169 protein-coding genes, 10 pseudogenes and 1 riboswitch (2 of these 180 only partly in view) are annotated in these 230,686 nt (G+C 69.3%); of the genes and pseudogenes, 110 read left to right on the forward strand and 69 right to left on the reverse strand.

Annotation, left to right across the window (positions count from 1 at the left end; all coding sequences use genetic code 11):
* From ABZ348_RS02165 to ABZ348_RS02180, 4 genes are all read right to left on the reverse strand, one after another.
* Window positions 1–556, reverse strand: partial view of an aspartate dehydrogenase domain-containing protein gene (locus ABZ348_RS02165; protein ID WP_358928389.1) — the 5' portion only. It extends 233 nt beyond the left edge of the window; the window shows 556 of its 789 coding nt (coding positions 1–556); it begins with the start codon at window positions 554–556; the stop codon falls past the left edge of the window.
* Window positions 553–1,575 (reverse strand): VOC family protein, encoded by a 1,023-nt coding sequence (locus ABZ348_RS02170; protein WP_358928391.1) that lies wholly within the window; start codon window positions 1,573–1,575, stop codon window positions 553–555. The genes ABZ348_RS02165 and ABZ348_RS02170 overlap by 4 nt, the downstream gene beginning before the upstream one ends.
* Window positions 1,576–1,678: 103 nt before the next feature.
* Window positions 1,679–2,212 carry a cupin domain-containing protein gene (locus tag ABZ348_RS02175; RefSeq protein ID WP_358928393.1) on the reverse strand — a complete coding sequence of 178 codons (534 nt, stop codon included), beginning with the start codon at window positions 2,210–2,212 and terminating at the stop codon, window positions 1,679–1,681.
* 203 nt (window positions 2,213–2,415) lie between these two features.
* The gene (locus tag ABZ348_RS02180) at window positions 2,416–3,873 is read right to left on the reverse strand and encodes an aldehyde dehydrogenase (protein WP_358928791.1); all 1,458 of its coding nucleotides are present in this window, start codon (window positions 3,871–3,873) and stop codon (window positions 2,416–2,418) included.
* A 202-nt stretch (window positions 3,874–4,075) separates the two neighbouring features.
* Between ABZ348_RS02180 and ABZ348_RS02185 the strand changes: the two genes are divergently transcribed.
* From ABZ348_RS02185 to ABZ348_RS02205, 5 genes are all read left to right on the forward strand, one after another.
* Window positions 4,076–4,648 carry a MarR family transcriptional regulator gene (locus tag ABZ348_RS02185; RefSeq protein WP_358928395.1) on the forward strand — a complete coding sequence of 191 codons (573 nt, stop codon included), beginning with the start codon at window positions 4,076–4,078 and terminating at the stop codon, window positions 4,646–4,648.
* Window positions 4,649–4,974: 326 nt separating this feature from the next.
* Entirely contained in the window at window positions 4,975–6,264 is a 1,290-nt protein-coding gene (locus tag ABZ348_RS02190) for a M24 family metallopeptidase (RefSeq protein ID WP_358928397.1), read from the forward strand.
* A 423-nt stretch (window positions 6,265–6,687) separates the two neighbouring features.
* On the forward strand, window positions 6,688–7,797 hold the full coding sequence (locus tag ABZ348_RS02195; RefSeq protein ID WP_358928399.1) for an extracellular solute-binding protein: 1,110 nt from the start codon (window positions 6,688–6,690) through the stop codon (window positions 7,795–7,797).
* 2 nt (window positions 7,798–7,799) lie between these two features.
* On the forward strand, window positions 7,800–9,602 hold the full coding sequence (locus ABZ348_RS02200; RefSeq protein WP_358928400.1) for an ABC transporter permease subunit: 1,803 nt from the start codon (window positions 7,800–7,802) through the stop codon (window positions 9,600–9,602).
* Between the two features lie 172 nt (window positions 9,603–9,774).
* The gene (locus ABZ348_RS02205; RefSeq protein WP_358928402.1) at window positions 9,775–10,884 is read left to right on the forward strand and encodes an ABC transporter ATP-binding protein; all 1,110 of its coding nucleotides are present in this window, start codon (window positions 9,775–9,777) and stop codon (window positions 10,882–10,884) included.
* Window positions 10,885–10,969: 85 nt separating this feature from the next.
* On the opposite strand, the gene ABZ348_RS02210 is transcribed toward ABZ348_RS02205, so the two are convergent.
* Complete coding sequence (locus ABZ348_RS02210) at window positions 10,970–12,427, reverse strand: MFS transporter (RefSeq protein WP_358928404.1); 1,458 nt, start codon at window positions 12,425–12,427, stop codon at window positions 10,970–10,972.
* Between the two features lie 155 nt (window positions 12,428–12,582).
* Between ABZ348_RS02210 and ABZ348_RS02215 the strand changes: the two genes are divergently transcribed.
* The gene (locus ABZ348_RS02215) at window positions 12,583–13,434 is read left to right on the forward strand and encodes a helix-turn-helix transcriptional regulator (RefSeq protein ID WP_358928406.1); all 852 of its coding nucleotides are present in this window, start codon (window positions 12,583–12,585) and stop codon (window positions 13,432–13,434) included.
* On the opposite strand, the gene ABZ348_RS02220 is transcribed toward ABZ348_RS02215, so the two are convergent.
* Both ABZ348_RS02220 and ABZ348_RS02225 read right to left on the reverse strand, forming a co-directional pair.
* A complete protein-coding gene (locus ABZ348_RS02220) occupies window positions 13,416–14,102 on the reverse strand; it encodes a response regulator transcription factor (protein ID WP_358928408.1) in 687 nt (228 codons plus the stop codon). The genes ABZ348_RS02215 and ABZ348_RS02220 overlap by 19 nt on opposite strands.
* Window positions 14,095–16,158 carry a GAF domain-containing sensor histidine kinase gene (locus ABZ348_RS02225; protein ID WP_358928410.1) on the reverse strand — a complete coding sequence of 688 codons (2,064 nt, stop codon included), beginning with the start codon at window positions 16,156–16,158 and terminating at the stop codon, window positions 14,095–14,097. Before ABZ348_RS02225 ends, ABZ348_RS02220 begins: the two co-directional genes overlap by 8 nt.
* A 214-nt stretch (window positions 16,159–16,372) precedes the next feature.
* Between ABZ348_RS02225 and ABZ348_RS02230 the strand changes: the two genes are divergently transcribed.
* The 5 genes from ABZ348_RS02230 to ABZ348_RS02250 all read left to right on the forward strand — a co-directional run bounded on the left by ABZ348_RS02230 (window position 16,373) and on the right by ABZ348_RS02250 (window position 25,928).
* Window positions 16,373–17,446 carry a radical SAM protein gene (locus tag ABZ348_RS02230; protein ID WP_358928412.1) on the forward strand — a complete coding sequence of 358 codons (1,074 nt, stop codon included), beginning with the start codon at window positions 16,373–16,375 and terminating at the stop codon, window positions 17,444–17,446.
* Window positions 17,440–20,052: a lanthionine synthetase LanC family protein gene (locus tag ABZ348_RS02235; protein ID WP_358928414.1), complete on the forward strand. Its 2,613-nt coding sequence runs from the start codon at window positions 17,440–17,442 to the stop codon at window positions 20,050–20,052. Before ABZ348_RS02230 ends, ABZ348_RS02235 begins: the two co-directional genes overlap by 7 nt.
* Before the next feature lie 204 nt (window positions 20,053–20,256).
* Window positions 20,257–22,839 carry a class III lanthionine synthetase LanKC gene (gene lanKC, locus ABZ348_RS02240; protein ID WP_358928416.1) on the forward strand — a complete coding sequence of 861 codons (2,583 nt, stop codon included), beginning with the start codon at window positions 20,257–20,259 and terminating at the stop codon, window positions 22,837–22,839.
* Window positions 22,836–24,053: an MFS transporter gene (locus ABZ348_RS02245; RefSeq protein ID WP_358928418.1), complete on the forward strand. Its 1,218-nt coding sequence runs from the start codon at window positions 22,836–22,838 to the stop codon at window positions 24,051–24,053. The genes lanKC and ABZ348_RS02245 overlap by 4 nt, the downstream gene beginning before the upstream one ends.
* Before the next feature lie 480 nt (window positions 24,054–24,533).
* Complete coding sequence (locus tag ABZ348_RS02250; protein WP_358928420.1) at window positions 24,534–25,928, forward strand: isopeptide-forming domain-containing fimbrial protein; 1,395 nt, start codon at window positions 24,534–24,536, stop codon at window positions 25,926–25,928.
* Between the two features lie 232 nt (window positions 25,929–26,160).
* On the opposite strand, the gene htpG is transcribed toward ABZ348_RS02250, so the two are convergent.
* The 3 genes from htpG to ABZ348_RS02265 all read right to left on the reverse strand — a co-directional run bounded on the left by htpG (window position 26,161) and on the right by ABZ348_RS02265 (window position 30,428).
* On the reverse strand, window positions 26,161–28,080 hold the full coding sequence (gene htpG / locus ABZ348_RS02255) for a molecular chaperone HtpG (protein WP_358928422.1): 1,920 nt from the start codon (window positions 28,078–28,080) through the stop codon (window positions 26,161–26,163).
* Window positions 28,081–28,208: 128 nt separating this feature from the next.
* Window positions 28,209–28,859 carry a type III effector protein gene (locus ABZ348_RS02260; RefSeq protein WP_358928424.1) on the reverse strand — a complete coding sequence of 217 codons (651 nt, stop codon included), beginning with the start codon at window positions 28,857–28,859 and terminating at the stop codon, window positions 28,209–28,211.
* Window positions 28,860–29,213: 354 nt separating this feature from the next.
* Entirely contained in the window at window positions 29,214–30,428 is a 1,215-nt protein-coding gene (locus ABZ348_RS02265; protein WP_358928425.1) for a hypothetical protein, read from the reverse strand.
* Window positions 30,429–31,105: 677 nt separating this feature from the next.
* Here ABZ348_RS02265 and ABZ348_RS02270 point away from each other — a divergent pair.
* The 4 genes and pseudogenes from ABZ348_RS02270 to ABZ348_RS02285 all read left to right on the forward strand — a co-directional run.
* Entirely contained in the window at window positions 31,106–32,200 is a 1,095-nt protein-coding gene (locus ABZ348_RS02270) for an endonuclease/exonuclease/phosphatase family protein (protein ID WP_358928427.1), read from the forward strand.
* A gap of 285 nt (window positions 32,201–32,485) precedes the next feature.
* Window positions 32,486–33,136 carry a class I SAM-dependent methyltransferase gene (locus ABZ348_RS02275; RefSeq protein WP_358928429.1) on the forward strand — a complete coding sequence of 217 codons (651 nt, stop codon included), beginning with the start codon at window positions 32,486–32,488 and terminating at the stop codon, window positions 33,134–33,136.
* The gene (locus tag ABZ348_RS02280) at window positions 33,133–34,146 is read left to right on the forward strand and encodes an HNH endonuclease signature motif containing protein (protein WP_358928431.1); all 1,014 of its coding nucleotides are present in this window, start codon (window positions 33,133–33,135) and stop codon (window positions 34,144–34,146) included. The genes ABZ348_RS02275 and ABZ348_RS02280 overlap by 4 nt, the downstream gene beginning before the upstream one ends.
* A gap of 5 nt (window positions 34,147–34,151) precedes the next feature.
* A pseudogene (locus ABZ348_RS02285) lies at window positions 34,152–34,445 on the forward strand (hypothetical protein); the annotation flags it as partial.
* Window positions 34,446–34,481: 36 nt separating this feature from the next.
* Here ABZ348_RS02285 and ABZ348_RS02290 read toward each other — a convergent pair.
* The 4 genes from ABZ348_RS02290 to ABZ348_RS02305 form a co-directional block, all read right to left on the reverse strand.
* Complete coding sequence (locus ABZ348_RS02290) at window positions 34,482–35,774, reverse strand: cytochrome P450 (RefSeq protein WP_358928433.1); 1,293 nt, start codon at window positions 35,772–35,774, stop codon at window positions 34,482–34,484.
* A 19-nt stretch (window positions 35,775–35,793) separates the two neighbouring features.
* On the reverse strand, window positions 35,794–37,143 hold the full coding sequence (locus tag ABZ348_RS02295; RefSeq protein ID WP_358928435.1) for a Dyp-type peroxidase: 1,350 nt from the start codon (window positions 37,141–37,143) through the stop codon (window positions 35,794–35,796).
* Window positions 37,140–37,733: a hypothetical protein gene (locus tag ABZ348_RS02300; protein ID WP_358928437.1), complete on the reverse strand. Its 594-nt coding sequence runs from the start codon at window positions 37,731–37,733 to the stop codon at window positions 37,140–37,142. The genes ABZ348_RS02295 and ABZ348_RS02300 overlap by 4 nt, the downstream gene beginning before the upstream one ends.
* A gap of 63 nt (window positions 37,734–37,796) precedes the next feature.
* On the reverse strand, window positions 37,797–38,450 hold the full coding sequence (locus ABZ348_RS02305) for a hypothetical protein (protein ID WP_358928439.1): 654 nt from the start codon (window positions 38,448–38,450) through the stop codon (window positions 37,797–37,799).
* A gap of 356 nt (window positions 38,451–38,806) precedes the next feature.
* Here ABZ348_RS02305 and ABZ348_RS02310 point away from each other — a divergent pair, with 356 nt between their 5' ends.
* The 3 genes from ABZ348_RS02310 (at window position 38,807) to ABZ348_RS02320 (ending at window position 40,330) form a co-directional block, all read left to right on the forward strand.
* Entirely contained in the window at window positions 38,807–39,253 is a 447-nt protein-coding gene (locus ABZ348_RS02310) for an SRPBCC domain-containing protein (RefSeq protein WP_358928441.1), read from the forward strand.
* The gene (locus tag ABZ348_RS02315) at window positions 39,250–39,609 is read left to right on the forward strand and encodes a metalloregulator ArsR/SmtB family transcription factor (RefSeq protein ID WP_358928443.1); all 360 of its coding nucleotides are present in this window, start codon (window positions 39,250–39,252) and stop codon (window positions 39,607–39,609) included. The genes ABZ348_RS02310 and ABZ348_RS02315 overlap by 4 nt, the downstream gene beginning before the upstream one ends.
* Window positions 39,610–39,757: 148 nt before the next feature.
* Window positions 39,758–40,330, forward strand: coding sequence for a GNAT family N-acetyltransferase (locus ABZ348_RS02320; protein ID WP_358928445.1), 573 nt, complete (start codon window positions 39,758–39,760; stop codon window positions 40,328–40,330).
* A gap of 56 nt (window positions 40,331–40,386) precedes the next feature.
* On the opposite strand, the gene ABZ348_RS02325 is transcribed toward ABZ348_RS02320, so the two are convergent.
* Entirely contained in the window at window positions 40,387–40,704 is a 318-nt protein-coding gene (locus tag ABZ348_RS02325; RefSeq protein WP_358928447.1) for a WhiB family transcriptional regulator, read from the reverse strand.
* 277 nt (window positions 40,705–40,981) lie between these two features.
* Here ABZ348_RS02325 and ABZ348_RS02330 point away from each other — a divergent pair, with 277 nt between their 5' ends.
* Window positions 40,982–41,509: an NUDIX domain-containing protein gene (locus tag ABZ348_RS02330; RefSeq protein WP_358928449.1), complete on the forward strand. Its 528-nt coding sequence runs from the start codon at window positions 40,982–40,984 to the stop codon at window positions 41,507–41,509.
* A 19-nt stretch (window positions 41,510–41,528) separates the two neighbouring features.
* Here the strand turns inward: ABZ348_RS02330 and ABZ348_RS02335 are convergent, their stop codons facing one another.
* Window positions 41,529–43,091, reverse strand: a complete 1,563-nt coding sequence (locus tag ABZ348_RS02335) for an MFS transporter (RefSeq protein WP_358928451.1) — start codon at window positions 43,089–43,091, stop codon at window positions 41,529–41,531.
* 97 nt (window positions 43,092–43,188) lie between these two features.
* Between ABZ348_RS02335 and ABZ348_RS02340 the strand changes: the two genes are divergently transcribed.
* A complete protein-coding gene (locus ABZ348_RS02340) occupies window positions 43,189–45,975 on the forward strand; it encodes a BTAD domain-containing putative transcriptional regulator (RefSeq protein ID WP_358928453.1) in 2,787 nt (928 codons plus the stop codon).
* A 109-nt stretch (window positions 45,976–46,084) separates the two neighbouring features.
* Window positions 46,085–46,420: a cupin domain-containing protein gene (locus tag ABZ348_RS02345; RefSeq protein ID WP_358928454.1), complete on the forward strand. Its 336-nt coding sequence runs from the start codon at window positions 46,085–46,087 to the stop codon at window positions 46,418–46,420.
* Between the two features lie 300 nt (window positions 46,421–46,720).
* On the opposite strand, the gene ABZ348_RS02350 is transcribed toward ABZ348_RS02345, so the two are convergent.
* Window positions 46,721–47,629, reverse strand: a complete 909-nt coding sequence (locus ABZ348_RS02350) for an NAD(P)-binding domain-containing protein (protein WP_358928456.1) — start codon at window positions 47,627–47,629, stop codon at window positions 46,721–46,723.
* A gap of 59 nt (window positions 47,630–47,688) precedes the next feature.
* On the opposite strand from ABZ348_RS02350, the gene ABZ348_RS02355 reads away from it, so the two are divergent.
* On the forward strand, window positions 47,689–48,132 hold the full coding sequence (locus ABZ348_RS02355; protein ID WP_358928458.1) for a MerR family transcriptional regulator: 444 nt from the start codon (window positions 47,689–47,691) through the stop codon (window positions 48,130–48,132).
* Between the two features lie 249 nt (window positions 48,133–48,381).
* The gene (locus ABZ348_RS02360) at window positions 48,382–48,762 is read left to right on the forward strand and encodes a RidA family protein (RefSeq protein WP_358928793.1); all 381 of its coding nucleotides are present in this window, start codon (window positions 48,382–48,384) and stop codon (window positions 48,760–48,762) included.
* A gap of 312 nt (window positions 48,763–49,074) precedes the next feature.
* Here the strand turns inward: ABZ348_RS02360 and ABZ348_RS02365 are convergent, their stop codons facing one another.
* The gene (locus tag ABZ348_RS02365) at window positions 49,075–50,391 is read right to left on the reverse strand and encodes an agmatinase family protein (RefSeq protein WP_358928460.1); all 1,317 of its coding nucleotides are present in this window, start codon (window positions 50,389–50,391) and stop codon (window positions 49,075–49,077) included.
* An 11-nt stretch (window positions 50,392–50,402) separates the two neighbouring features.
* Window positions 50,403–50,469: riboswitch (guanidine-III (ykkC-III) riboswitch) on the reverse strand.
* Window positions 50,470–50,961: 492 nt separating this feature from the next.
* On the opposite strand from ABZ348_RS02365, the gene ABZ348_RS02370 reads away from it, so the two are divergent.
* From ABZ348_RS02370 to ABZ348_RS02380, 3 genes are all read left to right on the forward strand, one after another.
* Complete coding sequence (locus ABZ348_RS02370) at window positions 50,962–52,692, forward strand: hypothetical protein (RefSeq protein ID WP_358928462.1); 1,731 nt, start codon at window positions 50,962–50,964, stop codon at window positions 52,690–52,692.
* Between the two features lie 112 nt (window positions 52,693–52,804).
* A complete protein-coding gene (locus ABZ348_RS02375; RefSeq protein ID WP_358928464.1) occupies window positions 52,805–53,029 on the forward strand; it encodes a hypothetical protein in 225 nt (74 codons plus the stop codon).
* A 318-nt stretch (window positions 53,030–53,347) separates the two neighbouring features.
* Window positions 53,348–54,604: a DUF6357 family protein gene (locus tag ABZ348_RS02380; RefSeq protein ID WP_358928466.1), complete on the forward strand. Its 1,257-nt coding sequence runs from the start codon at window positions 53,348–53,350 to the stop codon at window positions 54,602–54,604.
* Between the two features lie 194 nt (window positions 54,605–54,798).
* Here ABZ348_RS02380 and ABZ348_RS02385 read toward each other — a convergent pair whose 3' ends face one another.
* The 3 genes from ABZ348_RS02385 to ABZ348_RS02395 form a co-directional block, all read right to left on the reverse strand.
* On the reverse strand, window positions 54,799–56,400 hold the full coding sequence (locus ABZ348_RS02385) for a gamma-glutamyltransferase (protein ID WP_358928468.1): 1,602 nt from the start codon (window positions 56,398–56,400) through the stop codon (window positions 54,799–54,801).
* Window positions 56,401–56,491: 91 nt separating this feature from the next.
* Complete coding sequence (locus ABZ348_RS02390) at window positions 56,492–57,235, reverse strand: FadR/GntR family transcriptional regulator (RefSeq protein ID WP_358928470.1); 744 nt, start codon at window positions 57,233–57,235, stop codon at window positions 56,492–56,494.
* A 120-nt stretch (window positions 57,236–57,355) separates the two neighbouring features.
* Window positions 57,356–57,850 carry a RidA family protein gene (locus tag ABZ348_RS02395; protein WP_358928472.1) on the reverse strand — a complete coding sequence of 165 codons (495 nt, stop codon included), beginning with the start codon at window positions 57,848–57,850 and terminating at the stop codon, window positions 57,356–57,358.
* A gap of 162 nt (window positions 57,851–58,012) precedes the next feature.
* Between ABZ348_RS02395 and ABZ348_RS02400 the strand changes: the two genes are divergently transcribed.
* The 5 genes from ABZ348_RS02400 to ABZ348_RS02420 all read left to right on the forward strand — a co-directional run bounded on the left by ABZ348_RS02400 (window position 58,013) and on the right by ABZ348_RS02420 (window position 63,860).
* Entirely contained in the window at window positions 58,013–58,807 is a 795-nt protein-coding gene (locus ABZ348_RS02400; RefSeq protein WP_358928474.1) for a YoaK family protein, read from the forward strand.
* A 200-nt stretch (window positions 58,808–59,007) separates the two neighbouring features.
* Complete coding sequence (locus ABZ348_RS02405) at window positions 59,008–60,693, forward strand: hypothetical protein (protein WP_358928476.1); 1,686 nt, start codon at window positions 59,008–59,010, stop codon at window positions 60,691–60,693.
* A 360-nt stretch (window positions 60,694–61,053) separates the two neighbouring features.
* Window positions 61,054–61,659 (forward strand): GPP34 family phosphoprotein, encoded by a 606-nt coding sequence (locus ABZ348_RS02410; protein ID WP_358928478.1) that lies wholly within the window; start codon window positions 61,054–61,056, stop codon window positions 61,657–61,659.
* 214 nt (window positions 61,660–61,873) lie between these two features.
* Window positions 61,874–63,076, forward strand: a complete 1,203-nt coding sequence (locus ABZ348_RS02415) for a serine hydrolase domain-containing protein (protein ID WP_358928480.1) — start codon at window positions 61,874–61,876, stop codon at window positions 63,074–63,076.
* Window positions 63,077–63,317: 241 nt separating this feature from the next.
* Entirely contained in the window at window positions 63,318–63,860 is a 543-nt protein-coding gene (locus tag ABZ348_RS02420) for a DUF1707 domain-containing protein (RefSeq protein ID WP_358928482.1), read from the forward strand.
* Between the two features lie 128 nt (window positions 63,861–63,988).
* Here ABZ348_RS02420 and ABZ348_RS02425 read toward each other — a convergent pair.
* The 3 genes and pseudogenes from ABZ348_RS02425 to ABZ348_RS02435 all read right to left on the reverse strand — a co-directional run.
* Window positions 63,989–64,813: pseudogene (locus tag ABZ348_RS02425) on the reverse strand (ATP-binding protein); the annotation flags it as partial.
* A gap of 10 nt (window positions 64,814–64,823) precedes the next feature.
* A pseudogene (locus ABZ348_RS02430) lies at window positions 64,824–65,144 on the reverse strand (winged helix-turn-helix domain-containing protein); the annotation flags it as partial.
* A gap of 408 nt (window positions 65,145–65,552) precedes the next feature.
* Window positions 65,553–66,626 (reverse strand): PP2C family protein-serine/threonine phosphatase, encoded by a 1,074-nt coding sequence (locus tag ABZ348_RS02435; protein WP_358928484.1) that lies wholly within the window; start codon window positions 66,624–66,626, stop codon window positions 65,553–65,555.
* 181 nt (window positions 66,627–66,807) lie between these two features.
* On the opposite strand from ABZ348_RS02435, the gene ppk2 reads away from it, so the two are divergent.
* Entirely contained in the window at window positions 66,808–67,773 is a 966-nt protein-coding gene (gene ppk2 / locus ABZ348_RS02440; protein ID WP_358928795.1) for a polyphosphate kinase 2, read from the forward strand.
* Window positions 67,774–67,889: 116 nt separating this feature from the next.
* Here the strand turns inward: ppk2 and ABZ348_RS02445 are convergent, their stop codons facing one another.
* From ABZ348_RS02445 to ABZ348_RS02455, 3 genes are read right to left on the reverse strand one after another with little or no spacing between them, the layout of a single operon-like run.
* A complete protein-coding gene (locus ABZ348_RS02445) occupies window positions 67,890–69,446 on the reverse strand; it encodes a long-chain fatty acid--CoA ligase (protein WP_358928486.1) in 1,557 nt (518 codons plus the stop codon).
* Window positions 69,447–69,484: 38 nt separating this feature from the next.
* Window positions 69,485–71,197, reverse strand: coding sequence for an aldehyde dehydrogenase family protein (locus tag ABZ348_RS02450; RefSeq protein WP_358928488.1), 1,713 nt, complete (start codon window positions 71,195–71,197; stop codon window positions 69,485–69,487).
* Entirely contained in the window at window positions 71,197–72,750 is a 1,554-nt protein-coding gene (locus ABZ348_RS02455; RefSeq protein ID WP_358928490.1) for a GMC family oxidoreductase N-terminal domain-containing protein, read from the reverse strand. Before ABZ348_RS02455 ends, ABZ348_RS02450 begins: the two co-directional genes overlap by 1 nt.
* 195 nt (window positions 72,751–72,945) lie before the next feature.
* Between ABZ348_RS02455 and ABZ348_RS02460 the strand changes: the two genes are divergently transcribed.
* The 4 genes from ABZ348_RS02460 (at window position 72,946) to ABZ348_RS02475 (ending at window position 76,873) form a co-directional block, all read left to right on the forward strand.
* Window positions 72,946–74,142, forward strand: a complete 1,197-nt coding sequence (locus ABZ348_RS02460) for a helix-turn-helix domain-containing protein (protein WP_358928492.1) — start codon at window positions 72,946–72,948, stop codon at window positions 74,140–74,142.
* A gap of 247 nt (window positions 74,143–74,389) precedes the next feature.
* Complete coding sequence (locus tag ABZ348_RS02465; RefSeq protein ID WP_358928493.1) at window positions 74,390–75,250, forward strand: hypothetical protein; 861 nt, start codon at window positions 74,390–74,392, stop codon at window positions 75,248–75,250.
* Window positions 75,251–75,517: 267 nt separating this feature from the next.
* Window positions 75,518–75,886 (forward strand): VOC family protein, encoded by a 369-nt coding sequence (locus tag ABZ348_RS02470; protein ID WP_358928495.1) that lies wholly within the window; start codon window positions 75,518–75,520, stop codon window positions 75,884–75,886.
* Between the two features lie 291 nt (window positions 75,887–76,177).
* Entirely contained in the window at window positions 76,178–76,873 is a 696-nt protein-coding gene (locus tag ABZ348_RS02475; RefSeq protein WP_358928497.1) for a hypothetical protein, read from the forward strand.
* A gap of 270 nt (window positions 76,874–77,143) precedes the next feature.
* Here the strand turns inward: ABZ348_RS02475 and ABZ348_RS02480 are convergent, their stop codons facing one another.
* On the reverse strand, window positions 77,144–77,668 hold the full coding sequence (locus ABZ348_RS02480) for an FBP domain-containing protein (protein WP_358928499.1): 525 nt from the start codon (window positions 77,666–77,668) through the stop codon (window positions 77,144–77,146).
* 1,763 nt (window positions 77,669–79,431) lie between these two features.
* On the opposite strand from ABZ348_RS02480, the gene ABZ348_RS02485 reads away from it, so the two are divergent.
* Window positions 79,432–80,643, forward strand: coding sequence for a S8 family peptidase (locus tag ABZ348_RS02485; protein ID WP_358928501.1), 1,212 nt, complete (start codon window positions 79,432–79,434; stop codon window positions 80,641–80,643).
* Window positions 80,644–80,863: 220 nt separating this feature from the next.
* Window positions 80,864–81,451, forward strand: a complete 588-nt coding sequence (locus ABZ348_RS02490; protein ID WP_358928503.1) for a hypothetical protein — start codon at window positions 80,864–80,866, stop codon at window positions 81,449–81,451.
* 422 nt (window positions 81,452–81,873) lie between these two features.
* Here ABZ348_RS02490 and ABZ348_RS02495 read toward each other — a convergent pair whose 3' ends face one another.
* The 3 genes from ABZ348_RS02495 to ABZ348_RS02505 all read right to left on the reverse strand — a co-directional run bounded on the left by ABZ348_RS02495 (window position 81,874) and on the right by ABZ348_RS02505 (window position 84,075).
* Window positions 81,874–83,151 carry a glutaminase gene (locus tag ABZ348_RS02495; protein WP_358928505.1) on the reverse strand — a complete coding sequence of 426 codons (1,278 nt, stop codon included), beginning with the start codon at window positions 83,149–83,151 and terminating at the stop codon, window positions 81,874–81,876.
* 104 nt (window positions 83,152–83,255) lie between these two features.
* Window positions 83,256–83,618 carry a hypothetical protein gene (locus tag ABZ348_RS02500; RefSeq protein WP_358928507.1) on the reverse strand — a complete coding sequence of 121 codons (363 nt, stop codon included), beginning with the start codon at window positions 83,616–83,618 and terminating at the stop codon, window positions 83,256–83,258.
* A gap of 25 nt (window positions 83,619–83,643) precedes the next feature.
* On the reverse strand, window positions 83,644–84,075 hold the full coding sequence (locus ABZ348_RS02505; protein WP_358928509.1) for an aldehyde dehydrogenase family protein: 432 nt from the start codon (window positions 84,073–84,075) through the stop codon (window positions 83,644–83,646).
* 352 nt (window positions 84,076–84,427) lie between these two features.
* Here ABZ348_RS02505 and ABZ348_RS02510 point away from each other — a divergent pair, with 352 nt between their 5' ends.
* On the forward strand, window positions 84,428–85,876 hold the full coding sequence (locus ABZ348_RS02510; RefSeq protein WP_358928511.1) for an amidase: 1,449 nt from the start codon (window positions 84,428–84,430) through the stop codon (window positions 85,874–85,876).
* Between the two features lie 192 nt (window positions 85,877–86,068).
* Here ABZ348_RS02510 and ABZ348_RS02515 read toward each other — a convergent pair whose 3' ends face one another.
* The 6 genes from ABZ348_RS02515 to ABZ348_RS02540 are packed head-to-tail and all read right to left on the reverse strand — an operon-like array spanning window position 86,069 to window position 99,062.
* Window positions 86,069–87,232 (reverse strand): cytochrome P450, encoded by a 1,164-nt coding sequence (locus ABZ348_RS02515; protein ID WP_358928513.1) that lies wholly within the window; start codon window positions 87,230–87,232, stop codon window positions 86,069–86,071.
* Window positions 87,229–88,212, reverse strand: a complete 984-nt coding sequence (locus ABZ348_RS02520) for a methyltransferase (protein ID WP_358928515.1) — start codon at window positions 88,210–88,212, stop codon at window positions 87,229–87,231. The genes ABZ348_RS02515 and ABZ348_RS02520 overlap by 4 nt, the downstream gene beginning before the upstream one ends.
* A 2-nt stretch (window positions 88,213–88,214) precedes the next feature.
* Window positions 88,215–95,564 (reverse strand): amino acid adenylation domain-containing protein, encoded by a 7,350-nt coding sequence (locus ABZ348_RS02525; RefSeq protein WP_358928517.1) that lies wholly within the window; start codon window positions 95,562–95,564, stop codon window positions 88,215–88,217.
* Window positions 95,561–96,133 (reverse strand): DUF6875 domain-containing protein, encoded by a 573-nt coding sequence (locus ABZ348_RS02530; RefSeq protein WP_358928519.1) that lies wholly within the window; start codon window positions 96,131–96,133, stop codon window positions 95,561–95,563. Before ABZ348_RS02530 ends, ABZ348_RS02525 begins: the two co-directional genes overlap by 4 nt.
* Window positions 96,127–97,395, reverse strand: a complete 1,269-nt coding sequence (locus tag ABZ348_RS02535) for an NAD(P)/FAD-dependent oxidoreductase (protein WP_358928521.1) — start codon at window positions 97,393–97,395, stop codon at window positions 96,127–96,129. Before ABZ348_RS02535 ends, ABZ348_RS02530 begins: the two co-directional genes overlap by 7 nt.
* Window positions 97,392–99,062 carry a non-ribosomal peptide synthetase gene (locus ABZ348_RS02540; protein WP_358928797.1) on the reverse strand — a complete coding sequence of 557 codons (1,671 nt, stop codon included), beginning with the start codon at window positions 99,060–99,062 and terminating at the stop codon, window positions 97,392–97,394. The genes ABZ348_RS02535 and ABZ348_RS02540 overlap by 4 nt, the downstream gene beginning before the upstream one ends.
* A 374-nt stretch (window positions 99,063–99,436) precedes the next feature.
* On the opposite strand from ABZ348_RS02540, the gene ABZ348_RS02545 reads away from it, so the two are divergent.
* Window positions 99,437–100,435 carry a transcriptional regulator gene (locus tag ABZ348_RS02545; RefSeq protein ID WP_358928523.1) on the forward strand — a complete coding sequence of 333 codons (999 nt, stop codon included), beginning with the start codon at window positions 99,437–99,439 and terminating at the stop codon, window positions 100,433–100,435.
* Here the strand turns inward: ABZ348_RS02545 and ABZ348_RS02550 are convergent.
* Window positions 100,343–101,698 carry an MFS transporter gene (locus ABZ348_RS02550; RefSeq protein WP_358928525.1) on the reverse strand — a complete coding sequence of 452 codons (1,356 nt, stop codon included), beginning with the start codon at window positions 101,696–101,698 and terminating at the stop codon, window positions 100,343–100,345. The two genes, ABZ348_RS02545 and ABZ348_RS02550, sit on opposite strands and share 93 nt — an antisense overlap.
* Window positions 101,695–102,849: a sulfatase gene (locus ABZ348_RS02555; RefSeq protein ID WP_358928527.1), complete on the reverse strand. Its 1,155-nt coding sequence runs from the start codon at window positions 102,847–102,849 to the stop codon at window positions 101,695–101,697. Before ABZ348_RS02555 ends, ABZ348_RS02550 begins: the two co-directional genes overlap by 4 nt.
* A 174-nt stretch (window positions 102,850–103,023) precedes the next feature.
* Here ABZ348_RS02555 and ABZ348_RS02560 point away from each other — a divergent pair, with 174 nt between their 5' ends.
* The 7 genes from ABZ348_RS02560 to ABZ348_RS02590 are packed head-to-tail and all read left to right on the forward strand — an operon-like array spanning window position 103,024 to window position 111,022.
* Window positions 103,024–104,688, forward strand: a complete 1,665-nt coding sequence (locus ABZ348_RS02560; RefSeq protein ID WP_358928529.1) for a radical SAM protein — start codon at window positions 103,024–103,026, stop codon at window positions 104,686–104,688.
* Between the two features lie 3 nt (window positions 104,689–104,691).
* Window positions 104,692–105,723 carry a sulfotransferase gene (locus tag ABZ348_RS02565; protein ID WP_358928531.1) on the forward strand — a complete coding sequence of 344 codons (1,032 nt, stop codon included), beginning with the start codon at window positions 104,692–104,694 and terminating at the stop codon, window positions 105,721–105,723.
* A complete protein-coding gene (locus tag ABZ348_RS02570) occupies window positions 105,720–106,463 on the forward strand; it encodes a methyltransferase domain-containing protein (protein WP_358928533.1) in 744 nt (247 codons plus the stop codon). Before ABZ348_RS02565 ends, ABZ348_RS02570 begins: the two co-directional genes overlap by 4 nt.
* A gap of 1 nt (window position 106,464) precedes the next feature.
* Complete coding sequence (locus ABZ348_RS02575; protein ID WP_358928535.1) at window positions 106,465–106,917, forward strand: rubrerythrin family protein; 453 nt, start codon at window positions 106,465–106,467, stop codon at window positions 106,915–106,917.
* Entirely contained in the window at window positions 106,914–108,848 is a 1,935-nt protein-coding gene (locus ABZ348_RS02580; protein WP_358928537.1) for a methyltransferase domain-containing protein, read from the forward strand. The genes ABZ348_RS02575 and ABZ348_RS02580 overlap by 4 nt, the downstream gene beginning before the upstream one ends.
* Window positions 108,841–110,094 carry a sulfotransferase gene (locus tag ABZ348_RS02585; RefSeq protein WP_358928539.1) on the forward strand — a complete coding sequence of 418 codons (1,254 nt, stop codon included), beginning with the start codon at window positions 108,841–108,843 and terminating at the stop codon, window positions 110,092–110,094. The genes ABZ348_RS02580 and ABZ348_RS02585 overlap by 8 nt, the downstream gene beginning before the upstream one ends.
* Window positions 110,095–110,131: 37 nt before the next feature.
* Entirely contained in the window at window positions 110,132–111,022 is an 891-nt protein-coding gene (locus ABZ348_RS02590; protein ID WP_358928541.1) for an arginine deiminase family protein, read from the forward strand.
* A 19-nt stretch (window positions 111,023–111,041) separates the two neighbouring features.
* Here the strand turns inward: ABZ348_RS02590 and ABZ348_RS02595 are convergent, their stop codons facing one another.
* Window positions 111,042–111,452 (reverse strand): DUF6027 family protein, encoded by a 411-nt coding sequence (locus ABZ348_RS02595; RefSeq protein WP_358928543.1) that lies wholly within the window; start codon window positions 111,450–111,452, stop codon window positions 111,042–111,044.
* Window positions 111,453–111,528: 76 nt separating this feature from the next.
* Between ABZ348_RS02595 and ABZ348_RS02600 the strand changes: the two genes are divergently transcribed.
* The 3 genes from ABZ348_RS02600 to ABZ348_RS02610 all read left to right on the forward strand — a co-directional run bounded on the left by ABZ348_RS02600 (window position 111,529) and on the right by ABZ348_RS02610 (window position 114,789).
* Window positions 111,529–111,660 (forward strand): hypothetical protein, encoded by a 132-nt coding sequence (locus tag ABZ348_RS02600; protein ID WP_358928545.1) that lies wholly within the window; start codon window positions 111,529–111,531, stop codon window positions 111,658–111,660.
* Window positions 111,661–112,354: 694 nt separating this feature from the next.
* Entirely contained in the window at window positions 112,355–112,573 is a 219-nt protein-coding gene (locus tag ABZ348_RS02605) for an MbtH family protein (RefSeq protein WP_358928799.1), read from the forward strand.
* A 308-nt stretch (window positions 112,574–112,881) separates the two neighbouring features.
* Window positions 112,882–114,789 carry a KedN5 family methylcobalamin-dependent radical SAM C-methyltransferase gene (locus tag ABZ348_RS02610; protein ID WP_358928547.1) on the forward strand — a complete coding sequence of 636 codons (1,908 nt, stop codon included), beginning with the start codon at window positions 112,882–112,884 and terminating at the stop codon, window positions 114,787–114,789.
* A gap of 42 nt (window positions 114,790–114,831) precedes the next feature.
* On the opposite strand, the gene ABZ348_RS02615 is transcribed toward ABZ348_RS02610, so the two are convergent.
* Both ABZ348_RS02615 and ABZ348_RS02620 read right to left on the reverse strand, forming a co-directional pair.
* Complete coding sequence (locus ABZ348_RS02615) at window positions 114,832–116,229, reverse strand: amidohydrolase family protein (protein WP_358928549.1); 1,398 nt, start codon at window positions 116,227–116,229, stop codon at window positions 114,832–114,834.
* A gap of 1,166 nt (window positions 116,230–117,395) precedes the next feature.
* Window positions 117,396–118,385, reverse strand: coding sequence for a LuxR C-terminal-related transcriptional regulator (locus tag ABZ348_RS02620; protein WP_358928551.1), 990 nt, complete (start codon window positions 118,383–118,385; stop codon window positions 117,396–117,398).
* A 513-nt stretch (window positions 118,386–118,898) separates the two neighbouring features.
* On the opposite strand from ABZ348_RS02620, the gene ABZ348_RS02625 reads away from it, so the two are divergent.
* The 11 genes from ABZ348_RS02625 to ABZ348_RS02675 all read left to right on the forward strand — a co-directional run bounded on the left by ABZ348_RS02625 (window position 118,899) and on the right by ABZ348_RS02675 (window position 130,454).
* Window positions 118,899–119,264, forward strand: a complete 366-nt coding sequence (locus tag ABZ348_RS02625) for a hypothetical protein (protein ID WP_358928553.1) — start codon at window positions 118,899–118,901, stop codon at window positions 119,262–119,264.
* Window positions 119,261–120,313 carry a glycosyltransferase gene (locus tag ABZ348_RS02630; RefSeq protein WP_358928555.1) on the forward strand — a complete coding sequence of 351 codons (1,053 nt, stop codon included), beginning with the start codon at window positions 119,261–119,263 and terminating at the stop codon, window positions 120,311–120,313. Before ABZ348_RS02625 ends, ABZ348_RS02630 begins: the two co-directional genes overlap by 4 nt.
* Complete coding sequence (locus ABZ348_RS02635) at window positions 120,310–121,392, forward strand: lysylphosphatidylglycerol synthase domain-containing protein (protein WP_358928557.1); 1,083 nt, start codon at window positions 120,310–120,312, stop codon at window positions 121,390–121,392. Before ABZ348_RS02630 ends, ABZ348_RS02635 begins: the two co-directional genes overlap by 4 nt.
* Entirely contained in the window at window positions 121,389–122,837 is a 1,449-nt protein-coding gene (locus tag ABZ348_RS02640; protein ID WP_358928559.1) for an aminotransferase class III-fold pyridoxal phosphate-dependent enzyme, read from the forward strand. Before ABZ348_RS02635 ends, ABZ348_RS02640 begins: the two co-directional genes overlap by 4 nt.
* Window positions 122,828–123,871 carry an NAD-dependent epimerase/dehydratase family protein gene (locus ABZ348_RS02645; RefSeq protein WP_358928561.1) on the forward strand — a complete coding sequence of 348 codons (1,044 nt, stop codon included), beginning with the start codon at window positions 122,828–122,830 and terminating at the stop codon, window positions 123,869–123,871. Before ABZ348_RS02640 ends, ABZ348_RS02645 begins: the two co-directional genes overlap by 10 nt.
* Window positions 123,872–123,891: 20 nt before the next feature.
* Window positions 123,892–124,887 (forward strand): UbiA prenyltransferase family protein, encoded by a 996-nt coding sequence (locus ABZ348_RS02650; protein ID WP_358928563.1) that lies wholly within the window; start codon window positions 123,892–123,894, stop codon window positions 124,885–124,887.
* Window positions 124,888–124,943: 56 nt separating this feature from the next.
* Window positions 124,944–125,990 carry a glycosyltransferase family 2 protein gene (locus tag ABZ348_RS02655; protein ID WP_358928565.1) on the forward strand — a complete coding sequence of 349 codons (1,047 nt, stop codon included), beginning with the start codon at window positions 124,944–124,946 and terminating at the stop codon, window positions 125,988–125,990.
* Window positions 125,987–127,189 (forward strand): endonuclease/exonuclease/phosphatase family protein, encoded by a 1,203-nt coding sequence (locus tag ABZ348_RS02660; RefSeq protein WP_358928567.1) that lies wholly within the window; start codon window positions 125,987–125,989, stop codon window positions 127,187–127,189. Before ABZ348_RS02655 ends, ABZ348_RS02660 begins: the two co-directional genes overlap by 4 nt.
* Window positions 127,186–128,343, forward strand: a complete 1,158-nt coding sequence (locus ABZ348_RS02665; RefSeq protein WP_358928568.1) for a glycosyltransferase family 4 protein — start codon at window positions 127,186–127,188, stop codon at window positions 128,341–128,343. Before ABZ348_RS02660 ends, ABZ348_RS02665 begins: the two co-directional genes overlap by 4 nt.
* On the forward strand, window positions 128,340–129,356 hold the full coding sequence (locus ABZ348_RS02670) for an endonuclease/exonuclease/phosphatase family protein (RefSeq protein ID WP_358928570.1): 1,017 nt from the start codon (window positions 128,340–128,342) through the stop codon (window positions 129,354–129,356). Before ABZ348_RS02665 ends, ABZ348_RS02670 begins: the two co-directional genes overlap by 4 nt.
* Window positions 129,357–129,446: 90 nt before the next feature.
* Window positions 129,447–130,454, forward strand: coding sequence for an aldo/keto reductase (locus tag ABZ348_RS02675; RefSeq protein WP_358928572.1), 1,008 nt, complete (start codon window positions 129,447–129,449; stop codon window positions 130,452–130,454).
* Window positions 130,455–130,562: 108 nt separating this feature from the next.
* Here ABZ348_RS02675 and ABZ348_RS02680 read toward each other — a convergent pair whose 3' ends face one another.
* Both ABZ348_RS02680 and ABZ348_RS02685 read right to left on the reverse strand, forming a co-directional pair.
* On the reverse strand, window positions 130,563–131,168 hold the full coding sequence (locus ABZ348_RS02680; RefSeq protein ID WP_358928574.1) for a dihydrofolate reductase family protein: 606 nt from the start codon (window positions 131,166–131,168) through the stop codon (window positions 130,563–130,565).
* Window positions 131,169–131,356: 188 nt separating this feature from the next.
* Complete coding sequence (locus tag ABZ348_RS02685; protein ID WP_358928576.1) at window positions 131,357–132,160, reverse strand: aminotransferase class IV family protein; 804 nt, start codon at window positions 132,158–132,160, stop codon at window positions 131,357–131,359.
* Window positions 132,161–132,331: 171 nt separating this feature from the next.
* Here ABZ348_RS02685 and ABZ348_RS02690 point away from each other — a divergent pair, with 171 nt between their 5' ends.
* From ABZ348_RS02690 to ABZ348_RS02700, 3 genes and pseudogenes are all read left to right on the forward strand, one after another.
* The gene (locus ABZ348_RS02690; RefSeq protein WP_358928578.1) at window positions 132,332–132,682 is read left to right on the forward strand and encodes a MerR family transcriptional regulator; all 351 of its coding nucleotides are present in this window, start codon (window positions 132,332–132,334) and stop codon (window positions 132,680–132,682) included.
* Between the two features lie 504 nt (window positions 132,683–133,186).
* Window positions 133,187–133,663 (forward strand): ricin-type beta-trefoil lectin domain protein, encoded by a 477-nt coding sequence (locus tag ABZ348_RS02695; protein WP_358928579.1) that lies wholly within the window; start codon window positions 133,187–133,189, stop codon window positions 133,661–133,663.
* Window positions 133,664–133,906: 243 nt separating this feature from the next.
* Window positions 133,907–134,025 (forward strand): annotated as a pseudogene (locus tag ABZ348_RS02700) (IS5/IS1182 family transposase); the annotation flags it as partial.
* 76 nt (window positions 134,026–134,101) lie between these two features.
* On the opposite strand, the gene ABZ348_RS02705 reads toward ABZ348_RS02700, so the two are convergent.
* Window positions 134,102–136,372, reverse strand: a complete 2,271-nt coding sequence (locus ABZ348_RS02705; RefSeq protein ID WP_358928581.1) for an MMPL family transporter — start codon at window positions 136,370–136,372, stop codon at window positions 134,102–134,104.
* A 175-nt stretch (window positions 136,373–136,547) separates the two neighbouring features.
* Here ABZ348_RS02705 and ABZ348_RS02710 point away from each other — a divergent pair, with 175 nt between their 5' ends.
* On the forward strand, window positions 136,548–137,717 hold the full coding sequence (locus ABZ348_RS02710) for a histidine kinase (RefSeq protein WP_358928583.1): 1,170 nt from the start codon (window positions 136,548–136,550) through the stop codon (window positions 137,715–137,717).
* Window positions 137,692–138,354, forward strand: a complete 663-nt coding sequence (locus ABZ348_RS02715; protein ID WP_358928584.1) for a response regulator transcription factor — start codon at window positions 137,692–137,694, stop codon at window positions 138,352–138,354. The genes ABZ348_RS02710 and ABZ348_RS02715 overlap by 26 nt, the downstream gene beginning before the upstream one ends.
* A 270-nt stretch (window positions 138,355–138,624) precedes the next feature.
* On the opposite strand, the pseudogene ABZ348_RS02720 reads toward ABZ348_RS02715, so the two are convergent.
* Window positions 138,625–139,007 (reverse strand): annotated as a pseudogene (locus tag ABZ348_RS02720) (hypothetical protein); the annotation flags it as partial.
* Window positions 139,008–139,036: 29 nt separating this feature from the next.
* On the opposite strand from ABZ348_RS02720, the gene ABZ348_RS02725 reads away from it, so the two are divergent.
* The 3 genes from ABZ348_RS02725 to ABZ348_RS02735 all read left to right on the forward strand — a co-directional run bounded on the left by ABZ348_RS02725 (window position 139,037) and on the right by ABZ348_RS02735 (window position 143,049).
* Complete coding sequence (locus ABZ348_RS02725) at window positions 139,037–141,526, forward strand: RHS repeat-associated core domain-containing protein (protein WP_358928585.1); 2,490 nt, start codon at window positions 139,037–139,039, stop codon at window positions 141,524–141,526.
* A 15-nt stretch (window positions 141,527–141,541) separates the two neighbouring features.
* The gene (locus ABZ348_RS02730; protein WP_358928586.1) at window positions 141,542–141,877 is read left to right on the forward strand and encodes a hypothetical protein; all 336 of its coding nucleotides are present in this window, start codon (window positions 141,542–141,544) and stop codon (window positions 141,875–141,877) included.
* 1,034 nt (window positions 141,878–142,911) lie between these two features.
* Window positions 142,912–143,049 carry a hypothetical protein gene (locus tag ABZ348_RS02735; protein ID WP_358928587.1) on the forward strand — a complete coding sequence of 46 codons (138 nt, stop codon included), beginning with the start codon at window positions 142,912–142,914 and terminating at the stop codon, window positions 143,047–143,049.
* Window positions 143,050–143,062: 13 nt separating this feature from the next.
* Here the strand turns inward: ABZ348_RS02735 and ABZ348_RS02740 are convergent, their stop codons facing one another.
* From ABZ348_RS02740 to ABZ348_RS02750, 3 genes and pseudogenes are all read right to left on the reverse strand, one after another.
* Window positions 143,063–143,995, reverse strand: coding sequence for a hypothetical protein (locus ABZ348_RS02740; protein ID WP_358928588.1), 933 nt, complete (start codon window positions 143,993–143,995; stop codon window positions 143,063–143,065).
* The gene (locus ABZ348_RS02745; RefSeq protein ID WP_358928809.1) at window positions 143,979–144,695 is read right to left on the reverse strand and encodes a hypothetical protein; all 717 of its coding nucleotides are present in this window, start codon (window positions 144,693–144,695) and stop codon (window positions 143,979–143,981) included. Before ABZ348_RS02745 ends, ABZ348_RS02740 begins: the two co-directional genes overlap by 17 nt.
* Window positions 144,696–144,704: 9 nt before the next feature.
* A pseudogene (locus tag ABZ348_RS02750) lies at window positions 144,705–145,334 on the reverse strand (NB-ARC domain-containing protein); the annotation flags it as partial.
* 1,205 nt (window positions 145,335–146,539) lie between these two features.
* Here ABZ348_RS02750 and ABZ348_RS02755 point away from each other — a divergent pair.
* Together ABZ348_RS02755 and ABZ348_RS02760 are read left to right on the forward strand one after the other, a co-directional pair.
* Window positions 146,540–147,412, forward strand: a complete 873-nt coding sequence (locus ABZ348_RS02755) for a hypothetical protein (RefSeq protein WP_358928589.1) — start codon at window positions 146,540–146,542, stop codon at window positions 147,410–147,412.
* 181 nt (window positions 147,413–147,593) lie between these two features.
* A protein-coding gene (locus ABZ348_RS02760) for an IS5 family transposase (RefSeq protein WP_358928590.1) occupies window positions 147,594–148,429 on the forward strand; the annotation gives its coding sequence in 2 pieces (ribosomal slippage) (window positions 147,594–147,920 and window positions 147,923–148,429; 834 coding nt in all).
* On the opposite strand, the gene ABZ348_RS02765 is transcribed toward ABZ348_RS02760, so the two are convergent.
* Entirely contained in the window at window positions 148,394–148,798 is a 405-nt protein-coding gene (locus ABZ348_RS02765; protein ID WP_358928592.1) for a hypothetical protein, read from the reverse strand. The genes ABZ348_RS02760 and ABZ348_RS02765 overlap by 36 nt on opposite strands.
* Before the next feature lie 804 nt (window positions 148,799–149,602).
* Between ABZ348_RS02765 and ABZ348_RS02770 the strand changes: the two genes are divergently transcribed.
* The 5 genes from ABZ348_RS02770 to ABZ348_RS02790 all read left to right on the forward strand — a co-directional run bounded on the left by ABZ348_RS02770 (window position 149,603) and on the right by ABZ348_RS02790 (window position 158,152).
* Window positions 149,603–150,694 (forward strand): hypothetical protein, encoded by a 1,092-nt coding sequence (locus ABZ348_RS02770; protein ID WP_358928594.1) that lies wholly within the window; start codon window positions 149,603–149,605, stop codon window positions 150,692–150,694.
* Between the two features lie 36 nt (window positions 150,695–150,730).
* The gene (locus ABZ348_RS02775; protein WP_358928596.1) at window positions 150,731–153,463 is read left to right on the forward strand and encodes a hypothetical protein; all 2,733 of its coding nucleotides are present in this window, start codon (window positions 150,731–150,733) and stop codon (window positions 153,461–153,463) included.
* Complete coding sequence (locus ABZ348_RS02780; protein WP_358928598.1) at window positions 153,460–157,071, forward strand: hypothetical protein; 3,612 nt, start codon at window positions 153,460–153,462, stop codon at window positions 157,069–157,071. Before ABZ348_RS02775 ends, ABZ348_RS02780 begins: the two co-directional genes overlap by 4 nt.
* A gap of 318 nt (window positions 157,072–157,389) precedes the next feature.
* Window positions 157,390–157,869, forward strand: a complete 480-nt coding sequence (locus ABZ348_RS02785) for a hypothetical protein (protein WP_358928600.1) — start codon at window positions 157,390–157,392, stop codon at window positions 157,867–157,869.
* 91 nt (window positions 157,870–157,960) lie between these two features.
* On the forward strand, window positions 157,961–158,152 hold the full coding sequence (locus ABZ348_RS02790; RefSeq protein WP_358928601.1) for a GNAT family N-acetyltransferase: 192 nt from the start codon (window positions 157,961–157,963) through the stop codon (window positions 158,150–158,152).
* A gap of 488 nt (window positions 158,153–158,640) precedes the next feature.
* Here the strand turns inward: ABZ348_RS02790 and ABZ348_RS02795 are convergent, their stop codons facing one another.
* A complete protein-coding gene (locus ABZ348_RS02795) occupies window positions 158,641–159,642 on the reverse strand; it encodes a WYL domain-containing protein (RefSeq protein WP_358928603.1) in 1,002 nt (333 codons plus the stop codon).
* A gap of 158 nt (window positions 159,643–159,800) precedes the next feature.
* Here ABZ348_RS02795 and ABZ348_RS02800 point away from each other — a divergent pair, with 158 nt between their 5' ends.
* The gene (locus ABZ348_RS02800) at window positions 159,801–160,223 is read left to right on the forward strand and encodes a VOC family protein (protein WP_358928605.1); all 423 of its coding nucleotides are present in this window, start codon (window positions 159,801–159,803) and stop codon (window positions 160,221–160,223) included.
* 206 nt (window positions 160,224–160,429) lie between these two features.
* Here ABZ348_RS02800 and ABZ348_RS02805 read toward each other — a convergent pair whose 3' ends face one another.
* Window positions 160,430–160,756 carry a nuclear transport factor 2 family protein gene (locus tag ABZ348_RS02805; RefSeq protein WP_358928607.1) on the reverse strand — a complete coding sequence of 109 codons (327 nt, stop codon included), beginning with the start codon at window positions 160,754–160,756 and terminating at the stop codon, window positions 160,430–160,432.
* 220 nt (window positions 160,757–160,976) lie between these two features.
* On the opposite strand from ABZ348_RS02805, the gene ABZ348_RS02810 reads away from it, so the two are divergent.
* The gene (locus ABZ348_RS02810) at window positions 160,977–164,105 is read left to right on the forward strand and encodes a BTAD domain-containing putative transcriptional regulator (protein WP_358928609.1); all 3,129 of its coding nucleotides are present in this window, start codon (window positions 160,977–160,979) and stop codon (window positions 164,103–164,105) included.
* 329 nt (window positions 164,106–164,434) lie between these two features.
* On the opposite strand, the gene ABZ348_RS02815 is transcribed toward ABZ348_RS02810, so the two are convergent.
* Window positions 164,435–164,638, reverse strand: a complete 204-nt coding sequence (locus ABZ348_RS02815; RefSeq protein ID WP_358928611.1) for a hypothetical protein — start codon at window positions 164,636–164,638, stop codon at window positions 164,435–164,437.
* A gap of 413 nt (window positions 164,639–165,051) precedes the next feature.
* Here ABZ348_RS02815 and ABZ348_RS02820 point away from each other — a divergent pair, with 413 nt between their 5' ends.
* The 15 genes from ABZ348_RS02820 (at window position 165,052) to ABZ348_RS02890 (ending at window position 195,514) form a co-directional block, all read left to right on the forward strand.
* Window positions 165,052–166,431, forward strand: coding sequence for a helix-turn-helix domain-containing protein (locus tag ABZ348_RS02820; RefSeq protein WP_358928613.1), 1,380 nt, complete (start codon window positions 165,052–165,054; stop codon window positions 166,429–166,431).
* A gap of 237 nt (window positions 166,432–166,668) precedes the next feature.
* Entirely contained in the window at window positions 166,669–173,046 is a 6,378-nt protein-coding gene (locus tag ABZ348_RS02825) for an amino acid adenylation domain-containing protein (protein WP_358928615.1), read from the forward strand.
* The gene (locus tag ABZ348_RS02830; protein WP_358928617.1) at window positions 173,043–173,852 is read left to right on the forward strand and encodes an alpha/beta fold hydrolase; all 810 of its coding nucleotides are present in this window, start codon (window positions 173,043–173,045) and stop codon (window positions 173,850–173,852) included. The genes ABZ348_RS02825 and ABZ348_RS02830 overlap by 4 nt, the downstream gene beginning before the upstream one ends.
* A gap of 141 nt (window positions 173,853–173,993) precedes the next feature.
* A complete protein-coding gene (locus tag ABZ348_RS02835; RefSeq protein ID WP_358928619.1) occupies window positions 173,994–175,028 on the forward strand; it encodes a TauD/TfdA family dioxygenase in 1,035 nt (344 codons plus the stop codon).
* A gap of 5 nt (window positions 175,029–175,033) precedes the next feature.
* Window positions 175,034–176,854: an amino acid adenylation domain-containing protein gene (locus tag ABZ348_RS02840; protein ID WP_358928620.1), complete on the forward strand. Its 1,821-nt coding sequence runs from the start codon at window positions 175,034–175,036 to the stop codon at window positions 176,852–176,854.
* A 10-nt stretch (window positions 176,855–176,864) separates the two neighbouring features.
* On the forward strand, window positions 176,865–182,147 hold the full coding sequence (locus ABZ348_RS02845; RefSeq protein ID WP_358928622.1) for a condensation domain-containing protein: 5,283 nt from the start codon (window positions 176,865–176,867) through the stop codon (window positions 182,145–182,147).
* A gap of 272 nt (window positions 182,148–182,419) precedes the next feature.
* A complete protein-coding gene (locus ABZ348_RS02850; RefSeq protein WP_358928624.1) occupies window positions 182,420–188,080 on the forward strand; it encodes an amino acid adenylation domain-containing protein in 5,661 nt (1,886 codons plus the stop codon).
* Entirely contained in the window at window positions 188,077–188,292 is a 216-nt protein-coding gene (locus tag ABZ348_RS02855) for an MbtH family protein (protein WP_358928626.1), read from the forward strand. The genes ABZ348_RS02850 and ABZ348_RS02855 overlap by 4 nt, the downstream gene beginning before the upstream one ends.
* A 262-nt stretch (window positions 188,293–188,554) precedes the next feature.
* Window positions 188,555–188,989, forward strand: a complete 435-nt coding sequence (locus ABZ348_RS02860) for a cobalamin-dependent protein (protein WP_358928801.1) — start codon at window positions 188,555–188,557, stop codon at window positions 188,987–188,989.
* Window positions 188,986–190,371, forward strand: a complete 1,386-nt coding sequence (locus ABZ348_RS02865) for a methylaspartate mutase (protein ID WP_358928628.1) — start codon at window positions 188,986–188,988, stop codon at window positions 190,369–190,371. The genes ABZ348_RS02860 and ABZ348_RS02865 overlap by 4 nt, the downstream gene beginning before the upstream one ends.
* Before the next feature lie 33 nt (window positions 190,372–190,404).
* The gene (locus ABZ348_RS02870; RefSeq protein ID WP_358928630.1) at window positions 190,405–191,403 is read left to right on the forward strand and encodes an asparagine synthetase A; all 999 of its coding nucleotides are present in this window, start codon (window positions 190,405–190,407) and stop codon (window positions 191,401–191,403) included.
* Entirely contained in the window at window positions 191,400–192,737 is a 1,338-nt protein-coding gene (locus tag ABZ348_RS02875) for a glutamate synthase-related protein (protein ID WP_358928632.1), read from the forward strand. The genes ABZ348_RS02870 and ABZ348_RS02875 overlap by 4 nt, the downstream gene beginning before the upstream one ends.
* 230 nt (window positions 192,738–192,967) lie before the next feature.
* Window positions 192,968–193,219, forward strand: coding sequence for a hypothetical protein (locus tag ABZ348_RS02880; protein WP_358928634.1), 252 nt, complete (start codon window positions 192,968–192,970; stop codon window positions 193,217–193,219).
* On the forward strand, window positions 193,216–194,718 hold the full coding sequence (locus ABZ348_RS02885; RefSeq protein WP_358928636.1) for an MFS transporter: 1,503 nt from the start codon (window positions 193,216–193,218) through the stop codon (window positions 194,716–194,718). Before ABZ348_RS02880 ends, ABZ348_RS02885 begins: the two co-directional genes overlap by 4 nt.
* 55 nt (window positions 194,719–194,773) lie before the next feature.
* Window positions 194,774–195,514 carry a 4'-phosphopantetheinyl transferase superfamily protein gene (locus ABZ348_RS02890; RefSeq protein ID WP_358928638.1) on the forward strand — a complete coding sequence of 247 codons (741 nt, stop codon included), beginning with the start codon at window positions 194,774–194,776 and terminating at the stop codon, window positions 195,512–195,514.
* 273 nt (window positions 195,515–195,787) lie between these two features.
* Here the strand turns inward: ABZ348_RS02890 and ABZ348_RS02895 are convergent, their stop codons facing one another.
* Together ABZ348_RS02895 and ABZ348_RS02900 are read right to left on the reverse strand one after the other, a co-directional pair.
* Window positions 195,788–196,345: a hypothetical protein gene (locus ABZ348_RS02895; RefSeq protein ID WP_358928640.1), complete on the reverse strand. Its 558-nt coding sequence runs from the start codon at window positions 196,343–196,345 to the stop codon at window positions 195,788–195,790.
* A 2-nt stretch (window positions 196,346–196,347) separates the two neighbouring features.
* The gene (locus tag ABZ348_RS02900; protein ID WP_358928642.1) at window positions 196,348–196,605 is read right to left on the reverse strand and encodes a hypothetical protein; all 258 of its coding nucleotides are present in this window, start codon (window positions 196,603–196,605) and stop codon (window positions 196,348–196,350) included.
* Between the two features lie 534 nt (window positions 196,606–197,139).
* Here ABZ348_RS02900 and ABZ348_RS02905 point away from each other — a divergent pair.
* Window positions 197,140–197,262: a hypothetical protein gene (locus ABZ348_RS02905; protein WP_358928644.1), complete on the forward strand. Its 123-nt coding sequence runs from the start codon at window positions 197,140–197,142 to the stop codon at window positions 197,260–197,262.
* A 265-nt stretch (window positions 197,263–197,527) separates the two neighbouring features.
* Here ABZ348_RS02905 and ABZ348_RS02910 read toward each other — a convergent pair whose 3' ends face one another.
* Window positions 197,528–199,819 (reverse strand): ATP/GTP-binding protein, encoded by a 2,292-nt coding sequence (locus tag ABZ348_RS02910; RefSeq protein WP_358928646.1) that lies wholly within the window; start codon window positions 199,817–199,819, stop codon window positions 197,528–197,530.
* A gap of 1,407 nt (window positions 199,820–201,226) precedes the next feature.
* On the opposite strand from ABZ348_RS02910, the gene ABZ348_RS02915 reads away from it, so the two are divergent.
* Window positions 201,227–201,574 carry a VOC family protein gene (locus ABZ348_RS02915; protein ID WP_358928648.1) on the forward strand — a complete coding sequence of 116 codons (348 nt, stop codon included), beginning with the start codon at window positions 201,227–201,229 and terminating at the stop codon, window positions 201,572–201,574.
* 534 nt (window positions 201,575–202,108) lie between these two features.
* On the opposite strand, the gene ABZ348_RS02920 is transcribed toward ABZ348_RS02915, so the two are convergent.
* Window positions 202,109–202,390, reverse strand: coding sequence for a hypothetical protein (locus ABZ348_RS02920; RefSeq protein WP_358928650.1), 282 nt, complete (start codon window positions 202,388–202,390; stop codon window positions 202,109–202,111).
* 181 nt (window positions 202,391–202,571) lie between these two features.
* Here ABZ348_RS02920 and ABZ348_RS02925 point away from each other — a divergent pair, with 181 nt between their 5' ends.
* From ABZ348_RS02925 to ABZ348_RS02945, 5 genes are all read left to right on the forward strand, one after another.
* Window positions 202,572–202,811 (forward strand): hypothetical protein, encoded by a 240-nt coding sequence (locus ABZ348_RS02925; RefSeq protein ID WP_358928803.1) that lies wholly within the window; start codon window positions 202,572–202,574, stop codon window positions 202,809–202,811.
* A gap of 46 nt (window positions 202,812–202,857) precedes the next feature.
* The gene (locus ABZ348_RS02930) at window positions 202,858–204,180 is read left to right on the forward strand and encodes a VWA domain-containing protein (RefSeq protein ID WP_358928652.1); all 1,323 of its coding nucleotides are present in this window, start codon (window positions 202,858–202,860) and stop codon (window positions 204,178–204,180) included.
* A gap of 186 nt (window positions 204,181–204,366) precedes the next feature.
* Window positions 204,367–204,675: a hypothetical protein gene (locus ABZ348_RS02935; protein ID WP_358928654.1), complete on the forward strand. Its 309-nt coding sequence runs from the start codon at window positions 204,367–204,369 to the stop codon at window positions 204,673–204,675.
* A gap of 624 nt (window positions 204,676–205,299) precedes the next feature.
* Window positions 205,300–205,461 (forward strand): hypothetical protein, encoded by a 162-nt coding sequence (locus tag ABZ348_RS02940; RefSeq protein ID WP_358928656.1) that lies wholly within the window; start codon window positions 205,300–205,302, stop codon window positions 205,459–205,461.
* Window positions 205,458–206,813 carry a glycosyltransferase gene (locus ABZ348_RS02945; protein ID WP_358928658.1) on the forward strand — a complete coding sequence of 452 codons (1,356 nt, stop codon included), beginning with the start codon at window positions 205,458–205,460 and terminating at the stop codon, window positions 206,811–206,813. Before ABZ348_RS02940 ends, ABZ348_RS02945 begins: the two co-directional genes overlap by 4 nt.
* Window positions 206,814–207,582: 769 nt before the next feature.
* On the opposite strand, the gene ABZ348_RS02950 is transcribed toward ABZ348_RS02945, so the two are convergent.
* Complete coding sequence (locus tag ABZ348_RS02950) at window positions 207,583–207,945, reverse strand: hypothetical protein (protein ID WP_358928660.1); 363 nt, start codon at window positions 207,943–207,945, stop codon at window positions 207,583–207,585.
* Between the two features lie 344 nt (window positions 207,946–208,289).
* Here ABZ348_RS02950 and ABZ348_RS02955 point away from each other — a divergent pair, with 344 nt between their 5' ends.
* Entirely contained in the window at window positions 208,290–209,510 is a 1,221-nt protein-coding gene (locus ABZ348_RS02955) for a glycoside hydrolase family 18 protein (protein WP_358928662.1), read from the forward strand.
* Between the two features lie 41 nt (window positions 209,511–209,551).
* Here the strand turns inward: ABZ348_RS02955 and ABZ348_RS02960 are convergent.
* Window positions 209,552–209,700, reverse strand: a pseudogene (locus tag ABZ348_RS02960) (helix-turn-helix transcriptional regulator); the annotation flags it as partial.
* A 1,407-nt stretch (window positions 209,701–211,107) separates the two neighbouring features.
* Between ABZ348_RS02960 and ABZ348_RS02965 the strand changes: the two are divergent.
* A complete protein-coding gene (locus ABZ348_RS02965; RefSeq protein ID WP_358928664.1) occupies window positions 211,108–211,695 on the forward strand; it encodes a hypothetical protein in 588 nt (195 codons plus the stop codon).
* A gap of 310 nt (window positions 211,696–212,005) precedes the next feature.
* Window positions 212,006–212,749: a hypothetical protein gene (locus tag ABZ348_RS02970; protein ID WP_358928666.1), complete on the forward strand. Its 744-nt coding sequence runs from the start codon at window positions 212,006–212,008 to the stop codon at window positions 212,747–212,749.
* A gap of 653 nt (window positions 212,750–213,402) precedes the next feature.
* Here ABZ348_RS02970 and ABZ348_RS02975 read toward each other — a convergent pair.
* Entirely contained in the window at window positions 213,403–213,837 is a 435-nt protein-coding gene (locus ABZ348_RS02975) for a chromate resistance protein ChrB domain-containing protein (RefSeq protein WP_358928668.1), read from the reverse strand.
* The gene (locus tag ABZ348_RS02980; protein ID WP_358928669.1) at window positions 213,834–214,325 is read right to left on the reverse strand and encodes a Chromate resistance protein ChrB; all 492 of its coding nucleotides are present in this window, start codon (window positions 214,323–214,325) and stop codon (window positions 213,834–213,836) included. Before ABZ348_RS02980 ends, ABZ348_RS02975 begins: the two co-directional genes overlap by 4 nt.
* A 193-nt stretch (window positions 214,326–214,518) precedes the next feature.
* On the opposite strand from ABZ348_RS02980, the gene chrA reads away from it, so the two are divergent.
* Entirely contained in the window at window positions 214,519–215,928 is a 1,410-nt protein-coding gene (gene chrA, locus ABZ348_RS02985) for a chromate efflux transporter (RefSeq protein WP_358928671.1), read from the forward strand.
* Window positions 215,929–215,975: 47 nt separating this feature from the next.
* Here chrA and ABZ348_RS02990 read toward each other — a convergent pair whose 3' ends face one another.
* Entirely contained in the window at window positions 215,976–216,344 is a 369-nt protein-coding gene (locus tag ABZ348_RS02990) for a hypothetical protein (RefSeq protein ID WP_358928673.1), read from the reverse strand.
* A gap of 886 nt (window positions 216,345–217,230) precedes the next feature.
* Between ABZ348_RS02990 and ABZ348_RS02995 the strand changes: the two genes are divergently transcribed.
* Window positions 217,231–218,403: a chromosome condensation regulator RCC1 gene (locus tag ABZ348_RS02995; protein ID WP_358928675.1), complete on the forward strand. Its 1,173-nt coding sequence runs from the start codon at window positions 217,231–217,233 to the stop codon at window positions 218,401–218,403.
* 224 nt (window positions 218,404–218,627) lie between these two features.
* Complete coding sequence (locus ABZ348_RS03000) at window positions 218,628–218,807, forward strand: hypothetical protein (protein ID WP_358928811.1); 180 nt, start codon at window positions 218,628–218,630, stop codon at window positions 218,805–218,807.
* A gap of 24 nt (window positions 218,808–218,831) precedes the next feature.
* On the opposite strand, the gene ABZ348_RS03005 is transcribed toward ABZ348_RS03000, so the two are convergent.
* Window positions 218,832–219,695, reverse strand: coding sequence for a hypothetical protein (locus tag ABZ348_RS03005; protein ID WP_358928677.1), 864 nt, complete (start codon window positions 219,693–219,695; stop codon window positions 218,832–218,834).
* A 200-nt stretch (window positions 219,696–219,895) separates the two neighbouring features.
* Complete coding sequence (locus tag ABZ348_RS03010) at window positions 219,896–221,113, reverse strand: LuxR C-terminal-related transcriptional regulator (RefSeq protein WP_358928679.1); 1,218 nt, start codon at window positions 221,111–221,113, stop codon at window positions 219,896–219,898.
* A 644-nt stretch (window positions 221,114–221,757) separates the two neighbouring features.
* Here ABZ348_RS03010 and ABZ348_RS03015 point away from each other — a divergent pair.
* Entirely contained in the window at window positions 221,758–223,587 is a 1,830-nt protein-coding gene (locus ABZ348_RS03015) for a glycoside hydrolase family 3 protein (RefSeq protein ID WP_358928681.1), read from the forward strand.
* A 288-nt stretch (window positions 223,588–223,875) separates the two neighbouring features.
* Here the strand turns inward: ABZ348_RS03015 and ABZ348_RS03020 are convergent, their stop codons facing one another.
* Entirely contained in the window at window positions 223,876–224,214 is a 339-nt protein-coding gene (locus tag ABZ348_RS03020) for a hypothetical protein (RefSeq protein ID WP_358928683.1), read from the reverse strand.
* A 587-nt stretch (window positions 224,215–224,801) separates the two neighbouring features.
* On the opposite strand from ABZ348_RS03020, the pseudogene ABZ348_RS03025 reads away from it, so the two are divergent.
* A pseudogene (locus ABZ348_RS03025) lies at window positions 224,802–224,975 on the forward strand (ATP-binding protein); the annotation flags it as partial.
* A 33-nt stretch (window positions 224,976–225,008) separates the two neighbouring features.
* Here ABZ348_RS03025 and ABZ348_RS03030 read toward each other — a convergent pair.
* The 4 genes and pseudogenes from ABZ348_RS03030 to ABZ348_RS03045 form a co-directional block, all read right to left on the reverse strand.
* A pseudogene (locus ABZ348_RS03030) lies at window positions 225,009–225,316 on the reverse strand (hypothetical protein).
* A gap of 511 nt (window positions 225,317–225,827) precedes the next feature.
* Window positions 225,828–226,646 carry a barstar family protein gene (locus ABZ348_RS03035; RefSeq protein WP_358928685.1) on the reverse strand — a complete coding sequence of 273 codons (819 nt, stop codon included), beginning with the start codon at window positions 226,644–226,646 and terminating at the stop codon, window positions 225,828–225,830.
* A gap of 644 nt (window positions 226,647–227,290) precedes the next feature.
* Window positions 227,291–228,007, reverse strand: a complete 717-nt coding sequence (locus tag ABZ348_RS03040; RefSeq protein WP_358928687.1) for a hypothetical protein — start codon at window positions 228,005–228,007, stop codon at window positions 227,291–227,293.
* A 957-nt stretch (window positions 228,008–228,964) separates the two neighbouring features.
* Window positions 228,965–229,555, reverse strand: a complete 591-nt coding sequence (locus tag ABZ348_RS03045; RefSeq protein ID WP_358928689.1) for a hypothetical protein — start codon at window positions 229,553–229,555, stop codon at window positions 228,965–228,967.
* Between the two features lie 327 nt (window positions 229,556–229,882).
* Here ABZ348_RS03045 and ABZ348_RS03050 point away from each other — a divergent pair.
* Window positions 229,883–230,278: pseudogene (locus ABZ348_RS03050) on the forward strand (transposase); the annotation flags it as partial.
* 308 nt (window positions 230,279–230,586) lie between these two features.
* Window positions 230,587–230,686: the beginning of a hypothetical protein gene (locus ABZ348_RS03055; protein ID WP_358928691.1), read on the forward strand. It continues 464 nt past the right edge of the window; only the first 100 of its 564 coding nucleotides appear in the window; its start codon is at window positions 230,587–230,589; the stop codon falls past the right edge of the window.

Below are 230,686 nucleotides of genomic sequence, written 5' to 3' on the forward strand. Positions count from 1 at the left end.
CCGCCACGTTGCTGGTCGTGGGGAATGCGCGGGTGACCTTGCGGGCGGGGGCGCGCAGCACTTCGTACGGCACGGTTGTGGTGCGCAGCCGGGTCGTCTCGGCCTCGGTCATCCAGGGGCGCAGGAGTGATCCGGGGGCCTTGGAAGTTCGGATGGTGACGGTGTCGAAGGGGGCGCGGAGGGTGGCGGCGGCGAGTAGGTCGAGGCCGCCGACGGCGCCGGCGCAGAGGCTGAGCCGGCCGGGTCCGGCCAGAAGGCGTCGGTGCAGTGCATCGTCGGCGAGCGCCCCGGTGGAGAGGGCGAGCAGCTGCCGACCGGCGGCGATGACGGCGGGTCCGGCTTCGCGGAGCGCGCTCTGTCCTGCGCATTCGACGACCAGTTCGGCGCGGGCGAGTGCGGTGTCGAGGGAGGTGTGCGGCAGCGGCGGGGCGGGGGGTGTGGCCGGGTCGACGATCGCCACGAGCCGGGCGCCCGGTACCCGTCCTGCGTGGAGCGCTTCGGCAATGACGGACCCGATGGCTCCGTGGCCGATGAGGGCCACCGTCAACTCGTTCATGCCGGCACGCCGTTCTGTCCGGGGTCGGGGATGCCGGCCATGCGGGTGCGGACGTCGGTGGAGGGCGGTCCCGCGGTCCCCCACAGGTCGGACAGGGCGGGGGTGCGCCGCCAGGTGCGGCAGAGCCAGGTGTCCTCCTCGACCTGGTCGACCTCGGAGGTGTATTCGCAGACCAGCCCGGCCGGGTCGGCGAAGTAGGAGAAGGTGTTGTTCCCCGGTCCGTGTCGGCCCGGCCCCCACAGCGGCAGTCGGTCATGGTGCTTGAGGCGTCCGATGCCGCGCATGAAGTGGTCGATCGACGTCATCTCGTAGGCCACGTGGTTGAGCGAGGTCCACTCGGCTTGGTTGAAGGCGATGGCGTGGTGGTCGGTGTTGCACCGCAGGAACGCCATCTGGTGTTCCGACCAGTCGGATATCCGCATGCCGAGGACGCGGGTGTAGAAGGCGCAGGCGGCGTCGATGTCGATGGTGTTGAGCACCACATGGGCGAGTTTGCGGGGGATGGCGGCCCGCCCTTCCGGGTCGCCGGGGGTGACCGCCTCGACCTCGCAGGAGAGTTCGACGAGGCGGCCCTCCGGGTCGGCGAACCGCAGTCCGTAGCCGCCGCCTGGCTGGTCCAGTGCGCCCGGTCCGGCCAGCAGGGCGGTTCCGTGCGCGGTGAGCCGCCGGGCCGCGGTGTCGACTTCCCGGCGGTCCCCGACCGAGAAGACGATCTTTCCCAGGGCGTTTCGCTCCGCCTGGTGGAGTTCGAGGATGTGGTGTTCCCGGCCGGTGCCGCGCAGCCACGTCGCCCCGTTGCCGCGCTCGACCGGGGTCAGCCCCCACACCTCACCGTAGAACTCCGCGGAGTCGGTGGCGTGCGGGGTGTGGAGGGAGACCGCGCGAAGCGACCGCAGTCGTGCGACGGGTTCGAGCGGGCCGGCGGACCGCCCTGCGGCGCGGTCGGTTCGGTGTGCCCCCCGGACGACGGGGCCGGCGCCGTCATCGGTGTGTCCGAGGGTGGTGACGGGATCGTTCATCGGGCGACTCCTCAAGGGCCGGACGAGACTCAGGGGCCGGGCCGGGCCGGGTGCGGTCGGTCAGTCGGTCAGTCGGTCAGTCGGTCGGTGTCGGGGCCTTCCGTCAGTCCCGGGTGATCCCGTGCATCGCCGAGGTGGGCGGGTAGCTGGGGAGTTGGGGCTTGGCCGCACCGATGACCACGCAGAACAGGGCGTCGGTGGTGCCGATGTTGCGCAGGCTGCGGGGCACTCCGGCGGGGACCCTCACCAGGTCGCGGTAGCCGAGGACGCGACTCGCCGTCCGAGTGCCGTCCTCGGTGTCGTGGACGGTGACCTCCAGTTCGCCTTCGAGGACGAAGAAGACCTCTTCGGCGTCGTGGTGGGTGTGCTCGGGGCCGATGGCGCCGGCCGGCAGCCGCATGTTCGAGAAGGTGAAGTGTCCGGCGCCCAGGATGCGGTCGTCCCCCTCGTGGTTGCCGGTGGCACCGGAGCCGATATACCGGATCTGGGCCCGGCGGAACTCGTCGCCCGCCTTGGCCTGGAAGCCGAGGGTGTCCCAGTCCTCGTGCCGTGAATCACGGCTGGCCACGCAGGAGTCCAGAAGCCCCCGGAGGGTGGTTTCGGTGGAATTGTCGGCGGTGTCGGTGTGCTTGTTCACGGTGGGTCCTTTCGGTGGTGACGGGCTGGTGCCCGCTCGGGATGGGCCGGGCCGGTGCGAGCCGGGTCGGTGCGGCCGGCCGGCCGGCGGAAGAGATGGAAGAGGTGGAAGAGGCGGAAAGGTCAAGGAGCGTCGCGGTCGGGTGGCACGAGAGGCGAGGGTCGTCCGGATCGCCCCGAGCCCGACTCGCGGTGCCGTGGAGTTCAGGAGCCCCAGGTGGACGGTGACTCGTCCAGCCCCCAGTACAGGCCCTTCTGCGCCATGTAGGCCCGGATGCCCTCCCGGCCCTTCTCGCGGCCGATGCCGCTCTCCTTGACCCCGCCGAACGGAGTGGAGGCGGAGAGTTGTTTGTAGGTGTTGACCCACACCGTGCCCGCCTCGATCCGGCGCGCGAGGTGCCAGGCCCTGCGGTAGTCACGGGTCCAGATGCCGCACGCCAGTCCGTACGGGGTGGAGTCGGCCAGTTCGGTGAGCTCCTTTTCGTCGTCGTATGGGAGGACCGCGAGCACCGGGCCGAAGATCTCCTCCTGACAGACGCGCGAGGCGGGGTCAAGACCGGTGATCACGGTCGGGCGCACGTAGTAGCCGCCGTCCAGAGCGGGTCCGGTGGGGCGTTGGCCCCCGGTGCGGATGTGTCCGCCCTCGTCGCGTGCGAGTTGGACGTACGACTCGACCCTGGTGCGGTGCTCCGCGGAGATCAACGGGCCCATGTGGGTGCCCTTCGCCATCGGGTCGCCGATCACCAGACGTTCGGCAGCCGCCACGATCCGGCCGGTCAACTCCTCCTGTACGGAGCGGTGGACGAAGAGCCGGGAGCCCGCGACGCACGCCTGCCCCTGCGAGGAGAAGATTCCGAAGACCACGCCCCGGACCGCCTGGTCCAGATCGGCGTCGGGCAGCACGATCACCGGTGACTTGCCGCCGAGTTCCAGGGAGACGGGCATCAGTTTCTCCGCGGCGATCGAGGCGATGCGACGGCCGGTCGCCGTACCGCCGGTGAAGGCGACCTTGCGGACTCCCGGGTGCCGCACCAGTGCCTCACCCACCACCCCGCCGGCCCCGGGCAGCACGCTGACCAGACCCGGGGGCACACCGGCACGCAGGAGCAGATCGCCGAGTCGCAGGGCGGCGAGCGGCGACCACTCGGCCGGTTTGATCAGCACCGCGTTGCCGGCCGCGAGGGCCGGCGCGACCTTCTGGGCCTCGCTGGCGATCGGCGAGTTCCAGGGGGTGATGGCGGCGACCGGGCCGATCGGTTCGTGCACGCTCATGCTCAGATAGGCGCCACGTGCGGTGGTGAGCGTCTCGTCCAGGGTTTCGAGGGCCGCGGCGGTGTACCGGAAGGTTCCGGCGGCACTCGCCACCAGTGCCCGTGTCTCTGCGAGCGGTTTGCCGATGTCCCGGGTCTGGAGCCGGGCGAGTTCCTCCGACTCCTCCTCCATGAGTGCACCGGCTCGGTGGAGCAGTCGGGCGCGCTCATGGGGAAGGAGGTTCCGCCAGGCCGGATCGTGCATGGCGGCGGCACCTGCCCGTACCGCGTCGTCGACGTCCTCGGCGGTGGCGGTCGTGACCTCGGCGAAGGCTCTGCCGGTCGCCGGGTCGACCGACGCCATGGCCGGTCCCCGACCGGGTCGGTGCCGGCCCGCCACGATGATGTCCATGCCCCCGTTGGCCATGAAGCCCTCTCTCCACTGGTTCGTTGAAGGCGTCGCCGGGCTCCGTCGGTGCTCTCAGCACTGAATCGGCGTGCCGGTTCGCTCAGCGGAAGAAAACTTAGATCTAAGTCTCTTAGAGCGTCAATACATAGTGCTGTTATTCTTCGCTCTCAGTCTTTTCCATGACGACCCGTAGGCAGGCGCGCACGTGAGCCATCGACCCGACAGGCGTTCCACCGCGTCCGATTCCGCACCTTCGGCGCCGAAGGACCGGGCCCGGGAGGACCACCCCGACGAGGTGGACCGGATCATCACCGAGTGGCGGACCGAGCGACCGGGCCTCGACGCGAGCAGCATCGATGTCGTGGGCCGGATCACCCGCTGCGGACTACTGGTCCGCAATCTGTCGAACCGCATGTACGACCGCCACTCCATCAACCAGTCGATCTTCGACGTGCTGGCGAGCCTGCGCCGGATGGGACCCCCTTATCGCAAGACCGCACGCGAGTTGGCGACCTCGTCCCTACTGACCTCGGGCGGGATGACGATGAGACTCGACCGGATGGAGCGGGACGGGCTGATCCGCAGGATCCGCTCGGCCGAGGACCGCCGGAGCGTGTACGCGGAGTTGACTCCGGCCGGCTTCGCACTGATCGACCGCATCATCGATGAGCACCTGGAGCGCGAGCGCGAGATGCTGGAGTCGCTGGACCCCGAGGAGCAGCAGCAACTCGCCGGGTTGCTGAAGAAGCTCGAAACCCGACTGCGCGATCTGGACTGACCGACCGCCAGCGCCCCACCCGAGTGTTCTCCGGCCTCCGTGGCACGCGGCACCAGCCGCACCACGGAGGCCGGAACATTTTCAAAGACACACATCTCAACAACTTAACTAAAAGCTTCTTTGACCTAAGCCTTGTGTAGTCCGGAGGACGGGGTCTATGGTCTCGGCAACGTCGATCAATCCTCCAGGTCACAGGCCCGTCACCGCCGCACATGCCGGCGCCGGCCCATCTGACGCACATCCGACTACGAGGCTTGAGTCCACGCCCCCGCCGTCCCCGCCCAGTGAGCGGGTGATCGTCGAAGGGGCCACGAAGGGAGCCATCCGTGCCGACTCCGACCATCGCCGGGTCCACCCCGCACACCGCACTCGCGACCGGGACCCCGGAGGGGGAACCGCACGACGAACGCGCATTCCGGATGCGCCGTACCCATGCGTTCATGGACGCCCACGAACTCGACGGCCTCATCGTCTTCGGCGCCGATCGAAGCGACCGCTACGACGCCGGCCAGTACCTCTTCCGTGACCGCCGCTACCAACACTTCGTCGTCCCCCGGCACGGCGAACCCACGATGGTCTCCTTCGCCGCACAGGTCGCGGCACAGAACCAGCTCACCCGGGAGCGCGGTCTCCAGTCGTGGATCGAGGACATCCGCGTGGGCTCCGCACCGGAGCTCCTGCCGGAGATCGTGCGGGAGAAGCACCTCGGTCGCGGCCGGCTCGGTGTGATCGGAGCCGGCTACGGATCACCGTTCTACCCGGGCGGTTGGGTGCCGCGGTCCGTCTGGGACGCGATCAGCGAACGACTGCCCGACGCCACGCTGCTCGACGTCACCCGCGACTACGGACTGGTGATGGCCCGGCGCAGCGACGAGGACCTGGAGCACATCGCCACCGCAGCCGCGGCCGGGGACGCGGCCATCGAAGCCATGATGGCGCTGGCAGCACCGGGCCAGGACGAGACAGCGCTGTACGCCGAGGGCGTGGCGACGATGATGCGCAAGGGGATGCGCGTCACCTGGATGCTCTTCCAGACGGGCCTCGACAACTACGCCTGGGGAGAGCCCACCTGGCTGACCCGCCCCGAGCAGGCCCGGAAGCTGGAACGCTCCGACATGGTGTGGGCCGAGATCTTTCCCAACTACGCCGAGCTGAACACCCACGTCAACATGAGCTTCACCCTCGGCACCCCACCCGCTGAGACACTGCGCTGCGCCGAGGTGGCCCGTGCGTCCTACGAGGCCGGTGTTGCCGCGGTACGACCCGGGGCCTCCTTCGCCGAGGTGTGCGCGGCCATGGAGGTACCGCTCACCGAGGCCGGGATGTGGCATCTGACCCCGCAGTTCGCCTCACTGAACCCCTTGTTGTCGGGAGGCGGATCGGCCCTGGGCATCCGGGACCACGTCGACTCCTTCGCCGACGCCTATCCGTACGCGGACGGACACGCGGGCCCCTTCTTCGACTTCGAGATCGAGGCCGGCATGACCTTCTCCCTCCAGCCGGACGCCAGGCTCGGCAGGCGGGGCGCGATCGTGGGCGGAGTGGTGGCCGCGACGGAGTCCGGTTGCCGCGAGTTCAACACGGTCTCCACCCGGCTCAACTCGGTGGAGGCATAGGCATCGGCCGAACCTCCCGGGCATCGCGCCCATGACGGTTCGCCGAGGTGGGCACCGGCCTCGTGCCAGGCGCCAACCCGACCTCGTCGTATCCGGCCGGTTCAGCCCGTTTCGGTCGGATACGATCCACTTCGACCGGTCATACGGTCACCACAGCCACCCGCACACAGCGCCACGGACGCCCTCGATCCGGCCTTCCGGCCGGCACCCCCGCACGTCGGCCCGTACGCGTCGCTTCCGGCCGAGTCACCCCGGCCGACACCGGGCCCTGCCCCGCGCTCCGGCCCCGCAGTCGGCACCTGGGCGACCGGCCCCTCCGGCCCCCTCAGCCGGACCTCGCACCACCGGGTATCCCCGCACCCCGGTCATTCGTCCCTTCCGGCCGGACTGCCCGGCCACCCTCCCGGCAAGGTGGTATTGATCATGACAAAGCGGCCTCCGTCGCTCAACCGACGCTCCCTTCTGCACGGCATGGCGGCCGTGGGCGCGGGCGGCCTGCTGGCCGCCTGTGGCGACGGGTCCGGTCGAGGTTCCGGCTCCGGCTCCGGTAAGTCGGGTTCCGGTGGCAACCTCCCGTCCTCCCTCAGACAGCTCGCCGACAAGGCAACCAAGGAGGGTTCGGTACGGCTCTTCGTCAGCACCGACTCCCGCACCCCCGCGCACGCCCGGAAGCTCGCCCGGGCCTTCCGCGCCGACACCGGCGCCGACATCGAGATCAAGTTCGTCAGCGGCGAGCCGGACCCGGCGTTCGCCAACAAGCTGGTGCAGGAGGCGAAGGCGCAGGTCGCACCGTCGATCGATGTGTTCGCGACCACGCCCTTGGTGGTCAAGCAGCTCAGCGGCGCCGGTCTCGTCCAGTCGGTCGACTGGGGCTCCATGGAGGGGGTGGCCGCAGCCGACGTGTGGGCGGACCAGCAGGGCATCTACATCGCCGAGATCGCCCGGACGGTCCTCTACAACACCAAGGACGTCAAGGCGGATGACGCCCCGAAGTCCTTGGAGGACCTGCTCACCGACACCTGGCGGGGGAAGATCGTCACTGCCGGGCTGCCCGATGTCTTCAGTCCACTGGCCGCCGGCCTCGGCGTCGACAAGACGCTGGACTTCGTGCGCCGACTGCTGGAGAACGGCAGGGTCTCCCTGGCATCGGTGCCGACCGCCATCCGAACCCAGGTGAGCAGCGGGGAGTTCCCGATCGGCTACGGCGTCCGGATCGGCGAGCGCCAGCGCGTGTCGAAGGCACCGGTCGACTACGCCCCCGTCAAGGTGCCCGTGGTGCCGCGTGCCGGCCTCGTCATCAAGGGTGCGAAGAACCCCTCCGCCTCGCAGCTCTTCCTGTACTGGCTCAATGCGACCGAGCAGGGCCGCAAGCAGGCGTACGAGGTTCTCGACTGGCCCCGGTACACCACCCCCGGCACCGATCTGCATCTGCTGGCCGAGAAGGCGGGCGGTGTGATGACCGCGGAGACGGACTGGTGGATGAACGAGTACGAGAAGGTCAACCAGCAGGTCGCGCAATTGCTGAGGAAGTAGTGATGGGGTCGGACAAGGCATCTGAACTGATCACCTCGCGCCCGGCCCCCGTGGGCCGCCGCACCGAGGAGAAGGGAGCCCCCGGTGAGGGGGCTCCCCCGCCGGGCCGCACCGGACGACGGCGGGTCGATGCCCCGCTGGTCGTGGTGCGGGTGATGATCGCGCTGTTGTGCGCGGTGCTCGTCATTCCGATGGCCGGACTGGTCTGGGCGGCCTTCGGGCCGGGAGAGGGCTTCGGCGGCGGCGAACTGTCGTTGGACAACTTCCGTACGGTGCTCGGCTCCAGCGGGCTGGCGGGAACACTGCTGCGCACCCTCGTTCTCGGCGTGGGCAGTGTGGTGGTGATGCTGGTCGTCGCCGTGCCGCTGGCCTGGCTCTACGCCAGGACGGATCTGCGCGGCAAGAGCGTGATCCTCTTCCTGGCCGCGGCGAAGATGGCGATCCCCGGCTTCCTGGTCGCCCTGGGCTACATCTTCATGTTCAACCCGAGCAACGGGATCATCAACACCTGGTGGGGAGATTTGGGCGGGAGTGGCCCGCTGACGGATGTCTACAGCCTGAAGTGGATCATCCTGCTCCAGGGGTTGGACTTCGCCGGCCCGGCCTTCTTCATGCTCGTCCCCACTCTGAGGGTCATCGACGTCAACGTCGAGGAGGCCGCTGCCGTCCACGGCATCCCCCGCTGGCGGGCGGCCATCCAACTGTTGTTGCCGATCGCGGCACCGGCGATCGCAGGGGTGTCCATCTTCTTCTTCATCGTCGCCGTCGAGGTGTTCGACTACGCGGGGATGCTCGGGATGCCCGCGCGGATCACGGTGCTGTCCACCCTGATCTACCAGTACACCCAGGGCACCACCGGATCCCCCGAGTACGGCAATGCAGCGGCCGTCGGACTGGGCATGGCGTTCGGGATCGGCCTGATCATGCTCGCCTACTACCGGGCGATGCGGCGGGCCGGCCAGATGGCCACAGTCACGGGCAAGCGCGCGGCCCGCGAACCGATCAGACTCTCCCGCAAGGGCCGCATCGCCGGGTACGGCTTCATCGGCCTGTACGCACTCGTCGGTGTGGTGCTGCCGGTGTTGACCCTCGTCTGGGCCTCTCTGGTGCCCTATCTGCGGCCCCCGTCGGCGGAGGCGTTCGGCGAGTTGTCCTTCGCCGCCTACACCGACGCCGCCTACGACCTCGGCGAAGTACTCCCGACGACGCTCCTCCTGGTGGCCGTGGTGCCGACGGTCGCCGTGGCGTTCGCCGCCTGCGCCGGATGGCTGGTCACCCGCACCACGGTACGGGGCCGACGCGGACTCGACGCGCTCATCATGATGACCCTGGCGATCCCGTCGATCGTCATGGCGGTCTCCTTCGTGTACGTGGGACTCTCCACGTATCGATGGCTACCGCTCTACGGAACCGCGGCCTTCCTCGCCCTCGTGGTGGCCTGTCGGTTCGTGGCGACGGCGTACCGCACCCTCCACGGAACGATGCTCCAGGTACACGGCGAACTGGAGGAGGCCGCGGCGGTCTCGGGAATCCGTCGGGGTCGGGCGTTCGTCTCGGTCGTCCTGCCCGTGGTGCGCGGCAGTCTGGCCTACGCCTGGTTCTGGATCGCCCTGCTGACCATCCGCGAACTCACCATCACCCTGATCCTCTCCAGCGACGGTACGGACGTCATGTCCACGCGGATCTTCGGCTACAGCTCGGCGGGCGAGACAGGGCTGTCCGCCGCCCTCGGCGTGATCCAGCTCGGGCTGATCACGGTCCTGCTCATCGCCTTCTGCCGTGTCGCCCGCCGTCAGTCCCTCTAGGGCCCTTCTTTCGGATCTTGCTGGGCTCGCGTGCCCTGGCACCGCGCCTCGCCGCGTTGTCGTCAATCACCAATGCTCCGCAGTGATTCATTCCTCCGCCTTGCGATCCACGGCACCAGACCCCGCTCCCTGATCCAGCCTGATCCAAAAGAAAGACCCTAGGAGTCAGACCATGATCGACCTCGAAGGCGTCTCGAAGTCCTTCGCCCAGGACCGCGACCGGGTGCCGGCCCTGCGCGATGTCTCCCTCTCGATATCGGAGGGCGAGTTCTACGTGCTGCTCGGCGCGTCCGGCTGTGGAAAGACGACCACCCTGCGCATCGTGGCCGGACTGGAGCGCCCCGACGACGGCACCGTGTCGATCGACGGCCGGCAGGTCTCAGGCCGCACTCCCCCGGTCTGGGTGGGCCCCGAGGAGAGACCGCAGGCGATGGTCTTCCAGTCGTACGCCCTGTGGCCGCACATGACGATCCGCCAGAACATCGCCTTTCCCCTCCGCCGTGGTGTGCGGCGCCCGGACCGGAAGGAGGCGGCGGACCGGGTGGAGGAGGCGCTGGAGATGTTTCGGCTGACCGAGCAGGCGGACCGGAAGGTGACACAGCTCTCGGGCGGCCAGCAGCAGCGAGTAGCACTGGCCCGGGCACTCGCGCTGCGCCCCAAGGTGCTGCTGATGGACGAACCGCTCTCCAACCTGGACGCCAGGCTCCGGATGGACCTCCGGATCGAGCTCAAGGAACTGTCCCGGCGTACGGGCATCACCTGTCTGCTGGTCACCCACGACCAGGAGGAGGCCATGATGCTCGCGGACCGGGTCGGCATCATGCAGGGCGGCGGGATCGTCCAGGAGGGCCCGCCGGACGAGCTGTACACCTCGCCGGCGACGGAGTTCGTGGCCAATTTCCTCGACCACATGAACCTCATTCAATCGGCCTCGGTCACCTCGTCGGACCCTCACGGTCTGGAGGTCACGGCGGGCGGGCAGCGGCTGCGCACCGGTCCCGGCGACCATGCCGTGGGCACCGGGCTCACCGTCGGCATCCGCCCGGACGACATCGTGTTCGACCTCGCGCACGGCGATCCCGCAACCGAAACCAACCTGGTGACCGGCACTCCCGTCGACCACCACTACCTGGGCGGGCACTTCCTCCACCGGGTGGCAACCCCGCTGGGACTCCTCACGGTCCGCTCGCCCACGGGTCCGGACGCATTCGCCTCCGGCACGGTACGTCTGCACCTGCCGGCCGAGAAGCTGATCACCATGGCGGCCACGGCCGGGGAGTAGGGCCCGGCAGCCGCGCCGAGGAAGCCGCGGTGGCGGTCAGCCGGTACGGCGCGATGTCGGTGGGCATCCGCTCGCCCGACCGGGCCTACCGGGACTCCGCCGGAACTCCGTCGGCGTCGACCGCTGATCCGCTGCGGAGGTTGCCGAGCAGCATGGCGATGAGGGCGGCGCCGACCGCGAGGAGGGCAGCGGCGACGGTGAGCGCGAGCGAGAAGCCCTCCGTGGCCGCAGTCAGCGGACTGGTCGACTCCGCCAGGGCGTCGCTGCGGCGTGCAGCCAAGGTGACCAGTACCGCCAGGCCCACCGCACCGCCCACTTGTTGGACGGACGTGAGGATCGCCGAACCCACACCGGCGTTCTCCTCGGTGGTGCCCGTGACGGCGGCGACCGTCAGGGCAGGAAGGCCCAAGCCCGCGCCGAGGCTCGCGACGAGCAACCCGGGCAGCACCCCGGACAGATAGCCGTCGCCCGGCTTCAAGCCGGCCAGCAGGAGCAAGCCGGCTGAGCAGAGCAGGAACGAGGCGACGAGGGTCCGGCGCGATCCGAGCCTGATCACCGCGCGGGAGGACAGCCACATGCCGGTGAGGATTCCGGCGCCGTACGGCAGGTACGCCAGGCCCGCCTCCAGCGGGCCGTAGCCGAGCGCGGTCTGCAGGTGGAGCATCAGCAGGAAGGCCATGGCGTAGAAGGCGGCGGAGAAGAGCAGGCTCGTGGCGTTCGCGACGGCGCGGGTCCGGAAGGCCAGGAACGGCAGCGGCACCAGCGGCTCGGCCGCACGTGCCTCGACCGCGAGGAACGCGCAGGCCAGGACGACGGCCAGGAGCAGGGGCACGAGGACCGCCGCGTCACCCCAGGGCGACTCCCCCGCCTGGAGCAGCCCGTAGACCAGGGACACGACGGCGCCCGTCCCCAGCACCGCCCCCGGTACGTCCAGTCGCGCCTTTCGGTTGCTCCGGCTCTCGTTGACCAGTCGCGGGAGCAGAACGAGGGCCAGAGCGGCCACGGGCAGGTTGATCAGGAAGATCCAGCGCCAGGAGGCGAGGCCGGTCAGGGCACCGGAGATCACCAGACCCATCGTGCCGCCCAGGCCCGCGACGCCGCCCCAGACACCGAATGCCTTGGCGCGTTCCTCGGGAGCGGGGAACATCAGGGTGATCAGGGACATCGCAGCCGGGCTGGCCAGGGCCGCTCCCGCACCCTGGGCGAACCGCCCCACCACGAGTTGCCACGGTTCCTGGGCCGCTGCACAGGCGAGGCTCGCCACACCGAACAGTGCCACTCCGCTGAGGAAGACACGGCGGCGGCCCAGTAGGTCGGCCGCACGTCCGGCCAACAACAACAGCCCGCCGAAGGCCAGGAAGTAGGCGTTCACCGTCCAGGCCAGACCCGCCGCAGAGGTGAAACCGAGCTCGTCCCGGATGCTGGGGAGGGCGACGTTCACCACGGTGTCGTCCAGGACGAGCATGAACTGTACGAAACACAACACGATCAGCGCTGACCTACGGCGACCGACGCTGGTGACGAGGGTGGGTGCTGGTGTCATGACCGGCGCCCTCGGGGCATGGTCGGTACGTCCGTCCCGGATGTGCGCCCGTGGCGCGGATGAGCAGGCATACAAGGACGCTATGCACCGGTCGCATTGGCCACAATCCGCTACGAGGCCATGCCGTATCGCGTTGAGGCCATACGCTGAAACGCATGGACGAGAATGTCGCATGTCCCGCTCCCCCCGGGGTCGGAGCAATCGTCGTGGGGGACTTCCCCCTGGCCTCGGGGCAGTGGGTGGCGCCGCACAGCCACCCGCAGCACCAGTTGGCCTGGACGCGGAGCGGTGTCCTCGGCGTCGCCGTCGACGACACCTACTGGGTCCTGCCGCCGTCCCGGGCGTTGTGGCTGCCTGCGGGAGTCGTCCACCGTACGGGCGCGACCCGCAACGCAGTGCTGCGCGGCCTCTACCTGGAGCCCGATCGGTGCGCACTGAACTGGGCGGAGCCCACGCCGGTCGGTGTGGACGGGCTGCTGGCCCATCTGATCGACCACCTCAGCCGACAGGACCTCACGCGCGATGCACGGCTGCGGGCCGAGGGGGTCGTGCTGGATCTGCTGCGCCCCCTGCCGACCACACCGATCCATGTTCCGCATCCCGTCGACGAACGCGTGTGTGCCGTGGCCGATGCACTGCTCGCCGATCCCGCGGATCCACGGAGCCTCGAAGCCCACGCACGAGCCGTGGGAGTGAGTCGACGCACGCTCACACGGCTGTTCGTCCACGACACGGGGATGAGCTTCGATCGCTGGCGGACCCAACTGCGGCTGCGCGCCGCCCTGCCCCTCCTCGCCGAAGGCCGCCCCGTGTCCCTCGTCGCACGAACCGTGGGGTACGCGACACCGAGCGCGTTCCTCGCGGCGTTCCGCCGAACGGTGGGCACCTCTCCGAGGCGCTACCTCAACGGTGACGCCGTCCTGGAGACAGCGGGACGCGACCGGCCGCATCACGAGGGGCAAGCCGTGAGTGACGCCGCTCCTGACCGTCAGGACTCGGGCGCGTAGGTGTGGTGGAGGTAGGCGAGCACCGCGCTGACGCGGCGGTGGAGATTGGTCTCCTCGCTCAACCCCAGCTTGCTGAAAACGGCGTTGACGTGCTTCTCGACGGTCGAATCGGCCAGGTGGAGCGCCCCGGCGATGGCACGGTTCGTCTTGCCCTCCGCCATGTGCCGCAGGACCTCACGCTCGCGCTGGGTGAGAACTGTCAGCGGGGCGTCGGCGTCGCGCGAGTGGGTGCGCAACAGCACCTCGACGATGCGCGGATCGATGACGGACCGCCCGGCGACGACCTCGCGCACGGCGTGCAGGAGCTGATCCAGCTCACCCACCCGCTCCTTGAGGAGGTAGGCCAGTCCGTCCGTGCCGTGTCGAAAGAGGTCGAACACATAACTCTCATTGGCGTGCTGCGACAGGATGACCACACCGGTCCCCGGGTGGGAGGTGCGGATGGCGTGGGCAGCCGTGATCCCTTCCGTGCGGTGGGCGGGTGGCATACGGATGTCGGTGATCACTCCGTCGGGCCTGAGCCGGTCCACGGCGGTCAGAAGTTCATCTGCGGTGCCCACGGCGGCGACCACCTCCACGAGGCGGCACTCCTCCAGTAGTTGGCGCAGACCCTCGCGGAGTAGGTAGTAGTCCTCCGCGATGACCACGCTCAGGCGCTCCTCAGCCACTGATCCGCTCCTTCACCGTCTGGGGGGTCTCGCGCGGCAGCGCCGTGAGCCGGGCGTTGATGACGGTGCCCCGGCCCGGGGCACTGTGGATGTCGAAGCGGCCTCCGACCGCCTCGATGCGGTCGCGCATGGCGGCCAGCCCCGAGCCGTTGCGCGGCACGTCCGCCATTCCGTGGCCGTCGTCGCTGACTTCGATGAGGAGATAGTCGCATTCCAGTGCGAGGCTGAGCGTCACGGTGCGGGCTCCCGCGTGCTTGAGCACATTGGTGAGGGCCTCGGAGACGAGGTAGAAGGCCGACTCCTCGGTCTCCGTGGTGAACCGGGTTGCTTCGAGGCCCGGTTGGACCTGGAGGGACACCGGCACCGGCAGTCTGCGGGCGCACGAAGTCACTGCTGCGACCAGCCCCTGGTCGGTGAGGACGGGCGGGTGGATGCCCTGCGCCAGATCGCGGAGTTCCTCGACGGCGCGGTAGAGGTCGTCCTGGACTTCGACGAGCGCGGCGTCGACGTCTCCGCCGTGCTGCAGCCTCACCCGGGCCAGCCGCGCCTTGACCAGGAGGGTGACCAACTGTTGTTGCAGGCCGTCGTGCAGACGCCGGGCGATGCGGCGGCGCTCGGTGTCCTGCGCCTGCACGATCCGGGCGCGGGAGGCGTCGAGCTCGACCGCTTGGCGCTGCACCTCGCGCACCCGCAGGGTGAGTTCGCCGTGGAGGTGGACGTTGTGGACGGCGAGGCCGGCCTGCTGGGCGAGGGAGCGCAGCACATGGTAGTCCTCGTCGGTCATGCGACCGCCGTCCTTGAGGCCGAACTCGATGACGCCGAGGACCTCTTCGCCGTACCGCAGAGGGTGGGAACCGGCCTTGCCTCCCTGGCGGGTGCCGGCCCGGCCGAGTACCGCGTCGGGCGCACCGGGGGTCCTCAGTCGGACCTCGACCCATCCGAGCCCCAGACCGCTGCGCAACTCGTTCGCCAACTGGGGTGCCAGGCGCGCGAGGTCGTGGGCGTTCCCCAGGGTGGTGCCGAACTGGATCAGCAGCTCGAAGCCCGACGGCCGTCGGCCGAAGACCCAACGCCGGGCGAGCCGGTTGAGTCGCGTACGCAAGGGTTGGAACAGCGCCGTGGAGAGGACCGCGACGAGCAGGGCGAACCCGATGGGGAAGTACTGGCCCGCGGTGAGTCCGAGGGTGATCGCCATGCCCAGGTACCAGAGGCTGATGATGAACCAGAGGATGCCGTAGACGACGGAGCGACGGACCGGGACGTCAACGCCCAGGATGCGGTAGCGGAAAGCCGCGTACACCACCACGAGCGAGGTGAGGATGTACGGGAGGGCGCCCAGCACCGTACCGATGAAGTAGAGGTAGCCCTCGTCCCCCTGCCAGGCCCGGAACAGTCGGGAGGAGGCCCGGGCGAGGAGGATCACGGCCCCGGCACAGACCACCGCCTGCAACTTCCCGCTGCTCGCGCCGGTCCGCTCCGAGGAGGCCCCCGCGGCCCGCCGGCTCAGGACGCAGCGGATCACCAACAGGACGGCCCCGCATCCGGGGAGCCATGCCTCCGGGTAGTAGAAGACGGCGAGATGGGTCGTCCGCGGCGAGACGCCCAGTGCGGGCAGCACCACCGGCAGGGCCAACAGCACCCAGAGGAGGCGCAGCACCACGCGTTCGTAGGAGAAGCGGTACGTCCCGTCGGGGAGCAACGCCAACAGCCGCACCAGCAGGATGCTCGCCACCAGTGCGGTGATCTGGGTCAGTTGGGTGACCGCCAGCAGCGGGCGGACCTGGTCCGCTTCCATCAGCAGCCAGCGGTTTGTGTACTGCACCGTGATGTTGACCGACAGCCAGACTCCGACGAGCAGCAGTCGGCGTGCCACCGGACTCGACGGAGCGTGCCGGACGGCGAACAGTCCCGCCAGGTAGCAGGGCAGGACCGAGCCGAGTATCCACGGCAAGGTGTACCGGTTCTGTAAGGCGAAGGTGCCGACGAACGCCGCGTACGCCAGACAACTCCCTCCCACCACCGCGACGGTTCGTATCAGCAGCCCTTTTAAGATCACCTCCCCAGTATCGGGAGCGGCCTTTCCGGGCAACAGACCGCGTGTCCAGGCGGCAGACCGCCCGTCGGGATGGTGGAGAACCTCCATGTCGGACTGGTGGCCTGCACGCTGCTGCCGATGCCCCCGCCCGTCGCATGCTTGGCGTGCCGCCGGAAGCAGGGCCACAGCGGTGCAGGAGCCACGGCCCGTCAGTACCGGGAAGGAGGGCGGTTCCATGAGTACGGCAGAGACGTCCAAGGCACCGGACGTGATCGTCTGGGACATCACCTATGCCTGTCCGCTGCGCTGCTCCCACTGCTACTCGGAATCCGGGCGGCGGCCGTCCCGTCAGTTGGCGCCCGCCGAGATGCTGCGGGTCGCCGATTCCATCATCACGCTGAAGCCCCGCGTGGTCGCCCTCTCGGGCGGTGAACCGCTGCTGGTTCGCGGTGTCCTCACGGTCGCGGAGCGATTCGTACGGGCCGGTGTCCGGCTCGGCGTCAACACCAGTGGCTGGACCCTGACCCGGCCCGTGGCGGAGCGTCTGGCGGACCTGTTCCATGAGGTGCTGGTCAGCGTGGACGGGGCGACCGCCGAGGTGCACGACCGGATTCGGGGCCGGGTCGGCTCCCACGAGCGGGCGCTGAGGACACTCGCGCTCCTTGACTCGGTGGCCGGCGAAAGACGGCAGGACGGTCGCTCTCCGCTCCGTTTCGGCATCGACGCAGTGGTGGTGAACAGCAACAGGGCGGAGCTCGAACAGTTCTGTACCGACATCGCGCCCCGGTTTCCCCATCTGTCGGCCCTCTCGTTCAACGCGGCCGTACCCGCCGGGCTCGCCAACCGCGCCGACTTCGTCCGCACCGAACTGCTCACGTGGGACGGATTGGCGGACTTGACCCACCCCGACCTCCTTGCGCGACTGCGCGCGCTGGCGCCGTCCACGGTCCAGGTGTTCACCGCGGACAATCTGAACCTCGGGGTGTTCCCCGACCGGCTCGCCGCCGGCGAAGACGCGCAGATCATGCACATCGAGCCGGATGGAGAGGTCCGCGCGATGCCCCTGTACGAGGGGACCGTGGGCAATCTCCTGAACGAGCCGGCGGACCTGTTGTGGGACCGGGCGCGGGCCCGCTGGCGTGACCCGTTCGTGGTGGAGGCCCTGTCGACGGTGCGCACCATGGCGGAGTGGGTCGATGCCACCCACCGGCTCGACCACCGGTTCGCGTCGGACGAGGTCCGGCTCCTCATCGATCGGCGCGTCCGGGAAGCGCAGGCCCCAGTCGCAACGGAGGCGCCGTCGTGTTGAGCCTCACCGGATACGAACGGTTCGCACTGGCCGACCCCGATGTCTACGAGGAACCGGAACGCATCGCCGACACCGACACGCGGCTCCCGGCAGCCGACCGCCTCCCGCCCGCCGGCTGGGACCGCGACGAGAGTGGCTGGTGGGTGACGTGGCGGCCCGGGACCCCGGCGGCATCGGACACCCCCGGCTGGCGGATCGTGGTGTCCGGTACCCCGACCGGCGCGGCACGCGCCGTGGAGGTCGTCGCGGGACACTGCATCGACCGCCGGTACCCCTTCGCCTTCCCGCGCAGTACCACGGCCGTCCGGATGTTGAACGCGGACCACGGCACGGGGAGCGATCGCGCCGAAGCCGGCACCGTGGCGGTGGTCGCCCCACCCGATGAGACGGCCCTGGCTGATTCCCTCCACGAACTGGCCGTCCTGCTGGACGCGTTACCGGGCCCGCGGATACTCAGCGGTCTGCCCCACGGCCGCGGCCCGCTCCACGTCCGCCACGGCACGCTCCTCACCGACCCGCGCACGCCTCCCCCGCCTTCCTTCGTCCTGCCCGACGGCGTCACCCTCCCGGACTGCGTCCGCGCCCCAGGTGCGTCGGCCACCGGCACCGGATTCCCGTACGTGGTCGAGGCGGCGCTACGGCTGTCCCCCGGCGGGGGTGTCTATCGGGCGGTCCACCAACCCGACAACACCGCCGTGGTGCTCCGCGAGGCCCGCCCGTACGCCGGCATCGACCGGTACGGTCAGGACGCCGTCGCCCGGCTGCGCCACCGGACCGATGGGCTGGCCCGGTTGGCGGGACTGGACTGCGTGCCGCAGATCGTGGACACCGGTACCTACGGCGGACACGCCTTCCTCGCGACCCGCCACCTCACCGGCACCCCGCTGCTCCATGCGGCCACCAGCGCCTGCCCGCTCACCTCCGAGTCACGGGCACGGAAGGAGGCACGCGGGTACGCGGACTGGGCGTCGAACGTCCTCGAACGCGTGGCGGCAGCATTGGAGGCCGTCCTGGCCCGCGATCTGCTCCCCGCAGTGCTGCATCCGCGTCACGTCCTGCTGCGCCCCGACGGTCGGATCGTGTTGAACGGGCCGTCCTTCCCCGTGCAGTCCCTCCGGGGCGCGGCGCCGGACACGTGCCCGGACACGGAGTCGGAGCAGTTCACGGTGCCGGCGCACCTCCGGGGTGAGGATGCCGCCCGGTACCTGCTGGCAGCCCTGGAACTCTGGCTGTTCCTGCCCGTGCCCCACCATCGATGTCCCGGCCGGCTGCGCACGCTGGCCGACGCCGTGCACCGGTACTACCCGCTGCCCCGGCCGCCCGACTACGGGCCCCTCCTGCTGCGGGCCGTCAGGTCAACGGCTCCCGGGCCTGCACACGATGCGGCGGCCGAACTCTTCGCCGGGGATCCGCCCGACTGGCCCGCCCTGCGCGATGCGCTGGTGCACGGCATCCACGCCGTCGCCACCCCCGACCGTCCTGACCGGCTCTTCCCCTCCACACCGACCGGCCCGCACCGCATCGGCGGACCGTCCTTCGGCCATGGAGCCGCCGGGGTGCTCTACGCGCTGCACCGTTGCGGCACCCCGGTTCCGGAGCAGTACGTCGACTGGCTGACCGGGGCCGCGAAGCGCTCCGCGCCCTCCCGGGCCGGCTTCTACGACGGAGTTCACGGGATCGCCTACACCCTGGACCTCCTGGGGCGCCGTGACGCCGCCCTGGAACTGCTCGACCGGGGCAGCCCGGCGGCGGACCGCGCGGCAGGCCCCGATCTGGAGCGGGGACGGGCCGGCATCGCTCTCACCCAACTGCACTTCGCCCGGGCCACCGGCGACCGGACGCTGTTGGACGAGGCGCTGGAACACGCCCGTCGGCTCACGGCCCTGATCGAGCGGGGGCCCCTTCCCGCCCTGCCCGGCCAGCATCCACCCCACGGCCTCCTGCACGGCCCGTCCGGCATCGCCCTCCTTCTGGTGCACCTGTACGAACACCTGGGCGAGACCTGGCTGTTGACGGCTGCGCACCGGGCACTGGACCTCGATCTCGCCCGCTGCCGGACCTTGGCCGACCACACAGTGATGTTGGACGACGGCGCGCGCGGACTGCCCTACCTCCAGGGCGGCAGCGCTGGTGTGGGACTGGTCCTGCACCGACTGCTGGCACACCGGCCGGACCCTCGGGCAGCCGCCCTCCTCGACGGCGTACGACGCACCTGCGCCCCCGTCCACGTCCAGAACTCCGGGCTGCTGCGCGGCAGGGCAGGGGTCATCGCCACCCTCGCAGCCCTCGGCGAACCACCCGCAGCGACCGCGACCGCGGATCACTCGGCGCGGCCCCACCACGAGGTCCGTCAAGGCTCGGACGGAGTGGCGCGGCCCCTGGTGAACCGGCAGATCCGGCGGCTCGGATGGCACGCGCGGCTCCACCACGGAGCCCTGATGTTCCCCGGGTACCGCCTGCTGCGGCTCTCCGCAGATCTGGCGACCGGATCGGCGGGCGTTCTGCTCGCCCTCAGCTCCGCCCTCGCGGAAGGTGGCCGGACCTTGGAGGTCCTGCCCTTCCTCGGGACGCGGCCCCACCCCCACGAGAGAGCGAAGGAGGTGTGAAACATGTCGGAGATCCTCGAACTGCAGGAGATGGAGGAGGAAACCCCCTCCCTGTGGCCTTGCAACAACAGCTACAGCAGCACGACCGGACTTGAGTAGGACCCGGTCCCCGTACCGCCGGCCGGCGGCAACCGTGTCGTCGGCCGGCGGGACACACTCCCCCGGGTGTCCGGGAGCGTCGACGAAGCGGAAGGACCTCATCTCATGCTGGCCCAGGGAGATCTCGCGGCGGATCCGCACTACGTCGACACGCTCGACCGGGTCGGCGACCACCACACCCGCTGGGCGTGCTCGGACCGGCCGGCGCCCCCGGGCTGGCGTCGCGGGGAGAGCGGCGGTTGGGTCCATCTCCGCCCCGAGTCCGTACGACTGCCCCCACAGGGTTGGAAGATCCATGTCTCCGCGACCGCCGACGGGGCGCCCACGGCCGTGGAACGGGTGTGGGACCACTGCATCGCCCACGGTCTGACCTTCAAGTTCCTCCGCAGCAGGACCATGGTCGAACTCGCCAACAGCAAACAGGCCACCCGGTCGGCGAGCGGCAAGGTCGTGACCGTCTACCCCGTCGACGCCCGGGAACTTGAGCAGACCCTCAAGGAACTGGAACCCCTCCTGACCGGGATTCCCGGACCGTACGTCCTCAGCGACCTGCGCTGGGACCGGGGGCCGCTGTATCTGCGGTACGGCGGGTTCAGCACGCGCTACTGCTTCGCACCGGACGGCACCTACACCCCCGCGATCAGCACCCCGGAGGGGGAACTCGTTCCCGACGTGCGCGGCGCCTCCTTCAAGGTGCCGCCTTGGGTCGAGGTCCCGACCGCCGTCGCCGCCGCCGTCCGACGGGCGGATGCACAGCCGCGCGGAGCCTTCCCGTACCGCGTGGAGAAGGCCCTGCACTTCTCCAACAGCGGTGGGGTCTACCGGGCCGTGGAGAAGTCCACCGGTCGCACGGTCCTGCTGAGGGAGGCCCGCCCGTACGCCGGTGTGGATTCCCTCGGCCGCGACGCCGTGGAACGTCTGGTGGGAGAACGAGCGGTACTGGAACGGCTCGCCGGGCTGGACTGCGTTCCCCGCGTCCACGAGCAGGTTCGGCACTGGGAGCACCACTTCCTCGTCGAGGAGTTCGTGGAGGGCGAACAACTCCATGAGGCGATCGGTCGCAGGCACCCCCTCTTCCAGCCCACCCCGCCCGGGCCCGACGCACTCCCCGACTACACCGCGTGGGCGCTCGACATCGCCGACCGGATCGAGGAGGCGATCGGTGCGGTGCACGCGCGGGGCGTGGTCTACGGCGACCTGCAACCCGGGAACATCATCGTCCGGCCCAACGGCAGCGTCTGCCTGGTCGACTTCGAGACGGCGTTCGCCCATGCGCCGGACCCCGAATCCAAGGGCTCACGGGTTCCGGTCGCGCCCGGACTGAGCACTGCGGGCTTCACTGCCCCATGGGCCCGTTCCGGCACCGCGATCGACCTCTACGCGCTGTCCTGCCTTCGGCTCGCCCTGTTCTGCCCGCTCACCCCGCTGATGCGGTTCGACGGCGCCAAGGTCGACTCGCTCACGGCCTGGACCGCCAGCCGGTTTCCCGTACCGACGGGATTCGTCACCCGGCTCCGTACCGAACTGGCCGACCCCTCGCGCGGGTCCGCTCCAGCTGCGACCGATACCGAGGACGTGGAGCTGGCCGTACCGGGTCTGCGCAACGCGATCCTGGCCAGTGCCACGCCCGAGCGGTCCGACCGTCTCTTCCCGGGGGACGTCCGTCAGTTCGACCAACAGGCGTGCACGCTCTCCCACGGCGCCGCGGGAGTGCTCCACGCCCTGCACCTGACAGCCGAAGACACCGACCCCGTTCCGGCCGAACTCATCGACTGGCTCCTACGGGCCGTCGAGCGGGTCCGATGGATCCGCCCCGGCCTCTACGACGGCATGGCGGGCATCGCCTACGTCCTCGCCGAACTCGGCCACCCGGAAGCAGCCCATGAAGCACTCGACCGCATGTCACGGATCGACCCCAACCGGTGCGGAGCGGCACTTCGGGGTGGTCTCGCCGGCATCGGATCGACCTGGTTGCACTTCGGACGTACGGAAGAGGCGGCCCGGGTCGCAGCACCCCTGGAACGCGCACTCGCCAAGGGAGCCGGACCGACCGTCCCAGGCATCGGGCTCATGGAGGGCTGGTCCGGAGCTGCGCTGTTCCTCGTCGAGCTGCACGCCAGGACGGGAGAGGAACGGTACGCACGAGCAGCCGAACAGGCGCTGGCACGGGACCTGGCGCACTGTGGTGTCCCGACCGGACCCGATGGGTCCGGAACCGCCGAGCGGACGGATCCCACGAAGCCTCCCATCGTCCAGGTCCGCAAGGGGCAACGTTGGCTGTCCGCACTGGACGGCGGCAGCGCCGGGATCGGCATCGCGCTCGACGCCTACCTGCGCCATCGCGAAGACGCACACTTCGCCGGCGTCCGTGATCGCATCCGAGCCGGACTGAACGCCGAACTGATGCTCACACCCGGGCTGATGAACGGTCATGCCGGGCTGCTCTATGCCCTGACCTGCCTCGACGGCGACACGACCGCCCGCCGCACCCAACTCCGAGCCCTACACCTCCACGCGGTCCGACCGCACGACCGACCCGGCTTCGCCCTCGACGGCATGCTCAGACTCTCCACCGATCTGGCCACCGGCACCGCGGGAGTCCTCGTTGCCGTCCATGCCGCGACCCGGGGCCGGGCGCAGGACGCGCTACCGTTGATCAGTCCGCCACCGGCTGACGAGCGGCGGTGAAGCTGCGCGGCGGCACCCGCCGGGACACCGACAGTCTGCTGCACAATCGTGACTTCCAACTCCTCGGCGCAAGCCAGGGACTGTCGCTGCTGGGCTCCGGTGCCTCGGCCCTGGCCCTGCCCCTGTTGGTCCTGGAGACCACCGGGTCTCCCGTCGCTGTCGGCCTGGTGGAGGCGGCGTGGACGGCATCTCTCGCCGCAGCGTGCCTCCCTGCGGGGTCCGTCGTCGACCGCTTCGACCGACGCGCCGTGCTCCTGTTCTGCGAAACGGGACGCGCTGTGGTGGGCGCACTGCTCGCCGCCCTGGTCCACTTCGGCGCGGCTTCCCTTCCCGCCCTACTCGTCATGGGAGCGGTGCTCGGGCTGCTCACCGCGCCGTTCAACGCCGCAGGACTCGCGTCGACCCAGCAGATCGTGCCCGAGGCAAAACTGGCCACGGCGATGGCCGTAAACCGAGTGCGCGGACAGGCAGCCCTCCTGCTTGGCCCCGTCATCGGCGGCGCGCTCTACACGGTCTCGCCCGGTCTGCCGTTCTGGTTCGACGCCACCACATTCGCGGTATCGGCCGTCAGCCTGCTGTTCCTGCGCACCAAGATGGCGGTGCCCAGGCCCGAGGAGACGGACGAGGGCCTGCTGCGGTCGCTGACGGCGGGGCTCCGGTTCCTGTGGCAGGACGTACCCCTGCGCCGGATGACCCTGGTCGCCTCCGGCCAGAACTTCGTCCTCGACGGTGTCTATCTGGCGGTGATCGTCCTGCTCGCCGGGGCGGGCGGATCGGGTACGTCGGTGGGACTGATCACCGGTGTTTCAGCCGCGGGCGGCATCGTCGGAGCACTCATCGCACCCTGGCTCGAACGGAACATCGCCTACGGCCGGGCCCTGCTGGGGACGGGAGTTGTGTGCGCCGTTCTCGTGGCAGCCATGGCCACGACCAGATCCGGTCCGGTCATCGGGGCGCTGCTCGCCGGTTGTGCCTGCGCCACCGCCGCTTCCAGCACGGTGATGACCGTGGCCAGGACCGTCCGTACTCCGCCCCACCTCCAGGGCCGGATGCACAGTGCGATCGGCCTCCTCCTGATGGCCACTCCTCCCCTGGGCTCGGCCCTGACAGGATTTCTGCTCGCCGTCCTCCCGGGCCCCGCGGTCCTCCTCCTGCTCGCCGCCGCCATGGCCCTGCTCCTCCCTGCCACCCGCATTCCCGAAACGCCTTGGTGACAACGGACGCCCCTGGACCGACCGACCATTGCGCCACTGTGCGCCGGTGACCATCGGCACATCGACTCGTCGCATGAGCAGGCGGTCGTTATGTTTCACCCCCGGTCACCGCGCCGTTCCCCCTCACTCTGCCACCGCACCAGAAACGTCAACTCCGCCGGTGATCGATTCACCCTGAGTAGTGATGGCCGCAGGATTGCAACGGAGACCTTCGGCCATGACAGGGCGTGCGGAAGAGAGTTGGGAGACGTATGTGGTGTCTGCGGTCGCCTTGGTCTCCTCCATGGCGGCGTGAGAGGAGTTGTTCCGGTGGCAGATTTCGCAAACGTGACTCGCGAGAATGGCCGAACCCCTTCACTTGCCACTTTACGTGTTCACACGGATGCGATGCGCTACGGGCTGTTTCCGCTCCGCCACGGCGCGCAGAGGTGCGGTCGGTCGGCGGTGTGTTCCAGCAGCGTCGACTCAAGGAGAAGAACCATGACCACACCTCCTCCTGTTCCACTCCGAGTTGCCCTGGCCAACGGCAGTTTCGAGCAACCCGCAGTGTCTGGTGTGGAGATCCTGCCGGACGCCTCACAGACACAGGCGTCCAAGTGGGTCCCGGGCTGGCTCACCACCGCCTCCGACCACAGGATCGAGCTCTGGCATTCGGGCTTCCAGGGAGTGCCGGCGGCCCACGGCGTCCAGTTCGCCGAACTCAACGCCAACGAGGTCTCCACGCTCTACCAGGACCTGCCGACCACCCCCGGTACGAAGCTGTACTGGCGGCTGTACCACCGCGGTCGCCAGGGCGACGACACCATGGCACTGGACATCGGTGCACCAGGCTCCACGGTGGAGCAGAGGCGCTTCACCGACGGCAACACCGCCTGGGGCTACTACACCGGCACCTACACCGTCCCAGCAGGCCAGACGCTGACGCGTTTCGCCTTCCGTTCCATCTCTGCCGCCGGCGGCAACCGCGGCATCGGCAACTTCCTGGATGGCATCTTCTTCGGCACCGCGGCCTATGTGCTGCTCGACAAGACCGCCATTCCCGCGGGGCCACTGGAGGTGGGCGACGTCGTCACCTACCGCATCACCGCCAAGAACGAGGGCGGAGGCGGTGCCGAAAACCTCATCCTGACCGATGTGATCCCCCAGGGCACGACCTACCTGCCCGGCTCGCTGCGCATCGTCGACGGCCCGAACGCCGGAGCGAAGAGCGACGCGCAAGGTGACGACCAGGCGTACTACGACGCCCCGGCGAACAAGGTCGTCTTCCACCTCGGCAACGGCGCCACCGCCGCGGACGGGGGCAGCCTGCCCAGTACAGAGACCCTGCCGGCGGGGACCACGGTGGAGTACCGGGCCACCATTGACCGGGCCAGCGGTGGCAAGCAGATCAGCAACACCGCGAGCGCCTCCTACGAGAACCGGCTCGGCAACACGCCTGAGCCCCTGACGGCCACATCCAACGAGCAGGTCACACAGGTCAAACCGGCTGCCGACCTGTCCGTGACGAAAGCAGCCGACGCCACCACCGTCACCGTCGGACAGACGGTGACCTACCGCATCACCGTCCACAACACCGGCCCGAACGACGCCACCGGCGTCACCGTCACCGACCGGCTCCCCGAGGGCCTCACCTTCCTGTCCGCCGAGGAGCCGGGAAGCTACGCCCCTGCTACCGGTCAGTGGAGCGTGGGCCAACTGGCCAACGGCGCCACCGCGACCCTCGTACTGCGGGCCAAGGCCACCAAGGCCGGCCTGGTCAGCAACACCGCAACGGTCAGCGGCAACGAAAGGGATCCCGGCACCACCAACAACACCGACACCGTAAGCGTCTGTGTCGAGCCGGCCCCCTCCTGCTGTGACCCCTGCGCCGGCTAGGAGCGTCCCGTACCGCGTTGCCACGAGGGGCACTGCCGACGACCACTTCCGCAGGGTTCGCCATCAAGGCCGATCTCCGAACCGCCGATCGTGGAACCCGACTGCGGCATCCGGAAGACGCCCGCCCCGTCACACCGTACGGTGTGACGGGGCGGGCGTCTGAGGGTATGAAGGTGCCAAGGTCAGGGTGGGTGCGACCGGGCGCTTCGGCCGAACCGGGCCGCGCCCACGACTACAGAGCGCGGGTCAAGCGGTCGGTGAGCAGCCGGGTGAAGCGAGCCGGGTCCGGCAGGTCGCCCCCTTCCGCGAGCAGCGCACCGCCGTACACGAGCTCGGCGATCTCCGCCAGTGCGGGATCGTCGGCGTTGGCGTCGTGTGCCGTGCGCAGTGCGGTGATCAGCGGGTGTGTGGGGTTGAGTTCCAGGATCCTCTTGACGTTGGGCAGTTGCTGCCCCATCGCCCGATACATCTTCTCCAAGGTCGGCGTCACATCGTGGGCGTCGCCGACGATGCATGCCGCCGAGGTCGTCAGGCGGGACGACAGGCGGACCTGCTTGACCTGCTCGGACAGGGTGGTGGTCAGCCACGGCAGCAGAACGGCGAAGTCCTGCTCGCGCTGCGCCTTCTCGGTGTCGACCTCCTGGTCGCCGTCCGTGGACTCGTCGAGGTCGACCTGGCCCTTGGCAATGGACTGCAACCGGTGGCCGTCGAAGGCCGGGACCCGGTCCACCCACACCTCGTCGACGGGGTCGGTGAGGATCAGGACCTCGTACCCCTTGGCGGTGAAGGCTTCCATGTGCGGGGAGTTCTCCACCATCGCACGGTTCTCACCGGTCAGGTAGTAGATCGCGTCCTGGCCCTCCTTCATGCGCTCGACGTACTCGCGCAGCGTTGTGGTCTTCTCCTGGTCGTGGGTGGAGGCCGCCGACACCAGCTCAAGCAGGGCCTCGGTGTTATCGGTGTCCTCGATCAGCCCTTCCTTCAGCGCCCGGCCGAACTGCGTCCACACCGTGGCGTAGCGCTCGGCATCCTTGGACTGCATGTCCTTGATGGCACCGAAGACCTTCTTGACCAGGCGCCGCCGCACACCGCGGATCTGGCGGTCGTGCTGAAGGATCTCGCGGGAGACGTTCAACGAGAGGTCGTGGGCGTCCACGACGCCCTTGACGAAGCGCAGGTAGTTGGGCATGAGCGCTTCGCAGTCGTCCATGATGAACACCCGCTTGACGTACAGCTGCACACCGCGCTTGGTCTCCTGTGAGAACAGGTCGAAGGGTGCCTGAGAGGGAATGAACAGCAGCGCCTCGTACTCGAAGGTGCCTTCGGCGCGCATGTGGATCGTCTCGGCCGGGGCCAGCCAGTCGTGGCTGATCTGCTGGTAGAACTCGTGGTATTCCTCATCGGTCACCTCGGTGCGCGGCCGGGCCCACAGAGCCTTCATCGAGTTGAGCGTGTCGACGTCACGAGTGGTCTGCCCCTCGGTGTCGGTGCGCTCGGTGGCCATGCGGATGGGCCAGCGGATGAAGTCCGAGTACTGCTTGACGATCTGACGGATCTTCGCATCGGACAGGTAGTCGGCGAGCCCGTCCTCGCTGTCGGCGGGCTTGAGGTGCAGGGTGACCGAGGTGCCGACGGGCAGGCCGTCGGCGGCCTGGATGGTGTAGGCGCCTTCGCCGTCGGACTCCCACTGGGTGCCGGAGTCGGTGCCGGCCCGCCGGGTGCGCAGGGTGACCTTGTCGGCAACCATGAACGCCGAGTAGAAGCCGACGCCGAACTGGCCGATGAGGTTCTCGGCGGTGGCGGCGTCCTTGGACTCCTTGAGCTTCTCCAGCAGGCCGGCGGTGCCGGACTTGGCGATCGTGCCGATCAGCTCCACGAGATCGTCCCGGCTCATGCCGATCCCATTGTCATGGACGGTCAATGTGCGGGCGTCCTTGTCGACCTCAACCGAGATGTGCAGGTCGGTGGTGTCGATATCGACGAGGCTGGAGTTGGTCAGCGATTCCAGCCGCAGCTTGTCCAGTGCGTCGGAGGCGTTCGAGATCAACTCGCGCAGGAAGATGTCCTTGTTCGAGTAGATCGAGTGAATCACCAGTCGGAGCAACTGGCGTGTCTCAGCTTGGAACTCCAGCGTCTCGACACTGCTACCCATGTGGGGCCCTTTCTTTGGGAACGTCGTGAACAGTGGGGAATCGGGCGGCAGCGAATCGTTGCCCGCTGTCGGCGTGTTTCGGGGCAGGCCGTACCGCGCCCGCGTTCTGTGCCCCTCCGTCACCGGAGTCAGGCATCGTCGGCTGCGGCAACCATGAGCCGGTCGTCAAGCGCGTCCAGACATGTGACGAGGTCGGCATGGTGGGCGTCGAGGTAGGGGCGCATACCGGCCAGGGGGCCGATGAGTTCGGCGGCGTCGGTGGCGCCGAGGGCCGCATGCAGGGCGGCCTGGGCTGAGCGCGCTTCGGGCGCGAGGTGGGCGAGCGCGGTGATCTGTCCGGCGAGGCCGCGCAGGTCGGCGGCGTTGGCGCGCGCCCAGGTGACAGCGGCGCGTTCGGCGGCCCTGGCCTGGCGGGTGGCCGTCACGCGCTGCTCGCCCGTGGCGCCGATGGCGCCGGGGCGACCTCGCAGGTATCGGCGTTCGGCGGCCTGCCGGCTCGCGACGCCGAGGGGGCGGGCGAGGTCGGCCCAGCTGGCGCCCGCCTCGCGGGCGGTTTCAATCAGGCCGGTCTCCCAGCCGGCGAGTTGCTCACGCACCTGCCGCAACAGCATCAGGGAGGCCAACGCCTGCTCGGGACCGGGGCCGGCCGGGTCAGGGGTCTCGTGCCGGGCGTCGCGCAGGGCGCCGTCTATAGCGGCGAGGGCCGCCGCGGCGGCGAGAAAAGAGGCCGGGCCGTGGGCATCGGCGTTGGCCGCGGACGGCTGGTCAGCTGCGGTCACGAACACCCCCCGGCGGTCATCATGTCGATGACATCATGACCGTCATCGATGAGATGACATGTTACAGCGGTGCCGGTGAAGCGCACGGTTCGGTCGATCCAACGGCCTGAATTGGTACCCACACCGGCCCATATGCAGCGCTCGAACGGCGAATCGGTCGTAGTGGTCGACGTGTTGTGTCGGGGCCGTCATGGTGCCGGGATCCCCAGCGAGCTGGGCCCGCACCTGATCGACATCGCGGCGGAAGGTGTGGGCAGCCGGCAAGGAGCTGCATGGGGAATCCCCGGCGCGTCACGCACGATGCGCCGGGGCCCGAGGGGCGTTCCACAGCTCCAGTTAAGGAGGCAGCGGACGTCAGCGCTTCCAGACCGTCGCACGCCAGGTCGTCGCGTTGCCAGCGCCGTCAGTGCCGACGGAGAATCCGGCGATCACTCCGGCGTCGTTGATCGCAAACGCCGCGGCGTAGGGGCCGAGAGGCGACGGCGGCAGCGGGACGACCTTTCCGTTGGGCTTCCACAACAGGGCCTTGTCCAAGGCGGGGTTACCGGCCGGCGGCCACGCGTACCCGACGGCTGCCCCCCGGTTGTTGATCGCCAACACCTCGCCGGCCGCTTCTGCCGGATTGGGGAGCACTGTCCGGGTGCCGTTGGCATTCCAGCGGGCCGTGTCGCCGTTCGGGTTGTCGTCCAACGAAGCCCCCACCGCGGTGCCCGCACGGTTGACGTCGTACCCCCGCCCGCGCCCGGCGTTGCGGACGGTACCGTCGGCCGCCCACACCAGGACCCGGTCGTATTCCGCGCTCCCGGCAAGCCGCCCGTGACCGAGGATCACCCCGTTGTCGGTGATCTGGCTCGTCCGGGCCCCGACGAACCCGGCCGGAAGCGGCAGCGCGCTCACCGCACCCGCTGCGTTCCAGCGGACGGGGTGCGCGGGGCCGCCGGTGCCGTCACGCTTCTCGGTCCACCCGACCGCCGTGCCCGCATTGTTGATCGATGTCGCAGTGCCGCTGTTGTCGCCGGGCAGGACGGGCAGGTCGATCCTGCTGCCGTTGGACTGCCAGCGCAGGGGGTGGGTGCGGTTGTTCTCCTCGGACGCATCGCCGACCACTACCCCGGAGTTGTTGACGGCCGAGGCGTTGCCACCGCGAGAGCCATCGGGAAGGGGCAGCCGCTTCGGGGTGGCGCCCGGTGTCCAGCGGACCGGGTTGGCGTTGGGCTGGGTGTTGTAGGACACGCCGACCGCCCATCCGCGGTCGCTGAGCGCAGTCGTGCGGCTGAACTGCTCACCGGGCAGCGGTGCCAGGCGGGTGTAGCCGGGACGGTCGGCGTTCCATCGGATCGCGAGCGGCCCGTCGGAGCCCTCCACGTAGTACTCGCCGACGACCGTGCCGCTGCTGTTCAGTCCCCTGACGAAACTGTGGATCCCTCCCGGCGGGATCGGGAGCAGTTGTGAGGTCGGCAGCAGTTCGGAGGGTTCGGCCACCGCCACGGGCGCCGAACCCAGGAGGAGCAGGGCAGTTGCCGTTGTGGCGGCAAGGGTTGCAGAGCGGGGAACGCGCAAGCGGGCCATCCGGACACTCCTGATCTCTTCAATGACATTGACGTACGCGTGCAAGGGCATTCCGTCTGTTCCAGGCCGTCAGGGAACCCGCGGCGCAGCCAAGTTTCCGTGCCTGATCACCAGTTGGCAGCATCGATCTACGAAACGGCCGAATTCATACACCCGTTCGTTTTGCGCTGTCGCCCATCGACCGATGCGTCCGCCCCGCCCCGCGGACGGGACGGACCTCCGGATGACGGTGCCTCAGCAGCACTTCTGGTCCCACGACGACGGTCGCAGCCGCCAGTCGATGAGCGCCCTCGCCCGCCCGCGCGGGACAGGAGACCGCGGCGGCTTCCGGCCACCCGCCCGGCACCACTCCCCCGCGCAGCACCGAGTCCCGGGCCGACCGAAGGCACCCCAGGCATCCACCACGCCATCCGAGAGACCCAACCCGTCCACCCCTGACCAAACCCAGGCAGCCTCGGACCTCTCCCTGCACCAGGAGACGGTCCCGGTGGGCGTCAGTCCGCAGCTGCACGCGCTGCCGCACGGGGGAGGCAACGGCGAAATCACCGTTGATCATTCAACATCTGACGTTGCACCTGGGTTCATGTCTCATACACGAGAGACCTCGACAGTTTGTCCCGGGCCCGTTGTCGAACCGTGACCGGGCCATGGAAGCAGACGATTACTGGAGGTCACTGATGGTCAGACGTCGCGAGTTGCTCGGCATGGTCGGCGCAACCGTCGGAGCAGGAGTGCTGGCCATGGGTACGGCCGAGGCCGCCCCGCAGGATGAGCGGAAGCACCGCAGGCCCTCGCACCGAACGCTCAAGGTCATGCAGTTCAACATCTGGCTCGGCGGCAGCCGGGTAGCGGGCGGCCGGGCGGGAATCGCCGACACCATCGCCGCGGTCAAGCCGGACGTGGTGATGCTCAGCGAGTCGAACCCCGAGCGGGTGGCCAACCTTCTGGCCGATCTCGCCGACCGTGGGCTGACCTACTTCGACAACGAGAACCCGGTCGATCCTGCGGTGATCTCGCGCTACCCGATCATCGAGCACGCGTCGTTCCCGTACTGGTCGAAGGCGGTCGTCTCGGTCGACGGCACCGAGGTCGCGGCCTACTCCGGACACTTGGAGTACCGCTACTACGTCAACTACCTGCCGCGCGGCTACGGCGGCGGCACGCCCTCGCCCCTGGAGACCTCCGAGTACGGCTGGGGCGAGATCCCGACCGGTCCGATCACCGACGTCGGCCTGATCACACGGCTCAACGCGGCCTCGGGACGCACAAAGGTGACCAAGACGGTGCTCGCGGACGCCGCGAAGGAGCGGACCAAGGGCCGGCTGACGCTGCTGGCCGGAGACTTCAACGAGCCCTCCCACCGGGACTGGAACCACCGGACCCGGAACCTGTTCGACCACAACGGCACCGTCGTCGCCTGGTCGACGACGAAGACCATCGAGGAAGCCGGTTTCCGCGACAGCTATCGCGTGATCCACCCGGACCCCGTCCGCAGGCCGGGCTTCACCTGGCCGAGCGACAACCCGGGCGCTGACGTCGGTCAGCTCACCTGGGCGCCGAAGGCCGACGAGCGGGACCGGATCGACTTCGTCTTCTACCACCCGGACCGGCGGATCCGGCTGCTCGACAGTGTGATCGTCGGGCCGTCCAGCAGCATCGTGCGCAACAAGCGGGTGGAGGAGTCCGGCAGGGAGAGGTTCTGGGAGCCGACCTGGACCTGGCCGACCGACCACAAGGCCGTGCTCAGCACCTTCCGCGTGACCACGCGCTGAGCAGGTTCGCACCCGGGTCGAGCTCGCCTCCCTTGGCAGGTCGCCGGCCTCGGGTCGCGAGCGAACCGACCTCGTCCCACGCGGGACACAACACCGAACGGGGTGTTGCTCCGTACCCGTTCACCACACGGAGGCGGCCCGGTACCTGTATGCACCCAGCGCCGATGCACCAAACTCGCGCACCAAGCGAAAGTAGGCCCTCCGGGCCTCCGGCCTGGTGAAGTGCTCACTCCGAGCGGCTGTGTCAGTGGTGTCCCATAGGGTGCCCATGTGGACGGACGACACATGGCGCGGAGAGATTCCGGTGTGCTGCCCCCAGGCGCGCAGGCGTACTACGCCGAGAATGCGGAGGCACTCGCGGATCGGTATGACTCCCTCAGTTTCGCAGCGGTCCATCAGGAGGTCCTCCCCTTCCTGCCGACGCCGCCAGCCAGGGCCGCTGACATCGGCGCCGGCAGCGGGCGGGACGCGGTGGCCCTGATGGAGCTGGGGTATGCGGTGACCGCAGTCGAACCGGTCCGAGAGTTGCGAGAAGCCGCCGCGCACCGTCACCGGAAGGCGCTCGTGTGGCTGGAAGACTCCCTACCGAAGCTGGACCGACTGGAAGGAGAGTTCGGCCTCTTCCTGCTCTCCGCGGTATGGATGCACCTCACCAACACCGAGCGCCCCTGGGCGATGGCGCGCCTGGGCGAACTGCTCACGGCGGGAGGCCGACTGATCCTGACGCTACGCCACGGCCCGCCACCCCGCGATCGGCGCATGTTCGACGTACCGGCCTCCGAGACTGTAGAGCTCGCACTCCGGTACGGACTGCGCCTGGTTCACCAGGGAGGTGGCGGGGACCGGCTCGGCCGTGACGAAGTGCACTGGACCCAACTGGTCTTCGAGAAACGAGACTCAGCCGGTACGGATATGACGGACAGGGGTGGCCCATGACCAGCGGTGACGCGTTCTTCGACGAAGACCCTTCCGCGCGGGCGTCATGGCGCCTCGCAGTGCTGATGGGGGCCAACGCTCGGACCTACAAGTTCGCGCTGGGCGACGCACTACTGGACTTGGCTGGCCAGGGGCGTGAAGAGGTGACCCTCGCCGAACTCGCAGCACCGTACTCCTTGAGCATGGTTCGGCATCTGGCGGAGGCGCCGCAGGCCCCTGTCCATGTGTCCGTGAGTGACACGGACTTCCTGGCCGTCGCGCGAAATGAATCCGAGGAGACCCTGGCCTCCGGCCGGCCGTCTGAGCAGTTGCTTGAGGCCGCTCAACGGTCTATGCCCGGCATGGTCATGCAGAAGTTCCACAATCTGCGGGGCGTGCCGGGGGTTCCGCACCGATTTTATGAGCTGAGGGGAAGCGGACGCCGCCGCACCGTGCTGCTGACTCCCGAGCTCCGCGGGATAGCTCTGTCGGAGCAAGGAGAATCGCTGCGTGGCGAACTGAACGCTCGGTGGCACATCGTCGAGAGCTCCTTCGCTGCCGGAGTGGGCCGCGGGGTGGTCCAAGCGGGGATGCTGGTGGACAGCGCCCATGAACTTCTGCTCGACAAGCGCCGGCGCCGTCCGGTAGCCCGGGTGAGCGAGGCACTGATCGGGTTCCAGCACGGACGCTGCCTCATCTGCAGCGAGCTCATCGTGCCTCTCGGCGAAGCCGTGGTGGACCATGTGTTCCCGTACGCCATGATGGTGAGGTTCGAGAGCGTGGGCAGTTGGCACGGGCCGGACCTGGACGCCCTGTGGAACCTCGCTCCCGCACACCGCGCGTGCAACTCCGCCAAGACCGACACCCCGCCCGACAGGCATCTGCGAGCCCGACTGGCCTTGCGGAACGAGGCGATCATGCGCTCCCCCGAACCCCTGCGCCAGACTCTCAGACTCAGCCTCGGGCGGTCCCTCGGCACCGGAAGCGCCCACGATTGGAACCGGGTCTTCAGCGAGATCATGACCCTCTGACACCCCGCTTCGTAACCGAGATGACCGAGGCCGATCTACGGGCGACCAAAGCCGGAAGGATTGTCGTCAAGCCGGGCTGTGACATGAAGTCACCGCACGAACTCTGGACCGATCCTGTTGAGGCCGAGGCGCTGAAGGTTCGACTCGACAGTCTGCACCGGGCGAAGATCCGACTCGCCGATGAGGTGCTCGTGGTCGGGGACTACGTCGGAAACAGCACCCGCGCCGAAATCGCCTACGCCCGGTCACTGGGCAAGCCCATGCGGTTCACGCACCCCGAAGTCAACCCTGACGCCTGACCACCGGCTGGCCATGCTGACGGCCGATACGTCTGGTCAGGGGCGCGGGAATGTCAGGACCATCGAGGTCGGGAAGTTGCCGTCGATGCTCAGTTGACCGGCGGCGCCGGGCTGCCGCTGGACTCCCTCGATGGACAACACGGCCTTGACGATGGCCGGAATGACCAATCGATTGAGGTAGCGACCGAAACAGGTGTGAAGTCCCGCACCGTAGTGGAGGTAGTCCGAGGCGGGCCGGTCGATCCGGAACTCGGTGGGGTCCTTCACGACCGAGCCGTCGAGCATCGCCGACTGCGTCGCGGCGAAGACATAGGTGCCGGCCGGCACCAGGGTTTCATGGTGCGTGCCACGTGCGATGCGATAATCCGTGACGGTACGCCGGATCAGGCCCGCCGTCTGCGGCGCAAGACGCATCGCCTCGTCTACGTACCGCGTGAACAGGGGGTGGTCCCCCGCTCGGGCCGCCGAACAGGCGGCTGCCCACTCCACGGGCCTGTCCAACAAGGCGTCGACCGCCAGTGCGGACGCCTTCGAGAGGGTCGGGATCATGCCGACCAGCAGACCGATCAGGTTGCTGCGGATCTCGGTGTCGGTGAAGGCTTGCGAGCCGATCGTCTGCTGCCGCAGCAGTCGGTCGAGCACGGTGTCGCGGGCGGGTTCGCCGCCCGCCAGCGCGGCTCTGCGTTCGGCCACCAGGGCATCGACGTGCGGCTGGATTCCGGCGGTGGCGGCTGCCGCCTGCTCGGCGATGACGCCGTCATGGGTGAGGTTCACGAACATCTCGGCGAACAGCACGCGTGACCACTCGATCAACGTGGGCTCGTCCGGTCCGGCCACACCCAGGTACTGCGCCACGAGACCGGCCGGTACCCGGTCGCAGATGTCCCGCACCACGTCGACCCGTCCGCTCGGCAGCACCTCGGCCACCAACCGGCCTGCCGTCTCGGCCGCCAGGTCCGCGATACGCGGAGCATCCGACTGGCGGAACGCCAGCCGCAGCAGCGAACTGCCGCGCTCATAGGCGGGCCCCTGGTTCAGACCCAGGATGAAGTCTCCGGTGATCTTCTGCATCGGTGGCCCGTACGGGTCCACGGTGAACTCACGGTCATGAGTGAGCACCTCGACGACATCGTCGAACCGGGTGACGATCGCCGCATCGCGGTACACCAGCACCGGTTTGACCACGCGCAGCGCCTGGAACGCCTTCTGCGGATGGGCCAGGAGCAGATCCTGGAACAGAATGGTCACCTGCTCGGTGAAGCGATGCGCGTCGTTGCCCACGGCCCGGGTGATCTGCTTGAACTCGTCCAACAGGGATGTGACTGGCATAAGGGGCCCTCACGGGTGGTCAGTCGGCGGATTCGGCCAGGTACCGCAGGCCGTTGATGCCGGGCATGAAGAAGTACTCACCGCCGCTGACCGTGACCGTGCGGGTCAGCGGGTGCACGAAGAACGGCGGCACGCCGTTGACGGTCAGCTTTCCCGTTCCGTCGTGGTCGCCGAAGACGTCCTTGTCGTCACCGAGCCCGAAGGCGTTGCCGTCGTTCATCCACTGCGACTGAACGAACTCGAACTGCCGCTCGATGTCGGCCTGGAGGCAAGTGAAGACAAGACCGCGGTCCACGCCGTCGTCAGGCACCCCGGGCGGCAGCGGCTGCCCGTAGGGCATCCCACGGCGGATCAGACGGTGGCGGTTGACAAGCTTGCCGTCGAACGGCAGCGATGCCCTCGGGTTCACCCGGCGGATGTGCGCGCCGATCGGGCAGCGGTAGCCGCTCGGATCGTCCTCGTAGCTGAAGGCGTTGTTGCGGTGTGGGTCGGCCGCCAGGGCCGGATCCCTGCGTTGGGGGCTGATGTCGAGCGGTGTGCCGTCGCGCCACCGGCCGACCAGTTTCGCCGCGAGCAGGTCCTCGTCCTCGGCGTAGACGCGGGCGGCACTCGCCAGCTGGGCGCGGAACGCGGCGACGTCCTGGCGGAGCGTGCGGTAGACGAGGTAGCTGCCGTTGCGGGCCAGCTTGTCCGGCGCCGGCGCTGCTGGAAGAACGCCTTCCTCATCCGGGTACCCCAGCACGAACTCGCCCGCACGCACCGGGCGCCAACGGCCCTTGCCGGCCATCGCGCCCTGCTCGGTGAGGGGCTTGTCGTCCAGCGCCTCGACGTCCGGCTGGGACAGACCGTCGAAGTATCCGAAGTGCTCAACTCCGTCGGGAAGCAGGGCGGCACGCCGCCGGGACACCACGGTCGCACCGGCCTCGGCGAGCGTGGCCTCCAGCCGTTCGACCCGTTCGGAGAGCTGCTCGGGTGCCAGCGCGGACAGCAGCACCAGAGCGTGAACACGCTCCGTTCCCAGGCCGCCGACCCAGTGCTCCGGAGCGCTGGCCCCGGCGTCGCCGAGCTGTGCCGACCGGGCCGCCATGCCCTGGAGGAACGGGGTGGAGAACGTTCTCAGAAGCTCCTCGGGCAGGTTCAGCGCGCGCAGTCCGGCCGCGGTGAACGCCACGTTGAGCGCCGTGTCGGGTTTGTTCTGCCAGGGTGCGGCGGTGGTGACGTGCCCTGTGATCCTTCCGGTCCAGGAACGCGCCGCGGCGGGGTCGCCGAAGTGGACGAACACGTAGTCGGCGACCGGCATCCGGTATCCGCGCAGGACGAGACCCTGGATCGCGTCGAGGTCCAGCCGGACCGTTTCGTTGGGTTTCATGCTGACTCCGGCGTGTTCGGTGACGGCGCCGAAGGTGCCTGGGGGCCCGGTGGCGCGGGGAACCGTTCCAGGAACGCCCGCCGTAGGGCGGCGGGGTCCGCCCCTTGGACGCTGATCGCGAAGTCGGTCACTTGTCGGCGCAGGTCCAGTGCTTCGCGGACATCCGCGACCGTGGCCTCGGGATAGGCGGAGAGGAATGCCGTCGTCTCGATCTGGTTGTGCTTGAGGTACGCGACGAACGCATCGGCGTGCTCTGTACCGGGGTAACCCACGCAGTTGCGCCAGATGGTGTCCACCTCGGGACCCATCCGTGTGAGCAGGTCGGCCAGGAAGCGGTCGAGAGGCCCGTCGAAGTTGCTGACGAAGACGAGGTAGGACGACTGGAGGGTGTCCCGGCGCTGCGACGGGCCCTGGTGCACCAGATCCCGCAGCACCAGCCACCGGGCGAAGTGGATCGTCCCCAGCCGGGCCAACGGACTGTCCTCGCCGCGAGGGAGGCCGTCGAGATAGTCCTGGAGGGCCGCTCTGCGGCCGGGCAGGATCGGGGTCGTCGCCATGAAGGCGTACGCCTGACCGCTCGTGTTCGTCATGACCTCTCTCCGCTGCTCGTCCGCGGACACCACCGGGCCGTGCGGGCACGGACCGCGTCCCCTCTACAGGTCGCGCTGGACATCGGTGAGGAACGCCTCGTACAGCCGGCGGAACTCCACCGGGTCCGTCACGTGAGCGGCTCGGGCCCGGAGCTCCGCCAGTCGGTCCCGTACCGCGAGCGCCGAGATCACCGTCGTGGTCGTCGCGTCGGGGTAGGCGGCGTAGTAGTGGGCGATGGGCAGGTCGTTCTTGTGGATGTAGTCCTTGAAGGGCCCGACCGGCCTGGGACCGGGAAAGTTGATGCACCTTCCCCAGATCGCCTGCATGCGCTCCGGGATGACGCCGGAGAAGGCGTCGATGTACTCGTCCCAGGTGCCGTTGAAGTTCGTTTCAAAGAAGAGGTAGTCGTAGCGGAGCCTCTCCTTGCGCTGCGGGGCGCCGTTGTAGGGGAATCCGCTGATGATGGTCCAGCGCGCGTAGTGGATGAACGACAGCTTCGTGAGCGCTTCCCGCAGCATCTTGATACGGGCACCGATGACGAGCAGCAGACGCAGCAGCGGCGCCTGACCGAGCTTGATCGGCGTCAGCGCCGTGATGGCGGTCGCCCTGCCGTCAGCCGCCCGCACGGAGTCGGTACCGGGTCCAGGTGCCTCGTCGGAAACCCCCGGAACCGGCCGTTCGGCGGCCGGCCCGCCGGGGAAAGTCGCCCCGCTCATTCCGATTCGCCTCCCTGCTCCGTGGCGCCGGTGCAGCGCACCGGATGACCTCGATCCTCACTCTGTGCGATGAAAATATCACACAGTGCGACTAATGTCTCATATCGCCTACTTTTCCGCTTTACGTATCTCGACGCGGGGATGCCATGGGGCTGTCGCCAAGTGCGGCACATCGAGAGCTTTGACACTGGCGCACTCCGACCGTTGCCTTGCCACGCCCCATCGCCACCACTGCTGCGGCAGGCCCCGCAAGAAGACAGCCCGATCAAAGTGCAACTTTTGAGTTGCACCCGACGCCATGACGTGCAACCCTGTAGTTGCATCACACGCACGCTGACCCTGAAGGAGTTCCCCTCATGAACCAGGACCGGATCGAACGCGAAACCCTGATCAAGGCGTCCCTAGAGCGGGTCTGGTCGCTGGTGGCCGAGCCCGGTTTCTGGGTGGCCGACAAGGCGAGCCTGCCCGGCACCGTAGCCAGGGAGGGCGAGGAGGTGCTGACGAAGAACCCGGAGTACGGCGACTTCCCGGTGCGCGTGGAGAAGGTCGAGCCGCCGACCTACCTGGCCTACCGCTGGGCCAGCGCGTTCCCCGGAGAGGAACTGCGCGAGGACAACAGCACCCTCGTGGAGTTCACACTGACGCAGGAAGGCGACAAGACGCGGCTGCGCGTGGTCGAAAGCGGATTCGCGGCGCTGGCCGGGTCCGAGGAACTGCGCGGCCAGGCGGTCAAGGACAACAGCGTCGGCTGGCCGCAGGAACTCGACGCACTCAAGACGCGCGCCGAACAGCCCTCCGCGTGACCGACGAACCCCGGGGCACCGTCGAGGCGGCCGACACCGTCCTCGCGGCGCTGGCCGACCCGACACGGCGCCGACTGCTCGAACTGCTCGCCGCCGAGGGCGAGGCCACCGCGACGACGCTCGCCGAACACCTTCCCGTCACGCGTCAGGCCGTGGTCAAACACCTTGCAGTACTGGACACCGCCGGACTGGTGAGCGGTGGCCGCATCGGGCGCGAGGTGCGCTATACGGTACGGCCCGCGGCGCTCGATGCGACGGCGCGGTGGATGGCCGCGCTCGCCGCCGACTGGGACAGCCGGCTGGCACACATCAAGCAGGTCGCCGAAGCAGCGGAGCGGGACGCGCAAACCGAGTGAGGTCTGTCCCGTCCTACCTGGTGGATCGGCGCGCGGCGTCAGATGCGTTGCATCGCAAGGCAGAGGGCCGCCCTCGCACTGAGCATGTTCGGGCGGTGCTGAGGGCGGGCCCGGCTGCTGGGGTGCACCCGACCGGTACGGTGAGGAAGTGATCTCATCTGACCGTGGAACAGCCGAACGTGGAGCGGCGGAGGCAATCACCTATCGCGTGGCCGAGAGCGAGAGGGACAGGTCCGCCGTCCTCAAGGGCGACTTCATCTCGAAGACCGTCTTCAAGGTGGTCGGCTCCGAAGGCGGGTTCACGATTCGGCCCGCCCGGCTGGACCCGCCGGTCCACAAGGTGTTCCCCGACGGCGAGCCCGAGGACGATGAGGCGTCGGAGGGCAGGCGACGGTTCGTCGCACTGGACGGCGAACTCGTGTGCGGCTATGTCGACACCGAGTACGAGCCCTGGAACCGGCGGCTGATCATTGCCGACATCGAGGTGGCCGGACCGTACCGAGGCCGGGGAATCGGGCGGACACTGATGAGTTGCGCCATCAGTTGGGCCCAGGAATGCGGTGCCGGGCACGTGTGGCTGGAAGTGACGAACATCAACGCCCCGGCCATCCGCGCCTATCAGCGGATGGGGTTCACCTTCTGCGGCCTGGACACTTCCCTCTACAGCGGCACCGAGTCCGAGGGGGAGACGGCACTGTTCATGAGCCTCTTCCTCGACTGATCCACTGACCGGTACCCGGTCCACTGCCAGCACCCGGGGCCGAGACGTGCACACGGTTACGGTCCGGCGTTCACGGCCTCCTCCGCAGCTCCTACGCCGTATGCGTTGCGGGCCGCTTCCAACAGGCTCCGCCACGACTTCACCGCCGACCGTCTGCGCAACAGCGCGCGCCGGTCCCGTTCGGTCATTCCCCAGACACCGTGCTCGATCCGTCCGTCCAGGGCGTGGGCCAGGCACTCGGTGCGCACGGGGCATCCACGGCACAGTGTCTGGACGATCCTCTGCTGCTCGGCACCTGGGACGAACAAGGCGTCCGGTTGAACCGTCCGGCACGCCGCCCGTGCGACCCAGCCCCGTGCCGATTTCGCGTCCACGCGCAGCCCTCCTCGGGCATCACGCGGCCAGACTCCATGCCCCCGGTGGCCGCCGAAGACGTCACGGTAGGCGGACAAATCCCTTCTGGCGTCATCCTCTGCACACAAGCCACTCGATCAGGCGACGCCGTACCACCTCATTCCAGCCACACACACCACCAACCTCAAGCGCACCGTCCGCTTTGTCCCTCAGCGAGCCGACCGCCCTCTTCGTCCCCTCACATTCGCCCCCCTCGCCAACCAGGGCAGCGGCCGGACACGGTTCTACTGTGTGGACATGCCAGACGATCAGTACCTCGTTGACGTGGACGACGGCGTCGAGATCCCCGTCTCCACCGATGGCAGGACCTGGGCGGTCGGCGCGGTCGTCCTCAACCAGGACGGCAAGGCCTTCGCCCAGAAGCGCAGCCCCCGCAGACGGCTCTTCCCCGACTGCTGGGACATCGTCGGTGGCCACGTCGAGCCCGACGAATCCCTCGTGGAGGCGCTCGCCCGCGAGGTCGAAGAGGAGACCGGCTGGCGCCTGCGCCGCGTCCGACGTCTCCTCGGAATCACCACCTGGACCGGCGACGACGGAAACGGGACGCGGCACGAAGCCGACTACCTCGTCGAGGTCGAGGGTGACTTGGACCATCCCACCCTGGAATGGTCCAAGCACACCGCTTACGGCTGGTTCGGCCCCCATGACCTGCCCCGCCTCAAGGAGAACCGAGCCCCCGGCGAGTACCTCGTTCACGACCTCGTCGCCAAGGCCCTCCATGATCGCCCGGACGGGCTTGGCCCAGGGTCGCCCCGGCAGCCGTGAACGTCCTCACGAGCTGCGCTCACCGCCGCGCCCCGGTCTGTTCCTCCAGGGTCGCCTTCTCCGCGTCCGGTGCGCCGCCGATCACCCCGATGTGCCGCAGCGCCAGAGCGGACAGCAACGAGAGCACCAGGGTGCCGACCGCGGCGACCAGCATCGCGACGTTCAGCCCGGCAGTGGCCGCCTCTCTGGCCTGATCGAACCAGCCGTCCGGCATCAAGTCTGCCGCCGAGGCCGCGCCGGCGAGGCCGTCGCCCGCTGCCTCGGCCACCTCCGCCGGAGTACCGGCGGGGAGGTCATCAGCGATACGGCCGCGGTAGACAGCGCTGGCCAAACTGCCGAGGACCGCCACTCCCAGCGCAAGGCCCAGTTCCTGCACCGTCTCGGACATCGCCGCCGCCGAACCGGCCTTCTCCGGCGGCGCAGCTCCGACCACCAAGTCCGTGCCCAGGGCCGCGATCGCCCCGAGTCCCAGGTAGACCAGTCCGAAGCCGATCACGATTCGCGCGAGACCGCCGGTGGCGTCCACCTGGGCGAGCAGCAGATACCCGAGGGTGGACAGGGCCAGGGTCACGGCCACCACGATGCCCGGCGGCACCCGGCGCGCGACCAGCGGCGCCCCGATCGCGGCCACGAACATCATCAGCGCGGGCGGTCCCATCCACAAACCCGCTTCGACGGGTGGCAGTTCCTCCACCAGTTGCAGCTGCTGCGTGATCAGCAGCATCGAACCGCCGACGCCGACCAGCCCGACGAGCAGGACGCTCAGCGCGGCACTGAACGTACGGTCGGTGAACAGCCTGACGTCCAGCAAGGGGCTCGCCAGACGGTCCTGGCGCCGGACGAACAACACCGCCGACACCAGGCCGATCACCACCGCGCCGATCGTGGCGGCCCCCGGACCGTCCTTGGCGACCCGCTTCACTGCGTAGATCACCGGCAGGATCGCGACCAGCGAAAGGACCACGCTGGGCAGGTCGAGCCGGCCGCTCCGCGGCGCGCGGTACTCAGGGATCAGCAACGGCGCCGCCACCAGCAGCACGATCGCGACCGGAACCGCGAGGAGGAACGCCGAACCCCACCAGAACCGGGCCAGCATCACCCCACCGACCACCGGACCGAGTGCCATGCCGAGCGCGAAGCACGTCGCCCAGACGCCGATCGCCACCGAGCGCTGGCGCGGGTCGGCGAACATGTTGCTGATCAGGGCCAGGGTCGACGGCATCAGCGAGGCACCGGCGATGCCCAGCGCCGCGCGTGCGGCGATGAGCAGTTCGGTACTGCCGGAGCAGGCCGCCACCACGGACACGGCACCGAAGGCGGCGCCCCCGATCATCAGGAGCTTCCGGCGGCCGATCCGATCCCCCAACGTGCCCATGGTGATCAGGAATCCGGCGATCAGGAAGCCATAGGCGTCCATGATCCACAATGTTTGGGTGCTGCTCGGACGCAGATCCTCCGCCAGTGAGGGAAGGGCCAGGTACAGCACGGTGACATCGAGGCCCAACAGCACGGTGGGCAGCGCGAGAACGGCCAACCCGGCCCACTCCCGGGGACCCGCTCTGTGTACGGTCGAGGTGCTCATCGGACTCCCGTGCGTGTGGGTTCGAAGGACATGGGCGGTCACTCTGCCGACCGGTCCGCACGGAATCCTGACGGTCCGCCGGAGATACACTGCGACCATGCGCTACGGGGTGCTCGGCCCACTGGCCGTCTGGGACGCCCAGGGCCTGCCGGTCAAGGTTCCCGAGGCGAAAGTTCGCGCCCTGCTGGCGGATCTGCTGATCCACGGCGGCGGGCCGGTGCCGGCGGACCGTCTCATCGAGGACCTGTGGGCGGGCAACCCGCCGGGTGGCTCGGCCAACACCCTGCAGACGAAGGTCTCCCAACTGCGCCGCGTACTGGGCAAGGAACAGGTGGTCCGCGAACCCGCGGGCTACCGGCTGCTCCTCGCCGACGACATGGTCGACGCGCTGCGGTTCCAGGAATTGGCCGCACGCGCCCGCGCCCACCGGGAACCGGCGGTGAAGGGTGACCTGTTCGCTGATGCGCTCGCGCTGTGGCGGGGTGCGGCCTACGCCGATGTCGACGAGGCCCTGTTCGCCCGCGGTGAGATCGACCGGCTGGAGGAACTGCGCCTGACGGTCCTTGAGGACCAGGCAGAGGTACGACTGACGCTGGGCGAGCATCTGGCGCTGACCACCGAGCTGGCCGCGCAGGTGGCGCGGCATCCGCTGCGCGAACGGCTGCGTATGGCCCACATGCGCGCGCTGTACCGCGCCGGACGGCAGGGCGACGCCTTGCACGGCTTCCAGGAACTGCGACGGCAACTGGCGGAGGAACTGGGGGTGTCACCCGGCCCGGCAGCCACCGCGCTGTACGAAGCGATCCTGCGCCAGGAACCGCATCTGACGCCGCCGACCGTCGGGTCGACGTCGTGCCGTACCAATCTGCCCACACCGCTGACCTCTTTGATCGGCCGCCGGGAGGCGGTCGACCAGGTGCGGGCGTCGTTCACCTCGCACACCCGGCTGGTCACACTCACCGGACTGGGTGGGGTCGGGAAGACCCGACTGGCGACGGCGGCGGCGCGGGAGATGGCCGAAGGGTTCCCCGACGGGGTGTGGCTGGTAGAACTGGCCGGCCTGGGCACCGCGTCGACCCCGGATGACATCGCCGAACGCGTCATCACCACGCTGGGCCTGTGCGACACCGCGGCCTCCGAGCCGGACCTGGACGATCTGGTCGGCTGGCTCTGCCAGGCTGTTTCCGACAAACGCCTGCTGATGGTGCTGGACAACTGCGAGCACCTGATCGAACAGGTCGCCAAGCTGGCCGGACCCGTCCTGACGGCGGTGCCCGGCGGACATCTGCTGATCACCAGCCAGGAACCCCTCGACGTCCCCGGCGAAGTGGTCTGCCCGGTAACCCCGTTGGCGTTGCCGGAGCAGGGCGATCCGGCAACGGTTGCCCGGTCCAGCGCCGTCGCGTTGTTCGTGGAGCGGGCGGCAGCCGCGTCGCCCGGCTTCGTCCTCGACGCGGACAACGTGTCGGCCGTCGCCACCATCTGCCGCAGGTTGGACGGCATTCCGCTCGCACTGGAACTCGTGGCCTCCCGGCTGCGCACACTGAGCCCGGCCGAGCTCGCCGTCCGCCTGGACAGCCGGTTCCACACCCCCGAGTTCCGGGTGCGCGGGCTGCCAGCTCGCCAGCGGACCCTACGGGCCATGCTCGACTGGAGCTGGCAACTGCTCAGTGCGGACGAGCGGACCGTGCTGCGGCGGCTGGCCGTGCACGCAGACGGCTGCACCCTGTCGTCCGCCGAAGTCGTGTGCGCCGACGGGGACCTGTCAGCCGACCGGGTGCACGATCTGTTGGCTCGGCTGGTGGACCGTTCCCTGGTGGTCCGGGAGGCGGGCCGGTTCCGGCTGCTCGAATCGGTGGCCGCCTACTGCGCCGAACGGCTCGCGGAGGCGGACGAGACGGCAGTGGTCCGGACGAGGTTCGTGCGTTGCCACACTGAGCTGGCCGAACGGGAGGACGAACGGCTGCGCGGCCCAGGCCAGCGAAGCGGTCTGGGCCGCCTGGATGCGGAGACCGTGAATCTGCGCCACGCCCTCGACCTCGCGGTCGACGGGAACGACGCCGCACATGCGTTGCGGCTGGTGAACGCGCTGGCCTGGTACTGGTTCCTGCGTGGGCGGCTCACCGAGGCCCGCAGATCGCTGCGGGCCGCGTTGACCACCCGGGGCGGCAGCGCGGGCGCGCGTATCACGGCGCGTGCCTGGCTGACCGGGACGGAACTGCGCACGTCCCCGGCCGGAGCGACCCCGGTTTGGGCCGGTGAGGACCCGACGACCGGGCTCGGCGACCCGGCCCTGCGGGCCCGATTGCAGTGGTTCGTCGGCACCGGCCTGACCGCCCACGGTCACCGCCAGGAGGGTCTGCGTCTGGTGGAGGCGGCCCTGGTCGGCGCGAGGGCCGCCCGCCACCACTGGGGCGAGGCCGCAGCCCTGGTCGAACTCGCCGGACACGCCCCGTCTCGGGGCGGGACCCAAGCGGAGCTGGGCGCAGCGCTGTTCTACGAGGCGGGCGACCGCTGGGGGCAACTACGCGCCACCCGGGCCTTGGCGCTCGTCGCCGAACGCGACGGCGACCACGGGCGGACCGAACGGCTGCACCAGGAGGGCCTGCTGGCCGCCGAAGAACTCGGTCTGTGGACGGAGGTCGTCGAGGCGCTGACCTGGCTCGGCCGGACCGCCCTGGCCGCCGGCCAGACAGGGCGGGCGACGGAACTCTACGAGCGCGCGCTGTCAGTCTCGACCGAACGTGCCTACAGCCGGGGTGAGATCCGCGCGGAGACCGGTCTGGGGCTGGTCGCCCGACTTCGCGGCGACGAGGAGGCCGCTCGACGTCATCTGAACCGCGCGCTGGCAAAAAGTCGTTCGTTGGGCGTCGCCGGAGCCTGACCCATGACGCCGCCTCCTTCAATGGCGCGCGGTGCATGGCACGAAAGTACCCTCTGGTGTCATTGCAGTCTCTGTCCCGTTGCGACCCACGCACGGCACAGTTGCAGGCATGTACCCCGAGATCCTTGCCCAGGAGGGCTACACCTCCGCCTCCGTCGATGAATCCCCGGTCCGTGAGCTGTTCCCCGGCATACGGTTGCGTCCCCTATGGCAGGGACCGACCGGCGCGCACGCCAACCTGCTGGAGATGGAGGCGGGCACATCCTGGCCGCACCGCGATGTCCACGAGCCTGGCCCAGAGGAGGTGTACGTGGTTGCTGGCACCTTCAACGACGGAGCACGCGACTACCCCGCGGGCACGTTCCTGCACGCCCCGGCGGGGTCGTGGCACGTGCCCTCGACCACAACAGGCTGCACACTGTTCCTCTTCTACCCGGCGGGCTAGCAGTCCGTAGGCAAGACGGGAGGCGAGATGATCGCCCCGTAGATGTGTGCTTGGGTTGGTCGGTTCGGTTGCCTTCCTGTGGTGAGGGGCCGGAGATCGGCGGGCGTAGATGCGGTGGTTCGGTCACACTGCGCCCACTGTGACCGAACCACCGCATGCCCCAGCACTTCCACATCTCCTACCGGAAGGGCTGCACTCTGACGACTCCACGTGCAAACACCCCGAGGCGCAACGGCGTTGTTGACCCCTGCACCGGAGCCGACTGGAACGCCCCATCCACGCGTACCGCCTGGGCTGAGGTCACGGAGCCTGTGTCGCCTTCTTGAAGACCTCGAACACGGCCAGGTAGTTCTTGCCGCTGTAGCCCTCGGCGATCGCCTGCGCGGCGATCTCCTTCATCAGCCGCGGCTGGTCGGAGTGAATGCCCTGCTCCTCACAAGTGCGGGTGATGTGCTCCAGCGCGTTGAGGTTCATCTCCAGGGTGCCCATGTCACCGGGGTAGTTGCTGCTGTCAAGGTTGGGAACCTGCGCGGTGAGGGATGAGTCCACCACCGAGGGCATGAACCAGTTGAGTGCGAGATCGGCGAACGTGACGGCCGATACGTTCGCCGATCCGACCAACGCCACGGCGTGCAGGAAGCCGTTCATGGTCGCGTACATCATGTCCAGCAGTGCGGCGTTGTACAGCACCGCTAGGCCGGGGTCAGGGCCAAGGTACCGAGGGCCGCCCATGCTCGCCAAGGTCGTCCGGTGCTCGTCGAAGACGGCCTGCGCCCCGCTGTAGAGGAAGATGGAATCTGGGTGCCCGACGAGAGCCGGCGGTACCATGATCGCGCCGTCAAGATAGTCGACGCCCCGGTCGGCGGCCCAACTGACCGCAGTGTGAGCCTCCTTCGGAGTCCCGGAGTTGAGGTTCACCAGTACGCGGCCCTTCCAGGCGTCACCAGCGGAATCGGAGACCGTGTGCATGGTCTCGTAGTCCTTGAGGCACATGATCGTGACAGGACTCGCGGACACCGCCTCGGCGACGGTCCCCGCGCGGTGGGCCCCCTGGGCAACAAGGCCGTTGGCTCGCTCAGGAGTGCGGTTCCATACGGTCGTGGGGTGGCCGCGTTCCAGAAGTGTCCCGGCGAGGGCAACGCCCATCGGGCCGAGGCCGATGACGGTAACGGGCTGGGGCTGCGGGCTTGCTGATTGCTGGTTCGTCATGCGGAATAGACTGCTCTCTCACATCGATGTGAGAGTCAACTGAACGTGGTGATCGTCACATGCGCATGGGGGATTTCTCCCGACGGACCGGGGTCAGCCAGCGCCTGCTGCGCTACTACGAGGAACAGGGGCTGCTCAAGCCATTGCGGCAGCCGAGCGGATATCGCGAGTTCACGGAAGGAGACGTAGCCACCGTCCGGGGCATCCGTATGCTGCTCGGCGCGGGTCTCAGCACCGCCACGATCGCCGAACTGATGCCCTGCATGGTCGACGACGGGCAGACCCTCGCGCCGGCCTGTTCCGGCATGCTGCCCGACCTGAACCGCGAACGTGAACGCATCAACGAGGCGGTGGCGGGCCTGCTGGCCGCACGGGACGCGCTGGACGCCGTGATCGCCGCCACGGCGCCGGCCGGAGGTGATGATCCGGAAGCCTGCTACGCGGCCGGTGCCGCCAAGAGGCCCAGCGACGCTGTTGTGTTACCGCTCGGCACACACATCTGACCGCACCGGAACAGGCAACCCGCGTCCTGGAGCACATCACCCACACCTGTGAGGAACAGGGCATTCACTCATCGGCAGCGCAACTGACGGCGCTTCGCCAGCACCACCAGAAACAGATCCGGGTTGCCTTCATCCCCTGTTCGCAGCCGTTCACCGGTGTCGGTCCCGGCCCCTGCACACCATGGTCTCCGGGTCGTGGTTCGCACATGCGTGATCTGGGATCATGGGCCGATGGATCATGTTCGGCAGATGGTCAGTTCTGGCTCGCCACTCGAACCGCACATCGGTTTCTCCCGGGCGATCCGCAAGGGAGCCCACGTCGCAGTTGCTGGGACTGCTCCCATCGGGGACGACGGGAGGACCGTGGGGCTCGGGGACGTCTATGCCCAGACCGTCAGATGTCTAGACATCGCAGACGCTGCGCTGAAGGCAACGGGGGCGTCACTGGAGGACGTCGTGCGAACCCGCGTCATGCTCACCGATGTGACTCGTTGGAAGGAAGCCGCGCAAGCGCACGGGGAGCGGTTCGCGACCGTCCGTCCGGCCTGCACCTTCGTTGAGGTCTCACGCTTCATCGATCCCGAATGGCTCGTTGAAGTGGAGCTCGACGCCATCCTCGACCAGCCCTGATGCGACGGCGCTGCGCGGGCCGGGAGATGGGGCCGGCGTGCCGTGTCGGGGTAAGTCCGCAGGGGCGGACCGGGATCATGGTCATCGACATGAACACGCGTGCCCTCAGCCTTTGCTGTGGACACGCGTGTCACCGGACCGGACCACGCCCGTCAGCCCGCGAACAGAAGCCGAGCCGGGCCACAGATTCACGGCAGGAAAAACCGTCCCTCACCTCACGATGAGAGCGTTGCGAACGGGCTACGCCGTTCGATCCTCACCGCACTCTGGCGGCTGCAGCGCCAACGGCGCCAGGCTTGGTCGGTCCATCGGTCAGGCCTCCGGCGGCGCTGGAGAGGTGCCTTCTGGCGACGCGGCTCTCGGGCCCCAGGCATGTCGGTCCATCTGAGCGGCCTTCTTGCCGAGGTGACCTTCCCTGGTCAGGACGGCGAGAGAGTCCAGGATCACGCGTGAACTAAGCAGCGCCGTCTGTTCCGCCCAGTCGTACGGAGGAGCGCATTCGACGACTTCGAGGCCGGCGAGGCCGGGCGCCGAGATCATTCTGATGAGGTTCAGTGCTTCCCTCGGCAGCAGACCACCTGGTTCCGGCCAGCCGGTGCCGGGCACGAATCCCGCGTCGATGACGTCGATATCGAAGGAAAGGTAGACCGCTTTGGCGCCCTTCCACGCCATCTCCAGCGCGATTTCCGCGACCTTTTCGATACCGACGCGCTCGACATCGCCCACCGTGATGATGGTGGTGCCCCGCTCACGCCCGACCTTGACTCCGGCTCGTGGTGATTGCCAGCCGCCGATTCCAATCTGAACGAGGTTGGTCGCGGGAGCATTCTTGATGTTCGTCGCATGGAACCAGGGCGTGGTGTGCATGCGCTCGTCCAGGTCGGTCTCCTGGGTGTCCACATGCCGATCGAAGTGAATGATGCCGATGTTTCCGTCGACGTACGGCGCCATTCCTCGGATCGTCGGGTATCCGATGGAGTGGTCACCACCCAGGATGACCGGGAAGACACCGCGCTGGTAAACATGCGCCATCGCCTGACTGATCTGGTCGAATGACTTCTCCAGATTCCCCGGGATGGTGAACACATCCCCGATGTCGACGATGTTCAACTGCTCGCGCAGATCGACACCCAGTTCAAAGCAGTAGGTGCCGAACAGGTTCGTCGACCGTCGAATTCCCTGCGGTCCGAATCGAGCTCCGGGCCGGTACGTGGCACCTGAGTCGAGCGGCGCACCGAACACGGCGACCTCGGCGTCCTCGACCTGGTTCACGTCCTCCAGGAAGGGAGTCTTGAGGAAAGTCCCCCGCTCACCGGCGAAGTGCGGTAGTTCACCGCGGGAGAACGTGGGAATCGTCTTGTCGACGAGCGTCGGCGATCCGGCCAGTCCGAACGCCAACCCTCGCTCGATTTCCTCGTCGTGACGGAAGAGCGAAATCCGGTGCTCGGCCTCCTGCGCCCACTTGCCTTCCTTCATGGCGAAGGCATCACTGTGCGAGTGGCTGTGCTGGTGCGATTGCGAATGACCAGGGCCGGTGTTACGCGGCTCTTGCTGGCTTGCACCGCCGGGGTCGTTCCCCGATGATGCCGTGTTGCTTTCTTGCTCACTGGGCTCGGGCGTTTTCGGCATTTCAGCCTCCAACGAGGCCGTCTTTACGCGGAACCGGTACGGCCACCCTCGTCGGCGGGCGCTCTTGTAGCGCCTCTCTGGCACCTTAGCACCGGAGCCCGAGCAGTTCACCAAGAACCCGGTGCATACGACATGTAGATCGCGACGGAAACAGCGACACTGGTCGCCCCAGGGTTTCAGCGAGGACGACGGAGGCGTGGACTGAACGCACGCATCGGGTGACGGCGGGGCCCATCAGTGGCCGGGGTGGCCGGAAATCGCAAGCGTGGACGTACGCGGCAATCCCGCTCTGCCGACACGGCGTGGACGTGATGCGCATGTTTAATGCGCCCCGTGTCCATGGAGGCGACCTGAGAGCTCCTGAAATTCCCGGTGTCCGTTTCGTGGACAGGCCCTGACCTGCCAGAAATCCGTCACGATGGTGGAAGGGAGCAGTAGACCGGGCCGCTGGAGACGCTCTGCGGAACACTCCAGCACAGGACGATCATGCTGCGCCCACACGACTTGTCGTCGAACGCGTCGAAAGGGCGGGGGACGGCCCCGCCCGGACGTAGGGAGAGGCGGGAAGCGATGGCGACCGACGACTGGGATCTTGTCCAGAGATATCGCGCTGGGGACCACGAGGCAGCCAGGCAGCTCATGGGCCGACACTGGCAACAGCTGATCCTGCTGACCTTGTTGAAGCTGGGCGGCAATTGGCACGACGCCGAGGACGCAGCCGCCGAGGCCTTCACCGCTCTGGCGGACGACCGCGGTGTCAAGCCGATCCGCAGCGTAGGCCCCTGGTTGAGGCGCGTCGCCCTCAACAAAGCGGCAGACAAGGCGCGGAGCAAGACGCCGCAGCCGATGGGCGAGCCGGATGAGCCGCCAGCCGACCTTCCTGCGGGAGCCGAGCAGGTGGACGGACGACTGACCACCAGGGACATCCTGCAAGCCCTCGACGCGCAGGAACGACGCGTCATGGCGGTGGCCCTCGACGGCGAGACCGCGGGATGGCCGCGCCTCCATCAGGCGCAAGCACTGGACATGGAGCTGTACAAGGACTACAAACCAGCACTGCGCCAAGCTCGACGACAGACGAAAGAAGCCCTGCTCCTACTGCACATGCTGCACCCGGAGAACAAGCCGTGTCAGGGGTTACTGGAGAGGTGCGGTGTCACTCCCGGCCAGGCAAGCAGTGGTCCACAGCTGACCCCTGAGGGCCGGAGAGCCGGGATGGAGCACATTGGGGCATGTACTGACTGCCCGGCGAAGCGGAAGAAGGTGAAGGACCGTCACTGGGTACCCGGCGTGGTGTTCGCCCCGTCGCCGGAACTGTACGACCGGGTGCGCAACATCTGCGACGCACGGCACCTGGAGAGCAGGTCGGGAAAGAACAGGGCACAGCGGAATCCAGGCACCAGAGCCCAGGGGACCCGTACCGGTAGCCGCCCGATGAAGACCCGCCCCGGCACCCAGGTCGACCGTTGGGATGCGTCCCCGCTCGGCACCCGATCTGTACGGCGGCTGGTCAAGGGCGTTGGTGCGGGCGTCCTTGCCGCGCTCCTCGCGATTGCCATCGTGGACAAGGGCAGAGTGGACATCAGCCTGCCGGAGATGGAGATCCTTCCCGGGGTGAAGGCCTCCGCCAGTCCCGGCGGCACGGACGAGGTCCGGACGAACACCGGCAACGTGCCCACCGGCGAAGGGAACACGGTCGACGGGCACAACGAGCACGAGAAGAACGACGAGAACAGCAAGAACAGCGAGAACAACAACACAGCCAACGGCGGCACAAACAACGGAAACACTGACAACAACAGCACCGGCAAAAGCAGCACCGGTGGCAGCACAAACAAAGGGAACACCAACAACGGCAGCACCGGCGGCGTCAGCCTCGAAGGCGGTGGAGTCGTCGCCTCACCGGAGGACACCACCGACCCCAGCGTCTCCCTCGCTGGCATCAGCACCAGCGCGGTCGGGCAGGAGGTGGTGGGCACCGGGGGTTCGGTCATGCAGACATGCGGCCCGGACGGAACACCCACCACCTACAGCGTGTGGGTAGCCGCATCTGACCCCTCGGGTCTCCAATTCGTGATCCTGTACATCCAGCACCCCACCGACACCTGGACGTACGAATCCAGTACGGGCGTCGCCGACGGCGACGTCGTCCGGTTCGACATCCCGGCCTACCGGACGACCCCGAAGGTTCAAGGCACGGTGCAGTTGCAGCTCTTCGCCATGGCGAAGGACACGAAGGGGAACCACACCGACCTCGATCTCGGGACCCTGCCGCTGTATGAGTGCGGCGAACCCGGCTGACCTCACAGCTACGCGGCCCCTGCGACCCCGCTGTCCCCACGACCGACGACCGACGACGCGCGCCTGATCACACGGTTCACAGCCAACCGGTCACATCACCTAGGAGCAGCACATGAGTTCCGTCCCCTCCCCCATGCCTCCGGCCCCGTCCGAGCACTCCCAGCCCGGCCCGTTCCTGACGATGCACACCGCCCTCATCCTCCTGACGGCCTTGGTCATCGGCCTGATCGTCGGTGGACTCACCTTCCTTGGCGGCACCCCGGCTCCCGGCGCGATCCTCGCGGGCCTGCTCAGTGCCGGAATCAGCGTGCCGGCTCTGCACCGTCTCATCGGCTGACACCGCCCCATGTCCCGGAGAGCCCGGCCGCAGGAGACCGACGTACGACTCGGAGCCGGATGGTCTGAGAGAGGAGGACCGGATCTTCTTGACTCACCGGGGATATGTACCTGTATGACGCCATCAAACTGACAACAGCCGTCAGGGAACGGCCCACCGCACAGGCGTGGCGGGTGCCGAGTCGAAGGGTGTGGACGGACCCGGGGATCGTGGCCTTCCGGCCTGGCACAGCAGACGGCGTTGGCCGGGGTCGACGAGATCGCGGCCAGGCCGGACCTGACGAGTCCCGCCTGATCCCTGATGGGGAAGACTGAGCCCATGAGAGACATCGTTTTCACGCGCCAGAGCGGCTGGATCCCGTACGTGATCCGCGAGGACGGTGGGCTGAAGCTGGCGCTCGGTGCCGGGGCCGACGCCAACCATGATCCTCGCACGTTCACGTTCTCGATCGGCGAAGCCCACCTTGCGGTGATCCGGCAGGACCTCGCGAGACACCTGCTGTTGTGGAGTGCGGTCCTTCCGCTGTGCGACGCCGCCGGAACGCGGGGCCGGCTCGACGAGGACGCTGCCGTCGCGCTCCTGGACCCGATCCTCCTCGCCGCGCCCGCGGACGTCGACACTCTCTTCCACGGCATCCGGTGGGACAGGGGTCAGCTCATTGCCCATGGCGCTGACATCGATCTGCTGGAGCGCGGCAAGGTCTGCGCGGCGATGCGCGCGGCGACAGAGACGTCCAATGGGCAACGGGCTCAGGAGTACCACGCGAACCGCCGTCGCGCCGAGCGCGGAACAGTACTCGGTCCCCTCGACGCCGCGATCTTGAAGTACACGGGCCAGTACCTGCACGGCGCGACGGTTCCGAGGCGGATGCCCGACGCCGTCGACCCCGCGCTGCTGCCCGAGGTCATACGGGTGATCGCCACCGCAGAGCAGGCGTGCGCCGGAATGCGGATCGGCCGGGATCCGCGACGGGGCAAGCGCGCCACGGACAAGCGTGACTGGGATCGGATGGCGTCGACGGTCGACGCGGCCGTGCGCCGTGCGCATCCTCAGTTGGTCGATGACGCGGTGCGCACCGTGAGCTTCCTGATGTGCTCCGAGGCCGCGGACCGCTCCAGGAGCGCGCCCGTGGAGGATGACGAGGAGGCGGCCGGCGACGGCTTCGGCAGGAGTGCGCGGAAGACGATCCTGTCGTTCACCGACGACAAGGGCGTCGAGAAGGTTTGGCTCGCGGACAATCCCCGCACTGCCTCTGCGGAGTTCTGGGAGTTCGTCGGCGATCGCTCCGCCGCGGACAACGAAGTGTTCACCATCGAGGACGAGGAGATGGGTGAGGGGATCCAACTCCACTTCTACGCGGACTCCATCGCCCGGATCACCACGGCGCACCAGGGCAAGGGCGGGTCGGATCCGGAGTACCGGGTCGAGTACGGCCTGGTCGACGGGATGGGCGGGTACCGGAAGCTGGTGAGCGCCTTTGTCGGCGGCGGCTGCGCCGCACTCGAACAGCACGGCCCTTGGATGTTGGATGTTGCTGAGTTCGAACGCGCCCGCCGGCAGCGCAACGCCCGGTAGCCCCGGCGGGAGCCCGCGCGCCGATGCACGCCCACCGCTGCTGATCATCGACGACGTTCTCGCCGTCGATCCGGATGTCGGGCCACCGCGCGATGGCCCGACGTGCCCGTTCCCGGGTTCCGGATGACGTCGAACGCAGGCTGGAACAGCGCCGGGCGGCAAGCGCTGCCGTGGGGAAGGAGCCGGTGTCCGGATCAGGTGTTCGTCGCCGTGGCGGAGCCGTCGCTGCGGGGGTCGGTCGCTGCATGGAAGCGACCCTCGGGGGTGCGGCGTACGAGTTGGCCGTGGCCCACCTGTTCGTCCAGGTCGCCCAGGATCTCGGTGCGACGGCCGTTGCCTCGCAGGGCTGCCACAGCGGCGTCGGGCACGGTGCTCTCCGCGGAGGCCACTCCGGCGGGCTCGTCGACTCCGAGACCACCGATCACCCAGCGGGGGCGCGCGAGCGCGGTCGCCGGGTCGTCGCCCGCGTGGAGGCGCAGGGCGAGATGGGTGTGGATCTGGGGCTGGGCCTTTCCGCCCATGGTTCCGTGGGCGCCGGTTACGGTGCCGTCCCGGCGGGTGAGAACGGGCATCAAGGTGTGTGCGGGCCTTCGGCCGCCGATCAGACGGTTGGGCGAGTGGGGGGCGAGGTCGAAGAAGGAACCCCGGTTGTGCAGGACGATGCCGCTCGCCGGGTCGAGGATGCCTGAGCCGAAGCTGTGGAACAGGCTCTGGATCAGGGACACCGCGTACCCCTCCTCGTCGGCGGCGACCACGGCGACGGTGTCGCCACTGGGTCGTGCCGCAGCGGCCCGGGGAGCCGGCCCGGGCTGTGGGCGGGGGCGCGGCCGGGCGAGGATCTCGGCGGCGAGCGCGTCCAGATGTGCTGTGCCGAGGAGTTCGCCGACCGGCACCGGTACGTGTCGGGGGTCGGCGAGGTGGGTGTCGCGGTCGTGAGTGATCGCGTCGAAGACCTGGGCCGTCAGATGGGCGTCGGCACCGAGGAGATCGGCGTCCGACGGCAGGCGCTCGATGAGCCCGAGGGCCTGGAGCAGATGCAGGCCCTGGGAGTTCGGCGGGGCCGTCAGGTACTCCTCGCCACGGAAGACAGCGGAAAGTGGCGCGGTCGTTTCGGTGGTGTGGCGGGCGAGGTCGTCCGTGGTGATCGGGGAGCCGAGTTCACGCAGCCGGGCGACCACACCGGCGCCGAGAGCCCCTTCGTAGAACGCCTTCGGACCGTCCGAGGCCAGTTGTGCCAGCGACTCGGCGAGCGCGCTCTGGCGTAGGGTCGTCCCGGCGGTGAGCGGTTTGCCACCGGGGAAGAAGACGGCACGCATACCGTCGTCACCGAGCAGTTCACCGGCTTCCTCGCGCAGCGCGGTGGCCACACCGGGTGCCGTGGGAACGCCGTTGCGGGCGTAGTCGATGGCCTGGGTGAAGAGCTGTTGCCAGGGCAGTTGGCCGGCGAGTTCGGACAGGGTGGCCCAGCCGGCCACAACGCCGGGAACGGTCACGGAGTGGGGACCGGTCACCGGCATCAGCGGACCCGGCAGGGCGTCCGGATCGGCGGCGAGCGGGGCGGCGCCGCTGCCGTTGACGGCGATCACCTGCCCGTCGGGCAAGGCGACGAGCGCGATGAGATCGCCCCCCACACCGCACTGGTGCGGATAGACGACGGTGAGGGCGATCGCCGCGGCGAGTGCCGCGTCGACGGCGTTGCCTCCTTCGCGCCGGATGGCGTCGCCCGCGCCGGTGGCCAGGGCGTGCGGAGTGGCCAGGCCGTACGAACGGGTCTGGGCGGGCAGGGGCTGGGGCATGGTGAGGGCTTTCCTGAGTACGGCGGCGGACGCCTGGTACGGCGCGGATGAACGGACGGGCGGGGCGGGTTCCCTGATCGGGGGTCAGGGATCAGGACGGCGTCGGGGGGTCGTCGAGCCCACGGCCGAGCGCACCGATGATCATGCCTTGGACCTCACTGAGGTGGTCGGCCATGGCCTGCGCGGCTGCGTCACTGTCGTGGCTGATGAGGGCTGTGAGGATACGGCGGTGTCCGCGCAGGGAAGCGGCCAGGCGTTCGGCGCTCTGGTAAGCGGGGTCGCGCGACGGTCCCACCCATTCGTTGGTGGCTTCGAGGAGCCGGGTGAGCATGGGGTTGTGCGCCGCTCGGGCGACGGCGACGTGGAACGCGCCGTCCAACTCGATCAGCCCGGCAAGGTTCTCCCGGTCGCGTTCGCGGTCGGCTCGGGAGAGCAGTTCGGCGAGCTGTTGGAGATCGCTATCGGTGGCGCGGACCGCCGCCCGCGCTGCGACGGGTGGTTCGACGGCCGAGCGGAGGTCCATGACCTCGTGCACCAGACGCGCGGCGTCGGTCATGTCACCGAGCTGACGGGGGTGCAGGTCGGGCCGGTTGACACCGGTGACGATGGTGCCCCGGCCGGGTTTGCGGTCCACGAGCCCGCGCAGTTCCAGCTCCCGCAGTGCCTCACGTACGGAGGTGCGGGAGATGCGGAGTTCCTCGGCCAGTTCGCGCTCGGCCGGGATGCGCTCGCCGGGAGCCAGTCGCCCCTCCTCGATCAGTCCTTGGAGCCGTCCGGCGAGCCGGTGGGGCCCGAGACTGGCCTCGGGAGCGATCAGGGTCCAGTCGATGGGCACCGGGTGGCCTTTCGTCGGATCGGGTTCGTTGGATCGGGTGGGTCAGGGGCCGGCGCCTCGGGGTCGCCGTGCCGGGGCAGCCCCCCTCGGCGGAATGCGGCGACCCCGGGCGCTGCGGTGTCAGTCGTCGAACTCGACGGTGAGCCAGTTCTCGAAGCAACTGCGCCGGGCCAGGCTCATCACACCGATGGTGGCGCGTCCACCGAGTCCCGCCTCCGGGCCGAAGACGTCACGGAAGAGGTCGGTGGACCCCGACGACACCTTGTGCACGTCTTCGAATTCCGGGGTGGTGACCACGAAACACAGAGAGCGTACAAGGGAAGTCACGCGGTTGAGGGAGCCGAGGGCCAGCCGTATCCCGCCCAGGCAGTTCAGTGCGGTCAGCCGAGCGGCCTCGTAGCCTTCATCGATGGTGACGTCCGCGCCCAGGCGCCCGGGGTGGCGGACGTTGCCGTCCGCGTCGTCCGCGGTGTGCCCTCCCAGGAACAGGAGGTTGCCGCTGATGTGGTGGGGCTTCATCGAGCCGTAGTCGCCGCCGTAGTAGGGCCGGGCGGAGAAGTCGGGGATGACGAGACCGAGTTCACGAACGCGGCTCTCGGGGTCTGTGTGCGCCATGTGCTGTGCCTTCGATCGAGCGGCCCTGCCGGTGGGCCAAGATAGTCAGATGGTCCGACCAAGTTGGTTTATTGTTCGTACACGTATTCCCCCCTGTCAACCCCTTTCGCCGCCCGGTCACCGTGTGCGGCGACGGCCATCGACATGAAGGGCCACCCCAACGTGCTCACTCACCCCGGCGACCTCCCGTCCGGCCCTGCCGTCCCCGGCGAAGCTGCCCAGAAGAGGCAAGCGGGAGGTCCCCCGGCGCCCGCCGCGTCCGTTCCCGCACGGTTCGCAGGCCGCGGGGACAGGCTGCTCGCCGATCTCCTCCCGCTCCTACTGACCGTTGCCGCGGGCGCCACGGACGCCCTGGCCTACCTCGGCCTCGGGGGCGTCTTCACCGCCAACATGACCGGCAACCTCGTCCTGTTCGGCATCGCCGGGGCGCACGGCATCGATCTCTCCGTCGCCCGCGCCTCGGCCGCCACACTCGCGTTCACGGCCGGACTGATCCTGACCTTCCGGCTCACCCGCGACCTGCCCACCGGCGGCCTGTGGCCGCGCCGCATCACGGGCACCCTCGCCGTCAGCCTGCTGTGCCAGGTGGCCTTCCTCGCCGGCTGGATCGCCGTCGACGCCCGCCCGGGCAAGGTGTGGGACGTGGTGCTTGTCGCGCTCTCGGCACTGGCGATGGGCATCCAGACCGCGTGCGCTCGGCGGGTTGCCGTCGCCGGGATCACCACGACGTTCGTCACCGGCACACTGACCGCGATGGCCGAATCGGCCGCGGGCGGCTCCGCCCGGCACCTCGTACGCCGCCTCTGTGTCCTGCTCGCGCTGGTCGTCGGTGCCCTCGGGGGCGCCTTCGTACTGAGCCGGCAGCCGACCGCCGCGGCGGCGATCGCCCCGGTGCTCGTCGCGATCACACTGCTGCTGGCGACTCGACTTCATCAGGTACAACGAAATCCGCAGTAGGAAGGCTGAGTCAATGATGATTTCCATTGAATCTGCAGAGAATCCACCCGAGACCGTTGACAAACAGGCTCAACGACCCTGAGCTTGGCCACACGAGGCCGCCCATGCCGGAGGGCCTCAAGGCCGACCAAGCCGCCCCGCGTCGTTCTCGTACGACGCCCCCGCCCCGCTGCCCGGCGGCCTTCCCCTGAGGACTTCCCGTGACTTCTTCACGTCCGGACGTCTCTGCTCCCGTCCCCCTCGACGTCTCCTACACCGACGACCCCCGCGTCGTGAAGGAGGCGACGAACGAGGACTACTCCACCCATATCGTTCCGCTCACCTGGCGCAGTGGCCGCCTGTCGCTGACCATGACCTGGTACGCGCTGGTCAGCGGCATGTTCTACCTGGTCACAGCCGCCACGCTGGCCGTGACGGTCGGCACCGTCAACACCCTGATCGGCATCCTGCTCGCCGTCGCCGTCTTCGGAGCGGTCAACTACTTCTTCTCCGCCTACGCGGCCCGCACCGGGCTGACCGTGGCCCTGATCTCCCAGCGGGTCTTCGGGTACGTCGGCTCCGTACTCGCCCCGCTCGTCCTGGCGGCGACGGCCATCTACTACGCCGTCTTCGAGGGCTCCGTCATCGCCCATGCCCTCCACGCCTACACCGGTGTCCTCGACATCAAGGTCTGGTACGCGATCTCGATCCTCAGCAACGTCCCCATGGCCATCGGCGGGGTACGGCGCTGGCTCGACAAGTTCAACGGAGCACTGCTCCCGCTGTACTGGACCGGCCTGATGATCGTGATCATCCTCGCCGTACGGGAGTACCCGCCCTCCGGCTGGCTGACCCACACCCCCGACATCACCCCGGACCTCGGGGCTCCGGGCTGGATGTACGCGTTCTTCGTCTACATGGGCGTGTTCGTGTTCATGATGTACACGATCGACTTCGGCCGCTTCGGCAAGCCCAAGGACAGCCGCTACCACGGCGTCGTCACCTTCGGCCCCGTCTTCTACCTCTTCTGCTACTTCATCAACGGAATGATCGGCATCTTCCTGGTCCTGGTCGCCAACAAGGCGGGCGCACCGACCGAGACGGCGATCGGCGACACCATCGTGGGCCTGATGGGCGTGTGGGGACTGGGCGTGGTCTGGCTGACCCAGTCCCGGATCAACACCGCCAACTACTACGTGGCATCGACCAACCTGGAGGCCACGGTCGCCCGGCTCTTCCACATCCGCATTCCGCGGGTCGCCGCCCTCGCGCTGGCCAGCATCGTCACCTACCTGATCATGCTCACCGATGTGCTCAGCTACGTGCTCACCGCACTCGCATGGCAGGGCGCGTTCGTCGTCGGATGGGTCGGCATCATGCTCACCCATATCGTCCTGCACCGTCAGGGCGACCGTGACGGCCTGCCCGAGTTCCGACCCGGGCGCGTCGCCACCATCGCCCCGGGAGCCGTGGTGTGGCTGGTGTCCTCGCTCACCGGCATCATGGTCCTCGAATTCACCGGCACCTTCGGCACCACCTGGTCGTCGCCGCTGACCTTCGTCCTCAGCATCGTGCTCTACCTGCTGGCGCTGCGCGTCGCCAACTCCCCCGTGCTGCGCCGGGGACACGATCCCCGGGACGAGGTCGACGACATCTGGGAGACACGGGTGCGCTGCCACCGCTGCGACCACTCCTACATCGCAGCGGAGATGGACCGCGACCCCTCCGCCGAGGGCAGCCCGGCGATCTGCGCGGACTGCGGAGGCCGCAGCCGCACCTTCCGCCGCGCGGTCCTCGCCGAAGCGAGGGCCTTCCGCAGCACGCCCACCCACGGCGGGCACACCGGGAACGGGGGCGGCACGCGCGCACCCGACGCCACCGAACCGGCCGCGGCAGGCACCTCGTAGGGCGTGGTCGGCAGGTTCATGGGGCTGTCACGGGCCGGTCGCCCAGCAGGCGCCGGCCCGGGCGGCGATGAAGTGCCACCAGGCGCGGATCCCGCACACCGGGTAGGAGCCGTCCGGCGGAAGTGCTCATGAGTGGGGCTGCGCACCACCGTCGCACCGGGTTCGCCCGTTCGCCACAGCCGGAGTCAACCCGCTTACTGGTTGGCCGGGTAGGGCAGACAACAGGCGCTCTTCGCAGCGACGGTCGATCACGCATCCGTCATCATGACCGAGAACCTGCTCGCACACGCGTCGGCGTCGGAAGGATGCGGGTGGGACGGCGAGGAAGCACCTTGCCGATGTCTCCGAGGGGAGCTGTTCATGACCACGGCGAAAGACCTGTTCATCATCACCATGCAGTCGGCGGTGAAGCAGTCCGTCGGACAGGGTGACCTGTCGCTCGCACTCGCGGGAGCCGAGCTGATCGATCTCATCGGTGCGGGGACGGTCACTCTGAACGACGACCGCATCGTGCCGGACGGGCCGCCAACACTGGACGATCGGCTTGCGGTCGAAGCTGCGGCAGGACTCGTCCTTCAGCCGCCCTATGAGCAGATCGCGGACTGGCTGTGGCGCCGGGGCCGAGATCTGTCTGCCGCGTACCAGGCCGCCCTGGAGGAGGACGGCGAGCTCACCCGCAAGCGAAGCGGCGGGTCGCCCTTCGCCCCGCGACGCGTGGAACTGGTCGACACGCCCGCGCACCGCCGTGCTGTCTCCCGTTGGGAGGAGAAGGAACCCGTCCTGTGCGCCCTCGCCTCGGTCGTGGGCATCGGGGCAGATCGATCCGACGACGAGCCCGGCCTCGCTGACGAGGCGGTGACAGCCGTGGTGGCCGCGGTCCACGACGCGGTAATGGAACTGGAGGCCGTACGCCAGAGGCGGTCCATCGAGGGCGCGGCCTTCGCCAATCTCTGGCGCGGAGTCTGAGCCGGCTACGGAGGGCTCGACCGGGCCCGACGGCGAGGCAACGCATCGTCTGCCCCACCCCCATGGACGTTGGCCGTAGTCGAGCCCGCCCTACGCCGGCTTGACGGGGCCGGCTCCCGAGCGCGCCCGGATGCGGCGGGCACGACGCATCCGCCGGCTGACAGCAGCTCCCACGGAAACGGCCGGGAAACACCTCGCTCCGTACAACAGCACCATGAATCGCAGCCGAACCACGACATCGCGGCGAATGGTCCTCCGGTCGCTGACCGCTGCCGCTCCGCTCGGTGTAGCCGCGGCAACCGGTCGGTCCTGGGCCGACGACGGCACGGGCCCGAACGAAAGGGTCCCGGCGGACCTGCGCCCCGGCGGCGCGTACGACCGGTTCGTCACGCAGCTGGCCGCGCGGGACGCCTTTTCCGGGACGGTACTGCTGAGCCACCGTGGAAGGCCCGTGTTGTCCAGGGCCTTTGGGATGGCCGACAAGGAACGATCCGTACCCAACCGGCCTGACACCGTGTTCGCACTCGCCTCCGCGTCCAAGCCGTTCACCGCACTGGCCGTCCTCCAGCTCGCGGAGCGGGGCAGGATCGACTGCTACGGAACCCTGGGAACCTACCTGCCCGGCTTCCCGGCCGGAATCGCCGACACCGTCACCGTCCATCACCTGCTCACGCACACCTCCGGGATGGGCGACCTCCTCGGCAACAGCGAGTTCCTGGAGAAGGCCGGCACCTGGACCAGCGCCGACGAGGTCACCACCGAACTCCTCAAGATCATCCAGAGGCAGCCGCTGGAGTTCACCCCCGGAACGCGCCACCGCTACAGCAACAGCGGCTACGACACACTCGGTGCAATCGTTGCCGCGGTCTCCGGACAGTCGTTCCACGCGTACGTGCGCCGACACGTCTTCGCCCCTGCCGGCATGACCCGCAGCGACTTCTACACCCGGCCCCAGTGGCTGACGGAACGGCGCATCGCACACCCTTACGCTCTCACCCCGTCCGGCCAGCGGATCGACGCTGTCCGGGCCGGAGAGGGCGCGGCACGCATGTTCATCGGCACAGGCGGCGGCAACGCCTTCTCCACCGGTCCGGACCTGGTCAGATTTGCGCAGGCACTCCAGGACGGCCGACTGCTCGGTCCCGCCCACACGGACCTCTTCATGAATGCGAAGCTCCCGCTGCGTCCACGCGGTACGACGGTTCCCGGCGTCCGGAGCTTCATGGCCTACGGCGCGACCGCACCCATCGTCAACAACCACCGGCTCCTCACCCATGGCGGCGGAGCGGCGGGCGAATCGACCAACTGGACCATCTACCGCGATCTGAACTGGTGCGGGATCATCCTCAGCAATTACGACCAGGTCGATCTCACAACGCTCATCGACAGGGAGCGAACGCCCCTCTGCGGCCCGTAGAACGGGGGCGGACCGATGGTCCGGCAGGTGTGCGCCGCTCCGGCAGGACCCGCCGAGTACATCGCCGCGCTCGGCAGCAGCGACGGCGACCTGCCCACTCGGGCCACCACTGCCCCAGGGATGCGTCCATCGGACGGCCCTGTCTCGCAGTCGATGTGACGTTGCCTCGACTCCGTCAGATGCCTTACCTACTGGAGGACTTGAACTCGTCGCACGGCCGGCACGGCGGTAGGGTGAAAAGGTGACCGCACTCCCGGAAGACCGGACGACGCTCATCGGCGAAGACGACCGTGACACGGCTGTGCAGCGCCTACAGGAGGCGTACGCCCTCGGGCACGTCTCACACGATGATCTGGACGAACGCCTCCATCGGGTGCTCACCGCCAAGACGCACGGCGAACTCGTGCCGGCTCTGGCCTCGCTCCCGGAGGAGGATGCGGGCACCACATCCACCATCGCCGTCGCCGGCGGACGCATCCAGCGGCGCGGCGCATGGCGGGTGCCTCGGATGCTCAAGGTCGAGTCCGCATTCGGGAGGGTTCATCTGAACCTGTCCCGGGCGATCATCGAGCATCCGGTCATCGACATCGAGCTGCAACTCGGCACCGGCAGAGCCAAGATCACTGTCCCTCGCGATGCGGTCGTCGACGCCGAGGGTCTACACGCAGGGTGGAAGGACTCCCGCTACAAGGCCCCGCGGCGCCCCCGAACCGGCGGCCCGAAGATCCGGATCTCCGGAACCATGGGGTTCGGGCGGTTGACCATCCGCCACGCACGGCGATGAGGTTCCAGCCGGCACCATGGATCTGCGTGATGTGAGCGGGGCGTTTCGGATTCACCGGGCAACTGCTGGCGCCACCGCCGCGGAACTGCGCTCCGGCTGTGACCGTGCGGCGAGCCATTCACATCGGATCATCGCGATGGTGGCAGATCGGTGACGGCCGTTCGCCCTCTGTCTCCGGGGCGGAGGGAAAGCACCATGGTGAGTCCTCCACCGGGGGTGTCCTCGGCGTTCAGCGTGGCTCCCATGGCTTCGGTGAAACCACGGGCGACAGCCAGCCCGAGGCCGATTCCGGCGCCGCTCGGCGCGTCTCCGTGCCGCTGGTAAGGGGCGAAGATCCGCTCCTTCGCCTCGTCCGGAACGCCGGGGCCACGGTCCATGATGCGCAGTTCGACGCGATCGGCGAGCGAACTGGCCGATATCAGCACGGGCTCGTGCTGCGGACTGTGGGTGACCGCGTTCTCGACGATGTTGGCCACGGCTCGCTCCAACAGGCCCGGGGCGACGCGCACCATGGGGAGGTTCTCCGGGATGTCGATGACCACGCGGGACTCCGGCGGACCGCCCACTGCCATGGGGACGACCTCGTCCAGGTCGATTTCGCGGATGAGGGGGTTGACCGCACCGGTCTGGAGGCGGGACATGTCGAGGAGGTTGCCCACCAGGTTGTCGAGGCGATCGGCTCCGGCTTCGATGCCGGCCAGGAGTTCGGTCCGGTCCGCGTCGGACCACTCGATGTCGTCGGAGCGCAGGGAGGTCACCGACGCCTTGATGCCTGCCAGCGGAGTACGCAGGTCGTGGCTGACGGCCGCGAGCAGGGCGGTTCGTATGCGCTTGTTCTCGTCCAGTTCGCGTGCGTGTTCCGCCTCGCCCACCAGACGTCGGCGATCGAGCACGCCCGCCGCCTGGGTGGCGAAGGCGGAGAGCACCCGGCGGTCCTCGGCCGGCAGGACCCGGTGGTCAGTCTCAGACTTCGAACCGGTATCCCACACCGGGGAAGGTGATGAAGTGCCGGGGGTGCGCGGGGTCTCCTTCGAGTTTGCGCCTCAGACAGGCCATGAGGACGCGGAGATGGTTGCCCTGCGTACCGAAGGAATCCCCCCACACCTCCTGAAGCAGTTCATCCTGGCCGACCAGTCGTCCCCGACGCCGCACCAACGCCTCCAGGAGTTGCCACTCAGTCGCGGTGAGGCGGACGTCGCTTCCCCGCTGTCTGACCCTGTTGCCCAGCAGGTCCACCGTGAAGTTCTCGGTCGCGACGAGCCGGATGTCGTCTGTTCCACGCCCTTCTGTTCCGTGCGGGCCACCACCGCGACATCACACCGGGGCCGACGGCCCGCACAGCCCCTCCGGCCGTTGGAGCTCCTCGCCCCCCACGTTCCACGCAGCGGGTTCTTGGCACTCGGTCGAACGGGGCCGGAACTCTGGTGGTGAAGAGGCAACTTGAGGAAACCTCCCGCCCCAACCCGTCCGGGCTTCCTTGACGTTGCTCATACGCATTTCGTCCCCCTCTTGACGGGTTCCCTACGCGATGGCGTTGACAGGCGCAGGAGCGAGCAGACCACAACGGCAGTTCCTGCGGCGCAGCCCGGCCGTCGGCGCCGGCCGTGGCACCGTCGTCCGGGTGGGTCCCATCAGCCCCGGGAGGGTTCGCGGCCAACCGACTCTGCTGGCTTCGGCGTGGGTTTCGGGTGTTCAGGCGATGGTGACCGCGAGGGTGGCCATGTCGTCGTCCCGGGGGCCTCCTGTCCAGAGATGGACCGAGTCGGCGAGTGAGACGAGTACGGTCGCCGGTGTGGGCGGGGCGCCGTTGGGGAGGTGGAGACCGGTGGGGTCGTAGAAGACCCCGAGGGGGTTGCGGGCCTCGGTGACACCGTCGGTGACCAGAAGCAGTGTGTCCCCGGGTTCGAGGAAGAACTCGTCGGGTGTGGTGCGGTGGGCGGCGAGACTTCCCATACCCAGTGGCAGATCGGTGGTGGCGGCGATGAGTTCGGTGACCTGACCTGCGCGAACGAGGTAGGGGTTGGGGTGGCCCCGGTTGATGAGTTTCAGTGAGTGGGATTGGTGGTCGATCTCGGCGATGAGGGCGGTGGTGAAGTCCTCGTCGTGGTCGGGGCCGGGGCTCTGGTATCGGTCGCGTTCGAGGGACTGTTCCAGTCGCACACCGAGTTCCTGGATGTCGGGCACGTGGTAGGCGGCCTCACGGAAGGTACCGATCAGAGTGGAGGTGGTGGACACCGCCCCGATCCCCTTGCCGCGGACATCACCGATCAGGATGCGCACTCCGTAGGGGGTGTCCTGGATTGCGTAGGCGTCTCCACCGATCCGTGCCTCCGCGTCCGCTGCCTCGTACCTGGCCGCCACCGTCAGTGGTCCGACGCGGGTGGGCGGTTCGGGCAGCACGGCGCGCTGTATGGCTGCTGCCACGGACCGGACCGTCGCGAGTCTCCTGGTGTAGCGGTCGAGCATGCGGTTCACATCGAGGCCGATGATCACGGAGAGCACGATGTTGAACACCTCGTCCCAGCCATCGGCCTGTCGCAGCAGGCCCAGGTGCCAGTTGACGAGCAGGGTGGTACCCAGCGCGAGGACGCCGGTCCATGCCGTGGCGCGGAAGGTGAGCGTCGCACCGGCGAGTACGCAAGCGGACGCGATGAGAGGGACCCCCGTGTAGGCGGCAGGCGTAGCCGCGTCCACGGCAGCAGTGACGACGATGATGGTCAGCGGGAGCCACCGCATATAAGGCCACTGAGCAGTCAGGCGGTCCACCTTCCCAGCCCTAACCGCATCCATCCCACCCCAAACCCGCCCCACACCCGTCGTGGCTACCCCTTGCCCCTACCTTCACCCTTGCGTCATGGCACGGCACAACGCTGAAATCAGGACGCCCCCTTCCCCGGACGAGTATTGCGTGCAGGTGGGGTAGGAGCGGGAGGTGAACGAGCGAGAGATGTTGCAGCCCAAGGCCGATGACCTGCTGGAGGGGCTGAGCGTGGACGTTCAGCGGCCGGAACAGCCGGTGCTGCTGGACTCGGGGGGCGCCCCGATACGGACCTGGCGGGAGAACTATCCGTACGACCGGAAGGTGGGGCGGAGTGAGTACGAGCAAGCCAAGCGGGTCCTACAGATCGAGCTGCTGAAGCTTCAGCGGTGGGTGAAGAGCACGGGGGCTCGGCTGGTGGTGGTCTGTGAGGGGAGAGATGCCGCCGGCAAGGGTGGCACGATCCAGCGGTTCACCGAGCGGCTCAACCCACGGGGGGCTCGGGTGGTCGCCTTGGACAAGCCGACCGATCAGGAGGCCGGCCAGTGGTACTTCCAGCGGTATGTCGCCCATCTGCCGACCGCCGGTGAGATGGTCTTCTTCGACCGTTCCTGGTACAACCGCGCAGGGGTCGAGAGGGTGATGGATTTCTGCTCCCAGGATGAGTACGAGCTGTTTCTGGAGCAGTGCCCCGCGTTCGAGCACATGCTGGTGGCCGACGGGACCTTGCTGGTGAAGTTCTGGTTCTCCGTCTCGCGCGCCGAGCAGCGCACCCGTTTCGCGATTCGGCAGGTGGACCCGGTGCGGCAGTGGAAGCTGTCGCCAACCGACCTGGCCTCGCTGGACCTGTGGGACGCGTACACGACCGCGAAGGTCGACATGTTCCGGGCGACCGACACCGTGCACGCGCCCTGGACCGTCGTCAAGAGCAACGACAAGCGACGGGCGCGACTGGAGGCGATCCGCAGCCTCTTGGCGCGCATCGACTACGACCGCAAGGACGCCTCGGCGGTGGGGCGGCCGGACCCGCTGATCGTGGGCGCCGCCGATACCCTCTTGGAAGCCGGAGAGGAGGATGTCGCCCTCTCCCCCACTCCGCTTGCCGGCCCGTCTCTCGGCCCCGGAAGTCATCCGCAGCACTCGCGCATGGGCTGACCGGCATCCGTCGCCACGACGGATCGGAGCTCCTGACCCGACAGGGCGGGCGAGCACTGCCGTGAGGTCCGCTCGCATCGGTGAGCGCGGCGCTTTGCGCCCGCCTCCGCCGGGGTTCAGCGGGGGGTCGACAGCTCCCGCTTGAGGATCTTTCCGGTCGCGGTCATCGGGAGGGTGTCACGGAACTCGATGATCCGGGGGTACTTGTACGCGGCCATGTTCTGCTTGCACCACCGGATGAGTTCGTCCTCGGTGACGGCGGCTCCCGGTGCGCGGATGACGTACGCCTTCACCTCCTCGCCATGGCTTGGATGCGGTACTCCGGCCACGGCCACCAGGCTCACTTCCGGATGGGTGAGCAGCATCTCCTCCAGTTCGCGGGGGTAGACGTTGAAGCCGCCCCGGATGATGAGGTCGGTGGTGCGGTCGATGATGAAGAGGAAGCCTTCGGGGTCGCGTCGACCGATGTCACCGGTGCGGAACCAGCCTTGCTGGTCGATTGCCTCCGCGGTCGCCTCCGGCCGGTTGAGATAGCCCTTCATCACATTGTGGCCGCGGATGCGGATCTCACCTGGCTGGCCCGGTTCGGCCTCCGTTCCGTCGTCCCGTACGATCCGCACCTCGATGCCCCAGACCGGACGGCCGATGGACCCCGGTTTGCGCGTCTGGTCCCGGCGGTTGAAGGTGGCGACCGGGCTGGTCTCGGAGAGTCCGTAGCCTTCGAGGATCGGCACACCGAAGCGTTCTTCGAACGACTTCAGCACCTCGACCGGTAGGGCAGAGCCACCGGAGACACTGATCCGCAGATTCCGGGCGATGCCGGTCGGATCGAACGGTTCGGCCGACTGGTGGGTCAGTAGCGCCCAGTACATCGTGGGGACCCCGGCGAAGAAGGTCACCTTCTCGCGTTCCATCGCGGACAGTGCGGCACCCGGCTCGAAGCGGGGCAGTAGCACGACCGTTGCGCCGCTCGCGAAGCCAGCGTTGAGCTGCACGGTCTGGCCGAAGGAGTGGAAGAGCGGAAGCGCGACCAGGTGCACATCGTCGGGAGTGGTACCGAACAGCCGATTGGAGAGCAGCGCGTTCTGCACCATGTTGCTGTGGGTCAGTTCGGCGCCCTTGGGACTGCCGGTCGTACCACTGGTGTAGAGGACGACCGCCGTGTCCGTCTCCTCGGTGGGTACGGTGTCGAACCCGGCGGGTGCCTCTGCGGTGAACTCCGCCAGTGTGGGCGCCGCTTCGCGGGCTGAAGCGTCTTCCGTGCCGGCTTCGATCACAACGAAGTGCACACAATCGGGGACCGCGTCGAAGGCTGTGCGGCCGGACTTTCCCATCGAGAGTCGGTCGGTGCCCTCGAAGCAGAAGTACGCCTTCGCTCCCGAGTCCTGGAGGTGGTAGGTGATCTCGCGATCGGTGAGCAGGACGTTCAGGGGTACCACCGTCGCCCCGGCTTTGAGGATGCCGAAGTAGACGATGGGGAAGGACGGCAGGTTGGGGCAGCTCAGGGCGACCCGGTCGCCGCGGCCGATCCCACGGGCCGCGAGCCCTGCCGCGACCCGGGCGGCGGCCTCATTGACCTCCGCATAGGTCAACCGGGTGCCGTCGAGGACGAGGGCGTCGCGATCCGGGTGCTCGCGGGCGGTGTCCTCCAGTAGTACGGCCAAGTTGAGCATGGTGTTCCTCCGGTGTCTGGCGCGGTACGGACGGGGGGTCAGCCGCGCAATGCGGAGGCGAAGATCGCGGGCAGGGCAGACCAACGGGGCGCGGCTGCGAAGTCTGCGAGCAGCCGTCCGGTTGTCGCGGCGGTCCGGTTGGTCACGAACCACGGCGGCTTCGGGGACAGCGACGGCTCACCGGTCAGCAGCGAGCGGGGCGCGGGACGGAACGGGCCGCGCACCACCGTGCGTTCCGGGCCGTCCAGGAGGACGGCGTTATGGACCACGCCGATGCCGCTCTGTACGTCGTCGATCGTGTGGCCGGGGAAGGCGCCCCAACTGGCGGTTGCGGTCAGATAGCCGACACCGGTCCAGGCGTTGACGGCGACCGTGCCGTAGCGCAGCCGGGCGATCGCGTCGTCCAGGGCGGGGCCGAGGGCGGTGATGGTACGGGGGTGGGCGATGAGGTTGACGCCCAGAGTTCCGGCGAACTTCTCGTTCGCGGTGTCGACCGCCTCGTCCAGGAATGCTCCCGGGGTGCCGGGCAGTTCGAGGACGCCCAGCACCGGAGCGAAGTACTCGGTGGTCAGGGCGGGTTCCGGTGTCCCGGCGTCGAGCCCTTCAATGAGGACGCGGTCACCGATCCGGCGTGCACCGCTGTATTCGGCGAGTGCTCCCGCCAGCCGGTCGTCACTGCCCGGGTAGTAGGCCGGCCGGTCCGGGGCCTTGGCCAGTGCCGCTCGCAGATGCACCAGGAAGCGGTCCTTCTGGGCCCATTGGGAGCTGATGACCACTACCTGGCTCGCCACGCAGTTGTAGCCCCCGTTGTGGAGCCGCTGGGTGGCCACGTGTTCGGCCTGGAAGCGGAGATCGGCGTCTGACCAGGTTCCCGGGAGCACAATGGTGGGTGAGACGCCGCCCAGTTCGCTGGTCACCGGCTTGTCGAGCAGCGGGGTCCCGGCGCGCTTGCGGTTCGTGCCTTCGGTGCCCGTGCCGAAGACGATCGCGTCGTGGGTCGCCGCGCTGCCGGTCATGTGGACGTGGCTCACGCTCGGGTGGTGGACGAGATGGGCGCCGATGTCGGGCCCACCGGTCAGTACACGGACCGCACCGATGTCGATCAGTGGGGCGAGCACCGCCCGGAACACCGGGAGCAGTCCGTCGGTGACCGGATTGAGCTTCAGGACGACGACCCGATTGTGGGCGTAGAGCTCGTAGAGCACGTCCAGGACCGGGATGGAGGTGATGTTCCCGGCGCCGAGGACCACCCCGACGCCGCCGGTCTCTTCCGGTCGGCGCAGAGCCAGGCCCGCCCGGCTCCGGATCTCCGCGGTGGTGACGCCCGGGGGCATCCACACTTCGGCGCTGAACCCGCTCAGCAGGAGCCGATCGTAGACGCTGTGCGGCAGGACCCGTACGGCGACCCGCCCGCCGGGGGCCGGGCGGGTGGTGAAGGCGTCGACGGGGCTGCCGCCCGCCTCCAGCGCCCGGATGCTCGCGGCCAGCGCCCCGGTTCCGGTCAGGACGGGGTAAGGACCGGTGATCCATTCCTCGCCGATCAGCTGGCTGCCCTCGGGGAGCCGTTTGTACGCGGCGGCGGCGCTCACCCATGCCGCCGCCTGCTCCCCGACCGCGGTGTGTACGCGTTCCAGCAGTTCCCGGCGCTGGGCGAGCCCGCGGGCGGCCCACACCGACTCGCCCCGTACGAGGTCGGCGATGGCGCGGTCGGCCGCCGCTCGCTGATCGGTTGCGGGTGACGATGTCGTCATCACACGGCTCCCTTGATGAGGTCGGCGGCCTTCTCGGCGGCCATGATGGTGGGCGCGTTGGTGTTGGCCCTCGGCACCGACGGGAACACGGACGCGTCGACGACCCGCAGCCCGTCCACGCCGTACACCCGCAGCTCCGGATCGACGACACGGCCGATGGCACAGGTTGATGTCGGGTGGTAGAGGGTCATCCCCGAACGCTGGGCCCAGGCGAGCAGGTCGGCGTCGGAGTCGGAGTCCGGGACGTCGTAGGGGCCGGTGATGACCTTGGCGGCCGGAGCCTGCGCCGCGATGTCCAGGGCGATGCGGATGCCGGCGACGATGGCGGCCCGGTCCTCGGCGGTGGTCAGGTAGTTGTGGGTGATGCGGGGTGCGGCGTCCGGACGGGCGGCGCGCAGTGTCACCCGGCCGCGGCTGGTGGGCGCGAGGACGCAGGGCCCGAAGGCGAAGCCGTGCTCGGTGATGGGACCCAACCCTTCCTGGTGGAAGAGGACGGGGGCCATGTGGAACTGCACGTCGGGGGCGGCCAGGCCGTCGCGGCTGTGGAAGAAGCCGCCCGCCTCACCGATGTTCGATGTCAACGGGCCCCGCCCTTGGCTCTGGAGGAGTTCGGCGTTGGCCGGGCTCGCCGCCGTCATCAGCGACTCTGCGTCGGTGCGGAAGTTCAGCAGGGTCATGTAGTGGTCCTGAAGCCCCTCCCCCACCGGCAGATCGGCCAGTACGCGGATGCCGAAGGCGGCGAGTGTGTCGGCTGGTCCCACGCCGGACAGCATCAGCAGCTTCGGGGACTCGTACGCACCGGCGGAGAGGATCACCTCGCGTGCCGCGGTGATCACCTCGGTGCCGCTCTCCCGGGTCACCTCCACACCGGTGGCCCGGCCGTTCTCGATCACCACGCGGTCGGTGCGGGCTCCGGACAGGACCGTGAGGTTCGGACGCCGCATGGCCGGGTGGAGAAAGGCGACGGATGTGCTGCACCGCATTCCGTCGCGCTGGGTGAGCTGGTACGGGCCGACGCCGAGTTGGCTCTCGCCGTTGAAGTCGTCGTTGCGTCGGTGCCCCGCGCTGATGGCGGCCTCCACGAAGGCCGTGGCCAGGGGATGGTTCGACCTGCTGTCGGAGACGGTCAGTGGGCCGCCCGTGCCGTGGAAGGCGTTCGCGCCGCGAAGATTGTCCTCGGAGCGCCGGAAGTAGGGCAGGACGTCGTTGTAGGACCAGCCGTCTGCACCGTCGGCAGCCCAGCCGTCGTAGTCGGCCCGGTTGCCCCTGATGTAGATCATCGCGTTGATGGAGCTGCATCCGCCGAGCACCTTGCCGCGCGGCAAGTAGGCTCGACGGCCTCCGATGCCCGGTTCGGGCTCGGAGTCGAGGTCCCAGTCGAGGTCGCTCTTGAACAGTTGACTGAAGGCGGCAGGCACATGGATCTCCTGGGCCGTGTCGGGTCCGCCCGCCTCGATCAGTGCCACCCGTGCCCCGGGGTCTTCGGACAGCCGGGCGGCGAGAACGCAACCCGCGGAGCCCGCCCCGACGACGACGTAGTCGTAGGTGTTCATCCGATCTCCTTTGACCAGCTCTGATCCGTCCCCTGATCGGGCTCCGACTGTGCGAACGCCACATCTACGGATCATGGGGAACGTCGTTGACCGGTATGTTTGCTGCGTTACCGGCACACCGCCATAGGCGGTGGGCGGGAAAAACGGGCCGCTCATTGTGCCCGTGCACAATCGACAAGGGTTTACGCTCACCCCATGACGACAGCGCTGGGTGCCGACGAGCACATCGCGGAGCTGGTCGGGAGGCTGCTCGCCTCGGTGGACCACCTCACGGACGAGCTCACCGCCGAGATCCTCAGCGGTGAGCACCAATACGTCGAGAGCACCCTGCTCAGCCATGATCAGTTGCACAACGCCGTCCACGACAATCTGCGGACGATGCTCACCGCGCTCCAAGGGCGCCCCACGCCGCTGGACGCACCCCGCGCCGCCGGTCGGTTGAAGGCAGAGAAGGGCATCCCCCTCGCTGCTCTGCTGCATGCCTTCCGGCTGGCCGGGCGTTTCATCTGGGACCGACTGCTCGCCATGGCCATGGCGGAGGACAGCGCCACCAAGCTGCTCCACATGGCGTCCGGTATCTGGGTGGTGATCGACGAGTGCTCGGGCGCCGCCGCCGAGGCGTACCGGACCACCGTGGAGGAGCAGTCACGCCGGGACGCGGCGGCCCGGAGCGTCATGCTCACCACCCTCCTCGACGGCAGCGCCGGGAACGGCGCTGGGGCGTGGGAAACCGTGCGGGTGCTGGGCCTGGACCGGCAGGGCCCGTTCCTGGTGGTGTGCGCCGAGATCAACGACGGCACCGAGCCCCTTCCCGCGGTGGACACCCGACTGCGGACCGCAGGGATCGGCTCGGAGTGGATCCAGCAGATCGGCACCCGGGTCGGGCTGCTCGCCCTTCCGAACGAGCACGCTGCGACCACGGCAGGCGAGCAGCTCGCCCGGTCGGCCATGTCCCGTGTCGGTGTCAGTCGCCCCTTCACTTCTCCGGCACAGGCGCCCAGCGCCTGGAGGGAGGCTCAGATGGCGGCCCAGTGCCTGCCGCCCGGTACCAACGGGACCCACGTCTACGGCAGTTCGCCGATCGCCTTGCTGGCAGCGGCTTCCCCTGACATCGCGGCGGAGGTGACACGTACAGTGTTCGGCCAGTTGCTCGGTCTTCCCGACACCGAGCAGACACTGCTGCTGGACACCTTGGAGACCTGGTTCACCGCCGGGGGTTCGACCACACGGGCCGCCGAGCAGCTGAACTGTCACCGCAACACTGTGCTGTACCGGCTTAATCAGATCGCTGCCCTGACCGGTCGCCGGACCACGGACGCGGACTCCTGTGCAGAGTTGTACATCGCGCTCCGGGCGGTACGGCTGGCGGGAGGCACCGGTTCCAGAGGGTAGAAGACGCCGCCCGGCGCGGAACCCCGCCCCCGCACATGTCAGCAATTCCCACTCCGGCCTCCCCGGCCGCCATGGGCGCGGCGTTCGGCGAGGCCGCTTCGTACGCAACGAGGTTCCGTGTTTCACCGGTGCCGGTGGGCAACGGGTCTGAGAGCATCGTGTCCGCGCGTGTGGTGGACTTTGGCAGGGGCGCCGGGAGTACCTTTCGTCAACCCACACGAAACAACATCAAGGAGTGCTCATCGTGATGCCCGAGACGGCCTCGACGGCTGACCCAGGCGGGTGGGATGCTGCGCTGGTCAGCGCCTTCGAGATATTGCTCGGCGGACGGCCGGCCGTTGACCCCGCTGCCAGATACGGGGTCTACCACGCCCCCTTCGAAGAGTTCCTGTTCCCCAATCGCTGGGCCACCCCTGACGCGATGATGTCTGGAGAACCGAGACAGCTGCCGAATCCGGATGGTGAGTACCCCTTCTCCCCTTGGACGTGGCGGTTCGACCTGAGCGAGTCGCTGTTCCACTTCGACGCCGAACTCGTGGCAGGGACGGGACCGTGGGGCACGGGCGGGCACAAGGGCCCCAGGCCGTTCGACGACGCCTTCGTCACCGACCTGCGGGCCGTCGCCTCGGTCGATGAAGACGGCCACGTGCTGGTGCCCGGCGCAGTGCTGGGACCGCTCCTAGGCCGCCATGGGGTCGACCTGACCAAGGAGGAGTCGAAGAAGCTGAACTGCTGGCTGGGGGTGCTGCTGCGTGTCGCCACCGATGGCACCCTCACCGATGCAATGCGGGCCGCCACGTTCACGGAGCGCGGCCCCGAACATCTCGTGTCGGTGAACGACATGAGGCACACTCCCGCCGTCGAAGAGACCTGGGAGGAAAGACTGGGCGCGGTCGGTCATGCCGCGCTCCGGGACCATCTCCGGATGCTCTGCGTCACCGAGAACGACGCGCGTTCCGAGGGCGGCTTCTATGTTGGCACCGACTACTGGCCGGGGCCCGATGTCCTGGAAACGGTGGGGTGTTCGCTCGTTGCAGGCTGGGTGTTCGGCGAGTCCGAAACCAGTGCCGCCGTCGTGCGATTGCCGGACGAGCCCGGAGCGCGCTGATCACACCGCTTCATAGCTCTCGTTGAGAACGGCTCACCGGGGCCCCCTTCAGGCCGAACTCCTCGGCCAGCCCGGGCGGGCATCAGCGAAGCTAGGCCATCTTGAAGTGGCTGGTCGGTGGGGTGGTGTGACCTTGTTTTCGGGGTGCTCGTGCCGATCGTGTGCGGCTGTCCGTGTTGGGATCGCCCGGCCCGGGTGGATCCACCGATGAGTTTATGGTCCTGGAACGGTCTACCCAGCGACTCGACCGTTCTCGACAGGAGTGCCATGTCCACCATCCAGCCAGTGATCATTACCGCCGAACAGGACGTTCTGATCGCGTTCTACACCAAACTGTTCGGCGCTGAGGAGATCTCCCGGGTGCCGGCGGAAGGTCCGGTCTTCTACGTCGGCTTGCGCATCGGAGACACCGACCTGGGGCTGGTCACCAGGACGGACGCGGGGACCGAGGCTGGGTCGCGGATCCTGCTCAGCATCGGCGTCGACGACGTCGACGGGACGCTCGGCCGGGTGGAGGCACTCGGCGGCTCGGTCCGCGGCGGTCCCAACGATATGCCGTGGGGACAGCGCGTCGCCCACATCCAGGACCCGGACGGCAACCCGGTGAACCTCACTCAGCCGATCCCGTCCCCGTGACGCTGTTCCGGGGACATGCGCTGTTCATGGACCCCGACCGTAGAGGTCAGTGGGCGCTACCGGCCTCCGGGTTCGTCAGGACCGGGGAAGACCGGGCAAGCCACAGCAGCCACTCATGGGGCACACCACGTGCGCGGAGGATGTCTCTGTGCCTCGGTGGAGATCGATGCGATGTGGCGCCATCGGCCTTAAATGCCAGTGCACTTGGGACAAGCGTTGTGGTCAGATACTGGAAATCAACCAGATGTTGGGGGATCGATGATGGCTTCTCCATACGGCCGCGTGGCGCGGGTGGCGGTCGCGGGCATGGTTCTGACGGTGCTGCCGGTCACCGCTGCATCCGCCTCCGCCAGGCCGGGGCCAGTGCAGTCCGCGGTCCTGACCCCGGCCGATGTCACGGCCCCGCCCGCCCCCACAGGGGTGCAAACAGCGGTCGACCGGCGTCAGGTAAAGATCCTCTGGAATGCCGTCGCCGCTCCGGATCTGGCCGGCTATCGCTTGTATCGGGCCGCGACCACACCGGTGCCGCGTGATCCCGCCCACCGAATCGGTGGTTTGAACCCGATCGCCCCGACCTTTCGCAATGACATGCCCAAAGCCACCGGCTCGACCTACTACTACGTGGTCACTGCGGTGGACAGGGCCGGTAACGAGTCAGCGGCCTCGACTCCGGCCGCCGCCGTCTCCAATGACCTCAACCCACCGCCGGCCCCCACCGGTGTCACCGCAACTCGGAACGCGGCCGGGGTAGTCACCCTCAACTGGGACGCCAAGCAGCCGGGCGACACTGAAACCGTCGGCTACCGGATCGCCATGTGCGGATCCGAGCCCACTGCCCCTTGCTTCGTAGAACTCATGGGGCCCCCACTGACGGTGAACACCTGGACGAGTCTCCAGCCGGTTCAAGTCGGAACACGCTTTGCCGTCGTCGCGGTGGACGCCCGAAACAACATGAGCTCGTCCCCACGAGTGACCCCCGACAACTGAAGGCACCGGGCCGGCCGAAGACACGTCCACCCGGCCCGCCCAGATGAGCATGATCAGCGCTTTGGTTCGCTCAAGGCACCGAGCCATACGGCCCCTCGACATTGGTCCGAGCTCACTACAGAACTCGGACCAATGTCGAGACCGGCCTTCGCAGAGCCTGCCCCGCCCAAGAGTTCAGCCGCATCCAGCGTCAGATGGCCGGACGTGTGCGAGCTGACTGTGTGGCCAACTCCACGGGTACCGAGAGAGGCTCAACGGTTCCCGTAGTGATCACATCGTCTTCTTCTTCGTGTTTCGTTGGGTGTCGGACACCGAACGTATGAAGGTGATCGTGCGGGAACGCATGCCCACACGGCGGGTCTCGATGATTTCATCGACTGGGGGATCGAAGGGCTGACGGATTGGCTTGCTGTGCAGCTTCACCGCACAGTCGAGATCGGTGCACAGCAGAAGGCCAACCGTGTTCAGCCGTTCGCGTTTGTCGCGGGACGGGCGTCGAGCAGTGAACAGGGAAACCTCGTTGAACCGGCGGGCGGACCGGCACAGGTCGCACATCGTCGCGCGCGATTGGTGTGCCGCGTGGTTCGGAGCCTGCCTCAGCAGAACTCCCAGCGCCTGGCCGTCGGCCTCGGTGACGAGGTAGGCACGTTGCGGGGAACGCAAATCTCGCCACCCGAGGTAGTCGATTCGGGCCCATCGGACGTCGTCGAACCAGGTCGGCAGGCGAACCTTGTGCTCGGTCGGATCCAGGTTCACCATCGCGCCGCGCACCTCTTCCCGAGTCATCGGGCGCATGGCTTCTCCCTGCGATTCGCGTCCGTTTCCACTGCACACCGTGCTGAGGTTGACGTACGTTCACACGTCCCGGTGATGTGGCGCGGGCTTGCCGCGCATCGTCGGTGTGAACAAGGCCGAGAGGACCGTGTGAACGGAGCACTTCCAGCGTCGACTCGTTGTGACACGGCGCTGCGAGGCGGGGCCTCGGTCACGGCGTGAGCAACATACGAGAAACGAGACTGGCGTGCCTCAGCGGTTTGACCTTGAGGCGTATGAGAGTCGGCGCGTAGCCGCCACCAGATGCCGTTGACTGTGGATTCGGTCCGGACGTTCCACTGGCAGGTGAACGTGGTCGTCAAGACTGCGTGTTGGGTGGTTGGGAGAGTCCTTCTGTTGCTGGACACTCGGGGCTCCTTGCTGAGAAGTCGATATGACAGCAAGAGCAGGCCGAGCGGCTCGACGAAGGCACCCGCCCGTACGTCGCGATGGTCATGCGAACTCAGGAGGCGGGGGCTGGTTCAGAGCACCGGAAAATCACGTCCGGTCCACCGTCGGGGAAGGACGACGTCAAAGGGACGGACGGCTATGCGGTGCAGCGAGGCGCGCTCGGCGCGGGCCGAAACATAAAGATCTTTCTCCAGGGCACAGCGGGAGCCAGAAAGCACTATCGAAGGTACTCGGCGAGAGTATCAATGGCCGCCAGACAGGCGCCAACGAGTTATCGAACACGATCTCATGGACGAGTGGGCCTACCAGCGGCCCGACATGAGAAGTGTCCCTCTAGGGTCCTTCTTTTGGATCAGGCTGGATCAGGGAGCGGGGTCTGGTGCCGTGGATCGCAAGGCGGAGGAATGAATCACTGCGGAGCATTGGTGATTGACGACAACGCGGCGAGGCGCGGTGCCAGGGCACGCGAGCCCAGCAAGATCCGAAAGAAGGGCCTAGTGCAGGCGGTGGATGTCGGCCGTGACGAGTGCCCGGCACGCGAGGCCCCCGCCCAGGCAGACAGGGGCTCGCGTCCACTAGGCGAAGCGCATGTTCAGCGGCCGGATGCCTCCGCGCATCGCTCGCCCCGGGCCGCCCGGTGACAGTATGTCAAGGGCTCTCCGTGAAACGAACGGACCAGGCGTAGCCGCTCAAGCTGTCCTGTGTGACCCGCCGGACCTCCTTGACCTGGCAACCGTCGTGGGCGTACTTGCGAGCGAACCGATCGAGGCGCTCTGCATCGGTGAGATCTTCCATGGACAGGGGTGCTCCGACGACCAGGTCCTCATGAACGACTGTCTCCGTCGCAGCACCGTCCGAGCAGGCTGAGCAATGATGCGTTTTGGGTAGGGTCATACGTGCAGTGTCCTCCTCTCCTTGGATGCTCTGAAGAGCACCCGTTGTTTGGGAGCCGTGGGCGGGTGCCTGTCGGGGCGAAATCGCAAGCCGAGCGGTGGAGTGGCCCGACCTCGGTGGTTCAAGGACTCGTGGTCCCAAACGGACGGTGGACGTCACGCCGGTACCCGGGGAGGAGTGATCCCCCAGCCGTCCAGCGTGCTCCGCAGCCCGTAGGCCGGGCCGGTTGGATCGTGCACACAAGACGACGTTCATATTGCCGCGTGTAAAGCCGAGTTGACGGGCGAGTGGCATCGTGTCGTGCTCATGGCAACCTCCCGTTCGTGCTTGCCCTGCCCGAGAGCGCCGCGCCATCGTCAATCGCGGCGTACAAACCCAGTACGCCGCACCCAGCGGGCGCGTGTACTCCTGGCGCGCCACCGTTCGAGGAGGACCACTCGATGGCAGCAGTGCGCAACACCAAGCGGCGGATCGTCGCAGCGGTAGCCACCGTGGCGACTGTGGCGTTGGCAGCCGGAGCGGGCGCGATCTTACCCGCCCAGGCGGCCCAGCCCGAGGGCAGAATCCTGCAGGCCGGAGCCACTGGCGCGGTGCCGGGGAGCTACATCGTCACACTGAAGGAGACCGCTGGTTTCACGGCGTCCACCGCCCGCGGCAAGCAACTGATAGCCAGCTATGGCGGCCAGATCAAGCGCACCTACACCTCGGCGTTGAACGGCTATGCCGCCGCCCTCAGCAGCACCGAGGCCAGGCGGCTCGCCGCCGACCCGGCGGTCGCCTCGGTCGAGCAGGACCAGAAGGTCCACTCGACCGCAACCCAGTACAACGCACCCTGGGGCCTTGACCGGATCGACCAGGCGAACCTCCCGCTGAACGGTACGTACACCTACCCGGACTCGGCGGGCATCAACACGACCATCTACGTCCTGGACACCGGGGTCCGCATCTCCCACCAGGACATCGCCGGTCGTGCCTTCAACGGCTACGACTTCATCGACAACGACCCCATCGCCCAGGACGGTTACGGGCACGGCACCCATGTCGCGACCACCGCCGCCGGGACCACCTGGGGAGTGGCGAAGAAGGCCAAGATCGTCGCGGTGCGGGTCCTGGGCAACACCGGTTCCGGTACCACTGCCGGCGTCATCGCCGGCGTCGACTGGATCACCGCCAACCACGTGGCCTCCTCCGTCGCGAACGTATCGCTCGGCGGAGGGCCCAGCCCCACACTGGACAATGCGGTCCGACGGTCGATCGCCTCCGGCGTCACCTACTCCATCGCCGCCGGCAACTCGGGTGCACCCGCATCCAATTACTCCCCCGCCCGGGTGACCACCGCGATCACCGTGGGTGCCACGACCAGGACCGATGCCAAGGCCACCTACTCCAACCACGGTCCCATCGTGGACATCTTCGCGCCGGGCTCCGACATCACGGCCGGCTGGAACAACTCTGACACCGCCACCTACACGGGCAACGGCACCTCCTTCGCCGCGCCCCATGTTTCCGGCGCCGCCGCGATCTATCTGACCAACCACCCCGGCGCCTCCCCGGCGGCCGTGGCAACGGCACTCGTGAACGGTGCAACGCCCAACGTTCTCACCGCCATCGGAGCGGGCTCACCGAACAAGCTGCTGAGGCTCGTACCGTAACGAGACCACGACCGGGCCCGTACGGAATCACTTCCGTACGGGCCTTCCGTCGCTTGCCGGCTCGTTTCGGATGAGGCACTCGCCGATGCCTCGCGAACCTCTCCCACGTCAAGAACCACCTCGGACAGGTGCAGGCCCCTTGTACGCGAACTGTGGGACCCGGAGTCCCCAGCTACCCACTGGGAAGCAAGGTGCGGAAGAGCCCGCCTAGGGTTGACGCATGAGCACGGCAGACGACTGGAACGCGGCGGCCCTGCGCCTGCTGGAGGACCCGTACATCTTCCTCGCCACCGGTCCGCGCCAGCACGAGGACTGGGCCAAGGACGTGCTCGTACTGATGCACCGCGAGGTCCCGGACCCACGCGGGTGGCTGCGGATCGACGCCGACCGCAACAACAATGCCCGCTACGACGTGCCGGCGTACCCCTTCGAGCCGCCGCCCGCCGCCGGGTTCCGGGACCGCCTCCACGAGCTGGTACCGGCGGGGGCCGTCACCGCACTCGCCGTCATGGCGGAGGAGTGGGGCGACGACCGGCCCGTCCGGGACCGGCCGGAGCGCGACGCTCTGCTGGCCGACGCTCGGTTCCTGCTGGACCGCTACGGCCCGGACGCCCAGTTCTGGACGAACGCCCGGGACGCAGCCTCGGACCCCGCCCGGGACTTCGTCCAGGCCGGCCTCAAAGGGACGAGTGTCCACGGGTTCATCACATGCGAGTACATCAATGGCCTCGACCTGCTCGAAGAACTGGGCCTCATCGCCGTGTCCGGCGACGAGGTCGGGGTCTTCTGGTCCTTCGGCGCGTACTGACACCAGTTCCCTTGGCACGCAGATCCGGCCGCCATGCGCGATGACGGCCCCACGAGAAGCAACGGCGAACAGTCATGAACTCGCGAAGATGCCCACCGGCGGGATCGCGTGGTGAACTGTTGCCAGTTCCCCGGACCCAACCTGCTGGTGTCTCCTAGCGTAGGCGAGCCGAATGACGGTGTGAGGCAACCTCCGGGGCCGGTTGTCCCTCTCTCGCTGGAAAGTTGATCGGGTGAACGGCCGTTCCTGGCGCCGGGTTTCCCCCCTTGGCCCAGCGCGGTGTCCAATGACGCACCAGGCGACCGGCGAGGGTGGGCGGCTGTGACGTTCTCCGGTGCACGAACACACGTGACCGGCTCGCTGTCCATGCACCAGGTCTTTCTCTTCGTCGGACGGCTCTTGCGCCGGGCCACCCCGTGCGGTCACATCACGGCTTGCTCCACATCTCTGACGACGGTGACTCGGCCACCATCGCCGGGATCGGGATCGGGCATGATCGATTCCGGGTCGACCAGGTACACCTCGTGACCATCCAGCGTGAGCCGGCGCACGACCTCCAACAACATGCGCCGCGCCACGTCGTCGATCGAATAGACCATGGTGAGGTCCAAAACCACCCTGACCTCTGCGGGGGCGGTGTTCACCGTTTCCCGGACGACTCTCTCGGCTCCGGCAAAACCGATCCCCCCTTGCAGTTGCAGGACCCGGACCGCATGTGGTCCACCGCCACCGACGACGTGGTTGGACCGCACGATGGCACGCGCAGCGGCGGGGACCTCCATCACATGGAGACCCATGTCGGAGGAGAACCGCTCGAAGAGCGACACTCCGCGAACGCTGTTCCCGTGGGCGTCCAGTCGTGGTGAGAACGTGGCGATGCCGATCTGGCCGGGGAGCGCTCCGATCAGGCCCCCGGCCACGCCACTCTTCGCTGGAATGCCGACCTGGGTCGCCCAATCACCGGCCGCGTCATACATGCCGCAGGTGGACATGACGCTCAGCACCTGACGCACCACCGGTTCGCTTACCACTCGCTCGCCCGAGAGAGGATTTACGCCGCGATTGGCCAACGTCGCGGCCATCATGGCCAGATCTCGCGCGGTGACGAGCACGGAACACTGGCGGATGTAGCCCTCGACGACGGCCCTGGGGTCTTCGGTGAGGATGCCGTAGGCGCGGAGCATGTACGCGATGGCGAGGTTGCGGTGCGCGTGCTCCATCTCCGACACGCACACCGACTCATCAACCCGCAGCGTACGACCGGCAAACGCCGAAAGACCGCGGACCAAACGCTCCACGCGCTCCGTCGGATTCATGCCCTCCGGACCAGCCAGTGAGTGGGTGGTGATCGCACCGGCGTTGATCATGGGATTGAAGGGGCGCCCGGTATCGCTTTCGAGGGAGATCTGGTTGAACGCCTCTCCCGATGGCTCGACACCGACTTTGGCGAGCACCGGGCCGAAGCCGCGATCAGCCAGTGCCAGGGCGTACGCGAACGGCTTGGAGATCGATTGGATCGTGAACTCGGTATCGACATCGCCGGCACCGTAGACCTCGCCGTCAGCGGTGGCGAAGACCGCGCCGAGGCACTCAGGGTCCGCTGCGGCGAGCTCAGGAATGTAGTCCGCCAGCTGTCCAGAAGTGTCCGACGCGACATCTCCGATGGCCTCGGCCAGATAGTCGGGAATGACCGACCGCATGCGTCTTCCTCCATACCTTTCCGGCGATGAACGTGCCGTGGCGTCAGCGCTGAAGGCCGTCGAGGTGCTTGTGCCTTCCTGACACGCGTCGACGCCTCACCGAATCACAACGCCGATGCGTGAACCGTAGCCGCACTCCTCCCCCTCGGCCCTCCTCTGCTCACCGCGCGGCGTAGCCGTTTGACAAGACGAATCCCCGCCGAGCCGGTGAGGAGGGCTCGACGGGGTGGAGGCAGGCGGGCCGCAGGGGCGGGCATCGAGGCTGTCAGCTCTGCGAGCTGGAGCCCCGTGCGATGCTTCCGATGGCGGCCGGTGATTCCTGTCGTGATGATCGTCTCGTTGTACTTGTCGGCTGCGTCGACAAGCTTCTCCACAGCCCTGCACGCCGGGTCCATAGCGGCGTCAACCGCCTTGTCCGTATCCCGGTCCATGAGGGCTGCCGCTGCGTTGGAACTCCCGATCACCATGGATCGATCCGGCCCGAGAGGAGTCTCAGCAGGGCTTCCTGTTGCCGCTGAAACAGGTCAGGCGACGGTCCGGATGAGCTTCTTGAGCCGGGTCGGTGGTGAGGACGTACGAGCCGAGGCCGCAAGGAGTGTCGTTGGCGATCCGTACGGCGTCCTCTTCGTCGGCAGCCGGAAAGACCATGGCCACCGGGTCGAACAGTTCTTCCCGGGCCGCAGTGAGCTCGGTGGTGAGACCGGTGAGAACCCCCGCAGGGAAGTAGGCACCGCGCCGCTCGCCGGTGGTGTTCAGGAGTGAGACTCCCTGGACCCGGGGGTCGGCGATGGCCTGCCAACCCGTGGGCGGCGGCCGTACGCATCCTCGTCGCCATCGACGGACCAGCGCCGACGCCCGTACCTCACCGATAGCAGACCTGGCCCGTACCACTGCGGAGACGGAGCTCGGGCTGCCGCCGGGCACCCTGGTGACCCCGCTCCCCCAGGACGCTCCGCCGTCGAGCTAGAGCCCGATGCACCACATCGAGACCCTGTAGCCCGCCCCACCCACACGATGCACCGCCAAGGGGGCTCAGAGTCCCACCCGGAGGTCCAGAGTCGGCACTCACCCCTGTGTCGACTCCTTCTCCGGCTGGGCACCCTGTGCACGCGCGGTCACGCGGCGCGGAGGAGCACGCAAAATGAGCCTTCGCCCTGGTGAGAGATCCTGGAACACCCATCCATCGACCTGCCCGGTCATGGTGAGTTGAGACATCCACCCCGTTGTGCGAATCGGCATTTTATGGCCTCTGTCAGCGGTCAGTACGGTGGGTTTCATGACGTGGAGCTTCCAGACTGCAGAAGAACTCGTGACTGCCTTACGTGCCGGTGAAGTGACCTCGGTGGAACTGACCGACGAGGCGATCGCCCGCATCGAGCGCTATGACAAGGTGATCAACGCGATCTGTGTGCCGGACTTCGACCGTGCGCGGGCCGCAGCGCGCAGCGCGGACCAGGCGCGCGCACGCGGCGAGGTCCGGCCGCTGCTCGGTGTACCCGTGACGGTCAAAGAGTCCTACAACATCGCCGGGCTGCCCACGACCTGGGGAATGCCGCAACACCGGGACTACATACCGGCCGAGGACGCGGTACAGGTGTCGCGGCTCAAGGCCGCAGGCGCGGTGGTGCTCGGCAAGACCAATGTGCCCCTGGGCCTGCAAGATGGGCAGAGCTTCAACGAGATCTACGGCACCACCAACAACCCGTGGGATCACGATCGCACGCCGGGCGGATCCTCCGGCGGATCAGCGGCGGCCCTGGCGTCCGGATTCGGTGCACTGTCCATCGGCTCCGACCTCGCCGGTTCCCTGCGCACCCCCGCACATTACTGCGGCATCTACGCGCACAAGCCGACACTCGGACTGGCGGCGACCCGCGGCATGGTCCCGCCGCCCGCACCGGCCTTGCCGGCCGATGCCGACCTCGCCGTTGTCGGCCCGATGGCGCGCAGTGCCCGCGACCTCGCGCTCCTGCTCGACGTCATGGCCGGACCGGACCCGCTGACACTCGGCAAGGCGTACCACGTGACGTTGCCGCCCGCCCGCCATGAGCGGCTCGGCGACTTCCGGGTCCTGGTCGTCGACGAGCATCCACTCATTCCGACCGGGTCCGCTGTGCGGGCGGGTGTGAACCGGGTGGCCGATGCGCTGGTCGACGGCGGTGCCCGTGTCGAACGGCACACTCCGTTGCTGCCCGATCTGACCGAAGCCGCGGTGCTCTACACGCTGTTGCTGTTCTCGGGTTCCGTTGCGCGTTTTCCCGTCGACGCGTACGAGCAATTGCGGGCCCGTGCCGCCGCGCTGAGCGCAGACGACCAGAGTCTCGATGCGACGCGGCTGCGCGGCATGGTGTTGAGCCACCGGGACTGGGTCGAGGCGAACAGCCGTCGCGAGTTGCACCGCCACGGCTGGCGGCGGCTCTTCGCCGAGTTCGACGCCGTGGTGTGTCCGATCACGCCCACTCCCGCGTTCCCGCACGACGACAACAATCCACTGGAACGCCGGATGGACATTGAGGGTGTCGGGTACCCGTACTTCGACCAGCTCATCTGGGCTGGCCTGGCCACCATGCCCGGCCTGCCCGCCACCGCCGTACCAGCGGGTCGGTCCCCCGAGGGCCTTCCGGTGGGAGTGCAGCTCATCGGTCCGGCGTTCGAGGACCGTACCCCGCTGCGGCTGGCCGAACTGCTGGAGCAGAAGATCGGCGGCTTCCAGGCACCGAGGTAGTGCGCATCGCGAGACGAGTATCGCAACACCGATTCGAGCGGCTTCCGTGACTTCATGCTCGACCGTGCACGGGTGGAGCACCTGCGAGGGATCGTGGAGGGCTCCATCGGCCCCGTCCAGGGCGACAAACCCCATCGGAGTCGACCGAACCTGGCACGGGGCCTCGAACGACTTGAGAGACCTCCTACGTGGTCACGTTCCTTCGCGTCCCCCAGCGGAGACGAGGTTCTCGGCTCCTGAGGGGGTGAAGGTGACCGGGAGGGCCAGGGGGCCCCGGAACGTCGGGGCGTAGCCCCAGTCGACCTCACCGCTCGGGATGTCCAGGGTCAGGTCCGGCAGACGGCCGAACAGCGTGGTGATCGCGATCTCCGTCTCCAGCTTCACCAGATGGCTGCCCAGGCAGGCGTGCGGGCCGTGGCCGAGCGCCAGGTGCGGGCGGGCATCACGGGTGAGGTCCAGGGCGTCGGGGTCGGGGAAGCGGTTCGGGTCATGGTTCGCCGCCGCCAGCGACAGCAGCACCATGTCACCCTTTCCCACGCGGGCGTCCCCGATCGTCATGTCCTCACCCGCATACCGGTACTCCGCCACGTGATCCGGCGGGTCAATCCGCAGCAACTCGTTGATCGCCTGGGACCAGTCGATGTCGCCGCCGAGCAGGGCAGCTCGCTGGCCGGGGTCGCCGAGCAGGCGCAGGATGGTGGTACCGAGGAACTGGATCGTGGTGATGTGACCGGCGCCGATCAACGTCATGACCATCACCTCCAGCTCGTCCTCCGTCAGCGCGCCCGACTCGATCAACCGCGTCGGCAGGTCGTCCCCCGGATGCGATCGTTTGTAGGCCGCCATACTCCGGACGTAGTCCAGCACCTCGGCCAGCTTCACCTTGTCACGCGGCTGCTGGAACTTCCCGCGGTACCACATGTCCAGTACGTCGGCGGCGGGCGCGCGCTCGGCTTTCGGGATGCCGAGCAGATCGTGCACGACGGCAACCGGGAGCTCCCGGGTGTACTCGGCGACGAGGTCCGCGTGTCCCCGCCCGGCGAACGACTCGACGGTGTGCGCGCAGGTCCGGGCTATGCGATCGCGCAGACGGGACACTGCGGCGGGGGTGAACGCCGAGGCGATGAGCCGGCGCAGCCTGGCGTGTTCGGGATCGTCCAGATTGGACAGACCCGGTGGGTGCGGGTCGGGGTTGACCGGGGCGCCGCTGCTCAGGCGGCGGTCCGCCAGGCAGGCGCGGACGTCGTCGTACCGGGTCACCAGCCACGTCCGGCCCGGGCCGTGCGGGTTGTCGACGGGGCAGACCGGGTCGTGCTCGCGCAACCAGGCGTAGCCCGGGTACGGGTCGGCGGTCACGACGGCCGGCCGGCGATCAGCAGTTTCTCCAGCGGGGATGCGGCGAGCGGTACGACCCGCGTCTCGGTGAGCCCGGCCTCGCCCAGCCATGCCGCGAGGTCGGCGTAACGGTGGACGCCGCCGCCGTGGCCCTGCCACAGGGTCAGGTCGAACATGCTGAGGTACCCGGCTGCGGCCGGGCCCAGTCCGGCCGGTGGTTCCCGGTCGTGGTCGAGGATGACGATGCTTCCCGTGGGGGACAACGACTTCGCCGCGCGCTGGAACAACTCGCGGCACTCCTCGGGGCGGTGGCCGTGCAGGACGTTGAACAGCAGCACCAGATCGTGCCCGGAACCCAGGTCGTCGGAGAGGTAGTCGCCGGCCTGTGCCGTCACCCGGTCCGACGGGGCGTCTTCGCGGAGTGCCGTGATCGTCTCGGGCAGGTCGAAGACGGTGACCCGCACATCCGGGCGACGACGGCACAGTTCGACGGCGTGGTCGCCGTGGCCGCCCCCGATGTCCAGGACGGTCGCCGCGGGAGGCAGCGCGGCGGCGATGTCATCGGCCAGGGCCACGGCGGCGCCGGCGAGCATCCGGCGCAGGCGGGCCCCGGAGGCGGGGCGCTCGCTCAGCCAGGTGTAGAAGCCGCGGCGGGGCGTGCCGGTGCGGATGGTGTCCTCGACGTCGGCCCAGTGCTCGAACAGGACCTCGTGCCAGAACAGTTCGGCGTCCACCGGGCCGGGCGACGCGGCGATCGTGACCCCGTCGGAGTCGCCGTCACGCCGCAGGTAGCCGAAGGTCACCAGGATGTTCACCAGGCTGCGTACCCCGGCCGGGTCACCGTCGATCGTGGTGGCCAACTCCTCGACCGACAGCGGGCCGGGTTCCAGCGCGGTGAACACCCCCAGCCGGACACCGGCGATCATGGCCCGGTACCCGGCCGCGCCGAGCCGGTCCAGTACCGGAGCCGGGACACCAGAGGATTCTTCGGGCAATGGCATGATCATCCACTTCCGGAAAGCGCGCCGGCACCGGTGAGGAAGTCCAGGTGCCTGCGCAGCATTCGCTCGTTGGCCGGGGGGAACCCCACCCCCGCCTCGGCCGCGGCGGCCCAGGTAAGGGAGCAGTCGAACCGCGGGTGCGGGCGGGGGCGTTCGGGCAGGGAGAAGGCGAGCGGGGCGAAGGGCCCGGCCGGGTCGGCGAGCATCCGCTCCCGCCATCGGTCGTACGGCACCACCTCGGTCGGGTGACCGGCCGAGGTGAGGGCGGCGGCGAGGGCGGTACGGGTGAGGCCGCCGTCGCCGTGGTAGTGGTAGTTGCGGCAGGGGTGGTTCGGGTCCTGTGAGAGCGCGACGATCGCCGCGGCCACCGTGTCCACGGGCACCATGTCCAGCACCTCGGCAGTGTCCGGGACGGCGCCCGCGGCAATGCATCCGGTGAGCCAGCGGCTGAACCCGGAGCGCGGGTCGGCGGCGCCGGTGGCGGTGTCGCCGACGATGGCCGCGATGCGATGGATCGAAACGGACAGGCCGTGGCCGCGGGCGGCGCCGGCCATCGCGTCGGCCACCCATTTGCTGAGGTCGTAGCCGCTGGCGAGGCCGCTCGGGTCGGTGGGAGTGTCGGCCTCGGTGACGACGCGGCCGTCGTAGGCGTCACCGAGGAAGACGCCGAGGGTGGAGATGAGGTGCAGTGGGGCGTTGCTGTCGCCGGCCAGGCGCAGGATCGCGGCGGTGGCGTCGACATGGGCGGGTTTGAGGGCATCGTAGGGCGCTGCGAAGTGCGGTACGGCGGCGTTGTGGTAGATCGCGTCCACGGTCGTGAGGGTGTCGTGGTCCTCCGTGGACAGACCGAGACCGGGTGCGGACAGGTCGCCGAGGACCGGGATCACTCGGTCGGTGACCGGCAGACGATCGATCGAGCCCTGGCGGACGAGGCAGTGGATCCGGGCGTCGGTCCGGGACAGCAGTTGGTCCAGGAGGTGGCGGCCGAGGAAGCCGGTGGCGCCGGTGAGCAGGATCCGGCGCGGTGTGCCGGCCGAGGCCGAGGGGAGGCCGGATGAGTGGCCGGTGCGGAGACGGATGTCGGGTGGGGGGACGGCGTCGGCGCGCAACCGGTCGACCGTGGGTAGGTCCGTCGGGGCATCGCCGTCGATGGCTGCCGCAAACGCTGCCACGGTCGGGGCGGTGAACAGTGTGCGCATTGGCACCGTGACGCCGAGGCGGTCGCGGACGGCGGCGAGGACGTGGGCGGCGATGAGCGAGTGCCCGCCGATGGCGAAGAAGTCCGCGGTGCGGTCCACATCGGACTGGTCGAGAACGGTGCCCCAGATGGCGGCGACGGCTCGCTCCGTGGCGGTCCGAGGCGGATCCGCCAGGGCTGAGGGGTTGGTGGGCCTGGCGGGGGGTTCGGGGAGGGCGCTGTTGTCGACCTTGCCGGTGCTCGTGGTGGGAAGGGCGTCGAGGACGACCACGGTGTCCGGCACGAGATGTGCGGGCAGGCGGTCGGCGCAGAAGGCGCGCAGACCGGGAGCGTCGAGCACGGCGACCCGCGAGTCGGCACCGATCGGATCGGGTGCGTTGAGGGTGGGTGTGGTCGAGGTCGGGGCGCCGACGTAGCCGATGAGGCGGTTGCCCCTGGCCACCACCACGGCCTCCGCGACGGCCGGGTGCGCGGCGAGCACGGCGGCCACCTCCCCCGGCTCCACTCGGTTGCCGCGGATCTTGACCTGGTCGTCGGCCCGGCCGACGAAGTCGAGCGTGCCGTGCGGATTGAGCCTTGCGAGGTCGCCGGTCCGGTACATACGGGCGCCGGGGTGGGCAGCGTACGGATCGGCGAAGAACGCCGCGGCGGTCGCGACCGGGTTTCCCCGGTACCCCCGGGCGGGGGCCAACCCTCCGATGTAGACCTCACCGACCACGCCGACGGGCACCCTGCGCAGAGCCCGGTCGAGGAGGTGGACGCGGACGTATCGCAGCGGACGGCCGATCGGCAGTCGGGTGGGGTGCTCGTGGCCATCGACGGTGCGATGGCTGGTCGCACAGACGGTGGCTTCCGTCGGGCCGTAGTGGTTGTGGAGGGGAATGCCGTGCTTCGCCCACGCGCGGACGGTCGCCGCCGGGACGATGTCGCCGCCGACCATCATGAGCTCCAACGGGAGGCGTTCCCCGTCGAGATCGGCCACCCAGCGCTGCCAGAGGGGGGCCGCCGTGTCCACCGCGGACAGTTGGTGCTCGACGCAGAGCTTGAGGAGGTCCGGTCCGGTGAGGCCGCCCGGGTCGGGATGGATGACCAGGGTGGCCCCGGCCGCGAGGACCGGGAAGATGTCGCCGAACGCGGCGTCGAAGTGCGGGGGCGGGACCATGAGGAGGCGGTGGGCGGCGGTGAGGCCGTGTTCGGCGATGAATGCGGTGGTGAGGTTGAGGAGGGTGTCGTGCTGTACTTCGACGCCCTTGGGTTCGCCGGTAGAGCCGGAGGTGTGGACGACGTAGGCGAGCTGGGACGGGTGGATGGGTGTGGGTTCGTGGTGGCCGGTGGCGGGGAGGGCGTCGCGGGTCAGAACGGTCCTCGCACCGCTTGCGGTGATCAGGGCGTGTTGGCGGGAGGGCGGCTGGGCGGGGTCGATGGGGACGAAGCATCCGCCCGCCTTGAGCACGCCGAGGATCGCGATGATCGCGTCGGCGCTGGACGGGATGGTGATCGCGACCGGGTCCTCGCTCCGGATGCCGGCCTCGCGCAGGTGGCGGGCGACGGCTGAGGATCTGCGGTCCAAGTCGCGGTAGGTGAGGGGAGGAGCGGCGAGGTCGAGGACGGCAGTGGCGTCGGGGGCCTGGGCGGTGCAGGCCGCGATCAGGTCCACCACGGTCGAGGCAGCCGGTCGTGTGTGGGCGCCGGGGCCGGTGGACGGCGTGTCCGAGCCATCGGGGGAGGCTGGATCGGGCCGGGTGTTCAGGGCGGTGTGGACGGCGCTGTCGGCCGGTGACAACAGGTCCAGGTGAGCCAGTGGCAGACCGGGGTGGCGGACCACGGCCTCCATGACCGCCAGCACCTGGTCGGCGATCCTGGTGATCGTGTCCGCCTCGTACCGGTCGGTGCGGTAGTCGATGAGGGCGGGCCAGTCACCCTCGCGTTCCCTGATGTGGAGGGTGAGGTCGAAACGGCTGGTGGCGCGGTCGATCGGCAGCGGGGTGGTGGTCAGGCCGGTGAAGGCGACGGGGGCCGTCTCGCGGTTGAGGACCAGCATCGTCCGGAACAGGGGGTGGCCCTGCCGTGGGGCGGGGACCGTGGTGAGGATGTCGGCCAGGGAGATGTCGGCGTGGTCCATCGCGTCGGCCACCACCCCGGTGGCGTCGGCGAGCAGGTCGCGGGGGGTGGCTCGGCGGTTCGTGCGGAGCCGGAGCGGGAGGGTCGTGAGGAACATGCCGATCACGTCGTCCCACCCGGCCGGGCGGGTGCTGACCGGGGCGCCGACGACGAGGTCGTCACCCCCGTCCCGGGTGGAGGAGACGATGGCGAAGACGGCGAGGAGACCGGCGAAGGTGGTGGCCCGCTCGCCCCGGCACCAGGTGGCGAAGCGGTGGGCGAGCCCGGCCGGGACGGTGAACCGGTGGGTGGCACCGGGGCCGGGGCCGGATTCCGGGTGCGGTGATCCGTCAGACGCGGAAGGCGAGGCGGTGCCGTACGGGTGGTCCGGCGAGGGTCCGGAGACGGGCGGGGCGTCGCGGAGCGTTTCAGCCCAGAACTCGGTGGTTCGTTGCCGTGGCCCCACGGCGGCCGGTGCGGGGACCGGTATCCCCCGTGCGCTGGTCTTCGTGCTGAGCACGGCCCTCGGCCCCTGGACATCCGTGGCACCGGACGGGGGCCAGGAGATCGGATCGACGGTGGTCAGGGCCGTCAGCAGGATCGATATCGATGTGTCGTCGCAGATGATGTGGTGAGCGGTGACCGTCAGGAGATGGGTCGTTGGGGTGGTTCTGATCAGATGGGCTCGCACCAACGGGCGCCGGGTCAGGTCGAAGGGGTGGTCTGCGTCCCGGGCGGCCAGGCGTTGGGCCTCTGGCCACGGGTCCCCGTGAGCGCTCAGGTCGGTGGTGCGCCAGGCCCTCGCCGGCAACTCGTCCGTGTAGGGCGCCGCTCTCAGCTGCGGGGTGTCGTCATGGACGACGATCGCCGAGCGCAGGAGGGGATGGGTGGCCAGTGTGCGGGCGAACCTGGTGCGCAGGTCCGCTTCGTCGAGCGCACCCTCCAACCGGAACGCGGCGTGCACGACGTAGGCGCCATTGTCCTGGCCCGCCTGGTGGATGATCCACAGTCCGTGTTGCGGGCCGGACAGCCGTTCTGAGGGAGCGGGCACCGCCCCCGACATATCTGAATCGTCGGTGTTCTTCGTGTTGTTCGAGATCTCCGGAGTGTCAGGCTCGTCCTGGCCCGCGTCGATCGCGGCGGCCAGGGCGGCGACGGTGGGGTTGGCGAACAGGGTTCTGATCGTCACCTCCACACCGACCGACGCCTGGATTTTGGCGACGGCCTTCGCTGCCGCCAGGGAATGGCCGCCGGACAGGAAGAAGTCGTCGTCGCGGCTCACCGGGCGCGCGAGCAGGTGCGCGAAGACCTCCGCGATCGTGGTCTCCACACCCGGGTGGGGATCAGAGGCGGCGATGTCCTCCGCCGGTGGGGGCAGAGCGCGTACGTTCAGCTTTCCGGAGCTGGTCAACGGGAACGCGTCCACGGACACCATCGCCGACGGCACCAGGTAGGCGGGAAGGGCACGGCTCAGCCGCTCCCGTACCCTCGGCCAGCGGGGCCGCCCGGCGGTCGGGATCACGTAGGCCACCAGGCGGTCACCGTCACCGACCACGCGGGCGTCTGCTATCTCGGGGTCCGCCCGTAGCGCAGCCTCCACCTCGGCCGGTTCCACCCGGTGACCACGCACCTTGAGCTGCGCGTCCACCCGCCCGACGAACTCCAGGACACCGCCCGGCCTGCGCCGCGCCAGGTCGCCCGTCGCGTACATGCGCGCGCCGGGGACCGGCGAGAACGGGTCGGCGACGAACCTCCTCGCCGTCCGGCCGGGCGCGCCGAGATACCCCCGCGCCAGCGGGAATCCGCCCACGTACACCTCGCCGACCACGTCGTCGTCGACCGGTCGCAGGCCTGCGTTCAGCAGATACAGGGCCACGCCGTCGAGCGGGTCGCCGATGCCGAACCGCCTGCCTTGGTGCACGCGCTCGGCGGTCGACCAGATCGTGGTCTCGGTCGGGCCGTACGTGTTCCACAGCTCGGCCCCGCCCAGCGACCCGGCCAGCTCCGGCGTCAGCACCTCCCCGATCGACACCCGGACCCGCACGCACTCCGGCACGCCCCCGGCCGCCACCAGCACCGCCCACACCGACGGGGTGACTTGGACGACCGTGACCGCCTCGGCCGTCAGACGCCTCGCCAGCGCGGGACCGTCCACGACGATCTCCGGTGGTACCGCCACCACCCGGGCGCCCACCGTCAGCGGCGCCACCAGTTCCCACACCGAGATGTCGAACGCCGGGGAGACCATGGCCGCCACCGCGTCCCCGGCGCCCAGCCCCACCAACGCCGTCGAGCGGGCCAGCATCCCGGCCACCGCGCGGTGCGGCACGCCCACCGCCTTCGGGCGGCCGGTCGACCCGGACGTGTGGAACACGTACGCCAGTGACTCGGGTGAGATTCCGGGATCGACGCGCTCGAACTCCTCCGGCAGCTCCGGGATCTCGGTCAGCACCACGCGGGCGGCCTCGGTGACGGCCCGGCGCCTCGGCTCGGGCCACAACGGTTCCACCGGCACGTACACCGCGCCCGCCCGCCAGATCCCGAGGACGGCCACCACCAGGTCCGTGCCGCGCGGCAGGTCCACCGCGACCCACGCCTCCGGCCCGGCACCCTTCGCCCGCAGCACCGAGGCGAGGGCCGCCGAACGGCGCTCCAACTCGGCGTAGGACAGCTCATCCACCGCGAGGCCGTCCGCGCCGAACCGGATCATCTCCAGCACGGTCGACGGCGCCGGAGCACCGGCCGGCGCGGCCACCGGAGCAGCCACCACCGAACGCTCCGCCGACAACCCAGTCAATGCAGTCAACGCCGACAACCTGCGATCGGGGTCGGAGCACGCCCGGTCCAGCAAGGCCAGCAGTCGCCCGGTGAAGCCGTCGACCGTCGCGCCGTCGAAAAGGTCCGTGTCGTGCTCGGTGACCACCGCCATCTCCGCGGCGCCGGACTCCACCATCAAGCTGAGGTCGACGTCGGCCGTACCCGTGTCCGGCAGCATCCGGTCGACCCGCACCCCGGGGAGCACCACCGCGGGTGGGTCCTGCATCACGAGGTGCGCCTGGCACAGCGGTGCGTGGCTCGGGTCGCGGGAGGCGCCGACCGCCTCGACGATCCGGTCGAACGGGACTTCCGCACTGCCCAGTCCCGCCGCGACCGCGCGGCGGACCCTGGCCACCAGCTCGCGGAAGGTCGGATCGCCGTCGATCCCCACCCGCAACGGCACCGGGTTCACAAACATGCCGACGACGCCCGCGAACTCCGGCCCCGGCCGCCCGGACCACAGGGTGGCGACCACCACATCGTCCTGACCCGCCGTCGTACCCAACGTGGTGGCGTACGCGGCCTGTAGCACGACGAACCGGGTGGCGCGCGTGGCGCGGGCGAGCGCGTCGATCCGCGCGGTGAGACCCTCGGGAACGGCGTGGCGGCGCAACTCCCCCCGGAAGGCACGCATCCGCGGGCGGGGACGGTCGGTGGGCAGGGTGAGCAGGTCCGGCGCACCGTCCAGTTCGGACACCCGGCGGGACGGGTCGTGGTCGATGGTGTCCGGCGGCGTGCCAGGATCCGGCAGTGGCCGGGCCGGGTCGACGTACAGGGTGCTGATCTCCGCGCACAGCACCGACAGTGACGTACCGTCGACGACCGCGTGATGCGTGTTGATCACCAGTACGTGGTCGGTCGGTGTGATCCGGCCCAGACGGATCCGGAACAACGGCCCGGTGCGCAGGTCGAACGGCTCCCGTGCGGCCTGCGCCGCAAACGCCTCTGCGGCTGCCGCTGCCTCTGCGGGTGCGGCTGCACAAGGCACCGTCCGCACCGCGACATCCGCCGCGCCCACCGGACCCACCCGCCCGACCGGCTCGCCGTCGACCTCGTCGAACGTGGTGCGCAGCATCGGGTGCCGGGCCACCACCAGATCCGCCGCACGCTGGAGCGCGTCCACCGACACGGGCCCTGCCAACCGGAACACCGCCGGGTTGTTGTGCAGGGGTGCACCATCGGCGAACGCCTCAAGGAACCACAGTCGTCGGGCCCCGGGCGGGAGCGGAACTGTCATCGGTACGATCCCCGCTCCCCGAACCGGCGCCGGTACGCAGCCAGGTGCTCCGGGTCCGCCCGCAGGAACGGCGCATCGGCGGCCACCATGTGCCGCACCGCCAGCAACGGCAGCGGGCTGCGCATCGGGCGGAAGTCCGCGTTCCATAGACCGGGCGCGGATGGGGGTCCCGGATGGAACTCGCCGATCATCAGGCCGCGTTCCACGAACCCGTGCTTCAGCTCCCGCTGCGTGCGGTCGATCTCCCCGGGTGTGACGTCCGGCAGCACCACCAGAACGGTTCGATATCTGGCCTGCGGCCCGTCACGCGGCGGCAGGTCGGGGAACCAGTCGCGGTATGCGGTCATCACCGCCCGCAGGTCCGGCCGTCCGGGGTGTACGGCGAGGAAGAGCCCTCCCCGTTCCAACGAGACGGCCGTGTACGGGCAGACGTCGCCGCCCCGCCCCAGATCGGGGTGCGGTTGGCACAGGTAGGACCGCGCCCACGCCAGCACCACCTCGGCGGCGGCGGGCAGGTCCGGCTGATCCGGCTCGAACAGCGCGACGTCACTCGTCGGGTGGCTCAGCATCTCCCGCTCCGCTTCCGCCGCGCCGCAGCGAGCAACGCGACCGTGCCGAGCCCGACGAGTCCACCGAGGAGGCGGTCCTGGCGGCGGGCCCGGGCGAGTGCGTCGCCGTACGGGAGGCTGCTGTGGCTGATCATCGCGTACAGCGTCCGCCACCCGGGGAGCAGGCGGCCGAGCTCGAAGTCGATCCGCTTGCGGGCCAGGAACACCGGTGACCGCACCCGGTCGCGCAGCTCCACGAAGTTGCGCGCGGACAGTTCGGCGAGCACGTCGGTGTGCGGACGGCGGCGGGCCTCGAACGCGGCGAGCGCGTCGTCCGGGGCGTGCTCGGCGAGACACGCATCGAGCACCGCGCAGTCCTCGAACGCGGCGTTCATCCCCTGGCCGTAGAACGGGAACACGGCGTGCGCGGCATCGCCGACGAGGACGACACGGTCGTGCTGCCACGGTGCGGTGCGCACCGACACCAGGCTGCCCGGCTCGTCCGCGAGGAACTGCTTGACCAGGTCAGGCACCAGATCGGTCAGATCGCCGAACTCCTCGGCCAGGAACGCCTCGGCCCGCGCGGGGTCGCGCAGCCCCGAGAACCCGGTGTCGCCGTCGAACGGCAGGAACACGGTGCCGGTCAGCGATCCGTCCGGGTTGGGGTGTGCCACCACCAGTCCCCGTCTGCTCGGCCACACATGCAACGCCTCAGGTCGGTCGACAGCCGGGATGGTGAACTCCCGGTAGCCCCAGTCCAGGTGCGTCTGGTGGAACTCGGTGCGCACCTGGCGGTGCAGGTGCGCGCGCACGGTCGAGTACGCCCCGTCCGCGCCCACGACGAGATCCGCCGAGAACGTCCGGGCCGGGGTCCGCACCTCGGTACCGGTCAGGCCGGTGACGCGGTGCTCGAACCACAGCCGCACCCCGGGAACCGATTCGGCGGCGTCGAGCAGGGTGATGTTGAGATCGTGGCGGCGGACCGAGTGCAACACCTCGGTGTCGTCCGCGCCGTAGGGCTGGTAGGTGACCCGGCCGTTGTGGTGGACGATCCGCCCGCGCATGGGAACGGCTTTGGCAAGGGCCTCCTCAAGGAGGCCAATGTCGTGCAACGCCGCCCGTCCGCGTTCGGACAGCCCGACACTGATCGACGCGGCGTCCGGGCCGCTCGTACCGCGCGGGTCGCCACGCCGCTCCACCACGTCCACCTGGTGGCCGCGGCGGGCCAGCCGGATCGCCAGCATGGTTCCGGCCATGCCCGCCCCGACGATGACGACGTTCATGTCCGGCCCCTGGCCGAGTTCGCTGAGTTCACCAAGGCCAGCGGGTGGGCCGCGGACAGGGCTTTGGCGAGATCAGCGGGTGTGGAGGCGTCGAACACGGTGGCCACGGACGCGTCCACGGCCAGTTCGACCCGGATCCGGCTGACTAGCGCGGTGGCCATGAGCGAGGTGCCGCCGAAGCCGAAGAAGTCATCGTCCGGCGCGACCGAGTCCACCGACAGCACCTCGGCGAACAACCGGGCGAGGTCGTCGGCGAGTGAGCCTGACGCCCGCGGCGCGGGCTCGGCGAAGGCGGCCCGGTCCAGTTTTCCGTTGGGGGTCAACGGGAAGTGCCCGACCACCTCGATCAGGTCCGGGACGAGGTGGGCCGGCAGCCTCTCGGCGAGGTGTGCGCGCAGGTCCGGCACGCTCGCCCCGCGCGGCACCACATAGCCCACCAGGTAGGCGCCGAGCGGTCCGGAGTGGGCGACGACCGCTGCCCGCGCCACCGCCGGGTGAGCACCGAGCGCCGCCTCCACCTCGGCCGGTTCGACCCGGTGGCCGCGGATCTTCACCTGATCGTCGGCCCGGCCGAGGAACAGCAGATCGCCGTTCGGCAGCACGCGGACCAGGTCGCCGGTGCGGAACATGCGTGCCCCGGGCGGCCCCCATGGGTCGGCGACGAACCGCTGCGCGGTCAGCCCGGGGCAACCCAGATAGCCGCGCGCGACCCCGGCGCCGCCGATGTACAGTTCGCCCTCGTCAGCAGGGGCACACGTCTCGTCCAGCACCCGTAGTTCGGTGCCGGGGATCGCCGCTCCGATCGGCACCACCGGGCCGCCGGTGAGTGGCGCGCTCATGGTGGCGCACGCGGTCGTCTCGGTCGGGCCGTAGGCATTGATCATCCGACGGCCGACAGACCATTGGGCGACGAGGTCCGGGCCCAGCGCCTCCCCCGCGACGATCAGGCAGGACACCGAAGGCAGCGCCAGGTCCGGCTGGGTGGCGAGCGCGCTCGGTGGCATGCACACGTGGGTGACGCCGTGCTCGGCGATGAAGCGGGCGAACGGCTCGCCGGGCGGAAGGCCGTCGGGCGGCGCGAGAACGAGCGTGGCCCCGGTGAGCAGCGCCATGCACAGGTCGGCGACGGCCACGTCGAAGCCGACCGACGCGTACTGCAACACCCTGGCACCCGGTCGGACACCGAAGCGTTCCCGTTGCGCCGCGACGAGATGGGCGATCCCCGCATGGGGAACGATCACGCCCTTGGGCTTTCCGGTCGAGCCGGAGGTGTAGATGACGTAGGCGGCGCACGCCGGATCGGGATCCGCCACCGGGGCGGCGGACACCGCCGCGGCCTCCAGCGCCCGCAGCTCCCCCGGCGTCAGAACCAGGGCGGGACGGGCGTCGGCGAGCACGGCGGCCACCCGGTCCGGCGGTTGGGCGGAGTCGACCGGAAGGTACGCGGCTCCCGCGGCGAGCACGGCGACGACGGCGACCACCATGTCTGGGCCGCGTGGGATCGCGACGGCGACGATGTCGTCCGGCCCGACCCCACGGTCTCGCAGCCCGCCCGCCACGGCGGAAGCGCGGGCGTCGAGCTCACCGTAGGAGAGCGTGCCGTCAACGGCGACAACCGCGATCGACTCGGGGGCCCGGGCGACTTGGCGCCGGAACATCCCCACCATCGTCTCGGCCGGTATGGAATTCACCGTATCTACAGGTAAGGGATTCACCGTATCTAATCGCGCGTCCACTGCGGTTTCACACTCCGTGACCCACGGAAATCTATTAGGGGGAACGAGGGAACTCTGTCCCATGACGCGGATCGGTGTCAACGAGGATGGTGTTAATGAGATGTTTAACTCGACGCTGACCCGATGCGTCGACCGCAAGGGCAATCATGAGAACTTGCTCATGGAAATTCTGTCACGCAGGGTCTGTTCGCCTCTATAACCTGGCCAGTATCTTGTAGCCGCTTCCCGAGACCTGATCAATTACGCGCTGCCGAGCGTGACCAAGTCGTGCTCGGAAATGGGTTGGCCCATCTGGAGGGGTTCGGATGAGCGGGACATCGCTGGGTACACATTCAAGGGACACGTCACCGACGTTCGTGCCGGTCGACCAGGTGACGGAAACGCTTCTCGTACGGGTCGCCGGCTCCAGTCCCGACCACGTCAGCGCGCTCGCGCAGTGCCCGGACGACCTCCCGGCGATCCTCGTGCACCGGCCGACCATGCAGGTGATCGACGGCGTGCACCGCCTGCGCGCGGCCAAGCTGCGCGGGGACGCCACCATCGGTGTGCAGTTCGTCGACGGCACCGAGGAGGACGCGTTCGTGCTGGCCGTGAGCGCCAATGTGACCCAGGGGTTACCGCTGACGCTGGCTGACCGCACCGCCGCCGCCTCCCGGATCCTCGCGTCGCATCCGCACTTATCGGACCGTCTGATCGCGTCGACAGCCGGGTTGTCCACGAAGACGGTGGCCGCGATCCGGAGGTGTTCAACCGGGGAAATGACTCAGTTGAACACCCGTCTCGGCCGCGACGGGAAAGTGCGGCCACTCGACGCCTCCCACGGACGCACGATTGCGAGTCGGGCGATTTCGAACAATCCAGATCTTTCATTGCGGGAGATCGCCCGAATCGCCGGAATATCGGTCGGCACAGCCCGGGATGTCCGGGAAAGAATGCGCCGCGGCGAGGATCCTATTCCAGCGCGGCATCGCCTTGCCGCCGGAAACCGCGCGGAAAACGCGGAGAACACCGCACCGGGCAACAACGCGGGCGCCGACAACGTCACCAACGGCACGCCTCGCGCCGAACGGGGCCGATTCCTGCTCGCGCTGCGCACCGATCCGTCGTTGCGGTGCTCCGAAATCGGCCGCGCGCTCCTGCGGCTGCTCGACGCCAACACCCTCGACACCGCGCAGTGGGACCGCCTCGCCGCCGCCGTTCCCCAGCGCTGGTCACCGGTCGTTGCCGACCTCGCCAGAGACTGCGCGGCTGACTGGTCGGCGCTCGCCTGCCGGGTCCGCGGCCAGGTCCCCGTCAGCGCGTGAGTCCGGCGCGCACGCCACGGCGATCGCCGCCGCCAGCTCGACCACCGCGAACAGCGCGACCACCGGAAGCAGCGACGCCGAGTCGCCGGTGATCGCGACCGCGATCAACGGCAGGAAGCTGGAGATCGTGACGCCCACCTGGTAGGTCACGGCGATCGCGGAGAACCGCACCATGGTCGGGAACAGGTCCACCAGGAACGCCGCCAGGCCGCCGTAGATCGCGCCGTGCGCAATGGTCAGCGCGGGGATGAACACCAGGGCGGCCAGCGTCGGATCACCCGAGGACAGCCAGGCGCCCGCCGGGATCATCGCCACCACCGCGACCGCGTAGCCGAAGATCATGACCGGCCGGCGGCCGTATCGATCGGACAGCGCGCCGAACACCGGCAGTGTCACGCACTCTCCCAGGGCCGCGATCATCAGCGCGGTCAGCACGGTCGAGCGCACCTCCGGCCCGGCCTCCGCCGCGTGCGCCACCAGGAACACCGTGAACATCGCAATCACCGACCCGGTGCCGAGCGACGCGAGAATGCCGATCACCACGCGGCGCGGCCACCGCCGCAGCACCATGAGCACCGGTACCCGGGCGGCGCGGTTCTCGGCCCGGCCACGCACGAACTCCGGTGTCTCCTCGACCCCCAGCCGGACCCAGATGCCGATGCCGACCAGGACGCTCGATGCCAGGAACGGCAGCCGCCACCCCCAGGTCAGGAAGTCCTCCTCGGGCAGCTTGGAGATCAGCACGAAGGTCAGGTTGCTGCCGAACAACGCCACCGCGAAGCCCATCGCGGGCCAGCTGCTGAAGAAGCCCCGACGCCCGGGCGGACCGTGTTCGGTGCTGAGCAGCACCGCGCTCCCCCATTCGCCGCCGATGCCGATGCCCTGTGCAACGCGCAACGTCACCAGCAGGACCGGCGCGAGGACGCCGGCCTGGTCATAGGTGGGCAGCAGACCGATGCCGAACGTGGCGATGCCCATGACGAGCAACGTCCACACCATCATCGATTTGCGGCCCACCCGGTCGCCGAAGTGGCCGAACAACAGGCCGCCCAGCGGGCGCGCGACGAACCCGGCCGCGTAGGTGGCGAACGACGCGAGCACACCGCCGGCAGTCGACGAGCCCGGGAAGAACAGCGGGCCGAACACCAGCGCGGACGCCGTCGCGTACAGATAGAAGTCGTACCACTCGATGGCGGTGCCGATCGTGCTCGCGACCAGCACCCGGCGGACCGAATGAGGCGTCGAGGTCACCCCTGGCTTCACGCGTTCTCATCGGACACGAGAATCCGCCCGCCGAGTTCGTGGGGATCGGCGGCGAGGTCGTAGGCCCACACCTGGCGCCCGTCCGCCTCCCAGATCACCTTCTGCCCGTCCGCCCGCACCGCGTGCAGGGCCTTCAGGTCCGGGTACTCGTCCGAGGCGGCGGCCCGCTCCTGCGGGAAGTAGGTCTCCGAGTACGCCTCGCGGGACGCACCAGTGCCGTCCGCGAAGAACTCGGTCAGCGAGGCACCGTCCGACGACCGCGGGGCCAGCCCGAGATGGTCGAGCACCGTCGGCATGATGTCGACCAGCCGCACCTGGCTGTCCACACTCATCCCCACCGGCACCCCAGGGCCGCTGATGACCAGCGGCACGTGCTGGGTCGCGTCGAACAGCAGACAGCCGTGGCCCTCCTCGTACGGGTGGCCGAGGTCGCCGGCGTGATCGTTGGGATACCACCCGGCCAGGTCCTCGCCGTGATCGGAGAAGCACACCACCAACATCGATTCGATGTCGTGGCCCATCTCGGCGATGCGGCGCAGCAGGAGTTGGACGTAGTGGTCGGTGTAGGCGACCTCGCCTTCGTACGGGTTCGCCACCTCGACGCCGACGTCCTCCGGCGGCTCGTACGGCCAGTGTGCGTCGAAGAAGTGCGCGAACAGGAAGAACGGGCCGTCGCCGTCGAGCGACTCAAGCCAACGGGTGGCGCGTTCGACCACCACAGGGGCCCGCTTGAGCGCCAACCCGCGCAGCTTCACATCGCCGACCGACAGTGGGTCCCGGCCGTCCGGCAGCAGCGGGATCTCGTCGTCGTAGAAGTCGAACCCGCGGTCGATCCCGTACCACTGGTTCAGTCCGGGGCAGGACACCACCGCGCCGGTGGTGTACCCGACCTCCGACAGGCACTCCGCCAGCGTCGGCACCTTCTTGTCCAGCGCTTCGCGGAACAGGTGCCTGACCCCGTGGCGGGGCGGCTGGAGCCCGGTGAAGACCGTGGCGTGGCTGACCGGTGTCAGGGGGCACGACGAGATCGCCTGCGTGAAGCTGACCCCGCCCGCGCGCAGCCGCTCCACACCGGGGTACTTCCCCGAATAGGCCACGTCGGCGCGGACGGTGTCCAGGGAGATGAACAGGATGTTCGGCTGTGTGGTCACCGGGATTCCTCTGTATTTCTACGTCGACGCCAGCGGCACCGAAGGCTAACAACGGGCTCCCCGCGTATGACAACGATGAACAGGGCCGCATGAACACCAGTGCCGAACAGCACATCGCGCCCCTACAGTTACGTGGCGGAGCGTCCATAGACCGTGACGCAAGGGAGAGTTCACATGGCGCGCAAGGTATCCCTGGCCCTGGAGCTGTACGCCGACGCGAACGGCACCGTCGATCAGCGCTACATCGAGCAGATGCGCAATCAGGACGCCGAACCGGTGCCGGTCGATCCCACGCTGCCGAGGTTCACCCTCATCGTCGGGCCCTCGCCGTTCACCATGCCGCGCGGTTGGGAGTTCTTCCTCACTTCACCCTACGAGGGTGCGACGTACATCTCGACCGTGCTGCACAACGCCGGGTACCCGGTGCGCATCATCGACGTCCGCTACACCCCGAACCCACTGCAAGCGGCGTACGAGCAGATCATCGAAGGCACCGATGTGCTCGGCATATGCACGTTCGAGGACAACTTCCCGTTCTGCCGCCAGCTGATGGCGATGGTCCGCGAATCACACCCGGACATACCGATCATCTGCGGTGGCTCGCTGGTCACTTCCGTTCCGGCGATCTTCATGTCGGACACCGCCTGCGACGTCGCGGTGATCAGCGAGGGCGAGATCACCATCCTGGAGCTGATGGAGAGTTACACCCGCGGCTCGTGGCAGCAGGATCTCCCGACCATCAAGGGCATCTGCTACCGGGACGAGAAGGGGAAGGGGCGCCGCACGCCGCCGCGCGGCCAGATGATGGATCTCGACGCGCTGCCCAGGATGCGGCTCGACCTGTGGCCCCAGTCGCGGTCGCCGCTCGGTATGCAGCCGCAGGTGATCTCGTCCTACAGCCGCGGCTGCAAGATGGACTGCTCGTTCTGCTACCGCACCACCCCGCAGGTGCGGGCGAAGTCGCCGGAGAAGATGGACCGCGACCTCGACTGGCTGAAAACGCAGTACGGCGTGGACTTCTGCTTCTTCGTCGACCTCACGTTCAGCTCGCACCGCGGCCAGACCATCGAGATGTGCGACGTGATCTCCCAGCACGATCTGCGGTGGACCTGTCTGACCCGGTGCGCCGACATGGACGTACCGCGCATCGACGCGATGCGGGATGCGGGTGCCGACATCATCCTGTACGGCGTCGAGTCGCTGGGCCGCGAGGTGTTGCGCGAGGCCCGCAAGGGCAGCAGCGAGAACCTGACCGTCCGCGCGATGCGCACCACGTTCGAGGGCGGCGTGCGGTTCGGCTCGCTGCTCATCGTCGGTCTGCCGAACGAGACCGAGGAGTCCCTGTCGGACATGGTGCAGTTCGCCGAGCAGTACAACCACGTGACCCGGGTGAAGTACCTGTCGGCTATGCCCGGTACGACGGTGTACCAGGATGCGGTGCGGAACAAGTTGATTCGCACCGAGATCGACCACCTCAACTGGCTTTCGGTCGAACAGGCGCTGCACGAGGACGAGTTCCTGAATGTGAGTGGGCTGCCCGAGCGGGTCTGTCGGGACGCGTACAAGCGTGTGTACGACGCCTATCAGCCCGGCCCGGTGATGGACTTCCAGCACTGGCCCGAGCACTTCCAGTACTTCCACCCGCAGCCGGCCGACGGCCTTGAGCGGTCGACGTCGTACGCCGGGACCGGCTGGCGCACGGAGTGGAGTTCCGCCGCCGCGCCGTTGGTTCCCGGTTCCGAACAGTACACATTGGACAAGGTGGCCGACCCGGATGTGGCCAAGGTCGGCAGCACTCTGATGGATTGCGGCGCGAAGAAGCTCTCGGCCGGGGTCTGACCGGTGTCCACCCAGGACGGCCCGATCCTGATCATCGGGACAGAGCGCTCCGGGTCGAACCTGCTGCGGCTGGTGCTCGACGCGCACTCGCGGATCGCGGTCCCGCATCCGCCGCACTTCATGCGGTACCTGTCCGGAATCCCGTACAACGGTGATGTCGATGCGATGGTGGGCGAAGCGATGTGGTTGCTGCGCAACCACATCCACCCGTGGCCGCACGTGATCGACCGGGCCGCGGTGACCGAGGCTGCCGTGGGTGGAGAGGCGCCGTCGCTGTTCGGGGTGGTGTCGGCCATCTACGACCAGTACCGCATCGCGGAGGGAGCGGCCCGGTGGGGGTGCAAGAGCACGTTCATGGTCGAGCATGTCGACGAGGTGCTCGCCGAACTCCCGGACGCGCGGTTCCTGTGGTTGGTGCGCGATCCCCGCGATGTGGTCGCGTCGGCGAAGCGGGCCGTGTTCGGCTACTGCCACCCGTACCGCATGGCGCTGCGGTGGGCGGCCGAACAGGAGCTCGCCCGCGCAGCTCTGGAGCGGTGGGGGCCGAAAGTGGTGCACCTGGTGCGGTACGAGGACCTGGTGTCCTCGCCCGACCGGGAGATCAGGGCGATCTGTGACTTCATCGGGGAGACGTTCGAGCCGGCGATGCTGGCGCACCACCTCAACGACAACGCCCGGCTGACAGCGTCCCTGTCGGCGTCCTGGCGCACGGCGGGCGACCCGATCACCACGGCCCGGATCGGCGCCCACCGGCGGGGGCTGTCCGACCGGGAGCGGCGACAGGTGGAGAGCGTGGCCGCTCGACCGATGAAGACGCTTCGCTACCCGTTCGACGAGGCCTCGCTGGGCGAACCGGCGCCCGGCCCGCTCGGCGTCGCACTGCGCGGGTTCGCGGTGCGGCTGGCGGTGGAGGCACGATCGCTGCGCACCGACCGCAACCACTTCCGGCGCTGGCGGCGCGACGCCACCGTCCGCCGACTGCGCCGCCGCGCGACGCCGGGCCGCGCCCGGGTTCTGGCAGGAGAGAGCAGATGACCGAAAAGGGAAGCGTCCGCACGCACTTCGCCGACCGTGCGAGTACCTACGATCGATCCAGTTCGTGGTGCACCGACGACGCACTCGGCGAGCTGATGCTGTCCACGGCCGCGCCCCGACCGGGCGATGCGGTCCTGGACGTGGCATGCGGCACCGGACTGGTGTCAAGGCTGTTCGCCGGGCGGGTGCGGCGGCTGGTCGGCGTGGACATCACGCCGGAGATGGCCGAGCAGGCGCGCGACATGCTCGACGAACTGGTGATCGCCCCGGCGGAGAAGCTGCCGTTCGAGGACGGCACGTTCGACATCGTGGTGTGCCGTCAGGGGATCCAGTTCATGACGCTGCCGGACGCGGTGCGGGAGATGGTGCGGGTGACCCGGCCGGGTGGGCGGATCGTGCTGACCCACCTGTGCGCCTACGGGGACGACGACCGCGACGAGTACTTCGAGATCCTGCGGCTGCGCAACCCGGCCCGGCGGCACTTCTTCCGGCCCGGCGATGTCGAGGCCCTGCTCGCCGGCGCGGGGTGCGACCCGGTGCGGTCGCAGCGGTACGTGTCGGTGGAGGACGTGGACGTGTGGTCGGACAACGGCGCGATCGGCGAAGACGCGCGGGAGGCCATCCGGGACTGCTACGGGAAGGCGTCACCCGCGTTCCGCGCCCGGCACGCAGTGGCCGAGGCGGGCGGGCGGATCACCGACCACATGCTGTTCGTCGTCGCCTCGGGAACGAGGGTCTGACATGGAACCGGACCAGTCCCTTGCCGACGGCGTACAGGCCGCGTTCCTCGCCGAGGCGGCCACCGCCGCGCGGTACACCTACTTCGCACAGGTCGCCGAGATCGAGGGTCACACCGAGGCCGCCCGGGTGTTCGGCGAGCTCGCCGAGAGTGTGGCCTGCGCCGCCCACGGCCACCTGGATCTGCTGCGCGACCTGTTGGGCGGCGACGATGCGGGCACCGGGCGCGCGCCCGGCGACACCCGCCGCAACCTCGCCGCGGCGATCAGCGGCGACCTCGTCGAGGCCACCGAACGCTACCCCGGCCTGGCGGCGCGGGCGCACATGGAAGGCGTGGCGGATCTGGCGAGCTGGCTGGAGACGCTGTGCACGCTGAAGAAGACGCACGTGGACCGGCTGGAGCAGGCCCTCACCGTGCTGACCGAGCCGCGGTTCGCCGGAAACGGAGCGCCATGACCACCACCGACTACACAGCCGAGGCGATCACCCTCTACTCCGGGCTGGAGGCAGTGCGCCGCAACCCGTCGATGTACGTCGGGTCGACCGGCTCGGACGGCGCCCACCACCTGGTGCTCGAACTGGTGGACAACGCCGTGGACGAGGCCGCCGCCGGGCACTGCGGCGCGATCTCGGTGGAGTTGCACGGCGACGGCTCCTGCTCGGTCACCGACGACGGCCGGGGCATCCCCACCGACCCGCACCCGGAGGCCGGGATCCCGGCGTGTGAGCTCGTGCTCACCACGCTGCACTCGGGGGGCAAGTTCGACCACACCTCGTATGCGACCTCGGCCGGGCTGCACGGCGTCGGCCTGGCCTGCGTGAACGCGTTGTCGGAGTGGTTGCGGCTGGATGTGTGGCGCGACGGCGCGCACCACAGCGAGTCGTTCGCCAAAGGCTCGATCGAGACCCCGCTCAAGCGGGTCGGCGACAGCGACCGCCGCGGTACCCGGGTGTGGTTCCGTCCGGACCCGGAGATCTTCTCCTCGTGTGTGCTCGACGCGGACCTGCTCCACGCCCGGCTGCTCGACATCGCGTACCTCCACCCGGGCCTACGGGTCGAACTCACCGACCACCGCACCGGGCGGCACGAGTCGCTGTGCGAGACGACCGGGGTGCGGGGCCTGCTCGCGTACCGCGCCCGCGACGCGGAGAAGGTGCACGCCGAGCCGGCCACCATCACCTGGGCCGGGGACGGGTGCGTGATCGACGCCGCCGTTCAGTGGACCGAGGGGTACGCGGAGCAGATCTTCAGCTACGTCAACACCATCCGCACCGACCTGGGCGGATCGCACGTGGACGCCCTGCGCAGCGCGCTGGCCGGGGTGGTGGCCGACCACCTCGGCGCGTCCGCGGACAAGATGACCGTGGTCGACATCCTGGAGGGGCTGACCGCGGTGATCGCGATCCGGATCCCGGACGCGCGGTTCGACGGCCAGACCAAACGCACCCTGCGCAACGAGGACGCGGGCGCCCGCGTGTTCGACGTCGTCACCGAGCAGGCGCGGCGGGCGCTGGCGGACGACCCGGAGCTGGCCCGCCGCATCGCCGAACGGGCCATCGACGCCAGTCGGGCCCGGATGGCCGCGCGGCTGGCCGGGCGGACGGCACGCTCCCGGACCCGGGCCGTCGAGGTCGACTACGCGGTCTACCAGCGACAGTTCGGGATCCGCTCGAAGGACTGGCACGACTCGTGCGCCTGGCTCACTGACGAGGACCTGCTCGGCAAGCACGCGGAGCTGTGCGCGGTACCGCCGGACGCGCGGATGTTGGACGTGTGCTGCGGCAGCGGTGTCGTCGGCGGCGCGTTCCGCGGCCGGGTCGGCGAGATGGTCGGGCTGGACCTCACCCCGGAGATGGCCGCGATCGCCGCTACCCGGCTGGACGTCGTGCACCAGGGCACCGTCTACGACCTGCCGTTCCCCGACGCCAGTTTCGACCTCGTGGTCACCCGGGAGGTGCTGCACCTGCTGCCCCAGCCGGAGCGGCCGGTGTCGGAGATCTTCCGTGTGCTGCGGCCGGGCGGGCAGTTCATCGTCGGGCAGATCGTGCCGTACGCGGACGTGGACGCGTTCTGGATGTTCCGCGTGTTCAAGAAGAAGCAGCCACTGCTGTACCAGATGTTCCGCGAGGAGGACTTCCGGGGGTTACTCACCGGCGGCGGGTTCACCGACGTGCGGATGGAGGAGTACTTCCTGTGGGAGTCGATCGACCGGTGGATCGACACCCATGAGACGACTCCGGCGAACCGGCAGGAGATCTACCGCCTCTACTACGACGCGCCGCGCGAGGTGCGCGCCGTACACCCGTTCGAGGTGTTGCCGGACGGCTCGGTGCGCGACCGGTGGCGCTGGTGTGTGTACTCGGTGCGAAAGCCCGACCATGCCTAGCCGCACCGTGGATCGCCCGGTCGCCGAGGTCGTGCGTGGATTGGAGGTGCTCCGGCCACTGCGGGGCACGCCCGTGCCGCACTTCCGCGCGAAGGTGCGCGATCTCGTCGTCGTCGCGTCGAGTTCGCGGGGCGGGTCGAGCATGCTCGCCGAGCTGTTGCGGTCCTCGCCGCACCTGCTGCACCTGCGGGCGGAGCTGAATCCATTGCTGCGGCTGGTCGGCCTCGACCACCCGCACAGCGGCTCCGGATCCGACGTGCTGGACGCGGCGCACTGGCACGGGCTTCCGCCACAGGCCCGGGCGTTGTTCGAAGCAGAACTGGCATTGGACGCGGGCTCTCCCGGCACCGGCGTGGAGAACCTGGCGGTGGACGCGGCGTGGCGGCTGGTCGTGCAGTGGCCGGGGCTGGACCTCGATCCCGTCGACCTGGTGCGGACCGCCGAGGCGGTACTGGACCGTGATCTCCCCCGGTTCGCCCGGGCGGTGATCGGGATGGCCGGTGTGAACCCGTGGTACTACGACCTTCCCGGGCAGTCACCGGGACCACGACCGGCCGGGCCGCCCGGTGACGTGCTGCTCGAAGAGCCGCCCTTCGTCCTCCCCCGCCCGTGGCGGCCCGCGGACGAACACGATCTCGCCACGAAGCCACTGGTGATCAAGACGCCGGGCAACGCCTATCGACTCGGCTTCCTACGGGCGGCGTTCCCGAACGCCCGCCTACGGGTGCTGCACCTGACCCGGAACCCGGCCGCATCGATCAACGGCCTGGTCGACGGGTGGCTGCACCACGGGTTCCACGCGTACCGGCTGGACGAACCACTGCGCATCGCCGGATACGCCGATGTGCGGCCGGCCGACCGGCACTGGTGGAAGTTCGACCTACCACCCTCTTGGCCCGCGTACACCGCCGCCGCCCTGCCCCGGGTCTGCGCCCACCAGTGGCTGTCGAGTCACCGTGCGGTGCTTGCGCACGGGGCGGATCACACGGTGCGGTTCGAGGACCTGATCAGCGGTCCGCCGGCCCGCGCGAACGCCGTCGAGCGGATCGCGGACTGGCTGGGGATCCCGTTCGACGGGCCGCTGAAGCGGGCCGCGACCGACGGCATCGCCGCCACCGTGGCCACCGCCGCACCACGCCCCGGCCGATGGCGGGCGCGGGAAGAGGAAATACGGTCCGCGCTGAGCACCGACGTGCTCGCGATGGCGGAAAGGCTTGGCTATGACCGTGACGACCACTGGATCTGAGCTAAGCACCCACGGCGGCCCGGGGTGGATCCCCCGAGTGGCGTCGCATGTGGACGAAGTAGCGGCCGGAGGTGTGTGGGCGCCGTGCGGGTACCGGTCGGAGACGGCCGCGCTGCGGTCGGTACTGCTGGTCCGTCCGCCGGACAGCATCGCCACGGTGCAACGGCCGGGGGCCTCGCTCATGCTCGGGCCGGTGGATCTCCCGGCGATGCGGGCGCAGTACGACGCGTTGGCGGACCGCCTGCGGGACCACGGGGTCGAGGTACACCTGACGTCCCCCGCGGCGACACCGAACGTGGTGTTCGCACGGGACCTGTTCTGGATGACCCCGGCCGGGGCGGTGCTGGCGCGGATGGCGTCGACGCAGCGGGCCGGCGAGGAACGGCACGCCGCGCTCGCGCTGGCCGGGGCCGGGTTCCCGATCCTGCGCACGGTGTCCGGCACAGCCGTGTTCGAGGGCGCCGACGCGCTGTGGATCGACCCGTCGACGGTGATCGTCGGTACCGGGTTCCGCACGAACGCGGCCGGCGCGGCCGAGGTCGCATCGGCGGTCGCAGGACTGGGGGCGCGGGTGGTGACGGTGCCGCTGGCGCCGGGCGTACAGCACCTGCTGGGAACGGTGGTGTTCCTCGACTCGTCCACCGCCGTCATCCACCGGGCGGCATGCCCGCCGGAGTTGACGGCACTGCTCGCCGAGTACGGCTATCGGGTGATCGCACTGCCGCCGGATGACGAACTGCTGGTGCGGCGCGGGATGAACCTGTTGGTGCTCGCGCCGGGGCGGGTGCTGATGCCCGCTGGCTGCCCGGGAATCCGGCGGACGCTGGAGCGGGCGGGTGTGGCCGTCGACGAGATCGACATCGGCGAGTACCTGCGGGCGGCCGGCGGGATCGGCTGCGTGACCGGGGTGGTGCGTCGTGAGCACTGAGAGCCGGTCACTGGGCCGATTACTGGGCCGGGTACACCGTGGGGTCGTCCAGCGGCACCTTCAGCCAAGAGATCATCTGCCGGAGCTGGTGGTACGCCGCGAGCCGCTGCTCGTCGGAGTCGGCCTCCTCTGCGGCTGCGATCGGCTCCCACAGGCGCGGCACCATCACCGGCCCGAGTTCGAGCAGGCCGCCACTGCCACCGGTGGCCCACTTCGCCAGCACGTACCGAACGATCGCGCCGGTCGGGATGTCCAGGTTCTGAGACATGCCACGCACCGTCACCAGCGGATCGAGGAGCCCGTAGTCGACCACCTCGGCCTTGAAGTTGGCATGCCGGTCGTCCGGCTGCCAGCACCGTTCCCACTGGCGCAGCCGAACCGTCGGCGTACCGGTCGCGTCATAGGCCAGGTCATCCATGTCGCCGTCCATACCGCCACCCTAAGGGCGGCACTGAGCTTGTCCCACCGGGCAAGGATGAACACCGAAATCAGGAAAGGAGAATCCAGTGAACGAGAACCTTCGTGAGGAGCAAGTCGCGCTCATTCCGACCGACTCGGGCGCCGCGATCAGCGGCACCGCTACGGCCGACGACGAGGCGATCCGTCAGCAGCTGCGCAGCCTCGGCTACCGCATCTGACCAAACCGCCCCGGCCCTCCCACACGGGCGGGCCGGGGCGTCCTCACGAAGCAGGCAGAAGCAGGGCCGCCCGAGGCCGTGGCGGTCGGTGGTACGCAGCCGCAACTGGGGTGCCTCGGACGGCTCGTACGCCCCAGTCGTCTTGCCCGTCCCGGCTGTTCCGGTGATCTGACCGGCGTTGGCCTCGGCGTGCAGTCCCATCACGTCTCGGGCCGCACGCACACTTCCTGGTGGCCGACCCCGGCAACGGCGTGGACGGTGTGTCGGTGGTGCGTGGGAGCGGAGTGTGCGGGCGGAGTGTGACGGCGGAGTGCACCTCGTCGCGGACTACCCGGTAGGGCGCGATCACCGTTACCCACACGATGACGCCGCGCCGGGCCGGCACCATCGCCCGCCCGCCGGACGTTCCCGCTCCGGTCGCGCGCCCCGGAACCCGAGACCGGGGAAACAGGTCGTGTCGTGGCACATCCCCGTCAGCACCTGGGCCGGACCGGACCGCCGCGGAGTCGGCGCCGCGGCTTGCCGCAGACGCGCCCGAGCCGGGCAGACCGGTGAATCCAACTGGCCCTCCCGCACCGCGGATCGCCCGGCACCCGAACCCCTTTCGTCGGAGGTCACCGTGCTGGAAGGCGGGAGTGTTGACCACCCGACGGCGCGTTGTAGGGTGCGGCGACTGGGAGGCGGCATGGCTGATATGACCAACCCGTTCGACGACGAGAACGGAGTGTTCCGGGTCCTGCGCAACGACGAGGACCAGCACTCACTGTGGCCGGAGTTCGCTCCGGTGCCCGCCGGGTGGCACGTGGTGCACGGCCCGGACGACCGGGCGGCGTGCCTGGCCCACGTCGAGGCGAACTGGACCGATCTGCGTCCGGCCTCCCTGCGCCGAGCCATGGACGACTCAACCGGGTGAACCATCGGATAAATTCACGGTCTTCACAGTGGCAGCGGTGGTGGACCGCTTCGTCACCCGCATAGCACTCCACGTCCGCTCACCGTCGAAAGACGCACCGACGGTGAGCGTGCACCGCGCCGAATTCCGCGGTTGAACGTCGGAGCCAGTTGGACCACCACATTTCACACGGTGCACAGCGTGTAATCGCCCGCGGAAACCTGGCGGCCTGGCGGCATAGGGGCAGAACAGTGAGTCAGTCCACACTTCCGTTACCACGACCACGACCACGCCCACGTTCACGGGAAAAGCGCGGGTGCGCGCTGATCGTGCAACAGGGCGCCTGGGACATGCCCAAGGAGTCGATGCCGCTCGCCGCCGGCTATCTCACAGCCGCAGCACGGGCCGATCCCATAGTGGGACCCGAGTTCGACGTGGCAATACAGAACTTCCGCGGTGGAGAATCCCTCGGCTCGATGGCGCGCACGATCTTCTCCGGGGTCGTGCCGGACGTGCTCGCGTTCTCGGTCTTCGGCTGGAACTTCAACCAGTTCGGCGCGCTCGCCGAGACCTATAAGTCGGTGCGTCCGGACGGCTGGGTCGTCTTCGGCGGAACACACGTCGCGCACCAGGCGGAACGCGTCTTCCGGCGCTTCCCCGAGGTCGACGTCGTCGCGAACGGCGAGGGCGAGTTCACCTTCCGCGACCTGCTGCTCGCCTTCCTTGAGGAGAAGTCGCCGCACGACCTCCCGCAGGTGCCGGGAATCTCCTACCGCGACGAGGAAGGCACGATCCACACCACCGCCGAGGCACCGCGGATCGCCGACCTGGACATCATTCCGTCACCATTCCTCACCGGGGCCATCCCGCTGCTCGACCACAACGGCCGGTTCCCCTACGACGTTGCGCTGATGGAGACCAACCGTGGCTGTCCGTACAAGTGCTCGTTCTGTTACTGGGGTGGCGCGGTCGGCCAGAGGATGCGCGACTTCTCCCGCGAGCGGCTGCGCGCGGAGCTCGACATCTTCGGTTACCACCAGATTCCGACGGTGGTGTTGTGCGACTCGAACTTCGGTATGCGACAGCCGGACGCGGAGTTCGTCGAGGACCTCGTCAGGACACGCGAGAAGTACGGGTTCCCGCAGTCGTTGGAGACATCGTGGGCGAAGAACAAGTCCAAGACGTTCCACAACATCATCCGCCGGATGAAGGCCGAGGGGTTCCAGAGCTCGTTCACCGTGGCGCTGCAGACACTGGACGACACGGCGTTGCGTGACATGGGCAGAAGCAACATGCGGCTCAACGAGTGGAAGGACCTGGCGGCGTGGCTAGCGGCGGAGGGACTCGACGCCTACGCCGAGCTGATCTGGGGCGCTCCGGGTGAGACGGTCGACTCGTTCCTGACGGGCTACGACCAGCTGTCCAAACATGTCTCCCGCATCGCCGTCTACCCCCTGTTGCTGCTGCCCAATACGAGCTACACGGAGAACCGCGAGGAGCACGGATTCGTCACCGTGCGCGGTGACAACGATGACTTCGAGTACGTTCTCGCTAACCGCACCGTCACGGTCGCTGAAAACACCATGATGCAGCGGTTCATGTTCTGGGCCCGGATGATGAGCGAGAACATGTACTTCCGGCACATCTGGATACCGCTGCGGGAGCTGGCCGGGCTCACCCAGAGCACCGTACTGCTGTTCCTGTCGGACTGGTTCCAGGACTCGACCGATCCCGCCGTCGCCGAATTGCTCGGCCACGGCAGCGAGTTCACCGACTCCGGACTGATCGTCGAGTCGCTGCACAAGCTCTACGCAGACCCTAGGTTCGCGCCGATCTTCCAGCGGTGGTGGGACGAGGCGATCCTGCCGAAGGTGCCCGAGCAGCACAGGCCGCTACTGGACGAGATCTTCCGCTATGACAATGCGACCCGCCCGATCTACTGCAGGACGGGGGCCGAGGGCGCCGAGGTGCGCAGCATCGACGGTCTGCCGCACTACGTCCGCAGCGGCCTGCGGTTCCAGTACGCGATGCCGCACGTTCTCGACGCCATCCGCGCGAGCCGGCCGTTCGACGATGAACCCTCGCCGGTCGAACTGACGCTCGCGTATCGCGTCGGGTTCGACGACTACCTCGACAACCACGAACTCGCGACCTACTACGCCGGTCGTTGCCTGGAGATCCGGGGGCTGACCGCACAACGGACGAACACTTCGTACGACAACGCGTCCACACGCTGATCCTGCCTCCACGAACGCGCGGCCAGCCTCGTGCGCTTCAGCTCACCGGGCGGGTTCAAAGTCGGGTACCGGTCCGCCGTGGGCGGCGGCGTCGGCGAAGACTCGCTCGCGGACTCGGCGGGTCGCGGCGCCTGCGGCGGTGGGGTCGAGGTCGGTGAGGACGCCGTTCTGCTTGCGTACCTGGCCACCCACGATGACGGTGTCGACGTCACGCGGGGTGGTCTGGAGGACGATGTGCGCTGCGGGGTCGCCGAGGGCGATGCCGTAGGGCTCGGTGTTGACCAGGACGACGTCGGCAAGGCGTCCGGGGGTGAGACGGCCCAGTTCATCGCTGAGGCCGAGGTGCGCGGCGGCGTTGACGGTGGCGAACTCCAACATGTGGCGGGGCCTGATCAGAGGAACGTCCGGGCTGTACGTCAGCGGCCAGCGGCCGGCTCGGCGTTCCGTGTCGGCGTCGACGTTGCGCATGAGCAGGTAGGTCAGACGCATCGCAGCGAACAGGTCGATGGAGACGCGGGTGTGCGTGTCGATCCCGAGGCTGGGTTGGGCGCCGATGCGGTGGGCGCGGTTGAGGATGTCCATGGAGCCGCCACCGCCGAACTCGCCCTCGGGTGTGAAGGAGATCCCTCCGCCGCAGGCCGCGAGGGCCGCGAGTTCTCCGTCCGAGGCGGCGTTGGCGTGTGCGGGGACGATGTCGGGGCCGAGGAGCCCGGCTTCGTGGAGTGCGTGGATCTGACCGGGCGGGTTTTGGTGGATGCTCATCCGCATACCGAGTTCCCGGGCGAGGCCGATCTCCTTGGTGACCTGCTCCAGGGTGCCGTACTCGACGGAGCCGAGGGCCATACCGACTCGGAGGAGCCCGTCGCCGCCGAGGTTGACCTCCTCGTGGAGGCGTCGCACGTGTTCGAGGCGCCAGGCGTGGTCCTCGGGCGGGGCGCCGAAGCTGCCGAGCATTCCGAAAGCGAAGAGGGCGCGCTGGCCGGTGAGGCGGTGGGCGCGCAGTCCGGCGTCGGCGGCCTCCGGGGACATGACGTTGTGGCAGAAGTCGAGGACTCCGGTGACTCCGGCGTCGAGCATCTGCACGGATCCGGAGAAGGTGGCGTCGTAGATGTCGTCGGGGGTGAAGTGCTCGCGGAGGTAGAAGACCTTGCTCAGGTAGTCGTCGAGGGTCCACCCCTCGGCGTACAGCCCCTTGAGGGGGGTCTGCCAAGCGTGCATGTGGGTGTCGATGAGGCCGGGAATGGCGATCATGCCACGGGCATCGATGACCTCGGCGTCGGCGGGTGCCCGGTCGGTGAGGTCGGGTCCGACTGCGGTGATGCGGTCCCCGGTGATCAGGATGTCCCCGTTGGTCAGGTCGCCGTATTCGGGGTCCATGGTGAGGACGGTGGCGCTCTTGATCAGCAGCCGACGCTCAGTGGTCGAAGTGGTCGCAGACACAGGTAACTCCCTGGATGACGGGGTGGTTGGCCGACGAGCACTTCTGCGCGAAGCTCGGCGGTGAGTCGATTTCGGGTGCCGACGAGGTCGGTCCGGACCCGAGGGGCGGATGATCCAGACGGTGCACCGACTGCCACAGCGAGACCTCCGCATCCCAAAAGCCTGCGCCTTCAACGAAAGGCGTGTGTGCTTTAGTGCACGCCGCGTGCAGTATTCATGTCAAGAGGTGGGCGCAAATCCTCAATGAGTCTGAAATTTCACCTCCAACCGAGGGTTAGCGTGCAGAATATCGTCCATACTGTACAGCGACGTGCACACTGTCACAGGGGGCTCCATGTGCGGTACGGGAGAGGTGGGACGGCTGTAGGTTCCGCGATGGAGTGTCCGGTCGTACGGCGTTGAGCTGCACTGCCCCGGCGGGTAGGGTTCAAAGACCCACAGGCCGTGGGTAGCCGCAGTGATTGCAAGATCAGGTTCGGCCTGCTCAACAGCCGCGTCGCGCGAGATGTCTCCTCACAGACGCCCGGCCCCACAAAACGCCGCGCCAGTCACATGAACTGAGTGTCGCGGGACGCCGCAGCTGCGGCAGGCGCCCGCGCCCTTCCCCCTCAGTCAAGGTCCGCCCCGACTCGACCGCCGCATCGTCAGCAACGTCAGCAACGTCAGCAGGAGGGTCGGCGAGGGTCCGCCCCAGAGGTCCCGACAACCGCCCACGGACGGGAATCCGCGCCAGCCCGACGGATCCCGCTCAGAGCCGAGCAGGCGCCACCGGGCCAGTCGCTCCCAGCCCAGGAATGATGTCAGCGAAAACCCAGCAACGTTCGCTGGATTCCCGCCGCGCGGGATAGCTCGTTCAGCAGCAGCGCTGCGCCACCTTGCACAGAAGGCGCCCACCCTCCCCCGCCGAAGAGATCTACGTGCGCAAACACTGCGACCTCGATGGGCTCCTGTGAGCCCCTTGAGAGTTCCGCGTTGACCCACGGGGCGAGTCGTACGGCTCAGGCGTCAGTCAGCGCTGGCTGGGATCAGTCCAGGCCGGGCAGGTACTTCGCGCCCGGCGGACCAGGGTGGGCCAGGCGGAGCGAGCTCACCGACCACCGCACCGGGTGACATCGAGGTTCCAGCGAGGTCGGGTTCGACGCCGGACGCTCCGCTGCGGACGGGCGTCAGATCCAGCCGTGTCGTACCGCCTCCGCGCCGGTCTGGAAGCGGCTGCGGGCGGCGAGCCTCCCCGTCAGATCGGCGTTCATTCGGCGTACCGTGCGCAGTGACACGCCGAGGCGACGCCCGACGGTGGCATCCGTGTGGCCGTTGGCGAGCAGGCGCAGAAGTTCCTTCTCCTGCGGGCTGAGGTCATGGTGGTCGCGAGGTGGAGTGGGGCCGATCGGGTTGGCCCGTCTCCAGTACTCCTCGAAGAGCAGCCGGGCGGGGGTGACGGTGCCGGCGCTGCGTAACTCCAGGGCTCCGGCCCAGATGTTTCCGGGGTCGAGGGGGACCAGCGCCACCTCGCGGTCGAAGAGCGCCATGGGTGCCTCCAGCGATGGCAGGGTGCGGACCTCGCCACCGAGGTTGCCCAGCCAGTTGACGTAGCGCATCGTCTCCGGCGCATTGCGGAAACTGTCCTGGTAGATGCTGCGGATTCGGACGCCGCGTGCCAGTGCCCGCTGGTCGATCGCCCGGTGGGCGTCCAAGTCATTGCTGGCATGGCCGCATCCGGGGAGCAGTGAGAGGCATTCGACGCGGGCGAGTTCGGCGAGTTCGGCGAGGCGCTCGCGCATTTCGTGGCGGCCTTCCAACCGCTTGACGACGTCGTAGCCGCGTGGCGCATGTGCGGTGCGGTATGCGGTGAGAGTGGAGACGGCGGTCCTCGCCGCCTCCAACCCCCTTTGTTGCTTGGCCAGTTCGGCCTCCCTGCGGGAGAGGAGATAGGAGAGGCCGGCTCCAGGGTCGGTCGCCCGGAAGAGCAACTGTCCGGCCGCGTGGACCTCTGCCTGATCGAGCAGGGAGAGGTCGGCTAGGCGATCGAGGGCGTCCCGCACCTCCTGCTCGCTCAGGCCGACCCTGGCGACGATCTGGTCGAGCCTCAGCTCGGGCTCGTCCAGAAAGAGCCGGTAGACGGTCTCGGTCTTCGGGTCCAGCCCGAGTGCGTGAAACATCACTTGCCCAAACCTCCGGGTACGCACGTCATTTCGGTCAAGGGCGCAGGTGCGGGCGCGGGCGCAGGGTGTCGGCCGGGTCGGTCGGCCGGACCGAGCGGTTGCCGCCGGTGAACGTCCCCAGGTTTGCTCATGGTATAGACCTAGAAAAGAGCGGTGGCCGGAATGTGCCGGGCAACTCGCTGCCACCCCGACATCCTCCCTGCTCGGCGCCGACACACGTACCTGGACGGCGGCGGCAGCCGAGTGCCGCGACACTGCCTGCCACCCGTCGGGGCTAGTCGGACCCCCGACGGGCTGGCCAGTATCGGCGCAAGGGCCGGTTCCGATCCGGGTCCACAGCCGAGGGGAGCAGCCACATGGCGAGTTCACAGCGCGAACCGGCAGGTTGTCGGGTCCCGGTGCGAGGGCTCTCCGGAGGTGTGGGGAGCGTGCTGTTCGGGCCGTTCGCTGCTGCTTCGGACGGGCCCCCGGTCGGGTTCTTCCGGGGCTGAGCCCCGAGCCTGCTGCCCCATGTACCTCGTAACTGCTCTGCTGATGCGCATCGGGAGCAGGGCCGAATGCTCCCCCGGGCCCAGCAGATTGGCCGAGATCATCCGACAGCACCGGCGGCCGGATGACGCCGGCCACACCGCCGCTCTCGTGCATCTGCACACCGTCGTGGGACTGGACCGCGTCCATGTCGCGCTCTTCATGGAGGCGGCCGGTCCGGCCGACGCCGAAACCACTGCTCTCAGCTTCCTCACCGGAGTGCTCGCCGATCGTCGGAGCTCCGATGGATGGGTGCTGGCTGCGTTCGACCGGGTGGAGTCGTCCGGTACCACCGAACCGAGAGGACAGGGAACTACATGCCGAGGGGCCGTCCCACCATTTCCGTGATCATCCCCAACTACAACTACGCAAAGACCCTGCCCACCGTGTTGGAGTCGGTCTACGCACAGACCCTCGCCCCGCTGGAGGTCGTGGTCGTGGACGACTGCAGTACCGACAACTCCCGTGACATCGTCCGGCAGTTCCCCTGCGTCCTGGTCGAGGCGCCGGTCAACCGGGGTGTCTCGGCGGCCAGGAACCTCGGTGTGCGGAGCAGCCGGGGCGAGATCCTGTTCTTCCTGGACTCCGACATCGCGCTTGCCCCCGATGCCCTCGCCAACGCCGTCGACCTGCTGCTGAGTGACCCGACCACGGGTTGTGTGCACGGTATCCCCGCCCCCGAACCGCTCTTCGACGACGGACCGGTGGAGCGCTACCGCACGATGCACCAGCACTTCTGGCGGCGGCGCAGTGTGGGTGTGGTCGGCACGGCGGTGTTCGAGCTGGCGGCGATGCCCCGCGCGGTGTTCGAGGAGGTCGGTCCCTTCGACGAGAACCTGCGCGACTCGGAGGACGTGGAGTACAGCGACCGGCTCGGTGCGTCGTACCGAATACGGCTGACCGAGACGGTGATGGGCCGGCACGACGACGAGGACCGTCTGGTGTCGATGCTCTCCGAGCAGTTCCGGCGTTCACAACTACTGGTGCCGGTGGCGGCGGTGGAGAGCAGGCGCGGCAGCGGGCTGAGAGCCAACCGGCCGACCGGGGTACTGGCCGCCGCCCTGGTGCCCGCCACCCTGCCGCTCGGCTTGGCGGCGCCCTGGCTGCTGGCGGTGCCCGCGATCTTCCTGCTCCTGTTCGCGCTGTCCGACCCGCCTCTCGTCCGGTTCGTCGTCCGGCGTCGGGGGGCCGGATTCCTGCTGTGGTTTCTGCTGGCCCACTTCCTGGTGCATCTGGCGCTGGTGTCCGGTGCCCTGGTGGGGGCGGTGCGCTGGTTGGTCGAACCGGGCTTCGGCCCCTCGGTCCGCCGACGTGCGGACCGTGCCGGGGCCGGTGGGCCCACCGGTCGAGACCGTAGCGGCGGCGGGGACGAAACCCGGGCGGTGGTCGGCCGGTGAGCGATCCCGCCCCTGCGCCGCCCCGCGCGAACACCGACCCGGCCGGCCCGGGAGCGGGGCCCTCCGCAGCCGTACCCGCGCCCCTGCCCGACCCCGTCGCCGAACAGCGCCCTTCGGCTCTCCAGCGCGTTCTCGGCTCCCGCATCCTGCGTCCGGTCGCCGTCCTGGTCCTGCTCACCGCTACGGTCTTCGCGGTCGGTGGTTCGCTTCAGGCGGCCGGCGCCGAGATCTCGGCCGCAGCCCGCCGCCCCGGAGGCGCACTGCTCCTGTTCGCCGCCGTGTTGGCGAACACGGTGGGTCTGGCGTTGTCGATGCTCTCCTGGCGGGTCCTGGTGGTGGATGGAAAGACCCGGTTGCCGATGCCAGCCGCCGCCCGGATCTTCTTCATCGGGATGATCAGCAAGTTCGTTCCCGGCCGGATCTGGGGAGTGCTCGCCCATCTCCAGCTGGGCCGGGACGCCGGTGTGCCTCCCGAAAGGATGCTCTCCGGCTTCGGGCTCGGCCTGGTGATCGGTGTGACCACCGGAGCCGGCGCAGGAATCCTGATGGCGCCCGTCGTCCTCGGCGCGTACGCCTGGCTGTTCGCGCCGCTGGTGCTGCTGGCCGTCGTCGCGTTCGCCCGGCCGGGCTGGGTGAACCGGCTGGTGGCGGTGGTCCTGCGGGTGGCCCGGCGCCCGGCAGTCGAACCGGGATCACCGCAGGCCGTCCGCCGATCGATCCTGCTGGCGCTGGCCTCCTGGGCGGTGTCCGGTCTGCACCTGTGGGCTCTGGTGGTGCTGTTCGGCGCACCGGCCTGGGGTTCGCTGGCACTGGCGGTCGGCGGGTTCTCGCTGGCCACCGTCGCGGGCAGCCTGGCGTTCGTGCTGCCCGACGGGGTCGGTGCTCGGGAACTGGTGCTGCTGGCCCCGCTGGCCGTGGTGATGCCATTGCCCGCCGCGACCGCGGCTGTGATCGCCAGCCGTCTGGTCTGTGTCCTCAGCGAGGTCGCCGCCACCGCCGCCGCCCTGCTCTGGGCCCGGCTCGCCCGTCCCGCTCCGAGCGCTTTGTCCCGTACCACCGTTCCGGAAGGGGTCCGATGACCGACGTCTCCGCATCGCTGATGAGCCTCGACGAAGCAGAGGATTTGACTGTCCGTCAAGTCCATGACCTGTACCGCTCCCACGTCAACCGGAGCCAGGTCGCGCTGATGACCTCCTTCGGCTTCGGTCGGGAGTTGGTCGACCATGCCGAGGGCGCCTGGATACACACCCGCGACGGCCGTCGCATCCTGGACTTCACCGGTGGTGTCGGTGTGTTGCACCACGGCCACAACCATCCGCGCATCCTGGCTGCCCGCCGCCGCTTCCAGGAGCGGCAGCGCATGGAGGTGCACAAGACCTACTTCTCGCCGTACATCGCCGCGCTGGGCCACAACCTCGCCCAACTGCTCCCCGGCGACCTCGGAATGTCCTTCTTCCCCAACTCCGGTGCGGAGGCGGTGGAAGGAGCGGTGAAACTCGCGTTCAAATACCACGCCGGACGCCGCACCCAGATCCTGCACGCCGACATCAGCTTCCACGGCAAGCTGCTCGGCTCCGGAAGCCTGACGGGCAGTGCCCAGTCGGCCTCCTTCAAGTTCCCCGGCATACCCGGAGTCTCCACCTTCACCTACGGCGACCTGGACTCGGTGCGCGAAGCCGTAGCCCGCGCCCGCGACGCCAAGGGCCGCTGCGACGTCTACGCGATCCTGATCGAACCCTTCTCGGCCTCCACCATGACCGAGTGCTCCGAGGCGTTCCTCCGCGGTCTGCGGGAGTTGTGCACCGCCGAAGACATCGTGTTGATCTTCGATGAGATCTACACCGGCTGGGGCAAGACCGGCAGCCTGTTCCACTTCATGCGCTACCCGGGCCTGGTGCCCGATGTGGTCACCACCTCCAAGGCCTTCGGCGGCGGGAAGTCCTCCATCTCCGCCTTCGTCGCCCGCGAGCCCGTCTTCAAACGGGCCTATGACAACCTCGGCGACGCCCTGCTCCAGTCCACCAGCACCACCTACTACGGCTTCGGCGAGGAGACCGCCACCGCCATCGAGGCCGTCAACATCGCGGTGGAGGACGACTATCCGGCCCGCGCCCGCGACATCGAACGGGTGCTCCTCCCGGGCCTGGAGCGGCTGCGCAAGCAGTTCCCCGACATCATCGCCGACACCCGGGGCGCCGGGGCCCTGTACGGAGTGTTCCTCGACGGCGGTCCACGCATCCTCGACCTCGCCGCCAAACTCGCCCCCGGCGGACTCGCCCGCGACCCACTGCTGCGCACCAAGCTGATCACCTGCGCGGTCATCAACACGATGTACCAGGAACACGACGTGTTCCTCTACTACACGCTCAACGGCCGCAGCCCGCTGGTCGTCGCCCCGCCGTTGGTCGCTGAGCCGGCCGAGGTGGAGATCTTCCTGGACGCCTTCGAACAGACCCTTGCCAAGGGCCTCACCCGACTGCTCACCTCCTTCGTCAAGGACAAGGCGGTGTCCAGATGGGCCTGAGGATCGCCGTCACCGGAGCCGCCGGCATGCTCGGCTCCCACCTGGTCGCCCGGTTGACCGCCGACGGGCACGAGGTGACAGGGCTCGATCTGCGCCCCGCCGAGAGCACACCACAGGGCGCCCGCCACCTGATCGCCGACATCCGCGACGGTGCCGCACTGGCCCGCGCCTTCGACGGCGCCGACGCCCTGGTGCACTGCGCCGCCGCGCTTCCCAGCTACCCCGTCGACCAGATCCGCTCCATCACCGTCGACGGCACCCGCAGCGTCCTCACCGCCGCCGAACAGGCCCGGACCCCTCGCGTGGTGCACATCTCCTCCACCGCCGTCTACGGGCTCCCCAAACGGGTACCCACGCCGGAGGATCACCCGCGCGAGCCCGTCGATGCCTACAGCAGCGCCAAGGCCGAGGCCGAAACGGTCTGCGAGGAGTTCCGCGCCAGAGGGATGTGCCTGCCGGTCCTGCGGCCGAAGACCTTCGTCGGACCCGGCCGGATGGGCCTCTTCTCGATGCTCTTCGAATGGGCCGACGAGCGGCGGAACTTCCCCGTGCTCGGGCGCGGTGACGTCCGCATCCAGATGTTCGGCATGGCCGACCTGGTGGACGCGGTGGTGCTCGCACTGGAGGCACCTCCCCAGATCGCCAACGACGTGTTCAACGTCGGCGCAGCCGAGTTCGGCACCATCCGCGAGGACTTCCAAGCCGTCCTGGACGCCGCAGGCCACGGCAAGCGGGTCATCTCGCTGCCCGCAGGCCCGGCCCTCGCCGTACTGCGGGGCCTGGAGCGCACCCGGCTCTCACCGGTGTACGGCCGGCTGCTCTACAAACTGCTCGACGACAGCTACGTGGACATCAGCCGCGCCCGCGAGCGGCTCGGCTTCCAGCCGCAGCAGTCCAACCGCGACGCCATCTTGCGTACCTACGAGTGGTGGCGCACCCTGCCGCCCACCCGCGCCGCCACCGCTGCCACCGGCCGGACCAGCCGCGACCCCTGGCGACAGGGAGCGCTCGGACTGGCCAAGGTCTTCTTCTAAAGCCCCCTGGAGCCCCAGCCGTGGAGAGACCTGCCGTGGACATCCCGCAGACCTCCGCCGCGCCCCTGCGCGTGGCGGTCCCACCCACCCTCATCACCCCTCCCGCGCCCCAGACAGCACCCGCCCGACCGCACCGGCAACGGCTCGCAGACCTGCTGGCCCTGGTCCGCCCCGGGCAGTGGGTGAAGAACCTGGCCGTCGTACCTCTTGCACTGCTCGCTCCCCACCACTGGACGCTCGGTGGTGCCGGCCGGATTCTCTGGGCGCTTGCCGTCTTCACCCTCGCCTCCGCGATCGTCTACGTGGTCAATGACCTCGCCGACCGCGACCGCGACCGTCTGCACCCCACCAAACGGCACCGGCCGCTCGCGGCCGGCCGGATCGGTACCCGCGGAGCGCTCGCCCTGACCGCCGTACTGGCCGGCGCACTGGCCGCAGCCGTGTTGGTGCGCCCCTTCGCCGAGTGGTGGCCGGTCGCCGTCTACCTGCTGATCAGCCTCGGCTACAGCCGAGGGCTCAAACACGTGCCCCTCCTGGACGCGTTCATCGTGGCCACCGGTTTCGTCCTGCGCCTCACCCTGGGCTGCGTCGCCCTCGGCAGGCCGGTACCGGACTGGCTCGCCATTTGTGTCTTCTCGTTCTGCCTGCTGCTCTCGCTGGGCAAACGGCGGCACGAACTCACCGCAGCCGGGCTGGGCCACCGCCCCGCACTGCGCGGCTACACGGTCGCCTTCGTCGACCAGCTGATCGTCCTGATCGCCGGGCTGACCGCCATCTCCTATCTGCTCTTCCTCCGCGAGGACCCGGTGTTCGCCGGGGCATCCCACACCGCGGCCCTGCTCTCCGCCCTCTGCGCGATCTTCGGTCTGGCTCGCTACCTCCAGGTCCTGCTGGTCGAGCAGGGCGGCGGCAACCCCGTCCGCATCCTGCTGCGCGATCGGGCCACCCTGCTCAACTCCGCGCTGTGGGCCGCACTCATCGGCACCGCGCTGCTCCTGGAGGCATCCCCGGCCTGAGTGCCGGCCGCCCTGCCGTACGCCCATGCCCGCCCGCCCGAAAGGCACGGCCCGACATGACCCGCCCCACCACAAACCCCCTGGTCTCGGTCGTCATCCCGAACTACAACTACGGCCGCGCCCTGGAACTCTGTCTGCGCGCCGCACAGGCCCAGACCTACCGGCCGCTGGAGATCCTGCTCGTGGACGACTGCAGCACCGACGACTCGGTGGCCGTCGCCGAGGCCCTCGGCGTACGGGTCGTCAGCACCGGGGTCAACAGCGGAGTCGCCGTCACCCGCAATACGGGCGCTGCCCACGCCGCCGGTGAGATCGTGGTCTTCGTGGACTCCGACGTCGCCATGGAACCGGACGCCGTCGCCAACGCCGTCGCCATGCTCCGGGCCGACCCCCGCATCGGCGCGGTCTGCGGGACCTACGACGCCGAGCCACTGATCCGCGACAGCCTCATCGAGGAGTACCGCTGCCTCCACCAGTACTACTGGCTCGCCGAGCACGAAGGCAGGATCGGCACCCTGCACACCGCCATCTGCGCAATGCCAGCAGCAGTCTTCGCCGAGATCGGACCGTTCAACCCCAAGCTGCGCCACACCGAGGACGGCGACTACGCCGCCCGGATCTGCCGCCACTACGAGGTACACAGCTCCACCACCGTGCGCGGACGCCACGACCACGACGACACCTGGCGGGTGGTGCTGCGCAAGGTCTTCCACCGCACCCGGCTGCACATCCCGCTCTACGTCCGCCGACGTGACCTACCCGGCGGCATCGCCACCGGACCACGTGCAGGAGCCAGCGTCGCAGCACTGCTGGCCCTGGCCACCGTGCCCATCGGACTCCTCGGCGCCACCTGGCTCCTGCTACCGGCCGGGCTGGCCCTCGGCTCGGCTCTCGCCGACAGCCATCTCTACGCCTTCGTACTGCGGCGCCGAGGCTACGGATTCACCGCCTACTTCGCCCTGGCACACTTCATCGTCAATGCGGCCATCGCACTCGGCGCCGGCATCGGTGTGGTGCAGTGGCTCACCTCCGGACGGTTTCGGCGACTGTACGAGGCGCCGCCACCGAAGGGTGCCGCGCGGCCTGCCGGGGCGCCATCGTGAGTGCGCCAGCCGGTGTCGGCCGACCGGCGCCCGAACCCGGCCCGTTGTCCGCACCGGCCATCACACCGCTCACCGCACCACCCACCGTCCCGTCACGCCGGACCCGGGTCGCCACCACCCTCCTGTTCACACTCGCCGCGCTCTGGGCGCTGAACACCGTGCTGCGCACCGTGTTCAGTGGTCGGTGGTGGCTCTGGAACGGCATCGACCTCGCACCGCCGCTCGCCTACCTCGCCCTGCCCCTGATCCTCCTGCTGCCCGCCGCCCTGCTCCGCAGGCGCCGCCGCCCCACCCTGCTGCTGCTCGTCCTCGCCTTGGTGCTGGGCGCCGGACAGGCAGGGCTCCACCCCGGTGCCCTCCTGCGTGACCGACCCCCGGTGCCCACCGACGCGTTGCGCGTGGTCAGTTGGAACACCTTCTTCTGGCACCAGGACAGCGACCCCGAACGCTTCTACACCTACCTCCGCGGATACGAAGCGGACGTCTATCTGCTCCAGGAGTACCAGAACGCGCGCGGCGACCGTCCCATCCCCATCGACGACCTCGCCCGGATCAGGGCCGCCTTCCCTGGCTACCGGATCGCGACCGAGGGAGGGTTCATCACCCTCTCCCGCCATCCCGTCACCCTGATCCGCGCGCTGCGCCCGGCCGGGCTGCCCGCCCCCGACACCGACTGGCCCGACTACTGGGACGTCCGCGCGCTGCGCACCGACGTCAGCATCGGCGGACGCACTCTGTCCCTCTACAACACCCATCTGCCCGACCTGCTCAACGTCGACCGCAACCCACTGACCCCTGCCTACTACCACGCGGTCGGCGAGCACGCCCATCGCCGCCTGCTCCACCTGCGCGAACTCCGTACCGATCTAGATGCCAACACCCACCCTGTGGTGCTCGGCGGCGATCTCAACGTGCTGCCGGGCAGCGAAGACCTGCGCTGGTTCCGGGGCCTGCGCGACACCGCCGACTCCGGCACCGACCTCTACCCCGCGACCTTCCCGGCCGGGCCCGCCGCCCTGTGGCGGCTCGACTGGACCTTCGCCTCCCCGAGCATCGACATCCACCGCCAGTCACTGGACGATCCGCCGGCGGGCCTCTCCACCCACCGTCTCATCCACCTCCGACTCTCCCTGCCGCCGTCGCCCGCCCCGGCGGACGACGGCCGCCCGGCACCGGAAGACCCGAAGGTCCAGCCATGATCACTGTCCGGGCCGCGCGCCCCTACCGCTACGACCTGACCGTTGTCCTCACCTACTATCTGCCGTACACCAGCGGGCTGACCGAGGTCGCCCGGACAGTCGCCGAAGGGCTGGCGGCAGGCGGCCGGCGCGTCGCGGTCGTCGCATCCCAACACGACCCGTCCTCGCCCGTACGGGAGTACGTCAACGGGGTGGACGTGTTCCGTGCCCCCGTCGCCGCCCGGATCGGGCGGGGGGTGCTCAGCCCCGGCTTCCTCCCTCTGGCCGCCCGGCTGGCCCGCGCCTCCCGGGCGGTCAACATCCACCTGCCGATGCTGGAGGCGGGCCCGCTGGCCCTCCTGACGGGGCGTACCCCGGTGGTCGCCACCCACCACGACGACGTCTGGTTGCCACCAGGTCGCCTCGCCGGGCTCCAAGTCCCGGTCGTGGACGCCTCGGTGGCCACCGCGCTGCGCCGCTCCGCGGCCGTCGTGGTCAACAACGTCGACCACGCCGAGCACTCCCGCCACTGGCCACTCATGCGCGATCGGCTCGCGGCGATCGCCCCGCCCTGCCGTGAGCGGGGGCCGGCCCCCGCCACCTTCCGGGAAGGGCCAGGCCCGCACTTCGGGTTCCTCGGACGGATCGCCCCCGAAAAGGGCCTGCACCACCTCGTCGACGCCTTCCGCACCATCGAGGACCCCGACGCCCGGCTGTTGATCGCGGGGGACTACTCCAAGGTGGCCGGCGGCAGCGTGGTCGGTGCACTGCGCGAGCGCTCCGCGGACGATCCACGGATTCGCTTCACCGGATTTCTCGCCGAACACCACGTGGCCGAGTTCTACGCATCGTTGGACGTCTTCGCACTGCCGTCGGTGGCCGAGGAGTCCTTCGGCATCTCGCAGACCGAGGCGATGATGATGGGCGTCCCCTCGGTCGCCAGTGACGCTCCCGGCATGCGGGTACCGATCACCAGCACCGGCTTCGGTCGGCTCTTCCCGCCCGGTGACCCCGGCGCCCTCGCCACAGCCCTGCTGGAGGCCGCCGCCCTGTCACCGCAGCAGCGGGCCGAGGGCGGTCGGGCCACCCGGGCTCGGTACGGCACCGACGGCTGCCTGGACAGCTACGACGCGCTCCTGAGGAAGCTCGGTGCCGCCGGCAGGGTGACTGCATGACGATCGGCCCGCTCGCCTTCGGGGCAGCCGCCCTGTGGACTGGCTACCTCCTGGCCGACCTGCTGCTCAGCGGGCGGTGGTGGGGCTGGCTGCTGCCCTCGTTGGCCCCGCCGCCGCTCTTCGTGGCCGTGCCCGTCCTCCTCGGCGCGCTCGGCCTCGCAGCCGGTGGGCCAGCGGGCCTGGCCGCCGCCGCGCTGGCCACCGGAGCCCTGATCACGGGTGCGGGCCGCAGCGGACTGCAACGGCCCCGGGTGCGGCGAGGGCCCGCCCCGCCCGAGGGCGCGCTGAGACTGGTCTCCTGGAACACCCAGCACTGGTGCCAACAGACCGACCCGGAACGTTTCTACCCCTACCTGCGACAACTCGACGCCGATGTCTATCTGTTGCAGGAGTACCACCACGACCAGTTCGACGGCACCTACACGCTCATCGACGAGGAGGACCTGCTCCGCGCCACCTTCCCCGAGTACGGGATCGTCACCGCCCGGGGGCTTGTCACCCTGTCCCGGCTGCCGGTGGTCGACGTCGTGGAGACCGCCGCCCGACGCACCCTACGGGTCGACCTGCGGCTTCCGGACGGGGAAGTGCTCACCACCTTCAACGTGCACATCCCCGTTCAGCTGTGGCTGATCAGCCCGCTGCGGGTCGAGTTCTATCGGGCGGTGCGCACCCGGGCCGCCGACCGTGAGCGGGAGTACCGCGGCCTGACAGCGGATGTCGCCGACTGTCCGCACCCGGCCCTGATCGCCGGTGACTTCAATACGACCCCGGCCATGGGGGAAGCCCGCAAGATCGCTCAACTCGGCATGGACACCGTGCATATGACAGGCCAGCTGTATCCTGCATCGTGGCGGCTGCGCCCCGGCGTGCGGTGGTGGCGGCTGGACTGGGTGCTGACCACACCGGGTGCACGGGTACACACCTACCGGTTCCGCGACCCCGGGGACCTGTCCGACCACCGTGTGCAGGAGGTGACCGTCACCCTGGACGGTGCATCCCGGCCGCCTCGCTGATCCGGCCCCTCTGCCGCAGCGTCCGCGAAGGGCGTGCACTGCCGCAGACCGGCATTGCACCGCAGCAACGAACTACCGAGAGGACTGACGATGCGTCACCGCTTCCTGGGATCGACCGGCCTGGCGGTCAGCGAACTCTGCCTGGGCACCATGACGTTCGGGCGCGAGAGCACCGAACCGGAGTCCCACGCCATCCTGGACCGCTTCACCGAGGCGGGCGGCAACTTCATCGACACCGCCGACATCTACTCGGCAGGCGCCTCCGAGGAGATCCTCGGCCGGTGGCTCAAGCAGCGCCGCCGTGATGACCTGGTGATAGCCACCAAGGTCCGGTACGGCACCGGAGACAGCCCCAACGATCGGGGCCTGGGCCGCAACCACCTGATCGCCGGGGTGGAGGCCAGCCTCCGTAGGCTCGGCACCGACCACATCGACCTGTACCAGGTGCACGCGTGGGACCCCGCCACTCCGTTGGAGGAGACGCTCTCCACCCTGGACACCCTGGTGAAGTCCGGCAAAGTCCGCTACCTGGGGGCCAGCAACTTCACCGGTTGGCAACTCCAGAAGGCCCTGGACCTCAGCCGCCAGCACGGCTGGGAGCGTTTCGTCGCCCTCCAGCCGCTGTACAACCTGCTGGACCGCTCCACCGAGTGGGAACTGATCGAGGTCGCCCGCCACGAAGGCCTCGGAGTCATCCCATGGAGCCCGCTGCGGGGCGGCTGGCTCAGCGGCTCGATCCGGCGCGGCGCCACCGCCCCGCCCGTCGGCAGCCGGGTGGAGACCGCCGAACGGCTCGGCTGGGGCGAGTCCTGGAGCGCCTACCAGGACGAGCGCACCTGGCGCGTGCTGGATGCCCTGTTCGATGTGTCCGACCGCAGCGGGCTGACCCCGGCACAGGTCGCCGTCGCCTGGCTCGGCGGACGCCCCACCGTCACCGCCCCCATCGTCGGCGCCCGCACCCTCGATCAACTCGACAACCTGCTCGGCGCAGCGGGCGTCGACCTCGACCCGGCAGACGCCGCCCTCCTCACCGCGGCTGGTGACCAGGCCCTCCCGTACCCGTACAGCGTCATTGCCACCGACCCGGCCGAGCGCTGACGCGGCCTGCTTCTCTGACACGGTCGGCAGAGTCCTCCTGCTGACCGAAGGGTCCAAGCCCGCCGGCGTCGGTGGGCGGCCGTCCAGGCCGGCGCCGGCGGGATGACGTCACTCGGGGGTGCCGAGCGGCGGATGTTCGAGCACGCGGGGCTTGTACTCGACCAGTTGGATGCGACCGTCGAAGGTGCGGTGCTCGATCATCTCCAGGGCGACGTCCGGATAGCCGTCGTAGATGCGTTCTTCGCCCGTGGCCCCAGTGATCACCGGGAACATCACAACACGGAAACGGTCGACGAGTCCGGCTCGCAGCAGGGATCGGCACAGGCTGAGACTGCCGATCGTGCTCAGAAGCCCCGAGCCACTCGATTTCATGGCACGGACCGACTCGACGGCGTCGTCGCGGACGAGCGTGGAGTTGGCCCACGTCAGTGGCTCTTCGAGGGATGAGGAGAACACCACCTTGGACGCTTGCGTGAGCTCGTCGACGGACGCCTCCTCCTCGGGCCTGAACTCGTCCTGACCCTTTGGGACCTCGCCTGCGGCGAAGCCCGACATCAGGCGGTAGGTGTTCGCTCCCATCAGATAGGTGGCCTCGGGCTGCTTGCCGAGCCATGCGAGGTACTCCGGGCCTTCGAGGCCCCAGAACCCGGGCCACCCCTCTCCCGACGCATGACCGTCGAGGGAGGTGATGAAGTCGACGAGAAGCTCTGACATGGCGGTGTCCCTTCCTTGGGTGTCACGAACTTGGACCGGCCGCGAGCCACAGACTCATCGGTCGTGTTCAGTCTGGCCGAGTGCACCGCTCAGGACAGTGGCAGCCAGGCCGGTGTCGAGACCCATTCGACGTCTTCGAATGGCGTTCGAGCCTGGCGGCGGGCGCGGGTCCAGCGCGTTGGTCGGGGTCAGGGCCGGGTGAGGGGTTCGGCCTGGTGCGCACGGTGGAGGAGTTGCACGAATGCCGATGCTTCGGGCAGGGGATGCGGACCGATGCGGTGGACGGCGATCGCCGGTGTCCAGGAGTTCATGACCACGGCCCCAGCCAGATCCGGCAGGTCGGCGAGGGTGACCTCGCGGTCGTGCTGGGGTACGCCGGCACGGTCCAGTTGTCGGCGGAGGATGCTCATCGTGGTCCCGCGCAGCATCCTGGCCACGGGCCACACCACCGCGTCGCCGTCCCAAAAGGCAAGGTTCCAGATGGTTGCTTCGCTGAGTCTGCCCTGCCGGTCCACGAAGGCCGCGTCGTCAAAGCCTTCTGCGACTGCCCGGCGCAGGAGGTGTGTCTTGGCCACCTCGCCGACATGCTTCACGGAGGGCAGGAACCGTTCGTGGGTCACGGTCGCCAGTGCGAGCGGGCCGGCGGGGCCGGATGCGGCTGGTCCGGTGCGGATCAGCATCATCGGCTCCATCCCAGCAGGGGCGACGGTGAACTCGCCGGCGGGTGAGTACACCGTCGCCGTCAGCGAGAGGTCGGCGGGGCCGGCCGCCACCGCCGTCCGTAGATGGGACAGGACCCGGTCGTCGGGCATGGCCCGGCCGAACATTTCAACCGACGCGGCCCGCAGCCGCTCCAGATGCAGGTCCAGGCCGCGTACCCGGCCGTCGCGGACCTGCAGGGCGGTGAAGTGGGCGTGGCCCGCGAAGACCAGCGGCGCCAGGTCTTCAGCGGTCACCGCCCGGCCGTCGCGGTGAACGACGAAGGAACTCATGTCAGGAACTCCGGCGATAGAGAAGGGGAACGGAAGCGGCGAATGTCCCTGCGGCCCTCCGGCAGGGACGCCAGGGCGCACCGTGGGACCACCCACGCGGAACATGCGCTCACGGGCCAACGTTAAGCCTTCACACCGGTGAGAAGGTCAAACAGGAATGGAGCGGGACGGATGCTGATCGGGGAGTTGTCGGAGCGCACCGGGGTGGGCTCAAGGCTGCTGCGGTACTACGAGGAGCAGGGACTAATCGTCGCCGGCCGCGCCGCCAACGGGTACCGCGACTACGACGAGGGCGCGGTGCTTGCTGTGCGGCAGGTCCGCGCGCTGCTGGCGGCGGGGCTGTCCACCGAGGTGATCCGCGAGGTGCTGCCGTGTGTCCGGGGTGAGCGGCCCGAGGTGGAGCTGTGCGTGGACGTGCGGGCCATTCTTGGAACGGAGTTGACCGCTGCCGACGAGCGCATGGAGGAACTGCGTCAGCGGCGCGCGGCACTTGCGGGATTGCTGGTGGAGCACCCGCGATAGCGGGCCCATCCCGAGCGAAGCAGCATGCGGAAAGCGGCTAGCCGTATTGCCCCGGCAGGTTGTGGACGGGTGATGGAGGGTGGACGGTGGCTACCGCAAGCTTTTCGTCGAGCACGCCGACGCCTGGCCCGCGACTACGAGACCGCTCCGGGCGGCTCCGAAGTCGTGATCCAGCCGGCGCCGGGACCGACCTGATGGCACGTCAACTCACCTGCGAACCCACCGTCTCCCAGCATGACCCGACATCACCGGATCAAACTCGCGTGACGGTATGAAACAACGAGAGAATTCGACCTCTGAACCCTTGAGGTCGCAGCAACACCATTCTGGATTCATCGGGTCATCCCATAAGTCATGCGTTTGGGCGAATGTGTTGTGTACGCTGTTCGGTTGCCTCGATATCGCTGATATCAATCTCCGTGCGCTCGAATCCGAGCCGAGCACCCTCCTTCCCCAGGCCGTGCGTACAACACGCCCGACCTGGGTCGAGAATGGAGTCCGCGCATGGGAATCACCCTCCGCAAGCCCCTCGCCCTCGTCGCCCTGGCGGCCATGGCTTCCCTCCTGCCGGCTACTGCGGCCGGGGCGGCACCCACCGCCCAGCAGGCCATGAGCCCCGGCCTGTACTGCCTCGCCAACGCCTGGGGCACCCCGGACGTCTCCAGCCAACCGTGTGACACCAACGACCCCGGCCAGCGCTGGACCGTCTCGGGCAACCAGATCTCCCTCACCGATGCGCCCGGCTACTGTCTGGCCAATACCTGGGGCACCTCGGACATCTCCACCAAGCCATGCGACCCCAACGACGAGGGCCAGTACTGGGACGTCGCGGGCCAGCAGATCTCGCTCAACTTCGCCTCCGCATACTGCCTTTCCAACGCCTGGGGCACGCCGAACGTCTCCAGCCAGCCATGTGACACCAACGACCCCGGCCAACATTGGGTGGTGTTCAAGGACCAGATCAGCCTGGCACTCGTCTAATCCCCACCACCGTGCCCGGGGCAGGAGCAACCCGCCCCGGGCACAGCCACGCGCCAGTACCCGCAAGGCTGCGACGAGCTGAGACGTGCTTCAGGGGCAACGCGACGACGGGTCCGGGCAGGGCGACCGCGACATCACTGAGGCAGATGCGGACCATCGCGGGGGCCTCCCCGATGTGACCGATGGTCAGCCGGGAGACGGCCCCGGCCGGTCGGCAGGACAGCGAGCGGGGCACCGTGCCCGATCAACAAGCTCAGGGCATGGCGAGGCATCGCCACCCGATACGACAAGACTCCCGACAGCTACCTCGCCGATCTCCCCTGCGCGCCTCCATGATCTGGATCAAGGACCTCACCAGGTCCACCCGATGCTCACGACTCGATATGCCCCTAAGCGACTCGCTGAGGTGCCGGACGCCACGGGCGGGCAGGAGTTGAGTCAACGGTCAACCAGCCGTGGACGGGGGGCCTCACCATTGGATTCCACGTCGGTGTCGTCGGTGCCGACCGGGCCGCGGGGAAGCATCCGGTCCAACCACTTCGGCAGCCACCAGTTGGCCCGGCCGAGGAGTGTCATGGTCGCCGGTACCAGCACCATGCGTACGACCGTGGCGTCGATGAAGATCGCGGTGGCCAGGCCGAGTCCGAACATCTTGGTGGAGGGGTCCTCGGCGACGGCGAAGGACAGGAAGACCGCCACCATGATGAGGGCGGCCGAGGTGATGATCCGGGCGGTGGATGAGACACCCTCGACGATCGCCGTGCCGTTGTCGCCGGTGCGCAGGTACTCCTCGCGTACGCGGGAGAGGAGAAACACCTCGTAGTCCATCGACAGGCCGAACAGGATGGCGAAGAGGAACATCGGGATGAACGACACGATCGGTACCGTCGATTCCAGCCCGATGAGTGCGCCTCCCCAGCCCCACTGGAAGACGGCGACCAGGATGCCGTAGGCCGCGCCGATGCTCAGCAGGTTCAGCAGTACGGCCTTGAGCGGTACGAGTATCGAGCGGAAGACCAGCACCAGCAGCAGGAACGACATCGCCAGCACGGCGGCGACGAGCACCGGCAGGCGTTGGCTGGTGCGTTGGCCCACATCGGACAGGCTTGCAGTGGCGCCGCCGACGTGGGCCCTGGCCGGGCCGTCCCCGATCGCCGTGGGCAGCACGTCGGTGCGCAACCGGGCGATGGTGTCGGCCGTGGCCTTGTCCTGGGGGCTGGTGGTCGGGAACACCACGAGGGTCGCGATGCCGCTGGCACGGTCGATGTGCGTCGGCGCGAGGGATGCGATGCCCGGATCCGCCGCGACCGTTGCGACGAGTCGGTCCAGCACTCCCGGATCACCGGCCGGGTCCGCGGCGATGACGAGGGGACCGTTGGTGCCCGGGCCGAACCCTTCGGCGACGAGGTCGTAGGCGCGGCGCTCGGTACGGCTCTGGGGCATCGAGCCGTCGTCGGGCAGGCCGACGCGCAGGTCGAGCACGGGCAGCGTCGCGGTCACCAGCAGCCCCGCCGCGCCAATCGCGTACAGCACCGGGTGCCGGCTGACGTGCCCGATCCAGCGCCGCCAACCGGCGGCGGGAGCGGCGCCCGCCGCCGTGTCCCACCGCCGTACGAGTCGGCCCGGCTTCCTGGTCCGCAGAGCCCGGCCGATCCGGCCGGTCCGGCCCAGGCGTGGGCCGGCGGCGCCGAGCAAGGCCGGCAGCAGGGTCACCGACGCGACCACCATGGTCAGAACGACGATCGAGACGGCGAGCCCGCCCACCGCCATGAACGGCACGTTCGCGACCGCCAGGCCGAGGATCGATACGACGACGACGCCGCCGGCGAAGACCACGGGCCTGCCCGCCGTGGCCACCGCCTGCCCCGCCGCCTCGTGGGGATCGAGCCCGCGCGCCAGGTACTCCCGGTGCCTGGCGAGCACGAACAGCGCGTAGTCGATGCCCACTCCGAGCCCGACCATGCTGCCCAGGACCGGGGCGAAGGTCGGGACGTCCATCACCCCCGCCAGTACCGTCATCGCGGCGACTCCGATGGTCAGCCCGAAGACCGCCATGCCGATCGGTAGCGCGGCGGCGACGAGCGAACCGAACGCCAGGAACAGGATCGCGGCCGCGGCGAGGATGCCGATCAGCTCGCTCGCGCCGCCGTCGGCCTCGGAGAAGGCGAAGAAGAGGTTCCCGCCCATCTCGATGCGCAGGGGCAGCTCGGCGCGCAGCCGGTCGCCGAGATCGACGAGGGCGTCGAGGTCTTTGCCCGACAGCCGGCTCTGGTCGGGATACTGCACCCGGACGACTGCGATCCGCCCGTCGGCCGAGACCAGGCTGCCGTGCACGGCAGTGCCCCCGCCCGCGTCGAGTGCCCCCGCCGGGTCGCTCGTGCCGAGCACGTGCGGCAGCCGCTTCACCTCGGCCTGCAACCGCGTGAGAGCGGTGCGCGCGCTGCCGCGGTCGAAGAAGGTCGCACCGCCGTCGAGGGGGGTGACGACCACTTGGGCGGTCATCCCCTCCTGGCCGGTGCCGGCCCGCTCGATCAGTTCCGCGGCCCGTTGGGAGTCCAGCCCCGGAGCGGTCATCGAGTCCGCGGTCCGCCCGCCGAAGGCGATCGCGGCGAGGACGGCGAGCGTGCCGGCTATCAGCCATGCCGAGATCACCCGCCAGGGATGGCGGGCGGCATTTACGCCCAGGCGCAACAGGGCTTTCGAGAGCATCGGGTCCTCCAACCACGTCGTCGGCCGCACTTGTACGGCCGCCGATGCCGAGGCTCGTCGCCACGGCGCTCCGCCACATCGGCTCGCGGGCCGTGGATCTGTCGGCCCCGGGGCGGAGTGACGCCCCGTTCTTTCGGCCGATGCGCGGCACGGCGTGGTGCCTAGGCTGGGAACCGTGCTCCGAGACGACCTGCGAACCCTGTGGAACGAACCCCGGCCGCCCGACGCGCCCGCCCGGGTGTGGCGGGACTGGGCGCTGCTCGCCGTGGGCCTGGGCGGTGTGGCGCTGGAGGCCGCCCTGCGCGAGGACGTCGTGTGGCGGCCGGTGGCGGTGGTGTTCGCCGTATGGCTGTGCCTGCTGCCCATGTGGCGCCGGACCCGCCCACTGGCGATGGCCGTGCTGGCGTTCGGCTCGGTGATCCTGCTTCAGGTGGTCTCGCTCGTCGCCGCACGGCGCGAGGTCGGCCTCGCCAGCGGCGTTGTCGTGGTCGTGCTGGTGTACGCGCTGACCCGGTGGGGATCGGGACGGGAGATCGTGCTCGGCGGCGCGGTGGCCCTCGCGGCCTGCTCCCTGGCGACCGTCACGGACGGGACCCCGGTCGTCGAGAAGGTCGCGGCCTTCGTCTTCCTGCTGCTGCCCGGCGTGATCGGGGCCGCCGTGCGGTTTCGGGTCGCCGCTCGCGAGCGGCAGTGGGAGCAGGTGCGCTCCCGCGAGCGCGAGCAACTCGCCCGGGAACTGCACGACACGGTGGCCCACCACGTTTCGGCCATGGTGATCATCGCCCAGGCGGGCCGGGTGCTCGCGGACACCGACCCGTCCGCCGCCGTCGAGGCGCTGGAGGGGGTCGAGGAGGAAGGGGCGCGCACGCTGGAGGAGATGCGCGCCATGGTCGCCACGCTGCGGGACCGCGGCGTCGGCGCCGAACTGGCGCCGCCTGCCGGCGTCGCGGATCTGGAGCGCCTGGTGCGGACCCCGGGTGGCCGCCTCCGGGTGGACCTGGGACTCGACGGCGAGCTCAACGCGCTGCCCCCGGCCGTGGACGCGGCCGTCTACCGGATCGTGCAGGAGTCGGTGACCAACGCGATGCGTCATGCGGTCGACGCGACCGAGGTCGTCGTCCGGGTCTCCGCCGAAGGGCACACTGTACGGGTGAGCGTGCGCGACAACGGCCAACGCACCGGCCGAGGCCGTGCCGGATACGGACTTGCCGGACTGCACGAGCGCGCTGTTCTGCTCGGCGGCACGCTACGGGCTGGTCCCTGCGCCGACCAGGGCTGGCAGGTCGAAGCCGAGTTGCCGAGAGGAAGGACCGAGAGCAGTGCCCATTCGCGTCCTCGTCGCTGACGACCAGGCCATCATCCGCACCGGGCTACGGATCATGCTGAACGCCCAGCCCGGCATCGAGGTGGTCGGTGAAGCCGCCGACGGACAGGAATCGGTGCGTCTGGCCCGCGAACTGCGCCCCGACGTCTGCCTGTTCGACATCCGCATGCCCGTGATCGACGGGCTTGAGGCCACCCGATTGGTCGCCGGCCCGGGCGTCGCCGACCCGCTGGCCGTGGTCGTCATCACCACGTTCGACCTCGACGAGTACGTCTACGGGGCGCTGCGTGCAGGCGCCCGCGGATTCCTCCTCAAAGACACGGGACCGGACCTTCTGGCGCAGGCCGTACGGTCGGCGTCCGACGGCGAGGCACTCATTGCCCCCAGCGTCACCGTCCGTCTGCTCCGGACATTCGCGGACCTGCCCGCCGGCCGGCCCGCGGCCCAGCCGGTCTCACCCGTCACCGCCCGCGAGGAGCAGGTGCTCCTCGCTGTTGCTCGCGGACTGACCAACACCGAGATCGCCGATGCGCTGCACATCAGCCTCAGCACGGTGAAGACGCATCTGGCCAGCCTGATGGCCAAACTCGGCGCCCGCAACCGGGTCGAGATCGCAATGTGGGCCTACGAAACGCGCCGGGTCCTCCCCCGCACCTGAGCCGAGTGCCGGGCCATGTCCCATGAGTCCCGCCCGGACATCAGTCTTCCACGATCGTGTACCTCGTCTCCGTCATGCACACCACGTTGCACAAGTGCGCACGTTGGCAGGCTGGCGCGCGACCCGGGTGGGGGGCTGTGAACGTCCGTCGCGGGGCTGGTGTCATCACGCTGGACCGTGAACCGGGGTGAGGGGCTCTGGTTCCGGGCGGCAAAGGATAGGGGGTGGGTCAGTACTGCTGGCGGGAGGGCGTCTGGGGCGGTTCGGTACTCACCGGCAGCCGGAACCCCTCGGTGTCCCCTGGGCCGCCGGGGCCCTTGAGGGGCCGGGGGCATCCGGATCGCCAGGGGTGGCGGGGTCACCGGGGCTGGGACTGGGGGGATCGCCGGCGGGGCGGGTGGTCGGGTCGTCTCCCTCGACAGAGGACCAGCGCCTCAGGGCGGTGTCGTACAGATAGGCGGGCCCGCCCTGGACACCGCTGGTGCGGAACGGCTGTCCACCGTCGTCGATCCGTACAACCCCCACACACGGTTGCCGCTGCTCCACTTCAGTTCGAGGTACCAGTAGCAGTCACAGGTCACCGTATGACCGGTGACGAGGAGGACCTCAGGATCGCGGGCTGAGACACGGTAGGGAAAGGAGAGGGCCGGGAGGATGGCAGTACGACGGCCACACCGGCGCAGTGAACCAGGTCGCCACCGACATCTCCTCCCAGATCGGTGGCCGTACGGACCAGGTCGATTACACCCGCGATCTGGTGGGCAACATCACTCGGATCACCAACCGGCGCTCCGGCGGCACCTATGTAGACACCCAGTGCTTCAACAACGACATGCTGGGACGACTGACACAGGCGTGGACGGCGACCGACGACTGCGCAACCACACCGTCGGGCGCTAACCCGTCCGCGGCGAACGTCGGCGGGCCGCAACCTTACTGGACCGACTGGGAGTTCGACGACGTCGGCAACCAAACTAAGAAAACCGACTTCGCGGTCGGCGGCGCAGTCGCCCAGAAGAAGACGACGACCTTCACCTACGGTCGCTCCAATGGCGTCGGCAACCCGCGCTTGCAGCCGGACACACTCACCGAGACCAACACGGTCACCGCAGGGGTCACCGGCTCCACCGGGACGAGTTACACGTACGACCAGGCAGGCAACACCGTCAGCCGCACCAACGCCAGCGGCACGGACACGCTGACCTGGAACGGCGAAGGCGAGTTGACCTCGCTGAAGTCCACCGCCCAGGCCAAGGCCACGGGGCATCTGTACGACGCCGACGGCGAACAGTTGATCAGGCGTGACCCCAACGGCGAGACCACGCTCTACCTCCCGGGCCAGGAGGTTGTCCTCAACACTGCCACCGGCACGAAGACGGCGACCCGCTACTACGATCTGCCCGCTGGCCAGAGTGCGGTACGGACCAGCACCACGGAGTACTCGTTCGTCGTCAACAATCTCCAGGGCACAGGCCAGCTCTCCCTCGACAAGAACGCGGCCAACCCCGTCTGGCGGAGCCTCACTCCCTACGGCGCGCCCCGCGACGGACTGAGTCCGTCGAACTGGCCTGGCACCAAAGGATTCGTCGGCGGAACCCAGGACAGCAACACGGGGCTGACACTCCTGGGTGCACGGCACTACGACCCGACGGTCGGCAGATTCGTCTCAGCTGACCCCGTTCTCGCCCCGGACGATCCGCGCCAGATGGGCGGATACGCCTACGCGGGCAGCAACCCGATCAGCCGGTCCGACCCTACCGGCCTCATGTCGGCCGGCGCCTGCGCCACCAAGCAGTGCTACGACCAGATAACTGCCGGGTCCAAGGCCAACGCACACCAGTCGGCCAGCCACTGCGGTACCAGGGCGTGCTACGAGAGCTATACGAAGAACGACTGCCAGTGCACAGGCTCGACCTACAGCTATAGCTACAAGGCGAAGGGCGGCACGCACGGCAAGAAGAAGCAGGGCTGGCTCGGCAAGGCGTCGAAGGCTTTCACGGCACCACTGAGACATATCGACGACGGCATCAAGTGGGTGAAGAAGAACAAGGTCGCCGTCACCAGCTTTGTCGTGGGGGCCGTGGTCGGGGTCGGCTGCGTGGCCGGCGCCGTGGCGGCGGGCGCAGCCACAGCCGGTGCCGGGCTCGCCCTCGCCGCGGGCTGCGGAGCAATCGCCGGCGCCGCGTCAGAGGCGGTCGCCAACGCCATGGACCCCAACGCCGATCACAGCCTGGCCGGTTACGGCAAGGCGATGCTGACGGGGGCGGCAGTGGGCGCGGTCGGCGGTGTGGTGGGCGCGGGCGCGGGGGCGCTGGCGACCAAGGCGGCGCGACCGCTGCTAGCGAAGGTGCGCCCGGGGGGTTCCTCGGGTGCGGCAGCGAAGGGATGCCCCTCACACTCGTTCCTGGCGGGAACGCTCGTGGTGCTGGCGAACGGCAAGACGAAGCCGATCGAAACGGTCCTTGTTGGCGACAAGGTGAAGGCCACGGACCCGGTCACGGGAACGACTCGCACGGAGTCGGTAACCCGTTTGATCGTCACTGACTCCGACAAGCGCTTCACGACGCTGACGCTGCGCACACCTGACAAGCGCACCACGAAGCTCAAGGCGACGTCGCACCATCCGTACTGGGAGACGAAGACCCGCCGCTGGGTCGAGGCCGAGGACCTCACCCTGGGCACAATGCTCCGCACGACCACCGGCGCCAACTCCACCGTCACAGCGACGACATCCACGAACGAGGCACACCGGACCTTCGACCTGACCGTCACCAACCTACATACGTACTATGTATTGGCAGGGGCGACGCCGGTCCTGGTCCATAACACCATCTGCACGGCGCTTCCCTCCAGTAGTACGGATGAGTACATCGTCCTGGGGAAGCGTGGGGATACAAAGATCGCGGAGACTTGGGACAATCACGAGGTGCTGCGCATGCCCGGTGGCACGTGGAGTCATAAGCGCAACGATGAATGGATTCAAGGAGCGATCGACAAACGACAGAAGGTGTATCTGGCTTCGGACATCACTACAAGAAGCCTCAATCACAAAAGGTACCCAGAATCGACGTTTGCGCGCGAACTCAACCAACTGATGAAGGCTGGATACACGTTCTCCCGCGAAGGCGGAACAGCGTACAATCAGATGGTTCCCCCTCCGCTGGTCAATTGAAGTTGGTGTCAACAGATGATCTTGCCTGAGTGGCTTGCGGCGGTGTTTGAGCGCGAGTTCAACGAGAGTCAGCGATCCCGGATCGCCGAGGTGATCACGGCCGTCAACGCATCCACCCTTAGCGCAGAGGAGCTCGAGCGTGGCTACGGAGTGATTGAAGGAAACTCACGGTTCCTTGGGGCAGTCATCCTCATTCAGAGAGAGGGTGATGACCTTGAGGAGACCCTGGAAACGGCGACCTGGGATTGGCGAGATCTTCTGTTGGGCACCGGGCTTGAACATGAGGACTGGCCGATCGTCCTTGCGGAAAAGCTTGGCGGGCCATCTGATGGCGCCCCCCTGATTGGCTAGCTCTCAACAAGTCCTCCGAGGAGTCAAGCTCTTTGAAATCCCGCACCGGGCCCTCTCGGCTAGTGATAGCCACAGGGGCTCGGTGACATTCGATCCTGACCTTGGAGTTTGAACGCTCCTATGTGGCTTTGGCCAGGGTACTTGATGTTACTTGGCAGGCTTTCTTGTAACCGACTGGGGATGTTGCCCGAGGTGGTAGTGCCAGCGTCGGGTATTGAATCGAGTCAGCCAGCAGAAGTCGTCGAGTAGGTCTCACGCTCGCTCGGCCAGCCCTTCCGACACCTTCAACGTCTCTCTTTTGTAGCTGGCGTTGAACGATTCGGTGACGACGTTGTCCACGCTGGACCCGACCGCGCCCATGCTCTACGGGACCCATGCTGACCGGCAGACTTCGGAGAAGCCTGACTCACATTTTGCGAGCCGTGATCGGTGTGCACCACTGCTCCAGACCATGCTCCCGCGAGGCCGCTCGACGCTGACTCCGTCGGGATCTTGAGGATCTCCCCAGCGGTGCGGCGTGATCAACAGGCATGCTCGGCTCTGGTTCAAGAATCGATGCAGCTGTCGAGGCGCCCGTTGTCGCTCCACCCCCGTTCTGGTGAACAAGTTCCTTCTCTGACCGTGTATATGGCACGAGCGAGCAACCCGGGCGGTACAACGGCGATGTGGGTGAGAGACCATCTGGGCAAACTGTGGCATGACGAGGACTTCGCCGACTGGTACCCGCGGGACGAGTGGCCAGCACGCCGATTTGCGGGTCGAGCCGCCGCGTCGCGGCTGCCAGAACGTCCGCGTGCTCCTGCCAGGTGAGCCCTGGGGTGAGACACGAGTGGGTGGCCAGATGGGGCGCAGGGCTGCGTTGGTGTCCAGCCGGACCATGGCCCCAGGAGTGAGGGGGCGTCGGCCAGGACAACGGGGGCAGCAAGATCGGGGCGGAAGGTGTAAGGCGGTTTGTCCACCAGCCCGGCGTCGGCAAGGTTGTCCAGGATCCGGTCGAGCCGGTCGGGCTCAGATGGCAAACCGGAGACCGCGCCGTGGAGAACGGCGATGTCCTGATCTCCGTACCCTGCCAGGTCGCCGGCCTCGGTCAGCAGAGCGAGGCCGACCGCGACCGTCCGGTGCAGGTCAGGGTCGTCCAGCGCCCGGAGCCTCTCGGCGACCAGATCCCGTAGGAGGTCGGAGGCGTCACTCCAGTCGAACTTGCCCTTGGACAGGGCCACCTGGCAGGCAGTGTGGGCGAGCAGGGGATTGCCGCCGGCCAGAGTAATGACGGCCTGTCGGAACTCCTTCCGCTGAATCCCGTGGTCCGTGATGATGGTGTCGATCTCCGGGCGGTCCAGCCGGCGAAGCACGACCGGGGCGCCGACGTGGTTCTCGGCTCCGGCGGCGTAGAGCGTCCGGTCGCGCTGGCCCGGGCGAACAGTGAGGGCCAGTCGGACCCGGTCCCACGGCTACGGAAAGTACCCGGGCTCGGTGATTGGTGAGGGTGCGGAGGCGGGTGCAGGTGTAGGGATCCCAGAGTTCTAGGGTGCCGTCCTGGCTTGCGGTGGCCAACCAGGTTCGGTCTGGCGACACTGCCACCGAATGCACACCGCCGGTCCGGTGGTCAGCAGGCAGAAGTGTGCAGTCGCCGCTGTGGGGGTTCCAGATTCGGGCTGCTCCGTTTCTGTCGGCTGTAACCAACCAGGTTCCGTCCGGGGACACCGCTGTGGCACGTACCTCTGTGGTGTGGCCCGTGAGTGTGCGTTGCAGAGCGGGGTGGGGGGCATCGGGCAGGGGCCAAAGAGGGGAAAGTGCGGGCCGTGCGGCGGGGTCGGTGCGGCGAGTAGTGATCTGGGGCTGCCAGTGGGGGTGGTGGGCGAGACGGAGGTGCAGGACCCCGGCTTGAAGGCGTGTTGTGCTGATGTGGGTAAGCAGGTGGGTGGTCTGGCTGATGCTGCGGGCGAGTGTCTGAGCATGAGGGGTGCCGATACGGTCCAGGTCTCGCCAGGGGGCGTTGGGGCCCCGGTGCGCAAGGCGGTGCTCGATCCACCGGATGTCTCCGGCGGTAGCTTCCGCCAAGCCAGTGCAATTGGCTGCTGTCAGGTGTGCGATGAGGTAGTCAAGGGGGGTAGTCATCGCTGAGCTGCCACCATGCGTACCGAGGTTCGGGAGCACCCGGTGTCAGGGCACCAGCAGTTGGAAGGGTCGCGGCGACCGCGTCCGATAACTGCCCGTTGGCCCGCACAATGCCTGTGTCTTGGAGGGTGTGGCGCAGATCGTCTCGGACGACGTCGTGCAGAGCGATCCGCCCTCCCCTTTCGGGGGTGAGAGTGATCAAGGAAAGGCGTTCAAGGTCTCGGCACAGCAGTCGGGTTTGGTCTTCTGTCATACCGCCCGCCTCCTGCCACAGGAGTGTGACGACGGAGAGGGGGATCATCTCATCCTCAGCGAAGATCCCCAGTTCGGCGAACCGTTCCTTGCCGTCGGAGGGAAGAAGCGTGGTGGCGGCCTCGATCGTCGCCGAGGCCGCTTCGCGGCGCTGATCCGGGTTGCCGAGGTCCCACGTGCGCACAGGATCGTCTACGGCGCGAGGGCCATGGACACGCAGCTTGTTGAGCAGCCGCTCGGCGGCGGCCGCCGATTCGGCGCCGGTAGCGATCTGCTCGGACATCAATCGGTTCACCAGACGAAGGAGTAGAGCCCAGCGGCCAGTGGCCCGTAGCAGGTCCCCGACCAGAGCCGCGGGTAGTCGGGGCAGGCCAGTGGTCAGGAGGGCGCGGGCTTGGGCGGGGGACATCTCGTCGACGCGGATGCGTTTGGCTTCCGTGGGGAGCAAGCCTGGGTTGCGTGTGGTGATGAGCCTGACGCACCGAGTGCCACCGTGGAGAAAGGGAGCGAGCTGCTCAGCGTCCCAGACGTCGTCGAGAACGAGGAGGGTGCGAGGACGCTGGTCAAGGAGACGGCCCAGGTGGGCTCCGGCCAGTGCGGGGTCGTCAAACTCAGTGGTGTCACCAGTGATGTACCGCGTCGCGGCTGCGACGCTCGCTGCGACTGCTGCCGGGCCGCGGACATCCCGGCCGATGGTGATGGTGTAGACGCGACCTCGGAAACGACGTCGAACCCTCCGGTTCGCACATACAGGTAGTGCGAGCGTTGTCTTGCCGAAGCCCCCCGCACCCCAAAGGGACGTGGAAATCCCAACGGCCTGGCCACCGCGGCACACTGCCTCCACTGCCGCGCCAGTCTGGGCACGCTCCACAAACCACCCGGGCACTTGGGGCGGGGGCGGGGGTGGGGGATCTCCTCGGACCCCGGGTGGGCGCTCCTGCCACCACACCGTGGCAGCCGCCACCGCCACTGCCCCTGCGGCCAGGAGCACAAGTGATTGCCACGGATGAAGCCTCAGCAGGTCGAGCAGGCCCGGCCAGCGCGCCGTCGCAGTAGCCGCGTTCCCCGCTAGAGCCAGCAGCACCATGAACACCGCGCCTGACCCCGTTAGGAATGCCAGTACACCGACCCACCGCCGCACCCGCACAACATCCCCCGAGAATCAGCATCCCCGACGCATCCACGGGGACCATAGCTATAGAGGAGAAGGCGCGCAGCCTAACCCGCAACCTCGCTACGAAACCGTTGTCGCTCCGCGAAAATCGTTCAGCCGTCGAAACATCGGCCATCGGCCATTTAACTAGCGACTAGTAGTGCCTTCGTGGTCCCGCCCTGCCCCGTCCTCGCCGTCCTTCTCTTCCCAGGAACAAGTCTGGCCAGCACTGGGCAACCTCACCGGGTCAACTGTGCGGGGCCAACATCCGGCACGGGATCCACACGAAGAACCACCACATACCGCATCCATCATTCATCGGTGCAGGTGAAAGTCGGTCTGGGGAATTGTGGGTCAGCAAAAAACCAGCATCGTTCGCTAGATTCCCACGGTTTGGGGCAGCTCGTTCAGTAGCAGCGGTATACCTCCCTCGGCAGAAGGCGCTCACTCTCCCCCGCCGAGGAGATCTACGTGTGCAAACACTGCTACCCCGATGGGCTCCTGCGAGCCCTTGAGAGTTCCGCGTTGCCCGCGGGCGTCGTGCGGCTCAGGCGTCAGTTGGCTCTGGCTGGGATCAGTTCAGGCCGGAGGTACTTCGCGCCTGGCGGACCAGGGTGGGCCAGGCGGAGTGAGGTCAACGTCATCCAAACCCACCGCCACGGACGCCGAAGTGGTGGCAGCCGTAAGTTCCGCCCACACTGCTATCGCCTGGGGACGCACCAGTTCCGTGGCCGGTGCGGCGGTCTCCGCGCGCTGGCGCTCCCCTTCGGGAGTGAAGGTGAATGCCGGGCGGAAGGCCCCGCCCCCCAAACCGGACAGCGACAAGTAGGGGCTCGCGCCCGATCTCGTCTCACTCATCCCTTGGCTCCGCGAGGGCCGACCGCTGGTACTGAACGGCGATGCCGCATCGGTAAGTCCCATCTGCTCATCGGGATCGGCACCGCCCGGAGTCGTTCGGGCAGGCGTTGTGAGACGAATTGCGGGATCCTGGGGGGAGACTCAATCATCAGGACGGCTCAGAGGTGACCGAACGGATGACTGTTCCGGTGTCCCCGCCTAGTGGTGGCGGACCTGCGGCAATGCCCGTCGGGCGACCGCCCCGCCCTGCTGTTCGCCGCATTGCGATCACTCTCATGTGCGTGGTCCTGATCCCCGTGGTTTGCTTCTGGGGGCTGCTGCTGGCCTGGTTCGGGCCGGAGTATCTGATCGGCCGTTGGGCGTGGGATTCACAGGGGAATGGCGCCTACCTGCTGACGCTTGTAGGAGGGCTCGTATGGGCTCTCACGCTGTTCTTCATCCGCCGAACCCGGGTTCCCGAACGCATGGTGCGTCGCATCACGCTCTCCCTGGTGCGGACCGGGTGGGGCGCTGGCGGGGCGGGGGGTCCCGTGGTAGTACCCGGTCTCGGGCCGCCACCCGGCGACGACGCCGTGCCCCTGCCTGACGATCCCGCCCTGGCTGCCCGTGCGGCCGGACTGTGGCACGCGAAGCATCGGCTGAGCCAGTTCGAAGGGCCGGTCTACGGGGCCATCGCCTTGATCAATTTCGTGAAGGGCTACCAGGAGTTCCGCGGAGGAGAAGACGGGGAGGTGAGTCCGCCGCTCCTGATCTTCTTCCTCGTCTCGGTAGGGATCGCCGCTGTGCTGGGGTCTTGCCACTTCTTCCTGGACCGCCGCCTGGATGCGATCCGGCGGCGGGACCTTAGGCTCACGATGACCGCGACCGGCGGCGACACCTCGATCCTACGGCGCAGACACGCCCTCGAACGGTGGCGGAACCGGTGCTGCTACATCTTCGTGGCCACCTTCGCCTTCGTGTTCTTCGCCCACCGGGTGGAACGTGCCATCGAGGACCTCACGGGACCTTCCAACCTCGTGAACTTCCTCGTGATCGGGCTGCCCTTCGTGGTGCTCTTCCTCAGTTTCCCCACCGCATTCTTCCTGCAGTGGCGCCTGCTCCGGCTGGACACTCGCATCGCTGCCCAGTCCCACCACAACGAACGGGAACGGTGAGGTGCAAGGCGACCACGCTAGCGGCGGAGACGCCCCACACTCAATGGGCGGGCCGTTGCTGGCCTGCTTCGGGGGTGCCACCCTTACGACCCCTGTTTTCCCGCATCAGGTTAAGAACTTCTAACGAAATGATCTTCAAGGTGGTTGGATCACTCCGGGGACGTTGGTCTGGGGGTGCGGGGTGGCTCGGCGGAAGCCGTGGGATGTCGATGACGAACTGTGGGCGGTGATCGAGCCGCTGTTGCCGAAGGTTGAGCGTCGGGTCCGGCATCCGGGGCGGAAGCGGCATCCGGACCGGCAGGTGTTTCAGGGCATTTTGTTCGTGCTGCATACCGGGATCGCCTGGGAACACCTGCCGCAGGAGCTCGGCTTCGGTTCGGGCATGACGTGCTGGCGCCGCCTGGCCGAGTGGACCGAGGCCGGCGTGTGGCCCCGGCTCCATGAAGCACTCTTGGCCAAGCTCCGGGGCGCGGACGTCCTGGACTTCTCCCGGGCAGCGGTCGACGGCTCCCACATCCGGGCGCTAAAAGGGGCTCCAAGACAGGACGAAGCCCTGTTGACCGGGGCAGGACGGGCAGCAAGCACCACCTGATCACGGACGCCACCGGCATCCCGCTCGCCGTTACCCTGACCGGCGGTAACCGCAACGACGTCACCCAGCTCATTCCCCTGCTCCAGGCAGTGCCGCCCGTGCGGGGTAAGCGCGGGCGACCTCGGCGCCGCCCTGATGTCGTGCTCGGTGACCGCGGCTACGACCACGACAAGTACCGCCGTCTCGTCCGCGCGCTCGGCGTGAAGCCGCTGATCGCTCGACGCGGCACAGAACACGGCTCCGGACTCGGCACCCAACGCTGGGTTGTCGAGCGCGCCTTCGCCCACCTGCACTGGTTCCGCCGTCTGCGGATCCGCTGGGAGATCCGCGACGACATCCACGAAGCCTTCCTCACCCTGGGATGCGCACTCATCTGCTGGCGACGCCTGTCACGGCCGGTCCGAGCTCTCGCCCTCCCGCAGTAGCCATTCCCGGACGGAAGGGGCATGGTCAAAGAGCTGGCTGACCTGCATGCCTTCTTCGCGTGAGGTCACCTTCGGCAGCGGGGCGAAGTCGCCCGGAAGCACATCCAGCAGACCCCTGACACAGTCTCCCGCCCGCAGAGTGATCAACAGCTCGCACCGCAGGTGACGTGGGACGTCCGGGCGGTGGAACAGGCTGTGCCACAAGGCTGGCCACAAGTAGTGGGTGCCATCGGGCGCCGCATTCGCTCGCACCCAAGCCGGGTCCAACCGCTGGCTCAGGCCGAGGTCACACGCCCGCTCCTCCAGCCCGAACAACGAGGCCGAATCGACGGCTTTCAGCTCGCGAGGCAACAGCTGATCGAAGTCCATCGCCCCATGCTGCCGGACGGCGCCCCACGACGAGGAGCCGACCCCAAAGTGTCATTTCGTTAGAAGTTCTAAGACGGTTGTGCATCGCGGCGTCAAAGCTGACCTGAAGTCCCCCAACTTCCGGCGAGCCAGCCGTAGGCGCGAGCCTCGCGGATGCGTTCGCGGAGGTTCTAGATGAGGCGAGGCTTCTAGTGGGGGTCCAACTGGGGGCCGAGCAGCGGATGCAGGCTCTCTGACTTCCTCTCACCCACCAGTCCGCCCGGCGGTCTTGGCCGTCGACAGGGCGGTGGGCTCTGACAGCATCACGGTCGTGACCGACACTGATGACCTCATGCCACGCGTCTCCCACCCGGGCGCGCTCCGGCGACCCCAGGGTGTTGACTGACACAGCCGTGGATATCCGCGGTATGTGGGTGGACTCGCAATGCCCCACACGCCATCGAGGGTGTGCCATCTTCTCCGGGCATGATGTCACCGACTGCCTTGAGCGTCGGCCCGGCGTACGCGTCCCGGTTGGTCCAGGTGAACGGTGCGCAGTAGCCTTGGAAGTGGAAGCAACCTGGTTACTGAAGGCGTGGAGCACCGCGCGCCTGGCATTTCAGCCCAACCGATCACCGAGCGACACCGAAGCGCCGAGGTTCGCACGACACCAGAGTCCTCCCGCCCATGGGCGTTGTCGGCATGTCACCACCTGCGCGACGCTCGCTTCCAGGGGCACGCTCCATGACCGAACCGCCAACTGCGAGCAGTCTTCGGCATTTCCGGGCTCCTGACACGCTGCTGCACGGGGAGATGAAAAGGAGCATGGCACCCGAGTTCTCCACCGAAGTGGTGGACGGAAGCGGAACTGCCAGCGGGCAGATCTCCCTGGCGGTCGACGAGACGAACACACCCTGGATCGCCTACGCGACGACCGGCGGCTCCGTGGCGCTGGCCAGACGGGAGAAGGAAGGATGGATCAGGCAGCTGCTGCCGTCGGAGCCAGCGGCACGTGACGCCTACCGCATCGGGCTGGCGATTTCGTCCTACCCTGGCCTAAATCCACATGTCGCCTATCAGAGCAAGGCCACCGATCACCTCATCTACGGGGTACGCGGTACCGAGTGGACCTTCGAGGAGGTCCCCACGCGGGGAGGTCTCTTCGCTGGCCCGGTCCGATTCGTCTCGCTGCGGCTGAATCCCGGCTCCGCCGTCCTGGCGAACAAGGACACCCCGGACCTCGCCTACCAGTCCGGGACCTCTCTCTGGCATGCCGCAAAGGCTCCTCATTCGGCGGGACAGCCTCCCCGTTGGAAGAAGAACGTGCATGAGGTCGACCAAGGAGGTCTCGTGGAGACGGGTTGGTTCACCGCAGCGGCCTACACCCCCTATGGTCTCTATCGCATCGCGTACTTCGATAACTGGGCGCCCGCTGGACAGATATGGCGTCGGCTGCGGATGGCCCGGGTCGCGGGGGGCGCGGGCACGGACCTGTCGGAACAGTCACAGGTGGAGCTCCTACACGACGGCCAGATCCTCGGTTCGCGGCCCTCCATGACTTTTGCGGACTCCGGAGAGGGGCTCGTCTCCTACTACGAAAGGAACGAGCGCGCGATCCGGTTCTGCATTTTCGGCGACACCCTTGAGGAACCGCCCGTGACGCAGGTCTTGAGCGAGGGCGTGGAGGGCGAAGAGGAGGCGTACTCAGCCTGCAGTATCGGCGAGCACCTCCCGATCTGCGTGGTCTACGGCGCCGGAGGTCAGCTGATGGTTGCCGAGGGAGACGGCACCACCTTCACCGTCGGCGACATCGAAGCCGGCGGGGCGTGGAGCGATCTCGTGATCGACCGCGAGGGGACCGTACACGTGGCGCACATGAACGGCAGCGAGGTCCGGTACGGCGCGGCGGCGCCCTGATGGACTCCGACACCGCAAGGAAGCAGGTGAGGGTCGATGGCAGCGCCGATCTATCTCATCGTGCGCAGCGCGGACTTCGTCGTCCTGGCCGTGGAGTGGAGCGGTTTCGAGCTGCGAACCGACGGACACCCCCCAGTGCCACGGCTGGTGGCCACCGGAGAGGCCCCCATCGTAACGCTCACCTTTCCCCCTCAGGCCATCCTTGAGCAGACGACAGCCTCCGAGTTTCACACGGCAGGTTTCGTATACAGCGACTCACGGCTGAGCCAGCCCAGTCGGCTCGTCTTCCGGGTCCGCGCGGGGGCCGTGATCGAACTGAGTGCCCAGGGCATCCTCAACGCGCTGACCCGCCAGGGGCAGGCTCGCGTGGACGGCCCGTCCTCGCTGCTCGAACTGCCGTGGGGAATCGACGCGCTCCCCCTGGCCAAGAACGTCGGCGCGCTCGTACGCTCGGACCATCTTCCACACCCCGCGGCCTCGACGCGAACCGGGGCGGTCAGCCTGTGGGCCGCACGGTTGCGGGCGAGCGACGGTGGCCCCGCGGACGCGCTCCTCGCATACCAACCCACGGGTTCCCGGGAGGGTAGCGGCCTCCTGGAAGGGGGTCTGTTCCAGGCGCCGCCGCTGCACGGCTGGCGGGCCTCGTTCGTGGCCTGGAGCGCGCAGTACTCGCTGCCCAGCGTCACTCGGCTGGAACTGACATCCCTGGGCGGTGCCGTGTCGCTCCTCGCGAAGTGGCCCACGTCCTCCTGGACGCACGATGTGGCCCTCGGCCGCGACAACATCGCGGACGGTACCGCGCAGGGGAGACTCTGGCCGTTTGGGTTCCCCTGCGTGTACCGGGACTTCACCCGACGCGAGTTCCTTCCCGTGTACGGATCGGCGGCCGTCGGCTGTGTTGCTGCCCTGCGCAAGCAGAGAATCCTGGTTATCTCACGCCCGCTCCTGTCGGGCACCCGGACGCGGACGTTCCCGTTCGACGAGGTGGAGATCCTTGGGGACGCATTCGATCTCTCCGGTACACCCACCCCGAATCCGGCGATCAACTTCCTCCCGGGAGGCGCCTCTTCGCCCATGCGGTTCCCTATCCGCTGCCGTACCGGCGACACCACAGTGCAGTTTGACATTCCGCTCGTCTTCGTCGCCGATACGGAGCTGGGCCCGAAGCAGAGCGTGCTCGACGAATGGATGCCGTACGCCAAGGTGAAGATCCCCGGTGTCGCGATCGACCTGATCGGGGCGGGCGGCAGGCCCGGAGACATCCAGGAGGTCCACTCGCTCACCTTCACAGGTTCGACGCAAGGGCCGGAGTATCGTTCGGATCTGACGGGGTTCGATGTCGTCCTTGCCTCACTGCGTACCCTCTTGCCAGGTGGTGACCACGAACAACCGCGCCCCATGAAGTACGCCGCGGGGCTACGCGAGGGCTCCACGCGGGCCTCTATACCGCCGGTTCCCATGGTGTTCGTCCCGCCCGACGTCCCGGTCAGCTTCACGGGGCGCCCCGACCGGTCGGGCGCGCTGGTGGCGCCGAAATTCACCGCCGACGGGATCTCCCGGGAGTTGGGCCCGGTGGCCACGTGCGCCCTGCGTGAGGAAGCCACCTCGTCAGCTTCGTCTGGCACTGATGCCTTCGCCGGTGCGACGCTGTTCGGCTTCCCGCTGTCCTCACTCATCGACACCACAGGCGGCCACAAGCCGAGTCCCCCGCAGATCGTGCAGCGGCGCGTCGGCACCGAGATCACCACGGAGATGCGGTGGAAGGCACTGAGGCTGAAGGCGCACAACACCTTCCAACCCAGGACCACCGGGCAGCCACCGCAGCTCGACCTGTTCGTCAGCTCCCGGTCCCAGCCCGCCAAGACCACACGGGAGGCGGCCGAGCCGCCTCCGCCGACCTGTGCCCTGAAGAACTTCGCACTGGTGCTGCCGCCACCGCCCGCTGCGAAACTGCTCACGCTGTCCTTCGAATCTGCAACGTTCAACCAGCGCCCGGGTCTGCCGGCGGATCTCGCCCTCAACACGCCGGAGATCGAGTTCCACGGTCCGCTGAAGCTTCTCCAGAAACTGCAAAGGATGCTGGAGCCCCTCCTCAGCGACGGCCTCACCAGCCGGGTCTCCACCAACGGCATCACCGTCGGATACGAGATCACGCTGCCGAAGGCCGCGGCCGGCGCGTTCATCCTGCAGCATGTGGCCGCGCGCCTCGCTGTGACGATTCCGTACGAGGAGAAACCGGTCACCGTGGTGCTCGGGTTCGCAAGCCGAGAGCACCCCTTCGCGCTCTCCGTCACCGGGTTCACCGGCGGCGGGTACGCCACCGTGGAGATCGCGGGGGCGGGGGATCCGAAGGTGGAGATCTGCATGGAGTTCGGGGCCATGCTGGCCGTCGACTTCGTGGTCGCGCGTGCCGAGGTCCACGCCCTGGGCGGGGTGCGCTTCCTGCGCCGGAGCGACGGCTCCTTGGAGCTGGAGGCGTTCGTACGGATCGGGGGCAGCGTGCGGCTTCTCGGCCTGGTGACCGTCTCGATCGAGCTGCGCGTCTCTCTGCTCTTCCGGGACGGCCCGCCGCGGCTGCTCGGGAGGGCGACGCTCGTCATCGAGCTCGACCTGACCCTGTACTCGGGCTCCGTCACGATTGACAGCGGGACCTTCGAGCTCGTCGGTGGGAGGGACGAACGGGCGCCCGAGGTACCCGCAATGGCGAGGAATCGCTCCGCGGCGGCGTTCACCGCCTGGGAGCAGTACCGAAGGGCGTTCGCGCTATGAGCGACATGCTGTGGATATCCGTACCCGGTGGTTTCACCCACGGCAACCCGTCGGCGCAGGAGAAACCGCTACTGCGGGTCCTCGTCGTCCCCAGGCTCGACGGCGGGTCGCTCGCGGGGCACGGCATGGCCGTGTGGCCGCCGGCAGCCCTCAAAACGGGTACTGTCCGAGCCGAGTTGTTCCGACCCGGTGCGGGGCCGTCCGCCGTCCCCGACAAGACGCACGATCTCGCCCCCGATATCCCGTTCCAGACAGGCGTCTGGGAACGGCTGGTCGCCGGGCTGACCGTCGAGAACGCCACTGGGCGGCAGACACCAGTTGACGCCGCCAGCCTGGTCGTACAGGCGACTTCGGAGGACGCGGACGCGGTGGTCCAAGCGTTCGAGAAGGTGGCGAAGGCCGAGGTGGACGCGGAGCTGGGGGCGGAGTCGGAGGACTTCGCCCGCCGGGTACGGCTTGTCCTGAGCAGTGAGCACTGGCTGCGTCCCGAACCTGCGCCGCCATCAGCGGAGCCCGTGGAACCTTCCCCCGACCTGCCGGGCTTCAACAAGGTCCTGTCGCTGCTGCGGGAGCATCCAGCCATCCTCCGGGCCCTGGGCCTTGTCTTCGAGCTGCGGCTTGAACCGCAGGACGTCGTGGACTACTCCGGGGGGACGGTACGTGTGGTGTGGCCCGGCAAGCCTGCGTCCCTGCCCGCGGTCGTGTCTCCGCGGACGGAGTTCGGCTTGGAGTTCCGCCCCGGATCAACAGACCGGGTGCAAGGCGGCATGGTCGCCCTTGACCGGACTGACGTGGAGGGGAAACCTCTGTGGCAGGTCGCGACCGTCGATGTGGACGTCGCCGTGCAGCGCCTGCGGGAGGCGGCCCGCGCCCATGATGCACATCCGGCCGACACTGCGGCGTTGCCGGCCCTGCGCTCGAACGGGCTGCAGCTCGTCCTGCGCGGCCGCGGCAAGGAGATGCGGGAACGGCTGATCAGAGCGGCCGGACTGGGCGGAGGGCTACCGGACGTCCTCACCGCGGACGATCTGGTCCTCGGCTACCGGATCGACGTCCGCCCCTCGCTCGGGGGTACCGAATGGTTCTCGCTCCACCGGCGCCACGCCACCTACGAGAGCCGTGTGCACCGGGAGAGCGACGAGCGTCTTGACGACGGCCCGACAGAGGAGGGGTCGCTGGTGATCGGGCGGCCGAAGGCGCTGGAGGAAGGCCATCTCAAGACCAACGCCGCCACTAGAGACTGGACCGGACTACACGCGGACGAACTCGTGGCCGGCTGGCGTGGATGGAGCCTGGCAGTGGAGCGGCCACCCGTCGACGGGTCACCGCCCCCGACACCGCCGGCCGACCCCGGACTGAACGTCACCATGTCCTTCGAGGTCCCGCCCAGCTCTCTGCCTCCCCTGCGCTTCGGGCGCCACTACACCCTGCGGGCACGCGTGGCGGACCTGGCTGGTGGGGGCCTCGAACTCAGTGACGAGGTGACCGACCAGCACAGTACACAGCCGAAGTTCTACGCCCGCCACGAACCGCTGCCGGCCCCCGTCGTCGAGTACCCCCCGGCAACGGAGCCCGCCAAGGTCCCGCCTGGCGAGTCGGCCGGGGTCGTGGTGGTGCGCAGCGACCCGATGGCGGGCCTCGACGTTACGGCGTACGCCAGCAGCCACGGCTACCTGCTGCACGACAAGCGGATGCTTCGGCCTCCGGACGGCACGCCTGAACTGGCCGAGCAGCACGGCATGTTCGACCTCGAGGGCGACCCTGCCGTGGTCGCGTACATGACCTGGCAATGGGTTCGGCGGGCGTTCGTCGGCATGGAGAGCGAAGCAGGGCCCGAGGCGGGAAGCGAGGAGGAGTGGGAGGCGGCGTTCAAGGAGGCAGAGCAGCTCCGGCTGCCGGATCCGGCAGCCGGCGGCATCGTCGTGACGTGCACCGGCACGAACCCCCCGGTCATGCTGCCGCGGGCCTGGGCGGACCCGGACGCCTGGCCCGACCTGCCACCCGGGACGCTCCACTTGACCACCCCGAGATCCGGCCGCCCCGTCCTCGCCTGGGAGGGGGACCGGCTGGTTGCTCGCCTCGCGCCCGCGCAGCAGCTCACCCTGGACCTGTCGTCCTTCCCTCGGGAGGGCATCACCGACCACTTTGCCCTGCACGTGGCCGATCCGCCGCAGAACGCCATGGAGGCGTTCGGTCTGGGCCGCCACCCCATGGTCACCCCAGCGCGGCCCCTCACGCTCGTCCACGCCGTACAGCATCCGCTGCGCGTTCCCGAAACGACTCTGACCGTCGCGCGCGCTCGTGACGCCACCTTTGCCGAACTCAAGCCGCAGTCGGCGGTCTTCGACCCGAAGAGCACCGCGGAGGTACACGTCACCGCTCGCTGGAAGGACCAGCTGGACACCCAAGCGGTGGAGGTCACCGACGCCCCCGTCGAGACTCTCACGATCGATCCGTCCGGGCCCGCCCAGCCCACGACGCTCTTTCGCCACGAGTTCGGCGACACCCGGCACCGCACCGTGACCTACACGCTCAAGGCAGTCAGCCGGTTCCGGCACTACTTCCGCCATCCCGAGCTGATCGACGAGTTCACCGTTTCCAAAGAGCTGGCACCAGTAGTCGTGCCCAGCTCGGCCCGTCCGGACCCGCCGGTGGTCCTCTCTACCCGGCCCGCGTTCCTCTGGAAGGAGACCGGAGACCTCGAAGCCACGTCCCACAGCCTCACCCGGGAGCGCTCGGCCGGTCGCATCCGACTGGCGCTGCAATCGCCGTGGCACAGCTCCGGCCCCGGCGAAATGCTCGCGGTGGTGGTGCGCCCGGAAGGCGCGAATCTGGACGACGACCTCTCTGGCTACGTTTCGATGGCGGGAAGCGACCCCCTCTACGTCTCTAAGGGGATTCCCGTCGGCTCGCCGTTCGGGCCCCAGGTGACCAGCGCCACGGGACAGGACAGGCGCCTGCGGCTACCGGAGGCCGATGCCGACGTCATCATCAAGCCGCATCAGCTGGAGTATCACGACGACGAAGGCTGCTGGTCGTGCGACGTTGCCCTGACGGGGGCCGAGGGCAGGCCCTTCCACAACGTGCTGGTGCAACTCGCCGTCGCCCGCTACCAGCCGAACAGTCTGGCAGACCTCTCCCTATCGCCGGTGGTCAGGACGGACATCGTGCCTCTGCAGCCCGACCGGACCGTCCGTGTGACGCGCCTCGCCAATCGGTTCCAGGTGAAGCTCACGGGGGCGGTGTCACAGTCCGCCGCCGTCAACCGAGTCGACATGCTTCTGGAACGCTGCAACGCGCCAAGTGGCGTATCACCAAGCCAGGTCGATCTCGTCGGATTCGACACAGAGGTCACCGGCGTGCCGTCGTGGCGCTGTGTGGAGTTGAGGCGACCCACTCCGAAGGCAGTCCCCCTGTCCCGCCTCAAAGAATGGACATCCGAGTTCAACCCGCCGCCGGGCACCGGAGCACTCCGCGTGCGCATCCGTGAAGTCGAATTCATCCCCAACGGCACACCGCAGGAGGGAACCCACCTGCAGTCGGGAACTCCCGACGAAATCAAGGAAAGAATCGTTTTCACCGACACCGTCTCTCTTCCCGGACTCTGATGACGGCGAACTGGCGAGTCTCTCCATAGACGGCAAATCAAGTTGTCGGCACGGGTATCAGGGGCGATAATTAGTCAGAGAGCCGAACCCTGTCCGCCAGCACTCAACCGGACGAACCGAAACTCGCAGGATCCCACGGTTCGGTCATCCCTCTCGACCACAGCAACTCACTCCATCGGCTTCTTTGGACCGTTGCGACAGCAGCGATCGGACCGAGTGCTGTCGGGGACTCGGCAGAAAATAGAACACTGCTGCTTTGTCGGCGTCCCACCGCCGATAAGGCCGTTCACCGATACGGACCACCTAGGGAGCCTCGCCATGGCCAAGACAGTGACAGATCTTCATGTTCCCGGATTCGTCGCCCAAGAGGTCGCCTTCGCGCAGCTGTTCAACAGACTATCCTCAGGGTTCAAGAACGCCATCCGCGAGAGCGTGACCGAGCCTGCTGTGAACGCCGAGAAATTCCCGTCGAACAATCAGTTCTGCCTGATCACAGTCCTGGGGCACTCCGACCGGGTCGACACTGCGGGACTCAGTTCCGAGCAGCGCCGCGCGCAAGAGCTCGAGGCAAGTGACAAGCGGGCCATCAGCGCTTACCAATGGGTCTTTGGCCAAATCACCGCCGCGCTCATCGCTGCTGGGGAGACCCCTCCGCCAGATACAAACCACGCGACGAACTTCGACATCGTCTCCATACCCTGCGGCGCTGCCGATCTCGTGAAACTGGTGCCGACCACCGAGGCACAGCGGCAGGAGAACCGGCGCGTTCAGTTCGTTGTTTCCACCTTCACTCCCTGATCGCTCCGTTGAGATCCATACGCACACCCTGTCCACCCGCACGTGGGTGTCAAAACCCGCCAGACTCCTCCTGGTCGCGACACAGGTGAGCATGTACGTGCAGCCTGCCCACCATGGTGGTGGGCTCGGAACACGTTTGGTCGAGCACTTCTTGGCCTGGGCAAAAGAAATGGGAGCCGACTTGGCCGAGGTGATCGCCTACTCCAGCAACGCGGACGCGATCCGCTTCTATGAGCGCAACGGATTCGCAAGTCAGCCAGTAGCGCCGCAAACTTATCAGTGAGATCAGATGGCAGCCTGCATTGCGACCGTGGTAATCAGCGCGTGCACCGATCGCTGACCCGGTCTACGGGTGAGGCAGCGGGGCATCAGGGTGATGATGGCCCAGGTGATGAGCTTTTCGCTAGCCTGGGGCAGCCTCTCGGGGGCCCGGCAGCTCCAGCGGGCTCGCATGATCCAGGACAGTGTGCATTCCACCATCCAACGGCAGGGCAGAACGACAAAGCCCTTGATGTTCGATGGTCGGCGGGCGGTCTTCAGGGTGATATCGAGTCGGTCCCTGGTCCAGCCCGCCAGTTTGCCTGCGTAGTTGGATTCCGATCTCAGGGTGCATCAGATGGAGCCGGAGCAGCAGTTCCCTGGCCGCGTCGCAGTCGGTGACGTCGACCAGGGCGACCATGACCCTCTTCCCTGCTCTCGGATCGGGCGTAACTGAGCGTTGCGTCGGCCCCGGAGGTTCGGAGGGCTTGAGCGGCGTGGTGAGTTCTGTTCTCACCGCGCCGGGCCGGTCTCTGGTCTTGTGGTGCGGGCGGCGCGGGCGTAGCGGGCGGCGAGGTCCCCGAATGCGGTGGCCAGTTGGGGTGGGCCGATGACTTCGATGTCGGTGTCGAAGCGGCCGATGGCGGCGGCGAGTCCGGTCCAGGACCAGGAGCCGAGGATGAGCCGGCAGTGGTGGGAGCCGAGTTCCTCAACGATTGCGTCCTGGGCGAAGGGCGCGACATCGGCGGCCGGGAGGCGGAGGATGACTTCGCCTTGGCAGGGCCAGTCGGTGGTGGTTCCGTCGTTGCCGCGGAATCGGCTGGTGGTGAAGGTGGAGACGGTGCCGCCGGGGAGTTCACGAGGGGCGAAGCGGGGGCCGGTGGGTGTACGGGGTCGGATGCGGTCGACGCGGAAGGTGCGCCAGTCTTCGCGGTGGAGGTCCCAGGCCACGAGGTACCAGCGGTGACGCCAGGTGATCAGGTGGTGGGGTTGTACGCGGCGGACGTCATTGGCCGGGGTGTTTGGACCTGGTGTGTAGTCAAAGCGTAGTTCCTCGTGGGCGTGGATGGCGCGGCTGAGGTCCAGCAGGACTTGGGCGTCGGTCTGGAGGGTGTCGTCGGCGGCCGCGGGTGGTTGGACGGCGGTGATGTGCAAGAGGTCGATGCGGTGGCGTAGGCGGGGTGGCATGACTTGGCGGAGGGTGGCCAGCGCGCGGGTGGCGTCTTCGGCGACGGTGGTGCCGGCGGCCGCGGTCTGCAGCGCGATGGCCAGGGCGACGGCCTGGTTGTCGTCGAACAGCATGGGTGGCAGGTGCGTGCCGGCTTCCAGGCGGTAGCCGCCGGCCGGTCCTTTGACGGTCTTGATCGGGTAGTCGAGTTCGCGCAGGCGGTCGATGTCACGGCGTACCGTGCGCGAGCTGATGCCGAGACGCTTGGCGAGATCATCGCCGGACCAGTCACGGGGCGTTTGCAGGAGCGAGAGCAGCGCGAGCAGCCGGGCAGATGTCTTATGCATAGCACCCATACTCCCGGGAGTACCGGACACAACCTGTCCTCTACCTTTGCCATCGTGGCGTACGAGCCGTTCGGGAGGCATCGCTCCTGATCACGGCAGCCGCCGCTGGAGCTGGGACGGTCGGCGGTGTGTTCATCACATCGAGCAAGGAGCAGGTCATGTCGGTCACGACCACCACCCACTTGAACTTCCGGGGCACCGCACGTGAGGCGCTGGACTTCTATCAGTCCGTCTTCGGCGGGCGTACTGTCGCGGTCACCTACAAGGACGCGGGTGCCGTACGGAACGAGAGCGAGGCGGACTGGGTGATGTGGGGCGAGGTGGCCGGCGACAACGGCTTCCGCGTCATGGCCTACGACGTGCCCTCACAGCTGCCCTGGAACCAGGGCGAGAACCCGTTCTTCGTCTCCGTGCGTGGAGGCGACGCCGAGGAGATCAGCGCCCTGTGGGGCAAGCTCGCCGAGGGCTCGACCATCGTGAGTCCGCTGGAACCCGCGCAGTGGGCACCGCTGTACGGCATGCTCACCGACCGCTTCGGCATCACCTGGGTCCTGGACGTCACCGCTCCGTACGGCGGCTGAACCAACCGACCGGTCTGACATGCCTGCGTCGTCCGGGCCGCGGCCGCACGCCCGGCCCGGACAGAGCACTGCGTCGGCGACTGCACCACCAGGAACGCGATCCGGCTTCAGTGCCTGACGGAGTCCCTGCTGCTGTCGGCGCTCGGCGGTGCCGCGGGCAGCCCTCGGCGCGGCGGAGACCTTCGGCCCCGGGCACGCGGCGGGTGTCAGCGCGCGGCGGCCCGGGGGGCGGCGTACCGGCGGCGGCTACGGAGCATGCCCTCGTTGGAGAGGGTGAACACATCGACGAAGTCGACCTGCTGGGGGCTGACCCGGCCGATCGCGACCACGCAGTCGCCGGAGGCCACGATGCGGTCGATGTTATGGCGACAGCCCAATGCCGGCGCCTCGGGCCGGGCGTCCTCGTCGAGCAGGGAAAGGTAGCCGTCGACGTCCCCGGTGTCGAGATAGTGGTACGCCAGCCGCACATGGTCGACCCCGGAGTCGGTGACAAGACTGCTGGGGAGCAGCTTCCTCGGGTGGCGACTGTTCATGGCACGTCCTTTCGTACGACCGCCCCGCGGACGGGCGGTTGCAGGTACCACCGTCCTCCGGCGCCGCAACCCCTGCCTATCGCGGCACTATCGCCACCAGCGGATCTGTACACCGTTTACAACAGTGGAGATGGTCGGGAAAACTGTCCGCATACGTGTCTTGCGCGTCGCTTTCGGCACGGGCTCTGTTGGTCGGACGTGTTCCTCGCTGGGAGTGACTGTGGACTTATCGCCCGGTGAGGGTCACTGGACCTCGGACTCCGTGGTCTTCCGTATCCTCGGGCCGCTCCATGTGCAGGGCCCGGACGGTCAGGTACGGATTCCGCCCGGTCGCCAGGAAGTGGTCCTCGCCGCGCTGCTGCTGGAGGCGAACCGCGTCGTCAGCACCGACTATCTGGTGGATCTGATCTGGGAGGACGACCCCCCGGACACCGCCAGGACCCAGGTGCAGATCTGTGTGTCCCGGCTGCGGAAGCTGTTCGGCGGGCGGGCGGTGGCCGCCGCCATCACCACCCGCCCGCCCGGCTACGTCCTCGCGACGGAGGACGGTTCGGTCGACGCGGCACTGTTCGCCCGGTGGATCGCCGATGCCCGGCTGACCGGGAAACGGGCCGGGGGCGCGGCCGAAGCGGTGGAGTTGCTGCGGTCGGCGGGCGGGCTGTGGCAGGGGAACTGTCTCAGCGGCATCGCGAGCGAGAAGCTGCGCAGCAAGGCACGGCAGCTGGACGAGGAACGGCTGACGGCGGCCGAGCATCGGATCGACCTGGAGCTGGAGCTGGGCCGGCACCGCCAGTTGGTGGGCGAGATACAGCTCCTGGTGCACGAGCATCCGCTGCGGGAGCAGTTGCGCGGGAAGCTGATGCTGGCGCTGTACCGCTCGGGGCGGCAGGCGGAGGCCCTGGACGTCTACCGGCTCGGCAGGGAGCTGCTGGTGGAGGAGCTGGGTCTGGAGCCCGGCGGGGAGCTGCGGAGCCTGAATTCGGCGATCCTCGCCGGGGAGGTGCCGCCGCCGGGTCTGGCCGCTCCGCCGCCGGGCCGGCGGTCCGGGCCCGCCAGCCCCGGGAACGGTGAAGGGGACACGCGGGCCCGGCCGGCGGCGGGCGGTCCGGTCCGGGAGCCGTCGGAGCCGGACGGCAATTCCCGGACGGTGGAAGCCGGGCCCCGGCCCACCGGGGCTGCCCCTGCTGGGGCCCCGGTGTCGGTGGCCGAGGTACCGCGCCAGCTTCCGTCCGACACCGCGGACTTCACCGGTCACGCCGCCCGGATCACGGACATCGAAAGGACGCTGCTGGGACCGGGCGAGCGGCGGGCTGTGGGCCTCGTCGTGATCGTCGGCAAACCGGGGACGGGAAAGTCGACGCTCGCCACGCATATCGCGCACGGGGTGGGCGAGACGCACTTCCCGGACGGGCAGCTCTACTGCGATCTCAGGGGTACCAGCGGTGCCCCGGCGACCGCCGGGGAGGTACTGGGCCGTTTCCTGCGCGCCCTCGGCATCCCCGGGCCCGTCATTCCCGAGTCCCTCGACGAACGCGCCGAGATGTATCGGACGCTGCTCGGGTTCCGGCGGGTCCTGGTGGTGCTGGACGACGCCGCGTCCGAGAGTCAGGTCCGGGCGCTGCTGCCGGGGGCCGGGAGCTGCGCGGTGCTGGTCACCAGCCGGGTGCGGATGACGGGGCTGCCGGGCGCGCACCGGGTGGAGCTGGATGTGCTGGGGACCGCTGAGGCCCTGGAGCTGCTGGTCCGGGTGATCGGCGAGGAGCGGGTGGCGGGCGAGGCGGTCGCGGCGGAGGCGCTGATCCGGACCGTCGGCGGGCTACCGCTGGCCCTGCGGATCGTGGCCGCCCGGCTGGCGGCCCGGCCGCACTGGACGCTGGCGTCGATGGTGCACCGGCTGGCGAACGAGCGGCACAAGCTGGACGAACTCACGCACGGCGAGATGACGATGCGGGCGAGCCTGTCGCTGACGCACGACGGGCTGGGGCCGGCGGACCGGCAGCTGCTGCGGCTGCTGAGCCTGGCGCAGGGGCCCAGCCTGCCGGGCTGGCTCGCCGGGGCGTTGCTCGACGACCGCCGCCCGTTCCCCTCGGATCTGCTGGAGCCGCTGGTCGACGTGCAGATGCTGGATGTGGTCGGAATGGAGTCCACGGGCGGCTTCCGCTACCGCTTCCACGAGATCATCCGGGTGTTCGCCCGGGAGCAACTGGCCGCGCACGACGATCCGGGGACCCGGTCGGCGGCGCTGAGCCGGATGCTGGGCTGCTGGATGGCACTGGCCGAAGAGGCCCACCGCCGGGTCTACGGCGGGGACTTCACCGTGCTGCACGGATCGGCGCCGCGCTGGGTGCCGCCCGCCGCGCATGTCGACGAGCTGCTCGCCGACCCCATGGAGTGGCTGGACAGCGAGCACGCCAATCTGGTGCAGGCGGTGGAGCACGCGGCGGCCGAGCAGCTGGATGAGGTGTGCTGGGATCTGACGACGACGCTGGTGACGCTCTTCGAGATGCGCGGCTATCTGGACCACTGGGAGCGTACGCACCGGCTGGCGTTGCGGACGGCGCGGTCGGCGGGCAATCAGCGGGGCAGCGCCGCCGTACTGGCCTCGCTCGGTTCGCTCTATCTCAGCCGCAGCCAGTACGACGAGTCGCGGACCGCGTTGACAACGGCGCTGGGGCTGTTCACCGAGATCGAGGACCGGCAGGGGCTCGGTCTCTGCCATCGCGATCTGGCTCTACTGGAACGGTTCCTCGGTCATGAGTACGAGGCACTGGAGCTGTACGACCGGGCCCTGCGGGATTTCGACGCGTCGGGCGATGTGGTGGGCCGGGCCATCGTGCTGACCCAGAGCGCACAGATCTGGATGCTGCGGGGGCAGAGCTCGGCCGCGCAGCGCAGGCTGGACGAGGCGCTGGGCATCTACCGGCTGGTCGGCTACACGGGCGGCCAGGCGCGGGCCCTGCGCCGGGTCGGTCAGCTCCAGCAGCAGCAGGGCGAACTGGGCCGTGCGGTGGCGACGTTCACCGAGGTCCTGGAGCTCTGCCGGGACAGCGGGGACGTGATCGGGGAGGGCCATCTGCTGCGGGACCTGGGGCTGGCGCACGTCAGGGTGGGTCAGGACGCGGCGGCGCGGGACTGTCTGGACCTGGCGCTGGGCATCCGGGAGCGGATCATGGACCATGGCGGGGCTGGGCTCGTACGGCTGGACCTGGCGAAGCTGCTCGCGTCGGACGGCGGGCCGGGTGACCGGGACCGTTCGCGGGAGTTGCTGCGGAGCGCCGTACAGGCCTTCAGGGACCGCCGGATGGAGTCGGAACTCGCAGAGGCGCAGCAGCTGTTGGCGGGCAGCTGAGGCGGAGCCGCCGCTGGGCCCGACGGTGCGGGACCGGCGGACGGGGAACGGACCCGAGCTGTCCGGCTGTCGGCCGGTGCGGGAGCGGTTCGGGGGCTTGACCGGTGGCGCTGTCAGGGGCGCCGGATGCACTGCTGGGGGAGCGAGTGGACCGGTTCTGTCACGGTCCTGGGGCCTTGAGGGCCGGGTGTTCCGGGTGTTTCCGCTTCGGGGTCAGTCCCAGGGATCGTTCACGGTGATCACTCCCGGAGGTCGTCGGCGTCGGAGGAAAACGGGGAGGTTCTCGGGCGGTCCGCTTCGGAGTCAGTCCCAGGGATCGTTCACGGCCGTCAGTCCCAGGGGTTGTTGACGTTGGAGGGGCTCGGGGTCGGGGTGGGCAGGTCGGCCGGGGCCGGTCCGTCCGTCTGGGCCGAGGTGGTCGAGGTGGCCGCCGGGGTGCTCTCGCCGGCCAGGGCCGTCTGGGTGCCGAACAGTGCAGCGACGGCGACGGCGGCGGTGACGGCCGCAGTGCGGAGGGCCTGGGCGAGAGCCATGATCCGATCCCTTCAATTGAGGCGTTCCCGCTGGTGGCGGGGCGTTTCCTGCTTCGTGAACTACGTTAGGGAGGGGTGGAATCGCCGGACCGGCCGTGCTCCTATCGCCCGGCTATCACGGTCCGGACGGAGTGCGACGGTACGGGGTCGGTCGAGTCGCGGGCTCCGTACCGCCGGCGTACCGTCCGCACCGGTTGGCACAGGAGCCCCACCATCACCAGGGGTGCGCGGCGTGGACGGGTCCGGCGAAAGGAAGGGCGTCCGATGGCGCGGTGCCGCCCCGACCGGGGTGATAGCGGCACGGCGATCCGCCCGCCGTGGCCGTGGTGCGCTGGGCGGCACCGGGATGGTGGCGAGATAGCGGGGTGCAGACGATGGGACGTGTCCCTCCCCACCCCGTCCAGGGAGCACCCATGAACCCCGCCCACTTCACAGAGACCGTCACGGATTCACAGGTGGGAGCCCTGATCCGGGCCCATCGGCTGCGTATCGGACTGACCCAGCGGGAGCTGGCCGACCTGTCCACGATCAGCGTGCGGGCGATCCGCGATCTGGAACACGGCCGGGCCACCCGCCCCCGTGCCGACACGGTGCGGCTGATGGCGGACGCCCTGCGGCTGGGGCCCCGGGCCAGGGCCGCGCTGGAGGAGGCCGCGCGGCCGGGCCGCGCGGGCAGAGCACCGGCGGGACCTCCGGCCCCGCCGAACGCCCCGAAGCCGCTGGTGGGAAGGGACACGGAGACCGCCACCCTGGTGCAGGAGCTGGCGCCGGACGGCGGGGAGCGGCTGGTGCATCTGGTGGGTTTACCCGGGGTCGGCAAGACCCGGGTGGCACTGGCCGCGGCGGCGGCTCTGCACATCTCCGGGATGCCGGTGCTGTGGCACGCCTTCCCCGGCGCGGCCCGCGAGTACGGCCCGGCGGCCGCCGGGCCGTGGCCGGAGCTGACGGAGCGTCTGGTGTCGGGGCTGTACGCGCCCGGGTTACCGCACCGGGGGCCTGCGGGCGGGGAGTCGGCGAGCGCGCTGCTGGGCGAGGGGCCGGTGCTGCTGGTACTGGACGGCGCCCCGGCGCACGCTCCGCGCGCGGAGCGGCTGCCCCAGCTGCTGCACGAGGTGCCGGGGCTGCGGCTGCTGGTGACCTCCGACGAGCCGTGGCAGGCCCCCGGTGAACGGCTCTTCCTGCTCTGCCCGCTGCCCGTGCCGTCCGCCGGTACCCGGGGGGCGGCGGACGGTCCGCAGCCGGCCGGGGACGAGCGCGAGCCCGCGGTGCGGATGTTCCTGGACCAGGTGCGGCGGGTGCTGGCGGCTCCGGCGGTGACGGCGGCCGACCGGGAGCGGGCGGTACGGATCTGCCGGCTCCTCGACGGACATCCGGGGGCGCTGTCGGCCGCCGCCTCCTGGCTGGTCGTCTCCGATCTGGCGGCGCTCTGCGACACGCTGGCGGTGGATCCGGCGGCGTTCCTCGACCATCTCGGCGGCCGGGACGACCGGCTCCGGGACTCCCTGTACGGCCGGATAGGGCGGCTGCCCGCGGGGCCGCGCGCCGTACTCGGCGCCCTGTGCGCCGCGCCGGGCCCGGACTCCGTCGCCGACGGCTTCGGGCTGCCCGCGCTCACCGCGCTGACCGGCGGCAGTCTGCACGAGTGCGGCCGGCGGCTGCGGGAGCTGCTGCTGTCGGGGCTGGTCCGGGCGGCCCATGAGGAGGGCCCGGCCCGCTTCCGGGTGCCGGCGCTGGTCAGGGCGCTGGTGACCGGGGCCCCGGTGGGCGCGCCGCAGGCAACTGCCGCCGTCTGAACTGCTCCCGGAGTGCCGGGACAACTGCCGCCCGGGGCCGGACGGCGCGGATTGGATGGGCCTAGCGAGTTCCCGGCGGACCGGGCCGTAAGACCGGACCGGCTGGACCGGCCGGGGACCTCGCAGTCGCACCGCATCCGCACGCCGAACCGCCGGACCGCTCCGCACGTACGCGGGGCCGGTCCGCATCCGCCGAGCCGAGCCCGTCGCGCCGGCCCGTCCCCGAGGAGCGACCGTATGTCCCCCAAGGCATCCGTCAGGCTGCCGCTGTCGGCGGCCCAGCGCGAGATCTGGCTGGCCCACACGCTGGATCCGTCCGGTCGGCGCTACAACATCGGCGAGTACCGGGAGCTGCGCGGCCGGGTCGATCCGGAGCTGGTCCGGGCCGCGTTCCGGCAGCTCGCTGTGGAGACCGACGCGATGCGGATCCGGGGTGTCGGCGCGGACGGCGACGGCCCCTGGCAGACCCTGCACACCGACCCGGGTGACCAGGAACTGGCGCTGGTGGACCTCAGCGGCGCCGAGGACCCGGCCGCCGCGGCCCGCAGCTGGATGGCGGCCGAGCTCGCCCGCCCGTTCGATCTGGCGGCGGACTGGCTGACCCGGCACGCCCTGGTGAAGGCCGGCGAGGAGCTGTGGTTCCACTTCCACGGTTTCCACCATCTGGTCATCGACGCCGCCGGGCAGTCCCTGCTGGGCGCCCGGCTGGCGGAGTTGTACGAGGACGCGGCGGCCGAGAGGCCTTGGCGTCCGTCGCCGTTCGGTTCGCTGACGGAGCTGCTCGCCGAGGAGACCGGGTACCGGGAGTCGCCGCAGGCGGCGGAGGACCGGGCGTACTGGGTCACGAAGACGGCGGACCCGCCGCCGGCCGCGCGGATCGCCGGGGGGCGCTCGGCGCCCGTACCGCCCGGTTCGCTGCCGTTCGTGCGGCGTACGGTGACCCTCCCGGCGCCATACGTCCGGCAGTTGCGGGAGCTGGCCCGCGCGCATGGGGCGCCGTGGACGAGGGCGGTGATCGCGCTGGTCGCTGCCTATGTCCACCGGGTCTCCGGAACGGATGCCGAGGAGCTGACGCTGGCGCTGCCGGTGAGGGCGCGGATCGGGGAGACGGCCCGCAGCACCCCGGCGATGCTGTCGAACATCATTCCGCTGCGGCTGCCGGTGCCCGCGGGCGGCACACTGACGGGGCTGCTGGGGGCAGTGGTGACGGAGGTCCGGCAGGGGCTGCGGCGGCAGCGGACCCGGTTCGAGGAGTTGGGCCCGGAGGGCGCGCCCGGGCGGCCGCCGGTCTCCCTACAGCTGAACATCATGGCGTTCGCACCGGGGATGCGGTTCTTCGGTGTGCCGACCACCCAGCACAACCTGGGGAACGGGCCGGTGGACGGACTGGCGGTCGCGGTCTACGACCTGGGGCCGGAGGACGGGCTGCGGATCGACTTCGATGCGGCGCCGGAGTCCTGCGACACGGCCGCCGTCGCCGCGCACCAGGACCGTTTCGTACGGTTCGTGGGCACCGCGCTCGCCGCGCCCGAGGAGCCGCTGTCCGCGCTGGAGTTGATGGACCGGAGCGAACGGCGGCTTGTGCTGCACGAGTGGACGGGGGTGACGGCTCCGGTCGACGAGCGGCCGTTGACGGAGCGGTTCGAGGAGCAGGCCCGGATCCGCCCGGACGCGGTCGCCGTGGTCTTCGGCGAGGACCACCTCACCTACGGCCGCCTGAACACCGAGGCCAACCGACTCGCCCACCACCTGCGCGCCACCACCGGACTGGGCCGCGGCGACCTCGCAGCCATCCTCGTCAACCGCTCACTCCCCCTGGCCACCGGCATCCTCGCCGTACTCAAAACCGGCGCCGCCTACACCCTCCTCGACCCCGACTACCCCGACCTGAGACTCACCGGTATCGCCGGCGACGCCGGAATCGCCGCCCTGGTCACGACGGAGGGCTTTGCGCACCGGGTGCCGGGGCCCTGGCCTGTGGTGCGGGTCGACTCCGAGGCCCAGGCGATCGCGGCGCGGCCGGGGAGCCGCCCGGAATCGGTGCTGACAGGCCCCGACGACTCGGCCTGTGTGATGTTCACATCGGGGTCGACGGGACGCCCGAAGGGGATCCTCTCCTCCCACCGAAACCTCACCTCCACCCTCACCAACCAGACCTACTGCACCTTCGGCCCCAACGAAACCTTCCTCCAATGCTCACCCGTCTCCTGGGACGCCTTCAGCCTCGAATTCTGGGGCGCCCTCCTCCACGGCGGCACCACCATCCTCCAACCCGGACAACGCCCCGAACCCGCCCTCATCGCCCACCTCACCCCCCACCACCACATCACCATGCTCCAACTCTCCTCCAGCCTCTTCAACTACCTCACCGACGAACACCCCACCACCTTCACCACCACCCACACCGTCTACACCGGCGGCGAACCCGCCTCCCCCACCCACATCCACACCCTCCAACAACACCACCCCCACCTCACCATCACCAACGGCTACGGACCCGCCGAATCCCTCGGCTTCACCACCACCCACACCATCCCCCAAACCACCAACAACCCCACCACCCAACCCACACCCATCGGAACACCCCTCACCAACAAACACGCCTACATCCTCAACCACCACCTCCAACCCGTCCCCCCAGGCACCACCGGCGAGCTCTACCTCACCGGCCACGGCATCGCCCACGGCTACCTCACCCAACCCACCACCACCGCAACCCGCTTCACCCCCAACCCCAAAGGACCCCCCGGCACCCGCCTCTACCGCACCGGCGACCAAGCCCACTGGGACACCCACGGCAACCTCCACTACACCGGCCGCACCGACACCCAAATCAAAATCCGCGGCTTCCGCATCGAACCCACCGAAATCGAAAACACCCTCACCACCCACCCCCACATCACCCAAGCCACCACCACCCACACCAACAACCAACTCACCGCCCACATCACCACCACACCCAACACCACCACCACACCCCACGACATCCGCACCTACCTCCGCCAACACCTCCCCGACCACATGATCCCCACCCACATCACCGCCCACCACCAACTCCCCCTCACCCCCAACGGCAAAATCGACAAACGCGCACTGTCCCGGTTCGCCGCTCCCCCGGCCGATGAGAGCGGACGGACGGCCAGCACACCGCTGGAGGAGATCGTCTGCGGCCTCTTCGCGGAGGTGCTGGACCTCGCAGAACCGCCGTCCGCGGACGCCGACTTCTTCACCCTCGGCGGCCACTCCCTGCTCGCCGCCAAGCTCGCCAACCGGCTCTCGTCGGCGCTGGACGCCCCGTTGGGCCTGCCCGACGTCTTCCGCCGGCCCACCCCGGCCCGGCTCGCCGAACAGCTTGCGGAGCTCACCGGCCGGGGCGCCGCACCGGCGCCGCCCGCGGTCCCCGGACCGCGGCCCGAGCGGCTTCCGCTGTCCTTCGCCCAGCAACGGCTGTGGCTGGTGAACGGGATCGAAGCCGGTGGGACGGCCTACAACGTCCCCCTGTCGGTCCGGCTGGAAGGGCCGCTGGACACGGCCGCGCTACGGGCCGCCGTCCGCCATGTGATGGAGCGTCATGAACCGTTGCGGACCCGGATCACCATCATGGACGGCGAACCCTGCCAGCTGGTGGACCCGGTGGGAGCGGCACCCTTCGAGGTCCGCGACATCGCCCCGGAGGCGGTGGAGCCGGAGCTGACGGCCTCCGCCGGACATGTCTTCGACCTCGCGGCGGAGGCTCCGCTGCGGGTGACCGTGCTGCGCACCGGCCCGGAGTCGGCCGTGCTGCTGGTGCTGCTGCACCACATCGCCACGGACGGGCAGTCGTTGGGCCCGCTGTTCGCGGACCTCTCGGCGGCGTACGGGGCCCGGCTCGCCGGACGGAGCCCCGACCCGGCGCCAATTCCCCTCGCCTACGCCGATCATGCGCTGTGGCAGCGGTCCGCACTGACCGGTCCGGTGCTGGACGGGCAGCTCGCGTACTGGCGGCGGGCCCTCGCGGAGCTGCCGCAGGAGCTGGGCCTGGTGCACGACCGGCCCCGGCCGCCGGCCGCCGGGGGGCGCGGCGGTGCCGTGGCGGTGGACTTCGGCGCGGACCTCGGCCGCCGGATCGCCGGGCTGGCCCGCGCCGAACGGTGCACGCCCTTCATGGTGGTGCAGGCGGCGCTGGCCGCCACCCTGACCCGACTGGGCGCGGGCACCGACATTCCGCTGGGCTCCCCCGTGGCGGGCCGTGCGCACAACGGACTGGCGGGGCTGGTGGGGTTCTTCGTCAATACGCTGGTGCTGCGGACGGACACCTCCGGCGATCCGGAGTTCCGGGCGCTGCTGCGCCGGGTCCGCGATACGGACCTGGATGCCTTCGCCCACCAGGACGCCCCGTTCGACCTCGTCCTGGAGGCCGTCAATCCGCAGCGGTCATTGGCCCGGCATCCGCTGTTCCAGGTCTGCCTGGCGGTGGAGAGCGGTCCGGCGCCGGCGCCCGTCTTTCCCGGGGTCCGGAGCGGGCCGGTCGTGCCGGTGGCGACCGGGGCGGTCAAGTTCGACCTGGAGTTCCTGTTGCACACGGGCGGTGCCGACGGCGAGCCGGACGGGCTGGCGGGCACGGTGCTCTACAGCGACGACGTCTTCGAACGGGCCTCCGCGGAGCGGATCGTCGCAATGCTACGGCGGACGCTGGAGCAGGCCGTCGCCGCTCCGGAGCTGCAACTGTCCCGGCTGGACCCGATGTCCGCCCGGGACCGGCGGCTTGTGCTGCACGAGTGGGCGGGGGTGACGGCTCCGGTCGACGAGCGATCGCTGACCGAGCGGTTCGAGGAGCAGGCCCGGATCCGCCCGGACGCGGTCGCCGTGGTCTTCGGCGAGGACCACCTCACCTACGGCCGCCTGAACACCGAAGCCAACCGACTCGCCCACCACCTACGCGCCACCACCGGACTGCGCCGCGGCGACCTCGCAGCCATCCTCGTCAACCGCTCACTCCCCCTCGCCACCGGCATCCTCGCCGTACTCAAAACCGGCGCCGCCTACACCCTCCTCGACCCCGACTACCCCGACCTGAGACTCACCAGCACCGCAACCGACGCCGGCATCGCCGCCCTTCTGACCGCCGGGGAACAGCGCGGCAGACTCACCGGACCGTGGCCCGAAGTCGCCTTCGACCGCCTACAGCTGACGAATCTGCCCGACAGCGCACCGGGCATCGCCACCGGCCCCGACGACTCGGCCTGTGTGATGTTCACATCGGGGTCGACCGGACGCCCCAAAGGAATCCTCTCCTCCCACCGAAACCTCACCTCCACCCTCACCAACCAGACCTACTGCACCTTCGGCCCCAACGAAACCTTCCTCCAATGCTCACCCGTCTCCTGGGACGCCTTCAGCCTCGAATTCTGGGGCGCCCTCCTCCACGGCGGCACCACCATCCTCCAACCCGGACAACGCCCCGAACCCGCCCTCATCGCCCACCTCACCCCCCACCACCACATCACCATGCTCCAACTCTCCTCCAGCCTCTTCAACTACCTCACCGACGAACACCCCACCACCTTCACCACCACCCACACCCTCTACACCGGCGGCGAACCCGCCTCCCCCACCCACATCCACACCCTCCAACAACACCACCCCCACCTCACCATCACCAACGGCTACGGACCCGCCGAATCCCTCGGCTTCACCACCACCCACACCATCCCCCAAACCACCAACAACCCCACCACCCAACCCACACCCATCGGAACACCCCTCACCAACAAACACGCCTACATCCTCAACCACCACCTCCAACCCGTCCCCCCAGGCACCACCGGCGAGCTCTACCTCACCGGCCACGGCATCGCCCACGGCTACCTCACCCAACCCACCACCACCGCAACCCGCTTCACCCCCAACCCCTACGGACCCCCCGGCACCCGCCTCTACCGCACCGGCGACCAAGCCCACTGGGACACCCACGGCAACCTCCACTACACCGGCCGCACCGACACCCAAATCAAAATCCGCGGCTTCCGCATCGAACCCACCGAAATCGAAAACACCCTCACCACCCACCCCCACATCACCCAAGCCACCACCACCCACACCAACAACCAACTCACCGCCCACATCACCACCACACCCAACACCACCACCACACCCCACGACATCCGCACCTACCTCCGCCAACACCTCCCCGACCACATGATCCCCACCCACATCACCACCCACCACCAACTCCCCCTCACCCCCAACGGCAAAATCGACAAACAGGCTCTGCTCGCCCTGCCGAAGCCCCGGCCCGAGACCGCCGGTGCCACCGGCCGGCCGCCGCGGACCGCACTGGAGCGGACCGTCTGCGCGGCCTTCGGGGAGGCCCTCGGGACCGATGTCCCGCCCGGCCCCGACGACGACTTCTTCGCCCTCGGCGGCCACTCCCTGGTCGCCGCCAAGCTCGCCAACCGCCTGAGCCGCGCCCTGGAGCTGAAGCTCACCCTCCGGGACGTGTTCCGGCACCCAACGCCCGCCCGGCTGGCCGCGTACCTCGAAACCGGCCCGGCCGACACCACGACCGCCCCCGAACCGCGCCGCGCCAGGCCCGTCCTGCGCCGCCGCACCGACCAGGAACGGATCACCTCATGACCGACGGGACCGCCCCCCTCCCCAACGCCGACGACATCGTCTGGGACCTGCCCGGCGACGGGCCGCAGCGGACCGCGCTGCTGGTGCTGCCGCACGCCGGTGGCAACGCCCATGCCTACGCCGACTGGCGGGACCGGCTTCCGGCGGACGTACGGCTGCTGATCGGCCAGTACCCGGGCCGAGGCGCCCGCTACGCCGAGGAACTGCCCACGACCATCGCCGATCTGGCCGGTCCCGTGGCGGCGGCGCTCCCCGGCGATCTGCCGGAGGACCTGGTCGTCCTCGGTCACAGCATGGGCTCGCTCGTCGCCTTCGAGGTGATACGAAGGCTCGCCGCGGCCGGGCGGCCCGCACGCGCCCTGGTGGCCTCCGCCTGCCGGGCACCGTTCCTGCCGAATCCCAGCGCCGTGCACCCGGAGCGGCTCGACGACGACCAGTTGGTCGCCGCCATCAAGGAACGCGGCGGCACCGACGACGGGATCCTCGACGAGCCCGAGCTGCGCGAGATCATCATCCCGTCGATCCGGGCCGATTTCGCCATCGACGACGTGTACCGATGCTCCGTGGCCGAGGCCGCGGTGGACTGCCCGGTCACCGTCATCGGCGGGGACCGGGACCCCGTGGTGCCGGTCGCGGCACTGGACCGCTGGGCCGAGATCACCGGGGCCGGGTTCGCGGCGCACACCCTGCCGGGCGGCCACTTCTACTTCCAGCAGCAGCTGCCCGCCTTCTTCGCCCTGCTCGGCACCGTACTCGGGGACGGCACCGAGCCCGCGTCCGGGAGGCTCACCGCCTCGGCCGTCTGAAACGCCTGCCCCTGTTCCCCGAGAACCCCCCGTTCTCCCGTACTCCCGTACTCCTTCCGGCTTCCGCTCCCCGTCCGCTCCCACTCCGCATTCCGATCCCGAAGCAGTTCCCTTTCCATCCCGAAGCAGAGGACTCCTGCGATGACGACCTTCGCCGACGCCCCCGCCCTGGGCGGCCTGACCGTGATCCGCGAGCCGGGCAGGCCCGCCGTCGTGACCACCCCCGGCCATGACTCCATCGAGGCCGCGGCCGCCTGGCTGACCGAGCACCGGACCGCCGTCCAGGCGGAGTTGCACCGCTCCGGAGCGGTGCTGCTGCGCGGACTGCCGGTCCATGACGCGGCGGCTTTCGCGACCGCACGCGACGCCCTGATCGAACAGCGGGCCGGCTACAAGGAGAAGGCGACCCCGCGCACCGACTTCGGTGAGGGGGTGTTCTCCTCCACCGACCTCCCGGCCGCCCAGCCGATCAGACTGCACAACGAGAACAGCTACACCCTCGACTTCCCGGGAGTGCTGCTCTTCGGCTGCATCACCGCGCCCGAGGAGGACGGCGCCACCACCGTCGGCGATATGCGGGAGGCGCTGAGACTGCTCCCCGAGGGGTTGCGCGCCCGGTTCGAGAAGGCCGGCTGGCTGCTCGTGCGCAACTACTCCGAACTGGCCGGCCTGCCCTGGTACACGACCTTCGCGACCGAGGACAGGGCGGTCGCCGAGGCCTACTGCGACGAGAACACCATCGGATACGAGTGGGCGGATGACGACTCCCTCGTCACCCGACAGCGCCGCTCGGCGATCATCACCCACCCGGTGACCGGGGAGCGGGTCTGGTTCAACCACTTCGCGTTCTGGAACAGCCGCACGCTCGACCCGGACGTCCGCGAGGTGCTGGAGGAGACGTACGGCCCGGACGGACTGCCGTTCAACACCTATCTCGGCGACGGCACCCGGCTCACGGACTCCGAGGTCGACGCCATCAACGAGGTGTACGACCGGGTCACGGTCCGGGAGAGCTGGCAGGAGGGCGATCTGATGCTGGTGGACAACATCCTCTGCGCCCACGGGCGGGAGTCCTTCTCCGGCGACCGGAAGATCCTCGTCGCCATGGGCGAGCCGGTCGCGCTCGCCGACTGCTCGCCCGCCAGCCCGGCGTCCACCACCGTCCACGGGGAGTGAGCACCATGACCGCCGTCCTGCCCGAGCGCACCTCGTCTCCCTCCGCCGCGCAGCCGCACGATCTGCTGGAGCGGCTGGCCGTCGCCCCCGGCGGCCGTACCGCCGTGGTCGCCACCGACCGCGAGCTGACGTTCGACGAACTGCGCGCCGGCGCCATGCGGATCGCGGCCGGGCTCGCCGCGCACGGCGTGGGCCCCGAATCCGTGGTCGCGCTCTGCCTGCCGCGCGGCGCGGGGCTGGTCACCGCGTTGATCGGCACCCTCACCGCGGGCGCCGCCTACCTTCCCGTGGATCCCCAACTGCCCGCCGGACGGCGCCGCTATCTGGTCGAGGACTCCGGAGCCGATGTCATCGTCACCCCGGACGGCAGCACCGACGGCGCGTTCCCGGCCGGGGTGCCGCAGCTCGGCCTGGCGGAGCTGCTCGCCGGCGGCACCGCCGCGCCCGCCTACCAGCCGGTCCCGGTGGCCCCGGACAACCTCGCGTACGTCATCTACACCTCGGGCTCGACGGGCCGCCCCAAGGGCGTCGAGATCGGCCGGGGCGCCGCGGCCCGGCTCCTCGCCGAGCTGGAGGACGCCGGGATCGCGGCGGGCGACGGCGCCCGGGTGGGCTGGAACGCCTCCCCGTCCTTCGACGCCTCCGTGCAGCAGTGGGTCCGGGTCTGCCGCGGCGACACTCTCGTCATGGTCGACGACGAGACACGCGCCGACCCCGCGCTGCTCGCCGCGTTCGCCGACGCGCAGGCCCTGACCGATCTCGACCTGACGCCCTCGCACGCCGAACCGCTGCTGGAACTGCTCTCCGCCGACGGTGGGCCGCGCCCGCTGACCCTGCTGGTCGGCGGTGAGGCGATCGGCCCCGCCCTCTGGTCCCGGATCGCGGAACTGACCGCCGCGGGCACGGTCCGTGCCGTCAATCTGTATGGCCCCACCGAGTGCACCGTGGACGCCACCGCCGGGTGGATCGAACCGATCGCCGGGGGGACCCCGCACCTCGGCGCCGTACTGCCCGGGCTGCGGATGCGGGTGCTGGACGAGAAGCTGGCGCCCGTCGGCCCGGGCGGAACCGGCGAACTGTATCTGGCCGGGCCCCGGGTGGGCCGCGGCTACCGGCGCCGCCCCGGGCTCACCGCCGACCGGTTCACCGCCGACACCGGCCCCGGCGCGGAGCTCGGCGGGCGGATGTACCGCACCGGGGATCTGGTGCGGCTGCTGCCGGACGGCCGGCTCGGCTATCTCGGCCGCGCCGACGGACAGGTGAAGCTGCGCGGGTTCCGGATCGAACTCCCCGAGATCGAAGCCGTCATGACCGCCCACGGCTCCGTCGCCGAGGCCGTCGTCGTCCTCCGTGACGACGTCCACGGCGCGCCGGGGCTCGTCGGCTACTACCGGCCCGCGGCACCGGTGACCGCAGCGGCCCTGACCGGGCTGCTGGAGGCTTCGCTGCCGGCGTACATGGTGCCCGCCGTACTGGTCGCCGTGGACCGCTTCCCGACCACCGTCAACGGCAAGCTGGACCGGTCCGCGCTGCCCGCGCCGCCGCACCGGGCCCCGGCCCCGGCTCCGGCCACGGCGGACGACGGTCTCTCGGCTTCGGAGCGGCTGGTCGCCGATGTGTGGACGACCGTTCTGCGGGCGTCCTCCGTCGGCCCCGACGACAACTTCTTCAAACTGGGCGGCCATTCGCTGCTGGCCATCAAACTGGTGTCGCGGGTCCGGTCCGAGCTGGGCTTGGTCCTACCGGTGAAGGCCGTCTACGCCCATCCGCGGCTGCGGGACCTGGCCGCGCACATCGACGGGCTCGTCGCAGCCCAGGACGGATGAGGACATCGCCGTGAACCCTTTGTCGTTCGCCCAGCGCCGTCTCTGGTTCCTGGGGCGGCTGGCGGGCCCCTCGGCCGCCTACAACGCCCCGGTGGTGCTCCGGCTCGACGGGACGCCCGACCCGGCGGTGCTCGGCGCGGCCCTCGCCGATCTGGCCGAACGGCACGAGGTGCTGCGCACCGTCCTGCCCGCCGGGCCGGACGCGGAACCCCGCCGGGAGGTACGGGACGCTTCGGAACTGCCCGCGCCCAAGGTGGTCCGCTGCCCGGCGGCCGAGGTCGACGCGCGGGTGGCCGCCTTCGTCCGGGAACCCCTCGACGTCACCGCCGGACTCCCGCTGCGGGCCGCGCTGTTCGTCCCCGAGGAGACCGGGACCGGTGCGGTGCTGGTGCTGCTCGTGCACCACATCGCCACCGACGGCTGGTCCGTCCGCCCGCTGCTGCGGGATCTGGACACCGCCTACACGGCCCGGCTCGCGGGCCGGGCACCCGGCTGGGAACCCCTGCCGGTGCAGTACGCCGACTACGCGCTCTGGCAGCGGGAGTTGCTCGGCGCGCCGGGCGATCCGGGGAGCCTGGCGGCGGAACAGCTCGCACACTGGCGGCGCGCCCTCGACGGGGCGCCCGGGGCGATGCCGCTGCCCGTGGACCGGCCGCGGCCCGCCGAGCTGTCCGGGCGCGGGGCGACGCTGACCGCGCACGTCCCGGCCGCCACCCACCGCGCGCTGCTGGCCGTGGCCCGGGAGCACGGGGCGAGTGCTCCGATGGCGGTACGGACCGCCCTGGCGGCCGCGCTCACCGCGGCCGGCTGCGGCTCCGACCTGGTGATCGGCACCCCGGTCGCGGGCCGCCCCGAGGAGGAGCTCAACGAGCTCGTCGGGTTCTTCGTCAACACCCTGGCGCTGCGGACGGACGTATCCGGCGAGCCGAGTCCGGCCGCGCTCCTCGCACGGGTCCGCGACGCCGATCTGATCGCGTACGAACACCAGGACCTGCCCTTCGAGCTGCTGGTGGAGGAGCTGGCGCCCGAGCGGTCCCTCGGCCACCACCCGCTGTTCCAGGTGATGCTGACCGTCGACGGCGCCGAGGGTCCGGAAGGCGCCCGGTCCGCCGGGCCGGTGCCGCTGGGGCCGGAGCTGACCGGTGTCCCGGGCACCGCGGACCTGGCAGCCGCCAAGTTCGACCTGACCTTCTTCTGCGCCCGACGGGCGGCCCCTGATGGTTCCCCCGATGGGCTCGACCTGTCCCTCGGCTATGCGGTCGACCTGTTCGACGAGGCCACGGCGGAGCTGCTGCTGGATCTCTTCGTCCGGGCCCTGGAGGCACTGGCCCACGACTCCGGGCGACCGCTCGGCCCGCTGTCGCTGGCCACCGCGGACGAACGGGCCGCGCTGGCGGCCCGGCACACGGCGGCGGCCGCCCGGCGCACCCCCGCGCCGCGCGCCGCCCGGACCGGGCGGCGCGATGCCGGCGCGCCCCGGGAGGAGATCCTCCGCGGGCTCTTCGCCGAGGTACTCGGCCGCCCCCGGATCGGACCGGACGACAGCTTCTTCCGGACCGGCGGGCATTCGCTCCTCGCGGGCAGGCTGGTCAACCGGATTCGGGCCGTCCTGGGGCTGGAGGCGGGCATCCGGGACCTGTTCCTGGCCCCCACCCCCGCGACCCTGCACCGGCGGCTCACCGAGGCCGCCCGGACCCGGGCGGGCGGTACACCCCGGCCCGTACCGCGGCAGGTGCCGGAGCCGGCCCGGCCGGAGCGGCTGCCGCTGTCCGCGTCGCAGCGGGCTCTCTGGCTGCTGGCCCGGATCGACGGCCCGTCCGCCCTGTACAACGCGCCGGTCGTGCTCCGGCTCGACGGGACGCCCGACGCGGTCGCGCTCGGTGCGGCCCTCGCCGATCTCGCCGGACGGCACGAGGTGCTGCGCACCGCCTATCCACAGCTGGACGGGGAGCCGTACCAGCGGATCGTCGCGGGCTTCGCCCCCGTTCTCGACCTCGTCCCGTGCGCGGGCCCGGACGAACTCGACCGGCGGGTGGCCGGGTTCGGCCGGACACCGCTCGACCCGACGGACGGAGTGCCGCTGCGGGCCGCGCTGTTCACCACCGGCGGACCCGGTCCCAGCGCCCTGGTCCTGCTGGTCCACCACATCGCCGTCGACGGCTGGTCCCTCGCCCCGCTGCTGCACGATCTGGACACCGCCTACACGGCCCGGCTCGCGGGCCAGGCACCCGGCTGGGAACCCCTGCCGCTCGGCTACGCCGACTACGCGCTCTGGCAGCGGGAGCTGCTCGCCGAACCGGACGCCCTCCTGGACCACTGGCGGAAGGCGCTGGACGGACTGCCGGAGCGGACGGACCTGCCGTACGACCGGCCCCGGCCCACCGAACCCACCGGCCTCGGCGGCACCGTCGGCGCCCGTCTCGGCCCCGAGGTGGCCGGCGGGCTGGCCGCGCTCGCCCGCGAGCGGAACGCCAGCCTGTTCATGGTGGTACGGGCCGCCCTCGCCGCGGCCCTGACGGCGGCCGGTGCGGGCACCGACCTCGCCGTTGGAACCCCGGTCGCGGGGCGCTCCGACGAGGCCCTGCACGATCTCGTCGGCTGCTTCGTCAACTCCCTGGTGCTGCGCGCCGACACCTCCGGCGACCCCACGCCCGTGGAGCTGGTGGACCGGGTCCGGGAGACCGACCTCGCCGCCTTCGACCATCAGGACCTGCCCTTCGAACTGCTGGTCGAGCAGATGGGCGAGGCCTCGGGACGGGCCCTGGGCGAACACCCCTTCTTCCAGGTGATGCTGACCGTGCGGACCGCCGGTGGGGCGGCCGGCACCGGCCAGGTGCGGCTCGGCCCGCTGACCGCCGATGCCGGGTCCGTCGACCTGGGGGCGGCGAAGTTCGATCTGAGCTTCCACTGCGAGGAGGAACCGGACGGCGGACTGCGGCTGCTCCTCGGCTATGCGCGGGAGGTGTTCGACGAGCCCACGGCCGCTCTGCTGCTCGATGTGTACGGCCGGGCGCTCACCGCGTTCGCCGCGGACGCCGGCCGGCCGCTCAACGCGCTCGGGCTGGTCACCGCTGTGGAGTCGGAAGGGTTCGCGGCCCGCAGGGAGCGGCTCGCCGTGGCGGAGGCGGCAGCGGCGGCAGGACAGCTGGGCGGGCCCGGGGAGTCAGGGCACCCCCGGGTGGAGCTGCTCAGCGGTCTGTTCGCGGAGGTGCTCGACCGGCCGCGGGTCGGCCCCGGTGACAACTTCTTCCGTATCGGCGGGCATTCGCGGCTGGCCAGCCGGCTGGTCAACCGAATCCGGGCGGTCCTCGGCGTGGAGACCGGGATCCGTGATCTGTTCCTCGCACCGACGCCCCTCGCGCTGCACGGACGGCTCCCCGCGGGCCCGGACGCCGGGGAGTGGCCACCGCTGCGCCGCGCCGGACGGCCCGAGCGGATCCCGCTCTCCCCGGCCCAGCGGCGGCTGTGGTTCACCGACCAGCTGGACGGGCCGTCCGCCACGTACAACATCGCGCTGGTACGGAGGCTCCACCGGCCGCTGGACCCGGCCGCACTCGCCGCCGCACTCGCCGATGTCGCCGAACGGCACGAGGTGCTGCGGACCGTCTACCGGACCGAGGGCGGGGAACCGTACCAGCTCGTCCTGGAGGGGGCCCGGCCGCAGCTGGAGCTCGGTTTCCCCGCCGATCCGGTGGCCGCCGCGGACGAGGCGGCGGGCCAGGTGTTCGATCTGGCGCGCGATCTGCCGTTCCGGGCCTGGCTGTTCCTGCCCTCCGGCGGCGACGGGCGGCAGACTCTCGTCCTGCTGCTGCACCACATCGCGGCCGACGGCTGGTCCGTCGACTGCCTGCTCGCCGATCTCGCCACCGCCTACGCGGCCCGGGCCGCGGGCTCGGCGCCCGGCTGGGCGCCCCTGCCCGTGCAGTACGCGGACTACGCGCTCTGGCAGCGGGACCTCCTCGGCGGCAGCAGGCGCCAGGAGCGGCTCGGTTTCTGGGAGCGGACCCTCGCCGGGCTGCCGCCGCTGACGGACCTGCCCACCGACCGGCACCGGCCGCCGGTGCCCTCCGGGCGGGGCGCGCTCACCGGATTCACCGTCCCGGGACCGGTGCGGGCCGGTCTCGAACGGATCGCCCGGTCCACCGGCAGCACCCTCTTCATGGTGGTCCACGCGGCCCTCGCGGCCGTGCTCGCGCGCTGCGGCGCCGGACCCGATCTCACGGTCGGCACGGTCGTCGCGGGCCGGGACGACCAGGCGCTCAACGGTCTCGTGGGATTCTTCGTCAACACCCTGGTCCTGCGCACCGACGCCTCGGGCGACCCGTCCTTCAGCGAGCTGGTGCGACGGGTCCGGGAGACCGATCTGGCGGCGTACGCCCACCAGGACGTGCCCTTCGACCTCGTCGTCGAACACCTCAACCCGCACCGCTCGTCGGCCCATCACCCGCTGGCGCAGGTGATGCTGCGGGTGGACCCGGAGCCGGACGGCGGCGGGTCGGGAGACGGCGGGTCGGACGGGCCGCTGGCCGGTGAGGTGCTGCCCCACGGCTCGTCGACCGCGAAGGCGGACCTGACGTTCGCGCTGACGGGGGGCGCCGGGCACGGCGGTCTGGACGGTGTCCTGGAGTACGCCACGGATCTGTACGCGAAGGCCGGGGCCGAGCACCTGGGCGCCCTTCTGACGGGTGCGCTGGCCCTGTTCGCCGCCGATCCGGAGGTCCGGATCGGGTCGCTTCCGGACGGGCCTCGGCGGCCGGGAACCGGGCCTTACGGCACCGTCGCGGGCTACCGGGTCGACCTCGGGCACGTCCGGGACGTCCTCGGGGCACAGCCCGGGGTCGACGGCGCGGATGTGGTACTCGACGAGGGGAGGGTCGTGGCCCGGCTGACGGGCGAGGTTACGGAGGCGGGTGCACAGTCGTGGGCGGCGGAACGGCTGCCGGAGTACGCGGTGCCGGGGGTGGTGACGGTGACGCGGCCCGGTGACGACCGTCCGCCGGGCCCCGGGGAGCCGTCCCCCGGCGACGGGCGGCTGCCGTTGGTGCTGGCCCTGTTCCGGGAGGTGCTCGACGGCAAGGAGGTGACGGAGGACGCAAACTTCTTCCGCTCGGGCGGGCATTCGCTGCTGGCGGTGCGGCTGCTGAACCGGGTCCGCACGGAGCTGGGCCGGGAGCTGACGCTGCGGGATGTGTTCCGGCACCCGACGCCGACGGCGCTGGCGGCACTGCTGGAGGCGGCTCCGGTACCGCCGGCGGTTCCGGCGCTGAGGAGGCGGGTGCGCCGGGCGCGGTGAGCCGCGGCGCCGGCGGACGGACTACCCGGGTGCCCTGAGCCATTGGGCCCGGGCGCGGTTCCGGCTCGGGCTCCCCCGGTGGGCTCGGTGCTCGCGCCCCAGGCGGCAGTAACGCCCGCCCGGAGCAGGCGGCAGGCAGTAGCGGCAGCCGGGGGCGCGGTAGCTGCCCCGGCAACTGCCCGGTGCGCGGGGCGACGGCTCGTACGTTTGCTGCGCGGGCCCTTTGACCCGGACCCGTCGCCCCCGTTCCCCCTTCTTCTGGAGGCCATGCGATGCCCTCGACCGCTCCCACCGCCTCCGCCGGAACCGACGACGAACCGGACGTCACGGATCCGGAGCGGGTACCGCTGTCGTACGCCCAGCGCCGGCTCTGGTTCCTCAACCGGCTGGAGGGGTCGTTCCCGACGTACAACCTGCCGCTGGTGGTCCGGCTGGACGCGGTGCCCGAGCCCGGTGCGCTTCAGGCGGCGCTCGCCGATGTGCTGGAGCGGCACGAGGTGCTGCGGACGGTGTATCCGGCGGACGGTCACGGCGAGCCGTACCAGCGGGTACTGGAGGGCGCGCGCCCCGAGCTCGCCGTACGGTCGTGCGCGCCCGGCGAGGTGGCCGCCGAGGTGGCCGGGTTCACCGCGGGGACCTTCGATCCGGAGACCGGGCTCCCGCTGCGGGCCGCGCTGTTCCTGCCGGGTGACGGGTCCGCCGTCCTGGTGCTGCTGACCCATCACATCGCCATCGACGGCTGGTCGGTGGGCCCGTTGCTGCGGGATCTCGGTACGGCCTACGACGCCCGGGCCGCCGGTGCCGGGCCGCGGTGGGAGCCGCTGCCGGTGCAGTACGCGGACTACACGCTGTGGCAGCGGGAGCTGCTGGCGGACGACTCGGTGCTCGCCGCGTACTGGCGGGAGGCGCTCGCCGGGCTGCCGCCCCTGCTCGACCTGCCCGCCGACCGGCCGCGGCCCGCCGCGTCGAGCGGCCGGGCCCGTACCCTCACCGCCGCGCTGGACGCCGCGGCGCACGCCGGGCTCTCGGAGCTGGCCGCCGGGGCGGACGCCAGTCTGCTGATGGTGGCGCGGGCCGCGCTCGGCACCGCGCTCGACGCCTGCGGCGCCGGTCCGGACGCGGCCGTCGGCACACCGGTCGCGGGGCGCTCCGACGAAGCCCTGGACGAGCTGGTCGGCTTCTTCGTGAACTCCCTGGTGCTGCGGGCCGATGTCGCCGGACCCGCGGGTCCCCGGGAACTGGTGGCCCGGGCCCGGGACGCCGCGCTGGGGGCGTACGCCCATCAGGAGCTGCCGTTCGACCGGCTGGTGGAGCTGCTCAATCCGCGCCGGGCGCCGGGCGCGAACCCGCTATTCCAGGTCACCCTGGCGGTGCAGGAGGCGGCGGATCCGGCGGCCGGGGAGGTACGGATCGGATCCGTACTGCGGGGCCGGTTCGAGGAGACCGGGCTGGACGCGGCGAAGTTCGATCTCGCGGTGACCTGCGTCGCCCGCCCGGAGCAGGGCGGTCTGGAGCTGTGGTGGACCTATGCCGAGGACCTCTTCGACGAGGCGACGGCGCAGTTGCTTCTCGATGTGTACGTACGGGCCCTGGTGAGGTTCGCCGAAGGCGGGGACGCGCCCCTGCGGCCGGCGGAGCTGCTGCCGGCGGCGGAGCGGGCCCTGCTGGCGGCCCGGCCCGCGCGGACCGGCACGGTCGCGGAGGCCGCGGTGGCGGGTCCGGCGGCCGATCCGGCGAAGGTCGCCGTGCTCCGCCGGGTCTTCGCCGAGATCACCCGCCGGGCATCGGTGGGCCCGGACGACAACTTCTTCGCCGTCGGCGGGCACTCGATGGCAGGCGTCCGGCTGGTGAACCGGGTGCGGTCCCTGCTGGGGGTCGAACTGCGGCTGCGGGACCTCTTCCTGGCGCCCACTCCGGCCCGGCTCGCCGCCAGGATCGCCGCCGGAGCCGGGGGTGCCGCGGCCCGCTCCGGGGAGGTCCGGCCGGGGCCCGCTCCCGTACCGGCGGCCGACCGGCCCGGACGGCTCCCGCTGTCGTACGCCCAGCGCCGGCTCTGGTTCACCGGCCAGCTGGAGGGGGCGAGCCGCTCATACAACATGCCCTTCGTGCTGCGGCTCGACCGTCCGCTGGACCCGGCGGTCCTCGCCGACGCGCTCGCCGACGTCGCCGAGCGGCACGAGGTGCTGCGGACCGTCTACCGGGCGGAGGAGGGGCAGCCGTACCAGGAGGTGCGGCAGTCGGTCCGGCCGGTGCTGACGGTGGTGCGGGCCCGGCCGGAGGAGGAGGCGGCAGCTGTCACCGCGGCGGCCGGCCATGTCTTCGAGCTGGCCGCTGAAATCCCGTTCCGGGCCTGGCTCGTGGAGACCGGCGGGGACGGCGGCGGGCAGGTCCTCGTGCTGCTGGTGCACCACATCGCGGCCGACGGCTGGTCCTCGGGGCCGCTGCTGGCCGATCTGTCCGCGGCGTACACGGCCCGGCTCGGCGGGGCGGCCCCCGACCTGCCTCCGCTGCCCGTGCAGTACGCCGACTACACCCTGTGGGAGCGGAAGCTGCTGTCGGGTCCCTCGGCTGCGACCCAGAAGGCCTACTGGCGCGACCGGCTGGCGGGAATGCCGCCCGTACTCGAAACGGTTCCGGCGCGGACGCGTCCCGCGGAGGCCACGCACCGGGGGGCGGCGGCCACCGTCCCGGCCCTGGACGCGGATGTCCACGCCGCTCTCGGCCGGCTCGCTCTGGCGCACGGCGCGACCCTGCTGATGGTCGTCCAGGCGGCGCTGGCCGCGGTGCTGACCCGGCACGGCGCGGACACGGACCTGCCGCTGGGCACGGTGGTCGCCGGCCGGGACGACCAAGCGCTGGAGCAGTTGGTCGGCTTCTTCGTCAATACGCTCGTGCTGCGGACCGACACGGCCGGGAACCCGTCCTTCGCCGAGTTGCTGGACCGGGTCCGGGAGACGGACCTCGCGGCCTTCGCGCACCAGCAGCTCCCCTTCGACCTGGTGGTGGAGGAGCTCAATCCGGTACGGTCCACGGCCCACCACCCGCTGGTGCAGGTGATGGTGCAGGTGCATCCGGCCGAGCGGGCGCCCCTGCCGGGTTCACCGCTGTCCGGCACTGCGCTGCCCGCCGCGTCCGGGTTCACCAAGTTCGACCTGACGCTGGCGCTGCGCGAGACCCGGGACGCCTCCGGTGCCCCGGCCGGTCTGGAAGGCGCCCTTGAGTACGCGCTCGACCTCTACGACGAGGACACCGCGGCCCAGTTGGCGGCGCATGTGGCCCGGCTGCTGCGGGTGGTGGCCGACGCGCCGGACACCCGGATCGGCGATGTGCCACTGCTGTCCGGGGAGGAGGCCGAGCGCCTGCTCGTGGGCTACAACGCGACGGCGGTACCGCGGGTGCTGCCGGGGCTGGTGCACAAGCGGTTCGAGGAGCAGGTCCGCCGTACCCCGCTCGCGGTCGCGGTCCGTCACGAGGACCGGACCATGACGTTCGCGGAGCTCAACCGGCGGGCGAACGCGCTGGCGCACCGGCTGATCGGTGCCGGGGTGGCGCCGCACGGCGCGGTCGGGCTGCTGCTGGACCGCACGCCGCAGCTCCTGGTGGCGGCGCTGGCGGCGCTGAAGTGCGGGGCTGCGTACGTACCGCTGGACCCTCGGCTGCCGGACACCCGGATCGCCATGATCATGGAGGACACGGGGGCGGGCGTGCTCGTCACCGAGGAGGCGTACGTCTCCACCGGACCGGTGGCGCGACAGGTGGCGGCGGGCGTGCGGGTGCTGTCGGCGGACACTCCGGTGCCGGGCGGCCCGAGCACCGATCCGCGGGTGGCGGTCGGCGAGGACGCCCTGATGTACACGATGTTCACCTCGGGGTCCACGGGCCGGCCCAAGGGCGTCGGGGTCACCCACCGCAATGTGGTGGAGCTGTTCACCGACCGCTGCTGGGACCACCGCAACCACCGGCGGATGCTGGTGCATTCGGCGATCGGCTTCGACGCCTCCACCTACGAGTTGTGGGTGCCGCTGCTGAACGGTGGGGAGTTGGTGTTCTCGCCGGGTTCCGGTACGGATCTGGCGGAGTTGGACCACACGATCCGCGCCCACGGGGTGACCGCCGCCTACTTCACCATGGGTCTCTTCCACATCATGGCCGACGAGGGTCTCGACACCCTCAAACTGCTGGACGAGGTGTGGACCGGTGGGGACGTGGCGTCCCCGGCCGCCCTCCAACGGGTGCTGGACCACTGCCCGGACACGGTCCTGGTGCACAGCTACGGTCCGACCGAGACCACGTTCGCCTCGCACCACCAGCGGCTGGACACGGACTGCCGGGTGCTACCGGGTGTGTTCCTCGGCGCCGCGCTGGACAACACCCGGGTGTACGTCCTGGACGGGGCGCTGCGGCCGGTGCCGGTGGGCGTCGCCGGGGAGATGTACCTCGCGGGCACCCAGGTGGCCCGGGGCTATCTGGGCCGGCCTGGGCTGACCGCGGAGCGGTTCGTCGCCGATCCGTTCGCCGCCGGCGGCGAACGGATGTACCGCACGGGCGATCTGGTGCACTGGACGGCGGGCGGTGAACTGCGGTTCCTGGGACGGGCGGACGGCCAGGTCAAACTCCGCGGCTTCCGCATCGAGCCCGGTGAGATCGAAGAGACCCTGGCCCGGCATCCCGATGTGGGACGGGCCGCGGTGGTCGTCCTCGACGACGGTCCGGGCGGCAGACGGCTGGTGGCCTACGCGGTACCGCGCGCCGGGCGGACCCCGACGGAGCAGGGGCTGCTGCGCTGGGCGGCCACCGAACTCCCGGAGCACATGGTGCCGTCGGCGCTGATGCTGCTGGACGACATCCCGTTGACCGTGAACGGCAAACCGGACCGCGGGGCGCTGCCCGCGCCCGCTCCGGCCGCCGCCCCGTCGGGGCGGGCGCCGAGGACACCGCGCGAGGAGGTGCTGTGCGGGCTGTTCGAGGAGATCCTCGGGGTGACGGGTGTCGGCATCGACGACAGTTTCTTCGCCCTGGGCGGGCATTCGCTGCTGGGCGTCCGGCTGGTGAGCCGGGCCCGGACGGCGCTCGGGCTGGAGCTGGGCGTCCGGGACCTGTTCCGCACACCGACGGTCGCGGGGTTGCTCGCGGACGAACCGTCGGGCTTCGACCCGATGGGCGTCCTGCTGCCGCTCCAGCCCGGCGGCACCCGGCGTCCGCTGTTCGCGCTGCACCCCGGCACCGGTGTCGGCTGGACGTACGTGGGCCTGGCCCGGCATCTAGGCCCGGACCAGCCGCTGTACGCGATCCAGGCCAGGGCGCTGTCGGAGCTGGAGCACCGCCCGGAGTCGGTCGAGGAGATGGCCCGCGAGTATCTGGAGCACATCCGGCGGGTCCAGCCGCAGGGCCCGTACCGCTTCCTCGGCTGGTCGTTCGGCGGCACCCTGGCCCATGCGCTGGCGGTGATGCTGGCGGAGCAGGGCGAACGGACCGAGTTGCTGGCGATGATGGACGTCCATCTGTCGCCGACCGAACCCGAACGGCGCCGGATGACCCCGGCGGAGAAGCGGGAGATGCTGGTCGGCGACGCGACCGACGAGCCCGAGGACGCGCCCTTCGACGTGGCGGGGCTGATCGGGCTGGTCCGGGAGACCGATCCGGTGCTGGGTGGTTTCTCCGACGACGAGATCCGTTCGGTGATCGGCGCCTCCATCGACCATGCGGAAATCGTCAAAATCTATGCGCCCCGTCCGGTGAAGACACAGATGCTGTTCTTCGCGGCCCGGGGAGAGGGCGCCCCTGAGAGCACTCTTTCACGATCCTGGATTCCCTATGTCGACGGCACCGTCGAACAGCACACCATCGGGGTCATCCACACCAGGATGGGCGAGCCCGAACCCCTGGAAGAAATCGGCCTTATCCTTTCGGACACTTTGAGGAGCCTGTCATGACAAACTCCACCAACCCTTTCGACGACCCTGACGGCATCTTCCACGTGGTGGTCAACCACGAGGGGCAGCACGCCCTGTGGCCGGTCTTCGCGGACATCCCCGCAGGATGGGAAGGGGTCTGGGGGCCGGGCCCGAGGGACGGGGCGTTGGAGTACGTGGAGGCCAACTGGACCGACATCCGGCCGAAGAGCCTGCTCGCCCAGTACACCTGACCGGGCTCCGTCCTCCCTTTCCCCAAGACCGCCGGCCGCGGTCCGGACACACTCCGGACCGCGGCCCTTCCGTATGCCCCCGGGGAATGAAACCCGATATTCCGGGCCCTCCTCCGATCCTTTCGCTACCTCGCCGACCCGATTTCGACTGCCTCTTTCTGTGCTCTCTTCCTGCGTTCACTTTCTGCGCCGATTCTGCCGCCTACAACTTCCCCTTCCCGAACCGTATCGTCCCTATATTTTCGGCATGCGACAACGGAGTTTGACGATACTGCTGACCGGTACCGCATCGGATTCCCACACCTGGAATCTGGTCTACCTTCGGCTCTTCCTGGAGGAGCGCGGCCACCGGGTGAGGTGCCTGGGGCCGTGTGTGCCCGACGAACTGCTCCTGACGGCGTGCACGGAGTCGGCGCCCGAGTTGGTCGTCATCAGCAGCGTCAACGGTCACGGCTACCGTGATGCGCTCTCCGCCGTCCGGTCCCTGCGCTCCGCAGGGCTGGGCGTGCCGGTCGTCGTGGGGGGCAAGCTCGGTGTCGCGGGCCGGACCGATCCGGCCCAGCGGGCGCTGCTCCTGGAGGCGGGCTGCGACGCGGTCTTCGACGACGGAGACGTGGAAGCGCTACGGGCGTTCGCGGCGGACCTCGCCTCCGCCGCCCGGCTGCCCCTGCCCGTGGTTCCCCGGGCCGTGGCATGAGACCCGGCAGCACGGTCCTCACCGCCCCGCAGGACCGCAGGAACGGCGGCCGGGACCCCGGGGCCGCGGAGTCGTTCGGCGGGTTCGTCGCCCGGGCCGCCCGGGCCGGCCGGCTCGTGGTCCAGCCGCGGATGGGATTTTCCGACCCCTCCCGGATGCGCACGGGCCTGGCCGCCACCCGGTCCGCCGCGGCGGTCACCGTCGGCACGCTCACCATCGACAGCTACACCCGGGTCGGCGATCACGCCGGGGCCCGGGCCGCCGTCACCGAGGGCGCCCGGCTCAACGGATATCCGATCACCGTCCACTCCGCCGAGCGGACCCGGGCCGTGCTCGACGGCATCGCGGGCCCGGCGTTCCCGGTGCAGGTGCGGCACGGTTCGTCCCGGCCCGGGGCCATCGTCCGGGCGCTCGCCGCGGCCGGTCTGCACGCGACCGAGGGCGGCCCCGTCTCGTACTGCCTGCCCTACGGGCGCACCCCGCTCGCCGATTCGGTGGAGAACTGGGCGCGGGCCTGTGAACTCCTCACGGAGCTGGTGCCCGCCCCGGACCTGCCGCACCTGGAGAGCTTCGGCGGCTGCATGCTCGGCCAACTCTGCCCGCCCGGGCTGCTGGTGGCGCTCAGTCTGCTGGAGGCCCTCTTCTTCACCCGTCACGGCATCCGCAGTGTCTCCCTCAGTTTCGCCCAGCAGACCGACCCCGGCCAGGACGCCGACGCCGTCCGGGCGCTGCACCGGCTGGCCGCGGAGTTCCTGCCGCCGGACACCGACCGGCATGTGGTCCTCTACACCTATATGGGGGTGTATCCGCGGACCGAACGCGGCGCGACCCTGCTGCTGGAGGCCTCCGCACGGCTCGCGGTACGGGCCGGCGCCCAGCGGCTGATCGTGAAGACGGCCGCGGAGGCGCACCGGATTCCGACGGTACGGGAGAACCTGCGGGCGCTGGAGATCGCCGCAGCGACCGCGGACCTCGCCGCGCGCTCCCGGCCCCGTGCCCCGGCCGTCCCGGACCCCGCCGTGGACGAGGGGGGCGACAGCGCCGTCTACCGCGAGGCACGGGCCTTCGTGGAGGCCGTCCTCGACCTCGGCGACGACCTCGGGCGGGCGCTGCGGACCGCCTTCGCCCGGGGCGTGCTGGACGTCCCGTACTGCCTGCACCCCGACAACGCGGGCCGCAGCCGCAGCTTTGTGGACTCCGCCGGGCGACTGCGGTGGGCAGAGACCGGCGGCATGCCGGTACCGCCCGGCACGGTGCCGGACGGTGCCCGTACCCCGCTGACCTCCGATGGGCTGCTGGCCGCGCTGTACGGCGTCGCGACCCGTTATGACACCCCGGCACCGGGCGGCCGGATCCTCTCCGCCGCCCCCTCGTCTTCCTGAACCCCGTCACCCGATCGTCTGGAGTCGACCGTCATGAAATCCGCCCGCGCAGCCGCCCCCGTCCTTCCGCCGCTCGGTGACCATTTGGCGTCGCCGCGGCTGCGGTCCGCGATGCTCGTCCAGCAGGAGGCGCTGTACGCGGCGCGGGAGTTCCTGCGCGGCGAGGGCTTCACCGAACTGCTGCCCCCGCTGATCGGCCCGGTCACCGACCCCGGCGGCCGGGGCGCCAAGGCCCTCGACGTCGACTACTACGGGCAGAAGTACAAGCTGATGACCAGCGCAATCCTCTACAAGCAGGCATCGCTACAGGGCTTCCCGCGGCTCTTCTACATCGCCCCGAACATCCGGGTGGAGCCGCCGGAGACCGCCCGAACGGGCCGCCATCTGGTGGAGTTCCACCAGATCGACGTGGAGATCGCGGGCGCGAGCCGCGAGGACGCGCAGTCGGTCGCCGCCGGGCTGCTGACCCGGGTGGTGGAGCACGTCTGGACCGCCGTGCCCGACGTGCTGCGGGAACTCGGCCGCGACGAGGCCGACTTCGCCGAGCTGCGGGCCGGGAAGTTCGACCGCTGCACCCACGAGGAGGCGGTGTCCCGACTGGCGGCCCTCGGTCATGCGCAGAGCCCGGACGCGGAGATCGACTGGGAGGCAGAGCGGATCCTGTCGCTGGACGCCGGGCACCCGTTCTTCATCGACGACTATCCGAAGGGCTCCCGCGGCTTCTACGACCGGGAGGACCCCGAACGCCCCGGTGTGCTGCGGAACTTCGACCTCATCGCGCACGGCGGCTACGGCGAACTGGTCAGCGGCAGCGAGCGCGAGGCCGACTACGCGACGATCGTCACCCGGATGCGGGAGAGCGGCGAGAACCCGGCGAAGTACGCCTGGTACCTGGACGTGGCGCGCCGCGGCCTCTCCCCCAGCGCGGGCTTCGGCATGGGACTCCAGCGCCTGGTCCGCTTCCTGACCGGGCTGGACGCCCTGTGGCAGGTCAGCGCCTATCCGAAGCTGCCGGGGGTGATCACGCCGTGAGTACGGGCACGGTGACGGCGGCCGGCTTTCCCGAGGAGGCGGTACGGGCCCGGGCCCGGCACGGCGCCGCGGAGGTCTTCCCGCCGTCCGGGGAGTACGGGACGGGCCTGTTCGGCGCGGGGGCCGCGGGCGGACCGGATGCTCCGGCCCAGGGATCCGACGGGATCCGGCCGGCGGTCGCGCCCTGGGGCGGCGGGCCGCCGGATGCGCTGGACGCCCTGCGTCCCGCGCCGCCGGTGTTCATGCCGCGGCGGCTGGAGAAGCTCATCGCACTGGGTCGGGAGCCCGGCCACGACGACGTCGAACTGCACTCCGGGATCGGCGGTTTCGACGCCGCGCTACCGGTGTACCTCTCGGCGTTCGGGTCGACCCGGGCCGGCAGCGGTGATCTCGCGGTGGCGGCGGCCCGCCAGGCGGGGCGGCTCGGGATCCCCATGGTCGTCGGGGAGAACACCGTACCCGTCCACGGCTACCGCTCGGTGCTTCTCGCCCGGATCGAAGCCTATGCGGAGGCGGTGGGCGACGGCCCCGGCGGCGTGGTGGTGCAGCAGTCCACCGAGGACGCCGACTCGGAGGTGTGGAACCTCCTCTACAGCGATCCGGCGGTACGGGAGCTGAGGGACTCGGGCCGGCTCGGCTTCGAGCTGAAGACCGGTCAGGGCGCCAAACCCGGTCTCGGCGGAATGACGGTGGCCGGTGCCGCGGAAGCCGAACGGCTCACCGCTGCGGGGCTGTTCACCCTCGGTGCGGAGCTGGGCCCGGACGGTTCCCGGCTGCGCTGTGCCACCCCGGGAACGTTCACCGAGGAGATCCTCCGCCAGCAGATCCGCTTTATGCGGAACAACTTCCCGCTCGCCGGGGTGTGGGTGAAGTTCCACCCGGGCCGGGACCTCGGCACAGCGGCGGCGACGGCCTGGGCCGCCGGGGCGGACGCGGTGACCGTGGACGGCGCCGAGGGCGGTACGGGCTGGGCGCCCCGGGTCTTCCTGGACGGTGTGGGGCTGCCGCTGGCCGACTGCCTCGGCCTGGTCGACCGGCCCGAGGGCGCGAGCCTGCTGGCCTCCGGCCGGATGTGGGAGGGCGGCCGGGCGGTCCGAGCCCTGGCGCTCGGCGCCACGGCCGTCGGTCTGGGCCGGGCTGCGCTGCTGGCCGTGGACGAGGACCGGGAGCACGGCCTGGAACGGCTGGTGGAGGCCCTCGCCCTGGAGTTGAGGCTGCTCCTCCACGCCCTGGGCCAGTACAGGCCCGGGGACCTGACCCGGGCGGACCTGTGGCCGCCGCCGGCGGCGGGCCGGCCCGTGCCAGCCGGGGCGGCGGGCGGTGGGCGGCCGTGATCCCGTCGGGGCACGATCCGGACGCCGGGTCCGGGGGCACGGAACCGTCGCGGACTCCGTCGCCCGTGGACGGCTCCGCCCGGGGCGGCGGACCGGCCGGGCCAGGATCCGCGGGGAACATCACGGTACGGCGGCCTCCGCCCGGCCGTACCCGCGGGCCCGCGCGGAGGGACGGTTCGGCTTCCGGCAGCCGCGGGACGCGGCCCCGATCGGCCGGGCAGCTCCGGACCGTGCGGGCCCGGTTCCTGCCCGATACTTCGCTGCCCGTGCTGACCGTGGTGCCGAAGACCCCGGCCGCCACGGCCCGGGCCGCCGGACGGGCCGCCGCGCGGCGGCTCGCCCGTACCGGACGGGCCCATGTCGGCGGCCTTCTGGAGCTGCGGGTGCTCGGCGCGCCCGCCGGGGCCGCCGAGCGGGCCGCCGTCCGGGCCGTCACCGCCGCCTTTCCCCCATCACCCACGAACCGGAGGACCGCCCCATGACCGTGACCGAGACGGACCCGCCCGCGGAGTCCGCCGCAGTGCCCTGGGGCCGGGTCGGCGCGCTCGTCGGCGGCCAGGCCGCGGTGCAGCTCGGCAGCTTCGCCCTACTGATCGCGATGAACTGGACGGCCGTACAGCTCGGCGGCGCCGGGGCGGTCACCCTGCTGATGCTGGCCGCGACCGTGCCGCGGGCCCTGATGCTCATCTTCGGCGGGGCGCTGGCCGATGTGCTGGGGCCCCGGTTCGTGCTGCTGCGGACGACCTCCGCGCGGGCGGCGCTGCTCGCGTTCGGCGCGGTGGTCACCGCCACCACCCAGCAGTTGTGGCCGCTGGTGGGGATCGCCCTGCTGGAAGGCGTCCTGCTGGGGATGGCGGGACCGGCATCCGGGACGCTGCTGCCCCGGTTCGCCCGCGGCGATCAGCTGGCCCGCGCCAATTCGGCGTATGCGACGGTGCTCCGGGTCGCCCCGGTACTCGGCGCGCCAGCCGGGGCCTGGCTGATCACCGTCGGCGAACTGTGGGTGGCCATGCTGACGGCCGCCGCGACCGGAGTGGTCTGGCTGGGCTGTCTGCTGTTCATCACCCGGGGCTTCACCCGGCCCGCCCGGCAAGCGGGCGGCCGGTCGCTGCTACGGCGCTCCGGCGACGGCTTCCAGCTGTTGGCCCAGTACCCCCGGCTGCGCTGGATGTTCGTCGCATCCCTCTGCCTGGACATGGCGTTCAGCTGGCCGGTCGAGGTGGCCCTGCCGCTGCTCGTCCATGAACGGGGGTGGGGCGTCGGGGCGGTGGCCATGGTGCTCGCGGCGTTCAGCCTCGGCGCGCTGGCCTCCAGCGCGCTGGGCGCCGCCTTCGCGCACCGCATTCCGGTGTTCTTCCGGCTGGTGGTGACCGGTGCGGGCCTCGCGGCCGGCATCACGCTGATGGCGCTGATGGGCTCGCCGGGGTCGCTGACTGCGGTGGCCGGGGGTGTCGGCCTGCTGTCGGGTCTCAACGGCCCGGCCATTGTGACGCTGTATCAGCAGTCAACGCCGGAGGGCCGGATGGGGGCGGCGATGTCGACCCTCGCCCTCGCCGGAATCGGTGCCGCGCCGCTGTCGATCGCCCTGTTCAGCTCATTGTCGCTGGTGCTCGGGGTGGAGCAGACCTGGCTGCTGTGCGGGGCGGTCGCGGCCGTCTCACCGGTCGCGGCGGTTCTCGCGCTGCGGGCACGCCCGCCGGCCGGGGACCCCGGCGGACCCCCGGCGGGCGGGGACGGCACCGGGTCTCCGGGACCGTTGCCTTCGGTAAAGGACTCCTCGGAGGCGCTCGCCGTACCACTCGTACCACCCGTACCGGGCTCCGACCACGATGGCCGCGACGTCGTTCCTGCGGAGGCCGGATCCGGCCGCCCGGCTCCCACTGCCCCGGCCCCGGCCGGGTATCCGGCGGACGCCGGCCGCGAGCCGCCGCCCGGAGGAGCACCGCACCCCTCCGGCGAACCCCTCCCCCTCCCCACCTGATCCGCGCCCGCGCCCCGCGGCGCGGGCGAATCCCCATGCGAACTGGAGGCACCCCATGGCAGCGCCGGCCATCGGACAACTGCTGGTCCCCCGCCGGCTCTCCGGCTCCGGACCGGGTACCCCGGCAGCCCCGGCCCCGACCCCGGCCCCGGCGGAGCCGGGGTTGTGGCTCGTGGACACCACCGACTACCGGGCGTACGCAGCCGGGCAGGCGCCCGGCACCCTCGACGCCCTGGAGCTGTCCCGCGCCGCGGAGTTCGTGCGCGCGGCCGACCGCGACGGTTATGTGTGCGCCCATGTGGCCCTGCGTCGGCTGCTGGGCGCGTATCTGGGAATGCCGGCCCGTGACGTGGTCGTGGAGCGCGCTCCGTGCGCGCACTGCGACGAACCGCACGGCAGGCCGGTCGTGCCCGGCGGGGCCCTGCACTTCTCCCTGTCGCACTGCGACGGGCTGAGCCTGCTCGCCTTCGCGGTGACGCCCGTCGGTGTGGACGTCGAGCCCGTGCCCGACGCCGCGGCGGTCGCCGAATCGGCCGATGTGCTGCACCCCCGGGAGGCCGCCGAACTCGCCGCCCTGCCCGCGGACGAACGCCCCCTGGCGTTCACCCGGGTGTGGACCCGCAAGGAGGCCTATCTCAAGGGAACGGGCGTGGGACTGGCCGCCGATCCGTCCATGGACTACGTGAGCGCAGGTCCGGTGCCCGTCTCGCCGCCGGGCTGGACCCTCGGCGACGTCCTCGCGCCCGAGGGCCACCACGCTGCCCTGGCCCTGGCCGATCCACCCGACGACCGCTGACGGGTCGGGCGGGGCGGCGTCCGGGACTTCGGTCCGTACCGCGACCGATGCCCCGGGCGGCGTACGCCCCGAGCGGGTACCACTCGCCCCTCGTACACCACGGTGCGGCGGACGCCGTACCACGAACCCGCGGTACGGCGTAGGTCGTACCGCGGATACGAGCGCACGCACCGCCGGGCAACGGCTCATCGCCGTACCACCGCATACGCGAACGGCCGGTGTGTCCCGGGGACCGCTCCCCTGACACACCGGCCGTACCCCTGTCCGCGGCGGTCAGCCTCCCGCCTTGCCGGACGGCCCCTCGGGGGAGGGTCCGTCCGGGGACTGCGCGATCCACTCGCCGAGTTGTTCGAGCGTGGTCGCCGGGTTCGCGACCAGCGTGGTGAGGGTGTCCTCCTGGAGGACCGCCGTGGCCACGGCCGGGCAGCGGTGGCAGGCGGACACCCCGGTCTGCTGCCACCACTGGCACCGGCCGCGGAGATGACACCGTGGGACCGACCGGGTCTCACCGGCCTCCGGGAGCACCCCGACCCGCTCCACGAGCGTGCAGTCGTTGCCCCGCCGGTGGACGCACGCAGACACGCAGTGCGAGGCGAACCTCAGCACCCGGGTCGGTTCGATGCCCTCCGGTACGGCTCCGAGCACCTCGGCGGCCGGCATCGGCCGCTCCAGGTAGACGACCGCGCCGTCCTGGCCCGAACGGACCCCGAGCACCTGCGATTCGGGCCGGTCCGGGCGTCCGCTCGGACACCAGGTGACCGAGGACTCCCCAGGGCCCGCCGCCGGGCCGGACTGCTCGGCTGCGGTCCGCACCGCTCCCACGGTGTCCATGGTCAGGCCCCGGTCGCTACGGGAACGTATTGGCCGGCCGGGCAGCAACTGATCTCGCCGGCCTGGGCGCTCTCCCGCTCGACCGCCTTCGCCAGGTGGGCGTGGAACTGCTCGGCGGAGGCGATCCGTTCGGTGGCGGGGGCGGCGGTCGCCGGGGCGGTGGCTCCTATGGCCATCCCCGCGGCGAGCACCACCGCCGCACCGCCTGCTGCCAACCGGTTCTTCTTCATGGGCACTCCCAGCGCGTAGGGCGCAGCCACGGCCTCTCCGGAGCTGTCCGCCCGGCACGACCGTAGGGCCGCCGGGAGTGTTCGAGCGGCAGTCCCGGCGGCAGTTGAGCCGGGCCATGCCCGGGGTGACCCGGGGGCGCATGGACCCCGCCGACCTGGAGCTCCCTTTCGCACCGCTCGACGTAGACGCGGGTGCCCAGCGCGGCATAGGCGTCCCGGGCGTTCTTCCGTACGGTGTCGGCCTCGTGAGCACACTGACCACAACCGCACCGGGTGACGTCGAGGTTCCGGCGATCGGCGTGATGCTGGCGCGTCAGCCGCCGCGGCCGAGAACCTCGGTGTCAGGTCGACGCGGCTGGCGCAAAGAAGAAGAGAAGCCCGAGGAAGAGAGAGGCACGTACCTCCACCCCGAAGCATGGGGTAAGCCACCAGAAGCGGGTGCGGACTACGCACGGAGTACAGCACTCCGCGAGGAATCTCAGCCCCCGAACCCGTAAGGTGCCTTGCGCCATGGGCTTGTCGGACGGTCGTGCGAGCCCTGGAGTTCGTCGGTGAGGAACCCAGGTGCGGTACGCACGGCGCATCCGCAACGTCTGCGCTCACCCCAGCACAGGGCTCGTCTCCTCCGGCCAACTGATCAAGGCGATCCGCGTGATCCGCCACGGACTGGACTCGTTCCGCCCCTGACCCACCGGGGCCCTGCACGCGGCGCCCATCCCATTGCGGGCATGGAGGCGGAATCGGTCCGCGCGGGCGGGAATCGGACCACCCGCAGCGCCTGTGGGTGGATTGCTCGGCTCGGGGACTCCCGCCGTACGCGGGGCGACGGGACATGCCAGCCGGTGAACGATGTCGGAGAGCCGTTTACGGGAGGAGAGCATGCACGGTCTCGGCTTGGAGCGGCGGGGCCTGGAACCGAAGCAGCAGCCACCGCGCCAGTCCCCGACCCTCCTCAGCGCTCGGATTCTGCCTTGGTGCGTTGGATCCAGAGGGCGATCGGTCCCGGTGGTGTGTCATCCAGGACCCATGTCGCTCGTGACCGGATGGGCTCCTGCTTGGCTCTGGCACGCTTCATCTCGTCCCTGAACCGTCTCCCGTGGACTGCCCACGCACGGTCGCCGAGGGTGTGGGCCACGACCGTGAGCTCTGCCGAGGACAGCACGCTGAAGAGGGCCACGAGATCGACGACGGACCGCGCGGTGACCATACGGTCGATCACGTGCTCGACCACGTCCGTGGCGTGCTCACCGCCGGCGGCGGTCAGGCGCGTCATCAGCTCGCCGGTCTCGCCGACCGGGCACACCGCGTAGCGGCTACGGATGAGGGCGTCACGGTGCTCGGCCAGCCCGGCGGTTTCCAGGGCCAGCAGAAGGTTCGCCTGCGCCCGCACCCCTGCGCCGTTGGCGTACCGGTGGAGCATGTCACGGTGCCCACGGGTGAATCCCGCGGCGTCCAGCGCGGCGAGGAAGTGGGCGACGTGCCCCACCAGGTCACCGTCCACGACAGCCCGGAACAGCGAGTCGGCCTGCCGCGCCATGCCTCCCGATTCCAGTCCCGCCACGAGGTCGGCTGCCTCGACCGGAGTGAGTCTCCGGCCCATTTCCCGCGCGAGGGTGTCCCAGCCCGGCTGCATCTGGTCCAGGGCGTCCAGCATCTGCGCGGTCTGCTCGGTGTTCAGTCCTGGCAAGCCATACGCCAGTAGTACCGAGGCCAGCTGGGGACGCCCGGTGACATGCAGCCCGCCGGTCAGCACGGCGAGTTCGGGGATCGGTCTCGCCAACGCCGCCCAGTGCAGAACGGTCCAAGCATGGTGGAAGGGTAAGGCCTGCACGAGGCCGATCAGGTAGTCGGCGGTGCGGTCCTGCGCGACCGAGAGGATTGTCGCGGCGGAGTCGACGAGGCCGGTGTTCTCTAACAGGTCGATCAGCCCGGCGACATCCCCCGCGGTCCGGACCGCCGCCGCTTCCCGGCATAGGGCGTCGCACTCCCTGCTCATCCTCGCAAGGCGCAGCGCTAGGGCCAGGTCCGCCAGATCCGGTACTGGCCGGCGCTTCGCAGCCGCGCGCAGTGCGGCTTCCGCGCGACCTGCGCCGGACGGTACCGCGTCGATGACGGCCAGCACGTCCTCGACAGGGCGGACGACGGCCGCCGCCCCGAGCAAACTGTTCGCGTACTCTCCCATTCCGGCCTGGCCTAGGCTGTTCGTGAACTCGGCCAGCTGGACCGGTTGGTGGTTCGCGGCTGACGCCTGGAGGAGGACCACGAGGTACTCCTCCATGTCTTCTCTGAGGAGCTCCTGGGCCAGCGCGCTCAGGTCACCGGCCGGGCGTGCCACGGCAATGGCCGCGAGTGCGGTGCGGGCGTGGCTGTCCCAGCCCTCCCGCCGCAGCGCGGCCAGCAGCCCCGCGACCTCTTCGACGCTGCGGGACTGTCCGGCTGAGCGCACCAGGTCCATCGCTGTCGCGGCTCTGGTTCGCTGCTCCAGATCGCCGACCGCCCGCACCAGCTCTGGTACCGGGCGGCGGTCGGCCTCCAGCATTGCGGTGAGCCACGCCATTTCGCCCCCGTCCGGGGCGGTGGCGAGCTCGTCGAGTTGGTGCTCCAGCCGGTGGCACCGGTCCTCGGCGGCGGCCAGTTCGGCCTGCGCGACCGCAAGCGCCTCCCGCAAGTGGACCACTGCTTCCTGGAGAGCAGCGCGCTCCTCCTCCAGACGCGCGTGCTCGCCCCTCCAGGTCTCGACCTCACCCCGACGGGCCAGCGCCTCGCCTTCCAGGCGTAGCTCCAGCCTGTGGCAGCGGGCCTGGACCTCCTTCAGGCGGCGCTCGCGTTTCAGCAGGGCTTCCTCCAGGGCGCGTTGCCGTGTGGTGATCCGGCGGGTTTCCTCGTCAGCCTCGGCGAGCCGGGCCTCCAGCACCTGTGCCTCGCGTCCGCCACGCTCTCGCTCGCTCGCCCTCCGGTGCAGTTCCCGCAACGCAGCCTCCGCGCCGGGCGTGAGCGGGCCGCGCTTTTCCTCGACGTCTGTAATGAGGTCTGCGACGAACTCCCACGGGGGGATGCGCGTGCCACTGAGGTAGCGGCTGAGGGCGCTGGCGGTGAGGAATCGGCGGGTGGCGTAGCGGCGGACCCCGAGCCCGAGTTGGGAGAAGACCTGTCGCAGGTCTTCGACGAAGGCGCGTATGTCCGGGTCGAGGTCGTCCCGGAGGGGGGAGAGGGTCCCAGGGGCGCGTCCCGACGTGGGGGTCACTGTCCCGTTCCTAGCGAGGGTGTTTCCGTCATGCATTCGGCCAGTATTGCCGTCACGGTAGCGCCTGCTGGCGAGTTCGGTGTTGACGGATACGGTGGCAACAGCAGAGCCAGACTGCGGGGCTTGATAGCCGCAGGTCGCACTCTTGGCGGCAGGCACAGCGACGGTATGCGGCCGGGTGCGAGAGTCCGGACCGCGGGCTCTCCCACCCGGCTCGTGTGGACCCGAATGGCTACGGTGCTGTGGGGGTGGCTTACTAGCCTTCGCCCCCCTGCGTCGAGTTCTCTTCCTGCTCCGTGCCGAGGGAAGGTCGCGGGCAGTGGGGGGCATACCGGAGAGCAGACGGGCGGCGGCAGGTCCGGGATGAGGGCGGTGTTTTCGCACTGCATCGGCGTTCGGCCCTCTGATCGCGCGCTCAAGCTGGACGACGTGCACATTGGGATGGCCCGCACCGCGTTTGACGCGAGGAGCCCAGGCTCATGGTTTCCTGGCCGACTAATGGATCTCTCACACAGACCACTACCCATTCCGCAGCCACCACAGAAGGACGCTGACGGCTCCGGAACCGACCGCCCCTGCGCCACCTAGAGCTGCATGGCGGGCGAGGCGGCGCCAGAAGACCGCCGAAGGGCGACGTAGCGTTTTGGTGTTGTCGTTCATGATGTTCCTCTTCTGAATGGCCCAGCTCTGTTACTCGGCACCGATCTTGGATGATCAGGACCAGGTAGCAGGCTCCGAAAACGGCTCGAAGCGTTGCCGTTCTGGAGAGCAACACCCCGGCGGTGTTGCTCTCCAGAACGGCAACAGTGCTCCCCAAAAGAGGACTTGACCTGGGGTGATACTCACGAGTACGACGCCACGTGCACACAGCCAATGAGGTGGTGGTAGCTGAGTCAGGAAAGCCGGTGGCTTCGGGCCCGCTGAAGGACAGCCTCGTCCTGGAGAAGCGAGCAGCCAGCTCTGAAGCTCTCCGGCGTCGACTCAGCCCAGATCGCGCTGCACCAGGCGTGTGAGGCTGACGATGACCGTTCAGAAGCAGCTACCTGGCGCACGGGGGACGTGGGCGCCCGTACGCGCCCCGAAGTACCGAAAGAACACTTGCACCTGGGATGCAAAGCCTCATGTTGAGCAGAGCCGTCGGGTGGAGGCCGCTGGACCCTCCGCCAGGTTCGAGAATCCGGGGTGGGACGGCGGGCGGAGGAACTTCTGAGCGGACTGCTCACACCATTGAGAAGGACAACGGCGACGCTCCGTGGCCTGCAATGCCGTGACCGTCCACGTTTCGATCGCCTACGGCCGGGGCTTGTCCCGCCTTGCCCGCCTTTTTGGCAGCGTGCGATGAGTTCTGTTGGCTCAAGCAGTCTGGAGAAGAGAACGAAAACTGTGGTTCGAGAAAAGGTGGCATTCATGGAAATTGCCCGCGTGTTGATGGTTGCTCCTGTGGGGAACGTTGAGACTGCGGTGGCCTGGTATGAAAAGTTGCTGGGACGTCCTGCGGACACCCGGCCGATGGCGTCGCTGGCGGACTGGCATCTCACTACAGGGGGCTGGCTCTCGGTCTTCGAGGACGCCGAGCGTTCTGGTTCGGCGCTCCTCAATCTGGAGGTTCCTGATCTGGACGAGGCACTTGCACAGCTCAAGGAACGCGGTTTGACTGCGGGGCCGGTGCAGGCCGGCGGTACCCGCACCCGGTTCGCTGCCCTGGAAGACCCGGACGGCAACCGGGTCACCCTCCTGGAGAACCCTGTGGTCTGACCCTCAGATGGCGCAGTGGCGACTCTCGCTTCGTCGACCAGGTGATTTCTCACTGAAAGGCCCGAGCGGTAGAGACGGATCTCCTGGTGGCAGAGCACGGTCTACGCGCAGCGGTTGCGCACTTGCTGAGAGATTCGCGTTCTGGCTCGTGAGAAAGACCTGTTCAGCGACGCGGGAATTCCCAGCAGGTCACGCAGCCGAGTAACCGGGGGGCATGACGGCGATGGGGATGCGTGTCTGGCTGGTGCAGTGTGGTGTTACGAGTACGCGCGAGGTCAAGGCGGCGGTTGGCACGGCCGTCTTCAACGAGGTCCGGACAGCGCGGCTGGGCACGGCTGATAACGCAGGGGTTCCGCGTCGCCGTCGCTCCAAACGGCATCCGACCGAGACGATACCGAGGGGACACATCTACCGGTACTGCATGGTTCGAGTCTCGCGGTCGCGGGCGGCTGCAACTCCGGCAGCGCTCGCGGCCTGCTGCCCGTTCCCGCACGGGTACTGGCGGCATCCGCAACACCCGATGAATCGCGCGGTTCAGCCAAGCATGCTCACCCAGCGACGGGCCGTCCAGTCATAGTGGCCGACCGAGCCGAGGCGGATCGTTGCGAACGCCACCCACTCGTCGCCACTTTCCCCGTCGCCGTCGTCGACCGGGTCGTCAAAGGGGCCCGGCGCCCAGGAAACAAGGATCCGGCCCTCCTCCACCTCGACCACCCAGCCGAGGAACTCCCTGCCGTCCCGGAGCGAGAAGCCGACTTTGTCGGACCTCTCCACACAACGGACGAAGTAGCCGTGCAACGCGAGGGGCTCAGACACCCGCCCAGCCTACTCATACGGGTATGAACGCAACCGACTTCCCTGACAACCTGCTGCAAACTCAAGCCGCCTGGAACACCCAGTCACAACGCGCTCGGGGCATTGTCAGCCACCGCTTTGGATGGTGTGGCTGTGAAAGCAGATCAGCCGGGAGCCGCTCGGCGAACTTCTCACCGGCCACATCGGTCCGGTGTTCGGCGTGACGTTCTCGCCCGACGGCTCGCTGCTGACCAAGGCCAGCGCGGATGAGACCGTGCGGTTGTGGGACCCTGCCAGCGGACACCCGATCGACGAACGCATCGCCGGCCATACTCCCCTAGTTTTCAGCACAACGTTCTCCCCCGACGACACGCTACTCGCCACGGCCGGGGCTGACACCACGGTGCGGCTTCACCTCCTCGCACCGCACGTCGAAATCTGAGGTGGTGGCCGGTCCGGTAGGTGGATCGGCCAGGCACACTGGGGCCATGACAGCGAACTCCCTCAGCAAGGGTGCGAACCTGCCCATCGGTTCCACCATGGTGCACGCCGTGCTCTCTTGGACGCATCAATCCGGCACACCGACTGCTGATGCCTCGACGCTCCTGCTCGGCAGCGATGGTCGGGTGCGCGGCGATGGGGACTTCGTCTTCTACAACCAGCCGAGGCACGACTCCGGCGCGGTACTCCACCTGGGAAAACAGCAAACGTCCGGCACCGTGACGGACACACTGGAGGTGAATCTCGGGCAGATGGAACCTGGTGTCGAGCGAATCGTGCTGGCCGCTTCGGCGGACGGCGGAACGTTCGGTCAGTTGTCAGGGCTGGTGCTGCGGCTACTCGACGCCGGGACGCAGACCGAACTGGCTCGGTTCGAGATGGAGGCGACGACCGAGACGGCGCTCATAGGTGGCGAACTGTACGTACGCGGTGGGCAGTGGAAGTTCCGCGCGGTGGGGCAGGGATACGCGTCCGGGCTTGCCGGACTCGCCACCGACTTCGGCATCACCGTCGACGAAGAACCCCCGCCTCCTGCCACCCCCGGTCCACGACTAGCGAAGGGGGTGGAGCAGTTGCCCGTCGAGATGCGCGAGCGCCTGTCGTTGCGCAAGGAGCAGGTGGCCGTCAGCCTCCGCAAGCACCGGGCTGCCGGGGTCATGGCACGCGTCATCCTGGTCCTCGACGCGTCCGGTTCCATGGCGAGCCTCTACACCAGGGGCACGGTGGCCGACGTGGTGGAGCGGATGGCGGCCGTGGCCGCGGAGTTGGACGACGACGGCGACATGCAGGCGTGGACATTCGCCACGAATCCGGCCCAGCTACCGGATCTGACGCTGGGCGAGCTGCCGGAGTGGCTAAGGCTCCATGTCCGTGTCGGGCAGTTGGGCTTCTTCCGGAGGAAGCCGAAGAGGGGACTTGAGCCCGGCCAGGTGGACATGCGTGATGTCGGCATCCAGAACGAAGAGCAGAAGGTGATCGCCGAGATCCGTACCTTCGTTCGGCACAACCCGGTGCCCGTTCCCACCCTGGTGCTGTTCTTCTCCGACGGTGGCATCCAGCGCAACGTCGAGATCGAGAAAGAGCTACGGGAAGCGGTCGACGAGCCGGTGTTCTGGCAGTTCGTCGGGCTGGGGCAGTCGAACTACGGAATCCTGTCCCGGTTCGACACCATGCAGGGCCGCCGCGTCGACAATGTGGGTTTCTTCACCGTCGACGACATGGAACACATGCCTGACACGGAGCTCTACGACCGTTTGCTCTCCGAGTTCCCCTCCTGGATCACCTCCGCCGAACAGGCCGGCATCCTGTAGCGACCCGCGCCGTTCACGTGAAGCGCTGGGCACCTTGGGGTTGCGGGACCATGCCCCACTGAGACGGATTTCTGTGGGGTTCCTCAGTCTGTCGGTCAGGTGTTCGTGGCCGAGTCGCGGCAAGGAGTTGCTGGAGGAGGCTGTGTGGGCCGCTGCTGCGTCTTGACTCCTGGCCCCGGAGGTCTGGTGGGCGGTCCGCTGAGTTCGGTCTCGGCTCCCTGGCTGGTGGCCATGATGCTCGAACGCCTGCAGATCCGGCCAGGTGACCGGGTGCTGGAGGTCGGTTCGGGTGGCTACAACGCGGCGTTGCTGTGCCATCTCGTCGGGCCGGACGGTGCGGTGATCAGCCGGGACATCGATCCCGACGTGATCGAGCGTGCCGAACGCTGCCTGGCAGTGGCCGGAAACGAGGATGTCCGGCTGGTGGAGCGGCCTCATCACCGAGCACGCAGAGCTCCTGGTCGCCGCCGGTACCGAGGACCGGTCATGCCGTGAGCGGCTGAAGGACGCCATCCGCGAAGCATTCTCCCGCAGCCAGCAAGCCCGGTCCCCGCAAGACGAACTGGTGCTCGTTCTTCTCGCTGCTCCGGATCATCCTGAGAGCGCTTGCCGGGTTGCGCCGTCGCCCATCCCGTACTCGGCGATCTCACATCGGCTCGGCGTGCCGTGGAGAACCTGATCGGCCCGCTCGCGCATACGGAAGCGCTGGCGTCCGTGGCCCCCTACCTCGCCAGGGTCCCCGTCGACATGATCAGCACTAACGCCGCACCTGGCGCTGACTCCTTCGGGCGCGTGGCCCATGTGCTGGTTCTCATGCAGACTCCCCGCAACGCGCCAGATCCTGATCAATCCGGACGCTTCCTGAGCGAGCGCTCGCCGGCGACGGCTGGTAGGTCGCCCTCCCGACCCTGGCCCATATCGCGTCCAGGCGGCGGACAGCGTCGCTCCTTTCCCGCCACCGGACCGGCTCCCACCATCGTTGTGGCCCGGTCGTGAGGCGCCCGTGAACATGCCCGGATCTCACGACACACTATGGTAAATAGTGCTCCTATTTATCATTTATTGATACTTTTCTGCCGACCTGTTTCTGTGTGGGGGTGAGAGCGGAGTAGTGGGTACATGTATGACCATCAGTTGGCGAACACGGGTGCGTTGACACTGGCGATCGGTGGTGTGGCCATCTCTGGCTGGCAGATCCTGCTGGCCGTAGCCGTCCCGATCCTGATGGGCGCGCTGCTCGTGCGGGCCGGGTTCCGGCCCCGGCGAAGCCCAGCGGAATGAGCACGCCCGTAACCGTCCGGCCGCACACCGGCACGCTGGTGCCGCCGTCGGCCCGGCATGTCTCGCGCTCGGCGCTGGCCGCTCTGGCGGCGGTGCCCCTCCTCGGCTTCACCACGTGGGCCTGCTGGCACCTGTACACGGTCCTCGCCCCGGCCGCGGGCCACGGCGGCGGGCTGGCGGTGGTGTTCGCCGTCTCCTTCCTCCTGCTGTGGTGGGTACCGCTGTCCTGGTGGGAGCGTCCTGCCCAGACGACGCCCGAACAGGACGCACTACTGGACCAACTCACGGTGGTGGTCCAAGTGCCCGTCTACAACGAGGACCCAGCCGCCCTGCGAGCCTGCCTGGACTCCGTGCTCAACCAGAGCCGACGACCACAGCGCGTCCGCGTCCTGGACGACGGCTCGACGGATCCGCTCGAAGACATCCGCGACGACTTCCTCACCCGAGCATGTCACGCCGGCGTCGACGCCCGCTGGCAGCGCACCACCAACCGCGGCAAGCGCTATGCCCAGATGACCTCGCTCGCCGACGACGACTCCGACATCGTGGTGACACTGGACAGCGACAGCATCCTGGACCAACAAGCGCTCCGGGAGGGGCTGAAACCCTTCGTCGCGGTCCTCAACACCCGCCGCAACTGGCTCACCCGCCTCACCTCGGTGCTCTACATCCCCTTCACCCGCGGATTCCGCTCCGCCCAGTCAGTCCTCGGCCGCGTGATGATCAACTCCGGCACGCTCGCCCTCTACCGCGGCGACGTCCTACGGCCCTACCACCACGCCTACCCGCAGGAAACGTTCCGCAGCCGCCCCATGCAGATGAACGACGACTCCCTCATGACGCTCTACGGGCTCCTCCACGGCCGCACCGTCCACCAACCCAGTTGTGTCGCCTACACCCTCGTCCCCGACACCCTCGGCCAGTACCGACGCCAGCAGATGCGTTGGATGCGCGGCACCTTCATTCGCACCTTCTGGTGGTTCCGCTACGCCCGCAGCGTCCTCTCACCCGTCTTCTGGATCCCCCTCATCGAACTCATCCAACTCTCACTCGCCATCTGCGCACCAATCCTGCTGCTCGCCGACCCGCGTCTACGCGACGCCGCAGGCTCTCTGCTGCTCTCCACGGTCCTCGTCGGCGTCGGCATCAATTGGCTCACATCGCTGCGCTACATCGCCCTGCGCCGTTCGGACGAGAGCGTCGCCTTCCAACTCGCCCTGGTCCTATGCTCTCCGCTGGCCGGCGCATGGCGCACCCTCGTCGTCCGCCCCATGCACCTGTTCGCCCTGGCGACCTTCTGGCGCGTCGACTCCTGGGGCACCCGAAAGAGGGGCGTGGAGGTCGCACTCTGAAACACGCTTCGCAACGACGACAGACAAACGGAACAGGCGATTCCCCCGCGTTGCGTTTGCTGGAGCTGACCGGCTTCGACAAGGGTCTCGCGACGTAGGCGGCCCGCGCCTTCAGCCAGAGGACGCAGACTCGGCAACAGGGCTGTACGGAACTGCGCCCAGCACCCGCCTCCCGCGATCGGCAGAGCGCTGGCACGGGTCAAAGAAGCTGGGCACCAACAGGGCCCGGACGGAGTGCTGGTGGACTCGTTCTGTGTGGTGGGGGCTGTATGGGTTGTTCGCGTGGGATGGATGGGCGGTTCGCGCCGATGGGTGTGGGCGGGTCGCAGGTAGGAGTGTGCCGCGAGATAGGGGCGGACCTCGTCGCCTGTCCAGGCAGGCGCGTGCCGCCGGAACTCGGTCTGAGTGCGGCCGAGCAGGTGGAACCATTCCTCCTCGGTCCAGCCCCAGAAGGTCCGGCCGGTCTCCGCGCACCGCGTCAGCAGCATCGCGACCACGTCGAGCATGGCCCGTCGGCGGTGCGGGGTGGGTGGGGAGTCCAGTGCGGCGTTGACCGCCTCCAGCGGAACCAGCAGTCGCGTGATCACGCGCCAGCCCGGCGCGGACGGGTCGTGGTACTGCAGTCGGCGGAAATTACGCACGCCCAGGTTGGCCACGGCCCTGGCCTCGGCAGGTCGCACTGCCACCGCGGCGTCGTCGCGGGGCGGGGAGATCGGCCATGACCAGCGTTCGGCCCCGTCCTCGGCGGCGATGGCCTGCAGTGGTGCGGTCACCGCGACACCTCCGCCGTCGTGCCGAGGCCGTCGGTCCGAAGTGAGCACAGCTCCTCTCGCCGCAGCGCGGCATCGTAGGCCAGGGCCAGCATCACCCGGTTGCGGACCGGCTCCTCCCGCGCGACCTGCAGGATTCCAAGCCACTGCTGTTCGCTGGGGATCCACGGCAGCTTCGTCAGCCGCGGCACCAGCCCGCGCTCCTGCCCGCCCCTCTGGCGCCCCGGGGTGTAACGGCCCCGGCCGACCGGGTTCGACTCCCGCAGGCCCTCCTCCATAAGGAAGCCGTAGAACAAGCGGACCGGCACCAGGCGCTGCTGGATGGTGGCGTTGGCCGGTCCTGCCTCCAAGTCGATCGACACCACTTTGCCCCCGACGGTGAGGCCGTGAAGTCAATTCCCTTACATAGACGACTATATGTGCACCGCTCGCGGTGACCGGGGCAACGTTCTCCCGCTCACACATCAGCAGGTACTCGGCCAGCCCGCGGGCGTAGGCGTCGATCGTCCTCGGCGCCCGACCGAGATCAGTCCAGATCTACAGCGACAGCGACAGCGCCGCCTGCTCCTGCCGGGCCCTTGCCGGAGTCATTGACCAGGTGACCGCGTTCTCCTACCGTGCCCCAAGCACGGCCATGCCCATGCCCATGCCACATTGCTCAGACGATCGACAGTCACGCGTTCGTTCTCCCCCAAGAGGAGATCCGATGACCGCTCACCATCGTCCGCGTACCCGATTACGGGCTCTGATCGCAGCGGCCTGCACCGCCGCACTCGGCGCAACCCTCCTCACTGGCACTACCCCCACCGCATCCGCGTCCACATCCGCATCGACTCCCGCACGCGCCAGCGCCCCACCCCAGGACAAGGTGGTCGGCACCTTCACCAACTGGAGCCACTACCGCAACAACTACATCAAGGACCTCCAGACCTCGGGTGCGGCGGAGAAACTGACGCACATCCGGTACTACCACGGAGTTGTCGAGAGCCGCGGCTGCTATCCCGGGGACGGGCACGCCGACATAGACATGCACCACAGCGCCGACAACAGCGTGGACGGCGTCGCCGACGTCTGGGACGGGCGAGGGTGGGGCAACTTCAATCAGTTGCGGAAGCTCAAGAAACTGCATCCCCGGCTGAAGGTCATCTGGTCGTTCACCGACTGGAACCAGCAGGCCGAACTGGGCGAGCCGCAGGAGGCCAGACGGTACGCCCGGTCCTGCCGCGCGCTGGTCGAGGACTCACGCTGGGGTGACGTCTTCGACGGCATCGATATCAATTGGCAATACCCCCACCGGGATGGCGACGCGTTCAGGACGCTGATGTCCGCGATGCGCGCGGAGTTCGGCAGTGACCTGGTCACGGCGACCATCTCCGGCGACGCCGCACCGGGCGGCGGGATCGACGCGACCGATCACGCGGAAGCGGCAAGGTACGTCGACTGGTTCAACGTAATGACCTACCGGCTTTACGGTTGGCACGAGAGCCGCGGTCCGACCGCCCCGCACGCGCCACTGCGAGCCTACCCGGGCATTCCGCACCGGCACGCGACCGTCGACGCGGCGATCCGGAAAATCAAGGACCAGGACATCCCCGCCCGCAAGCTGCTGCTCGGCATCTCCTTCGAGGGCCACGGCTGGACAGGGGTCACCCAGTCCAAGCCCGGAGGGGCCGCGACAGGACCCGCCCAGGGGACGGAGCAGCCGACCGTCGACCTCTACCGTGCGCTGAAGACCAGATGCCCGGTCACCGGGCGGGCCGGCGGGACCGCGTACGCCCACTGCGGCACCGACTGGTGGAGCTACGACACCCCAGTCACCATCGTGGACAAGGTCGCGTACGGGAAACGGCAGGGACTGGGCGGCACCTTCATCTGGGAACTGGGCGGCGACACCCGAGACGGCGAGTTGAGCAGGGCGGTCCGCTGACGCACCGGACCGGCCGAGGGTTCACCGCTCGCCCGGGACCACCGGGCACCCAGCTTGCCCATGAAACGGCTGACATGGTTCTCGCCGTCTGTGGGGACAGCCCAGCATCTCGGCGACCTCCGTGTTGTTCAGCCCGGGCCACGAGGGTCAGGACCTGGCGTTCACGCTCGGAGAAGTTCTCCGGTCCGCCACAACCGTGCGGATCGCGGTGAGGAGGTCCGTCTGCATTGGCAGTACGCGCCAGGTGGTGGCGCGTTCAGAACCGAGGTCCGCACGGTGGCTACCTCGTCGCGCCATCCCGGCATCGCGCGCGTCGCGCTCTTCCGGTGGGGTCGGGCCGGCCGGATCTGGAGGCCGGCCGGCCTGGCTGCGATCCGGACGGCACGATGAGGTTCGGTTCACGGTTGCGGATGAAGGGCACCGGCGTGTCCTTGCTGCCCATCCGCCGCGGAACCATCCGTATCTCGGACGGTCTCGAACACCAAGGCTTTATCGAACGGCGCGAGTGCTCCTCGGAAGCCCGCGGCTTCGACGCCGTCCACGCCGACGCTGGTACCAAGGCGTCCCACCTCGCGCGCAGGTCGACTCTCACCCGCCTCAGGTGCGCATTCCTCGACAAGCACTGTGGTCATGGTGACTCCGGCGCTGGCCGGCGTCGCGCATCGGATCGCATCGGATCGCATCGGATCGGATCGGATCGGATCGGATCGGATCGGAGTATGTCGCGGAGCGGCTGCATCGGCCCAGGGCGGTTTCAGTTCTGTGGGTTGCTCATCAGGCGACGAGCAACTGGACGGGAACCGCCTGGAGTTCGCGGTAGCCGGTTTCGGTGACCGTCAGGTCCGTGCCGCCAAGGAGTACAAGTCTGTGTCTCCACGGTTGTGACACCCCCGACCGTGCGCACCGCGACTGCCACCGCCACGGTCACGGTGACTGCCACCCCTGCCCCAGGGCCGGAACAGGACCGGCCGGGCACTGTCACGCCGGTCCCGGGTGCCTCCGGGGCGACCACAGACGTACCGCTGACCGATCTCACACCCCTTCAGGTCTTGACGGGGGGTGGGAGACCACATCCGCCGTCATAGGCGGCACCCGCTTCGCAACGCACTGGTCGCCGATGTCGACTCCTACGGCCGGCTCGTCCATAGCATCAACGAACGCTACAAGTCCCCCACCCTCACCGTCGGTCTCGACGACGACAGCCGCGGCCTATCCCGTCACTGTGAACTTCGGTGGCGGCGAAGATGGTGAGAAGCCTCTGAAGACTGCTACGGCACAGATCAACCGCCCGGTGTGGGATCCATGGACCTCACCGGCATCGCCATCCTCCACATCGAGAGCGGGCAGACGGACAACCCTACGGCGACCGTCGTACTGGGCGACCCCGTCCTTCAGCGGCCCTGACTCGTACGCTCCCGCCCTGGTGCCGCTTCGGAAAACGCAGCGCAATCTCGAACACCCCGCCCCACCCTGGACCGCTGAGTACCGGACACACGCCCCGCTCGTGGACGCAGTACGTTGACGCGGCGCCTGTCCGAAAAGCCCCGTTGGGTGCGGCACCCACAGGAGCAGCAGGTGCGGGCGGTACCGTGCGGGCATGATGCCGGAGGAGTACCGCGACTTCTTCACCGCGGCGGCCGGGGCCACGGGTGCTTTGGCCGGACTGCTCTTCGTCGCGATCTCGCTGGCTCCGCATCAGGGGGCCGGGACGGCGGGGAGCACGGGTTTCCGCACCTTGGCCTCGGCCGCCCTGTTGGTGTTCACCGACGCCCTGGTGCTTTCCCTGGCCGCCCTGGTGCCCGGGGTTGATCTGGGTTGGTGGTCCGCTGCCGGGGGACTCTGTGTTCTCGCCTTCGCGCTCGCCGCGCTGCGCGTTCGGGACGGCGCGGCGGGACGGCCGTACGGGCTGGCCGCCGGGCTGCTGAGCATTGTGGTCTTCGAGATCTGGGCCGGAATCCTTCTGGTGCGCGACCCGTCGGACCTCGGCGCCGTACGTGTCCTGTGCTACTTGGTCGTCGCCGACTTGATCTGCGGGATGGCGTGGGCGTGGCAGCTCGCGAGCATGCGCGACACGGGGCTGGTCGCCTCCCTGCGCCTGCTGGCCCGGGGCGAGGAGACCGCCTCCGCCACGGTCACGCGCCAAGCCCCGGACGGTCCTGAGGACGCACCCCCACCAAGTGGCTGAGCGCCTGGCACCCGACGGATGCGCGGTCGATGACGATGACACGTCAGGGCAGCCAGACCCTCACGGGATCTCCGGAAGCCTTCGCCCCACCCCACCCCGGACACACCACCGCACACCAACGACCGCGGGCGGTGAGCATCGCCCGCGGTGACGCCCCCCGGCCGTGGCCCGGTCACACGGCAACTCGCCCTTTCTACAGGGGAATTCACCAACGTTCACGGCGGGACTGTGACAAGATCCCTCGCGGACCGCGCGAAGAGCTCGCGGTGGTACGGGCGCGCAGGCGCGCGGACACCAGGGGGACAGCTCGATGGCACTGATCTTCACCGGCAGATTCAAGGACGTGGGCGCCTCCTGGGGCACCAGGGCGACCAACATCCACGACGATCCTCGTGAGGCGGAGCGATACGAACGGGTCATGGCGGCGAAGCTCCGAAAGGACACGGAGACCGTACGGGTCTTCCAGGAGGCCGAGGCCCGCTTCCGGGAGTGCGACGGGCCGGCCGGTGAGGCGGACGCCGGTTGGGGGCTGTGGCCGGAGCCCCTGGGACCGGCCGAGGCCCTGCTGCCCAAACTCGCCCGAGTGCCCCACACCGATGTGATCGTCACCGGTGTCCCCGACCGGCTCCCCGAGGGCGCGACCAGGCTGTACCGGGGCAGGCCCGGCCCGGCGAACCCGGATGATCTGACGGACCTCACGGCGGCCGGGCTGAGCACCTGGCTCACCGGGCACCCGGCCGCTGCCCTGACGCTGTACGTGACGGTGTCCGTCACCGAGCAGACCCTCCACCCGGGCGCGATCGTGGAGATCCTCAACCATGAACTGGCCGCGCACGCGGAGCCGTTCGCCGACTTCCTCGTCGCCGAGGCGAGCGCCCCCGGTACGGGCGTTCTCGGGACGGCGGTCGAACAGCACACGGCGCTGCGCACGGGAAACCCGCGCTACCGGTTGATCGGCGCCCGGTATGTGACCCGGTACGACGACGCGCATGCCTACCGGACCCGAATGGAGCTGGACCGGAACGCGCGGGCGACCCTCCCACCCGGCGTCTGACTCCCGCACCGCCCCGCCCGTTTCCTCCGGGGACTCTCCGGGCAGTGCGGCCATCCTCTGCCCCGGGGCGCGTGTGTTGCCCCGCCCAGAGCGACCGCTCACCGAGGCGCGGCGATCACGGCCCGGTGTGCAGCACGGCGAGCACCGTCTCCTCGCGGGCCGACCGGCTGCTTCGCGCGTGCCCACGGGCGAACAAACGTCTTGCATCACTCCCTGCCGCAGGGCCCGCCGCCCCACAGGCTCCGCACGAGACCTCGCCCCTGTCCACAGGTACCCGGTGGCGTCCTGGTGGCATGAGCGATGACAAGGAGCAGCGGCCGGCCCCGCGTTGTGGCAAGGTCCTTAAGGCCTCGCACGGGCGGAGCGGAACGTAGGTTCCCGAAGGTCGTCTCGTATCGCTCTGATCTGTGGTTTCACATCCGGATCCCACAGCCGTGTCATACCCCTCTGTCCCGCGGAGCTGTCGATTTCCCCGGGTGTGTCCTTGACGCCTCGTTGGCGGGCATCGGCGGGCTCCAGTACTCGCTCTGTGCACTTCTTCGCCATGGGCGGTGCTCGGCGTATTCGTCCGACTCCGGCTTGTTCACGGAGGGCGGGCGTGGGCTGGCCTCGCGTAGGGGAGAGCGGCTCGGCCGGAGCGGTAGTCCTTGGGGTCAGGCGGGTTCGCGGCCCAAGGCGGTGGCGCGCTGGTAGTACTCGTAAAGGCCGTCGAGGACGGGGTTGGCGATGGCCATGGTGTGGGTGTCGTCGCCGGTCATGGACAGGCCGCGTAGGACGACGTCGAGGCCGGGGGCTTCGGGGGCGTGGAAGCGTTCGTCGTCGATGTCGGCTTCGTGGACGATCTGCGCGATGCGCCCCAGTGCGGGGTCGTCGGTGAGGTGGTGGACGCGCAGGATGGTCTCGAAGCTGCAGTCGCCGTGGTGGTGGCCGAGTTCGGCGCCGCGCATGTCGAAGGGAGTGGCGTCGTCCGGGACGCGGGTGGGGTCGGTGACGAAGACGAACTCGGCTTCGAGGTCGATGAAGCGGCCGATCAGCCAGGCGCAGGCGGCGCGGTCGATGTGGATGCCGGCGCGGGTGGCCCACTTCATGAGGTGCTCTCTTCCGTGGTGTTGGCGGGGTGCAGGGCCTCGACGGCCCTTTCGGCGGCATGGCGGTCGGGCGGGGGGAAGTAGTCGCGCCGTTGGATGCGGCGCAGTTCGGCGCGCAGCTTGGTCAGCGCGCGCCGCCGTTCGGCGTCGTCCGTGTCGCGTGCGGCTTCGGCCTGGGCGAGGAGTTGCCGATACTCGGCTGTCCGGGTCTGGGTCATGTCCGCCACGAGCTGGTGTTCGTGGCCGGCGGCGGCCGGGTGGGCGATCCATACGGTGGCACTGCCGCCGAAGTCGGTGACCTCCTCGGCGATCCACTCCAGCTGCTCCTGGGTGCGGGCGTCGGCGGGCAGCGCGACGAGGCCGTCGCTGATCTGTCCGACACCCAGGCGCTTGAGCTTGCGCCACACAGTGATGCGCGGGGTGGAGGGCTCCCGTGGGAGGCGGTAGGAGAGCAGCACCCACTGCCGTTCGGCGGCGGGGCCGTTCACGCCCGGCTTCCCGGCCAGCCCCGCAACGAACTGTTCACGTCCATCTCGCGAGACCTCTCTTCCAACGACGCGACTCGTGATGTAACCATGGTTACACAGCAGTGGGCGGGGTGGGGGTGGGCGGTCGTGTGTGCCCGGGCCGTCCGGACCCCGGCCTCCTCGGACTGCCTCATTCAGGACGGAAGAAGTGTCGATGACCGCCACCGATCAGCCCCCCAGCCCACCGGACAACGCCGGCCGGGGCGCCATCGGCAGTGACGTCATTCCGCTGCGGCAGGCGACTCGTGCGTGGTTCGCGATCTCGTGGCAGACCTTCGGCGGTCCGGCCGGGCAGATCGCGGTGATGCAGCGGGCCCTGGTGGAGGACAAGCGCTGGATGGGCCAGCACCGGTTCAACCACGCTCTGAGCTACTGCATGCTCCTGCCGGGACCCGAGGCCCAGCAGCTCGCGATCTACACCGGATGGCTCCTCAACGGCACCCGCGGCGGATTGATCGCCGGCAGCCTATTCGTCCTGCCGGGCGTCCTGGCCCTGCTGGCGCTGTCCGCCCTCTACGTCGCCTTCGGCTCGACCACGGCTCTCGTCGGCGTCTTCGCAGGTCTGGCACCCGCCGTGGTCGCCATCGTCGTCCAGGCCGTCTCCCGGGTCGCCCAGCGCTCCCTGAGCCACCCGCTCCTGATAGCCCTCGCCGCCGTATCCTTCGCGGCCCTAGCTCTGTTCTCGGTGCCGTTCCCCGCCGTCGTAGCGGCCGCCGCCCTCGCCGGCTGGCTCATCGGCCGCCACAAGCCCGACGCCCTCAAGCCCCCCACCGGTCACGGAGCCGGCGACGGGCCGACGCCGCTGATCCCGGACGATGCCCTCCACCACGAGCAGCCCAGTCGCCGCCGCACCTGGCGCATCCTGACGGCCGGTCTGCTGCTGTGGGGCGTCCCGGTGGCCGCCGTCGCCCTACTGACCGGCACCGGCAGCGTGTTCACCACGCAGGGACTGTTCTTCTCCGGCACCGCCCTTGTCACCTTCGGCGGCGCCTACGCGGTGTTGGCCTTTGTCGCGCAGCAGGCCGTGCAGACGTACGGCTGGCTCAGCGCGAAGGAGATGGTCAGTGGCCTGGCCCTGGCCGAGACGACGCCGGGGCCGCTGATCATGGTGGTGCAGTTCGTCGCGTTCCTCGGTGCCTACCGCGACCCCGGCACCCTCGACCCCTGGGCGGCGGCCCTGCTCGGCGCCCTGCTCACCACCTGGGTGACCTTCGTGCCGTGCTTCCTGTTCATCTTCCTCGGCGCCCCCTACATCGAGCGCCTGCGCGGCAACCGCCGGATTTCCGCCGCCCTGACCGGCATCACCGCCGCCGTCGTCGGCGTCATCGCCAACCTCGCCCTCTACTTCGCCGAACACGCCCTCTTCACCGACGTCGACGCCAAAAGCTTCGGCCCGCTGCACATCGCCCTGCCCGACCTCACCACCCTGCGCCCCGCAGCCCTGGTGATCACCGTGGTCGCGGCGCTGCTGATCTTCAAGCTCCGCTGGAGCGTCCTGCGCACCCTCGGCATCTGCGCCGCCCTCGGCCTGGGCGCCGCCCTTGCCGGGCTCCCCGGCATCTGAGCCGCCAGCGGCGGACGCGGTCCACGGGCCGATCCGCGGGATCTCGGTCAACGCGACGGCCAGGTCGGGAGCAGCCATGCTGTGCCACTGTGCAGCGTGCTGTTGGTAGTGGGCCGCGGCCGCTTGCAGCGCGCTGCGGTGAAACTTGCGCTCACAGTGGCGAACTGGTCGTCGCCGAGGGCCAGAACGCGCTCCGGGTCCGGGGCGACGTCCAGTCGACCGTACCGGGTGTCGACGGCGATGCCGTAGGTCCCGCACAAGGTGCGGTAGAGCTTGCGGGCTTGGCTCGCCCGGACCACCTGCCGGAGGATCGCGGTGCTGATGGCGTCCCACAACCACGGGTTCGCCACGCGCCGCGTCGCACCGAGGGTCTCCAGGCCCGCGCGAAGCGGTGTGGGGACCGTCCCAGTAGGCACCCCGGGTCCGTGGAGACCACCGCGGGCTTCACGTCCTCAGCGCCGTGCACGCACACCGTGTGCAAGCGTTCGCGGTTCCACGACAGGGCCCAGATCCCGGACTCGGTAGCCGCGGCTCGTGCACAGTCTCCTGTTCCCGCATCGGCCCAAGTGGGTGATCGGTTGTCAGTACAGCAGGCACGCGGCGCACTCTTCCTACTCGGTACTCGGTGAGGTCGGGCGCGTCTAGCCTCTCGCGTCGCAGGGCGGGGATATGTCCAACCAGACAGAAAGGCGGGCGCCGTGCCATCCGGTGCGCGCGGGCGGCCGGTCAGACGCCTCGCCCACAGCAGCCCAGTAGAGGGGCGGCGGGCCCTGCACCAGGTGAGAGCGGAGGCTGCGAGAACCAGGGCACTCAGCCTCGCACGCATCCAGACTGCCTGCCCCGGCGTGTTCATGCGAGCCTTCGTCATGCCAGCGCCCCCGGAGCAGCTGCACCTGGCTCTTTCGCTCCCGACCCCACGGTCCGAGCCCCGCGTCACCCGTGCACGGGTGACGCCGACCGGCTGCCAGCAGCATGGTTCGCCGGCTTCGCCACACTCCTGTCAACCTCAGTTGCGCTCTTCCGGCCGAAGCTGGGCATGCGGGGCTATCGCGGATGAGAGGGCTTCGCTCCGCTGTGAGCGACAAGGGGGCTCGGGGGCTCGCCCTCCGGGCGACCGCGGGGCGGCTTGGGACGCACCGTGAGCGTCACCTTGAAGAACGGTGCGCCCATCGATCCGGTGAATCCGCCCCTGTGGTCGGCGCTTTCCCGCGCTACCCGCGCTCTTCGACGGTATGTGTGCACAGTGGTGACAGGTGAGGTACGGACGCCCTCTGCCCCACACCCTTCAGGTTAAGGAACGATATGAACGCACACCCTCGTAGCCGGGGCCGCGGAGCCCGGGCGTTGGCCACACTCCTGGCGCTTCTCGCGCTCATCGCCACCGCGGCCATGCTGCCCACGGCGACAGCCACGGCACAGGAAGGCCGTGTCAAGGGCTGGGGAGCCAATGACAGCTACCAACTCGGCGGCACCGTCACCAGCTCCAAGTACAAGCCGGTGACCATTCCAGGAGTGACCGGAGGCAGCATCGACAGTCTCGCGGCCGGCTACTTCCACAGTCTCGCCCTCCTCTCGAACGGCACGGTGGAAAGCTGGGGCCGCAACGCGGAAGGCCAGCTCGGCATCGGCAACACCGCCGCACAGGACCAAGCTTCCACGGTCACCGGCCTGCGCGGTGTGGTCGCCGTCGCCGCCGGATACCAACACAGCCTGGCGCTCCTCGCCGACGGCACCGTACGTTCCTGGGGCCGCAACACCGAGGGCCAACTCGGCGACAACACCACCACACAACGCAACAACCCGGTGACCGTCTCCGGTCTGAGCAACGTCGAAGCGATCGCTGCCGGAGCCTTCCACAGCCTGGCTGTCCTCGCCGACGGCACCGTAAAGACCTGGGGCTACAACAGCAACGGCCAGATCGGCGACAGCACTGTCACCAACCGCCTCACCCCGGTCACTGTGCCTGGCTTGGCCGGCGCCCGCAGCGTCGCCGGTGGGCACTACCACAGCCTCGCCCGCCTCGCGGACGGCACCGTCTGGTCCTGGGGTCGCGGCTCCGAGGGCCAACTCGGCGACAACACCACCACACAACGTCTCGCCCCGGTCAAGGTCGACGTCATCACCACCGCCCGCGAGATCAGCGCAGGCGTGTACCACAGCGTTGCCCGCCTCGCCGACGGAACCGTGAAGACCTGGGGCTACAACGTCCAGGGTCAGCAGGGCGACGGCACCACGACCAATCGCCCCTCCCCCATCACCCTCGACGGTGCGACCAACGTCCGTGCTCTGTCCGCCGGTGGCTACCACACCCTCGTCCTCGACCGGGACGGCAAGGTCAGCGCCGTCGGCTACAACAACAACGGGCAGATCGGCGACGGCACCACTACCAATCGCACTGCCCTCGTCACTCCGGTGAACAGTCTTAGCAGCGTCTCGCTCATCGCCGGCGGCGGAGAATTCAGCCTCGCCGGATAGCAACTCACCATCCGGGGCCTGGCCGTCCCACTCACTGCGGCCAGGCCCTTCGTCATCGGTCGTTCGGGATGCAATTGAGGAATTCCTGACGAAGGCTCGGTTTCGAGCCCTACCTCGGCGCCCCTGGGTCTACCCGGACCTGACCGCCAGTTCCACGCGCAGCACTGGCCCTTGTCCTAGAGCGCTAACACCCCCACCGGCATCAACCCACGCGTCTGGCCCAGATGCTCGGAACCGAGCCTGTTGAGCTCAACGCCAAAGGTCAGCGCATACTCGACACCTCGCAACTGTTCGCGGTCTCCGGCGAAGGCAACGGCTTCGGGGAGACCGCCACCGAGATCGGCTTCGTCCTGCTGCCCGTGGCCGTGGCCGCGTCACTGGCCGGCCCAGTGAGCGGCTGGTGACCCCGTGTACTCGGCTACGCCCTATCACCAGCCGCCTTCGAAGAAGGCGAGGAGTGCCGGTGCCGGGTCCGCCGCGGTGCTGATGTTCGCCACTGCGACCACGAGCACGCACAGCGAGAGCACCGCGGACAGAATTGCGAACGACGCCCACACGCGCCTTGTTCGTCTGTCGGACGGCTCTGTTCCTGCGAACTTCTTCCACAGCAGCACGCTGGCTCCGATGAGGACGACCGCAACGGTCGCGGCGAGCACGGCCATGGCAAGGTGATAGCGGTCGAAGTCGGAGATCATGACCTCGATGGCGGGCGGCGTCCAGTCACCCGTACCCGGCTGACCGGCCAGGTACTCTCTGATCTCGTCGAGGCTCGCACCAAGTTTTCCATGGGCCGAGGTGACTCCTAGCATCGGCAACAGCGAGGCGAACGGCGCCACCGCGCCCTGGACATTGGCCATCACCACCGCCAACGAGAACAGGCCGAGCACGGTGACCAGGACACCGCTCGACGCGAGGGCCGCGCTTCTGCTCGCCCCAGGACCACCGGCCCTCGAGAACGCCTTCCACAGGAGAACACCGAGCGTGATGAGCACGATCGTCAGCAGTGCGGCGATCACGGCCTTTGCCACGTGGTAGCGGAACCAGTAGTCGACCACTGTCTTCAGTTCCGGCGAAAACTCCCGGTCGCCGGAGGCCCAGTACACGATGAACGCCTCGCGGACGGCTCGGGAGAGTTCGTCCCTATCAGAGAGATCGTTGCCCGCGCTGCTCGCCGCCAGCATGCGCGGGGCGAGGACGAAAGCGGCGGCGAGGGCCACGGCAAGGACGCTGAGCAGGGCGGTTGCGCGACCGGGGAGATACGCGAATCGCGACGGGGCTATCGAGTTGGACAAGGCGTTCCTTCGGCTCGACCGGGTGCGGAGATAGCAGACGTCGTGCTGTCGTCATGCCGACCACGGTTGCGCACCGACGCCCCCAGATCACCGGAGCAGGCCGGACGATCGGGGTGTGGCAGGCCCCCACCCCGCCCCTGGGGCAGGCCTCCGCCGGGGCGGGAGCCCGGACGCCCACACCGACCGAACCCGGGTTGCCGTCAGCCCCTGAGATACGTCAGGACGGCCAGTACCCGGCGGTGCCGGGCGTCGTCGGGTGGCAGACCGAGCTTGGCGAATACGGTGCCGATGTGCTTCTCCACGGTGCTGGCGGAGACCACGAGCCGCTCGGCGATGGCGGTATTGGAGTGACCTTCGGCCATCAGCGCCAGGATCTGCCGTTCCCGTGCGGTGAGAGCCGCGAGGGCACTTCCTCGTCGGCCGGTCAGCAACTGGGCGATCACCTGCGGGTCGAGAACCGTCCCGCCGTACGCGACCCGGCCCAGTGCATCGAGGAACTCGTCGACCCGGGCGACCCGGTCCTTGAGGAGATAGCCGATCGCGCCACAGCCGTCCACGAGCAGCTCGCCCGCGTACGAAGTCTCCACATACTGGCTGACAATCAGCACCGGCGTACCGGGCAGGCGAACGGCGATCGCCGCGCGCAGTCCCTCGTCCGTGTGGGTCGGAGGCATCCGAATGTCAACGATCGATGCATCCGGGCGGTGCTCCAAGACCGCCCGAACCAGGGAAGGACCGTCGCCGACCGCGGCCACCACCTGGTGGCCGTCCTCAACGAGCAGACGCGCCAACCCCTCGCGCAGCAGAACCGAGTCATCGGCCACGACGATCCGCAACCCTCCCCCGGCAGTCGGATCCCTTGCCGGTTCGGACGCTGCCTCGTACGGGGTCAGCATGGCAGCTCCCCGGTGATCGTGGTCGGGCCACCGCGCGGGCTGCTGATCCGCAACCGGCCGCCGAGAGCGAGCAGCCGATCCTCCAGCCCCCGAAGACCGTGCCCCTTTTCCAGTGCCGCGCCGCCCGCTCCATCGTCCCTCACCCATACCCTCAGGATGCCCTCCCGGTGGCGTAGCCCGATCACACACCGCTGCGCGCGGCTGTTGCTTGGCCGCGTTGGTCAGGGCTTCCGCAACCACGAAGTACGCGGCGGTCGCGACCGCGTCCTGCGGCCGGCGGTCCAGAGGAGCGGCATCGAGTTCCGCGAAGGTGGTGGAGCGCGCGGCGAGGGCGGCGAGTGCCTCGTGCAGACCGCGGTCGACGAGGATCGGCGGAGCGATGCCGCGCGAGAGCGCCCGTAGCTCGTCCAGCTCCTCCTGGGTCTGGAGGATCGCGTCGGCGAGGGCCTCGCGCGCTGTCTCCGGCCGTCGGTTGAAGTGGTGCCGGACGCGACCGAGTTCCACCGTCGATGTGAACGCCACCCACTCGTCGCCACCCTCCTCGTCGCCGTCGTCGTCGGCCAGGTCATCACAGTGGGATCCGGCGCCCAGGAGACCTGGATCCGGCCCTCCTCCACCTCGACCACCCAGCCGAGGAGCTCCCTGCCGAGGAACTCCCTGCCGTCCCGGAGCGAGAAGCCGACTTTGTCGGAACTCTCCACACAACGGACGAAGTAGCCGTGCAACGCGAGGAGTTCGGACACCCACCGAGCCTACTCACACTGGTAGGGACGCGACCGGCCGCCCCAACGGCCTGGTGCAAACGCAAACCGCCTGGAACACCCCGTACAACGCGCTCGCCGCACACCGTCGGCATCGCCCAACGGCGGGTCCCCCGTACGAGGGCGGTCGCGTTCCCAATACTCCTGTGCCGTTCGGTCTTGGAATCTGGCGACGGCCGGCGATGCGGTTTTGCCGACGCCGAGCGCAACGGCTCGATCCAACCGGACGGATTCGGCGGCATTCTGCTTCGGTGCCGGACCGCCAGGCCATCTCAGTGATCTTCCGCGTGGTGCTGGCTGCCGCTCAAGGGATTCCCTTCCCCCGGCCGTTATGGTCAGGACGTTCGTGTTGGCTCTGGATGTTCCCCTCAACACCCCCGTTGGGCTGCACCGGAAGGAGCTCACATGCACGAGTGGAGCCTCAGCAGACGCACCCTTCTCACCACCACTGCGGCAGCAACCGCCACTGCGGCGACCGGCGCGGGCGACCGGCGCGCCTTCGCGGCGAACGTGCGTGGTGGATCGGAGCGCGGGCTCAAAGCCCTCATCGCACGCATGAGTCTGCAGGAGAGGGTCGGACAGCTCTTCGTGTCGAGGGTATGGGGGCACTCCGCCACGCAGCCCAACCAACTCTGCGCCGACCTCAACGTGCGTGACTTCGGTGTCCGCTCGGCGAACGAGGTAGTCGGCAAGTACCACCTCGGCGGCATCATCTACTTCTCTTGGGCCGACAACGTCCGAGACCCTCACCAGATCGCGGACCTCTCCAACGGCATCCAAAGCGCCGCGCTCGCCCAGCCCGCGCCGGTACCCCTGCTGATCTCCGTGGACCAAGAGCACGGCGCGATCGTCACCCGGATCGGCAAGCCCGCGACCCAACTGCCGGGTGCGATGGCCCTGGGCGCTGCGGAGTCACCCAGCGCCGCCAGGGAGGCGGCGCGGATCGCGGGGGCCGAACTGGCCGCCATGGGGGTCTTTCAGAACTTCGCACCCGTCGCCGATGTCAATGTCAACGCGGCGAACCCCGTCATCGGTATCCGTTCCTTCGGGTCCGATGCCGACGCGGTCGCCCAGCTGGTCGCCGCACAGGTCCGCGGGTATCAGGGCGCGGGCGTCGCCGCCACCGCCAAGCACTTTCCCGGCCACGGGGACACCAGTGTGGACAGCCATACCGGCCTCCCCCGCATCGACCACACCCGCGAGGAGTGGGACCGGATCGACGCACCGCCGTTCCGCGCTGCCATCGCCGCCGGGATCGACTGCATCATGACCGCGCACGTCCAGGTGCCGACACTGGACCCGAGTGAAGATCCGGCCACTCTCTCGCACGCCATCATCACCGGCATCCTCCGCAAGGAACTGGGTTACGACGGTGTTGTGACCACCGACGCACTCAACATGCAGGGCGTACGGGACAAGTACGGTGACCACCGGGTCCCCGTGCTCGCGCTGAAGGCGGGCGTGGACCAGTTGCTCTACCCTCCGGATCTGTCCCTCGCCTGGAACGCTGTCCTGGGAGCCGTCAGGGACGGCGAGATCTCCACCGGCCGCCTTGACGAGTCGGTCCTGCGCATCCTGCGGCTGAAGGAGAAGCTGGGACTGTTCCGCGATCCGTATGCCTCCCCCCGGGGAGTGGAGCGTACGGTCGGCACCCAAGGCCATCTCGCTGCCGCCGCCCGGATCGCCGACGGCGCCACCACGCTGCTCCGCAACAATGCGGGGCTGCTGCCATTGAGGCTGGGTAGAGGGAATGACCTCCTGGTCACAGGCGCTGACCCGGCCTCCCCCACTGGGACGTCCGGACCACCAACCGCTCTGCTGGCGAGAACCTTGGGCGAACTGGGCTTCACCACCACGGCCCTGTCCACCGGCACCGAACCCACCGAGGCGCGGATCGACGACGCGGTGTTGGCGGCGAGTGGCAAGGACGCGGTGATCATCACCACTTACAATGTCTCCGCCGAGAGCAGCCAGCGCACTCTCGTCGCCCGACTTGTCGCCACAGGGCTACCCGTGGTCACCGTCGCCATCCGTAACCCCTACGACATCGCCCACCTCGACGGTGTCGGTGCGGCGCTCGCCTCCTACGGCTGGAGCGATGTCGAACTGGAGGCCGCCGCGCGGGTCATCGCGGGCCGGGTGAAACCAAGAGGCCGACTCCCGGTGCCCGTCCAGAGCGCCGCCGACCCGACGCAGCTCCTCTACCCTGTCGGGCACGGGCTGACCTACGAGTGAGCTGCGGTGAGGGCACGCCGCGACCCGTCTCCCGGGCGCATCAAGTCAAGGAGCCTTGATGACCACTGCCCTCCCCTGCCCCACCGGGAAGTGCACCTGACCTCACACCCCTGAAGGCCCCGCACCGACCATTTCCGCTCGGCCGAGACGCCGATGCCCCAGAGCCCGGTGCCCGGCACGGTGCTTGTGCAGAACCAGTTGACGAGCGGCACCGCGGTCATGCCGTCATCCTCCGGGGGCGTCTATCGGTTCGCGAGACGGCGGCCGTCCCGAGGAGACGTACCGCAGTCAGATCCTGCCGCCCGTGAGCCGGGTCAGCGGACCGCGATGGCGGGGGGCCATCCTGCGACCCAGCGCGTAGGCACAGCCGAGCGCCGCGAGCGAGGCGACAGAGACCCCGCCGCTCAGCGCCTTCCGTGCACCGATGGCGGACCACACCGTCCCCGCAGGCCCGACGGCACCGCGCAGGGCGTGCAGGGCCACCTGCGTCTTCTGCGTGAGGGGAGCGGGTACCAGGGCCAGCGCCCCCTGGACCTCGTCCGGGGTCTCGGCCGCCTTCTCCGATTTCGCGGCGGAACGGGAAGATCGGCGGGTCTGGTTGGAGTTGGTCTTCTGGGAAGCAGTCATGGTGATCGTGTGGCCGTCTTTCATGGGGTCAAACCTGTGTCTCCGGAGCCTGCCGAGGGAGCCGAGATCGACCTTGAGTCCTGCGGTTCCAGCCCAACACGGCCACACAGCAGCCCCGAAGACACCGGCGGACCGCTGGCCCGAGTCTGCGGCCGATGCCGCAGGCCACACCAGCCACCGGCATCCGTCAAGCAGCATCCTCACAGCTCAGCGATCCCTTCCCCGGGCCCCGTCCACGACCTTGTGGTCGAACGTGTTCATCCGTCGGCTCTCGAGCGCAGGCAGGAGATGGTGTTTCAGCAACGAGTCGAGATGCCGTACAGAAGAGGCAGCCAGGCCGCGTTGGCCGTCTTTCCACTCAGCGACGTAGTCTTCGAAACGCATCGCCCCGAACTGCGCGATGCGGTCCGCTCGCGATTGGTTTCGGGACGCTGCCTTCCACGCGTCGAACAGTTCTTTCAGTCGGCGGATGGCCTCGTCCTGAGTGCTGAAACCTGATTCTTCAACCTGCCGTCCGGCTGAGGTCCGGTACCGGATCCTGAATAGGTGAGGGCGGACCAGTGTTCGCCGTCCCCAAGAACTGCGACCTGACATCGAGCAAGACCTTCAGCGAAGGGGGCCAGGTCTTCGGCGACGTAGTCCTCGCCACCGCCATCATTGTCCGACTCCTCCATCACTGCGAAGTGATCTCCATCAACGGCCCCGGCTACCGGCCCAAGAACCGTCTCAAGGCAATCGAGCGTGACATCGACGTGGCCTGACAACCACGTCACTTACGGCGGCCGAGCACGTGATCAGTTGTTGATCACCCGCTGAAAGATCTCGGAGAACTCGCCGTTCTCAATCAGTCCGGCGATCACGCCGGTCATGTTGTCGATGCCTGGATCTCTGACCATCAGGCCGTACGGACCCAGAAGTACCGGCCCCTGAGGGCCTCGTCGGTCCCCGCCCGGGGTCTCATCAGGCGCCCGACTTCCGCAACGGTGAACACGGTCGCGGCCCAACGAGACCCATCCTCCAAAGTCACGAAGACATCGACGTTGCAGACCTCGTCCTAATCCTCGCCGTCACTCGGCAGGAACGACGCCTGGAAGCCCTCCATGCGGACCCGATACCAGGGCTCGTCCTACCCTCGCTTGATCGGTTCAGACGATGTGCTGTGAGTCATCGCGCGAGTGTCCCCGGTTTGGGGCATCGATCTCAAGCGAGATCCTGTGCCGTGCTACCGCTGTGGTCAGGCCTGGAGACGTTCGTCGTACGCAACTGGGGAGAAGTGGTCGGGTGGTCCTGGGCTGCGATGCCCGGGGCCACCCGACCAGAAAAAGTTCGTACGCCCGACACTGCTGCCCGATGCGCCGCGTCGACCCAGGATGCTCGCCCGGCTCAACGAGCTGGAAGCCGACCTACTGCACCGCCGACAGCAAGCCGAAGCCGAGGGCTGGATCGGTGAGGTCGATGCCCTCGACCTCACCCTCACCTTCCTTCCGCGCCAAGCGCGACGAGACCCAACGCTGAGCACAACGCTCGGCTGTCCACCTCGGCATCCCCGCACGCCGCCATCCGAAGGAGTCCGAATGACCTTCCTCAGACCGATGCTCGGAAGCAGCAGGCTGTCACCGGAGGAGGACGCTCACACCCCGCTCCTCGAAGATCTCCAGGAGCAGGTCGAACAGCGCAACCTCGCGATCGCCAGCTGGCACGCGCTCCACCAACCGTGCTCTGGCCTCGGTCGACGACTCCCAGTACAAGGTGAACGGTGTGGTGGCGCCCCAGCCGCCGCTCAGACAGTCGTCCAGAGCGTCGAGGTTCCAGCCGAAATATCCTCCGGGTCCGTTGATGGCCTCACCGATCGCGCAGTAGAAGGTGTCCCGGTCAACGACGTGTCGGCCATCCAGGGCGAACACCTGGCCTGCAGGCGCATCGGGCCTCCCCTGACGTTGGTACTCCCGGGACCACAGGGCTACCGACAGCCACGCGTGTCGGTCCTCGGGTGCGAGTTCGTGCCACATTCCGGTGTGGTTCAGGTGACCGGTGCGGACCAGCTCCCACGGTCGTCCTGCTCCAGGAAGGGCGTTCTCGCACCAGAGCGTCACCGTGAGGTCAACGAGGCCAGCACCGCCGGCGGAGGGCTTGACGTGGATGACGGTGACCTCGTTGACGAAGTAGGAGCCCATGGTGGCACCGTCACCGTCGAGGAGCTCGAACCAGGCGTTCCCCGCCACGGCACGACGACTACCGACGTGGTCAACGCACCGCAGTAGGCCACCCTGCGGGAGGCAACCCGCGAGGTGCACTCGGCGGGCGCCTTCCTCATCCGGCAGGGGCGTGAACAACCCCTCCGCTTCCTGAGCAAAGCCCCAGAAGTCGCTGTCGTCATCGTCCGAGGTCAGCGCGTACTTCTGCCCCTCGCCGCCCCGCCCTGGTACTCGCATCGCACCCCCATGGAAAGCGCTGATCTTACCGACGCGCGGGGATCTGCCCTGAAGTCGCCGGCGCCGCCGCCACCCCAGAACGACAACGCTCGTCGGCACCGTAGGCTCAGTTCATACCGACCGAGGAGAGCCCGCAGAACACCGTCGAACACTGGTAGGACTGCACGGACGCCGACAACTTCCTCGAGCAGATCCGCTTGAGGCCTGGCATGTGGCTGCCCGGTGGCTCGCTTGAGTAACTCCAGGCCATGCTTCTCGGGTACCAGGTCGCCGTCAGCGTCCACTCAGCCAATGAGAATTTCAGCTTCTGGAGGTTCAGCCAGTGGCTCAAGGAACACCTCGGCAACTGCGTGTCATACGGCTGGGCAGCCGGCATCGAGCGCAGTACCCCCGAAGGCTCAACTCCCGTATCAGAGTTCTCTCGGCTCCTGGACATCTACCGGAGCGAGTCCGACTCAAACCAACTCTGGTTTACAGCCCGCAGTGCAGTCAGCCGCGGGCAGGCTGTGCCCCCAGTCACCACAGACGCCGGAGTAGAAGAAGCACGACGGCGCAGCTCAAGCGGGTAGCGGGAAGAGCGTGCCATGGCTCAATTCCATTCACGGAATCGAGTCTCCACCGAGCCCGGAACGGTTACTCGCAGTTCAGGACGAGGGCGCGTCTAGGTTCGGCTTCCGCCTCACCTCAGTCACGGACACGCTCTCGTCTTCGGGGGCGCCGAAGGGTTCCGCGATCACGCCTGTTCCGGTGCCGATGACTTCCACGGCCAGGCCGGAGCCCATGAACCGAAGGTCCACTCGGGCGCGCGGGTCGCCGCCGAGGTCGGGCATCTTGTGGATGCGGTCGGTACGGTATCCGGCGGCGATAATGGTCTGCTGAAGTGTGCTGTAGGTGGTGTGCGGCTCTCCGGCTGCTTTGGTCGTCAGGCGCTCGGCGTGCTTGGCGGCGGCGCACTTTTCGATTTCGCCGAGTTCGACTTCCTGTGGTGGGCCGGACTGCATGGGCTTGTCGGGCGTCTCACCTGACTCATCGACGGAGATGGGTATGTCGCCGTTCGCGTCAGGTGTCCCGGCGGGCTTGTTGGTGCGGGGGGCTACGCCGCTGGGGATGCCGCCGGGCAGTGTCCCGGGATCTGGTGCGGCGCCGCTGCCGCTGGTGGCGTCGGGGGAGCATTGGCGCGCGAACTTGTTGAGGATGTCGAGGAACTGCTTTTCGGTGGGCTGCCGGGCGGGTGAGGCGGAGACCTGGGAGCCGACCGGGGTGGTGGATGTGGATGAGGCTGTCTGGGTGCCGCAGCCGGTCAGGGCGAGGGATCCCGCAGCCGCTATGACGACGGACGCAGTGAAGCGAATTGATGGCATAGATAGATCTTTTCCGCACGCTCACATGGGGCGCATGAGCATGCGTACTCACAGCTTGGTCACGGGCCAAAAGTAGTCGTCGAGATCTGTGGACCAATTGATCTCAGTCTCGTTGTGATGGCTTGATTTCGACGAGTTCGGTTGCGAAGTCGTCATCGTTCTCCAGGAACGGCCCCGGCGTAGTTCCGCTCTGCCCGGTTTCAATATGGTTGATGAGATGTCGTAAACGGCGCAAGCGTCCCGTGGTGGAGGAGGTCGCGGCGGACGTGGGCGATGCCGGCTCGTCCGGCGAGGGGGATCGAGCTGAGGGCCAGGTTGTGGAAGCCGGCAGTCGCCCGCGGAGCCGTACCGGTCCCGACCTGAGAGTCGTCCTCGTGGAAGGTGACGTCCGGGTCAGATCAGGCGGGCTTGGTGCTGATCATGACGGGGTGGTTCTCCTGCCGGTGCCCTCTCGGGCTCACCCGCCGAAGCGGGAAGTCTCACCCGAGGCTGACAGAGAGGGATCCGATGACCGCAAGTCCCCGACCGTCGCTGTCGTCCTCGGCGAACGCGGGGGTACGGCCGCCTGCACGGTCGCCGTACGCGCTGAACACGTCCAGCGCGCCACGGCGACGGGCTGGTACGGACGGGCGACCTGCGGCGGTGAGCGGCTGGCGAGGTGAGGCGTGGGCAGTCGGGCGGAACGCAGAGCGGCTTCAGACGAGAGTTGCATCGCCGGGTGATGAGCCTGGGGCGGGGGTCGGGTCCCGGGAGCGGGGCTGAGGTGTCCCTGTTTGCTCAGGGGCGAGGGCCGGCGACCGGACCGCCGGGAGACGGGGAGCAGTGAGCGGGAAGGCGGCGTCCTGCACCACCCCGGAAGGCAACGGCAACGGCAACGGTCGGGCGCGGCCCGTCCCACGGCCGCGCCCGACCGTCATGCCGCCCGGCCTTCCCGGATCTTCCGGCCGGAACGGCGTCCTACTCCGCGATGTCGATGTGCATGTTGAAGCGCACACCGTTGATCTTGACCAGTATGTTCCCCTGCACCTTCCGCTTGGCGAGCGTACCGCCGACCGAGCCCTTGCCGAGCGCGGCCTTGTCCTGCGGGGGGTGGCTGACGAAGTTGGTGTAGATACCGCCCCCGGCGAGCCCGGCGGCCTGTGTCCACTCGCCGCGCAGCTCGTCGTAGGCGTCCGCGTCCATCGGGGAGCCGCCGAGGCCGAGGTTGACGCGCTCCCCGCCGAGATAGGCGGCGGCACACTGCTTGAGTATCGTCGGAACGAGCGTGTCCTTCAGGCTCCAGTGCTTGCCCACCGCAGCGATCAGCCCGCTCGCGTCCCCGTCGAGCGTGGCCTTGCGGGCGTCCCTCGCGCCGGATTTGACCAGCTCAGCCTTGTCGCTGTCGATGGTCTTGCGGGCCTCTTCGAAGCCGTACTTCTTGTCCTGCGCGATCCGGATCGACGAATCCCACTGGGTGGGGTTGATCCACTCGGGGTCGAACCCGATCGTCTCGCAGTACTCCCGCAGGTGCCGCTCGGCTTCTTCCGCGGTCTCGGCGTACTTGGGCATAAGTCCCCCTCGGCTCATGACTGTTGCGCTGCGCGGTACCGAAAGTGCCATGCGCAGACGGGTCCGTCAGCCGTTCGGGCAAGATCGGGAAGCGGGTCTATGGATGGGGCCGCTGGTGCACGGGGGGACACACCAGCGGCCCGGCGACTCGCACATCAGACCGACATTCGCCTACAGGTTCTACACGTCGGCGCGGTCAGAAATCCGACTCCCGGTCTACTGCCAGGGCCTCGGTGTGCCCCGGCAACGGAGCCGCCGGCTCGTACAGCTCCGTGTCCCGGAACCCGGCCTTGGCACCTGCACCGGCTCGTTAGCCAGGCAGCAGCCGAGCTCATGGCCGTCAAGGGGAGCGGTGCCGAGACCGTCGCAGCTCTACTCATCGCCGTCGGCGACAACCCCGAACGGGTCCGCTCCGGGTCGGCTTTCGCCCATCTCTGCGGCGTCGCCCCCATACCCGCCTCTTCAGGCAAAACCAGCCGCCACCGTCTCAACCGCGGAGGTGACCGGCAGGGCAACCACGCCCTCTACATGATCACAGCCACCCGCATGGCCTGGGAAAAACGCACACACGCCTACGTCGCTCGCAGGACAGCCGAAGGCAAGACCAAGACCGAGATCATCCGCTGTCTGAAACGGCACATCGCACACGAGATCTATCGCCTGCCCATCCCCCGCGTCCCGACCCAGCCGCCATCCCAACAGGACCTGACAACCGCAGCCTGACCATCCTTGACAGCTATAGGAGCATCGGCAAAGTCGAGCGCTTCAACCGCAACCCTCCTCGACGAGTGGGCCGAACAACGTCCCTACCACTCGAACCGCGAGCGGACCCAAGCGTGAAGGCCTGTGGAAACCTTCATCACCTGGTCCAGGCTGGACAGCGCCATCTGTAGAGAGGAAGGCAAGGCCGCCAGTAAACGATGCACCTTCTCGGTCCGCGTTCCCGTCGGTGTCCGGAGTGGGCAGGAGATCCGACTCAGAGAACCTGGCGCGGCGCTACTGTGTTCAGATCTTCATTCAAGGGAGTCTCCATGCGTCCTCTGTTACTCCGTCTGGCCATCGTTCTTTCCCTAGTCCCCCTTGCTGCGTGCAGCGACAGCTCGCCTGCCAGCGATGCGGTGTCATCCGCGC

Origin of the sequence: Streptomyces sp. NPDC005963 (assembly GCF_040638655.1) — a bacterium.
GTDB lineage: Bacteria > Actinomycetota > Actinomycetes > Streptomycetales > Streptomycetaceae > Streptomyces.

What these genes read in the sequence shown, in the direction of transcription:
- ABZ348_RS02815 (WP_358928611.1), bottom strand. Translation starts at nt 164,638, where the DNA reads ATGGCTCTCGCCCAGGCCCTCCGCACTGCGGCCGTCACCGCCGCCGTC.
- ABZ348_RS02500 (WP_358928507.1), bottom strand. Translation starts at nt 83,618, where the DNA reads ATGGTGATCGGGAGTTCCAACGCAGCGGCAGCCCTCATGGACCGGGAT.
- ABZ348_RS02375 (WP_358928464.1), top strand. Translation starts at nt 52,805, where the DNA reads ATGAGTTCCGTCCCCTCCCCCATGCCTCCGGCCCCGTCCGAGCACTCC.
- ABZ348_RS02355 (WP_358928458.1), top strand. Translation starts at nt 47,689, where the DNA reads ATGCGCATGGGGGATTTCTCCCGACGGACCGGGGTCAGCCAGCGCCTG.
- ABZ348_RS02575 (WP_358928535.1), top strand. Translation starts at nt 106,465, where the DNA reads ATGGAACCGGACCAGTCCCTTGCCGACGGCGTACAGGCCGCGTTCCTC.
- ABZ348_RS02195 (WP_358928399.1), top strand. Translation starts at nt 6,688, where the DNA reads ATGACAAAGCGGCCTCCGTCGCTCAACCGACGCTCCCTTCTGCACGGC.
- htpG (WP_358928422.1), bottom strand. Translation starts at nt 28,080, where the DNA reads ATGGGTAGCAGTGTCGAGACGCTGGAGTTCCAAGCTGAGACACGCCAG.
- ABZ348_RS02585 (WP_358928539.1), top strand. Translation starts at nt 108,841, where the DNA reads ATGCCTAGCCGCACCGTGGATCGCCCGGTCGCCGAGGTCGTGCGTGGA.
- ABZ348_RS02690 (WP_358928578.1), top strand. Translation starts at nt 132,332, where the DNA reads ATGCTGATCGGGGAGTTGTCGGAGCGCACCGGGGTGGGCTCAAGGCTG.
- ABZ348_RS02870 (WP_358928630.1), top strand. Translation starts at nt 190,405, where the DNA reads ATGAAATCCGCCCGCGCAGCCGCCCCCGTCCTTCCGCCGCTCGGTGAC.
- ABZ348_RS02645 (WP_358928561.1), top strand. Translation starts at nt 122,828, where the DNA reads ATGGGCCTGAGGATCGCCGTCACCGGAGCCGCCGGCATGCTCGGCTCC.
- ABZ348_RS02300 (WP_358928437.1), bottom strand. Translation starts at nt 37,733, where the DNA reads ATGACGAACACGAGCGGTCAGGCGTACGCCTTCATGGCGACGACCCCG.
- ABZ348_RS02540 (WP_358928797.1), bottom strand. Translation starts at nt 99,062, where the DNA reads ATGGTGGGGATGTTCCGGCGCCAAGTCGCCCGGGCCCCCGAGTCGATC.
- ABZ348_RS02730 (WP_358928586.1), top strand. Translation starts at nt 141,542, where the DNA reads ATGATCTTGCCTGAGTGGCTTGCGGCGGTGTTTGAGCGCGAGTTCAAC.
- ABZ348_RS02280 (WP_358928431.1), top strand. Translation starts at nt 33,133, where the DNA reads ATGACCAGCGGTGACGCGTTCTTCGACGAAGACCCTTCCGCGCGGGCG.
- ABZ348_RS02570 (WP_358928533.1), top strand. Translation starts at nt 105,720, where the DNA reads ATGACCGAAAAGGGAAGCGTCCGCACGCACTTCGCCGACCGTGCGAGT.
- ABZ348_RS02765 (WP_358928592.1), bottom strand. Translation starts at nt 148,798, where the DNA reads ATGGACTTCGATCAGCTGTTGCCTCGCGAGCTGAAAGCCGTCGATTCG.
- ABZ348_RS02855 (WP_358928626.1), top strand. Translation starts at nt 188,077, where the DNA reads ATGACAAACTCCACCAACCCTTTCGACGACCCTGACGGCATCTTCCAC.
- ABZ348_RS02200 (WP_358928400.1), top strand. Translation starts at nt 7,800, where the DNA reads ATGGGGTCGGACAAGGCATCTGAACTGATCACCTCGCGCCCGGCCCCC.
- ABZ348_RS02770 (WP_358928594.1), top strand. Translation starts at nt 149,603, where the DNA reads ATGGCACCCGAGTTCTCCACCGAAGTGGTGGACGGAAGCGGAACTGCC.
- ABZ348_RS02655 (WP_358928565.1), top strand. Translation starts at nt 124,944, where the DNA reads ATGACCCGCCCCACCACAAACCCCCTGGTCTCGGTCGTCATCCCGAAC.
- ABZ348_RS02330 (WP_358928449.1), top strand. Translation starts at nt 40,982, where the DNA reads ATGCCAGACGATCAGTACCTCGTTGACGTGGACGACGGCGTCGAGATC.
- ABZ348_RS02595 (WP_358928543.1), bottom strand. Translation starts at nt 111,452, where the DNA reads ATGGACGGCGACATGGATGACCTGGCCTATGACGCGACCGGTACGCCG.
- ABZ348_RS02365 (WP_358928460.1), bottom strand. Translation starts at nt 50,391, where the DNA reads ATGCCGAAAACGCCCGAGCCCAGTGAGCAAGAAAGCAACACGGCATCA.
- ABZ348_RS02640 (WP_358928559.1), top strand. Translation starts at nt 121,389, where the DNA reads ATGACCGACGTCTCCGCATCGCTGATGAGCCTCGACGAAGCAGAGGAT.
- lanKC (WP_358928416.1), top strand. Translation starts at nt 20,257, where the DNA reads ATGCTGGCCCAGGGAGATCTCGCGGCGGATCCGCACTACGTCGACACG.
- ABZ348_RS02800 (WP_358928605.1), top strand. Translation starts at nt 159,801, where the DNA reads ATGTCGGTCACGACCACCACCCACTTGAACTTCCGGGGCACCGCACGT.
- ABZ348_RS02340 (WP_358928453.1), top strand. Translation starts at nt 43,189, where the DNA reads ATGCGCTACGGGGTGCTCGGCCCACTGGCCGTCTGGGACGCCCAGGGC.
- ABZ348_RS02525 (WP_358928517.1), bottom strand. Translation starts at nt 95,564, where the DNA reads ATGACAGTTCCGCTCCCGCCCGGGGCCCGACGACTGTGGTTCCTTGAG.
- ABZ348_RS02675 (WP_358928572.1), top strand. Translation starts at nt 129,447, where the DNA reads ATGCGTCACCGCTTCCTGGGATCGACCGGCCTGGCGGTCAGCGAACTC.
- ABZ348_RS02480 (WP_358928499.1), bottom strand. Translation starts at nt 77,668, where the DNA reads ATGCGCCCGATGACTCGGGAAGAGGTGCGCGGCGCGATGGTGAACCTG.
- ABZ348_RS02210 (WP_358928404.1), bottom strand. Translation starts at nt 12,427, where the DNA reads ATGACACCAGCACCCACCCTCGTCACCAGCGTCGGTCGCCGTAGGTCA.
- ABZ348_RS02445 (WP_358928486.1), bottom strand. Translation starts at nt 69,446, where the DNA reads ATGCTCAACTTGGCCGTACTACTGGAGGACACCGCCCGCGAGCACCCG.
- ABZ348_RS02930 (WP_358928652.1), top strand. Translation starts at nt 202,858, where the DNA reads ATGACAGCGAACTCCCTCAGCAAGGGTGCGAACCTGCCCATCGGTTCC.
- ABZ348_RS02955 (WP_358928662.1), top strand. Translation starts at nt 208,290, where the DNA reads ATGACCGCTCACCATCGTCCGCGTACCCGATTACGGGCTCTGATCGCA.
- ABZ348_RS02265 (WP_358928425.1), bottom strand. Translation starts at nt 30,428, where the DNA reads ATGGCCCGCTTGCGCGTTCCCCGCTCTGCAACCCTTGCCGCCACAACG.
- chrA (WP_358928671.1), top strand. Translation starts at nt 214,519, where the DNA reads ATGACCGCCACCGATCAGCCCCCCAGCCCACCGGACAACGCCGGCCGG.
- ABZ348_RS02535 (WP_358928521.1), bottom strand. Translation starts at nt 97,395, where the DNA reads ATGAACGTCGTCATCGTCGGGGCGGGCATGGCCGGAACCATGCTGGCG.
- ABZ348_RS03035 (WP_358928685.1), bottom strand. Translation starts at nt 226,646, where the DNA reads ATGCGAGTACCAGGGCGGGGCGGCGAGGGGCAGAAGTACGCGCTGACC.
- ABZ348_RS03015 (WP_358928681.1), top strand. Translation starts at nt 221,758, where the DNA reads ATGCACGAGTGGAGCCTCAGCAGACGCACCCTTCTCACCACCACTGCG.
- ABZ348_RS02605 (WP_358928799.1), top strand. Translation starts at nt 112,355, where the DNA reads ATGACCAACCCGTTCGACGACGAGAACGGAGTGTTCCGGGTCCTGCGC.
- ABZ348_RS02380 (WP_358928466.1), top strand. Translation starts at nt 53,348, where the DNA reads ATGAGAGACATCGTTTTCACGCGCCAGAGCGGCTGGATCCCGTACGTG.
- ABZ348_RS02415 (WP_358928480.1), top strand. Translation starts at nt 61,874, where the DNA reads ATGAATCGCAGCCGAACCACGACATCGCGGCGAATGGTCCTCCGGTCG.
- ABZ348_RS02455 (WP_358928490.1), bottom strand. Translation starts at nt 72,750, where the DNA reads ATGAACACCTACGACTACGTCGTCGTCGGGGCGGGCTCCGCGGGTTGC.
- ABZ348_RS02580 (WP_358928537.1), top strand. Translation starts at nt 106,914, where the DNA reads ATGACCACCACCGACTACACAGCCGAGGCGATCACCCTCTACTCCGGG.
- ABZ348_RS02705 (WP_358928581.1), bottom strand. Translation starts at nt 136,372, where the DNA reads ATGCTCTCGAAAGCCCTGTTGCGCCTGGGCGTAAATGCCGCCCGCCAT.
- ABZ348_RS02410 (WP_358928478.1), top strand. Translation starts at nt 61,054, where the DNA reads ATGACCACGGCGAAAGACCTGTTCATCATCACCATGCAGTCGGCGGTG.
- ABZ348_RS02510 (WP_358928511.1), top strand. Translation starts at nt 84,428, where the DNA reads ATGACGTGGAGCTTCCAGACTGCAGAAGAACTCGTGACTGCCTTACGT.
- ABZ348_RS02215 (WP_358928406.1), top strand. Translation starts at nt 12,583, where the DNA reads ATGGACGAGAATGTCGCATGTCCCGCTCCCCCCGGGGTCGGAGCAATC.
- ABZ348_RS02345 (WP_358928454.1), top strand. Translation starts at nt 46,085, where the DNA reads ATGTACCCCGAGATCCTTGCCCAGGAGGGCTACACCTCCGCCTCCGTC.
- ABZ348_RS02885 (WP_358928636.1), top strand. Translation starts at nt 193,216, where the DNA reads ATGACCGTGACCGAGACGGACCCGCCCGCGGAGTCCGCCGCAGTGCCC.
- ABZ348_RS02520 (WP_358928515.1), bottom strand. Translation starts at nt 88,212, where the DNA reads ATGCCATTGCCCGAAGAATCCTCTGGTGTCCCGGCTCCGGTACTGGAC.
- ABZ348_RS02740 (WP_358928588.1), bottom strand. Translation starts at nt 143,995, where the DNA reads ATGACTACCCCCCTTGACTACCTCATCGCACACCTGACAGCAGCCAAT.
- ABZ348_RS02625 (WP_358928553.1), top strand. Translation starts at nt 118,899, where the DNA reads ATGTACCTCGTAACTGCTCTGCTGATGCGCATCGGGAGCAGGGCCGAA.
- ABZ348_RS02495 (WP_358928505.1), bottom strand. Translation starts at nt 83,151, where the DNA reads ATGCGGTCGGTCATTCCCGACTATCTGGCCGAGGCCATCGGAGATGTC.
- ABZ348_RS02250 (WP_358928420.1), top strand. Translation starts at nt 24,534, where the DNA reads ATGACCACACCTCCTCCTGTTCCACTCCGAGTTGCCCTGGCCAACGGC.
- ABZ348_RS02850 (WP_358928624.1), top strand. Translation starts at nt 182,420, where the DNA reads ATGCCCTCGACCGCTCCCACCGCCTCCGCCGGAACCGACGACGAACCG.
- ABZ348_RS02775 (WP_358928596.1), top strand. Translation starts at nt 150,731, where the DNA reads ATGGCAGCGCCGATCTATCTCATCGTGCGCAGCGCGGACTTCGTCGTC.
- ABZ348_RS02685 (WP_358928576.1), bottom strand. Translation starts at nt 132,160, where the DNA reads ATGAGTTCCTTCGTCGTTCACCGCGACGGCCGGGCGGTGACCGCTGAA.
- ABZ348_RS02275 (WP_358928429.1), top strand. Translation starts at nt 32,486, where the DNA reads ATGGCGCGGAGAGATTCCGGTGTGCTGCCCCCAGGCGCGCAGGCGTAC.
- ABZ348_RS02370 (WP_358928462.1), top strand. Translation starts at nt 50,962, where the DNA reads ATGGCGACCGACGACTGGGATCTTGTCCAGAGATATCGCGCTGGGGAC.
- ABZ348_RS02890 (WP_358928638.1), top strand. Translation starts at nt 194,774, where the DNA reads ATGGCAGCGCCGGCCATCGGACAACTGCTGGTCCCCCGCCGGCTCTCC.
- ABZ348_RS02485 (WP_358928501.1), top strand. Translation starts at nt 79,432, where the DNA reads ATGGCAGCAGTGCGCAACACCAAGCGGCGGATCGTCGCAGCGGTAGCC.
- ABZ348_RS02795 (WP_358928603.1), bottom strand. Translation starts at nt 159,642, where the DNA reads ATGCATAAGACATCTGCCCGGCTGCTCGCGCTGCTCTCGCTCCTGCAA.
- ABZ348_RS02360 (WP_358928793.1), top strand. Translation starts at nt 48,382, where the DNA reads ATGGTCAGTTCTGGCTCGCCACTCGAACCGCACATCGGTTTCTCCCGG.
- ABZ348_RS02695 (WP_358928579.1), top strand. Translation starts at nt 133,187, where the DNA reads ATGGGAATCACCCTCCGCAAGCCCCTCGCCCTCGTCGCCCTGGCGGCC.
- ABZ348_RS02965 (WP_358928664.1), top strand. Translation starts at nt 211,108, where the DNA reads ATGATGCCGGAGGAGTACCGCGACTTCTTCACCGCGGCGGCCGGGGCC.
- ABZ348_RS02785 (WP_358928600.1), top strand. Translation starts at nt 157,390, where the DNA reads ATGGCCAAGACAGTGACAGATCTTCATGTTCCCGGATTCGTCGCCCAA.
- ABZ348_RS02295 (WP_358928435.1), bottom strand. Translation starts at nt 37,143, where the DNA reads ATGAAACCCAACGAAACGGTCCGGCTGGACCTCGACGCGATCCAGGGT.
- ABZ348_RS02395 (WP_358928472.1), bottom strand. Translation starts at nt 57,850, where the DNA reads ATGGCGCACACAGACCCCGAGAGCCGCGTTCGTGAACTCGGTCTCGTC.
- ABZ348_RS02995 (WP_358928675.1), top strand. Translation starts at nt 217,231, where the DNA reads ATGAACGCACACCCTCGTAGCCGGGGCCGCGGAGCCCGGGCGTTGGCC.
- ABZ348_RS03040 (WP_358928687.1), bottom strand. Translation starts at nt 228,007, where the DNA reads ATGCCATCAATTCGCTTCACTGCGTCCGTCGTCATAGCGGCTGCGGGA.
- ABZ348_RS02830 (WP_358928617.1), top strand. Translation starts at nt 173,043, where the DNA reads ATGACCGACGGGACCGCCCCCCTCCCCAACGCCGACGACATCGTCTGG.
- ABZ348_RS02670 (WP_358928570.1), top strand. Translation starts at nt 128,340, where the DNA reads ATGACGATCGGCCCGCTCGCCTTCGGGGCAGCCGCCCTGTGGACTGGC.
- ABZ348_RS02805 (WP_358928607.1), bottom strand. Translation starts at nt 160,756, where the DNA reads ATGAACAGTCGCCACCCGAGGAAGCTGCTCCCCAGCAGTCTTGTCACC.
- ABZ348_RS02825 (WP_358928615.1), top strand. Translation starts at nt 166,669, where the DNA reads ATGTCCCCCAAGGCATCCGTCAGGCTGCCGCTGTCGGCGGCCCAGCGC.
- ABZ348_RS02665 (WP_358928568.1), top strand. Translation starts at nt 127,186, where the DNA reads ATGATCACTGTCCGGGCCGCGCGCCCCTACCGCTACGACCTGACCGTT.
- ABZ348_RS02545 (WP_358928523.1), top strand. Translation starts at nt 99,437, where the DNA reads ATGAGCGGGACATCGCTGGGTACACATTCAAGGGACACGTCACCGACG.
- ABZ348_RS02945 (WP_358928658.1), top strand. Translation starts at nt 205,458, where the DNA reads ATGAGCACGCCCGTAACCGTCCGGCCGCACACCGGCACGCTGGTGCCG.
- ABZ348_RS02290 (WP_358928433.1), bottom strand. Translation starts at nt 35,774, where the DNA reads ATGCCAGTCACATCCCTGTTGGACGAGTTCAAGCAGATCACCCGGGCC.
- ABZ348_RS02305 (WP_358928439.1), bottom strand. Translation starts at nt 38,450, where the DNA reads ATGAGCGGGGCGACTTTCCCCGGCGGGCCGGCCGCCGAACGGCCGGTT.
- ABZ348_RS03000 (WP_358928811.1), top strand. Translation starts at nt 218,628, where the DNA reads ATGCTCGGAACCGAGCCTGTTGAGCTCAACGCCAAAGGTCAGCGCATA.
- ABZ348_RS03045 (WP_358928689.1), bottom strand. Translation starts at nt 229,555, where the DNA reads ATGCCCAAGTACGCCGAGACCGCGGAAGAAGCCGAGCGGCACCTGCGG.
- ABZ348_RS02335 (WP_358928451.1), bottom strand. Translation starts at nt 43,091, where the DNA reads ATGAGCACCTCGACCGTACACAGAGCGGGTCCCCGGGAGTGGGCCGGG.
- ABZ348_RS02560 (WP_358928529.1), top strand. Translation starts at nt 103,024, where the DNA reads ATGGCGCGCAAGGTATCCCTGGCCCTGGAGCTGTACGCCGACGCGAAC.
- ABZ348_RS02465 (WP_358928493.1), top strand. Translation starts at nt 74,390, where the DNA reads ATGCCCGAGACGGCCTCGACGGCTGACCCAGGCGGGTGGGATGCTGCG.
- ABZ348_RS02470 (WP_358928495.1), top strand. Translation starts at nt 75,518, where the DNA reads ATGTCCACCATCCAGCCAGTGATCATTACCGCCGAACAGGACGTTCTG.
- ABZ348_RS02915 (WP_358928648.1), top strand. Translation starts at nt 201,227, where the DNA reads ATGGAAATTGCCCGCGTGTTGATGGTTGCTCCTGTGGGGAACGTTGAG.
- ABZ348_RS02350 (WP_358928456.1), bottom strand. Translation starts at nt 47,629, where the DNA reads ATGACGAACCAGCAATCAGCAAGCCCGCAGCCCCAGCCCGTTACCGTC.
- ABZ348_RS02840 (WP_358928620.1), top strand. Translation starts at nt 175,034, where the DNA reads ATGACCGCCGTCCTGCCCGAGCGCACCTCGTCTCCCTCCGCCGCGCAG.
- ABZ348_RS02270 (WP_358928427.1), top strand. Translation starts at nt 31,106, where the DNA reads ATGGTCAGACGTCGCGAGTTGCTCGGCATGGTCGGCGCAACCGTCGGA.
- ABZ348_RS02230 (WP_358928412.1), top strand. Translation starts at nt 16,373, where the DNA reads ATGAGTACGGCAGAGACGTCCAAGGCACCGGACGTGATCGTCTGGGAC.
- ABZ348_RS02895 (WP_358928640.1), bottom strand. Translation starts at nt 196,345, where the DNA reads ATGGACACCGTGGGAGCGGTGCGGACCGCAGCCGAGCAGTCCGGCCCG.
- ABZ348_RS02180 (WP_358928791.1), bottom strand. Translation starts at nt 3,873, where the DNA reads ATGGACATCATCGTGGCGGGCCGGCACCGACCCGGTCGGGGACCGGCC.
- ABZ348_RS02620 (WP_358928551.1), bottom strand. Translation starts at nt 118,385, where the DNA reads ATGTTTCACGCACTCGGGCTGGACCCGAAGACCGAGACCGTCTACCGG.
- ABZ348_RS02490 (WP_358928503.1), top strand. Translation starts at nt 80,864, where the DNA reads ATGAGCACGGCAGACGACTGGAACGCGGCGGCCCTGCGCCTGCTGGAG.
- ABZ348_RS02865 (WP_358928628.1), top strand. Translation starts at nt 188,986, where the DNA reads ATGAGACCCGGCAGCACGGTCCTCACCGCCCCGCAGGACCGCAGGAAC.
- ABZ348_RS02820 (WP_358928613.1), top strand. Translation starts at nt 165,052, where the DNA reads ATGAACCCCGCCCACTTCACAGAGACCGTCACGGATTCACAGGTGGGA.
- ABZ348_RS02975 (WP_358928668.1), bottom strand. Translation starts at nt 213,837, where the DNA reads ATGAAGTGGGCCACCCGCGCCGGCATCCACATCGACCGCGCCGCCTGC.
- ppk2 (WP_358928795.1), top strand. Translation starts at nt 66,808, where the DNA reads ATGTTGCAGCCCAAGGCCGATGACCTGCTGGAGGGGCTGAGCGTGGAC.
- ABZ348_RS02780 (WP_358928598.1), top strand. Translation starts at nt 153,460, where the DNA reads ATGAGCGACATGCTGTGGATATCCGTACCCGGTGGTTTCACCCACGGC.
- ABZ348_RS02530 (WP_358928519.1), bottom strand. Translation starts at nt 96,133, where the DNA reads ATGCTGAGCCACCCGACGAGTGACGTCGCGCTGTTCGAGCCGGATCAG.
- ABZ348_RS02835 (WP_358928619.1), top strand. Translation starts at nt 173,994, where the DNA reads ATGACGACCTTCGCCGACGCCCCCGCCCTGGGCGGCCTGACCGTGATC.
- ABZ348_RS02460 (WP_358928492.1), top strand. Translation starts at nt 72,946, where the DNA reads ATGACGACAGCGCTGGGTGCCGACGAGCACATCGCGGAGCTGGTCGGG.
- ABZ348_RS02310 (WP_358928441.1), top strand. Translation starts at nt 38,807, where the DNA reads ATGAACCAGGACCGGATCGAACGCGAAACCCTGATCAAGGCGTCCCTA.
- ABZ348_RS02970 (WP_358928666.1), top strand. Translation starts at nt 212,006, where the DNA reads ATGGCACTGATCTTCACCGGCAGATTCAAGGACGTGGGCGCCTCCTGG.
- ABZ348_RS02450 (WP_358928488.1), bottom strand. Translation starts at nt 71,197, where the DNA reads ATGACGACATCGTCACCCGCAACCGATCAGCGAGCGGCGGCCGACCGC.
- ABZ348_RS02680 (WP_358928574.1), bottom strand. Translation starts at nt 131,168, where the DNA reads ATGTCAGAGCTTCTCGTCGACTTCATCACCTCCCTCGACGGTCATGCG.
- ABZ348_RS02170 (WP_358928391.1), bottom strand. Translation starts at nt 1,575, where the DNA reads ATGAACGATCCCGTCACCACCCTCGGACACACCGATGACGGCGCCGGC.
- ABZ348_RS02790 (WP_358928601.1), top strand. Translation starts at nt 157,961, where the DNA reads ATGTACGTGCAGCCTGCCCACCATGGTGGTGGGCTCGGAACACGTTTG.
- ABZ348_RS02385 (WP_358928468.1), bottom strand. Translation starts at nt 56,400, where the DNA reads ATGCCCCAGCCCCTGCCCGCCCAGACCCGTTCGTACGGCCTGGCCACT.
- ABZ348_RS02205 (WP_358928402.1), top strand. Translation starts at nt 9,775, where the DNA reads ATGATCGACCTCGAAGGCGTCTCGAAGTCCTTCGCCCAGGACCGCGAC.
- ABZ348_RS02940 (WP_358928656.1), top strand. Translation starts at nt 205,300, where the DNA reads ATGTATGACCATCAGTTGGCGAACACGGGTGCGTTGACACTGGCGATC.
- ABZ348_RS03020 (WP_358928683.1), bottom strand. Translation starts at nt 224,214, where the DNA reads ATGACTGCTTCCCAGAAGACCAACTCCAACCAGACCCGCCGATCTTCC.